Below are 230,686 nucleotides of genomic sequence, written 5' to 3'. Positions count from 1 at the left end.
CAAAATGTACTTTGCCTTTGGGATATCCAATGGTATCCAATCTGAACCTTCATACGTATTGCTTCCACTAGCTTTTTCTAATGTGACATCTCCAACATTCTTCCAGATTATACTGTCTTCTGAATAACTGATGTGGAGTTTGCTGGTTCCCCAATCCAGATGTTGCGGATCATTCGTATTCCAAATACGGAATGATGAAATTTTATACAAGGCTGTTAAGTCATACAGTATCCAATGACCTGATTTCAACGCAGGATTTGGGCTAGCTGAGACACTACAAGAAACCCAGCCATCAAACCAGTTGGTCGAATGTCTGTCCTCAAAGCATTGAGCTGAAAGAACTGTTTGATCAATTTGAAAAATACAAATAATGAGTATAATTAATTTCTTCATTTTACCTTAAATTTAAAGATGCAAAAATCCAAGCGGCGCTGCCCCAGAATTGATATTGTACACATTGGATAGATTTGGAAATAAATAAGCAAGATCGTTTCTTGAAACACCCATCCAAAGTGCGAGCTCTGCAAAATATAAATCAACCGGAGTGGTAGGTATCAATACACCATCATACACATTCAACTCATCCTGCAAATCCATGGAGGGATATGTGCCAAAAATTCTTGACCCAAATAAATCACCTCCCATCACCATCACATTGCCACCCCAGGCATGATCAGTACCATTTCCATTAGAAGTTAGAGATCTTCCAAATTCAGAAACTGTAAAGGTAGTAACCTGTCTTGTAAGATTAAGTTCCTCCAGAGTATTATAAAAACTAGTCATTGCATCATCGACTTCTCCCAGCATGTCCAATTGATTCTGTAAAACTTCGTCATGGTGATCCCATCCATAATAATCTACAAAAAATATTTGGCGTTTAAAACCTAATTTTTCATGACTTGCGATTGTCCTTGCTATCATTTTAAGCGAATCGGAAAGCTCAGTCTCTGAATACACTGTTTGGAATTCCGGAACAGATCCTAGTGCCTCACTAAACTTCAAATGACCGTCTCTCCCACTCCTGATTACATCCATATAAGCTTTCTGGAATATATCCTTATAATTATGGTCGATCAATGAATCCAAGGCCCTCGTTCTCGCTTTATTAAAATAATCCCACTCTCCTTGTGCTCCATATCCGGTTATACCTGTGCTTCCCTCCCTACGATCTATCACATATTCAATCGTTTCATTTCCTTCTTGAAACAAGTTGGTACCGGAGATTGAAATATTCATTGAAATATTCTGTTCTCTATTTTGATCTTTAATCAAATCAGCCATCCTTCCTCCCCATCCGGAGGAAGCGCGATCATTGAGCACAGCTGTCTGCCATTGTTGGCTCTGATCAGAATGTGACAGTAACCCAAGAGGTAATTTGGCATTCTGCAAATAAACCTGATCGCGTTTTACAGGCTCAACTAATGTTCCTATATTAGAAATAAATGAAACCTTTCCCTCATTAAACATTTTTCTGATTCCGGTCATGGAAGGATGAAGCCCAAAGGTCCTGCCAGGAGTGTTGATGGTATTCAAACTCAAAATATCTTTCGAATCCAAAGCAATTTGCGACCTTGTTTCTTTATACAATTTGTATTCATCCGGAGTAGTTGGAACCAGCATATTATAAGAGTCATTTCCTCCTGATTTCATGATACATACTAAAGCTTTGTACCCAGGGTCTAGGGCTGAGTTTGCAGAAGCCAGAGCATTAATTGCTTTTAAATTTAGTATAGAATTCGAAAGCGTTGCATAACCAAGAGCTGCACAGCTCATAGAACCCATAAAATTCCTGCGATTGATTTTTTGATTTTTCATTGCTGTGCTTATTTAATGATTGCGAAATCAGGTGAAATTGAAATTAAATATAAAGCCAACCTGACGCGATCCTCTCGATAATCCCCAATTACCAATTCCTCAACTGCTTCGGCTATTATCTTTCTTGTACGATCAGATAAATTCCCATATGTGAGTAACATGTCCAATTTATTGATCAAAGTTTCGGGCTCTCGTGCGTACTTTTTGAATTCATCTAAATTAATGGAAGTTGGAGGATCGTTTTCTGTCCAACTATATAAGAGGTAATTGTACACTGCCCAAAAATTGACCATATTTAAATAACCAATTGAAGTCCTGGAATTGTGAATCTGAAATTCTGGACCTACTAAATCCATTTCTTTGATCTGTCCTAATGGTGCGTAAGTAGGCAAGAAGAAATTAAAGACAGTTGGTGATGCCAATGGAATTTGGCCAACATTATTGAGGTAATCTATACTGGCATTCCAATACCGACCGTAGTACTGCTCTGGATTTGTTGCACTTGCAAAGTGGGTGTAGCGTGTTATAGGTTCTCGCAGTTGACCATTTGCAGGATCTTCCAACCATTCACAGTCTCTTGCTTCAGGATCCAGTAAGATAGCTTTCAACACTGCTTCAAAGTTGCCACGCACACCACTGCCATCATCTGCAAACACATCTGCAACTCTTTTTACATAATGACTGGAAGGATTAGATTTAATAAGTCGTTGAATCAGTTGCTTACAAATAAAAGGACCCGTGTTGGGATGATTGAATAAATGATCGATAGCGTCCTGAATGTCTTTCATTCCGGGCTGACCATCTGGTATCACATAATCGTCTGCAAGTTTTTTAGTTCCTGGTTCATGCCATTCATTGTACATTTTCATGGGTAATAAAAAATCCCCTATATAAAAATTAACTCCAAAAAACGCGGTGTCAACATACATATTTGGTACAACACCTGAAAAACTCAGTCCCGTAAAAACCTTAGCCAATTCTTTAATATCGGCTTGATCATAAGTAGGTATGGGATTCCCAGCGGGATCCAATTTCCTGGAGCCATCCGGGTTTAACTCATACAATCCAATAGTAAATAGTTGCATGATTTCTCTTGCAAAATTCTCATCGGGATGAATATTCTCTTCAGGAATTTCTCTAGGATTGTTTAAGTGACTCAAGTAGTAGCCCATCGATGGGTGTAGAGCCACGTCTTGCAACAGGTTTTTATAATTTCCAAAAGCATGTTTCATAAATAAATCATAATAGCTGGCAACTGCCCTACCCATACCTCCAAGATCAGAATTTACAGAGATGACAAAAATTTCACTTAAAGCAAGAGCCATTCTTTGTCTCAGCTTATCTTTTTGCTTCAAATGATTTTCCCAAAAGGCATAGTTATAATAAATATAACTATAATAGGTAGGCGCATCTGCCGAATCAGTATTAAACTTAAAGTACCAGTCATATACTTCTTTGAAGATAGTGTCCATAGCAGGTAGGTAATAACTGGGTTTAATACGAACCTGATTATCAATCCATTTATCGAAATTTAGATCGGTCAGCCGATCAATATCTCCTTGATCAAAGCCAAGTGTCGCTTGGTGCAAAAACCTACTTGCAGTCAATTGCCTGTAAATCAGGCCTGTTTCACCCACCGTTTTTTCTGCAGATGCACTATCCAAATGGTACAATGGCTGCCAAGAACTACTAGAATTAACTTTAATCGGGGGACCATCTTTGCTACCGATTACCACAGCCTGACTAAATGGCTCAAGAGGGTATAAAAATATCAGAGCAATTACGCAGCACAATACTTTCATTGGTTTCTATTTGATTACTCCTCAAATTTAAGGTACATGCTAAGAAGAAGTAAATTTTGGAATTGATTTTTTGAAAAAATCAATATTTACCCTGATTGCTTACAAGCTGGACTGACTGCCATCCTTGTTTCTTAATAAGTCAATTATTGGATGTTCAAACCATCATTAGCGGTATTCAAACTATGGTAACGGCTTTAACTTAAGAGTAAATTCTACTATTAATGTTTGCTTCGTTTTGATAGCGCCCCCCATTTTTATAGGTGGTTGTAAATTAAAATCAGCGAAGCTTAAGGTTTTTACACCACTCATCAACACATTTGACTGGTCATCTTTATCAAAATTGTAAGAAATATCAAAAAATTTTGAGACCCCGGCTAAGATGATTTCTACTTCACCCTTTATATCAGAACATTCTTGGAAATTTGGATTGCTGTTTAGAGATAAAAATCGAATCGTCATATAAGGAAATACTTTCCCCTTCAACGTTGAAACCATATCCCTGGTAATTAATGGATTGTGGCAATTAAAACTTTGAACACCAATGCAAAGATCACCTTTCAATTGTACCTTTGGAGCCTTTGAGGCAACAAATATGGTATCGGGAATGCTGTAATTCACAATTTCGCATTTGAATTGGTTAATATTCGTAAATCCGGTAACTTGAAGATGGCTACTTGGTAAAACTAACCATTTTTTACCGGTTAGGTTATTCAAATTCTCAAATCCAAAAAATGAAACAGAGCACAGCACAGAAACTATTACAACAACTTTTAATTTCAAAGCTAGTAAGTTTAAACTTTAAAATATGGTCAGGGCAATTCCTCTTGCCCTGACCAAAAATTTTTAAACAAAATCACTTAAAAACCCACAACTGCCTCAACAGTTACACCATTGAATTTTCCTCCGTCATAGATGTTAGCTTTTGGAAAATCAGTATATTTCTGTTGCACGTACTCTCCTTTTAACATAATACTCTTGGTTACTAACCAACCGGCACCCAATGCTATTCGGTCAATTTTTTGCTTGTCTTGATTCTCGGCTATCAACTTTCCAGAAACTGAATTGTATCTTGCTCCGACAAAAAAGTTTTCGTTTTTACAAAATCTGTAAACCAAGTCAATTGCAATTTGATTTGCACTTCTGGCGTCTGCATTTGTTACATAGATTTCTCTGTTTGTTTTACCTGCAGCATTCTCAAAAGTTCCGAAAAGTTCAAATCCATATGCTTTCACAAATGCATTTAGTTGGATAGCTCTGATTTCATTCGTAAATGAAGGGTTATATCGTCCAGAAAATGCATTGTCTTTGGAGGTAGCATTCGCAGGTTCCAACACAAAGAAATAATTGCTTCCAGTACGGTCTCCACCATATAAAGTACTCCTTCCATCATGCTTGTTGAAGTAGCCAGATAGTCCTATCCGTGCTTGAATATGATCAGTGATATGATTCTGCCAAGCTAGTTTTGCATAAACAGAAGGATTGCGTTTCAAATATTTGCTTGAATCAACGCCAGTTTGTGTTAGTAAGTATGATTTTTGATATCCTCCATTGATAAGTCCATTTGAAACACCTACCATTCCTAGGAATGGACCCGCATGATAATATGCTTCTCCTGCGACTTCTGTTGCGAAAGCATCCATAATGTAATTTTCTATGAAAGGATTGTAAAGGGTATGACCACCATCAGATCTTCTGAAGTGCTGATCTCCGTAATTGATCTCCATATGACCTAATTTGAATGTCATTTTATTCATGAGCTTGTCCCAGAACATACCTTTAAAAGGAAGTTTATCTACCTGGATATAACCACCTTTTACCCAAGCTTCGTTATGGTGTCGGGCAGAAAGATATGTGGTCACATTTAATGTAATTCCTTCTGCTAACACTGCATCCATATATAGATTGGCTTGTGCGATCGAAAAGCCGGAGGCAAGTCTAGGATACAAAGCTGCTGCACCGGATGCATTTTCATGACTCAAGCTCTGAAATTGTTGAGTAAATCCCGCCCCAAAGCGGATTCCCCTTGTAAACTCCCCTGTGTTCAAATTCTTTTGAGGTTCGAACACATTTATTCCGTCTTGATTGTATGGACGCCAGTTTGGCAACTCACTCGGCTGTAATTGTATGCTATATTGCGCAAATAGAAAAGAGGGTAAAATTGCAAGCAGCAATAAAGATTTGATTCTGTTTAAAATCTGTTTCATTTGATTAAGTTTATTTGTTAAAAAATAGATTTATTTCTGTAAATTAGATTGAAATTTGATGACAACATCTTTACCAGTCTTCATCGCACCCATCATGAAAGTTGGTGGCTTTACTCCCCAGGCTTTCATGTCGATGATCTTTGTACAGCTAATTGTAAGTGTTTTGTCTCCGGTCAGCATCCCTACAGCATAGAGCTCAACGGGAAGTGTTGTGCCTGCAATCGTTAGCTTTCCTGAAACAGTTATACTGTGTTTTACACCATCTGTACTCACTACCTTGGTAGAGTTTCCAACAAAAGAGATTTGTGGAAATTTGTTTGCATTAAGGGCACTGTAAGTATTATTATCCATGATGCTACTCTCACTTTTGAGAGATTTTGCATTGGTGGTAAATTGGATAGAATTCACATTGGTCAAATTACCCGACTTATTAAAAACCAAGACAGCTGAGCCTACCCCGTCTGTTGATTTAATTTCCCAATCATGGAGCGTTGAAGTACCACTGATATCCAACTTGACAGCACCAAATCTGAGTTGGCCTTGAGCCATTGTCAATTTTGGTAGAAAAACACCCAGCAAAAAGAAACTAAGAAAATAGAAAAATGATTTTGATTGATTTGCCATTTTAAGATTATTTAAATGATTTAAAGATTTTTATATCTTTTATTATAATAATGCTTGGTTTAAGCGCAAAGTTCAAATTAAAACGACTTTTTATTGGTTTTTTAGTTAATTTATTGTTAATAGCAAAATATAATTCTGTAGCGAACTGAAATTCGAATTTTCGACCAAGATTGGGATTACCGGAATTTTTCAAAAATCTCTCATAATGATGAAGCAAACCACTATCCCTATAATGCCTTAGACAATTGCTCAGATATGCATTGTTGCAATGACGAATAGGCTTTTATTAAAAAAGTCAAGCTCTTGCTATAAATGAGTAAGGAAACGATCTTAGAATCCAAGCTGGGAAACTTCTTTCTGTCTCATTTTGTATACTAAAATTGGAACATAAGCCAGACAAAATAACACAAACATGACCAGTTGGCCGGAAAGCAAATACCACGGCCAAGGTCCTATATGATCCAAAAGTGAGGCTGACTCCGGTTTATGCATAGTAAAGAAGTAATTTCCACCAGAAAAATAGTTCACTATAAAAGAAAAGACCATGTAGACGTTTGCACCAAGAATTGCATTCACGATATCCTTAGCACGGATTTTCCATGACAGGCATACAATTCCATATAAAACGATGCTAACCAGGCCACAGTGCACCAACCAATATCTAAAAAATATAAAATGGGGGAATCTTTCCTTTAAATCCGGTGTAAGAATCGCCTGGAATGTCCCCACAATTACCCAAAAGTATAGCACTCCATAAAACCACCTCCTGTTGTACTTTAAAGCAAATGGAAACAACAAAGCCAAGATATTGCATAAATGAAAAGGTAAATCTTCCTTCCAAATAAATTCTCCACGCATTACCTTTATTAATGTACTGATCACAATACTAGCTGCCAGTACAAGCGAAAAGTAAAACGCAGACCGGTGTCTTTGCTTTTCTGGTTTAGTTCTCATTCTGGCTATCCAGAACATCGTAGCTATTATAAATATTGCAATTGGGATAATATGTTCGGCTGAGTACCTGATAAAACCAGTAGAAACTCCAAAAATCTGCTCTGTCAATCCATCCATGATTTTGATTGAAGCGGTAAAAGTAATTATTATATTCCATAATAATCATAGTGCCAAAATTTTGTTCGGCAACACCTAAAGAGTTGAATACAATCCATTTAACCTTCTTTTAACAAAGAAGAATTTATCTTTGATACTGATTTACTGTCCAATTCATAAACATAATTTATGATATTCATCAGCTATATATTTTCCTTAACATGGCTACTCCTTCAAAATGATCCTGAAGCTAAAAGAATTCTCGACAAGCTGAGTTCTACGTATAATACAAAAGTGGCTATGGAGCAAAGCTTTAAATACACGATAAAAACTCCAGAAGAAAAAGAACAGAATTATGAAGGTAAAGTCACTTTTAAAACGGAAATGTACAGAATTCAATTGCACGAGCAAGAAATCATTTTTGATGGAAAAGACCAATATACTTTTCTCAAAAAACAAAATGAAATCCAGATTACTCGTCCTGCTTCAACAGAAGTTAAATTCAACCCTTCGGCATTGATAGCATTGTTGAACTCTTCAAAATATGCAAATAGAATGTTAGCTCAAGAAAAGTTAAATGGCATCATCTTAAAAGTGATAGACTTCAAACCAACTAACATAAAAGACAATGTTTTCAAAATAAAATTATACTACCAGCCAAATGATAATTCCATCTCTAAAATAGAATTTTTTGAAAAAAATGGGAACCGTATCTCAATTCAATTTAAAAAGCTCATCAAATCAAGCAGTAATGATAACACATTTCACTTTGATGCAAGCCAGTTTAAAGCAGCACATATTGAAGATTTAAGAGAATAAACACACTAGGACTAATTATTCAAATTAATTTTACACTATGAAAATCTATTCTCAGGTGTTGCGACTTGTTGCTAAGAAAATTACTGCAACAGAATTATCAAAATCGAAAAAAGCACGACAAAACCAAGTAAAAATCTTCAAATCGATCGTCAAAAAAGCAAGGCAAACATCATTTGGAAAAGATCATAGGTTTGAATCTATCCATACCTATGATGATTTTAAAACTCAGGTTCCAGTTAAAGATTATGAAGCATTACGGCCCTATTTTGAAAGAACCAAGTCGGGTGAAATTAATGTTTTATGGCCAGGCAAACCAAAATACTTTGCCAAAACATCTGGCACAACTTCAGGAGCAAAATACATTCCAATAACAAAGGAGAGTATTTCCAATCATATTGAATCCGCACGAAACGCACTCTTTGCCTATGTGTCAAAAAATCAAAATTCAGATACTTTCCAAGGGAAGATGCTTTTCCTTTCCGGAAGCCCTGAATTAGAAAATCTAAATGGTGTTTTAACCGGGAGATTGAGTGGAATAGTCAACCATGAAATTCCAGTGTGGTTCCAAAAAAACAAGCTACCGGACTGGGAAGTAAACTGTGAACCAAACTGGGATGTCAAGGTGGATAAAATGATAGCCCAAATTCTCCCTACAGACCTTAGGGTGATCAGTGGCATTCCTCCTTGGATCCAAATGCTATTAGAAAGAATTTTGGAAATTACAAATGCAAAATCAATATCTGAAGTATTTCCGAATCTGGAATTATATATACATGGTGGTGTAAATTATAAACCTTATGAAAATAGAATCCACCAATTAATAGGCAAGCCTGTTCAACTTCTTGAAACCTATCCAGCAAGCGAAGGATTCTTCGCTTATCAAAACGACATGAATGATGAGGGCTTATTATTAAATACCAGCTCTGGTATTTTTTATGAATTTATCCCATTAAGAGACTTTAGTTTAAACCAACCACCTAGACTCTGTCTTCAGGAAGTTGAACTCCATCAAGATTACGCAATTGTAATTTCCTCTAACGCAGGATTGTGGGCCTATTCCATCGGTGATGTGGTAAGGTTTACGAGTCTTCAACCATACAAAATCAAGGTAACTGGAAGGGTAAGTCAATACATTTCAGCTTTCGGAGAACATGTCATTGCAAGCGAAATTGATGAAGCGATCACTGAAGCACAAAAAAAATTTGGTTTTCAAATTACTGAATATTGCGTTGCTCCCCAGGTAAATCCTAGCGATCAACACCTTCCATACCATGAATGGCTTATTGAATTCAAAGATGTAAATATCTCCATCCCAATAGATGCCATTGCCGAATTTATTGACTCCACATTACAAAATAAAAACAGTTATTACAAAGATCTAATTGAAAATAAAATTTTGGATAAACTCAAAATTCGTAGGATCAAAAAAGATGGCTTCAAAACATATTTGGTCAGTGTAAATAAATATGGGGAACAATTTAAAGTCCCACGTTTGAACAATGATCGGATGGTTGCTCAATCCATGAGCAATTTCGTTATTTGAAAGAGATGAAATTAAACCAAATCAGCTTTATACCTTTCTGAAGATTTTCTGTTACCATAAACCATTTGAACAAATGGTCCATTCAGAAAATCATCCACATCGATTTGGGACTGTAATATGGTGCCTTTATATTTTCCTGAAAGCAACATTCTTGCAGATTCAAGCATAGGGACTGCTGTACTTACCTGAATCGCCTTCAGTTTGAAATTTCCAATTTTCATAGCGTCAATACGATTACATTTCTCTATCATGTGCAATACTCCCTGAGGATCCCTACCCGTTATCGATGCATAATAAATAATAAAATCGTCTTCTACATGTGGCACAGACTTTTCCATCTTTGACAGGAGTTGGCTTTCTGGAGAGTCTTCTACAGTCAATTCGGAAACAAGCTTTTTCACCCAGGCATAATGTCCCGGGTATCTTATTGTTTTATAAGATAGAGATTGAACCTTACCTTCAAAATAATCGGGCAAATCGGCAGCTCCTCCAGAAGTAAAGTCATCTTCATAAAGAACACCGTCCAAAATAAGCTCAGTTGTTTGAGACAATGCAGGTACACGACATTTTTTGCCTTCCTGTATAACAATAGAGTCTTTTACATACTCAGTTGCAACTCCAATAGGACTCCAAGTAAAACCATAATAGTGAGGGCTTTTTGCTGTTTTTGTCAAAGCACCAACCTTCATTTCGACGGAATCTACATCTGTCCCATACCTTGAGACGAACTGTTTGTATAAAGAATGGGCAAGTACATTGATATAGCCGGGAGCCAAACCGGTCTGCAAGATAAAGCCGGTGTCCGCATTCTTAGCCATTTCCAGAATTTGAGAAGTTTCCTTCACGTATTCCGTAAGATTGACATAGTGTAATTTATATTTCATTGCCAATGCGGCCAATCTAGGAGCTTCAGAACCAGGAAGGCAGTCCAGAATAATATCGGCAGATCCAAATATATAGCTCATTTCTTCCGTCTCTCCTTTCAAAGGTATTTGGAATCCTTCAACTACTGAAAGTGTAGAAGTACCGGCAATGACCCATTCTGCCACCGATTTGCTGGCTTCTAAGTTAAGGTCACCGATGAAAATGTCGGTATCCAATTCAGGTCTTTCAGCTAAAATCAGAGCAACAGCTCTTCCTATCCCCCCTGCTCCGGCAACTATAACCTTATGCTTACTGTACATCTGACTCATTTTTTTCCTGAATTGTATTTAATCACAAAAACGAATAAACGGGTCTTTTGTTCTGTTGCACCGTGAGAAAAAGCATTCATGAAGAATCCATTACACATTTAATAATTTACATATATAATCTTTTTTATACATATTATGATTTTTTATAATGTATAAACATAAGATTATTAGAAAAAAATATGTTATAATTTTTCTTAATATCAAAAATGCATTTACCTTAGCGCCCGGTTTAATATTCAATCTACTATTCAGTTATGGCGAAATCTAGGAAAAAATCGAGCCAGGGTTCCATATTGGAATCATTGCTCAAATGGAAGTCTGATGATAGACTGACGAAGATCCTTGCGATGTTGTGTTTCATGTTAGCCATCTTTCTCAGCATTTCATTTACTTCATATTTATTTAGCTGGAAATCTGACCAAGACAAAGTCATGCATTATTCTTGGCACATCCTATTTAAGTCCGGTATAAGCGTAGAAAACTGGTTGGGTCGCTTGGGAGCCTTTGTTTCCCATATGTTTTTCTATTATGGATTTGGATTAGCAGGGTACCTATTCATACCTGTTCTGATCCACTTGGGATTCAGGTTTCTGTATAGAAATGAATGGATACAATTCCTCAGATTTTTTACACATAGTGTAGTGATAACTGCCCTTCTTTCGATGATTCTCAGCTTCGTGGGCCAATGGTCAAATTTTCCAATGGGAGGCTCTTTTGGACATAATTCTTGCAGATTATTATCCAGTTTTGTCGGTGACATTGGACTTGGCATTTCACTGATTTTCGGGTTGATATCGTTGTTTGTTTGGTACTTCAACCCTAGCTTACAAGCATTACAATTACAAACTTCAGGATCTTCGTCTCTGAGTAGTTTCTGGTCACCCAATTGGCTTTCGTTCAAATCCGAAAAAAGCGCCGGATCAGATAAATCTGACATGGCAAAATCCATGTCGGTACATACGTCGATGGATACAAAGGAAGACTCTGTGGATGGACCTGTTGATTTTTCAGATTATCATGCAGAAAAGCTTGGTTTCGTCCACTCTACAGGAGACACCCATGAACTTACAAATTTTATTAATGAAATACCAAGCTCAACGGGAGCTGCATCCAAGATTCTCGCATTAGAAATAAACGATACTCCACTGACTTCAACTTCAGATCAAGATACAGAACAAAACGTGCCTATGGCGTCAGAATCATCCGTCCTTCAAGAGGAGGACGGGTGGAGTTCTGATTCTATGGAACCCTTTGATCCAACCCTTGACTTAAGATCGTTCAAGATGCCTGGCCTGGAGCTCCTCCAAGATTACAGCGACCAAAAAAATGAAGTCGATCGATCTGAATTAGAAGCAAATTCCAATCAAATCATTGCAACACTCCAACATTACAAGATAGAGATTCAGAAAATTAAGGTAACTATCGGTCCAACCGTAACATTATACGAAATTGTTCCGGCTCCTGGAGTAAGAATATCCAGGATCAAAAGCTTGGAAGATGATATTGCATTAAGCTTGTCAGCTCAAGGCATTAGAATCATAGCACCAATTCCTGGCAGAGGTACTATAGGCATTGAAGTCGCAAACAAAAACAAACAAATCGTACCATTAAAGGAACTGCTCAAGTCCGAGAGATTTAACGACTCAAAATTAGAGTTGCCGTTAGCGCTTGGAAAAAACATTTCGAATGAAGTAGTTGTCGCAGATCTGACCAAAATGCCCCATTTATTGATAGCGGGAGCAACCGGTCAAGGTAAATCAGTTGGTATTAATTCGATATTAATGTCTTTGCTCTACCGCAAACATCCTTCAGAGGTGAAGTTAGTTTTGATTGACCCCAAAAAAGTGGAATTACCCATTTATTCTGAAATTTATAAACACTACTTGGCTCAACTTCCAAATTCAGATGAAGCAATAATCACGGATACTTCCAAAGTAATTTATACGCTCAATTCACTTTGCATTGAAATGGATCAAAGGTATGAGTTATTGAAAGCAGCGAGAGTCAGAAACTTGTTGGAATACAACGAAAAATTTAAAAACAGAAAGCTCAATCCGGAAAAAGGGCACAAATTTTTACCCTATATCGTGCTCATTATCGATGAATTTGCTGATCTGATCATGACCGCCGGCAAAGAAGTTGAACTTCCAATCGGCCGATTAGCCCAATTAGCTAGAGCCGTAGGGATACATTTAATCATTGCTACTCAGCGGCCTTCAGTCAAAATCATTACCGGATTGATCAAAGCCAACTTTCCTGGTCGAATTGCATTCAAAGTTTCTTCAAATATTGACTCAAGGACAATTTTAGATTATGGTGGTGCTGAAAGGTTAATTGGCCGAGGTGATTTACTTTATAGTGTCGGTTCAGACATCATACGATTACAGTGCGCTTTTGTAGACACACCAGAAGTTGAAAGAGTGATTAAACACATCAGCAATCAGCAAGGATATGCAAGTCCTTACTTCTTGCCAGAGTACAAAGGTGAAAATCAAGATGACCAAGAAGGGGGTAATTTGTCCGCTGGAGATATGGACGATATGTTGGAAGAAGCTGCAAGGTTAGTAGTCCAAAGCCAACATGGGAGTACAAGTATGATCCAGCGAAGACTAAAGCTTGGCTATAATAGGGCTGGCCGCATTATGGATCAAATGGAATCCCTTGGCATTGTGAGTTCAGCGGAAGGAAGCAAGCCGAGAGAGGTTCTGGTGTTCAATGAGATAGAACTGGATAAGATCCTAAGCAAATACAAATAAGACCAACATTTTTTTCAAGTAGTTGACCAACTGAGATTGATAGTAGATTATGCCCCGACTGACCATCGGGGCTTTTTATTTTAACCCTTTTGTAATCAATTCAGTTCCACTCTTTAACTGAATCATAAGCTTAATATCTTTTCCTAAATAAAAAAAGCCCCCCTTCAATTTCTTGAAGAGAGGCCATCCCAAAACCGATTTAACTTATCTCACGTATCGGACTACGTGTTGTCTCCTTTTCGCTACTCGCCGGCTTCCGGATCCTTGGCTTGGGTTGCCTTCGGTCCCACCGGACTAGCTCTGATCGTCGTAGATTACTCTACTACTACCATGCGCTTCGTAGCTGTATGGTTTGCTGCGTCTAACTGATAGTACAGTACGCCGCCGCCATTCAACTCTGATTTCTCGATCTTCTGTGTATTCAAGCCTTTTTGACCTTGGATCTCATACACTCGGATCACTTTACCTGTCACGTCGTAGATGCTCAACTTAACAGCTCCTGCTTCCGGTAATCGGTAGCTCACAACTGTCTCCTTGTTGAATGGATTCGGATTGTTCTGATACAACTCGAATACTCCACTCTCTACTACTCCTTGATCTGTTCTTGCATTCAAGCTCACGCCTTTCACTTCTTCACTTGCTTCGTATGCTTCTGCTGCTGTCACTTCACTTGTGATCGCCAACATGCCGCTTAACTTACCGCTGCGTACGCTGCGGAATACTACTGTGAATAATGTTTCGTCGCTACCATAGCTTGTTCCTGTACCGCTGTTCCAGCTCGTTGTCAAGATTCCTTCGTTCACGCGGTTCGTTCCAAAGTTGGATTCTGTTGTACCCAATACTCCGCTTTCTACTCCTTCAAAGTTCAACATCTCACTGTCAAACTTCAATGTGAACTGGTATCCACTGATGTTGCGGAAATCGCTTGACTTGAAGTTTACTTTGTATACTTCTCCTGCTACCATTTCCTGCTCATCGATTTCCATGCTCAACTTGCCCGATGTCCTCACGCTTCCGCTCATCACGTTGCTCGCTCTGGCATTGCCGTTCAAGTCTCCCATCTTTATCGCTACAAAGTCACTTTGTTTCACTTCTCTCTGCGTGCCAAACACCTCTGTGGCTGTGCGTGGTGCACCCCATGGCTGTGTTGGATCTGCAAATACATAGCTCTTCGGTACAAATGTCCATGATTCTACTGTTGCAAACTTGCTCGTAACTCCCAAGATCAACTTCCTGATCTCGCTGATGTCACTTGCTGTGATCTTGCCATTGTTTGTTACATCTGCTGCAATCAACTTGTATGGGCTTGTGATCACTTCCTGACCTAAGATATGCTTCTGTATCTTCACGATATCTGCTGTCGTTACTCCATTGGATGGATCTTCTGTTCTTGTAGGTTTTACTACATATGTTGTCGCCAACTTCAAGTCGCCAAATGTGTATGGGCTTCCTGTACGCTCTAACATCATATTTCCGTTTTCATACAACTCCATCTTCACCGGATTTGTCACGTCATTGCTTTCTGTTCGCAAATCTCCGTTGATTCTTCCTTTCAAGTCTACTATATCATCACAGATATCCTGATTGTCTTGTACGATGATTACTGTCTTGCAATAGTCTGTATTGCCTTCCAGGTCTTCTACCCACATTTCAACGTCTACGATCAACTCGTCGTTTGCTCCATTTGCTACAAAGTCGCTACAACAGATGGTCTTACTTGTTGCACTTGTATCTCCGTCAAAGTAGAACTTCAATCTGCTCTGTGGTGTACAATTGTCATATGAACCTCTGTCCAAATCTTTTGCCCAGATTGTCACACATCCATTGGCTGGCATTGGTACTGTGATCACTCCTGTCAAACAGTATGGTGTCGGTGCTTTGCAGTCCTTCACTTCAAACAATTCGTCTCTCACTCCGATATTTCCACATCCATCCTCTACGATCCATCTGATCTTGTGGATTCCGATTGGATACGTTCCACTTGCACAGAATGGGCTGTTTGGATTGTCTGCATATGGATTGTGTGTAAACTTCGGCACTTCTCCATTGTCAAACTGACGCTTCGTCAATGAGCCTACTACAAAGTCATAGCCACTGTGTGTGCCTACTCCGTCATTGTACAAGTCGATCTTGTATTCCCAGAATAACCAGTCTAGTGGGCTACAGTTGTCTGTTGCATCTGCACACAACTCGATATGACCTAAACACAAGCCTGTTGTATTGTCTAATACTGCCGGCTCACATGTGTATGGTCGCTGTGTTACCACAGGATCGTCGTTGTCTCTCACCTTGATCACCTGCTGATACTCCCATCGGCCTGTAAGGATGTTTCTGCTTGGATCGTACTGGCACCAGTCGATTACTGTCCACGTCCTGATCACTTTCAAGCACGCATCCGGCTCGATTGTAAATACTTCATCATCATATTCGATTGCGATCAATGCACAGTTGTCGTCTGCATTGTTCATCACTTTCGGTCTGCCCAATCTTGGATTGTCAGGGCTTAAGTCAGCTCCACATCCGTCGATCTCTACTCTTCCCGGTAAGCTCGCGCTGATACAGGTTGGCCATTCGATGTCGTCGTTTGGATCGCAATAGTCTGCAGGATTCACATAGAATGGATCACAGTCTACTATCCAGATCGTCTGCTGACGGCTCAAGGTTACTCCCGTTGACGTTCTTACTGTGAACGTTCTTGTCAAGACTCCTTGTCCGCACTTCACGTTGTCATCGTTTGGTGTCACTGTTACTGTTACGTTACAGCCACCCAACACATATCCATCAAAGCCCCATACCAACTCATACTTGTTGTCCGGATGGGCCGGATTGTACAAGCTGTTGTAGTAGTTACATGCTATGTTTGCTGCAGGTAAATTCGGTGGTACTGCCCCTGCTGATGGGCCAGGATAGTTGTGCAATGTATTTGGCACACAGTATCTCTGACATACCAGGTCGTTTGTTTTCACTTTCGCTCTTACGCTCAAGTCCGTTACGATTCGTCCAAATGTTGGATCCAATGGATCACGCAATTTTTCAAAATCATACCAGAACCAGCAGCTCACTACGATATTCGGTGGCGGTACCAATGTCGGTACTACCTTGTCTTGTACGTCGACTTCTACCATACAGTCGCTGTAGTGACCAAACAAGTCCCCTACAAACTGTAGATTCGGTCCGCTTCTTCCCATTCTGTTCGGATGGATTGGGCCCGTGCCCGGATCTACGTCAAAGACTCTCAACACTACCATGATCGTCTTGCCGGCATCTGCACAGCAGAACTTCGTGAAGTCGTCAAAATATACCTGATTGCCCGGTGCAAATACAGGATCCGGATCATCGTCTCCGTTCAATCCATTACATGCTACTCGGTTGTCTGTCGGTGGAAGGCGTCCGTTGATTGTGCCCAACAACTCTTCCATTCTGATCACTTTGAAATAAATGTGCGGTGAACAGTTGTCAAATGAACCATTGTCCAATGATTCTGCAAATACTTTCGTGATATTTTCTCCAGGGCTGACGCCGCCTACCAAACTCACTACTGTATTCCTGATACACACCGGTACCGGTGGTACATTGTCCAATACATTCAATCTCACAATCTTCTTCGTGATATTGCCACAACAGTCTTCTGCTACGATATATGCATTCTGGATTCCTCTCGGCAAGCCTGTTACTACATATCCACTCTCGTCGTTGCCGATTACTGTTCCGTCTTCTACTTCTACTGTATAGTGTATTTCATTGCTGCAGTTGTCTACCAACCAGGCCGGTGGTACTTCCCAGATTCCTGTACAGCTCCATACATCCATTGTTGCTACTACTGAATCCGGATACAATATTTTCGGTCCTTCTACGTCCGCTACTTTGATCACCTGATTGTGTCCGCCTACTTTGCCTGTACACCAATCCATCACTGTCCACTGTCTCAACACTTTGTAACAGCCTATTGGACCCGCATCACAGCCCGGTTTTGCCAAGTCAATCACGATGTCTTTGTACACTGTTCCAAAATTGCGACACTGCGTCGCCGGACGACCTGTTCCGTGCCACATCACGTGCGTGTTCGGTCCATAACAGTTCGGATTCAATGCATCCCAGTTCTTGTGTGCAGGATAATATACATCATCAGGACTTGGATGTCCGAAATTCGCATCGTTCACATCGTCGATACAATTCCAGCCCAATACTCTTGGTATCCTTCTTCCTGCTGCTCCTCCTACTCCCAAATAGATGTTTGGTCGGGTAGGATTTGCTCTCCAGTATACGCTATCCAACAAGTAGCCATCGATACAAGTATCCGGTGCTACTTCGTGTGGGGTAACGTCTTTGTTCCTGTCGATCTTCGCATCACAAGCCAACATCGCTTTATTGCCCGGTACGCCATCATAGTTTGATGGTGCCAATACGTCGTTCAGGTCGCCTATGCTCACTGTGATCGTCTGTACACAGCTTCCCTTGTTGCCACTGCCATCAATTGCTGTCCAGGTTCTTACTATCCTCTTGTCATAGCCCAATGCACAACTTCCTTGTGTCACATTGTCTCTGTAAGTCAACGTGTAGCTGCTACAGTTCTCGTCTACAACAGGTGTCCCTGTATTTGATGGTAATGTGCTCGCTGTACAACCTATTGTTACGTCAGCAGGACATGTTAATTCCGGTGCTAACTTATCTTCTATTGTGATATGACCCCAGCAGCTGTTGCCTGTCGCAGGATCGATTACTTTTGCTTCATAATTCTTGCCGATATCCTGTGATCCTACCTGACTTCCCGGTACTGCAGGTTGTCTATCAATCAACTGGCCTGTCGTCCAATTCCTGATCTCCACGATATAATCATCATAACATCCGTATGGGCCTCCTTCCAATATATCGTCTGCTCCTATCGTTGCAAAACAATTCTCGTCAAGGCTCACCTGAATATTGTCATTGCATGACAAACTTCTCTTCGGATTGGCATATGCATTTACACAAACGTCAAATGTGCAGTTCGTTACGTTACCTGATGCATCTGAGGCTGTATAACACAAGGTCGTACATCCTATCGGGAAGAAACATCCAGGACCATATGGTGCTCCACAGGTCTGTACCAATCTTACTCGATTCGATGTTGCAAGAGCATACCCGATGTGACCCATCCAGTTTGTGTTTCCAAATCCAAATGATGAGTTCACAAACGGTGCTGTAAATAAGCCTCCTGTGTACGTTGCTCCGTGCATAGGTGTATTTACGTTTGCATCTCCAAAGATTCCCGTGTTGCAATCATTAAATATGGATATAGCGCTACTTGCTTGTCCTGGAGTATGAATATAAATACCTCTTGTCTCGCCTGCTGCCATTGTCAAACAACCCACTTTTGTACTATCAACAATGATTGGATCACACGCTTTCAGGGTATCATAGGCTGTTCCTGTAACTAACTCAAATGTATCTCTTAAACCAGAGAATTGTCCTCCTCTATCTGATACTCTGCTAGCACACAAGGTCCATGCACTCGCCGTTGCTTGTACCGGTGCATGAGGGCCGGGTGCTGTACGATAATAGATATTATGCGTAATATTTGCTGCGATTGGTAACCAGCTAACTTCTTGTAAGTTCAACTGACCGCCTGATGTGTTCACCAAGTCGAACATCACGCCCCATGCGCCAGCTCCTCCGTTGATTTGCCAGTTATTTGTCAATCTACAAATCTGACCGGTACGATTTAAACCACCAAAATACTGACCGGCAGGACAATTGTCCATAGCCATGAATGGCGGTGCATTCCATGCCACTTGACATTCGCCGGGACCGGCGTTCAATGTAATTGGCTTCGTAGGACATGCAGGTACCAATGTCGGCGGCTCTAAGTCAGCGATATTGATTTGCTGATATGAAGTATCAAACGCTCCACATCCCAATGAACTTCTCCACAAGATGTGTTTCAATCCCGGTGTAGTAAACACGATGCCTGTTGCAGGACATGGTGTCATCGTCATATTGATACAAGGTACTGTCGCTGCTGACGGAGGTCCTGTCAATATTACGTATTGTACTGCTCTTCCTCCTGGAGCTCCTACTACAGTCGTTCCTACTGTACCTCCATTGTATGGTGATACTGTCAAGGCAGGTACGAATGCGATAGACGATGGTACTGTAGCAGGTGCAAATGCCGGTGCAGGTGTAGCACAGGCTACAGGTGCAGGTGTACATGTACCGGCCTGTAATGGAAGATTTGTCACTCCACTGTAGTTTGGCAATGCTTCAGGCAATGCAAAAGTCATACTCCAGCTAGTGAATTGGCCTGTTTCTCCACCCCATCCATTCGTGTAGACCAAGTCCCACTGACCACCTATATTGGTGCCCGCAGGATTGAAATCAAACAAACTGCATGAAGAGTTGATAGGTGGCGTTGCATTACAGTTTTGTCCAGCTCCCAAGTGGCTGGAAGTACCAACCGTACCTGTCTTAGGACGATAAAAACCTGTAATCGCGCCAGCAGTGGCAGGGTATATCCTTGATGCTGTATCACACAAAGTGACATTTACAGGTATATTGCTGCTTGAACTGTTTCCTATTGGATTCAACAAGTTCATATAGGTCCCGTTTGGTCTGCGCAAGTTCAACTGAAAGTCTCCTCCCCATGAGTTGATGATGAAGTTCAGTCCAACCGCAGTCAATCGGTAGTTATTTGGTGCACCTCCTCCCGTAAGTGGCGGTACTATCATCCTGAATTGTGTCGCTTGACCTGTGGCTTTGGTTCCTACACCACTACAGGTCACCTCTCCAACTGTGGGTGGCAATATACAGCCATAACCATCGTTTATGTTTGGATTCGTTACGTCTCCGCAGTTGTTTTGATTTGACTGGCTCGAAAACGTAATCTCTTGCCCATACATCTGAGCACTCAGACTCAGAAATATAGCCAATACCAAACCATATTGAAAAATGTTTTTAGTTCTTTCATGAAGTTTTGAGTTTACTAGTTATATAAATATGTTGGGATCAGATTTTTATTGTTTGCAGTAGATCCAGATACTCAGACTTCGCCAATACATTCGTGATTGTCGCATCCATATCGATCTCTCTGCCGTTCCTCATCACTACATACGCACTGTTTGTCTGCAAATTCAAATTGCTCAACAATACAGCTTTCGTGTCCATGTTTGGATCTACTCTCGTCTCCAGTGCATCGATCATTTGCATGTATAGATCGATCACCAATTTCTGCTGAGGATCATTCGCTCCTCCGCTCTTCCAGATTTGCTCCTTCTCGTGCATCTTCGTACGCAATGCGTCAATCGCTAGCGCCACAGGCTTCAATTGTGGTATGTTAATGGATTGTGCACTAACTGAAGAAACAGAAATAAATAAAAATAGAAATAAGCAGAAAAATGCCGTGCCTGACTTGGCAATAAACGAAGGCAAAACGAAATTCGTTTTTTTCATGAGTTATAGTTTTGGTTAAATAAAAAAATCAGGTATTCAATCTAGAATTTAATTCATACCTAAGAAAATCTGCTTCGTCTTTCTAAGTTATAAATTCCTTTTGATTCAATACTTCCGAGCAAAGATACAATTCTCCAATCTCATTTTATATATTTTGAAAAAATATTTATTCAATTATTTTACAATATTTACATTATATTATAAATAAAATTAATGTTTAAAACATTTATTATAAACAATATAAATATTATATTATACTTTAATTTGTAATTTACTATTGGGATTCTATCAATCATTTTCGCTATCGAAAAAAAATCCTCAGAATTGAGATATTCATTACTCAATTAATAACCAATTTTAATTCCTCGCTTTGTTTTGTCAATTGTTTATAATCATCCTCCTCGTTGCAGAATTTTGAGCAGCATCAAATTGATAATATATGACTCCTGATCCTGATATTTCGCTTCTTTGGACTTTCATTTGGTTCATGCCCTTCTGTCCATTGAGTTCATAAACCCTAATCACTTTGCCCGTGAGGTCATATAATGTTAGCTTGACTGGTCCTGATTCCGGTAATCGATAGCTGATCACTGTTTCCTTATTAAATGGATTCGGATTGTTCTGATACAACTCGAATACTCCACTTTCCACTACAGTGTCTGAATTCCTTACATCCAGAACTACTTCCCTCAGGTTGCCTTCCTTGTCATATGCTTCTGAGCTCGTCAAATCTCCTGTGATCGACATCAGCCTACTGAGTTTTCCACCTTTCATTGCCTGAACTCTCAATTTGTACAAGGTTTCGCCTTGTGTCACAGTCTGTGATCCTGAATTGTCCCATGACATGGTCACAATCCCTTCAGACCTTCTTCCAAGGTTGAAGTTCTTCTCTTCTATTGTCAATGATCCGCTCTCCACTGAAACAATTTCTATAGCACTGGCATCAAAGCTGATTGTATACTGAAATCCTGTTATACTTTCAAATCCTCTGCTACTCACCTCAATTTCATAGCTCTCTCCCGCTTTGAATTCCTGTTCTTTCACTTCAAGTCGCAATTTCGCTCCAGTTCTTGTTTCTATATTCTGTCCAAAATGAGCTCTTGCTGTCTGGTTTACATCTCCAACTTTTATGGACATGAAATCTACTTTGTTTTCAGACTGCAGATTCTTAATTTCCTTACTTGTTGGAAAATCAAATGGTTGAGTAGGATCGCTAAACACATAATCTGATGGTATGATCCACCAGCTCGGTGTCTTAGTAAACTTGCTTGTCACTCCTAAGATCAGCTTTCTGATCTCGCTGATATCACTTGCTGTGATTGTCTTGGACTTATTGACGTCAGCTGCAATGAATTGAACCGGATCCCTAAACTCTTCTTGTCCTAAGATGTGCTTCTGAATCTTTACGATATCCGCTGTGCTCACACCGTTCAAGTAATTGTCATTGCGCTCAGGTTTGATCACATAATCTTGTCCTTCTATCAGTTTGCTGAATGTATACTTTCCATCCACCGATGTCATCATCTCCTTCATCAATTGCCCGTTCTTCATCAATTCAACATCTGCATCACTTGTTTCAGATCCATTGTTCGTCTTGATGGCTCCATACACCTTACCATTGAATGTTCCATCATCAGGACAAACATTGTTTGGATCTTGTACGATCATTGTCGTCTCGCAGCAATCCTTGTTGCCCTCTTCATCTTCTACACAAATCTTCACCGGTAAGATCAATTCATCATTTACTCGTTTTGCTTCAAAATCTGAACAGCAGATCAATAAACTGTCTGAGCCTCCTTCAAAATATATCTTCAGATTGGCTGGCGGTGTACAGTTGTCGTAGCTGCCATGGTCGAAGTCTTTCGCCCATATCGTGATACAGCCAGTACTTGGCATCACCGTGGTCACTATCCCTGACAAACAATATGGTGTCGGTGCTTTGCAGTCTTTGATCTCAAACAAATCTTCTTTGACTGTAACATTGCCACAACCATCTTCTATCACCCATTTAATTCTATGAACTCCTATAGGATAAGTTCCATCGGCACAAAGAGGATTGGCAGGATTGTCCGCGTAAGGATTGTCTTTGTATTTGACAATGCCCCCATTTTCATATTCACGTTGAGTCAAAGAACCTACGATATGGTCAAAATTTCCATACTTACCCTTACTATCGGCAAAAAGGTCAATTTTATATTCCCACTTCAACCAATCTTTTGGTGTACAATTGTCTGCCACGTCAATTCTCAATAATATATGACCCTCACAAATTTGAGTTTGCGAGTTCTTTCTTGCCGGTTCACAATTTGATGGAATTATAGTAATCACAGGATCGTCGTTGTCTCTAACCTTGATCACCTGCTGATACTCCCAACGGCCTGTAAGGATGTTTCTGCTTGGATCGTACTGGCACCAGTCGATTACTGTCCACGTTCTGATCACTTTCAAGCACGCATCCCGCTCAATTGTAAATACTTCATCATCATATTCGATTGCGATCAATGCACAGTTGTCGTCTGCATTGTTCATCACTTTCGGTCTGCCCAATCTTGGATTGTCAGGGCTCAAGTCAGCTCCACATCCGTCCAGTTCTACCCTTCCCGGTAAGCTCGCGCTGATACAGGTTGGCCATTCGATGTCGTCGTTTGGATCGCAATAGTCTGCAGGATTCACATAGAATGGATCACAGTCCACTATCCAGATCGTCTGCTGACGGCTCAAGGTTACTCCCGTTGACGTTCTTACTGTAAACGTCCTTGTCAAGACTCCTTGTCCACACTTCACGTTGTCATCGTTTGGTGTCACCGTTACCGATACATTACAGCCTCCTGTCACATAGCCATCAAAGCCCCATACCAACTCATACTTGTTGTCCGGATGGGCCGGATTGTACAAGCTGTTGTAGTAGTTACATGCTATGTTTGCTGCAGGTAAATTCGGTGGTACTGCCCCTGCTGATGGGCCAGGATAGTTGTGCAATGTATTTGGCACACAGTATCTCTGACATACCAGATCATTTGTTTTCACTTTAGCTCTCGCACTCAAGTCCGTTACCACTCGTCCAAATGTTGGATCCAATGGATCACGCAATTTTTCAAAATCATACCAGAACCAGCAGCTCACCACAATATTCGGTGGTGGGATCAATGTTGGCAATACCTTGTCTTGTACTTCTACTTCTACCATGCAATCGCTGTAGTGACCAAATAAATCACCTGTATTGCCCAAATTTGGCCCACTTCTTCCCATCCTGTTTGGATGGATTGGTCCTGCTCCCGGATCAACATCAAATACTCGCAACACTACCATGATTTTTTGTCCTACATCCGCGCAACAGAATTTTACAAAATCATCAAAATATACCTGATTGCCCGGTGCAAACACAGGATCCGGATCATCATCCCCGTTCAGTCCATTACACGAGATTCTATTATCAAACGAAGGTGTTCTGCCATTCACCGTACCATTCAATTCTTCCATTCGAATCGTTTTTACATAGACGTGGCGAGCACAATTATCAAAAGAACCATCATCAAATGAAGTCGCAAAAATTTTAGTGATATTCTCACTTATATGAGAATCCGCTACCAGACTTACAACAGTTGATTTTATACAAATCGGCACTGGTGGGGTGTTGTCCAAAACATTTACTCTAATCAGCTTCTTTGTCAAATTGCCACAACAATCTTCTGCAACAATATATATGTTGTGTTTTCCCAATTCTAAGTCTGAGATCAAATACCCGTCTTTTTCTGATCCCGAAATTACACCATCAAGAGACTCCATGGTGTAATGGATATCCTGACTGCAATTGTCAGTTAACCATGGCCTTGGCACTTCCCATGTTCCACTACAAGTCCACACATCGGATTGAACAACAATGGAATCGGGATACAATATCTCAGGCCCTTCAGGATCACCAACCTTTATAATCTGATTGTGTCCACCAATTTCTCCCGTACACCAGTCCATCACAGTCCATTTTCTTAAAACCTTGTAGCAACCAATCGACCCGGCATTACAGTTAGGTTTTGCAATGTCAATAACCACATCCTGGAAAGTTGAACCAAAGTTTCGGCAGCCCGTAGGCTGAGGAAAACCTGTTCCTTTCCACAAAACATAAGTATCAGGACCCCAACATCTTGGATTTTGGGCAGTCCAATCAGGATGTGGAGGATAATATACGGGATAAGGACTAGGGTGACCTTTGTATATTCCTGAATCAATACAATTCCAACCTAAAATACGAGGTCGTCTCATTCCGCTAAAATCTCCTAAGGCTGTATCACCGCCAGTGGCTTTCCAATATGCAGAATCTAACAAATAACCATCAACGCAAAGTGGATCAAAAGCATAGTGTGGAGTTAAGTCCTTCAATGTATCTTTTTTCTCGTTACAGTTCAACATTGACTGATTTCCAGGCAAACCATCAAAATGTTGAGGCACAATCACATCTGCCAAATCTCCAATATTGATCGTAATCAATTGCTGACAAGAAACTTTATTGCCATATTGGTCTGAGGCAATCCAAGTTCTTACTATTTGTTTTTCAAAACCAAGAGAGCAAGATCCCTGAGTAGCATTATCTTTATAAGAAAGAGTAAAAATTCCACAATTGTCAGTCACAAGCGGAGTGCCTGTATTGATCGGATCTTCAGACGAACCACAAGTCAAAACAATGTCAGGTACACAAACCAAAACAGGTGCTAATTTGTCTTCCACTATTGCATGAGACCAACAGCTATTACCAGACACAGAATCAAAAACGGTAATTTTCAATGGTCTTCCTATATCCATTCTACCTATTTGACTACCTGGGACGCCGGGCATTCTGTCAATAAGAGCCAGTGTATTCCAATCGCGCACTTCTACCCGATAGGAGTCATAACAGCGATATGGTCCTCCTTCAAGAATATCATCTGCCCCGATGGTTGCGCTGCAATTTGCATCAAGGCTAACTTGGATACTATTGTTGCAAAATAAATCAACTATTGGCGAAGGGTAATCCTTAACTTCCACATAAAATTCACAATAAGCTATGTTACCATCTTGATCCATTACCGAAATACGAACCAGATGTTTTCCAATAGGGAAAAAACTATCGAGCTTGAAAGGATCAGACGGATCTTGAATAATCATCAAATTCTGATCACAATTATCCATTGCAATATCGCTTATATCAATATGCACAATTGCTTCACAGTCCCCAGGGTTAGCAAAAAATGTCCTATCCTTACAAAAAAGCATCGGAGGGAATGTATCAACTACTGAAACTGTTGAAATACAAGAAGAACTATTATTGCATTCATCATAAACAAATAAGGTAACAAGATGGTCCCCCCTATCAAAACAATTGAATGTGGTATCTGTAGCTAAAAATCTCAAAGTCGCAGAGCAAGAATCATAACTTCCCCCGTCAAGATCTGCAGATCGGATCATAGACATACCTTGTTTATTGAGGTAGGCGATAAGATTTCTGCAAATTGCGATTGGTTTGGATGTATCCACAGAAATAATTCTCTGAGTCCATGTGAAAGTATTTCCACATCGATCCGCTAAAGACCAATTTCGGTAAATAGTGTCTTTCACAGGACATATTCCTCGAACCCGACGTTCTGTGCCATATGACACAATATTGCCCTTTACAATCTGTCCAGGGTTTAACATACCCGGCGTACGGTCTATTGGGCCGGTCCATACAAAATCGGTGTATGCATCGCCACAACCTGTTAACTGAATTGATTGCGTAAATGGTGTGGTTCCATTTTCAGAACTAGAAATTGGACTTCCAAATAATCCAGATGCTGGTCCATTGACAGCAAGAAATGTACCTTCGTAAGAAATGAATTGTAATACTGTAATTCCCTTGACGAGAGCGATTCCGTCCGGAGATCCATTTTGAATGCCATTCACAGGGTAATAAAAGGCCAAAGCTCCATACCCACATTTTTCATTTGGCAATATTCCACTAAGGCTCATTGAATCATAAACCAGTCCCGTCGAACCATTGTATAGCATCAATTTATACTGTGCTAAATTAGTTCCGAAAAAGCCAGCGATCTCGATAAACTCAAGAGTGTCAGTACCTGCATTGTCATAATGGATTTCATTGATCCATATATTCCCTAAGAGACTTTTATCACAAAGATCTATCCCTGAAATCGTATCCATAGCCGGCACTCTGCTACAAGAAACAGACATACTTTGAGGAAGTGTCAATGGTGAGCATATCATGGGCTTGGAAGTATCCTTTACCATGATCCTTTGCACCAATGAATCCACGTTTCCGCAACTATCAGTAGCAAACCATTTTCGAACCAATGTATATTCATTGGGGCAACGGCCCGGGAGAGAATCATACCTATAAACCGTCGCAAAAGTGTCAACATTTGCAGTTCCACCCATACAAGCCGGTGGAGGAGTAATCGTTTGTCCGGTATTCATGGCCCCAGGCGACCAAGCTGAAACTGGATTCCATGTAAACTGCCCTCCCATATTTCCTGATCCTTTTTTCTGAAGTGACAATCCTGTTGGATCTGAACCAGCCTCCAATACGCCAATATCTACACTTTGAATGCCTGCGGCTGGCCCATTCTTTGCCCTAAAGGATCCTTCATAGGATATGAATTCACAGACAGTAGCTCCATTGACTAGGGCGATTCCATCCGGAGCACCATTCTGGATACCATTTACAGGATAAGCAAATACCAATGCCCCCATACAAGAACCTTCATTGTCAATCATACCTCCCAGGTTCATTGTATTGTACATCGAACTGTCCGCACCATTGTACAGCACTAATGAATAGCCCGCGAGATTGTCACCGGCAAGACCTGCTATTTCTATAAATTCAAATGTATCTGTTCCAACATCGTCATAGTGAATCTCATTGATCCATGGCTTTATTATATCTCTTCCACCTGATGTTAATTGACATGTATCAAAAGCCTCGTAAGTACTTGCAGGAAATACAAATTCACATGCCACCATTGTATCTCTAGGTTTCGTGGAAGGTATAAATTTAGGTGGTAATGTATCAATGATGAAAATACTCTGTGTGCACATAGATGAATTCAAACACGCATCTGTAAATGTCCACTTTCTGAAAATTGTTTTTTCATTAGGACAAGACCCATTGATGACTGAATCTCTATATCTAACCTGGATAGGTGACATACAGTTATCCATTGCTGTACCTATACCTGTATTCGCAACGGCTGTATCACCCGGACATTGCAGACTTACATTTGCTGGACACATTGGTGTAGGAGGGATGGTATCGAAAGTGTATGCAATCTGTTGAACACAGCTATCTCTAAATCCAATCGAATCTACGGCAATATAAAATCTGTAAATAGTTCTTAAGCAGTTTGAAGTAACGACTGAATCTCTGCTTGTCAACATCACACTACCACATCCATTCAAAATAACAGGAATAGTATCTTGGCGGCCTCCCAAACCAACGGTATCTCTCCTAAAAACGGACTTTGGTGCAGGTGGAACAATGTTACATAAAGCAGGCGGGTAAAATGTATCTCTTGGGCAAATGATTGACGGCGGCATGCAACACGCCAAGAAATCTGCAAAAATTGTTGCAGAATCGCAAACCATACAACCTGTAACAGGATGTGTATAAATGAAATAATAAGTCGTGGTATCCTTGATTTTTATGATACCATCTGTAATTAAATGCGCAACCGGATCAAATCCAGATAATTTTGGATTGTATCGATACCATGCAACCATTGCGGTATCCAGTTGTCCCGGGTTTATACCATTGGTATCAATTACTACTTTTACTAAAGTATCCAAATCATGACACACCAAGCTATCGCCACACACCGGCATTTGAGGAATACAAATGGTGTCCACTACAGGAACGTTACCTTGAAACAATACATCAACTTCGTCATTCAGTATCTGACCACCACAGCCAAAATCGTCAAAAAAGGATTTGATCTTATAGGTTCCTGGCTGACAAGCTTCAATTATATATACATTGTCAGCTACAAAGACCTCCATTTCAGCTCCACCATTCAAACAATACGCAAATGTATAAGGCCCTGTGCCCTCAAAAGTAATCGTCACTGATCCGCATCCTGTAGAACAACTAGATATGTCTTTGTGATCAGTGATACTGGCTGTAGGTTCCGGTCTAAGATTAACACAGGCTTCATCATTGTCCACTTCTCCTTGACACTTTGCCCCACCTAAATCAACTATTGAATCAAGCTTCACTTTTATTTCTCCCTCAGTAGGTCCGTCGATGTGGATTGTAAAATTTGGGCCTGAGCCGGTCAAACAATGGTTGATTCCTGGTTCGTCCGATCTGGACCAACATAATTTAAACGGCCCAGCACCATTCATCACCATCACATCCATATCTAACCCTGCTGGTAAATCAGCGAAACAAGTATCAATGTGCCTAGCTTTTAAATCAGCTGAAGGACAAGAGATAATGTATTGTCTGTTTATCGCAACGATAGAATCACAAGAACTAGATAATGGGGATATTTTTGCTTTGAGGCAAAATGAGTCAGATGGACAAGCTTCTTGAGGGATAACATAATCTAAACAATACCAGATTGGTGGTACTGGTACACAATTTTGATTAAGAGGTTCTACAAAACACAATCCATTTATCCCACATAGACGATTAACCATCATGGAGTTTGATGAGTTATTCGCTAAACCCGGAGTTTGAATAGTACACGCCGTAGCAGATGTGAAGCTTTGTCTCATTGCTGCAGTATCTGCATAGTAGTCTCCACATTTTATGATATACTCTTGAGAACCTGAACCATTAGTTGATGAAGCACAAGTGATGTTGGGTTCAGCTGAACCACAATTTGTAGCTCCATACTCTATACCATGATATATTTGATTGTTGGGGCATTTGGTTATAAAGCAATCACTGGTATTCCCCAATAGCAATCCACTACTTGTGCTAGTTCCATTTTGCCAACCTTGTTGTAAGCCCCCGGGATTTGTGTTCGCACCAGGACAAGGAAAGGCATCAGAATTATAGCAAGTTGCCAAGCATGGATGATTCGCCGGCAAAATGTAAACTTTATCACCATTGCTATCACAAGGATCATCTGCTGGCAAACAAGTTTCTTTCTCTTCTTCATTGTAAATAATAATCCTGGATCCTACCGGCACAGCACTGAAGTCACAGGTACACCCCGGTCTACTAGAATCAAACCAAATATAACCAGGTGCAATTCCCGCAGAACCGCAAGACAAATCATTGTCATTCAGAATCCAACCGTTTAGATTCACGGTTGAGCAAGACTGGCCTACAACCAACAGTTCTACCCACTCTCTATTACCACTTTGGCCTTGAGAAAACTCATTGACTATGATCCCACCACCATCGCCACAAGTTCCACCAGGATTGAGGTTGGCGGGTGCAGGACAATTTTCACAACTTGGGGCCTCAATTATAACTTCTCCTACTTTCTCACTAGTGGCATCACCTGGCTGCCAAGCACAATCCCATGGACCTATATAGTATTCGATTATTCCATTCATTGGCAAATTGTCTGCTTTTAAGCAGAATTGCAAAGTGTCTGAAGGACAATATAAGCCCGAAGTTGAACTGCTGTCAGTCATGAAATTAGATGGACACAGGGCCGCCGCTTCACAATCATTACTGATTCCTAAATTCAAATCAGCAAAGCCACAACCAGACTTATCGTTTACCACAATATAATAACCACCCGATGCAGGTAAGTTTTCTAAAAGAAAAACTCCTGTCGTATTGGTTTTTGGAGGAAGTACCCCAGCGCTATCCATGAGTGTAAAACACAAATCTGAGCCACCAATTATATATTGTTTAGCATTGATAACTCCGGCATGGGGATCTCCGTCCGCGCATGAAATCACACAAGGAGTTTGTGGAATGTCAGCAATTTGATCTCCGTCACAATCATAAGCCAGAGGAGCGAAAATTTCAACACATATCTGTTGTCTCTCATAACATTCTCCATTGCTGGTCTTGGAGGTACTTCCGCAGCAGTTCGAATAATCGTCCCATTGTAAAGTAAAACAATGTTTTCCGATTGGTAAAATACCTGAGGTATATGTCATAGTTGTAATACCGCTGACCGGGTCCACAGAATAACTCTCCCAACTTTGGATAGAAAGTGGACCGGCAATCATTTTAGGATCAGTAATCGGTGCCATTACATAAGAGCCTATATTTTCATCACAAGCTCCGGACAAAGTATCTTGATTATCGCTGACATGTTGCCAGTTAAAAACTTCCAAAGTAAAAGTTAAGGAGCCGGGAGCGCATAAAACGGTATCTGTAACCATTAGATTCCATGCAATTGCATCATTACTAACCCCTGGATTTGGGTGATCAGTATAGCCCCATTGAGCTAGCGCACCAGAGGGATCACAAGAAGAAGGTATTAAGTTTGAATATGGAATTAAGTCTCCCGCTGTAGACTTATGTGACGGGTTACCATGAGCACCAGATGAATTCGAAATTCGCAAATAAGAGGAATTGCAACCAGTAAAAGTAGCTGAAGGATGTTTGACCCATATAGGGTCAGTCAAGTTTGGCATAGAGTAAGCAATTTGACTTGCCATACATCCGGCTCCGTTGGGCATAATAGCTACCGCACTAGTATCTGCAATCCCACCATCTCCTCTACCCATAGACACAACACCTGAACCAAGAAGATAGGACCCTTTGGTAGGATCTTGAACCGTAACATGATCTGCATCACCTGAAGCGCCGCCAGTTGTGGCACCTCCCCTGGTCAACGAATTGGATTCACCCCAATAAATGGCATCATGCGGAGTTCCATTAGGTCGAAAAAGCATCACTTGATCGCCGTCAGCACTGTGCTGATTGTCTAAAGTAAATCCTGTTGCTGAAAAGTCGCAATAAACAATATTAATAGGATCGCATACATCAAAATCAATAGGTAACCCTGGAAAATCACATTCATCGCAAGCTAAACCATTGTTTACTCCTTTAATTCCCACACCACGATCCGATGAAGTCCTTGAAGCACAAGCGATTAAATAAGTGCCGTCAGACGGTATTGTTGTCCCTTCAGGTATAACTATAGCCCATTCAGAATTGGATATGACCATGCAGCCAATATCGGTTCCTGTTGGTCCGGCAATTTCTACAATTGCGTCATCTACGCCATCAGATTGTCCTGCATCCCCTGAAACTTCATTCAAAACGACATGATCGTATGGAGATGGGCATTGTGCCATTAAAGCTATATGCGAATAAAAAAGTAAAATAATGGTAATGGGGGTAGTAAAAGCGAGTTTTACAACATTCATGCGGTTGGATTTTGCTTCGGTTTTTAAAACTCCACAAAATTAATGAAAATCAAAGGATCCCTGTACAAATCTCAAAGAATTAATCTAAAATATGCCATAACCCAATCTTCCTTAGGCTTAGTGTGCCTGGCACACCTTACCAAATAAAATTCTAAATGGTATTTAATAAGCGTTTTGCGAAAGCAAAATTATGGGTGTAGGAGTTAGAATGAATATATATTCCTTTTTGGTCAAAATTCGCCAAATGGACCTTCCCGGATGCGTGGATGACCTGAGTTTCAGCAAATACTATAGCAACATGAATAATTTTGTATTTATCATTATGGAAAAACAGTAAGTCCCCTAACTTTAATTCTTCAAAAGGAATAGTGAGTCCCATGTCTGACTGCTCAGAGGCATCACGCATTATATGCAATCCACAAAATCTTAAAAATAATTGAGACAATCCAGAACAGTCTACTCCGAAAACGGTTCGTCCTCCCCATAAATAGGGAACATTCAAAAAATTCTTTGAGATTAAATTTAGAGCTTCTGAAATTGTCAATTCGGGATTGGGAAAATGGCAGCTCAAAGACTCAGGAATTTTCATGTCAATAAAAGATCCTGGGCTGAGTAAAGTGTTTAAACGATCCAAATAACAAGTTGACGTCAAAATACGGTCTTGAATGTAAGATTCTTGGGGAGAACTATGCACAATTGCGGATTCCATCCAACCTGCATATGCATCATGATTTGATCTGATCATGCTCCATGATCCACTTTCTTCAAGGACTGTGAATGATTCACCATAGAGCAATTGGTTTACCATCTCTGAACGATGGGAAGGTTCTGAACGAATTGCTGCTGAATTTAACGAAAGCTGAAGCGACATATAATCAAAAATAAGTAAGCCAAAAATAATGCGAACTCGCCTAAGAATCAGTTTTAATTTGAAACAAATGCCATTGGATACGAACTACATTAAATTAAAATAAACAATTCACTCAGCTGTATCAAAATTAGACTTAATTTAGCCTTTTAATCATTAACCTCCAAATGGCAAAAAATTTCTTACTTGTATTGCTATTATTGATAATCACGAATATTCAGGCACAGGATGTTCAGTTCACACAATATATGACTGTAAGTACCTACCTCAATCCGGCAATGAGTGGAGCTTTTGATGGCAATTATAGGGTCAGGCTGATCAATAGGGATCAATGGACAAATTTTGAATCAAAATCATTAAAAACATTATCTGTATTAGGTGACATTAAGCTTCCTCTTCAGCGAAATGTTTCCATTTCAGATTTCATAGGATTGGGTTTATATTATTTATCCGATCGAAGTAGAAATTTAGACTATAATACAAATGAAGTGAATATTCAAGTCTCGTTTCATAAACTTTTAAACAGAGCAAGAAAAAATTTTATTGCTGGAGGTTTAGGATTAGGGATAACACAAAAAGAAATTAATTACGATAGGCTTTTGTTTGCAGATCAATTTAATGGTATAGATGAATATAATTTACCTACCTCTGAAAGACTTCCTCCTAATATTAAAGCAGTACCTGATCTGAAAGCCGGTCTTTATTATAACGTTTCTCTGAATAAAAAATTGAGACTTCAAACCGGAGTTTCAAGCTTTTATACACTTTTCAAGAATATTTCATACTATTCTGATTTTGATGATGTTGATTATTTTGGAAATAAGAAAGTCATCTCTGCACTGCGGACCACGGTCTTGGCGAATTTTACGTATAATTTAAATTCCAACACACAATATTTTCCCAGAATGACAGCTTCATTTCAGGGACCTCATCAATTCGTATCTATTGGAACGAATTACAGGAAAAGTTTTTTTAGCCTTAAAGAAACAGCTTTACATGCAGGTGCCAATCTCAGAGTTTCTAATAGTAATACCAGTTACCAACCAATTGATTTAGGACTAATGGCAGGTTTTGAAATTTTAAATTTTATTATTGGCTTAAGTTATGATTTTGGTTTAAGAGATGCTGCATATTATCAAAAACCTACACATTCATTTGAAATCAGCTTAACTCTTATAGGTGATTATGATAATGAAGGTTTCATTTGTCCTCAATTTTAAATTACTGTAATTCCTCAAAAAAACCTGTTTTAGTGTTTTTTCTTACTTTGTCCCATTCAAACCACCTCCCATTCATTGCTATGTAGATTCCGGGTTTCAATGTTTGAACGAAAGCAAGCGCAGAGCCTAGATTAAAAAAACCGTCAGATGAATTACCGAACGCATACGGGATCATTGCACCTGCAAGTACAATTGTTTTACCGGAAATTGAAGCATTTGCTAAAACCTTTGCAGTTTCAACCATTGTATCTGTACCATGTGTGATCAAAATTTGATCTGAAGTACAGCGTTGACAATTGTGGACAATTATCTCACGATCTTCTTCTGTCATTTCTAGAGAATCTGTCATCATCAGGGTTTTGATATCAATGTCTAAAGTGCATCGGCCGCGATCAAGCATTTCAGGCAAATGAGTATCCTTGAAAAATAAACTCCCATTTACAAAATTGTACTCTTTGTCAAAAGTTCCACCAGTCACAAATACTTGAATGTCATTTTTCATGATGCAAAATTAATCAGCAACAGCAATATGATGTACTATTGGGGTTCTATCCCCAAATGCTTGTCGATTGAATTAAATAGAATTGATAATGTATTTATTATACATCCATTATTTTATAATATATAATTAAAACTCATTTGTGTCGCAAGATATTCGCTTCTCCATACATTTTCAAGATGAGCGAAGCATTCTATCTAATAAAGATACATTAAATATATTTACAATTTATATGTCATTGATTTTAAATATAATATATATTTGCAGATTACTTAATCAGCTCCAATCTCATTTGGCATGACTTTTGGGACAATGTATTAGATGTTGGATTACAAAAACCGGATATTATTCCTACCCATGAAAATCAAAATGTTTGCCGCAATCGCCCTTTACTGCGTCATTAGCGTGTGGCCGGGCAGCTCCTACGCGCAATGCGCTAAAGGAGTCCTTACAATCCAAAGTGTAGTAGGTACAAATGGAGGAGATGGTTCTGCAAATGATCCAATCATGGGAAATTTATCCATCAAATTTTGCTTCACTCTCACAGAGTTTTTTGAATCCAGCACCAATTGGGTTCATGGAATTTTTATACCTTGGAATCAATTACCATCTGGCGCGATTGTGTTAAAAGGCAGCACCGGGGAACAAACTACTCAAGGCGGAACCAGGAAATGGACATTTTTCAATGTAGCTCAAGCTCAAGCTCTTGGTTTACCAGGCCCAGGATACTATGTTGATGACTATGATTTAAATCCAAAAGATAATTATGGTGATAACGGTACAGGCACTCCCAAAGCTGGATTTCTTTCACTTAATCCTTTTTGCTTCGAAATTGCATCAGTATGCGGGATACCAGCTATCTTAAAACCTGTGGTTGTAGTAACAGGAGATGGAACTACCGGGGCTTGGAAAAACACGTCGTGTCCAGGCGATTCCATTTATGCAAACAATGGTCCGAATAACAATGGCACCATCAAAGTATGCGGTCTCAATATTCTACCTTTGGATTTGCTTAGCTTTGAAGTGATTGCCGGTGCTCAAGGAAACCACCTCAGATGGACCGCAATTGCCGATGGTGCTTTTTCTCATTTTGAAGTTGAAAAATCTCAAAATAATCCGAGTTTCTTTACCACTCTGGCCAAAGTTTATTATGCTGATTATCAACAGGTCGGATTGCCACAGAATGCAGATTACTTAGATACTCAAATTAACTCAGCTGTCATTTATTACAGGCTTAAGATGATTGATTTGGACGGTTCTTATACCTATTCACCAGTTATTTCTTCAAAGCCAAAGCTTGAACAAGCAGTTCCTTCACAAGTATTTAAACAAGAAAATAACATCGTGATTCTATTCTCATCGATTTGTGCAGTGGATACAAAATATGACATTCGTCTTATAGCTTCAGATGGTACAGAGCTCTCAAATCGCAACTTTGTTTTAAGAAAAAATGAATCCAAAATAGAAATCCCTATTGAAAATTTAAATAGTGGTGTTTTTTTTATCTGCGTTGAGGATCAACACGCGAAACCGATTACTTTCAAAGTGTTTATCAACAACTAAGATACACGTAAACCTCGTTGCAATAGCCTTGTTTACAAAGCAAGGCTATTGTTTTTTCTCCACAGATAAATTCACTGGTATGCACTACATTAGTTAATTTTGGGTGGAATTAATAAAGAATGACTGAGCTTGAAAAATCTGCATACTCCAATTTAAAATCTAATTCGATATTCGGATACATTGTCATCACCTTACTTATAGTTCTAGCTTACAGCCAAACTATTGGATTTCAATATACCGGAGATGATGTTTTGGTGACAAGAGACAATCATTTCGTTCAAAGAGGGATAAGTGGTATTCCGAAAATTTTTTCCCACAGTTACTTATTTGGCTACTCGAACACTGCAGATCCTATTTACAGACCGGTTCCTTTAGCCACTTATGCACTTGAAAGTCATTTTTTTGGTTTTAAACCCAAAACTTTTCATACCTTTCAAATCTTTTGGTACATTTTATCATGTATTGTATTTTTGAAAGTCTTATATTTAAGTGGTATAGGTAAGCCGACAAGCCTCATTATTATTTGTTTATTTGCTGTACACCCAACGCATGTCGAAGTCGTAGCAAATATTAAAAGTAGAGACGAACTTTTAGCATTTTTTGGAATAGCAGCTTCACTGTACTTCGCTATAAAAAATCGAAACTCAGGAAAAAGTGTTTTTGCTGTACTTTCCGGAGTATTTTGCCTTTTTGCACTTTTATCAAAAGAAAGCAGCATCGGACTCTTCATTGTTGTCCCACTGTGGGTATTGATAGTTTTTAAAGATACTCAATCAAAGTATTTTTTACAATCAGCAATACCATTATTTGTAAGCTTAATATTATATTTCATTATAAGAACACAAGTAAATTTAGAATTTGGAAATCTGGATGTCACACAAAATAGCTTGGTGTTATTGCCTGATTTTCTGAGTAGACTGCCTTCGGCAATTGTAATATTACAGAATTACATTATCAAAAGTGTATTTCCTTACCCATTGAGCTACGATTACTCATACAATCAAATTCCACTAGTTTTTCAACTGGATTCAAGATTCTGGATCGCCTTATCAATAGTTCTTCTTTCCTTATTTGGCATTTTTTATTTATATAAAAAATCCAAATTCTTTGAGGCAACATCTATTATTTGGTTTCTAATTTTCATTGCCCCTACTTCAAATTTATTCTTTCTAATCGGATCCAGTTTTGCAGAAAGATTTTTGTTTACACCAGTATTGGGAGTTTGTATTCTATTTACTTTTTTGATGGAGTCTTTTTTCAAAAAATATACAGCAATCAAATCCTATTCAACATATATTACATACCCAATCATTGGAATTTTTCTGTATTATTCATATATCCAATCTGCGATATGGAAAAATGACCAAAGTCTATTCAAAAGTGGAATTCAATCCGCTCCTCATTCTGTAAGGACAAATATGTTTTTTGGTAAGTATTGGTACAATCTCTCAAAAGAACAATCCAATGAACAAAAAAAGAATGCTTATCTTGACTCAGCGCTTAAATATTACAATCAATCTTTATATATTTTACCTAAACAAAGTACATGTAATCAATTTGCAGGTTGGGTATATCGTGAGAAGGGGCAAACTGCTCAAGAAAAAAATTCCTATATAGCGGCATATCAAGCAGACAGTACTTACTTTCCGGCTCTAATCAGTCTGGCGGTATTCTATCTTAAACAGGATAATTATGAATCTGCCCTTGATGCGCTTAGCCATGCGCAAAAAATAAATCCCAAAGTATACGACATTGAATATAATCTTGGTTATACTTATAGAGCGCTTAACAGATTTGATGAAGCAATCAAATCACTTTTGACTGCACATGGAATTAACCCTAGTCGAGAAGAACCTCTTAATTTGTTAGTAAAAATATACAGAGACAATCTGCACAAAACGGATTCAGCTTTGATCTATAATGAAAAATTAAAATTATTCAATCGTGAGCATTAGGTTAATTCAGTACTTTCTCATTTTATTTATATTTTTTAATCTGACGTCATGTCTTGTTCAGAAATCAAATAACAAGTCGGAAAATCATTTAATTCATGAGACATCACCTTACCTACTACAGCACGCACACAATCCTGTAGATTGGTATCCATGGAAAAATGAGGCCCTTGAGAAAGCAAAATCTGAGCGTAAGTTGATGGTAGTCAGTATTGGATATTCTTCATGTCATTGGTGTCATGTAATGGAAAAAGAATCTTTTTCGGATACGGGTGTAGCACGAATTATGAATGAGAATTTCATTAATATCAAAGTAGACCGCGAAGAACGACCAGATGTTGACAATGTATATATGGTAGCTTGTCAACTTTCGCACCCTGATGGAAGCTGTGGATGGCCATTAAATGCAATTTGCACTCCGGAAGGGAAACCTGTTTGGGTCGGTACGTACTTATCGAAAGATGATTGGAAAAAAATTCTTGTCTCAATCCAGATGACATACAATGAAGATCCAAACGATATCGAAAAAATGGCAAGAGAACTAGAGCGTAGAATGTTGACCAGTTCTTCATTACAAGCCTCTGAAGCTGTTGATATTAATACGCAAATCATTTCTACTTTAACAGAGCAAATAATTGAATCCTGTGATCCCATATCGGGAGGAAGAGCAGGCGTGTTAAAATTTCCAATGCCCTCAATTTGGCAGTATCTCTTGCATTATGGTAATGCAACCAAAGATCAAAAATCGATCAATATGGTACTGCTTACACTAAATAAAATAATTAGGAGTGGAATATACGATCAAGTTGATGGAGGAATCTCCAGGTATAGCACTGATCAAGAATGGAAAGTTCCCCACTTCGAAAAAATGTTGTATGACAATGCCCAATTTATCTCACTCATGGCCGAATGTTATAAATTCAATAAAGATAGTTTGCTAAAGGAGAAACTAACGGAGAGTTTGCATTTTTTAATTTCCCAGTTCAAGAATCCCGAGAGCGCCTATTTTTCTGCATATGACGCAGACAGTGAACACGAAGAAGGCAAATATTATGTCTGGTCAAAACTTGAATTAGAAACCATTCTAACCGATCCTATTTCAAAAAAAATCTTCTTTGATCTATATGATATCAGGGAATCCGGCAACTGGGAAGATGGAAAAAATATTCTTCATGAATCTATTGAAATCAATAAATTAGCAAAAAAGTATCAAAAGTCACAAGATAAGATCAATGAAATTATTGATTCACAACTCGAATTGCTCAAAACTGCTAGACAAAAAAAGGTAAAACCACACCAAGACACAAAAATAATAACTTGTTGGAATGCATTGATGGTTATAGGATTGTGCGAAAGTTATACAGCACTTGGAGATGAATCATTATTAAAAAATGCAATTCAAACAGGGAACTTTATCTCCAAAAATCTTACACTTAGCAATGGAAAACTGACTCGTACGTATTCACCAAAACAAAGCAACATAAATGCCTTTTTGGATGACTATGCCAGTGTAATATTAGCATATATTAAACTATATGAAATCACTTTTGATGAAATCTGGCTTGACAAAGCAAACAAACTATGCCAAATTGCAATAACTGATTATTCAGATGAAAGCAATGTTTATTTTTACTATAATTCAAAAAACGATGATAAACTCATTGTCAGAAAATCAGAAATGGAGGATAATGTAATTCCGAGTAGTAATTCCATGATGGCTGATGTTTTACTTCAACTAGGACATTATTATTACAATCAGGATTATATAGAAAGGAGCAAGCAAATGTGTGCAAGCGCAATAGATAATCTTGCAACACATGCCCCGACATTTTATACCAATTGGTTGAAAGTGAACCTGAAACATCTTTCGTCACCATATGAAATTGCAATTGTTGGAGATGATTCTACAGAAAAGAACCTTGCAATGCAGAGTCATTATCTACCTCAGTGCATATTCTTAGGTGGAAAAACAGAGGGCACACTTGAATTATTGAAAGATAAGTTACAATCCGGACAGACTATGATTTATGTTTGTAAAAACAAAGTTTGCAAGCTTCCTGTAAATGAAATCAATGAGGCACTCAAGCTGATCCATTAATCCAACTTTATGATAATCAAACTTGCAGGGTATTTCCTTGCTTCCATTAGGCTGTTTGCCATTGTGTTGCTCATGATACTATTGGTGCCTACCGGTATTTTCCTGATTTATTTAAGGCTAATTCCGCGTAGATCGGGCTTTGTAATAAGAAATATTTTTTGCAAATTAGCCTTGATTATTTTTGGAATCAAATTAGTTCAAACAGGGAAATTAGAAAATATCAAAGGCGCACTTTATGTTGGCAACCACAGATCCTTGATTGATCCCATCATTATTTTTTCTCAACTAAAAGAAGCTTATGTCATCAGTAAAGCGGAGGTTGAATCTTATCCATTGATAGGCATTGGTGCAAAAATGAGTGGAGTTATTTTTGTTGCGCGGGAAAATGCAGAAAGCCGAAAAAATACTAAAATAGAGATTGACAAAGCAATGACGCAACAAAAATCAATCGTAATTTTTCCTGAAGGTACAATCAGTACTAACAGAAAAACTTTAGCTTTTAAGAAAGGTTCCTTTGAAATAGCAGCCTTACACAATCGACCTGTCATTGCTTTTGCACATGAGATGGCAAATCCGGTTAGCGACTTTTGGTATCTGTCAAATATCCTCAAACAATTCTATAGGACTTTTTCTAAATGGCGCACAGTAGTTTTTTTACATTTTTTTAACCCCATCTATAATAATGATCCACTTTGGTTAACATCAGAGTGTGAATACAGAATAAATCAAAAATTAACTGAATTTCAAACCAATTGGAATGAGTCGGAGAAGCAATATGTTATTTCTGTTGAAAAGAAAGAGAAGTTGAGTTGACACAAAATCTCTGGTTTTTCGGAGTTAACCTCTCTCCAAAAAACACATGTCCCAAATGCGCATTGCATGATGCACACAAGATTTCTGTCCTAACTCTGTCCTTATCCGGTAATTGCAGAACAGCATCTTTAATTGCTTCATCAAATGAAGGCCAACCACAATATGAATTAAATTTTTCCTCAGAGTCGAATAGCTTAGCATTACATCTTCTGCAGAGGTATACTCCATTCTCAAAATGCAAATTATAAACACCGGAAAATGGTACTTCAGTTCCTTTCCCTTCAATAATATATTTTTCTTCTTCGGTAAGTTCATTCCAACCCATAAGACAATCTTTACTATTTCCACAAAGTGGAGAACTTTTCTTTTGCCTTCAAGACTTTAGGTGATATTACGATCTGACAGTAAGGTGCTTCTCCATTCAAATTGAAATAATTTTGATGATAATCTTCAGCAGGATAGAACTCACTTGCCTGAACTATTTCTGTTACAATAGGGTCGTCCCAATATTTCTGCGCAAATTCATTTTTCAATTTCTTTGCCATGCTTTCCTGAGTACTATTCTGCCAAAAAACAACAGACCGATACTGAGTTCCTTTATCGGCTCCCTGCCGATTTAATGTAGTAGGATCATGTGTTAGCCAAAACACTTCTAATAATTGTTGGAAGCTTATAATTTGCGGGTCAAAATAAATTTGACAAACCTCAGCATGTCCCGTTGTGCCAGAACAAACATCCCTATAACTTGGATTTGACAGCTTTCCCCCCATATATCCTGAAACGACAGTGTCAACTCCCTTTAAATTTTGAAATACAGCTTCCACACACCAAAAACACCCGGCACCAAACGTAGCAGTATCAAATTTTTGAAGAGGATCAATCATTATATCAGAAGATTTTGAGATTAATGAATCATTCTTATGGATTATTTGGGATTTCTGCTGATTGCCACAGCTTGATACTATAGCAAGCATTGAAATAAATAACAATTTAATCATGCACAAATTTACAATAAAACGTTAACACTAGTCAAGTCCTTCAATAAGGACAATTTATGTAGCAAAAAGTTATATCTTTGCGTCCAGATCGCGGGGTGGAGCAGTTGGTAGCTCGTCGGGCTCATAACCCGAAGGTCGTAGGTTCGAGTCCTGCCCCCGCCACTTCCTTTCAATTTTTTTTTATTTTTTGATAAATTTGAATAGAATTTGTCTTGGATTTCATTCGGCTTGTCCATGAAGAGACAGTGAAAATAAATTTATCTCATCTTTTATTCATATTCAACAATAATGAATGCCAAATTTATTACTGAATCAAGTTTGGAATTAATAAACATCTAAAAAGTTTCAGGCAACTTCATATTCTATTTCTCAAATAATTTAAACCAGATTTTGTTATTGAGGATCAAAGCGGGTATCAAATTGAAAATAAATTCGCTGTACAAATGTGTTCGAATGGTATTGCAACCAAAATCGAATCCACGATATCATTCAATAATGAACGTACCGGGCAAAACTTTGCACTCCATTTAAATTGGTTTTAAGTCTATAAAATTAGTTTTCTATTGTTTCAATCAGGCTAATATTAAAGGCAGCTTGTGCAACTACAAGTGATTCTTGTAAAAAAATCTATTCTGCAAATCAGGCGCAATTCACAATTCCTTGATTTTCAAATCAATTTGGTATGTAATAGATCTACATTTATAATATTAGCGCTCATCCAACAAATAGACGTATAACAAAATAGCCTCCTTTCATTAAAAGAGGCTATTTATATTAAACTTAAATTTTCTGTAATCGTACTAATCTATCTTAGAAATTAGTCAGTGGCATAAACTCCCTTATATATTCAATTGCTTTGAAAATAACTAAGTACAAAATGCCAAATTTACTTCACCATTATCATGCGTTTCGTAGCTGTATGGTTCGTTGCGTCTAACTGATAGTACAGTACGCCGCCGCCATTCAACTCTGATCTCTCGATCTTCTGTGTATTCAAGCCTTTTTGACCTTGGATCTCATACACTCGGATCACTTTACCTGTCACGTCGTAGATGCTCAACTTAACAGCTCCTGCTTCCGGTAATCGGTAGCTCACCACTGTCTCCTTGTTGAATGGATTCGGATTGTTCTGATACAACTCGAATACTCCACTCTCTACTACTCCTTGTTCTGTTCTTGCATTCAAGCCCACGCCTTTCACTTCTTCACTTGCTTCGTATGCTTCTGCTGCTGTCACTTCACTTGTGATCGCCAACATGCCGCTTAACTTACCGCTGCGTACGCTGCGGAATACTACTGTGAATAATGTTTCTTCACTGCCATAGCTTGTTCCTGTACCGCTGTTCCAGCTCGTTGTCAAGATTCCTTCGTTCACGCGGTTCGTTCCAAAGTTGGATTCTGTTGTACCCAATACTCCGCTTTCTACTCCTTCAAAGTTCAACATCTCACTGTCAAACTTCAATGTAAACTGGTATCCACTGATGTTGCGGAAATCGTTTGACTTGAAGTTTACTTTGTATACTTCTCCTGCTACCATTTCCTGCTCATCGATTTCCATTCTCAACTTGCCCGATGTCCTCACGCTTCCGCTCATCACGTTGCTCGCTCTGGCATTCCCGTTCAAGTCTCCCATCTTTATCGCTACAAAGTCGCAAACTTTTTCCTCTTTGGCATTTCCGAATACTTCTGTAGCTGTGCGTGGCGCACCCCATGGCTGTGTTGGATCTGCAAATACATAGCTCTTCGGTACAAATGTCCATGATTCCACTGATGCAAACTTGCTCGTAACTCCTAAGATCAACTTCCTGATCTCGCTGATGTCACTTGCTGTGATCTTGCCATTGTTCGATACATCTGCTGCGATCAACTTGTATGGGCTTGTGATCACATCTTGACCCAAGATATGCTTCTGTATCTTCACGATATCTGCTGTAGATACCCCATTTGCAGGTTCCTCAACTTTAGTAGGCCTCACTGTATAATTGGATGCTAATTTCAAACTAGAGAATGTAAAAGGGCTACCGATGCGTTCTACCATCATTATTCCTGAACTATTATACAATTCAACTTTCACTGGTTTAGTAACATCGTTGTTTTCTGTTTTCAATTCTCCAGTTATCGTACCAGTAAGAGTTCCATCATCAGGACAAACATTGTTTGGATCTTGTACGATCATTGTCGTCTCGCAGCAATCCTTGTTGCCCTCTTCATCTTCTACACAAATCTTCACCGGTAAGATCAATTCATCATTTACTCGTTTTGCTTCAAAATCTGAACAGCAGATCAATAAACTGTCTGAGCCTCCTTCAAAATATATCTTCAGATTGGCTGGCGGTGTACAGTTGTCGTAGCTGCCATGGTCGAAGTCTTTCGCCCATATCGTGATACAGCCAGTACTTGGCATCACCGTGGTCACTATCCCTGACAAACAATATGGTGTCGGTGCTTTGCAGTCTTTGATCTCAAACAGTTTTTCACAGACTCCTATATTGCCGCAGCCATCTTCTACATACCAGGATATTCTGTGTACTCCGATTGGATATACGCCACTGGCATTGAATGGATTCCCTTGATTGTCTGCATATGGATTATGGTTGAACCGCGGTGTCTCTCCATTATCAAACTGCTTGTGCGTCAATGAGCCCACTTTCAAATCATAGCCACTGTGACTTCCTTTTCCATCATTGTATAAATCTATCTTATATTCCCAGAATAACCAATCCTCAGGTGTACAATGATCGGTTGCGGTAGCTGTCAAGTTGATATGGCCCCAACATATACCCGTTAACGGATCTTTAGTTGCAGGTTCACAATCACTCATTGAACAGTCCACTACAGGATCGTCATTGTCCCTTACCTTGATCACCTGCTGATACTCCCATCGGCCTGTAAGGATGTTTCTGCTTGGATCGTACTGGCACCAGTCAATTACTGTCCACGTTCTGATCACTTTCAAGCACGCATCCGGCTCAATTGTAAATACTTCATCATCATATTCGATTGCGATCAATGCACAGTTGTCGTCTGCATTGTTCATCACTTTCGGTCTGCCCAATCTTGGATTGTCAGGGCTTAAGTCAGCTCCACATCCGTCCAGTTCTACCCTTCCCGGTAAGCTCGCGCTGATACAGGTTGGCCATTCGATGTCGTCGTTTGGATCGCAGTAGTCTGCAGGATTCACATAGAATGGATCACAGTCCACTATCCAGATCGTCTGCTGACGGCTCAAGGTTACTCCCGTTGACGTTCTTACTGTGAACGTTCTTGTCAAGACTCCTTGTCCACACTTCACGTTGTCATCGTTTGGTGTCACCGTTACCGATACATTACAGCCTCCTGTCACATAGCCATCAAAGCCCCATACCAACTCATACTTGTTGTCCGGATGGGCCGGATTGTACAAGCTGTTGTAGTAGTTACATGCTATGTTTGCTGCAGGTAAATTCGGTGGTACTGCCCCTGCTGATGGGCCAGGATAGTTGTGCAATGTATTTGGCACACAGTATCTCTGACATACCAGATCATTTGTTTTCACTTTAGCTCTCGCACTCAAGTCCGTTACCACTCGTCCAAATGTTGGATCCAATGGATCACGCAATTTTTCAAAATCATACCAGAACCAGCAGCTCACCACAATATTCGGTGGTGGGATCAATGTTAGCAATACCTTGTCTTGTACTTCTACTTCTACCATGCAATCGCTGTAGTGACCAAACAAGTCCCCTACAAACTGTAGATTCGGTCCGCTTCTTCCCATTCTGTTCGGATGGATTGGGCCCGCTCCTGGATCTACGTCAAATACTCGCATCACTACCATGATTTTTTGTCCTACATCCGCGCAACAGAATTTTACAAAATCATCAAAATATACCTGGTTGCCCGGTGCAAACACTGGATCCGGATCATCGTCTCCGTTCAGTCCATTGCATGACACCTTGTTGTCTGTTGGCGGCAGACGTCCGTTGATTGTGCCCAACAACTCTTCCATTCTGATCGCCTTCACGTATATATGGGGGAAACAGTTGTCAAATGAGCCTTCATCAAACGATGTCGCAAATATCTTCGTGATATTCTCTCCTGCACTGCCTCCTCCTACTAAACTCACTACTGTATTCTTGATACACACAGGTATCGGAGGCACATTGTCCAGTACATTCAATCTTACTGTCTTCTTCGTGATATTTCCACAACAGTCTTCTGCTACGATATACGCATTCTGGATTCCTCTTGGCAGGCCAGATACGATATATCCATCTGTTTCGTTGCCACTCACAACTCCATCTTCTACTTCTACTGTGTAATGAAGCTCATTGCTACAGTTATCCAACAACCAGGCCGGTGGTACTTCCCAGGTTCCTGTACAGCTCCATACATCCATTGTCACTACTGCTGAATCCGGATACAATACTTTCGGTCCTTCTACGTCCGCTACCTTGATCACCTGATTGTGGCCCCCTACTTTGCCTGTACACCAATCCATTACTGTCCATTGTCTCAACACTTTGTAACAGCCTATTGGACCTGCATCACAACCCGGTTTTGCCAAGTCGATGATTACATCCTGATACGTCGTTCCAAAATTGCGACATGCCGTAGCTGGTCTTCCTGTTCCTACCACATCACGTGTACTTCCGGTCCATAACAATTCGGATTCAATGCATCCCAGTTCTTGTGTGCAGGATAATATACAGGATCCGGGCTTGGGTGGCCATAATTCGGATCATTTACATCATCTATACAATTCCAGCCTAATGCTCTTGGTATTCTCCTTCCCAATGTGCCGCCTGGTCCCAAATAGATATTTGGTCTCGTCGGATTTGCCCTCCAGTATACGCTGTCCAACAGATACCCGTCGATACAGGTATCCGGTGCTACTTCGTGTGGGGTCACATCTTTGTTCCTGTCTATCTTCCCATCACAGGCCAGCATCGCTCTATTACCTGGCAATCCATCATAGTTTGCCGGTGCTAATACATTGTTTAAATCTCCTAAGTTTACTGTAATCGTTTGAACACAGCTTGACTTGTTGCCGCTACCGTCGATTGCAGTCCATCTTCTCTCTATTATTTTATCATAGCCCAAGGCACAACTTCCTTGTGTCACATTATCTTGGTAAGTCAACGTATAACCACCACAATTCTCCTCTACTGTAGGCGTGCCTGTATTTGCCGGCAATGTACTCGCCGTACAATCCAAGGTCAAATCCCAGGACAGGTCAATACAGGCGCAAGTTTGTCTTCAATCCTGATATGGCCCCAACAACTGTTGCCCGTTACTGGATCTATTACTTTCACCTGATAATTTTGTCCTATATCCTGAACGCCTACCTGTACTCCCGGTACTGTCGGTCGTCTATCAATCAACTGTCCCGTATTCCAATTCCTGATCTCTACAATATAATCGTCATAACAACTGTAGGGTCCTCCCTCTAATACGTCGTCTGCCCCTACCGTTGCATAACATTCCTCGTCCAGGCTCACCTGTACGTCATCATTGCACGAAAGGCTCCGCTTCGGATTGGCATATGCATTCACGCATACATCAAATGTACATGTTGCCAGATTGCCTCCTGCATCTCTCGCTTCGTAACATAATGTCGTACATCCTATCGGGAAGAAACATCCAGGACCATATGGTGCTCCACAGGTTTGGATCACTCTTACTCGATTTGACGTTGCTAATGCATACCCTATATGACCGATCCAGTTCGTGTTTCCAAATCCAAATGATGAGTTCACAAATGGTGCTGTAAATAAGCCCCCTGTATATGTAGCTCCGTTCACTGGGGTATTTACGTTTGCATCTCCAAAAATACCCGTCGTACAGTCTCCGAATATGGACAAGTATGCACTAGCTTGTCCCGGCGCGTGGATATAAACTCCTCTTGTCTCCCCTGCTGCCATCGTCAAACAACCAATTTTGGTACTGTCTACGATGATCGGATCACATCTTTTCAAGGTATCATAGGCGGTTCCGGTGATTAAATTGAATGTATCTTTTGGTCCGCTAAATCCGGCATGGGTTGCTACTCTACTAGCACACAATGTCCATGCACTCGCTGTTGCTTGTACCGGTGCATATGGGCCGGGTGCTGTCCTATAATAAATATTGTGGTTCACATTCGCAAATGAGAACCAACCCACTTCCTGCAGATTCAATTGCCCACCTGATGTATTCACCAAGTCAAACATCACTCCCCATGCGCCAGCTCCTCCTGATATCTGCCAGGCTGCATTCGTACGGCATATATTGCCAACCCGGTTGATGCTGCCAAAAAATTGTCCCGCAGGACAGTTGTCCATTGCCATAAATGGCGGTGCATCCCAGCTCACTTCACACTCGCCGGGACCTGCGTTCAAGGTTATTGTTTTTGTTGGACATGAAGGTACAAAAACTGGTGGGGTTACATCTGACACTGTGACTATTGCAACACAAGTACCGACATTACCACACTCATCTGTTACTGACAAAGTAACATTTACTGGTCCTGAATTCGCGCAAGTAAATACGGATGGTGAAGCAGCCAATCGAAGATTAGCCTGAGAACTACAATTATCAGTGGAACCGTTATTGATTTGTGAAGCAGTAATGCTTGCATTTCCACTTGGATCCAAATTCAAAGTAATATTTTTACAGAGTGCAGTTGGGTTTACATTGTCATTAACGGTTATAATTTGGCTGCAAGAATTTGTATTACCACATGCATCCGTCGCTCGATAAAACCTATAAACTGTAAATTTATTTGGACATGTCATGTTTACAGTACTGTCTTTTAGGTGCACGACAACAATTCCAGAATTGCCACAGGCATCGGCAGCCACGACAGAGCCAGTATTGGGAGGTGGAACGGACGATGCACATGTTACTGTAATAGGTGCCGGACAATTCATAGAAGGCCTCACATTGTCAAAAATGGTAATCTTTTGGGTACAAGAGGCAACATTTCCACATGTGTCTCTCGCGGTCCAGGTTCTGAATAGTGTTAAACTATCTCTACAAGTACCAACCGTTCTTCTTGATCCAAATATGGCATTTCTTGTTCCCATTTGACAATTGTCAGTAAATGTAACGATTGGCGGAATACCCGTATCTATTACACATTGTATGGTGACATCCGCCGGACAAGTCGCCAATACAGGAACAGTAATATCATTTACCGTAATGGTTTGAGAACAGGTAGCTGTATTACCTGACCTGTCTGTAGCCATATATGTTCTTGTCAGAGTATATCTGTTTTGGCAGGTTTGGGAAGATATTTGATCACTAACAAATGATCTCCTTACACCCGGACAATTATCGGTTGCAACAACAGAATTTGTATCCTGAGCAGGAACCATTGAGGCACAAGAAACGGTTAAAGAAGCCGGACATGTAATCATGGGCTTAATCGTGTCTAAAACCGTAACCAATGCTGTACAAGTGTCAGCACTACAATCATCAAAAGCTTCTAAATCAACCATCCTCACACCCAGACTGTCACATGTCATTGTACCTGAATGTAATAATCTCAAATCAAAACCTCCACAATCTGATGAAGGTGTGCTACCACCGTCTATGTCATCTGCGGTAAAACTCACCATACCCATTGCATCTAGGTACACTGTTATATTTTTACAAATTGCTTCCAAGAATCCAGATTTTCTCACACAAACCAATGAAATACAAGTAGCAGAATTGCCACAAGAGTCCATTACAGTTAAAGTCACCGGAATTTTGGCCAATGTATCAGCATATGTGACATTCCCAGAATGATCCATACTAAAAATCAATCCACTAGGGCAGTCGTCAGAAGAACCGTTGTCTAATTGACTAGCCATAAACATTCCTATGCCCATAGGATCTAAATTCACTGTAATGTCTTTACATCTTGCAGTAGGAGGTGTAATGTCATTCACTACAATGTTGAACATGCAAGTATCTGCATTTCCACAAGTATCTTTTATCTCATAGGACACAATAGATGGTTGTGAGCATGTAGGAGGATTTGGGACTACTCCAATTAATCTAAATGTTGAAGTTGCCAGACAACATTCATCAGTTGCAGAACCACCTGCGGCCAGAAACTCTTCATATGTTGCTGGTAATGCGGGCAAAGTTCCCGGACAAGAAACCACCATGTCACCAGGACAGATCAGGACTGGTGGTGTAGTGTCATCTATATTGATAGATTGCGTACAAGAGTCAACGACTGTGCCAAGACAAATATCAGTTAGTAAAAATTTACGATCAATTTTAAAATCTCCGGGACATGTTATTAAATAAGCATCATTATATGCAATGCAATAATCGTAGCAATGCGTAGCTGTAGCATTAGCAATACCAAACGAACCATCAATTATTTTACCTCCACCACTAGAAGAAATGGTCCAGGTATAGGCTCCTGTCATCCCAGAGCAATAAGAAGTTGTAACCAAATAGTAAGTTTTTAAACCTGATGCTGTGAATGTGATTGTCGGATCAAGATTTGGCGTTGCACCTGTAGAATCTGTATCATCGTCCCAATAAACTAAACTCGAACAAGGGTTGCAGGCATTAAATTGTCCATTATAAATTAATGCAAAAAAGTCCATTCCTCCCGAGTTCAGACTAAGAGTAAATGTACCCGGTTTAAGCACCACTAAAGGTATAACATCATAATAAGGGCGATTAATTGAATCCAGTATACAGGATGCATTCGCTGGTCTGATAAAGCTTGGGTCACTTGAAATTAAATTACCAGACAAAGTGGTTAATGGATTGAGTGTACCACATTGTACCGGTCCAACATTTGCAGGGCATGTAATGTCAGTTGGAGTAGCACATGGTATTATGTAGCTAAAACATGTAGGTGCTGAAAACGCTGTATTTAAAGAAGTTTGTACAAAAGAAGTACCCGATGGACCAGCAATACCAACGGTAGCACTACTGCCTCCATTCTGAGTATCTGTGCCATCCGTTACATCCTGATGCAAAATTCGTATTTCATTTGTTTGTTCAAATAATATTATTTCAAATAAAAGTGAATCACTGTTATTTGAGGAGCCAAAGTAAGATGTCACCCATTGAAGTATATATTGTCTATTTGGTGCAACTCCGTTTGTTTGGGCATAAATACCATTTGAGGGTTCTGATAAACTTGTAGCAGAATTGAGATCATCCCACAAAGGAGCGATCAAATTCATACCCGCCGTTAAAGCTGCATTACTTAAGTCAGCTCCTGACCTAGAACTAGGACTAAATCTCAAAAAGCCATTTGTACTGACTACACCTGATGTAATACATTGTCCATAAAAATTAAATTTAAATGGCAAAGTGACATTGGCAGTCAACTCGTCACCTTGAGTACCCGCTATTAAGTTTGCCGGATTTCGAATGTCTATGAATCCTGAACCACAGGTGGATGCAGTATAATTACTAGGAGGCACAGAGGTGTAAGGTTTGAAGCTACGTGCCTGTGGTATAGGTGATATCACTTGATTAAAATACAATTGGGTAACAGTTGTACCCGTTGGCCCAGCGACACCTACTGTAGCTGAGGCTCCATTATTCTGTGTATCAGCTGCATCGGTTAAATCTTGCAATAGAATTTCAATTTCATTTGTTGTCTCGTGATATTTAATTTCAAAAGTGATTTGATCCGAGTTCCCACTAGATCCAAAATAACTACCCAGCCATTGAATCACTAAAACTCGATTTGGTGCAGTTCCCATAACTTGCGTATAAATTCCATTGTTTAATTCTCCGGAACCAGTCACCAAAGTCAAATCATCCCATTGGGGAGCGATCAAATTCATACCGGGGGTAAGGGCAACGTTACTTAAATCAGTACCTGATCTACTTGACCCGGCAAATCGCATCCAGCCATTTGTACCTAGCTCACAAGTAGAATAACTTGTACCATAAAATATCATTGGAAAAGGTAAAGCAAATGTTAAGGCTGCATCATCTGCTTGGGATCCCGCCAATAGTGATCCGGATCCGCTTATATTCATAAACGATCCTTTGCAGTTACCTACAAGATAATTGGCTTGAGAAAACAAATTCAATTGAGAAAAAAGCAGTAATGCTAAAATTACAACTCTGCGTAAGTTCATGAGCTCAGGTTTTGGCTTAAAAAATGCTGAAAAATACTAGATATTACTTTATGATTAGAATTAATTATATATAATATTTTTATTTATGTTTTACATTTTATGTATCTGTACTTTAGATATAAAAATTATATTTAATATTTATTTTATGCATTAAAAAAAATATGAATTTGTCAACTTCTAATTACCCATCATACAAACTTTAATAAAGAAGTTTATCTAATAAAAAAAGCCCCCCTTCAATTTCTTGAAGAGAGGCCATCCCAAAAACCGATTTAACTTATCTCACGTATCGGACTACGTGTTGTCTCCTTTTCGCTACTCGCCGGCTTCCGGATCCTTGGCTTGGGTTGCCTTCGGTCCCACCGGACTAGCTCTGATCGTCGTAGATTACTCTACTACTACCATGCGCTTCGTAGCTGTATGGTTTGTTGCGTCTAACTGATAGTACAGTACGCCGCCGCCATTCAACTCTGATCTCTCGATCTTCTGTGTATTCAAGCCTTTTTGACCTTGGATCTCATACACTCGGATCACTTTACCTGTCACGTCGTAGATGCTCAATTTAACAGATCCTGCTTCCGGTAATCGGTAGCTCACCACTGTCTCCTTGTTGAATGGATTCGGATTGTTCTGATACAACTCGAATACTCCACTCTCTACTACTCCTTGTTCTGTTCTTGCATTCAAGCTCACGCCTTTCACTTCTTCACTAGCTTCGTATGCTTCTGCTGCTGTCACTTCACTTGTGATCGCCAACATGCCGCTTAACTTACCGCTGCGTACGCTGCGGAATACTACTGTGAATAATGTTTCGTCGCTGCCATAACTTGTTCCTGTACCGCTGTTCCAGCTCGTTGTCAAGATTCCTTCGTTCACGCGGTTCGTTCCAAAGTTGGATTCTGTTGTACCCAATACTCCGCTTTCTACTCCTTCAAAGTTCAACATCTCACTGTCAAACTTCAATGTGAACTGGTATCCACTGATGTTGCGGAAATCGCTTGACTTGAAGTTTACTTTGTATACTTCTCCTGCTACCATTTCCTGCTCATCGATTTCCATGCTCAACTTGCCCGATGTCCTCACGCTTCCGCTCATCACGTTGCTCGCTCTGGCATTGCCGTTCAAGTCTCCCATCTTTATCGCTACAAAGTCACTTTGTTTCACTTCTCTCTGCGTGCCAAACACCTCTGTGGCTGTGCGTGGTGCACCCCATGGCTGTGTTGGATCTGCAAATACATAGCTCTTCGGTACAAATGTCCATGATTCTACTGTTGCAAACTTGCTCGTAACTCCCAAGATCAACTTCCTGATCTCGCTGATGTCACTTGCTGTGATCTTGCCATTGTTTGTTACATCTGCTGCAATCAACTTGTATGGGCTTGTGATCACTTCCTGACCTAAGATATGCTTCTGTATCTTCACGATATCTGCTGTCGTTACTCCATTGGATGGATCTTCTGTTCTTGTAGGTTTTACTACATATGTTGTCGCCAACTTCAAGTCGCCAAATGTGTATGGGCTTCCTGTACGCTCTAACATCATATTTCCGTTTTCATACAACTCCATCTTCACCGGATTTGTCACGTCATTGCTTTCTGTTCGCAAATCTCCGTTGATTCTTCCTTTCAAGTCTACTATATCATCACAGATATCCTGATTGTCTTGTACGATGATTACTGTCTTGCAATAGTCTGTATTGCCTTCCAGGTCTTCTACCCACATTTCAACGTCTACGATCAACTCGTCGTTTGCTCCATTTGCTACAAAGTCGCTACAACAGATGGTCTTACTTGTTGCACTTGTATCTCCGTCAAAGTAGAACTTCAATCTGCTCTGTGGTGTACAATTGTCATATGAACCTCTGTCCAAATCTTTTGCCCAGATTGTCACACATCCATTGGCTGGCATTGGTACTGTGATCACTCCTGTCAAACAGTATGGTGTCGGTGCTTTGCAGTCCTTCACTTCAAACAATTCGTCTCTCACTCCGATATTTCCACATCCATCCTCTACGATCCATCTGATCTTGTGGATTCCGATTGGATACGTTCCACTTGCACAGAATGGGCTGTTTGGATTGTCTGCATATGGATTGTGTGTAAACTTCGGCACTTCTCCATTGTCAAACTGACGCTTCGTCAATGAGCCTACTACAAAGTCATAGCCACTGTGTGTGCCTACTCCGTCATTGTACAAGTCGATCTTGTATTCCCAGAATAACCAGTCTAGTGGGCTACAGTTGTCTGTTGCATCTGCACACAACTCGATATGACCTAAACACAAGCCTGTTGTATTGTCTAATACTGCCGGCTCACATGTGTATGGTCGCTGTGTTACCACAGGATCGTCGTTGTCTCTCACCTTGATCACCTGCTGATACTCCCAACGGCCTGTCAGGATGTTTCTGCTTGGATCGTACTGGCACCAGTCGATTACTGTCCACGTCCTGATCACTTTCAAGCACGCATCCGGCTCGATTGTAAATACTTCATCATCATATTCGATTGCGATCAATGCACAGTTGTCGTCTGCATTGTTCATCACTTTCGGTCTGCCCAATCTTGGATTGTCAGGGCTTAAGTCAGCTCCACATCCGTCGATCTCTACTCTTCCCGGTAAGCTCGCGCTGATACAGGTTGGCCATTCGATGTCGTCGTTTGGATCGCAGTAGTCTGCAGGATTCACATAGAATGGATCACAGTCCACTATCCAGATCGTCTGCTGACGGCTCAAGGTTACTCCCGTTGACGTTCTTACTGTGAACGTTCTTGTCAAGACTCCTTGTCCACACTTCACGTTGTCATCGTTTGGTGTCACTGTTACTGTTACGTTACAGCCACCCAACACATATCCATCAAAGCCCCATACCAACTCATACTTGTTGTCCGGATGGGCCGGATTGTACAAGCTGTTGTAGTAGTTACATGCTATGTTTGCTGCAGGTAAATTCGGTGGTACTGCCCCTGCTGATGGGCCAGGATAGTTGTGCAATGTATTTGGCACACAGTATCTCTGACATACCAGGTCGTTTGTTTTCACTTTCGCTCTTACGCTCAAGTCCGTTACGATTCGTCCAAATGTTGGATCCAATGGATCACGCAATTTTTCAAAATCATACCAGAACCAGCAGCTCACTACGATATTCGGTGGCGGCACCAATGTCGGTACTACCTTGTCTTGTACGTCGACTTCTACCATACAGTCGCTGTAGTGACCAAACAAGTCCCCTACAAACTGTAGATTCGGTCCGCTTCTTCCCATTCTGTTCGGATGGATTGGGCCCGTGCCCGGATCTACGTCAAAGACTCTCAACACTACCATGATCGTCTTGCCGGCATCTGCACAGCAGAACTTCGTGAAGTCGTCAAAATATACCTGATTGCCCGGTGCAAATACAGGATCCGGATCATCGTCTCCGTTCAATCCATTACATGCTACTCGGTTGTCTGTCGGTGGAAGGCGTCCGTTGATTGTGCCCAACAACTCTTCCATTCTGATCACTTTGAAATAAATGTGCGGTGAACAGTTGTCAAATGAACCATTGTCCAATGATTCTGCAAATACTTTCGTGATATTTTCTCCAGGGCTACCGCCGCCTACCAAACTCACTACTGTATTCCTGATACACACCGGTACCGGTGGTACATTGTCCAATACATTCAATCTCACAATCTTCTTCGTGATATTGCCACAACAGTCTTCTGCTACGATATATGCATTCTGGATTCCTCTCGGCAAGCCTGTTACTACATATCCACTCTCGTCGTTGCCGATTACTGTTCCGTCTTCTACTTCTACTGTATAGTGTATTTCATTGCTGCAGTTGTCTACCAACCAGGCCGGTGGTACTTCCCAGATTCCTGTACAGCTCCATACATCCATTGTTGCTACTACTGAATCCGGATACAATATTTTCGGTCCTTCTACGTCCGCTACTTTGATCACCTGATTGTGTCCGCCTACTTTGCCTGTACACCAATCCATCACTGTCCACTGTCTCAACACTTTGTAACAGCCTATTGGACCCGCATCACAGCCCGGTTTTGCCAAGTCGATCACGATGTCTTTGTACACTGTTCCAAAATTGCGGCACTGCGTCGCCGGACGACCTGTTCCGTGCCACATCACGTGCGTGTTCGGTCCATAACAGTTCGGATTCAATGCATCCCAGTTCTTGTGTGCAGGATAATATACATCATCAGGACTTGGATGTCCGAAATTCGCATCGTTCACATCGTCGATACAATTCCAGCCCAATACTCTTGGTATCCTTCTTCCTGCTGCTCCTCCTACTCCCAAATAGATGTTTGGTCGGGTAGGATTTGCTCTCCAGTATACGCTGTCCAACAAGTAGCCGTCGATACAAGTATCCGGTGCTACTTCGTGTGGGGTAACGTCTTTGTTCCTGTCGATCTTCGCATCACAAGCCAACATCGCTTTATTGCCCGGTACGCCATCATAGTTTGATGGTGCCAATACGTCGTTCAGGTCGCCTATGCTCACTGTGATCGTCTGTACACAGCTTCCCTTGTTGCCACTGCCATCAATTGCTGTCCAGGTTCTTACTATCCTCTTGTCATAGCCCAATGCACAACTTCCTTGTGTCACATTGTCTCTGTAAGTCAACGTGTAGCTGCTACAGTTCTCGTCTACAACAGGTGTCCCTGTATTTGATGGTAATGTGCTCGCTGTACAACCTATTGTTACGTCAGCAGGACATGTTAATTCCGGTGCTAACTTATCTTCTATTGTGATATGACCCCAGCAGCTGTTGCCTGTCGCAGGATCGATTACTTTTGCTTCATAATTCTTGCCGATATCCTGTGATCCTACCTGACTTCCCGGTACTGCAGGTTGTCTATCAATCAACTGGCCTGTCGTCCAATTCCTGATCTCCACGATATAATCATCATAACATCCGTATGGGCCTCCTTCCAATATATCGTCTGCTCCTATCGTTGCAAAACAATTCTCGTCAAGGCTCACCTGAATATTGTCATTGCATGACAAACTTCTCTTCGGATTGGCATATGCATTTACACAAACGTCAAATGTGCAGTTCGTTACGTTACCTGATGCATCTGAGGCTGTATAACACAAGGTCGTACATCCTATCGGGAAGAAACATCCAGGACCATATGGTGCTCCACATGTCTGTACCAATCTTACACGATTCGATGTTGCTACCGCATATCCGATATGTCCGATCCAGTTTGTGTTTCCAAATCCAAATGATGAGTTCACAAACGGCGCTGTAAATAAGCCTCCTGTGTACGTAGCTCCGTTCACCGGTGTATTTACGTTTGCATCTCCAAAAATACCTGTCGTACAGTCTCCGAATATGGATAAGTATGCACTAGCTTGTCCTGGTGCATGTATATATACACCCCTTGTCTCGCCTGCTGCCATTGTCAAACAACCAATTTTTGAGCTGTCAACAATGATTGGATCACAAGCTTTCAAGGTATCGTATGCTGTTCCCGTTATCAAATTGAATGTATCCTTTGGTCCAGTAAATCCTGCATGGGTTGCTACTCTACTAGCACACAAGGTCCATGCACTCGCTGTTGCTTGTACCGGTGCATATGGGCCGGGTGCTGTACGGTAATAAATATTGTGCGTCACATTCGCAAATGAGAACCAGCCCACTTCCTGAAGATTCAATTGTCCACCTGATGTGTTCACCAAGTCGAACATCACACCCCATGCGCCTGCTCCTCCTGATATCTGCCATGCTGCGTTCGTACGGCATATGTTGCCTACGCGGTTGATGCTGCCAAAATACTGGCCTGCAGGACAGTTGTCCATAGCCATGAATGGCGGTGCATCCCAGCTCACTTCACACTCGCCGGGACCGGCGTTCAAGGTAATAGTCTTTGTAGGGCATGCGGGTACTATTGTCGGTGGAATAGCATCAATTATCGTTACCGAAGAGATACAACTTCCCAAATTATCGCACTCATCATACACATTTAAAGTGACATTATTTACCCCAGCATTAGCACAAGAAAATGTTGAAGGTGAAATTGAATACCTTAAATTAGCCGTCAAGGTACAATTATCAGTAGATCCATTGTCGATCATTGCAGGAGTAATGGTAACATTACCAGAAACATCAATACTTACAGTAATATTTTTACATCTAGCAATAGGGACGACATTATCATTTACAGTAATCAACTGGGTACATGTAGCAAAATTACCACATAAATCTGTTCCCCTATAAGTCCTAGTAATCGTGTATTTATTTGCACATGTTCTGCCTGAAATTACATCTCCAACATGTATAACATTGACTGTGCCACCACAATTATCAGATGCTGTCACTGAAGCAATATTCGGAGCTGGTACTGATGAAGAGCAAGCCACAGTAACCGGAGCAGGGCATGTAACAATAGGTAATGTTAAGTCATTAACGGTTATTATCTGGCTACATCTGGTTGTACCTGCACTATTGCTAGCTGTATAAAATCTATAAATTGTATAACGATTTGCACAAGTTTGGTTGACGATGCTGTCTTTTTGGAAAGCTCGTATAGGTGTATCAGGACAGTCACTTGTTACAATCCTCACTCCATTTGTATCAACCGGAGGAACTTGACTAGCACAAGAAACAGTTACTGGCGCAGGACAACTAATCACAGGCGGATTGCATGCGGCAGGTTCCGCGTTATAGGTAATACAAATTTGCCCATTTCCTGTTTGGGAAACGCTGGCCATAGTGCTTGTCCCTGTATTATAGGAACCACCGCCGCCACCATTTGTTGGCCCATGCCAAGAACCACCGCCGCCTGAGTAGCCGCCACCACCGCCGCCTCCCCAGTTATCACAACATGCACCACCACCGAAACCACCATCTCCAAAACCTGGATCCCAAGGGTAGACCACACCAGCGCCACCATTCACAAATGCCCCTCCGCCTGGAAATCCAAAAGCACAAACTTCTCCATCAGTATAAAATCCTCCTCCATTTCCGGCAGCAGGACCTCCATCAGGACTGTTGGTTGCACCATTTCCAGAAGTACCGCCAATACCAAACAAACTTGGTGAACCCCCTAAATCACTATATCCATCAAAACCGTTTTCTCCAGTGTTTGCATCAATATTAACAGGGGAAAATGGATCACAATATACTGGTTGATACCCACCACCACCACCGGCAACAATCATGGGTATATCAGCGATGGTAGCTACAAAACTACCTCCACCACCGCCACCGCCATTTCCAGCACCAGATCGACCATTTCCTCCTTGTTGGCCAACTAATAATTTTAATTGTTGTCCAGGAGTAACTGCAAAAGTTCCTTTCATCACTGCACCTAAACCACCATTACCAGGACAATCTTCATTTGATCCTCCTTGTGCACCTTTAGCTTCAATTGTGATTGAAGTCACTCCGTCAGGGACAGTCCATGTCTCTATATTTCCAGTATATTCAAAACAATCTGTAGTAGCAGCGCAGGCTATGTCAGCTGTAAGCGTAACTATTTCATCACCGAAACAACTTCCATTTGCGAATCCAGTTACTGTTACCGTATAATTTGAGTTTACAATTTGTGAAATCGAATTCCCATAACGGAATGTACCTGTTCCATCTCTCCATGAATATACTGTAGCACCTGAAGCCGTCACCGTGACATTTGTTCCAGGAGGATTACAAAAATCCGGATCTGCCATAATCGTTAAATTACTTGAGCAGCAGGATGTAAAACAGGTTTTTGAATTAATTGTATTGACCATTAATGTTGCGGGCTGTGGCCCAAAACCTAAACTAAAGTTTATACCTGGTCTTCCACCTAGATGACAATAACTCATGATCGTTCCTCCACCTGCAGGGTATCCAGGTTGAGCACAGCCACCTTCCACTGTAAAACACCCATCAATGGCAGTGTTATTACCATTCCAGAAACAAGCATGTGTATGAGGGGAAGCAATGTTGTGTCCAAATTCGTGGGTGACGACCATCACATTCCAAGAGTAAGTTGGAACTTGAGTAATTGGCGTTGTTAGATTCGCGCTAACTGAAGTTTTATACTCATAAGCTGCCGGGCCGCCATCTGGGTCAGTACCTACAGGTACACACAATACGTTCACCCAAGCAATACCCCCACCTAATCCATGATTTGTCAAAAGTTGAAACAAATTGCCATTCATATAATTATCCGGCAGGCTAAATCCAAAGGAAAGTAAAGCTTCATAAGTCCCTGCTGAATAATTGTTTGGATCACTCCCAGCAGTGGTATATATAAATAATGTGTTTAAATAGATATAAACATCTGCGGTCGCATAAATAGCACCAACATTATTGAGTAGCGCATTTACATAATTTGTCGTATTGGCCAAACTGCTCCCGAAGGCTGTACTATACATATTGAAAGAAACAGCAATACCGAAACCAACACATTTGTCTCCGGGTGCCATTGCATTTTGTGTTTGTATATCATTCAAGCCTGATCCGGGAACTTCAGGTAGTTCGTCTTGTCGACAAGCGAAATCATTGGTAATCAACAAATCACTTTCCTTATAGATCATATACTGGTCAATACCAGTGAATAATGGGTCGTCAAACCTTCCCAGAACTATATTGCCATCCGTTGGAGTAGAAATCACCCCATAGATATCACCATTTTCGAAGAAACTTAAGCCTACTAGACTGGCGTTATCCCCTTCAATAATGCCCCTAAAAAGTGCTCCTGTTTTTACTATAACCTCTCCCAAAGTTGAAGTCGAGACTGTGGTTTCGTCCCCTGCAGCACTGTTGTACAATATTAGGCTTAGAGTTTTACCGTTGAAAGGAATTTTAACTCTGAAAGCACCATTATGTTTCTCAAACAATTTGACATACTCCGTAGGATTTACTTCCAAAATAGTCGATGTGGTCACCTGACCAGGCACTTGTCTACCAGATTGAAGAGTGTTGAATGGAGATACTTCCAGAATACCATCTTCAGCAGTCATCCAGGCATTAGCCTGACGGGCTACAGAATGAATACTTTGATTAAATGAGGTGTAAGGATGAAAAAGTGCAATAACACTAAAGCACAATAATGCTAATCGCTTCGCCAGCATGGGATTGAGTTTTGGTTTAAAAAAAAATCAAATTGAAACTTTGGATTGCTTCGTCCGCAAGTATTCAATTTCAGTTAGGGGCAAAGATAAGCCTCAATTGTAAATAACCAAAGATTTTAAATGAAAAATTAGAATTTTCTTCGGTATTCAAAGGAATCATGCCAAACTAATGCTCAGCGCCAAAGGAATTAGTTTGATATTATATTTTGATAAAAACAAATTTTTTAAAATATATTGTATGTTTAAAAATCACAATCCAATATAGAAATAATGCGATGTTCAATTTTACAGATTCTATTCCCCAGTTGTTTGGTCCGTTCATTCTTGCAAAATAATTCGAATAAAAAATTGAATAAGCCAAATTATTCAAAAAATTGCTGATACATCCTTTAAAAAAATTAATGGGTAGTATGCATAAAATAAAAGGCCGCTCGAAAACGGCCTTTTACTCTAAACCCATTAAAATAATGATTCTTAGAAAATGTATCTCACTCCCAATCTTCCCTGAAAACGGCTGGAAAAGTTGCTAATTTCTTGTGTCTCTTTTCCATACTCTGATCCTCCTCGATATGAGAACGTAGGTTTGCTCACTTTATTTCCATTATTTGGATCTGCAACCAATTTTTCAAATCGGTACAAACCATAATAATTGAACTGGTCACCTGAGAATCCCGGAACATAGTATCTGGCTCCCCATTTTGGATTGAGTAAGTTAGCTAAATTGAAAACATCAAATGAGAATTGCAATTTATGAACTCTGTTATTGATTTTCATACCCAGATCTTGGCGCAGGGCCAAATCAAAATAGTTGGTAAACAAACCAAGATTGCTATTTTTTTCAACATATTCACCTCTATGTTTGCTCAAATAAGGGTCTGAATCAATATACTTGTTCAAATTATCCCATTGTGTTGCAGCTGAGATTGTATTCCCTTTTGCGTCCTTATAATCTACCAATGTGATATCGTTCTGATCGATTGGAACGTATACCAAGCTTCTATTTCTACCTGTACTTCCTGTTTCGCCATTCGGATTAGATGCATTATCTATCAAATAGGAATATGCCTGGTTGTTGTGGCCATCGTAAAACAGCGTAATGCTAGTATTGTATAAAGATTTTTTAGCCCAGTTGATCACATAACCAAGATTTGCCATCACTCTGTGGCCTATAGCATAGTCTGATCGGCCAAAATCTGGATTATTTCTTCCGTCAACGTTCACTTGGCCTCTCCACTGGCTTGAATTCTGAGAAGAAGAACCATCACTTAAGGAAAATGCATCGCCAAATGTATAAGATACGCTACCGCTTAATCCATTATGAAATCTCTTTGACAATGATGAAGTAATAGAATATGTACTTCCTTTGGATGTATTTGAAGCCAAATAAATTGCCGAATAATTACTTACTATACTTTTGTTAGCATATACTGTTCTGTCGTCTCCACCGCCGGACCAAGGTCCATTTGCACTCTTTGCAGTGTCAGAGTTGATATTTGTATATACTATATTATTAAGCGTTTTGGACAATATGCCTTCTATGGACAAATTTGCATTTCCAGGTAGTTTTATGTCCAAACCAAGATTAGATCTCAATACTTGAGGATATTTAAATCCACTTACGAACAAATCTACCGATCCACTTGGGACTTTGAAATTTGGATTCGTGTATTGTTTCTCTACACCGGGTTCAAACTTAACCCCTCCAGGTATGTCTCTTTGAGAAACTGTACCGATGGTAAGACCATTGTTATTGAACATTCCACCTGGCCAAACGAACGGCACACGGCTTGTAAATACTCCAATTCCTCCTCTCAAAGTATGTTTGGCTTCTTCACATAACTGGTACGTAAATCCCAATCGAGGTGACCACATCAACTGAGCATCTGGTGCATTGCCCACTTTTACATCTTTTGCTTTATCGTAATAAGTTTCAATCTTTGAGATTGCTGTATTCTGCAGGAAGGTATCTAACTTAGGATTTGAAGTAATAATTGGTACATCCAATCTCAATCCCGCAGTAAGAGAAAATCTATTATTGATGGCAATTTCATCTTGCAAATAAAAACCCAATTGCATCGCATTGAATTCCGCAGCAGCAGAAGTCTCATCTCCTGTCAGATTGTCTACTAGTGAATAAGATCTATTATATACACTTGCATTCAGATTATTCATAAATGCTGATAAAGAATCAAATGTATATGAACCATAATTTTGACCCACAAAAACATTTCTGATATCATAGAATTCATTATGTGTCCCAAGCGTAAAAGTGTGTTTTCCTCTATATATTTTGAAATTATCAGTTAAAGTAAAAATCTTTTGATCCAGCACATTTGCAGTTGAAAACTCTTCAGTACCAAAAATGATAGTGCCTGCACCATCTCGGATCCTTACATATGGAAATGGGTTTCCGATGGCGTCTCTGTCATCATTTACATTTGTATATCCCAATATCAAATTATTACTAAATCTGCTTCCAAATCTACTGTTCAGCTCGAGTGCGGAACTGTTTGTCGTGCTTGGAAAATAAACTCCATTATTCGAAAAATTTATGGTACTTGATGAACCTACATTTCGATCATATTGCTCAGCTTTCGTATAGCTATGGCGCAGGGTGAGGCGATTTGAATTATTGATGTTCCAGTCAATTTTTCCAAAAAGCTTTAAGCCATCTAGATCGTCGCTAGCATTTCCAAAATTCCCCGGATCATAACCATAATCGTTGATGAGCTTATTCTTCAACTCTTGCACTTTCGTCTGATCGCTATTTCCCTTGTATGTGCTATAATCGAACAAAATTGGTGTTTCGTCCTTTTGTATCTCTGCATTTATAAAATAAAATAATTTGTTCTTTTTGATTGGCCCTCCAAGTGAAGCACCATAAGTAGACTTTGTAAAATCTGCAACTCTGGCTCTCGCTGAATCTGCAATACCATATCGTTCAGCATAGGTTTTGTTTGTTTTGCCTACGAGATTTTCATTTTGCAGAAAATAATAGGCAGTTCCTTCAGTCCTGTTTGTGCCGGATTTTGTAACCGCACTAATACCTGCACCTGCAAAACCTCCATAAGATACATCATAAGGAGATAAGATCACTTGAACCTGATCAATGATATCCATTGAAAATGGACTTATTCCTGTCTGTCCTCCGTTAGTCCCACTAGCTGCCAAGCCGAAAACATCATTATTGACTGCACCGTCAATATAGATAGCATTATAACGGTTGTTTGTCCCTGCGAAAGAACTTGCATCACCAAAAGAAGCCGATTGAGGTGTCAGCCTAGTAAAATCTTTAATGTCTCTGTTCAGAGTAGGCATATTTGCGATGTTCTCGCTGGTTACCTGTGTACCGGCGCCTGAGGTCTCTCCAACATTTCCAGAAACACCAACCACCTCTACAGTGGAGAGTTCGGTTACTTTTTCTATTAAACTGGCACTCATCTTCTTATTCTCCCCTAAGCGTATATCCACATTATCATACTGCTGTGAACCATAGCCTATCATAGAAAAAACTATGCGATAAGGATTACCAACTCTCATATTGGAAATATTGTAAATTCCACTCGGGTCAGTGAATGTTGAATAAGAAGTACCGGATGGAATATGTATGGCTTGGATAACCGCACCATCAATAGGTTGATTGTTTTGATCTGTAATTTTACCGGAAAGCTGACCGGAGGTGACTCCTTGTCCAAAGGAAAAGCTTGCCATAAAAATCACTGCCAAAAGCGTCCATAATGCTTTTAGGTCAATGCAAAATTCGTTTTTTTTCATAAAGTTTTGTTTAAAATGGAATGGATTGTATCGGCAAAGCTACAAATCTAAAATCATATGAAAAAGATACCTATATAAAACTTTACAATATGTTCATGTTGCGAGCCAGCTTTGTGCTGACTTTCTAATATCTAGCCCTCCAAATGAACCTGACCCTAGAAATAAAATGATATCATAATTCTGAATCACCTCTTCTATCTTTTTGAGCAGCTGATCTTTTGTATAGCAAATTTCAATATCTGAGCGACCAAAAGCTGAAATGATTTGGTCATTTTTCAACAAAGCCATTCTTTTGATTTGAACAGCAAGCTCATCTATAAATAAAATCACATGATCTGCAGAGGTTGTGGTGGAATGATATTGGTCAATAAATTCGCTATTGAGCGAGCTATAAGTATGCAATTCCAGGATTACCAATAAGCTGCGCCCTCTAAATTTTTCAGACACAGCAAGTATGGTAGCCTTAACTTTACTGGGAGAATGTGCAAAATCCAGGTAAAGCCTTTTGTCAAGCTCCCGGTGTATTAATTCCAGTCGTTTTGCAGCTCCTTTAAAATCTTCGATTGCTTTTCCAAAATTTTCTTTGGAAATCCCCAAACAATGACAGACTTGCAGCACAGCTGCCAAGTTCTGCAAGTTATGGCGTCCAAAAATTTGAAGCGGGTATTCATTTCCTTCAAGCTGCAGTATAGTTTCATGTTCCCTATCAATTGAATCCAATGTGTTATAGGGTACAAGCTGTAAATCACTTTGTCTTTCTTCAACCAGGGAGGACAAATGATGATCCCCCTCAAAATATATCAATGTCGCCCCTACCGGCAAACTCGAAATAAAAGATCGAAAGGCACCAACATATGATTCCCATGTAGGAAAAACATTGAAATGATCCCAAGCCAATCCAGTAATTACTGCTATTTGAGGATGATAATGGAGAATCTTAGGCCTTAAATCCAAACAAGAAGAAAGATACTCATCACCTTCCAAAACACTCAACCCTGCATCAGAAAATCGCACCATCGTTTCAAAACCATTGAGCTGCGCTCCAATCAGATAATCAAAATCAAATCGCAATTTCCGGAGCACATGCATTAACATTGCTGTCGTACTAGTCTTTCCGTGTGAGCCGGCAATCACGACCCTTTGTTTGTGCTTATACATTTCAAAACAATATTCCGGAAACGACATAATCCGCAGTCCCAATTCCTGTGCTCTCTTCAACTCAGGATTGTCCGATTTCGCATGCATTCCCAGGATAACTACATCTGCATCAGGGCTTATAATATCAGGATTCCAGCCTTCAGAATGCGGCAAAAGTCCAGCAGCATTCAACCTACTTGCAGCCGGTTCATAGATTTGGTCATCTGACCCTGTCACCTGATGACCCAATGCATGTAAAGCCAAGGCCAAATTATGCATCACACTACCTCCTATTGCGATCAAATGTATTCTAGCCATGTAGAATTTGTTAAAATATTACTATTTTCGCCAAACATAACACCATTTCATTGAAATAAATTAATTTTGCTGTACGTTTCATTTCAAGTTATCACTTAAATGTCAATAAATATGAAGAAGAAGAATTTTTCCCTGCTCACTTTAGGAGTTGCTTTCGTGGCCCTTGCGGGATTGAGTTCATGCAGTCGTGGCTATGGATGTCCTTACGACTTTTCTTTGACACAAGATATTTACATTTGTTGTAAAACGGTATTGAGTGAATTGTTTAGATTGATATAATTCTAAAGTAAAGAAATAAAAATCTAAACCGGCCTTCTTTGATCGCCGGTTTTTTCATTTATGGTCAAACCTACGGCTATTTTGACAAGAGATGGATCAACAACATTGCTTGATCCATGTACAGGTTCGACATATCATTCAATCCATGGAGCACTCACATAATCCAAGCTAATTTACATAACGTACGGCTTGAATCATATGGCCAAGCTCCAAGATGATCAAATTCACATACTTGAATTGGGCTTTGGTACTGGGATCAATGCATGGCTGAGTTGGATCACTTCCGAGGAGAAACAATTTCATATCCATTATACCACTGTTGATAAATTTCCACTTGAAGAAGACGTATGGAACGATTTGCCATATTGTAATCCAACCCTATATCTGGGCTCACAAAAATTTCATGCTATCCATTCCGTTCCGTGGAATCAGAATGTCCAGCTGGATGATCATTTTGGATTGAAGAAAATTTATGCTGATTGGCAAAATTATCAACAACTGGCGGGCTCGATGGATGTGGTGTTTTATGATGCCTTTGGGCCGGGCTCACAGAGTGAATTATGGAGTCAGGCCTCTCTTCAAAAATCGTACGATGCTCTGAAAGAAGGCGGGATCTGGCTAAGCTATTGTGCGCAAGGAGAGGTTAAAAGAAAGCTAAGAAACATTGGTTTTCAACTTGAACCTTTACCTGGTCCCCCTGGAAAAAGAGAGGTGACCAGAGCAATAAAAACGGCAAAAAACATATTATAAATCATTAGCATTATTCATATAACTTTGTCTTTGGAATTCAGAGCAAATTTCAAAATCAAAAATAAATTCGTTGTGGAAATAACTAAAATATTATTTCTGCACAACAAGAAAAGAAAATAAACAATACAAATTAAATGAAATCTACAATTTTAGGTGTTGGTTCTCGTGTAAAGCATCCTGCATTTGGAGACGGAGTCATTATATCCGTTGAAAATATAGCATATCAAGTTTGCTTCACACAATTTGGCATAAAATCGGTTGGTAAAGACTATCAATCCTGGGAAGTAATAGAGGCGATAGAAATGTCAGAAAATGTAAGTTTTAATGATATGGAAAGATCTCTTGCAAAAATTTTACATGCATGGTCTGATATTTCAGAAATTGTGCCTATTGGCGATAAATGGAAAGGTGGAGTTTTGATCCTTAAGCCAGGAGAAGTTGGTCTGAAAGAAAAAGAAATTCCAATTGATAATTTTTTTCATAAAATAACTATGGTCAGGGATCGACTTCGGGTAATGGAACAAAGAATCAATGCGAGTAAATTAGATGAAGATGATAAAATCAATTTACAACAATATATAACAAGAATTTATGGCAGCTTGACAACTTTCAATATTTTGTTTAAAAATAAAGAACAACAATTTGTTGGTGAAAAATCTGATTCATGATTGTTTCGAAAAATTTACTTTATTCAACTTTTTTTATTGGATTTGTACTCATCGAATTATCTTGTGTCCGCATCCAAAATCCCTATACAGGAATAGCACCCGGAATTTGGAGAGGCAAACTCATTTTGCAAGATTACAGGCAAATGATAGTAACTAAAGGAAAGGACGAAGAAGTCACACGGGATGTAAGTGATAGTAAACAACAATTTTTTATTCCATTCAAATTTTCCATTGGTTACAATAAAGATTCGAGCGCATTCATGACGATTTACAACGGTGACGAGCAGCTTGTATATTCTGACTTGCACACGGGTAGAAATCGAAAAACAGGAGATGACACCTTCCATATTGAATTGGCTCCTTATGATGCTTTTCTTAATGGCATTTTTGAGCAAAATAAAATGAAAGGATTTTTTGTAGTGCGCGATAAAAAAAACTACCATATTCCATTTGAAGCGAGATATTCTGAAGACTTTCTTTTTAGCAAACTGCCTGAAAAAGCAGAAGTAGATATTAATGGGGAATGGCAAGTAGTTTTTAAAGATAGCACCGGAGACAAATTTGATGCAATAGGAGAATTTGTACAACTTTCAACAGACGCCAAAGGTACTTTTCGAACAGAGACCGGGGATTTTGGTTTTCTTGGTGGGGAAGTCAAGGGCAATCATGTGAGACTTTCAGGATTCAATGGAGGCCATGCCTTTTTGTTTGATGCTGAAGTGACGGAAGATAGCATGTACGGAAAATTTTATTCAGGGGTCCATTATAGTGCAGATTTTCATGGACATAAAACACGAAACGGAACTTTGAAAAATCCTGATTCAATCGCTCAAAAGATTTCTGATATGCCAGTAAATTTCAAGCTTTTAAATCCGGAAGGACAATGGATTTCAATTTACGATAAAAAATATGAAAACACAATAAAAATATTGCAAATAACAGGATCCTGGTGTCCAAACTGCAGAGATGAGTCCACATTTCTTAAGGAGTATTTAGCGAATCACCAGGATTACAATATTCAAGTAATTGGATTAGCATTTGAAAGACACAAGGATCAAAACCTTGCTTTGCAAAGAATTGCTTCCTATAAAAAGCAGCTCGACCTACCATATGAAATCCTTCTGGCAGGTCCGGCTAATAGAGATTCCGCTTCTGCACTATTTCCTCAAATTGATGAGATAAAAGCATTTCCGACAATGATCATCCTAGATTCCAAAAATAAGATCAGAAAGATTCATACCGGTTTTGATGGACCGGCAACTTCAAAATATCAATCTTTCAAAGATGAATTTAATGAAACGATCCATTTCTTAAAACAAGAAAAAGAATAACTCAAGTAAGGTAGTCATGAAAACTGTTCTCATCACAGGAGCAAGCTCCGGCATCGGTAAAGCTACTGCATCATTGCTAGCATCAAAAAAAGAATACAGACTAATATTGTGCGGAAGACGAAAAGAAAAGCTGATTCATTTAAGTCAAGAACTCAATTCTCGCTTTGAATGTGAAAACCTTATATTGGATTTTGATATTCGGGATAAAGATGCTGTAGAAAGTGCAATAGTAAGTATCCCTGATCAGTTTGGAAAGATAGATATTTTGGTGAATAACGCCGGTCTTGCCCTTGGTCTGGATAGCATAGAAGAAGGTAATACCGAACATTGGGATACCATGATCGATACCAATGTGAAAGGATTGCTGTACATCTCCAAATTTGTAAGTCAAATTATGAAGACTAATTTATCCGGCCACATCATCAATATCGGCAGTACAGCCGGTAAGGAGGCGTATCCAAAAGGTAATGCCTATTGTGCCAGCAAATTTGCCGTTGATGGATTGACTAAAGCCATGAGGATGGATTTGTTCAGCTACAATATCAAAGTCAGCCAAATTGCTCCAGGACATGTGGAAAACACAGAATTTGCAATCACAAGATTTGAAGGTGATGCCCAAAGAGCAAAAATTTATGAAGATTTCACTCCTCTCCAACCTGCGGATGTAGCAGATACAATTGAATTCATCATAACGAGACCTCCGCATGTCATGGTACATGATGTTGTTTTGACCAGTACTCAACAAGCTTCGGCAATCATGATCGATCGTACAGGCAGGAAATACAGCTTAGATCAAGTATAGATTTCAAATTGGAGTCATGCCCAAATTTTATTACAAAGCACAGTTAATCAAGCAATACAAATATTATGCTTTTCACAAACCTTATGGAGTGCTTTCTCAGTTTTCAGAAGAGCGAGAAGGGGATCTTACCATAGGCAAATACTTCAACTTTCCTCCTGATGTCTATCCTTGTGGAAGATTAGATAAGGACAGCGAAGGACTTTTATTACTCACAAATGACTTGATTTTTAAACAAAAAATAATGGAACCCAAAAATCATGTCTGCAAACAATACTTGTGTCAGCTCGAAGGCATTATTGATTCGTCCACATGTCAAATTTTGGAATCGGAAGTTTTTATCTCGGTAAATGGAAAGCGCTATCGAACCAAAGCAATATCTGCCGATATCTCCAATTGTCCAAAGACAATTCAAGATCGACAGCCACCTGTACGATACCGCAAAACCATTCCGGATTCATGGCTCATGATCACCATTGATGAAGGCAAAAACAGACAGGTGCGGAAGATGTTGGCCTCTGTAGGTTATCCTGTCCTGAGACTGATCAGGTGGCAAATAGCAGAATTGAAATTACATTTTCCGGTAGGAAGCGTCATCGAAATAGATCCTGCGCAAGTACTGCCACATTGATTTATCCACATTCAGGCGGATTTTATCTATTGAAATCGACCATAGGTCTTAAATGACTTGCTTTCATATGAATTGACTTATCTTTGGGACATAAAACAACCGAACAAGTGACTGCTATATTTATTTTTCTCTTTTTGTATATCATACTTTGTCTCAGTCTTTCATGGGTTTTTCCAAAAGCAGGAGTTGAGGCGAGCAAAGCATGGATTCCCGGTATAAATTTCGTCGAATGGTGTAAAATTATAGGCAGAAAACCATCTCATGCTCTATGGCTATTATTTCCTATCGTGAATATTTTCATATTCACAGGAATGTGCATCGACCTGGTCAGATCTTTTGGGATGATGAGATTTTGGCACAGCACACTGGCAGTGATTTTGCCTCCTGTTATATTTTATATGATCGGAAAAAATGATTCAATAAAATACATTGAACCAGGATATACTGCTGAAAAAAATTATCACAACCAATTACATGATGCAATTAAAGCGAAGGATGAAAATAGAATCAATAAATTAAAATCAACAAGCGCATATGCGAAAAATAGTATGCGAGAATGGTTGGAGTCTATCATTTTTGCTGTGTTCGCAGCTGCCTTTATCAGAATGTTCTTAATCGAAGCATTTGTGATACCTACTTCATCCATGGAAGGCAGTTTGAAAGTAGGTGACTTTCTCTTTGTAAGCAAGGCTCATTATGGTATCAGGATGCCAATGACTGTAGCTATGGTACCTTTATTGCATAATACTATTCCTATCTTGGGTACAGAATCATATTTGAGCAAACCTAGTTTACCTTATAAAAGGTTACCTGCACTGTCTCCTATCAAGCGCAATGATCCATTTGTTTTTAATTGGCCGGCAGGTGATAGCGTTTATGTCACGCCAAAAAGGAGTTGGGCAGCGTTTCAAGTTCAACAGCAACCCGAAGCTAGGCGTGAGGTTGCAGGACAGAAATTGGTTGTCAGACCTCTTGACAAAAAGGATCACTATATCAAACGTTGTGTTGCAATGCCAGGAGATAGCCTGCAGATCATTGACAATCAGGTTTTCATCAATGGGGTAGCCTCAGCTAATCCCAGACATTTGCAGTTTGTATATTTTGTAAAATCTCCATTTCCTCTCCCATTAAAAAAACTCGATGAATGGGGTGTGAGCTTGAAAGAATCGGACCCAAATCGGGGTATCTATGCTTTAGATGAGGATCAGGTCGGTAGAATAAAAGCAATTGATCCTCAAATTCAGGTCGAAAGGTATCAACCTTTGGACCATCAATTATTCCCCTACGATACAGCGCATTTTAACAACTGGACAATTGCGAATTATGGGCCAATCTGGATGCCACAAAAAGGAGTTACGATCCCAATAAATTTGTCAAATATTGCATTATATACACGTGTGATTGGAACATATGAAGGCAATAAGTTGGAGATAAAAAATGGTCAAATATTCATCAATGATCAGGTAGCTGATTCTTATACATTTAAACAAAGCTATTATTGGGCAATGGGTGACAACAGACACAACTCTGAAGATTCCAGATACTGGGGTTTTGTACCGGAAGACCATATTGTCGGAAAACCGATACTGATCTGGTTTAGTTTAAAGAATGCTACTCTCCGGGATGGTATTAATTGGAATAGAATATTCAGATCACCGAACAAAGTAGATTAATCCGTTCTGAATTAAATCTATGCTGAGAATTTGTATAAAATTTTGGTTCTTAATTGGATTCCTGGTGTCAGGTTTTGAACCTAATATGGCTCAATTACCTATAACAGAAATTTATCGAATACGGATCAATAACATAGAAGACAGTTCATGGAATTTTGATCAAATTCTACTTCTGTCGGGTAACAATCCCGGTGCGTATAACAATCAGGTGTACCCTTTGTCCGCTGATCACTTTCTCGCTACAGTTCAATTACGTGGTTCAGACCAAACGGATATTTATGAATTTGATCTGGATGAATCATCCATAAGAAATTTAAGCAATTCAGCACATTCTGAATATTCACCAAGACTTCATCCTCAGATCAAAGACCTAATCACTGTGGTGAGAGTTCCAGAAGCTGATACAATCACGCAATCATTGGTTGGTATTAACAGGATTAATCAGAACAAACCTATTGATTTATTAAGCCATCACGGCAAAATTGGTTACTACAGATTTTTTAGTGAAAAAAAATGGGTATGTTTTATAGTAGATGAAAGCAATCTACTTGCCTTTTGCAATGAAGACAATGAGGTGAGAAAGATGTTTGCATCCCATATAGGTAGAAGTTTTGAAGTCAAGAATGGAATGATTTACTTTGTTCATAAAATTCTCGATTCTAAATGGAAATTAAAAAAATATGACCCAATCACTGAACGGGCGGAAATATTGGCTGATATGCCATTTGGTACAGAAGATTTTTACCTGACAAACACCAATCAGATTATATGCGGTAATGGACAAACATTTTTTCTATTAAATCCCGCAGAACATAGATGGGTAAAAACACTCAGCCTACCCTATCCCCAGATAAAACAAATTAATCGGATTGCAGGATTTGGGGATTACTTGTTTTTTGTAAATGTATTAGAATAGTAATGATCCAGATTAAGGATCAATTGGGATTTGATATAACGTTCAATCCATCTGCTCAACGAATAGTGAGTTTAGTACCTTCCTTAACATCGCTTTGTTGTGATCTTGGACTTGGAAATGGAATTATTGGGAAGACGAGATATTGCCCTAATGATCCCAGATTATCCAAGGAATGTAAAGAGATTGGAGGTACAAAAAAATTTGACATTCAAGCCATACTTGAGTTGAGGCCTGATTTGATTATTGCAAACAAAGAAGAGAATCCAAAAGATGCCATTGTTGAACTCAAAGAATATTTTAATGTATATATCAGTGAGATCAAAAATCTATCGGACAATCAACGTACAATTTCTGATATTTCCAAGATTACGGACAGTCAGAATTTAGGAAATCGGATCAATGATCGGATTCAACAGGAAATGAAGTTTTACCAAAACCTAAATTCTAACAATTCAAAATATCGCATTTGTTATTTAATTTGGAAAAATCCAATTATGAGTGTTGGAGGTGATACATTTATACATAGTATGATAGAAGCAGCAGGTTGGATCAATGTTTGCTCCGATATGTTGAGATACCCTGCTCTGACTCTTGAAGAAATCGCCCAAAAAGATCCCGATATACTCTTGCTTTCAGATGAACCATATCCTTTTGCATCAAAAGACCAGGCATACTTCCCCTTCCCCAGTGTACTGGTAGATGCAAAGGCATTTTCATGGTATGGAAGTAAAATAATTAGTAGCTTTGATTACTTTTTTTCGTTAAGAAATCAAATAAAGGAAAGTTTATGATGCGACGACACACAATACTGGGAGCACTATTGGTTATTTGTTTTAGCTTATCAAAAGCACAAAGGATAGCTCACCAGTATATTATCGAAAGAAGAGCAGAATCAAGCATCAGTTTTGGCAAGGATGAAAATGCCGTAAATAATTATAAAGTACTTGGAACAATTCAATTAGGGAACACTGAATTAGATTTGATTGAGTTTCCTAAAAATCTTCAATCTTCAGATGAGATTCGCCTATTGGCTCAATCTCCAAATATCCTCGGATTCCAAATCAACAGTACGCTAACTTCCAGGTCATGCAATCCCAATGATCCTCTGTTTGCTACACAGTGGTCCATGGAAAAAATCGGAGCAAATGAAGTGTGGTGCTTCGGAAATTCGGGACTCTCCCCAGAAGGAGATACAATAGCTATCGGTGTCGTGGACTTAGGTTTTAATATAAATGAAGATGATTTGTTCTTGAACTTATTTCACAACTATGGTGAAATACCTGACAATATGAAAGATGATGACGCAAATGGGTATGTAGATGATTATACAGGATACAGTGCCAGAGCCGGTATTGGTGATGATCACCCCATCATGTCACATGGAACCCAAGTTTTGTCTACGATCGGTGCGCGGGGCGACAACAAGGTCAAACTCACAGGAGTAATGCAAAAGGTCAAATTGGTTCCTTGCTCTGCAAATACTTCATTTGATATGATGGATTGTTATGTCTATTTTATGCAACTCAGAAAGCAATACATGAGGAGTAATGGAAAAAGGGAGGTTTTGTCGTAGGAACTAATATTTCTGTTGGAATACCTGATGCATTTCCGACAGAATATTCATTATTGTGTGGGATTTATGATTCAGTAGGAATCAACGGAATACTCAATTCCTGTGCGACAATCAATGACCCATATGACATAGCCGTCGCCGGTGATATTCCCGGACTTTGTCCCAGTCCATATTTGATAACGGTGACAAACACGAATTCTCAAGATAGAAAAGTGACGGCTGCCGGGTACAACAAGGTACATGTAGATATGGGTGCACCGGGTGAAGATATTCCAGGGATCAATTCCAGTGGAAATGTAGAACCTGTATCGGGTTGTTCTTTTTCAAGTCCTCATGTAACAGCAACCGTAGGATTGCTTTATCAGTTTTGTCCTAAATTGACGACACTCGCCAAGACTCAACCTGATTCCGCAGCCAGATTAGTGAGAAAGCTGATTGAAACATGCTCAGATAAACTCGTGGATCTCACAGGTATTACAGCAACAGGCTCCCGGCTGAATGTCTATAAAGCTTTCAATTGTTTGATGGAATATTGTGGTGTCACGAGTCCAGAAAGGATTGCTGAGCTACACTATACTTTAAGTCAGGGAAAGCTACAAGTGGATTACCATCCAACCAGAATAGAAGCTGCAGATGTTGGGATATTCAATGTAACAGGGCAGGTGGTATTAAAATCAATCATACCTGCAAATCCCAATGGGGCCAGTAATATAATTTTGGATATCAGCTACCTGCCCCAAGGACTCTACATTTTCACTTTGAATGACAGTGACGGTAAGAAAAGCATAAAATTTATAAAAATCTAAAAGGTTCAGGTTGAATTGTAAAAAAAGTGTATCTTTGCGCTCTGAATTTTGAAACTAAGAGGCTCCGTAGCTCAATTGAATAGAGCACCTGACTACGGATCAGGAGGTTTCAGGTTTGAATCCTGACGGAGTCACAAATTTTAATCAGAAGTAAACGAAACAGGAGATATGTCTAAAGTATGCGATTTAACAGGCACAAAGCCACTTTATGGCAACAATGTCTCGCACTCAAACCGCAAGACGAGAAGGAGATTTAATCCAAATCTTCAAAAGAAAAAGTTTTTCATACCGGAGACGGGAGAATGGCTTGAGCTGAAAGTAACAGCAAAGGCAATTCGCACCATAGACAAGTTAGGTCTATTTGCTTATATGAAAAAATTAGACAAAAAAGCAGGTTTCTAAATATAATCATATTTACCATGGCAAAGAAATCAAAAGGAAACAGACTCCAGATTATTTTGGAATGTACGGAGCACAAAGCTTCAGGTATGCCGGGAACTTCAAGGTATGTCACTGAAAAGAACAGAAAAAATACTCCGGATAGAATTGAACTAAAAAAGTACAATCCCATTTTAAAGAAATATACTGTTCACAAAGAAATTAAATAATCATGGCTAAAGTATCCAAGAACGCGAAGGTTGCACAACGTGCTGCAAATGCAGGTTCCGGTAGGGATTTTGTGAAGGTCATCAAACCCATCAAAGATCCAGTTACTGGAAAATATACATACAAAGAGTCCATTGTCCACAAAGACAAGGTTAAAGACTTCTTTGAACAATCGAAATAATATTTCAATATTATAAAAAATTCTCTAATGAGAAGTCAGTGAATCATGCTGGCTTCTCATTTTCATTTTAACCCAATTCTAAAATATGGGCTTTTTCGATAGATTTTTTAGTAAAGAAAAAGAGTCTGAATTAAACAAAGGTCTTGAAAAAACCAAGACCGGTTTTTTGGACAAGATCACTAAAGCAGTTGCCGGTAAAAGTACTATTGATGAAGAGATATTGGACGATCTTGAACAAATATTGGTAACGTCCGACGTTGGCTTGGATACCACCATCAAGATCATCGATCGCATAGAAGATCGCGTCGCCAAGGACAAATACTTGAACGCATCTGAATTGAGTGAGATTTTGAGAGATGAAATCACCCTACTCCTCTCAGAAAATAATACAGAAGATCTGGAAGATTATGATTGTGGCCCTACGCTACCTCATGTTATACTAGTAGTTGGTGTAAATGGTGTAGGAAAGACAACCAGTATAGGAAAATTGGCTTATCAATATTCTCTCAAGGGAAAGAAAGTGATGATCGCCGCCGGTGACACATTCCGTGCTGCTGCAGAAGATCAATTAAAAATTTGGTCCGAAAGAGTTGGTTGTGATTTTTTTACCAAAGGTATGGGTGCAGACCCTTCTGCTGTAGCATATGAAGCAACGCAATTAGCCATTCAAAACAAGACCGATGTACTGATCATTGATACTGCAGGAAGGTTACACACCAAAATCAACCTCATGACAGAGCTCTCAAAAATCCAAAGATCGATTGGAAAATCGATGCCCGGTGCACCACATGAAGTGTTGTTGATTCTGGATGCAACTACAGGGCAAAATGCAATCGAACAATGTCGCCAATTTACAAATACAGCTCATGTGACCGGACTCATCCTGACAAAACTAGACGGAACTGCAAAGGGCGGCGTGGCAATAGGTATTTCCGATCAATTTAAAATACCTATTAAATATATAGGTATAGGAGAAGGGATAGGACATCTGCAAGTGTTTAACAGAAGAGCATTTATCGATTCTTTGTTTGAAAAAGCAAACAGCAAAATTTAGCAGTAGTTTTTTTATATGTTTGCGTAACAAGAATTGAAATTCATGCATAAACATTTAAAACTATTTGCTTTAATAGCTCTATCTATAATCATTCTGGCAAATTCAGCCAACCCACCTGATGGTAGGACCGGCGCTGCTGGAGAGTCAACATGCATGGTAGGATGCCATATTCAAGGATCATCCGGCAATTTGGATGGTTCTGTATCCATTGGCGGCTTTCCTTCCACTATTAGCCCAGGTGCAAACTATACTTTAACTCTTACTATCAACAACTCAAGTGTTCCACTTTCTCTTGCAGAAAGAGGAGGCTTTCAACTTGTCATTTTGGATGCCAATGGCGCAAATGCAGGTACACTTAGTGGTGCTTCTTCTAGTTCCACTTTGACCTCCTCAGGGGGACGCACATATTGGGAGCATAATCCTGCAAAAAACTTCAGTGGTGGTCCTGCTGTATCATGGACAGTGAATTGGAAAGCTCCTTCAAGCGCCGGAGGAAATACTATTACAGCAACAACCTGTGCAATTATAGCTGATATACCATCAGGTAATTCTAATGATCTACAAGTCACCGATGAAGTTAGTGGAACATTGATGTCACTTCCACCGCTTACGGTAAATGTAACTTCATTTCAAAATTTGACCTGTGCCGGCTCTGCCGATGGTAGCATTACTGTATCCGCATCAGGTGGGACAGGGCCTTATAATTATGATTGGGCCCATGGTGCAAGCGGAGCAACTTTAACCGGACTTTCGGCAGGCACTTATCAAGTTACTGCAACAGATCAGGTCGGTGCCACAGGGATGGTGATCAAAACGATCACAGAGCCTACAGAGATACATATTAATTTAGTTAAACTTGTTCATGTCAATTGCTTAGGTGATGCTACGGGCGAAATCACTGTATCTGCTTCGGGAGGTACTGGAGCATTGAGTTATTCTTGGTCAAATGGAGCCACCGGAAGCACAATAAAGAAACTAGCCGCCGGAGTATATACTGTAACCGTGAAAGATTCAAAACAATGTTCACAACAAGCAGAATTTAATGTTTTGAGTCCTGATGTTAAGATGGATTTTGTTGTAGATTCTTTGATACCACCCACATGCCCGCTTCAAAAGGCAGGAAGGATACAGATTCATGCCATTACTGGAAATGATCCATATAAAATACGTTGGAGTAATGGAGACAGCACATTCAGGATAGATGATTTAGCAGCGGGGACCTACAAATTTACCATAACGGATGCAACGAATTGTACCCTTTTGAATGAAATTAAAATTACCGCCAAAGATAGTTTAGCACCAACCTTAAAACTTAAATCAACAAATGTCTATCTCTCATCTACAGGGAAAGCAAAACTGAATGGTGCTGATGTCATCCTACAAGCGAGTGACCAGTGTGATCCGGTAAACCTAATTTTTTCTTTAGACAGTTTTAAATGTACTGACTTGGGCAATAAAAAATTGATTGTAATCGCTCAGGACAGTTCTGGAAACTCAACTAAAGATTCTGTTGACATCAGAATATTAGATACGCTTTCTCCAATCATCCATTGCATTGCTGACTCTATTACATTGAATTGTCATGATTTGATTCCATTGCCAGTCATTACTGACAATTGTATAACAGATACATTTTGGACTACACCTGAAAATAAAATCAATGTACCTATACAGTTAGGACGACAAGAAATTCAATACTTCGCAAAAGATGCCTCGGGCAATCTTTCATCCTGCACTTCAGTGTTAACACTGCTCGAATCCATAACGGTGACTCTAGATTCAGTTAAAACCCGCGGCTGTGCTGAAAATGGCTGGGATGCATATCTTAATTTCGAATCTATCTATGATACATCATATTTCATTTTACTTATAGAAGGAGATACTACTGCAATAACGGGTGATTCAAAATGGACTCAAATACTTATTAAAGGCGATCTCAACTATCAGCTGCAAGATCCTATTGGATGCTATACCAACATCGACTCCATACTCTCCCCTGTCTCCCTCATGGATACCATAGCGTTTAAAAAGGAATATCCAAGTGACCCAAATGGTTCCAATGGCTCTTTGGAAACTAACATCTATGGTGGAACTCCACCATATACATTAGAATGGTTGGACATCAATCAAAAATTGCTTGGAACGGGATTTAGGTTCAGTCAAATCCAAGAAGGGATTTATTTACTGAGGGTAACTGATGCCATTGGTTGTCAAAAAATTTATGGACCCATTGAATTATTGACAGTGGCTTCAAAAGATCTTGTGATCGAGAAAGTAAAAATTTATCCAAATCCTGTCAATGAGATCTTATATATTGAATGCAGTAATCCTATTGAAAATGGATTCATGATTTTGGATCAGAATGGCGTTCGCCATAAAGTAGGACAGCTCAAAAAAGGTATAAATTCATTAGATATTTCTGATTTGAGAACAGGTATTTACTTCATTTCCATCTTATGTCAAGAAAAAAGGTATGTTCAGAGAATTGCAATTATTCATTAAGATTGATTTTTTGTCAAATCAATAAGATTAATTTAATTTTTGGAGTTCAAATCATATAGGAGTGGAATCCATTGTACGAAGCAAATTAAAAGTGGACGGGCCTAACAAGCTCAAGTCAAGATCATTCTCCAATGCTTTACGTTTTCCAATAATTTCTGCGTTATAGCTTTTCTGTTGCAAGATGTGTGTTTAGCTAGATCAGCAATTCTATCCCAAACTCATTTTAAGCCAAACATAGTGTAATTGCTGAAATTGACTCTCAATTTAAGCCACGGATTTCTACCAAAGATGAAAACCGGAAAGCAAAGTTTTAAAGACCTAACGTGGGAATTGGACAAATCCACAATAAGTAGAAATCGAGTGCCTTCCCCATTCTCAGCGAATGAAATTTATCTAAAATCCCCAGCTATTACCAATCGAGAAATGAATCCAGGTATCAGGATAAAATTATTGTAAAAACTTGATTAAATCTATTGACATTACAGACTCAACATCTGTATAATAGGTCTTTATATATTATACTTTATCTTAATATAAAATTATTTATTCTCAGAAGCAGCGTTTCGAAAGATTTGAGGTTCTTATAGAGGAATTCAGCGATAACAAGGGCAGAAAGACTGTTCTAAGAGAAAAATGCCTCATCTATTACATCCTTTAAGGAGTAATAGGTAAGGTAACCTCGAGTTCCCGGGACTCGGGGTATTTTTAAAAATGAATCATATCGATAAAATATATACTTACCTACTACTGTCTATAAAAACTATCCTGCAGAAGTGCAGGATAGTTTTTCAGTTTATTATACATTATAAAGTAATATTATATAAGGTGATTTAGAATGATTGGTCGGAATTTCGGCCTAACTTATCCATGATTTTTGGGACGTTCCCACTCATAAATCGTAGCTTTGCGAACTTTAAAAGAAACATGGATCGCAATACAATCATAGGTTTTATTTTAATTTTTGCAGTCATCATGGTCTGGAATCAGTTTTTTTTCCAACCAGAAATGGAAGCTGCCAAGATCAAACAGCATCAACAGGACTCCCTCAAAGCGTTGACCGAATCGATTCCAAATACAACTATTGATTCGAACTCTGCCAACCAAAACCGCAAGTCTGCTATAGCAGACAGCAGCTCAATTGACAGCAACAGCATTTCACAGACAAAAGAAGAAATCAGAACATTGTCAAATGATCTCGTGGCAATAGAATTGAGCTCAAAAGGCGCAGCCATTAAAAGCGTCAAGCTTTCGAAATATAACAGAATATTCAAAGACCAATCCGGACATGATCAAAAGGAAACCCTGATGATGATGAACGATAAGAAAAATGTGTTTGAGTACCTGATACCTGTACAAGGAAAAGTGATTTCAACAAAGGATCTAATATTCCAAATCCGGAAATCTTCTAATCAAGAAATTGAATTCGAAACTTCATTGTCTCCGGAATCCAAATTAGTATTGAGTTATTCTTTAAAAGAGGGTCATTATATTCTGGATCACCAGATCAAATTTGAAGGAAAAATTCCCGACTCCAGTATAGCTGTAATCTGGAACAATTATCTCAATCATCTGGAAGCCAACTCAAGCTATGAGAGAAATTACAGTTCAGTGTATTTTAAAGAAAAGGATCAGGATCCGGATTACTGCTCTTGTACAAAAGATGACAAAATTGCACTGCAAGGAAAGTCGGTACAGTGGATATCACATGTAAACCAATTTTTCAATTCCAGCATTATCAGTTCCGCTGATTTTGTAAATGCAGAAAACGAGACTGTGATGTTACCTCAGAATGCAGATAATTTGAAATTAATAAAAACGAAATTCGAAATACCTGCATCCCAATTTTCAGGAGGACAAACTAATTTGCAGTGGTACATCGGTCCAAATATTTATTCAAATCTAAAGAATGCTGCTCCGGATCTAGAATCTATAATACCTTATGGATGGAGTGTTTTCGGAACCATCAATCGATATGTCATTCGACCTCTGTTTTTGTTTTTGGAGAATTTCATCGGGAGTAAGGGTATTCTCATATTACTGATGACATTGATCGTCAAAATAGTCGTGTTTCCTTTAGGTTACAAAATGCTACAATCGCAGGCAAAGATGACTGCTTTGAAACCTGAGATTGACAAAATCAAAGCCAAGTATAAAGATGACATGCAGAAGCAGCAAATGGAAACGATGAAAATCTACAATGAATTCGGAGTGAATCCATTGGGTGGATGTTTTCCTTTGCTCTTGCAAATGCCAATATGGATTGCACTTTATCGATTTTTTCCCGCCACTATTGAATTCCGACAGGAATCATTCTTGTGGGCTACAGACCTTACTTCGTATGATGTCTTTGCAACATTACCATTTTCCATTCCTATGTTTGGAGCTACAGTGAGTTTATTTGCCTTTTTGTGGATGCTTTCGACTTTAGTATTTACATATTACTCATCAAAATCAATGGATTTTTCGTCAAATCCAGCGATGCTTTATATGCAATATCTGATGCCTGTAATGTTTTGGGTTATGTTCAACAAAACTGCAGCAGGATTGACTGTATACATGTTCTTTTCTAACTTACTCAATATCGCACAGACTATTTTAGGAAAAAACTTCTTGTTTGACACAGAAAAAATAAGGGCTAAGCTTGAATTGAATAAATCAAAGCCCAAAAAGCAAGGAGGATTCAGGGATAGATTTGAATCTTTGATGAAAGAACAGCAAAGAATTCAACAAGAAAAGTTGAAAAAGAAATAATATTTTTTCACACTTCAAGTCATTGATTATGCGATTTATTTTATTAGCTTGTGTTCCTCTGTTATTTTCTGCTTGCTGCAAAAAAATCAGTAAACCTACGGATCAAGACTCGCAAATAAGTACACCTCCGCCTGTAATTATACCACTGCCAAGATTTTCCCAAAACTTAACTGTCGCGGATACTACTCATCTGGGACAGGACAGCTTATTGATGTTAAGGAGAACCGCATGTTTCGGGATGTGTCCGACCTATGATTTGGTGATTTACCAAAACGGTCTGGTACACTTTCTCGGAAAAAATAATGTCGATCGCTTGGGATCATCATATTATGTGCTCAATGATCAAGTGTGGAATGAAATTAAAGCAGCTGCAGATAGTGCAAATTTTTTTAAGTTGAACCACACTTATCCGGAAGATCCAAAAATGTTTATACCTGACTTGAACAATACAATTATCATGATCAATGATGCAGGTATGAGAAATCAGGTAATGGATAACCATGGAGCTCCTGCGGCATTAAAAAAATTGGAAGTATTGGTTGATGATATCTTGCGCAAACTGAAACCAATTTACCCGGAAAACCGCTAGGAATTAAAACATGGGAACAAAACGCCAATGTGTGGGGGTCGTGGGTGCAGGAAGTTTTGGGACTACTGTCGCCACACTTTTGGCAGCAAATACAAATGTGCTGTTATTCTCTAGAAAGAAAGAGCTAGTTGATAAAGTAAATCTGACTCATGAACACTTAGGTGTTGTATTAAATCCGGCAATTCGCGCTACAAACTCTCTTGAAGAAATTTGTGCAGAATGCAGTTTGATTTTTCCTGTAGTTCCTTCAGAAAGCTTTCGAAAGACAATTCAAAGCATGTCACCATTATTGAAACCCTCTCATATACTGATTCATGGCACAAAGGGAATAGATGTGACAGGTTTTTCAATGGATGAACTTTTCGAGAAAGACATCTCCCGAAAAAATATCCACACGATGAGTGAAGTCATCAGGGAAGAGAGTTCGGTATTGAGAGTCGGATGTCTTGCCGGACCCAACCTATACAAAGAAATTTTGGAAGGACAGCCAACAGCATGTGTGATTGCCAGTGAATTTGATGAAGTCATTCATGCGGGACAAGAGGTGATGGCCAGTAAGCGATTTTTTGTATTTGGTTCATACGATATGATTGGCGCGGAAATGGCAGGGGCACTTAAAAATATCATAGCTTTGGGAGCAGGAATCCTCGCAGGTAAGGGATTAGGAAAAAACATTCAGGCTATGTTGATCACCAGAGGTTTGAGAGAAATGATCGAGATCGGAAAGGCTGTAGGTGCTACACACCGATCATTCTTAGGTACTGCAGGTATAGGTGATTTAATTGCAACTGCAACGAGCGACAAAAGTCGAAACTACAGTTTTGGGATGAGGCTGGGCTCAGGTGAAAAGAGAGAGGATATATTGAAGTCCGTTGACGAAGTTGTCGAAGGCGTGAGGACTGTCCGCATCGCACAATCACTCAGCAAATATTATCATCTTCGAACACCAATTGTGTCTATGATCTACAGTGTAGTATTTGACAATCTGAGCGTTGACAAAGCAATTCAGTTTCTCATGAGGTATCCTTTTCTGCCTGATGTTGATTTTATTTAATCGAAAAAAATTTAGGAGTTTAATCGACACCCTTAGCTCTTGGTCTAAGAATGAAATCAGGAAGGAATTCTTTGGGCAAAAACTTGTTATATCTACAACAATGGCTTACTTTCGCTTGAAAATAAAGTTCTATGCTTGAAGCAATGTACGATTTTAATCCGTCAGAAATTGATGCCAATAGCCTGAAGGTTTTAAGTGACAGTATAGCGCGGCTTTCGAGCAATCAATTTGACTATATCAAATACAGACAAGCCATCCATAGTCTGAAACAAATGGCTATGGATGAAACTGTGGCCATTCAGTCAACGCTCACTACTGCCAAAACCATGGGTGTGAGTAAACAAGATATTTTTCAATCTGCAAAGAATTTCTCAGAATTGCTTCAAAAAGAAGAATTGAAATTTGATGATGCCTTACAAAATCAATTTGCTCAAAAAGTGACGGCAAAACAAGAAATGCTGGAAAACTTGGAAGCATTAAAAGTAAATCTGGCAAACCAAATCAAAGAATTAGAGCAGAAAATTGCGAATACAGGTGAAGAATCAAATCGCCTCGTTGCCGAGATTAAGTCAAACGAAGAAAAAATACAAAATAAAAAAGCAGAATTTAAAAGAACGATAGAAACTATCCGGGAAAAAATTCAATCAGACTTTCAAACTTTACAACAATAATTTTTTAAAATATGGCTACAATAAATCAAGGACCAAGTGGGATGGAAAAACCAAAAGGTTTTTGGAACAGACCAGAAGGTATTACCGGGACTGTTGTCCTTGGGGGATTGATACTAGGAGCTGGGGCTCTTTTCTACAAGTTTCTTCCACAAATTATAGCTTTAGCATCAAACACGCTTTATCTGGCAGGAATGCTACTTGTATTAGGTGCGATAATCTACATGGTTCTCGATCCTCGTATGAGAACGCTTATAGGCTACATGTACAAAAGCATGATGCGATGGATCACAGGATTGTTTGTCACTATAGATCCCATTGGTATTTTGAAAAATTATATTGAAAGTCTTGAAGATAATCTTGCCAAAATGAGCGAGCAAATCGGAGTGTTAAAAGGGCAGATTCGAAAATTAACAACAAATGTGCAAGAGAACAGCAGAGAAATAGAAACTCAGCTCAGAATGGCACAGGTAGCGAGAAATCAAGGACAAGAACCACAAATGGTATTGGCTACCCGTAAAGCTGCAAGATTGCAAGAAACGAATGAAAAATACAATCACTTGCTTTCAAAAATGGACATTTTAAGTAAAGTTTTGACTAAAATGTACCAAAATTCAGAAATCTTGCTTGAAGATACCAAAGATCAAGTCAAATTAAAGCAAGAAGAAAGAAAAGCAATACGTGCCTCACATAGCGCCATGAAATCAGCGATGAATGTAATCACAGGTAACGCAGATCAAAGAATGATGTTTGACCAAGCGCTCGAGCACATCGCTGATGATGTAGCAAATAAAGTAGGCGAAATGGAAAGATTTATGGAATTGTCTGAAAATTTCATGAATTCGGTAGATCTCCAAAACGGCGTATTCGAAGAAGAGGGTTTGAAAATGCTCCAAGAGTACGAAGAAAAATCAAAACTTCTACTCATGGGTACCGGAGAAAAAATGAAATTGGATGCTCCTATACCTCAACGCGAAACTCTGCAACAAGGCAGTGGAAATAATTATGATGGATTGTTCAATCAATAATTGACTTTTCGGACGTTCTGTATTGGATGTCATACAGACAATAGTGCTTAGGCACTCATTTTATTTATCAGACTTAAATTCAAACACAGAAAATGATCAAAACATTGTCTAGCAAATTATTTATATTGAGTCAGATAAGTAAATTCATTTGTATATTTCTATTGTTTGTTGTCACCGCTTTCCATTTAACGTCCCAGGAGCTCAAATATTTAGACATCAAAGTAATCCAAGGTGGAAAAATCTTGGCATTTGCAGGAGCAGGTGGGATTAATAATGCCCAAGTTAGTGAAGGAGATATCAATCAAGATGGAATATTGGATTTGGTAATTTTTGATAGGACGGGAAATGTAATCACACCTTTTATTTATAATCCGACATCAAAAATATACGAGTATGCTCAATCCTACAAACAATATTTTCCTGCTGTACAAGATTGGCTCATCATGAAGGATTTTGATAGTGATGGTATTCCTGATTTGTTTGCTAGTTCATTCAACACTCAAATCGTACCCGGAATTGAAGTTTACAAAGGGAGATATGAAAATGGCCACATTGCATTTTCTATTTTTCAAACCTTTGGTACTAGGAATATTTTGTATTTTCCAATTGGAAGTGGAATCAGTCAAATTCCTGTAGACTATTCTGATGTGCCTGCGTTTGACGATATCGATCATGACGGAGATATGGATATCCTTACGTTTGAACCTGGAAGTAATCAAGTTACATGGTTTCAGAATGTGGTCAAAGAACGCGGATTCAAAAAAGACACTCTCGCATTTATTTATAGGGAAAGATGTTATGGCGGCTTTGTTGAAAGTGGACTTAATTCCGATATCAAATTGAGTAACAGCAAAGACAGCTGTGCTTCAGGATTCCATTCCAACAACAATAAGAGACACGCCGGCTCAACGATTCTCAGCATAGACCTGGATGACGACTATGATCAAGATATGATCGTTGGAGATCTTTCTTCAGACAAAATAATTGCCCTGTACAATGGCGGCAGTTCACAAGACGCATGGATGAACAGGATGGATTCACACTGGAATTCTGAAGATAAAACATTCAGTATGAAATTATTTCCTGCTGCATTTGCAGCTGATATCGATCATGATGGGAACAGGGATATATTGATAAGCCCAAATATTGGATCTGGTGACAATATCAATAACTTATGGTACTATAGGAAAATAATTGGAATCCTCGGTCCACATTATCAGTATATTCAAAACAACCTATTTGCTGATGAAATGGTAGATTGGGGATTTGGAACTCATCCGGTATTTGTCGATTACAATCAAGATGGTTTACAAGATATCATTGTTGGAACTGAAGGAATACTAACAGGTGGTTCACAACTAAAAGCAGGCTTGATTTTGTATGAAAATACGGGCACAATCCTCAATCCCGAATACACACTAAAAGATGAGGATTATCTAGGATTTAATTCGCTGAGTGAGTTAAACCAGCTCAACTACTTTGCACCAAGTTTTGGAGATATTGATGGAGATGGGGATTTGGATATGTTGGTGGGAACGAATGAAGGTTCTTTAATTTTTTGTAAGAATAATGCAGGCCCAGGAAATGTATTTTCTTTTGCTAAACCGATTTTTGACTTCCAAAATATATCTCTTGCTTCATATATTAGCCCGCAACTCATTGATCTAAATCGCGATGGACTCCTTGATATTGTTATCGGAACCAGAGTCAATAACAATCAGAATGGCAATGCCTGTGGTAGTTTTTTCTATTTTAAAAACACAGGAACTAAAATATCGCCAAAATTTGATCCTGCAGGCACCACAAATTGCCTGGGAATGGCCCTACTTGACAGTTATGGTAGTCGAGTCCATGCTTGCCCATTTGTGGTAGATTTCAACAATTCCTTTGCTTTATTTGCAGGCAACATATTTGGAAATATATATTTGTTTTCAGAAATTGAAAACAATTTGGATGGTAAATTCAAACTGGTAAGCTCCGATTTTGGGAAGTTGAGAGAAGGAGAAAATGCCCACATTTCAATTGCCGATATCGATAATGATCATATATTGGAAATGGTAGTTGGTAATAGAAGAGGCGGAATCAGTTTTTATAAAACCCACTATAGGACAGATGGAACTATAGTCAGTACGAAAGAAATTCCTCAGGTCAATGTCCCTCAAATCACACCCAATCCTGTCCAGAATGTTTTGCATATATATCACAATTACTCAGATAATATTAATTGGAAAATTTATAATCTGCTAGGCCTTCCCGTTCTTCAAAACGGAGCAAATAACACCGCTGATGAAATTAATGTTTCGTCACTGCCTTCAGGTAGTTATTTCATCCAAATCAATCAAAATAATCAAGTTTCTACTTATCAGTTTGTAAAAAACTGAGCTATATTTTTTCACAAATCCGAAAAAACTAATGTCCCGACTCTGAGCATACTACTGCCCTCCTCTAATGCAATTTTGTAATCGGAAGACATACCTATAGATAACTCTACAAATTGCTCATCCGGAAAGATGTGAAATCGCTTCACTTCTTCAAAAATACTTTTTAATGATTTGAATTCACTCCTGATGATCTTTGCATCTTCAGTAAATGTAGCCATACCCATCAGACCACAAATCCGACTATTGTGAAATTTCTTGTAGTCAGCTGATTCTAAGAATGCAAATAATTCTTCTTTACTAAATCCAAATTTCGTTTGTTCTAATGCAATTTTAACTTCCAATAATACATCTATAGATCTGTCAACCTTTGATGCTTGTCCATCGATGACTTTAAGTAAGTCTACAGAATCTACCGATTGTATTGAATGGATGAATGTGACGATTGATTTGACCTTGTTAGTTTGAAGGTGACCAATCAAATGCCAACGGATATCTCCAGGCAAAGCTGCTTTTCGTTCAAGCAAATCTTGCACACGATTCTCTGCGAAATCCCTGCATCCTAAATCGTATAAACTTTTGATCTTGTCAATATCTTGCGATTTCGAAACAACAATTAATTGAGCACTATACTTCTTGGCTTCAGTTAATACTTCTTGGTACTTTTTCATCTAACTCTTCGCGATTTGGATCATCTTAATTGGATACTCGGGCGATTCATCGAAATCATTCATTGCATTGATCAATTTGAAGGATTCGTACAGATGAATATCCTCAATACGGATGCATGCAGTTTTAATTAGTCCACTTTGTAATAAAAATGTTCGCATGGTTCCATCTAATAAAAAAGTTTCCGGCGTATACCATTCTGTCGATTTTTTAAGGATAATATTATACTTCAGACAGTCAGTAATATAGCCATTCCTGACTACCAGAACTTCACAATCACGTGGTAAGTTATAATTTAACTCATTTAACTTACTTCTGTCCACATATTTACATTTGTAATCCAAATTTGAATTCTTAACAATTACTTGATTTAGTATCACAGGTTTATAAGACTCTATGTCAATGTGATACGATTCAGGACCATACATTACTTTAACGCGAATCTTTGATTTGCTATTGATTTTGATACAAGATAATTTTAAGTTCACATTCCAGGTCATTTCAATACCATGGTGAAATAAAATTGAGCGCTTCATTCGATCTATGTGTAAATCGATATTCCTCAATTTTCCATCGATAAGAGCTATTGTTTCAAAATATAGGAACATAAATTTTATTTTTATACTCCGTATACTCGTCTTCCAAAATGGATTGAGCAGTTATCCCTCCTCCTGCACAATAGTATTGGGAACCATCAGGATCAATACCTATAAATCGAATCATCACAGCACTATCGATTGAATTCCCATCAAAATATCCAAAAACACCGGTATAGAAACCCCGATCATATCCCTCGACATCATCAATGATTTGACATGTCATTTTTTTAGGAGCGCCACATATTGATCCTGCAGGCAACAGTTTATCGAAAATAAATCCGGGCTGTTGCAAAAATTCTTTTCGTAAGTGCCCTTCAATTTCTGAGCTCATTTGCCACAAAGATCCAAATCTGGTTTTTATTTTTTCAATGTATTTTAGCCGCCGCAAACGGACGCCTTCAGCAACAATACTGAGATCATTCCTTAATAAATCGACAACTGTATTGTGTTCTGCATTCTCTTTTTTACTCATTAAAAGTCCACTTCCATCTCTGTCAATATCGGCGTCTGTAGTACCTTTCATAGGATTTGTAGAGATCATACCATTCTCTATTCTAACAAATCTCTCCGGAGAAAATAACACAAACTGACCTGGCACTAAAAGTTTATACCTGGAGCTGCTCAAATGAAATATTTGTTCCAAAGAAAGATTAATTGCAATAGGAGTTTTCAAGGTTAAATTAAGCAAATAACTATTACCCAATTTCAGGTGATCCACCACCCTTTCAAATTTAGATTGATAAGTTTGAAAACTAAGAAACTCTTTTTGAAACACTAATTTCTCATCAAGATTAGAATGCAGAGTAAATGCCTTTACATTGTGATCATGATTGATCTCAGCTTTGATCTTTGCATTCAATCCAAATGGCGAGGTCGTTGTAAATATACCCAATGTCTTACTATAGTTTATCGCAAATAAAAACGGTGTTTTACTTACGTAACACCGGTTTATATTGTTTATGACATCTGCATATGGTCTGTATAATTCTGACATTGGAACAGAACAATTATCTTTAAGCCGGAAAGTTATATGGAATTCATGAAAAGAGCAAGAATTCGGGTCTGTGTCATCGATAATGAAGATTCATTCACCTATAACTTGGTGCAATTACTTGAAGCCCAGAATGCAAGTGTAATGATCGTTTCAGGAAAATATACTGACACTAATCTAGAAGGTATGCCTGATAAAATAATCTTCTCCCCTGGACCAGGTAAGCCACAAGATTTCCCATTAATGGAAAAAATTTTGATTACATGTATTCCAACTCACGATATTCTGGGCATCTGTCTGGGTCATCAAGCCATAGCACAACACTTTGGCTTGAAATTGGAAAGAAAATTGGAGGTAGCTCATGGCATCCAGGAAAAGATTGAAATCTCCCCTAAGCTTAACCCAAAGAGCATTTTGTTCGGCATAAGCGAACCGATTGAAGTTGGGCTATATCATAGCTGGTATGTTGATCGAAAAATGAGCAACAACATTTTAGAGATCAGCTGTCAAACAAGCAGCGGGATGATCATGGGTTTGATCCACCCAACGCGAAAAATAGAAGGCCTGCAATTTCATCCTGAATCATTTCTCACACCGCTGGGACATACTATGATCAGCAGATGGCTATCTGAGTGAAATATTGAACTAACATAGTGTTTAGTTAAGAAGTCTTATACGTTAATTACCCACAAACAATAATAATTCTGACTGCTAGAAGAAGTTGGGAGCATAAAACCAAAACGTAGATTCTTTCTTCTAAAAGCCGGTGTTAAAACTGCAACATGAATAAAAGTAAAATATTCTGAATATTTATTGACAGAATTGACAATAATATCTTTGGAAACAAGGTATATTAGGGATTCATTAAATGTGCAATAAAGTTTCATTTAAGGCAGTACAAGAGTTTTGGAATCAATTTTTCTTTCAAAAAAACTTAAAAGTTGATCTGCCTGATGAAGCCAATTCTCGGAGCTTAAGCCTCTGGATTCAAAGATTAGTAGTCTACAAACTAAAAGCTGGTATTCAAATAATTCTCAATAAATAAATTCAAGGAGTTTATATTAGTTTCAGACTATAATACGAGTCCCAAAACAGGCCCTTTGATAAACGAAAATAAATTAAGGTCAAATCAGCAATACCCAATGCGCAAAGACAAAAAAATAAACTTTAAAAGCTTTTAATTCATCTCTCTATGGGATAATATCTGCAAGCCATAACCTTCCAAACCGACTAATTTTTTGGGATGATTGGTGATGAGATGCATTTTTTGCACACCAAGTTCCCGAAGAATTTGTGCACCTATCCCAATATCTCTCAGATCCGCATGTGAAGCTGTGGCCTGGTCTAAATGTTTATCTGCGATTTTTGTCAATGGATGTACATTCTTCTCAGGATTCTGAATAATGAGAAGAAGACCGCCTCCTTCTCCTTGCAATTTATGTAGCAGTTTGAACAATGAGGATTGCCTGGATCTTCCCAGATAATCTATCAATTCACTCATGGCATCACAATACTGTACACGGATCAAATCTTCAGAAGGATTTGACTTTTTGCCGCACCGGATAGCAACATGATAGATACCATTATCCAGTTGTTTAAAAACGATAAAATGCAGAGGTCCGAATTCTGAGTCGGTATGCCATTCTTGATCGATGGTAACCAGCTTCTCCTTTTTTAATCTATATTCCACTAAATCCCGAATCGTTATCATTTTAAGATTCCAGGCTACAGCTTTTTCAACCAGATCTTGCATCCTTGCCATACTGCCATCGTCGTTCAATATCTCTACCAAAGCACCCGCAGGGCGTAAACCAGCCAATCTGGACAGGTCGACTGTAGCTTCGGTATGTCCTGTCCGCCGCAATACGCCTCCAGGTTTTGCCCTCAGAGGAAATATATGGCCTGGCCTGGCAAAATCTCCCGCATTAAATTCAGGTAAGGCCAAAGCTTGAATCGTCAAGGCTCGATCATATGTTGAAATTCCTGTGCTGCAACCATGCCCCATGAGGTCAACAGAAACGGTAAATGCCGTTTCGTGTAATGCAGTATTGTTACTCACCATTAAAGGTAATTGAAGATCTTCTGCTCTCCTGTCTTCTATCGGAGTGCATATCAATCCTCGCCCGTGAGTAGCCATAAAATTCACTACATCCGGGGTAATTGTTTCTGCAGCACAAATGAGATCACCCTCATTTTCTCGGTCTTCGTCATCTACCACAATAATTAACTTACCATTGCGGATATCTGAAATTGCGGATTCAATATTGCTGATCATTATAAATCGTTCATTCGTTTTGGAGGTTCCCAAGAACTTTTGCGAATCCCCCGACTGAAGTTAATAAACCCTGAAAATAATGCAATGTTCATCATTACAAAATAGCGAATATGCCTCAACATTGGGATTCGTATTTTTAAACTAAAAAGGAAATAATCTAGAAGGGGAAAAAACAAAAAAAGAATCAATAAACTGATAAAGGGCCAACGAAAAAACCATAATCCCATCATGCACAGCACAAAGGAACTTGCCAACATACCGATTATGAAAAAAGGACCCATCCACCTCAATACTTTATGCGAAACATAACAATACCACCTACTTAAAGGACCACTCCATAAGAAATGTAAAAACGCTATTAAATTTTGAAAATTGCCAGAGCTGATTCTTTTCTTTCGTTTAAACTCTTCTTTCATTTCATCAGGTATCCCCTCGAAACACACCGCTTTATTGTCATAAATCGCTTTGCCACCTTGTTCCAAAACCCTCATGGTAATATAAAAATCATCCACTACTAATTGTGGAGGAACTTTACATGCAAAATTGGAACGCACAGCAAAACACCCACCAAATACTCCCATCATACATCCCCATATTTCGCCCTCCATAAATTTAATATCTGCTTCCCGTCCCAAATAAAATTTTTCGGAATGCGAAATTCCACCTTGTAATTGACTTACAGGAACAATGCGCGCATCGGCTAACGCAATCTCCTTAGAATTAAAATTCTGAATGAGAGTTTGTATCGTTTCCTCACCTAAAAACACACTGGCATCGGTAAACACATAAATTATATCAGGATCGGGCTTATAGTCTTTGAGAATTTCATCCAACAAATCATTGAGTACACTTGATTTTCCCCTTCGTTCTGAATATTCGAAGAATTTAAAACGAGGATATTGAGATGCCCATTGTCTCATTATCGCATTTGTACCATCTGAAGAAGCGTCTGACCCAATGTATATACTCAATTTTTCTGCGGGGTAATGGCTGTTAATTATTGATTTTATCTTTTTTTCAATGACTTTTTCTTCATTGTAAACACTCATGATGATACAAACCTGCGGAAATTGGGGCTCAATTTCTTTGGGAGCCGATTTACTTTGAAAAAATTTGTAAATCAGTTTTAAGCTGACAGGAAAAAAAATATAACTGTGGAGAATTAAGAACAGAGAAACAAAAAAAATAATACACAAGATAATCATTTCCTCAATGCAAGTTGCACTATGAATGATAAGCGTGAAGTGCTTGCTTGTAAGCCTCCACAATTTGAGATGCCATAGTTGACCTGTCAAATTTTTGTCTTACAAAATTTTCTGCAGCTAGGCTGATTTGAGAGGCAATGTCTTCATTCAAAATACATTTTTCAATTGCCTTTACAAATTCATCTGCGGTATTGGCCAGAAGCACATGTTTGCCATGCTGGGCTGGAATACCTTCTAAGCCAACACTTGTAGTGATCACGACGCGTCCTAATGCCATACCTTCCAAAATTTTAATCCGGATACCGCTACCGGCCAGCAATGGCACAACCATGATCGGATGGTCATTGATAAATTTCTTAGCATCCTCTACATCACCCACATACTTCACCGATGTACTTGAAATATGTGACATGGATTCAGGTGCATTCCTACCCGCGATATAAAATTTTAATTCAGGAAATTTCTGTTGAACTTTTGGCCAGGCTTCTCTCAAAAACCAAGACAAGCCTTCCACATTCGGCATCCAATCTAAGGATCCAATGAATGCAATGCTTTTAGGCTTTTTGATGTCCTTGCGTTCAGCTTTGTATTCCGGAAAGTGGAATCCCACCGGTGCAGCTATGCATCCATTTTTATAACCCATACTTTTGAATTGGAGAAGATCTCTTTCCGTTATCGCCACTAAAAAATCATATTGATTTAACTTTTCCAGTTCGAAATTTTTCAGTTTTTTACTGAGATAATCCAAATAAAAGCGCTTAGGCAAAAATTTGATCTGGCCCGCAATTCTTTCCCAAATTTCATGCTCTATATTATGTGCTCGCATCACTATGAGTGCATCAGAATGTGCTTTGATATCTTCCAAGTACGGAGCTAAATACAATGTTTCCAACTGGATAACGTCGTAATGATTATTCTTGAGTAAATCAATCAATTTTAATCTGAATGCCTCAGAGACAAATCTGGAGATATGATAAGATTCTTGAGAAAATAAATTTAAAAATGCATCTTTCAGCCTGATTTGATTGTCTACATCTACACTTGTCACTTCATGATAATGTGCAAGCTCTGCCGGCAACACATTGCCAATATTGGTTTTGTGGCGAAATGTATTCATTGCCAGAAGATCCATTTGACAACCCTGATCGACCAGAGCCCTACTCATCTCTACCACAGCAATAGCTTCACCATCTTTGAGCGGGAAAGGATACTTTTTGCAGAGTTGTAAAATATTCATTGTACCAAATTCATTTCATTTAGGGAAGAGCTTATTATTTGAGTGCCTAAAATTAAGGCAACTTTCACATTTAGAACGAATACTTGCTTTATTTTGCATACATTATGTATAATATATTCAAGTATTTTTTCGATCTACTCACCAAATAGCTATGGCAATTGTAATACCAAAGCTGAAAAGATCGATCAGATATGAAATGACTCACTATATAATCAACTAACTATCAATGATTTATTGTTCAGATATTGTCAAAAAATTTCAAAATACAAGCGTTCTCAAGGGGGTAAGTCTGTCCATTGACAAGGGTCAACTAGTCAGTATAGTGGGATCCTCAGGTGCGGGAAAAAGTACACTGCTCCATATTTTGGGAACACTGGACGATGCAGACAGTGGTCAGGTAATTTTGAATGGCGTCGAGACAAGAAAATTGAAAAAGAAACAAATTGCAGCTTTTCGCAATCAAAACATTGGGTTTATCTTTCAATTTCATCACTTACTGCCAGAATTCACAGCATTGGAAAATGCCTGTATGCCAGCTTATATTGCAGGAAAATCAATCTCTGAAGCCACAAAAATGGCATTACCCATACTAGAAAGCTTAGGGGTCAGCCATAGGTTAGACCACAAACCAGCACAACTGTCAGGTGGTGAACAACAAAGGGTTGCTGTTGCCAGAGCGCTTATCAATAGACCCAAAATTATATTTGCTGACGAACCCACCGGTAACTTAGACAAAGAAAATGCTGACGAGGTTTTTAAGATGTTGCTTAGCCTAAGATCAGAATTCGATATTACGATGGTGATTGTGACGCATGATCCTCAGCTGGCATCACAAACTGATAAAACCTATATTATGCAGAACGGATTAATTATTGACGTTCAGTCTTCCGACTGATTCATTTTCTTACTTTGATGCTGAATAGATTCAATATGTATTGCCTCAATCAGACTTGAAACGAATTCGTCTGAAAGGCCTAATTCCTTCCCTGTTGCCAATAAACTAGTTAAAATTTCCTCCCAACGGTTTGCTTGTAAAATAGATATTGCAGACTCTTTTTTGATGATACCGATTTGTTCGGCTATTTTCATGCGTTCTGCCACTAGCTTCATGAGACTTTGATCGATATTATCAATTTTAGCCCTTAACGAGATAATAGCGTCCAAATCACCTCTGGCAGTAATATCCGGTCCGCGCTGGATCAAGCGATCCCAGACATTTTGTTTAAAAAAATCAGCGGTGACCTGCTGGTCTGCATCACTGAGCGCCTCACTTGGATGAGGATGGATCTCAGCCATTATTCCTGAATAGTTCAGATCCAGAGCAATTTGGGCGATTTCAAGTAAATGCCTGCTGCTACCACTGATATGACTTACATCCACAAGCATCTGAAGCTCAGGTAACTGACGTTTTAGCTCAAGAGCTATTTGCCACCTTGGCACATTCCGGAATATGGAGTTCCCGTAAAATGAAAAACCTCTGTGTATAGCAGCAAGGCGCTTGATTCCTACTTTTTCCAAGCGTTCCAGTGCTCCCATCCATAAAAAAATGTCTGGATTGATCGGATTCTTCACCATCACAGGGATTTTTGTCCCTTTTAAGGCATCTGCAATTTCCTGCACATAAAATGGATTAACTGTAGTCCTTGCTCCTATCCACAACACATCTACCCCATGTTTTAGACAAGCTTCTACATGTGCTGAATTGGCAACTTCCGTACAGAATTTGATCCCATACTTTTGCTTGAGTAATGTCATCCACTCGAGGGCTGGTTCTCCCATGCCTTGAAAATGACCTGGTCTCGTGCGAGGTTTCCACACACCAGCTCTGATCAAATCCGGTTGTAATTCCCCCAGACTGACTATGGTATCTTCTAACTGACGAGGAGATTCTGCGCTACATGGCCCAAGGATTAGTTTGATAGCTTTGTTTCCACTTTCTATAACCGGTGCAAGCATCATATTTGATTTCTAAGCCTGCAAAGGTAAACCAAGTACCCAACTTTGACATTTAACTCAAAAGCGAATTATTGATCATGATCAAAATCAAAATTATTCTAATAACCTGCACCTCACTTATTTTCAACATACTCTTTGGCCAACCAAGTCCCCAAATTCACTCCGGAGAAATCTACCAGGGAATACGAAAACTCAATGAACTTGGATCAGTACTTTACATTGCTGCCCATCCTGATGATGAAAATACACGGTTGATCACCTGTTTGTCAAAGGAATATAATATCAGGACAGCTTACTTGTCATTGACAAGAGGAGACGGTGGCCAAAATTTAATCGGGCCGGAGTTGGATGAATTTTTAGGTGTAATCAGGACAAATGAACTTGTGGAAGCGCGTAAAATTGATGGCGGCAGCCAGTACTTTACGAGTGCAGTTGATTTCGGCTATTCAAAAAACGCAGAAGAAACTTTTAAAAAATGGGACAGAGAAAAATTATTGATTGAAATAGTTAAACTCATCAGAACATTCAAGCCAACTGCAATCATCACTAGATTTGATCATCGTACAAGTGGCAAAACACATGGCCACCATACTGCCTCAGCTATCCTCGCATTGGAAGCATTTACAAAAGCTTCTGACCCAAATTTTGCACCAACGGAACTCGCTCAATTTAAGCCATGGGTAGTTGAAGGTATATACTACAATACATCATGGTGGGCTTGGGGTTCAAAAGAAAAATTTGACCAGGCTGACAAAAGCAATTACTATCAGATTGATGTCGGCCACTACTTAGCTTTCGAAGGAAAATCAGCTACGGAAATAGCTGCAAAGAGCAGAAGTATGCATAAATCCCAGGGATTTGGCATCAACTCTGTACGAGGCAGCCAAATTGAATATTTAGAGAGACTTGATAAAGCAAAAAATAAAAGTACTTCTAATCTCATTGATGAAATCAGCTTGAATTGGAACAGTACCGGTATATCATCCACCCTCACTTCTGTAATTGATTCTTGTTTGATGCATTTTGACTATTTGAGACCTGAACTATCCATTCCAACTTTACAAAAAATAGAAGAAGAACTTTCTCTTTTGCCAGAATCCGCCTTAAGGAATATAAAGTTGGAAGAGACTAAAGAATTGATCAGACAATGTGCAGGTATTTATTTCAGTGCTCACACTACTAAACAAACAATCACAACCGGAGATTCTTTGCAAGTTCAGTGTGAGGTAGTCAATCGATCCCGCACACCAATTACACTTCAATTTCTGCAATTTATGGAAGATGGAGTTGAAATACCGGTGGATAAGCTGCTCACCAATAATGAAGTATTCAATCTAATTTCCTCCTACAAACTTTCAGAGCAATCATCAATTACAAGTCCATTCTGGTTATTGAAGCAAAAAGTAAATTCACATTTCAAAATTGAAGCAAAACAAAATGTTTCTAAACCACTGACTGATCGAAATTTAAACATCATCTTTAGTTATAAAATTTTTAATCACACATACGAATACAAATCTCCAGTCTATTATAAAAATGACGATCCGGTTTTGGGTGAGGTAAGTCAACCATTGGATATTTTACCCCAAATTACCTCAGTCTCAGGCGACCAACTTATTTTGATGAAACCAGAAAGTGAGGCAAATTATACGATAACTTTAATCAATCATTCAGGTGATTTTTCTGGTAACATTGAATTCATATGTCCTGAAGATATTGAGGTCCTCCCACAAAAATTGCATGTTCAATTTGAATCCTCGCCTCAAACAAAAATTTTTGATATTAAAATTAAAAATCGCACAAAGAACCAATCGATTTCTGAAATAAATATGATGTTGGATCAAAAACAACTCTACACCCACACCACCATTGAATATCCACATCTTGATATCCAAAATGTGCTTACTCCTTCTAAAATTAAAGTGAGCATTGCTTCATATCACGCAGATAAAAAACGGATAGCGTATATTAAAGGAGCCGGAGATTACACTTTAGAAGCAATAAAAAAATTGGGATACGATGCCCACGAAATCACAATCAATCAGATCAACAATGATCTCAAAAAAAAATTCGATGTACTAATATTTGGCATTAGAGCTTTAAACACAAACAAAGAGATCATCAATAAATATGATTTACTGGAAAAATTCATGAATGAGGGTGGAAAGCTTGTATTCCAATATAACACTACCGCTGAACTGCCACCAGGGAAATTCAGTCCTTTCGACATGCAAATCAGCAGAGACCGCGTTACTGAGGAGGATTCTAAAGTAATTATTACTAACCCAAATCATCCTTTGTTGTCGCATCCCAACAAAATCACTGAATCTGATTTCGAACTGTGGGTTCAAGAAAGAGGACTTTATTTTCCCAGTAAGATTGATCCTAAATTCATGACTGTACTCAGCATGTCAGATTCAGGAGAAAATCAATTAACCAACGCCATCATCACAGCAAATGTTGGAAAGGGAAAATACGTTTACACAGGGTTGTCTTTCTTCAGGCAATTAGCAGCAGGAGTGCCAGGAGCTTATCGTTTGTTTAACAATATAATCTCTTATTAATTATATGCATTGGATAGATTGGTTAGTCTTAGTTACAACGTTGGGATATATAGCAATCTACGGTTACCTTAAGACGAGAAACCAATCCAGCCTCCAAGAATATATTGTTGGCCAAAATCAACAATCCTGGTGGAAATTGGGTATTGCAGTCATGGCAACTCAAGCGAGTGCCATTACATTTATCTCTACAACAGGCCAAGGGTACGCGGATGGATTGAGATTTGCTCAATTCTATTTTGGGTTACCCCTTGCAACGTTTGTCATAGTGAGCACATTTATTCCGATTTATTATAAGCTAAAAGTTTTCACCGCATATGAATATTTGGAAGGCAGATTCGATGTAAAAGTGCGCACCCTTACAGCTATGCTTTTTTTAGTTCAAAGAGGCATGGCTGCAGGAATAACTATCTATGCGCCATCCATTATTTTATCGATCGTACTAGGATGGAATTTGGAGCTAACACATATTCTGGTTGGTTTAGTTGTTGTCATATACACTGTGTCCGGCGGTGTGCGTGCAGTTAATATTACACAAATACAACAAATGATGGTGATCTTGGTCGGAATGTTATTCATATTTCTTTTTTTGCTTTACAAGTGGACATTACATTCTGATATTTCAGAAATAATTCCGGTCGCTCAAATCTACCATCGAACGAACCTTATAAATACAGAATTTAATTGGCAGGACAGATACAATTTGTGGTCAGGGTTGACCGGCGGATTTTTCCTAATGCTCGCATATTTTGGTACAGATCAATCTCAAGTACAAAGGTATTTAGGTGGGAAGCTTCAAAAATCTGCCTCCATGGGAATGATCATGAATGCTATTGTCAAAATACCTATGCAAATATTTATACTTGCCTGTGGAGTTTTGGTTTTTCTGAGCTTCCAGTTTGAAAAGCAACCTTTGCATTTTAATCCTAAAATCCAGAGTTATCTCAAGGAAAATCATCAGGCTGAATCGAATTCATGGGAACATGAACTGGACAGTGTTCATAATTTAAAATCAAAATTATTACTCCAAAATAGCGAACAAGTTCAACCATTAAGAGAAATTTATCAATTTGAAACTTCCAAAAGAAAAGAGATTGAAACTGTAGCAAAACAAAACCGGGAAGGTATTGAATCAAATGAAAAAGATTATATCTTTTTGTACTATATTTTACATTTTTTACCTCATGGCTTGATCGGTTTATTGATTGCAGTAATATTAGCAGCTGCTATGTCATCTGTATCCGCCGAGCTCATTGCATTAGGGAGTACAACTATGGTAGATTTTTATATCCGCTTTAAAAAGGAAGAAATCAAGCCCTCTCAGGAAATATTTCTATCGAGGATATTTACTGCAATGTGGGGCTTGATCGCTATTGCATTTGCACTTTTCATCCCTTTGTTCGAAAATCTCATTCAATTTATAAACATCATCGGATCCTTATTTTATGGCACCATTTTGGGAGTATTTCTATGTGCTTTTTATGTTAAATATATTCAATCAAAAGCAGTATTTATCGCTGCTATTCTCGCTGAAATACTGACTTTTGGATTATTCACATTTACAAATATCGGTTTTCTTTGGTTTAATGTAATTTCTTGTGTTTTCGTAATTCTCACTGCACTATGCTTCCAATTCTTCATCAATCGGTGGAAGCCAAATGTAAATGAGTTTTAGAGAGAGGAATATGAAACCCAAATTTTACTTTGTAGATCAATGTGAGAATCCAATTAGCAATATGATTGATGGTTTTGATGTGACCGAATGGTTTCGCAAGGCGAAAATCGAGTGAACGATTTCACTCGATAATGAGGGAACCGAGCAAAACTTTGCTCGGCGTTGTGATTGAGCTTAATTGGGCAAATTAATGCCTATATTATTTCACTTGGATTACTTTGCTCGGCGTAGTGATTGAGCTTAAGTGGGCAAAATTGTGTCTCTTCATATTTTTATAGATCAAATATGAAGCATCAAATTGCAACTCCACATGTCCAATTTAAAATTCGTATTTACAAAAAAACACATGCATCATCTTATTGCTGAAGTCAAAATGCCTTTTGATAGAATTTCAGAAGCTAAATCTTAGTTAATCAATGCCATTGTAATGGTTTAGGAACAAAAAAAAAGTCCGGAATAATTCCGGACTTTTTTTTAAATAGTTTTCCTTACTATTTATTGACCCTGTATAGTTTCCCGTCTTTTTCGCTGCATATATATGCATCTTTATAACCTCTTTCTGTCAATTTGGAAAGAACACTTTGTGCCTCCGTTTCAGTATTAAAATCTCCTAAAATGATAATAGTCTTTCCAGATTTTGTCCAGTGCTCAATCCTACCTAAATCATTAATTTTTGATGAATCGAACCAATCCGGAGCTTGAAATTCTGCAACTCTGATTTTATATTGGCCATCTGTATTCTCGGTACTTTCAGCAGGAGTGCTTAGAAAATCAGTACTCCCTTTGTACAAAACCTTTACCCTGGATTCATCCAAAATATCACCTATGACGAATGCGTCCCTGATTCCATTGGATTTCAAAATCCTCAATTGGCTCAGCGCGGCATTGAGATTCGGAAAAACACCAATTCTAATTTTAACCGCATTGTCTGCCTGAACCATAAATACGTCACCGTAACGCGTGTACTTTTCAAATCGTGCTGCTATTTGATCATTGAATTGTGACATTGCAGCTATCTGGATAAAATACACTTTTTCTGATTGAAGCTCCGGGCGATTGTATACAGCAGGGTCTTCATATACATCATCCATCATAGCTGAATTCATATTCATTTGTGGCGCTTTAACGTCCACATCCAATCCTGACTTAATTCCAATCTCCGAATCCGTTAATGGCTTCAGATTTTGTTGATTACGCAAGACAATTTTTGCCGTTTTATAAATGTCTTCAGCTCCTTTGCCACCCTGACGGTTGGAAGTAAAATATGCGTCACCATTCTGATCAATCAGAAAATTGAACTCATCCTTAGTAGAATTTACACATGCACCCAAATTTGCGATATCAGTCCAGCTCACTCCATTTTGTGTCGTTTTGAAAACATCAAAACCACCAAATCCCAAATGCCAATCAGATGAAAAAAACAAGTCATTCTGGTTGGTATATGGCGATAATTCATTTCCAGGCGTATTGATTATGGATCCCATATTTTCCGGAACAGTCCAGGTATTTTCTCCCGTTTTTTTACTTGTATAGAGATCAAATCCACCGAACCCTCCTGGTTGATTGGATGCAAAATAAAGCGTATTTCCATCTTTTGACAAAGAAGGAAAAGCATTCACGTATTCGTCTCTTGCAAAAGGGAAGGCTACTGGTTCTGACCATGATCCCGATTTGGAAATATGTGAAAAGTGAATATTCATACCACTTTTAGATCTCAAAACTTCCGATAATGACTTTCCTCCTGTTCTGGTAAATGCAACTATAGATCCATCTTCTGTGAAGGTAGCTGAGCCTTTGCCCATTGCTTCGTCTGTAAGTACATCCTCCAATCTTGAAGGGAATGTATTGGGGTTTGCTACAATCTGAGGAGCCGTTTTTAGTTCGGTGCCTCCCGGTGTTTTAGCTGTTAGGTCGCCAGTGATTCCAGAGCCCATGATCACACCACCTCTATAAGAAACTGGGGCTTGGTCAGGCTGGTCTGTATTCGTAGGCATGTTGGACAACTTACAGTTATTCGGTCTACCTAATTCTACGATAGCATAATCGCAAGCCTGAATAAAATACTCAGCAATCACAGGGTTTTTGATTTTATATTTTTCAAAATAAATCTTGGCCTGAACAAAATCTGTTTCGGATCTCAAAAGGTCACCATACTCAAAATAAACTTCCGGGTCCACACCAACTTGATTACTTAATTCAGTATATAAGCTGGCTGCCTTTCCATTCTGTTGAGTCATTTTATAACTGTAAGCGAGCCTGTGCTTACCTGTTTGATCTAATACGGTACCTGATTTGACCATTGACTCAAATGCAAGTACCGCTGAAGGATAATCCAGAGACTCGAATGCTCTGTTTGCTTTTTTCAAATTGGATTGGGCTTGTCCTACCACGCTGATCAGGAATATCAGCACGGCTGTCATGATTGGACCGTAAGATTTCATATTTGAGTTTTAGTTATGATTTACACTGTAAATTAGGCGCTAATATATAACAAATAATTCAAATATTTAATAATATCTATTAAAATTTTAATATGAACATTCTGGGTTGAGAGTATTTTTTATCTTGTGGAACTTTAAATCTTACAAAGGCTTCAAGATGTCACAATCCCACTTTCGACTCCTCTTTAGTCTCATCTTACTGACTAGTTTCAACTTCACTTTTAGTCAAAATCAACAAAAATTCAATAATGATGAACTCATACTCAAGTTGAAAGCCGGGGTTGATATCCATCAATTCTTAGAAAAAACAGGATCCAATACCCTAATTCCGTCACAATTCTATTTGAAAAGATCACCGGTTCCAGAATGGAATATTTATACTCTTGGCCTGAGTAATCATGCCAATCCGGGTAATGTCATCAGATTTCTAAGTCAAATGAATGAAGTTGAAGTGGTCCAGAGAAATCACATTTTGAGTGCAAGGCTAAAACCTGATGACCCATTATACAGTAATCAGTGGTTTCTCAATAATGACGGAACGCAGGGAGGGGTAAATGATGCAGATATAGATGCAGATAAAGCATGGAACATCAGCACAGGCGGAATGACAGAATCCGGAGATACTATCGTAGTATGTGTGATAGACGATGGTGTAGATATCCGTCATGATGACCTGCGTGAAAATCTATGGTTCAATTATGCTGAAATCCCAAAAAATGGTCTGGACGATGATGCAAATGGATACGTCGACGATTACCGAGGTTGGAGTACATATACTCGAAACGATAGTTTCGGAACAGGGCAACACGGGACACCCGTATGCGGTCTTGCTGCCGCAAAAGGAAACAATAGCATTGGTATTTCAAGTCCCTCCTGGAATATCAAATTGATGTTCGTAGAAGGAGGAGGGGATGAAGCAAATGCAATCGAATCCTATGCATATCCCTGGAGGATGAGAAAAATGTATAATGAGTCTGGTGGAAAACAAGGGGCCTTTGTAGTCGCCACAAATACATCATGGGGTGCAGATAATAGTTTTCCGGAAGATGCCCCTATTTGGTGTGCAATTTACGACTCACTGGGACGGGTAGGTATCTTAAATGCAGCATCTACAACCAATCAAGATCTCAATGTAGACCTGGAAGGCGACTTGCCAACTTTATGCCCGAGTGAATTTCTTGTTACCGTAACAAACATCAATTGGTTGAATCACAAGGACCCAAGTTCTGGTTATGGAAAAAAATCAATTGATATTGGCGTTTATGGAGAAAATCTACTTACGACGTATAGATCAAATAATTACAGAAGTTTTTCTGGGACCAGTGCTTCAGCTCCATTGTTGACCGGAGCAATAGGTTTGCTCTATTCTATCCCTTGCAATGGCTTGAGTGATATATCAAAAATTGATCCCCCGGCAGCTGCAAGGCGTTTGAAGCAAATGTTGATTGATGGTGTGAAGCCTCTTGAGGAATTAAAGAGCATCACCGTTAGCGGTGGTGTCCTCAATTTGTATAACTCTGCATTGTTGGCTTTACCGATCATAGAGAGTAGCCCGGATACATCCAGGTTAGTCTTCGATATTACGGCAAATAACATCATTTTACCAATTCAGTGGGAATATCGTGTTGTGGGTAGTAATAACTGGCAATCAAGCACATTATACACATCAGACCCAATCGAACTGACCGGATTGAAAGCTTGCACAGATTATGAAGTTCGTTTCAGGGGAATTTGTGATAGATACCAAAACGATTATACCCCTACAAGGACTTTCACTACGGCAGGTTGTTGTGTCGCTCCACTATTTCTTGGTTTGGATAGCATCTATCCTACTGAAGCTCATATTAAATTAAAAACTGAACCAGACTTCAAACACATCTTTTATATTCTTCAAGTGGTTGGCTCCATAGTGAAAGATACTTTAGAAGCAAATATTAACGGAGATCTACTAATCATTAAAGGCCTGGAACCATGCAATCAATACACCATAAGTTTACAAAGTGATTGTTTTAGTGGAAAAACATCGGGATACGGTGAAGAGATAAATATATCAACCAATGGATGTGAAGATTGCACCAGACTCGATTATTGTGACAGAATCAAATCTAAATCTTCGCTTGAATGGCTGGATGCTTTACAGATAGGCGTTAAAAAATTCTACAGTGGCAACAATCTCGGTTATGGAAATTTTATTGGCAGTTCTGCAACTTGGACTTTAACCAAAGGACAAGGATACGATATTATATTTTCTCCTGGATTTTCCAGTGATTCAAGTGAGATGAACTATTCTGCCTGGATTGATTTTAATCATGATGCTGTGTTTGATAGCACTGAAAATGTTGTCAACCCGGATTCTATCAGCAATACAGAATTCAGTCAATATTTCACAGTACCACAATCATCGATGACCGGAGTCACCAGGATGAGAGTAGTTTCAAAATATGCTTCATTCCAGCAAGGTCACCCCAATCCATGCAATCAACTTTTGGAATTTGGAGAGTATGAGGATTATTGTATCTATATTGATGAAACCCGATGTGAAAAAATCAGGGACGTATCAATCGCATCCGTAGGTGATCATTTCATTGAGTGGAAAATAAATGCAGCCTTGCCTGTTAAGTATCTTTTCCACGAAAAGGGAAAAGCAGAATTCACTGAAGGATTTATCCAAAGCAATATTTTTAAGATAGAAAATCTTCAAGAGTGCACTGAATACATTTTAGAAACAAAACCCGAATGTAAGTTAGCACCTGGTTGGATTAGAGAAAAAGCAAAAACCACTGGTCAAAACTGTATCACCTCAACAAAAAATACCGAGTCATCCGATGAAATTAAAGTGTATCCATCGGCGAGTGACGGAAGGTTTGAAGTTATTGTCCCTGAAGGTGAGTTTGGTTCTGAATTTCTACTATTCAATATCGAAGGTAAAGCAATCGAGGGAGTGAATCAGAAGTTGAAAGATTCAAATGAATTTTTTATTAATGGGCCATCTGGGCCATATTTGTTAGGCATAAAGACCAAAAGTAAAGCTTGGATATACAAATTATTGATCAAAATTTAAACCTGCCCGGAGCTCCACGAGTAAAAATAAAATCATATCGTGGAACCCTTTAGGATAAAAAATTGTCTTTGATACAAACCAATTAAAATTTATAGAAAATGATGTATTTATTGCTTTTCGTTGGCGCGATCGCATTGATCGGTATGTTCATGTACAATGGCCTTATCAAATCGAAGGTAAAGGTGGACAATGCCTGGAGTGATATTTCTGTTTTTCTGAAAAAGAGATACGATCTCATTCCGAATCTGGTCAATACAGTCAAAGGGTATGCAAAGCATGAAGCTGGGACGCTCGAAAAAGTAATTGCTGCTCGAAATCAAGCAGTCGGAACCAATCCGGCAAATGTTGGCGAAGTAGCAAACTCTCAGGCTGCGATCACCTCTGGAATCAGATCCATCTTTGCCTTGAGTGAAAGCTACCCAGACTTAAAGGCTAATACGAATTTCATTGAACTCCAAAAGAATTTACAGGATATAGAAAATGACTTATCCGGTGCCAGAAGATATTACAATGCGACGGTAAGAGATTACAATACTTCTATTCAATCTGTACCTCAGGTGGTGCTCGCAAATATGTTTGATTTTGAGCCCAGAGAATTTTTTGAACTAGATCAAGCAGCTGAAGCTCAAAACATTAAAGTAGAGTTTTAGTCAATTCGATTTCAATGAGATTTTCTGCCTTTGTCTTTTTGCTTTTATTAAGTGCTTTTCGCATAAGTGCTCAGGGAAATATTTATAGCATAAAGAATTATGATGTAAATATTCAGATCTCAAAAGATGGTGTTCTGGATGTAACTGAAACACTGGACATCAATTTTCACACTGAAAGACATGGCATCATCCGGGCTATCCCTGCAAAATATCATTTCAATCACTCCAACGCGGATAGCTCCGGAATCAAATATAGAAGTGATGGTCATTCTTATAATACTTACATCACAGATGTACAGGTATCGGGTCATTCCTTTTCAAAAAAATATACCGGAGATTATTTAACCCTCAAGATAGGCTCACCAAGAGCTTTTGTCTCAGGTGATCATCGTTATGTAATTCATTACAAAATACATGGCGCGATCAACTTCTTTCAGGACAAATCAGAATTGTATTTTAACATCATAGGTCATGAGTGGGATGAGCCAATTGAAAAAGGAAGTTTTCAAATTCAGCTACATGATAATCCTGAAAAAATTCTTCCATTTTTTGTCGCTAGCGGACCCGTTGGATCTCAGGCAAATATCACCTCAACTACCTGGGCCAATACACAAAAACTCAGCGGCACATTCCAAAATACGCTTCAACCACATGAAGGCATTACAGTAGGCATCGCTTTTCCTGCAGATTTTTTAATTTATGAAAATTATGCCAACAAATTTAATTGGTTATTATTTGCATTACCTGCTATATTACTAGGAATTTTTTATAGCATCTGGACTAAATGGGGAAAAGATTATTCTTTTAGTCTTCAAACTGAATTTTATCCTCCAGAAGGAATCAATCCTTCAATTGCCGGGTATCTCATTGACGACAAACTGGATAAAAAAGACCTTACAGCTTTAATTCCTTACTGGGGACAAAAAGGTTTCCTCAGCTTAAAAGAAACTACCCATAAAGACAGATCGATTTTCAGTAAAAAATTGGATTATACTTTTTCAAAATTGAAAGAATTGGATAGTGATGCATCCGAAGCTGAAAAAACGATATTTAACGGAATATTTGAGCAAGGACCACAAGTTAATTTAAGCGATCTAAAAGAGCGTTTTTATGTTTACATGAAGATAGCAGATTCAGATATCCGCCATCAAGTGGATTCTTCCAAATATTATTATGAAAGCAGCAATATTTGGAAATGGCTCATGCTTGCAATCTCACTTTTATTATTAGTAGGTGGTTTACTATTGACATTTATTTCTTTCGGAGTGATGATACCAATGCTCAAATGGGCTGGTCTCGGAATGGCACTGGGAGCCATTGCTGGCTTCATTATATTTCGATATATGCCCAAAAAGACCATTGTCGGTACAGATATTTATAAAAAACTTGTAGGTTTTAAAGAATTCATTTCGAAAGTTGAAAAAGACAAATTGGAATTTTTCTTAAAACAGGACCCGGCATATTTTGACAAAGTGCTCCCCTATGCGATTGTTTTTAATCAAGCTGATTTGTGGAAGAAAAAATTTAAAGATCTTGAAATCGATCCACCTCAATGGTACGTAGGAAGCACACCTAATGTATATTATTACAGTTATCTACATGATTTAGACAGAGGATTAAATGAAATGAGTTCTACTTTCTACAGCACCCCTCAAATTGATTATAGTGCCAGCAGTGGAAGTAGCTGGAGCAGTGGAGGTGGATTTGGAGGTGGAGGCGGAGGCTTCAGTGGAGGTGGATTTGGAGGTGGAGGCGGTAGCAGTTGGTAATATGAATATTCCTAACCGGGAGGTGACCCATTTTATGAATCTATATCTACGGTATCAATCACTTTTTGGATATCTTCCGGATGAATGACTTGCCCTTGATGGAATTTATTAAACCAAGTGATCTGACGTTTTGCATAATTTCTAGTGTGCTGCTTAATTTTCTCCACTGTTTCATCAAAGGAATAATTTTCATTTTCGTACTCTAACCATTCTTTATACCCAACAGTTTGCATAGCCTGAGTATTCGAGTAAGATTTGTACTTCAGAAATTCAGAATATAATCCTTCTTCAATCATTTGTTCGGTACGTTGATTGATCTTTGTGTACAATTCTTCTCTGTCGCAATTCAGATAAAATGAAAACGTATTTGGTTCCGTAGATGTATTTGTGGTTTTAGGAGATGCTGCTTCGGTAACACTTTTTCCGGTAGTGAGACAAATTTCAAGGGCTCGGGATAAGCGTCTTGGGTTTTGCAAATCAATTGTACCATAAGTTTCAGGATCCAATGCAAGAAGTAATTCTTGCAGTGCCTGGATTCCATTTTGTTTCCACAACAATTCAATTTTTTCCTTGGTACTTATTTCACTTTTGGGTAGCCCGTCCAATCCTTCCAGATATGCTTTCAAATAAAATCCGGTTCCGCCACAAATTAATATTTTGTCATCTTTTTGGTAGAGTTGCTCTTCCACTTTACGGCACTCATTTGCAAATCTGCCTGCACTATAACTTTCATCTAATTCACATTCGTCAATAAAATAATGTTTGATTTTAAGTAAGATTTCAATACTTGGTTTTGCAGTGCCTATGTTTAAGTATTTAAATATCTGGCGACTATCTGCTGATATGATTGGAATATTCCAATATCTCGCCAATTCAAAAGCCATCCCCGACTTTCCAATACCTGTTGGACCACAAATGATGATTCGTTTTTTTGACATCAGGATTTTGTAGGTTTCAAGGGAACATAGTTCACAAATTTAATAAATTTTATCAAATTGCCAGTAACTGAAGGTGAACTTTGTCTCAAACGATGTATTCTGACTATCTTTGAACCATGTTGTATAGGATTTTCAAGCTGTGGATGAAACTTTGTCTGCAGTTTTATTTCAGAAAAACCTTAGTGGCAGGTGTTGAACATATACCGACAAAGGGTCCCGTCTTATTTCTTAGTAATCATCCTAATTCTTTCCTGGAAGCTTGCATTATCGCTTGTTTTCAACCCAGAGAACTTCACTTTCTTGTAAGAGGAGATATGTTTGAAAAAAAATGGTTGAAGCCTATTCTTGAGCTTACACATCAGATTCCAATTTTCAGAATGAAAGATGGATTTGAAAAACTCAAACAAAATAAAAGTACTTTTTCAAGATCTTTCGAAATCCTTCACGAGGGCAAATGCATCCTCATGTTCCCTGAAGCCAGTACGATGTATGTGCCTTACATGAGACCATTACAAAAGGGTGCTGCAAGATTAGCCTGTGGCACCGTAGAAGAATTTAATACTCCGAATTTAAATGTGATTTGCTGTGGCATACACTTTACCGGTGCACCTTATTGGAGAAAAGAAATGATATTGGAATTCAGTAATCCGATTGAAATCAATCAATACTTGCAATCAAAAGGAAATGAGGAAAAATTATCTTACCTGACCCAAAAATTCTCGCAAACATTACAAGCCAAGTGCATTTCATTTCAGACTGATGAGGACAGAATCCACCAAGACCATTTGGTTGAATTGGAATTGTCTCAATCAAAAATAAATTCATCCAAGTCTCAAAATTTAGAAATTATTGAACAGATACGCACCACGATTTCAAATTACAGAGAAAAAAAGTATGGGTCAGATTTTGCATCAATATTGGCAGACTATCACCAGGACTATAGAAATACCAGGGAGGTAAATTCTTACCATACTGCTCAAAATCTCACCTTGAAATATATGCTTTTTCTCGCCAGTGCATTTTTGGCGGTGCCTGCTATTATTTGCTATTGGTTATGGTTCTGGATGATTAAAAAATGGGCAAAAAAAGCAATCAAACACATTGAATTTTATGCCCCGGTAAGAATCGTGATTTCCGCTTTTGCTCATTTGATTTTCAGTATTCTCATTTTTATATTATTGCTTGAATTTGTGCCACTCTCCTATTCTATTCTAATCCTCGTAGTATTGCAGGTGTCATTATATTTTAGCGTGAAAGCTACAGACATTTGGAAGGAAATCCGATGGCATGTACATACACCCTCAAAATATCAAAAATCAAAAGGCCGTACTGCTTTTGAATGGCTCAAAAGGAGAGTTTAACCAAACAATGAGCTCAACTTCCGGTGTTTTTATACATTTCTTTCCGAATTTGTAAATATCCATTACTTTTGTATATAATTTATTTTAATATGAGATAGTTCGGTCCTGCCTCTCCTATTTTCGATGATCGACAGGAGTCGCAGTCTAAAGATTGGGCTAAATCATTGAACCCTCGGAGTATGAACAAAACGTTTTGGCAATCTCTCATTCCGCACGCTATTTGTGTGGCTTTATTTTGGATAATCGCTGTTGTATTTTTTTACCCTTACCTGCAGGGTAAAGTATTGCAACAGTCTGACACTACCATGTGGGAAGCTTCATCCAAAGAATCGTTGGATTATCGCAAGGAAACAGGGGAATCCGCTCTTTGGAACACAAGGATGTTCGGAGGTATGCCTACTTACCAAATCACATCACCTGCGAAATCTAACTATCTAGTATATGTTCAAAGCGCGTTGGCATTGTTCACTAGCGGTCCTTTGTATTACTTTATCTTGTTTTCCATTTGTTCATATATCTTTTATCTGGCCTTAAGTATGCCGGTATGGATAGCATTTGTCGGAGCTATAAGCTCTGCTTATGTCACGAGTAATTTTTTATTGTTTGCCACAGGTCACAATACTAAAATACTGGTGATTGCATACACAGGTCTCATCCTGGCAGGAATCATCCAAGCATTCAAGGGGAATAGATATTGGGGCTTGATTTTATTTGGATTTGGAGTTGCATTCAACATTATGAACAATCACGTGCAAATGACCTACTATGCACTGATCATGACCATTCCTTTGGTTTTGTTTCTCATCTATGACAACATTAAAGGTAAGAATATAACAAGATTCGGAATCACAAGTGGATTGATGATTGTAGCCGGGCTTGTCGCCTTGGGTGCATCTGCATCTTTACTTTGGACTACTTATGAATACGCTGAAGATACGATGCGTGGGAAACCGATTTTGAGTGCTAAAGAAGGCGTTGTTAAAAGTTCATCCGAGGTAGAAGGTCTTGAGTGGAATTATGCGATGGCGTGGAGCAACGGTATGCCGGATGTATTAGCATCCTTTATACCTGGATTTGCAGGAGGTAGTTCAGGAGAAAGTCTGGATAAAGATTCGTACACTGCCAGGGATCTTCGGAGTAAAGGATACCAGCCCCCTAAAGAATTCAAAGCGCCATTGTACTGGGGACCCTTGCCATTTACAGGAGGCCCGTTCTATCTTGGAGCCATCATGTTATTTCTTTTTGTACTAGGGATCATGCTCGTTCAAGATTACAGAAGGTGGTGGCTCATTATTGGAATCGGATTGAGTCTTCTCCTATCTATGGGAAAAAATTTGGAGTGGTTTAATAAATTATTTTTCGATTACTTTCCTCTCTACAATAAATTTCGAGCCCCTAGCAGTATAGCTTCAGTTACATCCTTCTTCTTTCCAATTTTGGGTATTCTCGCCTTGGGAATTATTGCCAAGGAGGGTGAGGATAAAAACGAAATGACTAAAAAAATATGGCTGAGTGCTGCTCTCACCGGTGGATTTTGCTTGCTGATGGCTATTTTGGGACCTTTGTTTTATAATTTTAATGGTTTGAATGACGCTGAATATGTTCAGCAGGGATTCAATCCTGATGCATTGATAAAAGATAGAATCTCCCTATTGAGAACTGACGCATTCAGATCAGCAATTTTTATTGCCCTTGCTGCTGGAATTTTATACCTCTGGAAAAAAAAAACTTTCAATCTGCAAGTCAGTATGATTATTTTAACTACACTTGTATTGATGGACTTCGGAGGAGTATCCAACAGGTATCTCAGTTGGGACAGCTTTGTAAAAAAATCTACAGCCAAAAGCACTTTTGAACCTCGCGCTGTTGATAGCCAGATCCTCCAAGATAAATCCAATTATAGAGTGCTTGATCTAACGATCAATACGTTCAATACATCAATCAACTCGTACTTTTTCAGAAGTATAGGAGGTAATCATGCCGCTAAATTGCAGCGATTCCAAGACTTGATAGATCATCAGATTCAGGGAGATATCCAAAAACTTTCGCAGGCGCTCTCCGATCCTGCTTTCCAAACAAACGACAGTGTCCGATTGAATACGATGTCTTCTTTGAAAAGCCTCAACATGTTGAATACGAAATACTTCATCCTAGGTCAACCCGGTAAAGAGGTACCTCTTGTCAATCCTGCAGCCTTAGGAAATGCTTGGTTCGTTAAGAGTATTGAAACTGTGGGAAATGCAAATGAAGAAATAGAAAAAATCAATTCAACAGATGTAAGCAATACTGCAATTGTTTCCAATGAATTTGATGCTGTCATGACTTCCAAAAGTTTTGATGGAACAGGAGCTATCAAACTGGAAGACATGAAGCCAAACGAAATCAAATATACCTCCGAATCTGGTCAACCACAGTTTGCTGTTTTTTCTGAGATTTGGTATGGACCAAACAAAGGTTGGAAAGCTACAATTGACGGCCAACCCGCAGAGATCATTAGAGCTGATTATTTATTGAGAGGTTTACAAGTGCCGGCAGGTAAGCATGAGATTGTATTTTCATTTGAACCTCGCAGTTTTTATTTGGGCGAAAAAATTTCAATGTTGTGTTCCATCTTAATGATCGGATTAATCGGAGTGATTGTCTTTAGAGAATTCAAGAAAAAAGCTGCTGAAAAATAAATTTCAAAGGATCTGTCATCAAGGAGAATATTAGTTTTTTTAAGCCCGGATTTTGTAGGAGGAGCCTGGAATGAGTATCAAATTCGCAATAAATCACGGGTATTGATAAGTAAGCATACTGTATTCATTGCCTAAGAATCAGGTATTGCGCGAAGCCATGATTTTGAAGTCAATTTAGTTTGAACAGAGATTCAACTGTAAAATGCTCATCTAAAGCTGTCAGCTTGATCGTCAAGCCAGCCAGACCCATCTAGATATCTATGCTAAGTGTTGGATACTTTTAACAAACTAATTTGGAAAGATGTGATACTACTTCTTCTTGCTTGTTTTGGAAGACGTAGAATTAGATTTTTTTGCAGCGGTTTTGACTGTTTTTTCCGGAGACTTTTTCACAGCAGTTTTCGATGCGAAGGCACCCGGAATTTGCGCTTCTACGAAAGCTTTGAATTGATCAAGGCTCATGTTTGCAGCCATTTCTGACGTGATTTTTTCGCCATCCACTTTTGGCAATGAGATCATTTTGGTTTTAAACTTCATGTAAGGTCCCCAACGACCATTTTCTACGCTAAGCTTCAGTTCCGGCCAATTGTGTATATAACGATTTGCTTCTTTTTCAGATTTTGAGTCTATGAGAGGAATGGCTTGATCCAAAGTAAGTTTGTCAAAGTCTATTCTTTTGGGTATATTTACAAACAATCCATTCCATTTGACAAAAGGGCCGAACCTACCTTTGCCTTTTGTCACCGGCATTTCCTGGTAGTATCCGATTGGTGCATCTTCCTCCTCTTTAGCCTTGATCACTGCGATAGCTTGATCGAGATCCACAGATAGAGGGTCAGATCCTTTTGGCAGCGAAATGAATTTTTCGCCCACTTTCACATAAGGTCCGAATCTACCTATTCCGATAGTGACGGTTTGTCCTTCAAATGTGCCTAAATCTTTTGGCAAATGAAACAAGTCCATTGCCTCCTTCATGGAAATCGTTTCCATGTTTTGGCCGGGACGAAGACTTGCAAACTTTGGTTTCTCTCCTTCCGGTAGTTCATCCTTATCTCCAATCTGGATTACAGGTCCAAAGCGAGTCAACTGAGCTAATACTTTCCTTCCGGTAGCAGGGTCAATACCCAACTCCCGACGACCTTTTGCCCGCTCTCCTTGCTCCATGACACTTTCCACTGTTTTGTGGAAAGGCCAATAGAATGAGTCGATCATCACTTGCCAGTCCCGTTGACCTTCAGCTATTTCATCAAAGTCCTTTTCGATCTCAGCTGTAAAGCCATAATTCATTATTTCTGCAAAATGTCCGGACAAGTAATCGCAAACTACGGCTCCGGTTGCTGTTGGATAAAGCACATTTTTGGTTGCTCCTACCGTTTCTGTTTCCTGACTTTCTTTGATTGTGCCTTCAGATAGAGTCATCCTGATATACTTGCGCTGGACGCCTTCACGGGATTCTTTCACTACATAGCCTCTGCCTTCCTCCATTATTTTACTGATGGTTGGCGCGTATGTTGATGGTCTTCCTATTCCGAGTTCTTCCAATTTTTTTACCAGAGATGCCTCAGTGTATCTCGCCACCGGTTTTGTATATTTTTCAGTTGCGCTGATACCCAAATGGGTGAGAGGATCATGCACCTTGAGCAGAGGTAACATTCCTTCTTTCTCTGCGTCATCATCGTCTGAAGATTCCATATAGACTTTTAAAAAGCCATCAAATAAGATAACCTCACCTTCTGCAAGGAAGAGGTGCTTTTTGTCTTCGGAGATCGCTATACTGATGATGGTTTTCTCAATCTTTGCGGCTGCCATTTGGGATGCCATAGCTCTTTTCCAGATCAACTCGTACAGGCGCTGTTGATCAGAAGTTTCACCTGCATTCCTCAAATTCATATATGTAGGGCGTATCGCCTCGTGTGCTTCCTGAGCGTTATTGCTTTTGGATTTATATTGTCTTGTATGCAGATAATTATTCCCAAAACTAGATTTGATCTCTTCAGCCATCGCTTGCATAGCCATTTCACTCAGATTGGGTGAGTCAGTACGCATATATGAGATAAATCCTGCCTCATAGAGCCTCTGGGCAGCTCCCATGGTTCGATTGACACTAAATCCTAATTTTCTACTGGCTTCTTGCTGTAAAGTTGAAGTTATAAAGGGTGGCGCCGGGCTTCTTGACCCTGGCTTTACCTCAACATTAGCCACGGAAAACTGAGATCTTTTGCAAAGTTCAAGAAATGTTTGGGCATCTTGTTTATTGTTAAATTCCTCATTCAAGACAGCTTTAAACCTGTCTTGTGTCGATTTGTCCCTATGGTGAAAATTGGCTTCTACTTTAAAGAACATCCGGGGTACAAACTCCTGGATTTCCCTTTCTTTTTCCACCACCAATTTTACTGCAACGGATTGCACCCTGCCTGCAGAAAGCTTGTTTTTTACTTTTCTCCAAAGAATTTCGGATAGTTCGAAGCCAACCAATCTATCCAGAACCCGCCTTGCCTGTTGCGCGTTTACGAGATTCAGGTCCACATTTCTGGGTTCTACGATGGCTTTCTGAATAGCAGGCTTGGTAATCTCTCTGAACACTATCCGCTTGACAGATTTCGGATTAAGACCCAACACTTCACACAAGTGCCAGGAGATCGCTTCTCCTTCACGGTCTTCATCCGTTGCCAGCCATACTTCGTCAGAAACAGAAACTTCTTTCTTCAGATCTGAAACCACTTTGACTTTCTCCGGAGAGATGATATAATTTGGCTTGAAATTGTCTTTAATATCAATGCCCTTAGTTCCTTTTTCAAGGTCACGAATATGCCCAAACGAAGACTTCACCCTGAAGTCCTTCCCAAGATATTTTTCTATCGTCTTTGCTTTGGCCGGTGACTCTACAATTAATAACTTTTTAGCCATGCTAGAGGTAATCCATTTTATATGATCGGCGCAAAGCTATACATTTTTGTAATACATTATGTTTTTCTTTAAGATGATCTGGCCAATATATGGATAAAAACTGCTTTCAATTATTTTGCGCCGGGAAGTCTTATCCTTTTTTCAGTATGTATCAAGGGCTTATTTTGCAACTCGCGATCCATCTGTTGCTTTCTCATCTTACTATAAGCTATCATCAGATTCGCTTCATCGATAGCAACGCCTTTGATGTCTCTGTAGAAAGCTCTGAGCAATAAATCTACCATGTCATCTACGAAGGTTACTTTGTTTTTAATAAAATAAGCACTTAATCTACTGCCTTCATCGAAGCCCCAATTGATTTGCATCCACCTGCCCAAACTAAAATGCAACTTCGATGCTATAGTGTCTTCCGGCACCTTCAACATCTTAAGTCTTGCCTCTTCCTGGGTGAGCCGATACAACTCTTTGATCGCATCTTTGGTATCTGTCGGGATATAGACGTCATTGATTCTACTTAGCTTCACTCTGGCTTGGAAAGTTGAATCTGCCTCATGACTTGCTCTAGTATTCTGGGAATAGGCCATCTCTACTGTGATCACAAGGCAAGTAATCCAAAAAAAATTGCGATAAACCTTCATATTATGTTCACAAACGCAAATCTCATATAGATGATTTCAATCTCCGACAAAAAAAAAATTGACGGCTTACTCATTGTTCTATCTATTACCCCCTCCTCCACCACCGGAATTATCACCTTCTCCTTGCTTCAAATCATCATTGATACTGTCCTTTCTTTTCTTCTGAGGTCCGCCAAATTCCATTTTTCCAAAGCGATAATCCATACTGATCCGGACACCCCAGCCTTCAAGATCATTCTTCTGATCATATTTAAACTGTGGTGATTCAAAATATGAATATAATTTCATTTTAGGATGAAATGGGTTATCTACACCAAAACTAATTCCACCTTTTTTGTCCCACAAATCTCTACGGAAACCAAGACTGTAAACAAAGTAATTTGCCTGCTTACCTTGTGTCGTCAGTTTGGGACTATTGTAAAATCCAAAAATCGTAAATCCCCATTTTTTAGTAAAATAAATATTTCCAAAGGCATTTACATTAAAGTTGAAAGCATCGTTTTTTACTGATGCGTACTGATCGCTAGTTAATTTTTGGTAATAGAGATTTACCGTTGAATTCAGAATGATTTTACCAATTCGAACAATTCCTCCTGTGAGGCTAAGACCACTGGAATATCCACTTGCATCATTATTATAGGTAGAATTGATTCTTCCCAGCGAATCAATAAATCGATAATTGTCTATCAAGTCTGAGGTCACTTTGTGGTATAAGGTCGCATTGATATTCTTAAAGTTTTTTGAAAATGTATAAGAGAGTTCAAAGCTTTCGGTCAATTCCGGTTTTAGGTTAGGATTGCCATAAGAAATGTTGGTCGGATCATTGTAATTAATGTAAGGGTTGAGATAGAACATTGAGGGTCTTTGTATTCTTCGGCTATAGCTTGCCTTCAAAGTAGATTTGTCAGGTAGCGTAAAGCTGATTAAACCTGAAGGTATCCAGGAAGAATAATTTCGTTTGAATTCGCTTTCATTATTTTGGTTGCCACTGATAGAGGTATTTTCATACCTGAGGCCGGTTCTTGCTTGAATTTTCTTCGTGATCGGAAAAGTAATTTGAGTATAAGCCGCTGCAACATCTTGATGATAAATAAAAAGATTGGACCTTGACTGATCGCGCTGATATATATCATTAGAGATTTGCAAAGTGTCGTAATAAATATCAGATTTCACATCTCTCCAAATGCTTTTTGCACCTAACTCTACATTTATTTTTGAGGTAATCGGGTGCAGGTAATCAGTAGCTATCGTTGCTTCTGCGTTAATTCCTGAGTTTGGCCCCAGCTCTTTGTATTCAAGAGCTGAAAGTTCGTCGAACTGAGAAGTGATATATTTTGTTTTTCGATTATTGTAATTGTATTGGCCTGAAATACCCCATTCTCTGGGAGAATCTTTTTTAAATGTTCGCTTGTAATCAATATTTACATCAGATCCAAGATTAAGATTGTTGACACTGGATTCTCTTCTATACAACCAATCCAGAGAATCAATTTGATCACCACCATAATAGTTTAATTTGTTTTTGTTTCCAAAGGCATGTATAGGTGTACGCAAACTCAAAGAAACATTATTCTTATCATTGAAATCATAATCTGCACCGATCTGAATAAATGTTCCACCTCCCAAATTACTTCCTGATCCGGTTTGATTCAATACTTGGTATTCTGCAGGAACGAAATATTCACGAACAATTTTTGATTCTGACTTTGATCTCCACATATGCCCACCCAAATTACCCGTGAGACCCCATTTGCCAAATCTCATAGAAATGTTCGATCCGAGAAAATTACTTCTTGTACCAATACTTCCATTCACTGAACCACTCACACCTATAATCTTCTTTGTTTTAGTCACAATATTCACTATACCACCTGAGCCTTCTGCGTCATATTTTGCACCAGGCTGAGTGATCACTTCAACTTTTTCAATCATGTCTGCAGGGATCATTTTCAAAGCATCTCCCACATTTCCCGCCATGATAGATGATGGTTTTCCATTGATCAGAATTTTTACGTTCTGGCTTCCCTGAAGCGAAACATTTCCCTCCAGATCCACAGTCAACATTGGAGTCCTTCTCAATACATCTGCTGCATCTCCCCCTTTGGTAGTGACATCTTTCTCTGCATTGTAGATCAGTCTGTCAATCTTATTTTCGACGATATCTTTTGTTCCGGCGATCGTCACCTCATCTAATCTTTTGACTTCGTCTTCCAGAATAATTTTCCCAAAGTTATGGTCGGGTGTTTCTTTATTAACTTTTATGGGTCCGACGACTTTGGATTTGTAACCTAATAATACGAAGGCGATTTCATATTTTTTATTCAATAAATTTACAAATTCAAACTTGCCACTTTGATCCGTCAAAATACCATCCAAATCCTGATGTTCTAAGGCATCACGGAGCACCACATTGACAAACTCCAATGGTTTTTGGCTAGCGGAATCAACTACCCTTCCTGAAATTTTACCAATACCTGTATTTTGCCCCTGACCGGACCCTAATTGCTGTGCCTGCATACTTTGCAAAATACATGTCAAAAAAATTAGGACCCAAAGCTTTAAATGTTGAATTTTCATGTACAAATATCATATTAATAAAAAAGACACGTCCTTCTAAAAGATGAAGAAACGCGTCTGAAATCATCATAATCTTTTTACTTTACCGGATACACAGGAGGTTTCGGCTCAGAATAATTTTTTCCTTTTATTTGTTCTTTCATCAATTCTATTGCTTTGGCTAATTGTTGATCATCACCCATATACTCCTTGTATGGATCGTTGTCTACTACAATATCCGGATCAACTCCATGACCTTCTATTTCCCATTGTTTACCATCTACATCGTATCTTGAAAACTCAGGTCTATTGAGAAATCCACCATCGACAAAAGGTAAGGAGCCTCTGATCCCAACTACACCACCCCAGGATCGGTTACCTACAATTGTTCCAAGTTTGTGTTTTCTAAAGCGATAAGCAAAAATATCACCATCACTTGCAGACCATTCATCTATCAAAGCAATTTTTGGCCCTATAACTTGTTCTTGTGGCTCGAAAGTAGGTTGGCTGTTTCTCATGATTGTTACTTGCACAGGTTCGCGTCGGAGGCGCTCAATAATATGCGGAGAAACGTTTCCTCCACCGTTCCCTCTGTCATCTACAATCAGAGCATCCTTGTCCAACTGAGCATAATAATGCTTGACAAATTCGTTCAATCCATCGCTTCCCATATTTGGAATGTGAATATATCCGACACGTCCGTTTGTCGCTTTATTTACTCTTTCGTAATTGGATTCAACCCAATTATAATACATCAGTTTGCGCTCATCATTTGTAGGAACGACAGTCACGATGCGAGAACCGTTATCGGATGCGTTTGTATTGACAGAAAGTTTAATTTGTTTGTCTGCGGTGCCAACCAACAATTGGTAAATATCACCCACAGACTTAACTGAAACTCCATTTATCGCAGTAATGTACTCGCCTGCCTTTACATTGACACCAATTTCTGTCAATGGTGATCGTGTGGATTTGTCCCAATTTTGGCCCTTATATATTTCTTCAATTTTATAATAGCCCGATCCATCTTTGGTCAGTTTCGCACCTAGCAATCCCATTGGTACTCTTTCGGCTTTGGTATAATCACCACCGCCAACATATGCGTGTCCACAATTCAATTCACCGATGAGTTCACCGATCACGTAAGTCAAATCTACCCTGGAATTCACATAAGGTAATAGCTGTTCGTAGGTCTTTTTCATTTTATTCCAATCTACACCATGCATGTTTGGATCGTAGAAAAAGTCGCGCATTTGTCTCCAAGATTCGTAAAATATTTGTTTCCATTCGGATTGTCTGTCAACCATGACTTTCATATCACCCAGTTGAAGTGCTGACTCAAAGTTTGCCTTAGCTGAAGGAAGGTCAACGATATAATAATTTCCATTCGTTGAAGCCATCATTTTCTTACCATTGGCACTAATAGAATATCCATTCGCGTCAGCTATCTCGCTTTCTTTCTGACTGTCGATATCATAAGCGAACAATTTCATTTTATTACCCATTGAACTTTTGAAGTAATAAAGTTTTTTGTCAACCGCTCTTAATCCAAAATAATTTCCTGCTGAAGTTGGAATTTCTCCTAGTCTTTGGGAGATACCATTGAAATCAATTGCAGCCATTTCGGACTTCGGTTCTTCCTTTTTCTTGTCTTTGGATTCATCTTTCTTTTCTCCGGATGGCTCTTCCTTTACGGCGACTTCGTCTGATTTTAATTCAAAAATATTCTTAACATCATTTCTCAATGTGACAAAATATATTTTCGCCAGATCAAAGTATGCATAGTTCCACTCCACGTTGTTGTATGAAGGCGAATATGTGCGCTGAGAAACGAAAAATAAATACTTTCCATCTGCGCTAAACTCAGGAGAATAAGAATCAAACCAACTTTCCGTTATCGTATAATTTTTTCTTTCAGAAAGTGAATATACCTGAATGACGGAATTCGCTTTTTTTACCTGCTTGGTATAACTGAGATATTTACTGTCCGGTGACCATGAATAGTCGTTCAATTCGCCGTGATCGCTGTAGAGTACTTTGACATTATCCCTGGATTGGATGTCAACGAAATACAGGTTTTGTTTGCGATCACTGTAGGCTACTTTTTTTGAATCCGGAGACCATTCCAAACCATATTTGTAATTGTCTCCATTTGAAGTGAGCTGAATTGGTTTTGAACCACCGGAAGCATCAGTCATATAAATCTCATCTTCTCCGGAGGCATCGGAAATATATGCAATATACTTGCCATCGGGAGACCATTGAGGGTCTCGTTCATGAGACGAAGAAGAATTTGACAGATTTCTCGTAGGACCATTTTTCAAAGGAACAGTGAATATATCTCCTCTTGCAGCAAATACTGCACGATTTCCGTCAGATCCTATGTCCCAATTTTCAATATAATCCTTTGCATTGACAAACTTGTTTCTGCCTGAAGCGAAGTCTTCCTGCAATTGAATAGGAACTTTATCCACCTGATCGTTGGCCAGGTTTAGTTTATAAATCCAACCTCCATTTTCGAACACGATATATTGGTCTCCCAATGATGGAAATTTCACATCAAACTCCTTGAAATCTGTTACTTTCTTGGTTTGCTTGGTGTTGAGATCATAGCAAAACAAATTCATCCGTGCATCCCTGTCAGAAAGGAAGTAAATTTTGTTGCCCGCCCACATTGGGATAATATCCTGAGCCGGATTGTCCGTAATTTTTGTCGTTTGTTTAGTGTTAAAATCGAATATCCAGATTTCATCTGCCTGGCCACCACGATATCTTTTCCATGTCCTGAATTCTCTGAATACCCGGTTGTAAGCCATTTGTTTTTTGTCCGGAGAATATGAACAAAAGCCACCATGTATCAAAGGCAACTGCTCCGGAGTTGTTGCATCTGTTTTGGCTAAATATAGTTGACCTCTCCAGTCATTCCATTCACGACCTCTGGATCTAAATACGATATTCTCATTGTCCCTCCATGTCATACAAAGATTGTTTGGGCCCATTCTGTCTGAGACATCATCCCGATCTAAGGTCGCTGTATAAGTCAGCCTTTTTGGAACACCTCCTGATGAAGGCATAAGGTAAATTTCGCTGTTGCCATCATATTGTCCTGTGAAGGCAATGTTTCTTCCATCCGGAGAGAATCTGGCAAATAGTTCTTGACCCGGATGATTGGTCAATTTGCGTGCTACGCCACCCTGCAATGATACAGAGTACAAATCTCCTGCATAACTAAATGCAATTTGCTGACCTGACTGTGCCGGAAAACGGAGCAGTCGAGCCTCCTGAGCAAAAACCATCGATGCAGAGGCTACCATCCATAGCAGTAAAAGTTGATTTTTCATATTCATGATTTTAGAACAAGCTACAAAAGTACGAAGTCTTTCGTAATATGAACTATTTTAGTGCAGATTTTTTAGTGCCAAAGTCCATCACCCAAAAGTCCTGATATCTCGCAATGCCTAAGTCTTGATAGTTTCCCATGAGGTTCTTGCAGTGCCCCGGACTCTCCAGCCATGCCTGAAGTACATCGAGGAAAGTATCATACCCACCAGCAACGTTTTCAGCATAAGATTTCCAGATATAGTTCTGGAGTTCAAACCGCTTGTAAGTCGGTAATCCGTTGCGACTTGAATGTGAAAGTTCGTTTCGCTGATAGATGTCCCTGGCATGCATGGAGGCTGCTTTTTCTAATTTTTCATCCCAAGTCAAATCTGCAACAGGGGGCATTTTAACTCCTCCGCAATTACAGCCGCGTTTCCTCACTTCATTCACAAGTTTCAACATCTCTGATTGTGAATTCAGGGCCGTAATGCTGCCTTTGTAAGAAACCATCTTTTGAGCTTGAGTGGCATTCAAAGTATATAAAATGAAAATGGAGATCAGTACTTTCTTCATGCTTTCAGAACGCAATTTTAAGCAAAAAGCGCAATTCGTTTCTCAATTCGGTCCAAAATTAAGAAAAGTTTAGGAGAGACCCTTTCTCATCATGATTTGCTTTCCAGGCCAGAAAGTTCTCAGGTCGCTTTTCTTAATTTGCAGAGTAATGAACCTGAACTTTTCAAAAAAACCAGACTCAACATTTACATTTTCGGATTTGGATCGTTTGTTTTTTTAGAGACTTGTTATTTTTTGATTTCATATTTTGAATACAGCTCTTTTTTTTTAACTCAATGGACATTTTCTTCAATCCGCAACACTGAACAATATGATAGATTTGAAATCTCTTTTTAAAAAATTGGTGTCTTTGATCAGATCAAGGCTTGATCTTTTAGTTGCAGGTAAAACTGCCGGACTAATATTAGTTTCCATTGTTTACTCAAGTGCACAAAATTTTGCCCCGATAGGTGCTGAGTGGCATTTTGAAAAAAGATTCGCCTTCAGAGGTGATGTCGACTATGTAAAAATTATTTGTAATGACACAATTCTGATCAATGGGAAACTATGTCAAAGATTGGAAAAGATAAATAATATCATCTGCAACAACAGACCAGATGTTGAATATGTCTTTTCTAATGGCGACTCGGTATTTCTTTATGATTGGAGATTGAAGGATTTTGGATTGATGTATGTTTTCAATGCAGATTTAAATGAAAGCTGGACAATCAAATTCATGGGTGCAAATCAAATACTCGATTCCATCAACGTGTATGTGGATTCCATTTCTACAATGAATATCAATGGACATGCATTGAGAGCTTTGCATGTGACTTATTCCCAAAATGTCAATAACTATGAATATACCTCCCAATCTACCATTCTGGAAAAAATTGGTGATTTAATTTATATGTTCAACTGGAATGCAAATGGTGAACTGATTTGTGATGGGGATTATCCAACAGGTATCAATTGTTACAGTGACAGCCAAATAGGTTTTTTCAATTGGAATCCGATGCAAGATTGCGATCACGTTACTGTTTCCAGCAAAGAAAGCATGATATCACCTGTGAAAATGATGTTCCGGGAAGAAGACGATCAATTGGTCGTCCATAGTCAGGAAGAAAATTTCATGCATCTTCATATCACAAACTCGCAAGGACAATTTTTATACAAATCATCGGGATTTAGTAGACAGCACCAGGTTGACATCTCTCATTTCGTGTCAGGAATGTATTTCGTTCAAGTTCACGATAATAATAAAGTCATTCTCTCCAAATCCTTTGTAAAAAGATGAGAGCTCAAGATGCTTGAGCTTAATAATGCCTTGCAAAAATGACATTATTTTCCCAAAATTTTACGCTTAAAATCCAGATATTCTTCCTCAGATAACAAACCTTTTTCTTTCAATTCCGCGATGTCTTTAAGTTGGTCTATCATTGAACGAGAAGAAGACGGCTGATCTGGTTCAGCCTGATCAGATTTAGCTTGAGCGGACGGATCCGGAGATGGTGCAGGTTGTTTCTTCAACTGGCTCGCATATTCCTTCCCTTTTTCGAAGAGGTCGTTATATTTAGATTTTATGGCCTCAGGATCAAAATCCAAAACTGTTCCACCGGACTCGAAGTGTTTTTTGAACAATTCACCAATCGCAAAAGTCGAAGCACCGCTCATGGTGGACATAGTGATTCCACCTAAAATGGTACCTACTCCAGGAATAAATTTGACTGCTCTGGCAGCGATACGGCTTACACCTGAAGAACCCAATGCAGAAATAATTGCTTTGCCTTGTGCTTCTTTGAAGTCTTTGCCATAAAGAGCTGCCAATTGTCTGACCATGTCCAACTGTATGGCAGAAACAGCCAGAAAATCAACAATAGGTACCCATATCAACCCCGCTCCCATCGACCACAACATGTGATTTCGTATGATTTGATCTGCCTTATAAGAATTTGATTCGTTATCCATTTTTATTTTTTTTCAAAATTAATCATATCCATCTTCTGCTCATCTCAGATTTCGATCAATCCGAACTATTTATCGATCATCACCCTTATTCCCGCACTCCTACCTGCAAATTCAGAAGCGTACATACTTTGGATGCTTGAAATTCCATTTGAGAATTCACCTGTTTGGGAAGCGCGAGTATCGTATTCAAAAACATAAGTTCCCTTTGGGAGCCATTGAATAAAAAAATGCGTGGCCAAATCTGCCGGACTTTCATAATATCCCAATCCTGATTTCCATTTGTACCCGGACAATTGATTGATAGGTTCAAAACCGGCTGCTCTCATATCCTTCAGATGTACATACTCCATATCTCGGTCAGTTCTGATGATAATTCTGGAGGTCATGATATCGCCACGCCGAATTTTCTCATTGTCGGTAATAGCTGTCAAAACCGGTCCTTTGTCAGTGCTCTTTTTCCGGTAAATTTCCTTTTTAATATTCAATGGATTATCTCCTGCCACCGGAACTTTGTCCAGACGTTCAAAATACTGAATATACGCGGCTCCCCAACTCACACTTTTATTTGGATTGGTAACTTCGATTCGTGAAAAACCCGGTTTAATTTCTGATTTAGAAAATTCTCTTTTAACATAAGCCGTACCGATTTCAGATTCATCAAACTTGATTGTTTCATCGTTCAGTTTCACCACACAATCTTTCAGCTCTTCTGCCCAATCGTCGCCAAATCTGAGTAATGCATAGATAGCATTTGTCGTCGATTTTGTGGTAGCCCAATGATTGGTTTGTTTATTTTTCAGCAACCAGGTTTTAAGATCAGCAACCGATTTTTTGTCTTGTGCTACATTGTTGAAAACTTCGATCATCAATGCCTGTGATTCTACCGGAGCATTATACCAATAGCAACTCCATGCATTTCTCCAATACATGCCCAGTTCATCGTCGACCAATGCTCTTTGTCTCAATGACTCTACGATCAATTGAGCTGTTTTTGCTTGAGATCCACCCTTATGATTGAGTACCAATGCACACAATCCCTCCCAGAAAATATTTGAATTTCTCCAATAAGTATTGATTTGATCCAAATAATAGGATCGCGCCTTCTTGGTCATTTCTTCATTGTATTTCAGCCCCACTCTATCCCATAAAGCCTGCAAATAGAACTGATTGAGATGAATGAATCCAATATTCTGGTCCGACCATTTTGCTTTCTTTGCTTCAACCAATTTTTCTAATTCCCGATAAGATTCATTCATTTTAAAATCGAGGTAGGAGGCACCTTTCGTCAATATTGATAGGACGATTGGATCGTTAGCATCCAGTGCCTTTAAGTCCACTAACTGAGAAATGTTCATTAGTACTTGTTGCGTCATATACCAATCCGGCGGACATCCCTGAAACCAGGAATAGCTCCCATCTCCATTCTGACGAGAAGCCAGGATTTGAAGAATATCTTTTTTTTGTGCATCCATTTTTATAAAATCCATGAGCAGCGCAATATTTTTCATCGCTTCACTCTGAGACTTCGCATCGTTCAACCATGGCGTTTCTTCTAATAAAGCAGATTTCAATTCCGGATTTTTTTCCAGGGGAGATTTGAGACTACCGTTGGCAGACATCTTCTTGAGTACAGAAGTGATCTTAGGGTATTCTTTTAATATTTTACTACCAAGAGCATTGGCATAAAGCTTCGCACTTAGTTGTTCTGAACATTCATGTGGAAAGTCTGCCAAATAAGGTAAACTTTGGATCGCGTACCAGATCGGATGTGAAGTGTATTCCAATACGAACCTGTGAGGTGATGCCGTTGAACTTTGGAACATTTTTGTAAACTCAGAAAATTGAAACTGTTTTGTCTGATTTGCTTTCAGAGGCAAAGGCATTGTTTCTGTAACTAAAATCCGATTTGCCAAAACAGGAATGATCATTTCTTCTCCGTCAGAATGGGTAGTCCCTTCTGCAATAAATCTCAGCATATATGTGCGAGTTTCGTCTTCAGGAATACTGACAAACCAGGAATAAGATTTTGATTCACCAACTGCCAGATCAAACTTTTGATCACCTGTTATTTTCAATTCAGAAGTGATTACTTTCTCTGTAATTGCGTCAAGAATATCCATCTTCACTTTTCCGGTTTCAGCTTTATCAGAAACATTTGAAACTTTTGCAGACAATTCAATTTTATCTCCTTGTCGCAGAAAGCGTGGATAATTTGGAAAGATCTGAATAGGCTTACTCGTTACAATATCTGTGGTATAGATACCGTACTTCAAATCTTCTGTATGAGCGAGAATTTGCAATTTCCATTTGGTGAGACTCTCTCCCATGGTAAAGTCGAGCGAAAATTCAGAATTCTTATCTGTACGAATTTCAGGGAAGAAAAAGACTGTCTCCGATAAATTTTTTCTTGGCTTTACTGATTCATCCGGCTTGACTTCGGCTGCTCCAGAAGCATCAGCCATCCTTTCTTCTCTTTTACCACTCATGAGAATGTCAGCCGAACCCGGCGCAGCTGTCTCTTTCATTTGAACATTTCGACTCCTTGGAGTAGCATAATTATAATAATCTAAAATTTCAAACAGTTTCAGTTCACTAGGAGACTGGGGAGTGTAGTTGTAAGAATCCATTGTGTAATTCTCACTGATCGTATTGAAATAATCCAAGCCAAAAATACCGGGTTGCATCAGAGGAGCTTCGCAATAAGGAAACACATCTAAAGTCCAGCTGTGGGGATAAATTTTATCTAACGAAGCATCGTACATGGCTGCTGCAATTTCCACTGTTTGGAATTTATCAGAAGGCTGATCAATTTTGAAGCTCCAATGTTCTTTCTGTCCCGGTAGCAAATTTTGTCTGAAAGATTTTGTAATAATATTCAGTTTCTTGTTTGACCAAGGGACTTCTATGCTACCTGAATATGTAAACAGACTGTTTTCATAGATACAGACAGATTGCCATTGCATTCCACCACGATCAGACTCGCCAATGAGTTGGCTATGAAACTCGGGAGTTTGCACTTTCCAGGAAGTATTTGCATTCTGAAGGGATCGGATATAAAATAAATGATGAAATTTTTGATCAGTACCAGGAGAATATAAATTCAACTTTTGAGCGGGTGATTTGATTCCCGTATCATTCAGCACTAAAGGCGGTAGATGATTCAGTTTGCTGCTTGCATCAATCACATAAAAATAATCTTCGTGCAAAATTTCGGAATTGGCTGTTGCTTCCGCCTTCACAACTAATTTGAATGGCCCTGAACTCAACACATCAGCCAATTTTGCTTCCAACATCCCGATAGCTGCTGTATTTGTTTTCCAAACTAATTTCTGGACATTCCATTTTGAAGGATCGTTTTCGTCAGCGTAAATATCATGTGGAAAATACTTTTTGTACTCTTCCTTTGAAAACAAATATCTGTCAGGCTGATTCCATTGGCGGTTGCGCAAAAATTGTTGTGGTGCGACCAAGCTATAAATCTCCACAAAAAACTTTTGAGGAATTTGAATCTGATTCAAATTCAAAGCTTCCAACTTAAAATTATCCAAACCCGATTGAAGCTGGTAGAAGTTTAGATTCGATTTCATCAAGAAAGGGTTTGAGGACAACATGATCTCGGATTCACCTGATTGTGTCTCTCCATTTTGATCCAGAACATCTACCATGATATGATACCGGTAATTTTGTGGAAATCCCCTATCGAAAGATTTATTTTCTGGAGCTTCCGCTTTAAAATCAATGCTAAACTGCCCATTATCATCAGTCACCGTTTCCCCATGAGCAATTTCAATAGGTGCCAAATTTCCAATCTTGCCATATCCCGGATAGAATGTACACCAAACAGGCGTGCAGATATTAAATTCATTCCTCACCACTCTATATCTCACTTTTGCATTGTCCAGCTGAACGCCACTAAAATTCGCAGCGTTCCCGCTGATGTTTACCTGATCACCTATTTTGTAAGCCTCACGAATCGTATCAATCAATACTTCAAAAGCAGGGCGTTTATATTCTTCGACCTTAAAGGAGTGATATGAATTGTCTTCAGCAACTAAATTAAAATCACCACTCAACAAATTTTTGGGTAAAATAAATTCAGCAGAAGCAGATCCGAAAGAATTTGTTGTCAATTGTGTCACAAACACTTCCTGACCATTTACATCCAAACATTTGATACGAAGTGATTTATTTGGCACTAAATCAGGCATTGTGTTTGACCGCTTTAATATCGTTGTCAGCGTTTTAAACTGCACTTTTTGTCCGGGCCTATAGATTGACCTATCGGTAAAAAAAACAGTATTTTCGCGTACATCTCCGAATTCCGCCATTCCATAAATGGTATTGAATTGAGAATAATAAATATCCTCACGTTGCTTCAGTTTTATCAGATAATAATTTTCGTGGTTATAATCCACACGACCCTCCGCGGACGATTGGAATATTTCACTTTCCTCTATATTGCTTTTGTTCCGTCCCTGGTAATTATATTTATAAAAACTCACTGTTACAGCTTCAACCGGAGATCCATACTTCCTGTGCTGAACATAAATAGACTGTGAGTTCTGCTTGGTCTTTGAAGTTGAAAAAGCGAGATTGGTGATCTGTATGAGCTGAAAAAATTTCGCTTTCACATTTGTGTTATTTTCATCCAGTTGCTCGACAAGCAAAATATACTGGCCAATCTTTTGTGCATCTACTTTGAGTTCGATCGAATGTTGTTCAAGGTCTGTTTCAGAAGGAAGATCCTGCGACCAGGCAGCGATCGCTTTCTTTTCTAACATCCCTCCCATTTTTTCAGTATCATGGCGGAACTCGACTGCTGTCATAGATTCTGCTTCCGTCAATTGGATCAGTTTCAATCTAAGTTTCTTTACATTTCTATAATCCAGTTTGATTCGGAATGCCTGTTCAGGAAGTTGCGCATTCTCTGATACAATGGTTAGGAAAGACGAATGCAAACTTGCAGACATGCTTTTGGCCTGTGATTTTACGCTTTCATCTTTGGCATGAATCACCAAATCCTTGCAAATGCTGTCTGCAAAAACTTTTGGAGTATTGTTGGTTAATTTTTTAATTTCATCAGTATAGGCTTGTTGGATTATCCACTCAGCCAATGATAAAGAATAATTGGAAATAAAATTGCTAGACGAAAATTTTTGAATCGTTCGATCATACAAACCCAGAATAGCGGCAGCATCTTTATAACCGGAACTCAATCTTCTGACAAACTCTATTCTTTTTAGATTCACATATAACAATGCCTCTTCATGTTTACTGTTTTTGTTGTTCGACATGAGGACTTGAAAGATTTTCAATACGCGATTCATATTGTTCTGGTCTGCAGGAATCTCAAGTGAGAGAAAATCCTCAATACTGCCCCATAACTTTTCTTTAGGATATGATTGATTGGGTATTAAAGTCAAATCAGTTTCATTCTGTGAAAAATGTTGAATGGCCCGATAAGCCAATACATCATATAAGCTGGGTTGCAAATGCTCATCATTTTTGTAATACAGTATCGCCTGATAATCCTCTAATTTGGCTGTTTTGGTTTCAGGAAATTCCAAAGAAGCCAATGCGTGTTGGTTACTCTTTTCTATCCATTTTGCTGTAGACCAAGTGAGGATATCGTCTTTATCCTGTTCTTCACCCTCGATATCTGTTTTATCTGCGTCATAACGACCAAAATACCTTAATTGAAAATACATGGTAGCCAAGACTGAATGCAATAAAGCCTTGACTCGGGCGTCGGCGTTTTCCAGCCGTTTTTCCAATCTTGTGATCGTATATCTCAAATCATTTTTATCCTGGTAAGCCTGATATTTTTCAAGGTATAGGATTGCTTTGTACTGTTGAGGATAATTTTTGTCACTGATAGATTTCTGCAATACAGATTCAATTTCAGGCAGAGCGGATTTGTAAAGCCCTGACTTTAAATTTTCTTCGATTTTTTTCCATTCCTTCTCATATGTTGGAAAATTGTAATCATCCATTGAGTTCATTTTATCCTTGCTAAACCAGGCCATTAAATTAATTGCACACAATACTATTCCCACTCCCAAATACTTCATAATTTGTCTTTTAAATGATAAAAACGACTGATATTCATTTCTTTGTCAATACTTGCTGTTCCTTTCAAAAATCTATTCATGTGATTTACTACATATGGGGTCAGCGAACTGCCCTTGGTGCCTAAACCATTCATAACAAATAATCCCTTCAGATGTGGATGTTCGCCTATTATGGGTCTTCTGTCTTTCATCGCAGGTCTGATGCCGCATTGACTATTTAAGAACTTGAATTCTCCATCTACTTGATTCTGAATAAATAATTGCTGTCTTCTTTCTTCACCAGGGTCAACTTGAGGATTTGTATTTTGAAATTCGTAGTTGGATCCACACCAGAATATATTCTCATCAGATGTACTTGCTATGGTATATTCCGACTTCAATAAATCCTGTGTTGATCTGACGGCTTCAAACAGAATGCGTTGCCCTTTTACTGCAAAGGATGGCAACCAATTAAAAAATGGATTCTCAAATATGCGATAGCCTTCTGCAAAAATGATTCCTTTTTTTATCCACAAATCCTGATACATCCAATGTAAGTCTTCACGTGTGATTTCCTGGTAATTGAAGACTTTCTCCCGTATAACGTTCAAAGATTTAAAAAAATGCCTGAGCAAGTTTAATAATTTGGAAATATCCAATTGATAGGCTCGTTCTATAATTCCCAGTGATTGTCCGGCTTGCAGGTTTGGACACAGATCAAAGCTGTGCTTTGACCAGTTCAAAAACTCTGCATATTCCTGTTGCATCATTCTGGACAACCATTGATTCTCTTCTTCTATGGTATCTAAAATCTGATAGATCTTTCTCTGATGCAATAGTTTCATTCTGAAAAATGCTTCCGCTCTTTGATAGAAATGGGTAAAATCCGTCTCTAAAACATCCCAATTCCATGTTTTTACGTAGCGCTTCCCGGTAATCGGATTGATGATTCCTGCGCTCACTAATGAGGATGCTCCTTCCAGGTGTACGTCTGTCAGGACAACTTCTTCCCCGGATTGTATCAGTTCCCATGCCAAACACGACCCGGCTAAACCCGCTCCGACAATGAGATAATCAATTTCAGTTTTCAATCGATTCTGTGGTTTGTTGTAATACTGCGATTTGTGTACGTTTTTTTCAAAAGTAGAGAGTAGACGTCTTTATTTACAACCCAGTTGTTCTCTGGACAGTTTATCGTGATTGGGAAAGCAGCGCCCGGAGGCGACCGATCCGGGTTCATAACGCCTGAGATTCGGATCATAAAGCCCATTTTCTACAAAATCAACGAGCGATTTTATTTCGTCCTTATCCAACCCCAGTGGTTTAAAATTTTTAGCTAGATTTTCAATTGGCACATTTTGATTAGCATGAACAGCATCATTCTTGTATCTGATGACCTCTTCTACGGAACAAAAACTTGCTCCATGACCATAGTAGCCATGATCTTTCAAATTGTAGAGCTGTGGCACTTTAAAACAGAACATATCCTCCTGCCTGTGGGTCAGTGCTCCCCTACCCAGAAGAAAATCTGCAAAGCTGTCTTTTTTATGAATAATGTCGATACCTTCCATTTCAGGCATCCCGAGTGCATAGAAAGCCATAGAATTGAGGGCGGGACCTGTATGACAATCGACACATGAGGCTTTTCCAAAAAAAAGGATTGCACCTTTTTTTTGTTCATTCGTGAGGGCAGAAGAATCCCCTTTCAGCCATTTCTGGAAAGCTGCCTGGTTGGTCAAAACCGTTCTTTCATATGCACCTATGGCTCTCGCCATGGTAAAGCGCAAATAACGAAGGTCAGGCCGTTCTTTGGGATATGCAGTATCGAACAGTTGTTTGTAAGTTGTCTGTGTGACCAATGCAGGACTCATTCTCATACCATGAGCTTCCAGAGCAATCCTGGCTTGGGTCTCCACACCAGAAAGACCCAATCTATTGAGCTCGGTGAAACTTCCTTTTGGCCATAGGCTGTCAGTTCCAAAATTTGGTCCGCAACAGCCGAATTTACCACTCCACAACATCACTTCCTGAAAAGCGCAGTTGACAATGCTTGGTGTTTTGACCATTTGTACATCGAGTTCGGAAGAATCGCATTGTGGGTGCTTGTGTCGCAACAAGCCAAATCCCCTACCTCCACCTGCAATGGCCTGATGAACCCCTGATGAAAAGCCTGCACCGGCAAAATGGCATGAAGCACAAGAAAATGTACCTGCTGCGGCGGTGCACTTGGGATTGAATGAAATAGCTGGATCAAAAAACAGCTGTTGCCCCAGGATCACTTTCTCCGATGTGATCGGGTTGGTACTGTCCTGGGGGATGGATTTGAAATCGCCAGACTCGGGCAATATAAAAAACTGAATGTTTCCATCTGGAGAAACCGCCCTGAGCGTTGACATGAGTTTCATCTGCAAATTAATGTCAGAGTCCTCCCTCCTGACATTGCATGAAAAGAAGGACAAAGCATTCAGGGTCCAGAAGAAAATCTTTTTCCACATTGAATGGCAAACTTACGATGATTCCATACTCTGTCCCTTCATCCATACTGATAGCTACCTATAATATGACTAGTGCAGAGTGGAACGGCTGATGATATCAGATCAATTAGCGAGCCAAATAATTGGAGATCTTCTATGGCAAAAGCTTATAGTGCAAATCCATGCTCGGAGAGAATAATAATTGAACATTTTCGCATACCTTGCTAGCAAAAAATAGCCATGCAGTCGGACCACAAATTAAAAGTATACTCGATCACAATGATCACAGTAGGTCTGGTGATAGGACTTGGCATTTTCAGGACGGCAACTGATTCAGCACAGGCTTCACTTAATCCGGGTATTTATTTTAGTGCCTGGATCCTTGGGGGAATCATAGCAATCTGCGGCGCATTGACTTTTGCAGAAATTGGTTCCCGATATCCGAATACAGGTGGATACTATCAGATATTTGCCTATGCCTACCATCCGGCGTTGGCATTTGCTCTCAACTGTGTCATTATTATATCCAATGCCGCCGCATTGGCAGGAGTAGCACTTATTGGGAGCGAATATCTCTCGTCTGCATTTCCAAGTTGGCAACTGAGTGACAATGCCAGATCGATGATAGCTATTGGTTCCATTGCGCTTTTTTATGCCGTCAATTTGAGTGGATTAAAAATTTCGTCCAGAATTCTCAATGTCTTGATGGCAATCAAAATAGGAATATTGCTGATGTTGATTTTTTCACTTTTCTTTCCACATTATCATCATCCGGTACCGGTGCCAATTCAATTTCCAGAGTGGAATGGTGATAGTCTTTCCTCTTTGGGAGCAGCATTGATCGCAATATGTTTTACCTATGGAGGATATCAACAAGCCATCAATTTTGGTGAAGAGGTGGACAGACCTTCACATACGCTGCCCAGAGGGATCATCAGTGGTATTTTGATAGTGCTGGTATTGTATCTGCTCGTCAACATTGCCTACGTCAAAGTCATCGGCTTCGAGGATTTAAAATCAACAAAAGGAGTAGCAGCCATCATATGCGGAAAACTATTTGGTGAGACAGGACAATATCTGATCGCTTTATTGTTATTTTTTGCTGTACTTGCTTATGTAGATGTCATGCTGTTGACAAATCCAAGGGTGATGTTTGCGATGTCGCGTGATGGCGCATTGCCCAATATATTCAAACAACAAAATCAAAAAAACGTATTTGTAGCCAGTCTAAGCGTATTCACTTTGTTGGTGATCGTCATTCTGTTTTTTGCGAACACCTTTGAAAAATTGCTTGGCTTTACAATGTTTCTGGATTCTATTGGAATGGTGTTCGCCTCGGCCACTTTATTTATTTTCAGAAAAAACAACGTTGAACCACAGGGAGCAAACAGTTTGTACAAAATGAAATTATTTCCCCTTCCCACTATAATATTTATTATATGCTACTTATTTGTAACCTACACCTTGATTAAAACAAGACCTGAAATGGCTTTGACGGGGACGATCGTATTCCTGATATTCACAGGGCTTTATTTTATTTTTAAAAACAAGAAATCGTAAATGGAATTATCCTATATACTCAACCATTTAGCTGAAGAAAGAGATCAATATTTTGGTGCCATAGCTCCACCGATTATACAGACTTCCAACTTTGCAGTCAAAACTATTGATGAACTGAGAAATCTCTTTGCTGATGAATCCAGCGGATATCTTTACTCCAGGGGAATGAATCCGACCGTTGATATTCTAAGAAAAAAATTGGCTGCTCTGGATGAAGCTGAAGATTGTCTGGTATTCAACAGTGGTGCCGCTGCTATCTTCTGTTCTGTAATACCTTTTATTCAAAATGGTGATCACATCATTTCTGTGAAAAATCCCTACAGTTGGGCTCAGAAATGTTTTGATTTGTTCTTACCAAAGTTTGGTGTACATACCAGTTATGTAGATGGAAAGAATGTTGAAAATTTTCAGAATGCAATTAGAGAAAATACTAAAATAATTTACCTGGAATCTCCAAACAGCTGGGATTATGCCATACAGGATCTGTCACTGCTGGCTCAACTCGCCAGATCAAAAAATATCATGACAATTTGTGACAACAGCTACTGCAGCCCTATCTATCAGAAACCCATTGCCATGGGAATAGACATCAGTATCCAATCAGCAACAAAATATATAGGTGGACACAGCGATACCGTAGCCGGAGTGTTGTGTGGATCTCATGAACATATCCGCAGGATATTCCAATTGGAGTATTTGCTTGCAGGGAATGGCATTCAGGCATTCAATGCATGGTTATTGTTGCGAGGATTGCGCACTTTACCGGCACGATTGGATCGCCTGCAAAACTCAATGAACAAAGTCATGGATGGCCTCAGAAATCATCCCGCCATAGATAGAATGATTTTTCCTTTTGACGCAACATTCCCTCAATATTCTCTGGCAAAAAAACAGATGTCCGGAGCATGTGGATTGATGACTTTGGTACTTAAGGAGCGCAGACAAAAAAAGATTGAACAATTTTGTGAAAGGCTTGAAACATTTTTGATTGCAGTGAGCTGGGGCGGTCACGAAAGTCTGGTGATTCCAAGATGCGCTGGGATACAACCGGATGATTTTAATCCCGATGATGAAAGTCATCGGATGGTAAGATTTTACATAGGACTGGAAGAACCTGATTATCTTTTGAAAGATATGCTTCGGGGTTTGGATCAACTTGATCAGAGGCAATGAAATAACTATGTTTCTGAATATCTTCATTTGCTGATGCAGTAAATTCAAAATTTATGGTGATATCAATCCATACTCATCAAAAAAAGAAAGCAGAAGGATTTTATTTTTGTACGGATAATTCTTTGAAGTGAATTTGCTTCCAATGCCAAAATCCATAAACCGCCAGACCCAAAAATATTAAATATTCGAACGACACAAACAAAATATGTTTTTGGAAATAGAGAAAAACACAAATAATATTCACAACAATCCAAATTATCCAGTTTTCCAATATCCTTTTTGCCATCAGTGTATTTGCAATAATACTCGCGACTGCTACGAAAGAATCCACATAAGGAAATGCTGCCGGTTTTGTAAATAATTCAGGAAAATAATGATGGATATTTGAGACCAAAAACCCTAAAACCAAAGTTGACACGAGCGTCACGATTCCCAGGATGAGTGCAGACTTCGCACTCAACAGATGTATGGGTTGATCTTGTGCAAACTCTTTTTTCCAAAACAGCCAACCATAAACACTAATTGAAAAAAAATAAATTTGCAAAAACATATCGGAATACAGTTGCACCTGAAAAAATATCAGAAAAAACAGAGTAATATTGATCAATCCTATTGGCCAGGTCAAAATATTATTTTTTGCAGCCATCCATACAGCTACAATTCCAGCAATAGTTCCCACAAATTCGATCCAACTGACAGGATAAGATCCTACAGAAAAAAATGTATTGTTGATATCAAATAAATTCAGCATAAACTATTTCTTACAAAATGTGGAAATATATTGTGATTATTGATTTTTAATGGCTGATGGACGGCTGAAAATTACGATAAAATTTGAAATCTGGACTAAAAAGCCGACCTTTGCATTGCAAAACAAATGTTTATGGAGTTCAAAGTATTCTGTGATTCGGAAATTCAATCTCTTCACAAAGTGATCGTACATCAGCCAGACGAAGGGATCAACCGTATCAGCCCAAGAAAAGCAGGAGACTTGCTCTTTGATGACATTGTACATTTGCCTACCATGCAGCGCGAACACGAGACATACATTCAAGTCCTCAACGCCCTGATTGGAAAAAACAATGTGTTGGAGACAGAAACACTGATAAAAGAAGGACTGGATGCTTCTCCTGAAATTAAAATGGAAGTATTGACCTTGATCAAAGATTTTGAAGAGTTGCCCAAAGCGACTATGGATATTTTGTTTTCTTTGCCCAACAGCACTCTCGCCCAGGTTTTAATTTCAGGATATTATAAAGAGAATGATCAAATTTTATTTGATCCGATTCCCAATTTTATTTTCACCAGAGATATCGCCATTGCCATCAATGATCATGTGGTGATTACAAAAGCAAATAAATATGTGCGACATCGTGAAAATTTGTTGGCTCGATTTTTTTTTCATGCACATCCTTACTTTCAATATCTTGACAAAGAAAACAAACTCATCAATTTAAATCTTGTCGATCAGTTTCCTCCATCCAAAAAAGGTGAAGCCATTTCCATAGAAGGCGGAGACCTTATGTTGTTGAATAAAGATTATCTGTTGATCGGCAACAGTGAGCGCACAACAGATCATGCATTTCAATCTCTGAAAAAAGTTTTGTTCGAAAAAAATATTGTGCAAAATATCGTTGAAGTGGATGTTCCAAAAGAGAGGTCGTTCATGCATATCGATACCATTTTTACACAAATCAATGATCATCATTTTGTAGGATACAAACCCATCGTAAAAGATGGTTTGGGATCATACGTCAGCGTCCATCGAAAGAATGGCCAACTGATAGAATATCCGTCAGTACTGGATTTTCTGCTTACTGAGATCAATCCAAAGATCGAATTCATATGGAGTGGAGACGGAGATTCTCCCTATCAGGAAAGAGAACAGTGGACAGATGGATGCAATCTCTTGACAGTAAGGCCGGGAGTGGCCCTCACCTACGACAGAAATCCCATGACTGAAATTGCTTTTCAAAAACATGGATATACTGTCATTCATGCCTATGACTTTTTGGTCAGATTGAATGAAGATAAAGACTATGCAAAAAATCTGAATAATACGATTATTACGCTCCCATCCAGCGAACTGTCCAGAGCAAGAGGAGGCACACATTGTATGTCCTGCCCGATCCTGAGACAAATACAAAACTGAGACGATGTTTGAGCATAAGATTGACTTGAGGGTGCGATACAGCGAGACTGACAAAATGGGTTTTGTATATTATGGCAATTATGCTGCTTACTACGAACTCGGAAGAGTGGAAGCGCTGCGAACATTGGGATTGAGCTATAGAGATCTCGAAGATGATTTTAAAATTTTTATGCCCGTGATGAGTCTTTCTGTAAAATATCTCCGCCCGGGAAAATATGATGACCTTCTCCGCGTACATACCAAAATACCCTATCTGCCTAAGGACGATATACTTTTTGTTTCTGAGATTTTTAATGAAAGTGGGAAGTGTATAAATCGCGCAGAAGTGTTGCTGTGTTTTCTCAGTGCAGAAACTAAAAAAAGAATCGACGCACCAGACATGATTGTTTTACCATTGAAGAGTTATTTTGAATAAATTTATCTCCGGGCGGATCACCAAACTGCTCAACAGCAGCTTTTTCATTGGACTGAAAACCTGGTCAAAAAATGTCACCATTCCAGGATTTCAAAGAGTATCATTGTACACAACATTTACTTTTTTGTACCTGGAATTGAAAAGAAATGATTTGAATCTGAGAGCCAGTGCCATTTCGTATAGTTTTTTCCTTGCATTATTTCCAGCACTCATTTTCTTTTTTACACTTACGGCTTATTTACCTGAAAGCCTGCATTTTTTCACTACGATGGAAGATTCTCTCAAAAAACTCGTCCCTGACAAAGCAGAAGAATTTTTTTGGGATAATATCATTGTCGGTCTCTTGCCTCAAGCGAAAGGCAGCATACTTTCTATTGGATTTGTGATGTCTATTTACTTTGCCTCCAACGGATTGTTGGCACTGATGCAGGGATTTGACAAAACCTACAATTCCAGTTTCAGAAAAAGAAGTTGGTGGGAAAAAGAACTCGTGGCTTATTTCCTGACTTTTCTGCTGGCATTGCTCTTTATCATTTCGATGATCGTCATCATCCTGAGTGGCCAGATTTTCAATTGGATCGGGTCATATTTTGAATTGACACATTTTTTTCTGGTGGTCGTCCAGTTGAGTAAATACGTCCTGCTGTTGATTTTGTTTTACATTATCATAGCTGTGATTTACCGCTTCGGACCTGCACTTCACAAGCCATTTGAAGGTATTTCCCCGGGAGCTGTATTTGCTACAGCAGGCTCACTCATCACTTCTACTTTGTTTGGTTACTTCGTGGACAATTTTGGCAACTACCACAAAATTTATGGAGCCATTTCTGCTCTCATCATAGCCCTGATCTGGATTAGGATCAATGTGATGATATTGATATTGGGATTTGAGCTGAATGCTGCCATAGCAGTCAACAGAGATATTGGTCAAATCATCAAAAAACGTTCAGATTCAGATAGCATTTCTGAAGAAGACATTTAATTTTTGTGCAGCAGCGGCACTTGCTCCCAGGTATGAAATGAGATCTTCTCCCAGCACAATTTTTTGGGGCACTTCGTGCATATAGTAAAAAGCTTTATTGTAAAGGAGTGGTTGCTCCGCAGCATCTTCTTTAAATTGCTTGGGTATTATTTTGGATTTTTCTCCTTGTATCTCACCGAATACTTTTACAAAATCTTTGTCAGCTATCAGCTTTTTAAACTCGATGCCATGTTCCGCAATGTAGTACCTGATTTTTTCCAGAGTCTTGGTGTCAGGATTATATATTCCCGCATAGAGCATCATTTTATCTTTCTGTAACTCAACATAAAAACCGGGTACGATCAGATTTTTCCTTCCACCGGCGCTAATGATAGCGGACATATGGGTTTTGTAAGGGGACTTGTCGCTGCTGAATCTGACGTCGCGATAGATGCGAAAAATCGCTTCTTTGGCGGTGATCACAATTTTCGGGTCTATTGCCTGAAATTCGTCGATCAGGTTTTCTATAAAATCCCGAAAAGGTACTTCCAAATCATTTTGAAAACGCGACTTGTTGGCATGAAACCATTCTCTGTCGTTATTTTGCTCTAGTTCTTTGAGAAAGTCCAGTGATTTCTTTGTAAAATATTTCATTGCTATCCTTACTTGCATTTTTTTCTTGACCTGCGATCTCACTTCCTTATATCATCATTCGCCTACGAAGATAAGGGATAATCTCCCAAGAGTTGGATATTTCACTGATGCGCCAGATGTCAAGCACCATTTTTTTGAGCGCCTGCCGGCGTTGTACCATCATGTACGGAATGCATTGAAATGACCGGCTTTCTTTTAACAATCATGGACCTTACATTTTGACAGCAATCAGGCTTACAAGGCAGCCGCAGACATTACCTTTGCATCATGATCTATAGATTCAAGAATTTTATTCCGGTCATCCATCCTACTGCCTTTGTACACCCATTGGCGGTGGTCACAGGATGCGTGAGTATAGGAAAAAATGTGTATGTAGGACCTTATGCCATATTGCGTGGAGACTTTGGTGAAATACAGGTTGATGCAGGGTGCAATATTCAGGAGCATTGTCTGGTACATATGTTTCCCGGAGTCAAGGTGTGGTTGAAAGATAACTGCCACGTGGGCCACGGAGCTATCATCCACGGCGCCACAGTTGGAAAAGATTGTCTGTTGGGGATGAACTCGGTGATCATGGATGACAGTAACATCGGGGATGAGTGTATTATCGGGGCTATGAGTTTTGTCAAAGAAGGCAGTGTGTTTGAACCCCGCTCCCTGGTAGTTGGAAATCCGGCTAAGAAAATCAAAACCGTTTCTGACGAAATGTTGCGATGGAAGGACAAGGGCACTGAACTATACCAACAACTCGCTGCCGAATGTCATACGGAACTGGAAGAGGTCTCTCCACTCACAGAAAAACCCGCTGACTATCCTACTCCTGCCGGTACTTACGCCTCCTGGGGAAGGAAAAACTCCTGACCCCGGGTATAGCTCCCTATGGAGTTCAAACTGCCTTGCTTCAGGCATGAATCTGAGCAGAGCAGCACAGTACATCAGGCATGAAAAGATCCGTATCACGATGCCCTCTCTACAGGCAGCTTGCGCCGGAAAAACTACATTCATCGGAAAATCCAAGGACTTCATTATATGGACTTATAGGCAATAATACCTACCTTTACCATTCATCCAATAGGTCCAAAATGAATCAAGGCTATGTCCTGTCACAGATCAGTGATGGAGTTTGTACCATTAGTTTTTTCCATCCTGCACACAATTCTCTCCCTGCATATTTGCTCAGGGAACTCAGTATCAAAATAGAAGAAGCCGGACATTCGCCGGATGTGCATCTGATTGTACTTCGTTCCGAAGGGGAGAAGACATTCTGCGCGGGAGCGAGCTTTGATGAACTGGTACGTATCGAAAACGAATCACAGGGTCTCGAATTTTTCTCCGGATTCGCCAGGGTGATCAATTCCATGAGAAAGTGTCCAAAAATCATCGTCGCACGCGTCCACGGACGAGCGATAGGAGGAGGAGTCGGATTAGCTGCTGCTTCGGACTATGCCCTGTCCTGCGATTGGGGCACCATCCGCCTCAGTGAACTGGCTGTAGGCATCGGACCCTTTGTGATCGGGCCCGTGGTACAGCGCAAAATAGGTATCTCGGCTTTTACACAGCTCAGTCTCACTCCTGCAGATTGGCAAACTGCTGAATGGGCAAAATCCAAGGGACTTTACCAGGAAGTTTTTGAAAATGTAGAAAAACTGGACAACTATCTATGGCATTTCATCAATCAGCTCAAAGGATACAACCCTGAAGCACTCTCCGAACTCAAAAAAATATTCTGGGAAGGCACCGAAGATTGGGACTCACTCCTGACCAACAGAGCTGCTATCAGTGGCAGGCTGATATTGTCACCATTTTCTAAAAACGAAATCGCCAGATTCAAACAAAAATCGAATTCTTGAAGACTAAACTGACCAGAGACCTATTGCTCCGCAGCTACAAGCTGATGACGACTGCCAAGGCGATGACAGACTTGTACGAAGCAAATTTCAAATTTGTGTCTAAATATGTACATGCGACTTCCAGGGGCCACGAGGCTGTACAAATCGCAATGGGATTGCAGCTGAAAGCGACGGATTTCCTGTCCGCATATTATAGAGACGATGCCTTGCTACTCAGTATTGGTATGCAGCCTTACGAGCTCATGCTCCAACTGATGGCCAAGCGCGACGATCCCTTTTCCGGCGGACGAACCTACTACTCCCACCCAAGTCTGAGAAGAGACGATAGGGTCAAAATACCTCACCAGTCTTCAGCTACAGGGATGCAAGCGATCCCTACCACAGGCATCGCCATGGGATTGCAATATCGCAGGGCTATGGGTCTTGATCCGGCTGACAGCGACAAGGTAGTGGTCTGTTCCCTGGGAGATGCCTCCATCACTGAAGGGGAAGTGGCTGAAGCATTTCACATGGCCTCACTCAAAAAAATGCCTATACTCTACCTCGTCCAGGACAATGAATGGGACATCTCCGCTCATTCGACAGAGATCAGGAGAGGTAATGCTGTGGACTATGCCAAGGGGTTTCCCGGAATGAAAGCGATCACTATAGACGGCACCAATTTCTCCACCTGCTATCAGGAAATCCAAGCAGCACTCGAATACCTGAGGTCGGGCAAAGGACCCTATCTGGTCCACGCCAAAGTACCTCTGCTCAACCACCACACATCGGGTGTGCGGAAGGAGTGGTACCGCGACGACCTCGACAAGGCCCTGGCAGCGGATCCACTGCCCAAGCTCAAGGACTATATGCTCAGGAATGAGTTCAGCGATGAGGAGCTCGAAGAGATAGAGCGCGAAAGCGTACAGGCAGTCTCCTCAGACTTCGAAAGGGCCAGAGCAGCAGAAGATCCACGCCCTGAGGATCTCTACCTGCATGACTATGCCCCTACTCCTGTACTGCATGAATCCGGGACAAGATGCCCGGATCAAGCAGAAGAAAAAGTGATGGTGGACTGCGCACTGTTTGCTATAGAAGAGCTTATGAGCGCTTATCCCGAATGTCTGCTCTATGGCCAGGATGTCGGCAAGAGATTGGGAGGCGTATTTCGGGAGGCAGCTACGCTGGCACAGAAGTTTGGAGATCACAGGGTATTCAATACACCCATCCAGGAAGCATTCATCGTAGGGAGCACCGTAGGTATGTCGGCTGCAGGACTCAAACCTATCGTAGAGGTGCAGTTTGCGGATTATATCTGGCCGGGACTGAACCAGCTCTTCACCGAGGTGGCCAGGTCCTGCTACCTCAGCAATGGCAAGTGGCCCGTGTCCATGATCCTGCGCGTACCCATAGGTGCCTATGGCAGTGGAGGACCATATCACTCGTCGAGTGTCGAGACTATAGTCGCCAATATCAAGGGAGTCAAAATCGCCTACCCTTCCAACGGCGCTGACCTCAAGGGTCTGATCAAGGCCGCCTACCACGACCCCAATCCCGTGGTCATCTTCGAACACAAGGGGCTGTACTGGTCAAAAGTACCCGGTACAGAAGCTGCCAGGTGCAAGATGCCCGACGAATCCTATATCTTACCCTTTGGCCAAGCTCGGGTGGTGCTCGAGGCTGAGACATCTCCAGCACAGAGCACCCTGACCATCGTGAGCTATGGTATGGGTGTGCACTGGGCACTGAATGCTGCGACAGCCTTCGATCAGAGGATTGAGATCATCGACCTGCGCACGATCGCCCCACTCGATCTGGATACCGTCTATGTCTCGGTGAGAAAGCATGGCCGCTGTCTGGTCGTGACAGAGGAGACGATAGACAACTGTTTTGCACAAAGTCTGGCCGCCAGGATACAGGAAGACTGTTTCAGCTCGCTGGATGCCCCTGTAGTGACTGTAGGCTCACGCAATCTGCCGGCAATACCGCTGAATTCCACATTGGAAGCGGAGATGCTGCTCAATGCAGAAAAACTCCAAGTCAAGATCGCCGAACTGCTGCGATACTGATTTCCAAGCAGCAAAGTAGCGGTATCAATTCCAACTGCCTTTTGAGAATATTCAGGGAGTGCCCCCTGCGCACGAAGTCCTTGGGGTCGCCGTCCTGTGAGGTTCGCTCTTCGCTCCGTCAGCCTGGTGCGGCTGACCTGCTGCGCAGCTCTCCGGCCGGCTCACTCTAAGGAAAGAAGTCTGAGAAAATAATCCTGAATCCACTCAACAAAATGAGACTAAATCCTCCTTATATTTGCTTGTCAAAGCTCAAACCGCCCTTAAAAATGAAAAGAAACCCTGGTCACATAGAAGATATATACGCAAATTGATGAATTGAGATGTTGAAAGTAAGAATTTTAATATTAATGGTGATTATAAGCTGCAAAGACACTTCTTATGATAGTAATAAAACAAATATTTCACAAATAGTAAGTTGTGATTATAAATTTACTACGGGTGAGCCAACAAAAAGAGAATTCGAATATGATACATCAATTCAATGGAAATCATTAAATAACAATGAAGAATTGTTTGTTTCAAATTTTATTGGACTTGCGTTTAAGATTTCATACAATTATCAAGATACTCAATATCATTTTGACGTATTTGACTCTACTTTATATTATGCTGAAGGAACAAATTATAATAAATATTACAAAAGAGGTGAAGGTCAACAAATGTTCTTTGATAAAGAAAAAAAGTATAAGGATTCAATTAAAATAGGTAACAAAATAATAAAAAGATTTGAAAGCCAAGGATTTGAAACTATTAGTTATTTATTTACATTGTGGGAACTTATAGATTCAAACAAATTAAAGTTCATTTCAGTTTTAGATAAAATTCTATTGGAAGGCATCGGTATTGTTTGGATAGATACAATAGTTAATAATTAAAACAAAACTTATATAATTGGAAAGTCACTTGGTGGTGATGGAGGTGATATGTGGGGGGCAGTGTGGGTTGTTAAATGGGTTCAGCCAAATAAATTAGAAGTAGTGGAAAGAATTGGTTGGAACTATGAAGCTAGTAATGAAGAGCAAGACCCTAATCCTTTAGATTACAAATTAAACGATAATGGAAGAATAATTATTCAAAGAATGAATATTGAAGGTGATAAGATGCTTATAGTTAAAGAGATAAATTTATTTGATGATTGAGTAAAGCGTATAACATTGTACTTACAATCATGCCGCCAATAAAAATCCATTTTTCACTTTTGGCTAATAATGAATATAAAATGTCTTACTTTTGGCTTCTTGACCAGTGGCGGCACGATGCAAGTACATGGCCGTTATAACCCCAATTACTGGCTTATTGAAGGTCAGGAAGGTGGACAATACAGTCCCAGAAGTATCCAAAATATGTTTCATACTCAAATCGAGAAAGCCGCTGTAGATAGTTATGCTACCGTTCATACACTCAGACACAGCTACGCTACTCACCTACTCGAACTGGGAGTAGATCTGAGAAGAATACAGGAAGCTTTGGGCCATAACTCTATCAAGACTACAGAAATATACACACATGTGCAGGATACGAACAAATACCGATTTCGTAGCCCGATAGACGATATGAACCTTTAGAATAAAAAAGCTCTCATTTGTTATCAAATACGAAATAAATCGAATAATTTTGTACAAAGACCTTAAAATGCCTTATAATATGCAAAGAAAGCCTATCACACATAGAAGATATATACGCCATAAAATATATACGCCATAATGGCGTATATATTTTATGGCGTATATAAAGATGTTATCAGATATGAAAAAGAAAAATATCTAACAAATTGAATACCAGATACTATAGAATTCTGGTATCAAAATATGAAAGACATGCTTCTGGCGAAGTATTCTTTAATTATCCGGGTAACGGGTGAAATATTTGTTCCGAAAACACCTAAAAACAAAGTAGGACATTATAATAAAACATTAAATATGAAAAAGTTATTTTATTTAGTTTTTTACATAATTTTTATTAGTTCTTGTTCGGAAGATAAAGATCTAACTTCAGAAGAAAATAGTTTTGATCTACTTTCAATGAGAGAAGATGAAATTACGTTAGTAAAAATTCCAATTTTTAATTCTGATAGTTCACGAATCATTAAAATGAGATATGAGATCTCATATTCTGGATTAACAAGTCCAAGAGTAAATGAATATGATATTGATTTTATCAGATCAAAAATAGAGACTCCAGGTTATTACTGGAAAATAATGGAAGATGTTAAAGAATTTGAAATTCTCGCATTTGGAAGTACAACACTTACAGCGGATCAAATTGATTTAATACAACAGACTAATGACTATCTAAGTACTCCTCGACCAGATCCTTGCGGCCAATTTGTTTCTTTAGGTGCACTTAAGAAGTTAGAGCTTTTCATAAATATGGTAAAAGATGACCCTTTTTTATTATATGGCGGAAAAGAGTGTTTAGAAAATTCACCATACTTCACACTTTGGTTGGAGCTAGGTACTATGGAAATTGAAGAATCTGTTTTAGCTTATCTAAATCAGGTCTTGGGTGGAAGTTCTAAAATTATGGGATTAAAAGATGCTTCTAATTTTGGAGGAGCAACTAATGTAGATTATCATTGTCTTAAGATTTGTACATTACCAAAATATCCAAACGGAGAAACATTTTCACTAGAGGATTTATTTCTTTACATTCGTACAATATTTTATGAAGATGCTATAGATAAAGCATGTAACGGTGACTTTACATTTTTCAATGATGAACAAGAAGTTAAGTGGTTTGATGATCCATTAGGGACCATATTTAATATTGACTTAGCGGATAATGGTGATGTTATTTGTTCAAAATTTTCGGAGAATGATAAGTCTTGGATATTTTCAACAATATGGAGCGATGGAGGTATGTTTAGTGGAAATGGTTTTCACCCAGTTAGTGGTAATAGGAAATTTGGTATTAAAATAGACCAAAATGGGTGTTATGAGTTTTATACAGCAGGTGTCGATAAATTAACAAATTGGTATCATGTATGGTTTGGGGGTGAGTCTGGTTATAAGGACGCTGATGAATACTGGGATTGTATTTTTAATAAGCTTAAAACTGAAATTGAAAGCTTACAAGGTGCTGGCACTACTTGTAGCTTTCATTGCAGACCAGATCTGAAAAAACTTCAGGAGGCATGGGAAAAATATTGTTTCAATCCACCTATTGAGAAAGTTAAGCCACCATGCATTCAATGTTTTTAAAATGAAAATAAAACTATTCATTTCGGGGTTGATTATTTGGATAGCATGCTTGATAATTAGAATTATTTATTTAGTTATAATAAAGGAATCAAATTTTTCAATAAGTAATTTTATTTTTGGTTTTAAGTTAAGTTTGTTTTTTTTTAGTCCTTTGCTCATTGTGATTCTTTTTATGCAGCATTTCGAAAACAAGTATACACTTCTAAAAAAATTTAACTTTACTTATAGTATATTAATTTTTGGATTTCTCGGATTTATTTACTTTAGTTTAGCATATAATATTAAATCTAATAATAATTCGGAAGTGTATCTCGAATCTTTTTATTCTTTAATTGCAGGAATAATTTATTATTTGTGCAACAGGTTATTAAGCAACAAATGTACTATGTAACTAAATCAGACTTTTACATCTGATAACAATGTATTTACGGAGATTGCTGCCAATGATCGAATGTTTCACTTTTAGTTTCAACAAAAAGTAAATATTCAATTCTTTGCTTTTTACATTTGACAAAGGCAGCTACCTCGTAAATACTAGCCGTTGTATGCTATTTTATCAAACCTTAATAATTAAACAATTAAATAAGAAATATGCTTTCAAAAAAATATCTAAATAGTGTAAAGAACTTACCTGCAATTATGAAAAAAATTGTAGAGGGTACTGCCCCAGAAAAATTTTCTATGGAACACCTTAAAAAAATTGGATTTAAAAGTAGTAATGACCAAGCTGTAATTGGACTATTAAAAGATATTGGATTTTTATCAGAAAGTGGTGTGCCAACTCAGATATATCATGAATATAGAAATCCTGCAAGGTCTCGACAAGTTTTAGGAGAAGTATTAAAAATCGCATATTCGGACATATTTCACTTAACAGAAAATCCAAGTAATAATGATAAACAATCAATTTCTGGGTTGTTCAAATCAACTCATAATGTAAGTGATCAAGTTGCAGGATTTATGGCTAATACTTTTTTAACTTTATTAGATTTAGCTGATATTAATTCCAAAACGATAATTAAAAAAGAGAAATCTACTACTCACCAAGTTAAAGAAAATGAAAATACTATTTCTGAAGTCCCAATTAGTGAAGTGAAAATTCCAATTATTCCAAATCTTCGATATAATATTGAAATTCACTTACCTGCGACAAAGGATATAGAAGTATATAATTCTATTTTTAAATCACTAAGAGAACATTTATTAAATGAGTAATAATTCAAATGTTAGAGAATGGATGTTTAGAGCATTGATGTTTGAAGCTGAAGCTGAAAATTTTAAATCTGCTGGTATACAAGTTGGAGCAGACAATGAACAAACTGAAAAATCATTAATGGGTGAATCATTAAGACCATTTTCAATACAAGCTAGGAATGAAGCTTTGAAAATGGCAAGAATTTATGCTCTTATTAATTGTTTTGAAAATTCAGTTAGAGATATTATCAAAGAAAGATTAAAGGATAAATATACAACAGACTGGTGGGAAAAAGGAGTTCCAAAAACTGTTAGAGATTTTGCACAAAAGAGACAAGAGGAAGCGCAGTTAAATTCTTGGCTTGAGGGTGACAATACTGAAATAATTGAGTTTACTCAATTTGGACATTTGTCTGATATTATTACACACAATTGGAATAATTTTTCTGATTTAATTCCAACTCAACATTGGTTAAAACAAAGATTTGATGAATTAGAAAAAGCGAGGAATTATATAGCACATAACAGATTATTACTTCCTTCAGAATTTAGAAGAATTGAGCAATATATTAACGACTGGGATAAACAAATTGGATTATAAAAAACAGCATACAACATTTAGCCGTATAGAAGAAAGCCCAAAGGAAAAATACAATAAAAAGCTAATCGTCACTTACAGATAATGATAAAATAAAACTACAACGGGCTTTCTGCTATACGGTGTTCAACGAGACCTCTTCTTAGGTGTCATAGTATATCAATTGAGTTTTTTTTAGGTCAAGCTTTTACTTTTTAGTAGTACAATTATTAGTTTTTTGCATAGCTTCATACAGAAAAATCTACATTAATTTTTCTCGAAGTAAATGTAAAACAATATTTATTTAAGGTAATTTTCATGGAATGTCGATGTTTATTAATGGAGAGCCTTTGTTTTGTATGGTCTTGACATCGATCAAAATGCCGTTGATGCAAATACTTGTTTTGATCAGGATTAATTTTCCAGTTTTGCAGATGGGACATAGACTTATGTCAATTCCTGTTTTGATCAATACGCGCAATTGAATTGGTATTTCCACTTTTGGCATTGGTGGCGGCAACTTCAGTTGATCATACAAGTTTGCTATACGCAGCTTTTTTCCACGGTGTGACAAATATCCGGCATGACGTGTATCATTCGGAGCAAGGGTTCCCACCAAAGAAAGTTCACATTTGGATAAGCAAGTGGAAAGTTGATTACCAGAATAGTCCCCAGAAAGACCTATGCCTATCTCAAAAATGGCTTGTTTTAAGCCTGTGGGAGTTCTTATTTTTTAAGCAAATATTCAGCGGTCTGTAAAAATATTGCTTTTATCACGTCTAAAATTAGGTTATATGAAATTTTACCAGGTGATTTATGCAGTTGAAAACAGAAAATATAGTATTTTCACAGTCTGCCGTTACCGGAAACCCTATGACGACAGTGCTAACATAAACTGACAGACAAAAAATGAACATTTTGACAAAACCCGACACCGACCGACACCGCTTTGAATGGCAAACGCTTCAGGAAAAAAAACAAAAAAAATTGCCAACGCACGAAAAAATTCTAATGCCAACGCACATTGCACACATTTGCCTTTGCCTGCTCACACACAAGCCAACCCAAAGGCAAAGTCAAAAGAGTGCAATCGTCAACGCTTTATCAGCACAATTTAACCGACAATCTTTATCTTTCACTTTTTTAATTTATCAAACATGGACATAACAGCCATACAAATATTTAAGGTTGATATTCACCAACAAGCAGTAGAGTCAATTGAGCAGTCAATTTATGGTGCTGACTTCAATACATACCTGCAAGGACTGGTAAATCTCATTACGACAGGTAGCAGTGGCAGAAACTTTAAGTTTGACAGTGACACAACAGAAGTAAGAGGACAGATTACAAAAATTATTGCAGGTGAAGAATTTCCAGCAATTGCATCAACAATTGTAACACGACTTTTGAAGAAAGAGCAAGAGGCACAAGCAAATATGTTGAAACTTGGAGTTGAAATTCAAAAGGGAATAGTTGTTCAGGCATTGGTGACAGAAAACAGCATCAACAAACTTGTTATTTGCAAAGCAGACCATAGCGATTTCCTAAATGAAATAAACTTTACGATCTCACGAGGACTACCATTAAAGAAAAAAGTTTTCAAAGCATTTGTTTGTTCGCTTAACAGCGACCAAACTGTTACAAATGTTTTGGTGTATGACACCAATCCAAACCTTTCTCATTATTGGTGGAAAGAGTTTTTAGAACTCACCAAAGTTTATTCGGACGAGGACAACACAGAAAATGCTTTTGAAGCAATTGACAAAGGTATTTTTACAAAAATTAAAAAGAAGCACCCACAAGATTATTTGCACTTGCGTAACAGCACAGTTCGCTATTTCAGAGCCAATGACAACTTTGACATGCAAGAGTATTTGGACAAAGCAATTGGAAACTACACTCCCTTTGATTCCAGCCTCGATGTTGCAGAAATCAAAACTCAAATCCGACAATTGCCCTCAAAACCAAGAACACCTTTTGACGAACATTTCACGATTGTAAAAGCAAAGATTAGGGCAAAATTTCTAAACACTATTCCATTGACAAGCCAAATTGATTTGCACTTGAAAGAAGATATTCCGAACCTTGAAACTATTATCACAGCCGAGAAAGATGCAGACGGAACAAGGTATGTAAAAATCAAATCCGAACAGGGCTACCAATATTTTAGCAACAGACAAAACGGAAATAGCTAATGCAATTCGCTGATAAGTTTCTTCACTGTTTTTTCTCTACTTATTCTCAAACAACTGTTTCAGAGAATGACAAGGAATTTATTTGTGAATTATCAGCAACAAACTTTTCACTGTCAGACATTGCTAGCATTCAAACTGCTTACAACTTTATACAACCAAGCGACCAACTAACTTTTATAATCACATTCGGTGATGCAGAACCAGTTTCACTTTATTCAACTTCACTTGACTTTGCAAAATTCAAAAAACAACTTGAGGATGAACACAAACATCAAGAAGGCGAACCAATCACAGCAACTTTTAAAATCACTAAAGGAAATGTTGCAAGCAACATTTCTATTTATGATTTAGAAATCTTCACAGCAACTCTTGAAAAATTATCAGTTGCAGAAGCATTTGCAATTTTCAATCGTGTTTTATCAAATACATCTTTTATAAACTTCAATGTGTTGAAACTTGACAAGTCATTCAACACTGCCAATATTTTCTTTACACAAGTAGGTGGTAACGCACCTACTCAAACATTTACTGATAGGCGTAAACGCCTTGACAGTATTCTTTCAGCAAGTAATTACACGAACATTGAAGAACACAACTTAACGCCTGATGATTTTCAAATGCAAACTGAAAATGCAAAACACAGCAAGCTGTGTTTGCTTTTCAATCATTATGCTGTTGTGCTTTCCGTTGTTTATTTGTTTGACATCACTACACTAAAAGCAAACGAACTTGAATTTAAAATCAACGGCTACAAATCAATAAAGGGGAAAGTTGATGTAAAAACATTGCCGATAAACGGCACAAATGAATATTTCAATATTTACAATTGGGTTTATTGTGCCGGAAACCTCAATGATAAAATAGGTTTAGCACGAAACATTATTTCCCTTCACTTTGAAAAAAGTGGAGAGATAGAATTGAAAGGGCATCCCTTTCAATCTATTCAATCCAGTTACAAAGTTTACGAGAAGCAGAACATCAAGCAATACATTGAAATCAGAAATAAAATTTCTGACCAGTTGCTTGACTTCAACAACAGAGCAAACAAAGTCATTGAAACTTTTGCAAGTGGTTTTCAAAAAAGTTCTTTGGCACTAATCACTTTTTACTTTTCAGCAATTGCAATAAAAGTTTTAGGCAACGGAGATTTTTTAAATGTGTTTACACTTGACACAACAGTTCTTTCAATTGTTTTTTTGTTCGGCTCATTCCTTTACTACTTAGTAGCAAAGTGGGAAGTGAAAGAACAACGGAAAAGATTTGTTGATAGCTACACAAATTTGAAAGAACGTTACACAGACCTTTTGGAGAAAGAGGACATTCAAAGAATCCTAAATGATGATAAAGAATTCAACGCTGATGTAGCATTCATAGATGGAAAACTCAAAAATTATAGCAACCTTTGGAAATGGTTTTTAGCAATACTGTTGGGAGGAACATTGTTTTTGTTCCTGACTTATAATCTTTCGCAGTTGTTTGATACGTTCCTTTGGAAAATGCTATTTGGGAAGGGATGTAATTGTTGAATTTACCAAGTAAAAATCGTAATAAATATTAAGTGAATAACTATCTTTGCCCTATAATATAACAATTAAAAAAAGTCAAAATGAATAAAATAATTTTAGTCGCAACACTTGTCATCTCAGTCATATTGGGAGGATGCAATTCATGCAACACTGAAAAACCAAAAACCAACGAAGCTACCAAAATAACAGTAGCACAGTGGGGACAAGAGAAGTATCTAATTTACCTACCTTTTTACATTGCACAGGAGAAGGGTTTTTTCAAAGACGAAGGACTTGATATAACAGTAAAGTTTTCAGGTAATGACGACCAAGTTTTTGCAACTGTCTTGAAAGGCGAAGCACAATTTGGAATTGGCGACCCTGTATTCACAGCCATATCACGAGAGAAGGGAGCAAAAGGAAAAGTGATTGGTTCTATCGTTGACGGAGTAACCATTTGGGGTGTAACAAACAAGGATAACATCAAAACCATAGAACAGCCAAGTGATTTGGCTGGTTTGAAAGTTGGAACATTCCCCGACCCATCAACAAATTACGCTTTGATGAAAAAGACAATAATGAAAGGGGGAGATTTATTGAAGAACACAACTATTGTTCAAGCCCCAATTGGTTCACAGTTGGCTTTACTTGAAAATGGAAGTGCAGATATTGCGATGGACTTAGAACCAGGAACATCAATAGCTGAAAGTAAAGGTTACAGAGTTGTTTACTCCTCACCGAAATTTTATGGAAGATTTGCTTTCACTGGTTTAACAACAACAGAGGAATACATAAACGCAAATAAAGAAACTGTTCAAAAATTTGTGAATGCAATTGAAAAAGCATTGCAGTATTGCCACACGGATGAAGCTGGAACAGCCGAAATAGCAGCGAAACTTTTCCCTAATCTTGACAAAACAGTTGTTGCAAATGCTGTAAAAAGAATGGTAAATGACAAAACAATTCCTGACCATGCTGTAATGAGTGATGAAGCATGGCAGAAAGCGATGCAAGTAAGGGTTGATATAGGCGACATGAAGGAAATGAAACCAACATCAGATGCAGTTGATAATTCCTTTGCTGAGAATGCAGCAAAGCAAAAATAATTTCCTATGAGCACAGCAGAAGAAAGAAATGATTCACGGAGAATTGAAACACTTAATGTCGCAATTTCAGCCGACACAATTCTTTATACTCCCTTCTTCCTTGCATACTATGCCGGTGATTTTGAAGATACCCCGTTTGGCAAGTTATCAGTGAACATTATAGGCAAAAAAGATGATGTTCGTTTTGATAAAAACGCAAACCTAAAGGGAGATGGATTCGCTACTTTCTGTTTGATATTTGGACTATCTGATGCCTCAATTTGCGACCCTTCATATTTGGTTTATCTCCAAGACCCCACAACAGATTTAGGAAAAGAATTTTCACTCTTTGAAAAACTCCTTACTTCATATACAAAATCATCATTAAGTTCAGATAAGGATTTCAAGGAGATATTAAGTTATGACACGGAGAAAGATATTTTATCAATAACTGATGTAAATAAATTTGATACACTCTTCAAAGACAAAAAAGTAATAGGCGGAATAATTTCTAAAATTGCCTTTTCCGTTGCTTGTAGTCCGAGTTTAGAGGAAAAGGTAAAAAATGACATATACAATAATCAAAATGAGAAATTTGGAAGAACTCATAAGAGAACATCAACACAAAGAAAATTTACTAAAGATGAAGTAACAGGCCATTTTATCTATTATGCTGAACCTTCAACTGGTTATTGCATTGGTCAAATTCATTCAGCCGTTTACAATAAAACGAAAGTTAAAACAGAAGATTTCGGACAAGAGTTGAAACTCTTGCAGCAGAGTGCTTATACAGATTCGGTAGCAATTACCTGTGATTATGTTTCATTAGATTTTTTAATTAACAAGGAACGAAATTTAGATACAGAAAGTAAGGTCTTTGAAATTGAAGACTTGGCAACAGTTCGTGAGAATTATCTTTTCACAGGAATTCTTGGTAATTGTGAACTAAAAAATCAAAACAAATTGCAAGCCTTGTTATATGGCATTGACAAAAATCTATTTGAGATTTTTAGATTTCTTAAAGAGAGTAATACAACTGGGCTTACAAAGTTCCTTAAGAGAAAATTCAATTATTCAGATTCAAAAGAACAAGAGTTATTAGATTTACTTATTGCTGACACAGACTGTCGAGAGAAAATAAAAACCGACATTCACGATGAAAGAAAAGTGACATTCACTTTTGATACTATCATTAGGTATTATGTTGACCGACTTTATAAATGGAAAATGTGGGGAAACTTGTATTACGATAGGACTACCCCCTCTGCAAATGATTTAAAAAATATTTCCGAATTAAGAAAGGAAGGTATACAATCTCAAACTGAAATTACAGACACTAAAATTAACGAATTGATTGAAAAAGATTTGTTAAGTGAATGGCGTAAAACAGAAAACAAATTTTTGACTTATGAGCATAAGGTTAACAAACTTAGATTGAAAGAAAAACGGACTGATGCTTTAATTCTTTTTGCTTCTCCTTTCATGTTCTTTCGGCAAAAGTGGAGAGATACTCTGAGAACTAAATTATGGCTTTATGTAAGTAAGACCTCATACCTTTATACAGTCGGTTCCTTGTTTTTAATCTTTGAAGTTATTTCAAGTATGTTTCACATTTATGGCTATCATATTCCTGCTATTCGCTTTGAACTTCCAATTGGAATTAATCACAAAAATGAATGGTATGGAATTAATCTCCCAATAAATTTGGGATTAATCACTTTCTTTTATTTCAACATTATGATTATTGGGCTCGTTCTCTTGTCTAGAGGATTATTAAAGCTTAAAGAAAACGACAAGTATATTTATAGATATGAATAGCAACTTGCGAAACGGTAAAACAATAGGCTCTTTTTTGGCAGCAAAAAAGGATGAGGTTCGAAATAGAGAAATTTCTGGGCTAGAAAATTATGTTAAAGCCAGAAAAGAAAAAGGTAAAAAAATATTGTATTTTATTCAATACTGGGGTGCATCTCATAAGGATTCTCTTGATAAATATGATTACGAGTCTCTTTTTAATTTATTCGGTTTATTGAGAGTAATCGAGAAACAATACAAAATGGAAGTTCATTTAACTGTTATTTTTACCGACAGTCATGTTTTGCTCAATGGGTATAAACAAGAAATATTTAAAAAATATTACAAGGAATTAAAGACAATTTTAAATGAGTTCAACTATAGCCATATTTTAATGTCAGAAATTTTGATGCCATTCATAAGGCAACATCGAATGAAAGACATAAATGATTTAATTATTTCAATAATAGACCGTAGTAAAATTAATGAGGTATCAACCTATGTTCAAAACAACCATTCATTTGAACTTTTGAAGAATTCGGCTTCAAAACATAGTTACAGGTATTCAAACAATCAAATATTTGGTGATTTGAGATTTGACACTACAGAACAGTCTGCTTATGCATATATTGAACTGAATCAACTTGAAAAGCACTTTGTTGAAAAGAATTACTCTCAAAGTGTCTTTCTAACTTACACCTCAGATGATGAAAAGGAGCTAATTGCACCTAACCTTCCAAGTCTACAGATTTATTCTTTTCGTAAGGGAATAAGAAGCAGACCTTGGTTTTCATATTTTAATAAAGAAGAAAAGAAATAAAATGTGTGGTATCGCAGCAATTGTTAATCCTACTCAAAAAGGCAAAACAGAAATGGAGTTAATGCTCAAAAAAATTGAGCATCGGGGAGATTCTGCACCAACACAAGTTCATATAGGAAATGCAATATTAGGAAGTGTTCGACTTAAAATAGTTGACAGAACAAACGGCTCACAACCCTTTTTCAATGCGAACAGAACGCTAGGAGTTGTTTTTAACGGTGAGATTTACAACTATAAAAAATTAAAATCAGAACTGCAATTAAAAGGACACACTTTTATTTCAGATTGCGACACAGAAGTTTTAGTTCATCTTTACGAAGAATACGGAATAAATTTCTTGGAGCAGTTGGAAGGAATGTTTGCATTTCTAATTTATGATTCCGTTCAAAATAGATTTTTTGGAGCAAGAGATTTTTTTGGAGTAAAACCTTTCTTCTATTGTAAAAAAGAGAATGAAGTTTATATTTCTTCTGAAATGAAATCCTTTATTGAATTGGAAGTAGAAACATTTGAAGAACTTGAACCAGCACACTACATAACCGATGAAGGAGTATTCCAATATTATAAAACGCCAAGCACGAAATGGAATACTGATTCAGTAAGCACAATTGCAAATAATATTCGTGAACTTGTTGAATTGGCCGTAAAGAAAAGAGTTGAAACAGATTTGCCTATTGCAACTTTTTTAAGCGGTGGCATTGACAGTTCAATAGTTCATTTATTGTGTTGCAGGTATCACAATGATGTTACAGCTTTAATTGTAGGTGAAGATTCAGGTGAAGATGTGATTTATGCAAAGCGACTTTGCAATGATTTGAATTTGAAGTTTCACCACGTTAAAACAAGCAAAGAAAATTTGCTTGAAAATGTTCCTGATGTGATTTATTCCATTGAGACATTTGAACCAAACCCTATTCGTGGCTCATTACTTTCAATGAAATTGGCAGAGTTAGCACACGACAAGGGTTTCAAAATTGTTTTATGTGGCGAGGGAAGCGATGAAATATTTGGCGGCTATGGTGATTTTCTTTTCCTTCCTGATGAAACAGAATTTCAAAATGAAATTAAAAATCTTTTAAACGATTTATACAGGACACAACTTTTGCGAATTGACAAAACAGGGATGAAATATGCTGTTGAAGTTCGTGAACCATTTCTTGACAGAGCTTTGGTTGAGTATGCTTTAAACATTCATCCCTCTTTAAAAGTAGCAAAGACAAACACCGGAGAAACAACTACAAAGTTTATTTTGAGAGAAGCATTTAAAGATTTGTTACCTGAATACATTTATTCAAGAGAGAAAATGACTTTGATGGAAGGGGCTGGAATTGGAGGAGTTGAAAGAGGAAAAGGTTTATTGAACGAGTTTACAAACATCAATTTAAGCGAAGAAGAATATCAAGTAATTCAAAAGAAGTTTCCTCAATTTATTTTGAGAGACAAAGAAGAAACCTATTGTTTTAAAATTTTTAATCAAAGTTACCCTAAAGCAACATTTGCAAAGTCAAGAGTTACAAATGCACAAAAAGAAATTGCCAAGCACTAATGAACATTGAGTTAAAAAATATAACCAAATCATTTAGCACTCCAACGAGTAGCGTTGAGGTTTTTAAAAACCTCAATCTCACTTTCCGTTCAGGGGAGTTTGTTTCTATTTTGGGACCAAATGGTTGTGGAAAAACAACTCTTTTCAACTTAATAATTGGACTTGACAATGAATATAGCGGAGAAGTAAAACTTGACCACATTGCAGACAGGAGCACTGCAATAGCATACATGATGCAAAAAGATTTATTGCTCCCTTGGAAAACAGTTTATCAAAACATAATTGTAGGTATTGAAATTCAAGGCAAAATAAATTCCTCCACAAAAGAAAATGTAATGCAGTATTTGAAACGCTTTGGCATTTCAAATTTGGTTAATAGTTATCCTTCACAACTTTCAGGCGGTGAAAGACAAAAAGTTGCTCTTATCAGAACTCTGATGTTAGATTCTGAAATAATGCTTTTGGACGAACCTTTTTCAGCAATTGATTACAACACAAGGCTTGAATTACAAGAACAAATACATGCTTTGTCAAAAGAGAATCACAAAACAGTTTTACTGATTACTCACGACATTGATGAAGCAATAACAGTAAGTGACAGAACTATAATTTTCAATCACAAGCCAAACGAAACATTCAAGGAATTACAGATAACTTTTGATGTAGAAAAGAGAAGTCCAATTTCAGTTAAGCAGGACAAAAAGTTTTCTAAATACTTTACTGAAATATGGCAATCACTTCCAAAGAAAGACGAACAATGAAAAGAAAAATCATAAATATCGTTTTGGGTTTGATGCCATTAACAGTTTTCTTGCTGTTATGGCAGTTTGTAATTTCAACAACTGAAAAGAAACTATTTTTGTTTTCTTCTCCATCCAGAGTTTTTCATTCGCTGATTGAAAACTTCTCCAATGGTATTTTACCAAGGGACATTTTTATTACAGGACAAGAAGCGATTTATGGTTTTCTAATTGGCAACATTTGCGGTGCAGCATTCGGACTTTCCCTATGGTATTCAAAACGAGTTGCCGATTTAACAAAACCTTACATTATTGCAATTGGAGCAATTCCTATTTTTTCCATTGCACCTATGATGATAATGTGGTTTGGAACTGGTATGTATGCAAAGGTTATGATGTCTGCACTTTCAACAGTAGTAATTGCAATCACTCAATCTTATGAAGGTGCAAGACATGTTGATGTTCAACAAATAAAACTGTTTCACTCCTTTGGAGCCTCACGGACGCAAATATTTTCAAAGCTGATTGTGCCTTCATCGTTGGTTTGGCTTTTTAATTCGCTTAAACTGAACATTAGTTTTGCCTTGCTTGGTGCTTTCGTTGCAGAATTTATTTCAGCACATGAAGGTTTGGGACATAGAATTTTAAAAGCTGGTGGAACTTATGATGTTTCATTGGTTTTAGCTTCTTTAATCTGTATAATACTTTTGGCTCTTTTCCTTTCAGGTATTATTAACTTGTTTGAAAAGACACTAATGAAATGGAAATAAAAGCCCACGCACAAAAAAATACACTCTTAAAAAACGCACAAGGCAACGCTGCAAGCAATTTTTTTAAGAGAGTATTTTTTTCTCCACCCCAAGAAGAATTTTTTCCACCCCTATTTTTTTTGTTTTTTTTCCGCCACTGCACAGGCTTAGTGCTTAACTCGACAGACAGTGTTTCTAATGTAAATCACTTGGGACAAAGTGTCTGCAAACTTTACACTACAACACTACGGACAGACAGAAGGGCATCCGGTAACATTTAGCCGTATAGAAGAAAGCCCAAAGGAAAAATACAATAAAAAGCTAATCGTCACTTACAGATAATGATAAAATAAAACTACAAAGGGCTTTCTGCTATAAAGCGGAGAGAAGGGTCTCTCAGTTCTCTCATCAGATACATTTCTATGCATCTGGTCTTGAATAAGATTCAAGACTTCATTCGTAAGCTGAGAGAAGGATCTCTCAGTTCTCTCATCAGATGCATCTCTATGCATCTGGTCTTGAATAAAATTCAAGACTTCATTCGTTCATATTCAACGAGACCTCTTCTTAGGTGTCATAGTATATCAATTGAGTTTTTTTTGGTCAAGCTTTTACCTTTTTAGTGGTACAATTATTAGTTTTTTTGCATAGCTTCGCTACAGAAAAATCTACATTAATTTTTTGTGGAAGTAAATGTATAACAATATTTATTTAGGGTAATTTTCATGGAATGTCGATGTTTATTAATGGAGAGCCTTTGTTTTGTATAGTCTTTACATCGATCAAAATGCCGTTGATGCAAATACTTGTTTGGATCAAGATTAATTTTCCAGTTTTGCAGATGGGGCACAAACTGATGTCAATTCCTGTTTTGATCAACATGCACAAAAGAACTGGTACTTCAACTTTCGGCATTGGTGGCGGCAAATCAGTTGATCATACAAGTTTGCTATACGCAGCTTTTTTCCTCGGTGTGACAAATATCCCGCATGACTGTATTAACCGGAGCAAAGGTACCCGCCTATGGCCGTTCACTTTTGGATAAGCAAGTGGTAAGTTGATTACCATAATAGTTACAAGAAAGACCCAAGCCCATCACAAAATTGGCTTGTTTTAAGCCTGTGGGAGCTCTTATTTTTTTGTAACCTATTCGGCGGTACATAAAAATCTTGTCCTTATCACGTCTAAAATTCGGTTATATGAATTTTTACCAGGTGTTTTATGCAGTTGAAAACAGAAAAATGGTATTTTCACAGTCCGACGTTAACTGCAACCTGCCCAAACCGGACTAAAAGAAATGACAGATCAAGAAAAAATAGAAATTTTTAGACAGTTCACTGACTTTGACAACAGTGAATTGAAAATAATTATGCCCTATTTTGAACCCAAAAAGATCAAGAAAAAAACTACTCTTTTAGAGATAGGTAAAGTATCAAATGAAGTTTTTTATTTAATTAAAGGTTGCATAAGACTTTACTGTGAGAAAGACGGAGAAGAACTTTCAACTTACTTTTTTACGGAAAATATGTTTGCAGGTTCGTATGACAGTTTTCTATCACGAAAACCAAGCAAAGTTGCCATTGAAACATTAGAAGAATGTAAAGTCCTGATACTTACACACAAAGGACAAGAAAAATTGTATGAGATATTTCCAAAAATGAACGAATTTATTAGAAAGGCTATTGAACAGAGATTTATCCTGCTTCACGACTTATTTATATCATACCTACTTAATAGTCCGGAAGAAAGATATTTAATGTTACAGAAAGACAGACCAGAATTGCTTCAACGCATTCCACAGCGTCAAATCGCTTCGTACATTGGAGTCACGCCTGTTTCTTTAAGCCGAATTAGAAATCGAGTGACAAGAAAATAACTTTCCAATTTTCTTATCTTTTGTTATCGTTTTGACCTATTCAGTCATTGTTATTTTGCAGAATAAATTTTAAAATTCTTAAAAGACAATGAACAAAACAGTAAAAAATACACTTAAAGGAGTTGGATTACTTGTTGGTGTAGCAGCAATAACTGTAGGATACTTCTTATATAAATTCAGTTCTGAAACTGGTAAAATGACACCTGTTCCAACAGGACAAATTTCGGAACACGGGTTTGCTATAAAAGATGAGTTTGCCAATATGTATCTTATCAAAGACAGCTTAGGATACATAGCAATTGACGCCGGAAAGGATATAAAAGTTATAATATCTGAAATGCATAAACTAAATATAAATCCGGATGAAGTAATCGCGGTTTTTTTGACACATTCCGACATGGACCACGTTGCTGGTATTCCTTTATTCAAAAATGCCAAATTGTATATGGCAAGAAATGAAGTAAAAATGCTGAATGGCGAAAAGCAAAAAATACCAGGTTACAACAACAGTATTAGCAGAAATGACTATATACTTTTAGATGACCAACAAAATCTTGAAATTGGAAAACATAAAATTCATTGCATACTTACAGAAGGACACACAAGTGGTTCAATGTGTTTTCAAGTAAACGAAAAATACCTATTTACTGGTGACATTCTAAGTTTGCACAATGGTAAACTTGGAGATTCAGTTAAGTTTTTTGACCTTGATCACGATATGACTACAAAATCTATCTCAAAAATTACAAACATACCAAACGTGGAGGTAATTTTGACTTCACATTGGGGCATATCGAATGACTATAAAAATGCAGTAAAAGACTGGAAAGGATAACCTGACCCAATAATTCAAGCAGCAGTTAAATCATTCTGTCGTATTGAGGAAAGTTCTACAAAGAACGAATCCTTGAGGACTAATTTAACGAGTCTAGAAAAAAAATGAGCTTTCCGCAATGCAGTGTACAACGAAGCAGCTGAAGCCGGAAACTGAAGGGTTTCTATAAGTGACTTTAAAGCGTGACTTCGCTTGATAGAGGCTGGGGAATCTCTCCAGTTTATTCAAAACTACAGATTTATCAGCAGGGATTTCGTACATTCCCCTACGCGAATTTTAGGAATTCGAAAATTGAAATACATATCCGTTAATGTTGTCATTTTGCGATCATTGTTTTTAGTGGTGAACGTATAATTGGAATAATTCTTACCACTTTGTTGAGAGTGGAAGTACCCACCAAATGAATTTCAATTTTGCATAAGCATTTGATAAGCTGATTTGTAAAATAGTTTCAAGTAATACCCTCCTTCACTCAAAACTGACTTTTCAACGCCTGTGAAAGCGCTTCCATTTGAGAGAACTGAACGATGATATAAAAATGTGGCTTTCAAAACTCTTGAATTCCAGGCTTTGAGCTACTCCAAGGTGTTTAAAATATCCAAAAACAAAAAATGCTAATCCCAAATGCTGCAGCTAAAAGTAGTTGTACCCATCGAGCAATGACTATGACTATTGCTGACTTTTACCCCATAATGCCATAGCTTCTAAAATTGGAAAAACAGCTTTTCCATTTTCGCTAACAGTATATTCAACTCTTGGTGGGACTTCTGCAAACACTTTTCGGTGTATTAAATTGGCTTCTTCCAATTCTCTTAATTGTGCCGTAAGCATTTGTTTGCTGATAGTCGGGATACTGCGTTGCATTTGACCAAAACGATTTATCCCCATGCCTATTCTCGACAAAATTATGGGTTTCCATTTGCCGCCAATTACATTCATGGTGTAGGTAATAGGACAATCATCAAATATTTTTTCAAATTCCTCCTTACTTAAAGCACTGATTTCCTCAATGGTATGTTTTTTCATACTATGACATTTATTTATAACTACTTGCAAAAGTAAAACCATTGAATGAAGTTTGCAAATTAATTTTTAAAAATCAAAAAAATGGATAAAAACAGAGAAGCGTTAATTGCATTTTATAGAAAAGCATTAACCGTAAACACTGAAACTACACCTGCTCAAGTTTTAGCAGAAGTTTTGGCAGATAATTTTGTTTCTAACGGAAGCGTAGAAAGCAAAACCAAAGACCAACTTATCGGTCAAGTTGGATTTTTCTGGAAATTGATTCCCGATTTGAAATGGGAACCTCAAGATATTGTTTGTGAAGGCAACAAATATGTGGTAAGAAGCATAGCCACTGGAACACCCAATGGCGATTTTATGGGTTTGCCAACAGATGGAACCAAATCGTTCAAAATTATGACGATAGACATTCATCGCTTTGAAGACGGAAAAGATGTAGAAGTACATCACCTCGAAGACTGGGGAACTGCGATGAAACAATTGAAATCATTGTAATATGAAAAGACAATTCAAATATTATTTTATAGTGCTAATGTTTTTTTTCACAAACCAAAATCTCTTTGGTCAAGCAAAAAAAGAAACCAATTTCGTGTTAATTGTAGAACCATTTTCACCACTCAATGGTGGTTTTGATATTGGTGTGGGTTATGGATTTAGCAAGCACAAAGTGGAATTGAAATATCGTCAAACTTCCAAATCTGACCCCATTGCACAGCAAAAAGATGATTTTGATAGTGAGTACAAAAACTTTGAAGTTTCGTACAATTATTTTTTTTTTGAAAGAACATTTGAAAGGATGGTTTGTTGGTGGTACTTTTAATCATTTTCAAGATTTTAAAGTAACCGAAAAAGTGAGTAACTTATCGGCAAGCAAAGATTTTGAAAGTATAGGTTTACGCTTCGGCTATTATTGGTACCCTTTCAAAAAAATCAATTTGTTAATTGACCCAACTTTGGCGGTTAATTTAAACGACAAAGATTTAACAGTCGGCGGCAATACCTTTGATAAACAATCATTTAGGCTGCCACCAGCAGGTATAATTTTAAGAATTGGGTATAAGTTTTAATATAAATCACAAACGAACAACTCAGATTTTGGCGGAATTTCTTTTTCCGCCTCTATATTTTCTCTGCGTTAATCGCGGCAATAATTTTCATAATCACTGAATTAACCAAAGAAGGAATGATGAAATCCTTGCAATTAACCGAGCAATAATTTAGACGAGATGTAATGAACTCAATGGTTATTTTCAGAGTTTGGTTGTTGTTTATTTTACTACCATCAGTCATTGCATTTCATTCATTAATACAAAAAAATAAATGAGTAATCACTGTAAAGAAGAAGCAGGAAAAATAATGCCTGTGGTAGATTACAACAGATGCGAAGCAAAAGGACCTTGCATAGAAGTTTGTCCGTATGATGTATTTGAAATGCAAAAAATCAGCGATGAACAGTTTTCAAAACTATCTTTCATAGGCAAACTCAAAACGACAGTTCACGGAAGAGAAAAAGCGGTAGTGATAAATCCACAAGCCTGTCATAGTTGCGGACTTTGTGTTACAGCTTGCCCGGAAAAAGCGATTAAATTGACAAATAATTAAATAAAGTAATCATGAAAAAAATTGCATTAATCACTGGAGCAACCGACGGTATTGGTAAAGCATTGGCATTCAAATTAGTAAAAGAAAGCTATACCGTAAGCATTATTGGGCGAAATGCTGAAAAAGTAAATGCGACTGTTGCTGAAATAAAAAACCTGTACTCAAATAGCGAAATTTTTGGTATAAAATCAGATTTATCTAAACTTTCGGAGGTAAAACGGGCTTGTGAAACCTTTTTGCAAAATTATTCCAACTTAGATGTATTGGTATTAAATGCCAATGCCATCGCCAATGAAAGAATTATTACCGAAGATGGCAACGAGCAAAATTTTGCTATCGGCTATCTTTCAAGGGTTTTGATGATTGAAAGATTAGAGAAGATCTTAGAAAATACGCCCAATTCGCAGATAATTTCTGTCATTGGTTTAGATACGAGTAGGATTGACTTTAGAGATATCAGTATAGAAAAGGATTTTACGGGTAGAAAAGGGCTTACACGTTGGCAATGGGCAATCAATCTTTATACGACTCATCACAACCAGCATAAAAAAACGCCTATGAATCTATTTATGCCGGGCTTGGTGAAAACAAAAATTTTGAAAAATGAACCTCAGCCTATGCGATTATTTGTTCAGATTATGAATGTTATCATCGGACTTACACCTGAAAAAGCCTCAGAAAATTTGTTTAAAGTAATGAATGAAATCAATGCAAATAAGATAAGAAATGCTTTATTCTCTTACGCCAAGCAGCGGAAACCATTAACTTTAGCGACCCAAGCAGGAGACACCGAAAAACTCTTGAAACTAACTGAAGATTTAATACAAAAATTTATATGATAAGCTTCATAAAATGAGTGTAAACGCAAATTACAAACGAGACAAAATCCCGATATAGATAAACATATTAACGGGTATAGTTTTACTCATTTTACTTTTTAAAACTTATTCAGCTTTTGTAAATCCTGCATTGGCTTACGGTACAGTAGAAGATACAGTAGAAGCAACAAAAAAAGTATTATGGGAATTGGCAGGAAGAAATATTGCAATGCTGGTTGTTACTAAACTTGCATTACGTTCTCAAAACGCAATTTTTTAGCTTTTACAATGATAATAAATATAGCGCGAGAAAGTTTTGATATGTTTATGGGAATTCAGTTTTCAAATGGCGACACTAAACAAATTTTACAGGTGTTTTCCTTTCTCAATTTTATAATTCCATATTTCATTGCCTTGGGAAAGTTAAAACAAATCGCCAAAGCTTAATAAAAAACTATGCAGAATAAATATGAATTAAAACAAAGCTTTGTATAGATTAATCCTGTGTTGAACGAAGCGGATGCCTCCGTGTAATTACCTAATCATACGGGAAACAAAATCAGAGGACAGGTTTGATTGATTACTTAGAATATTCTTATGCCTCCAGTTATTGTATATTTCTTTTACCATATATTGCATATTTCATTTTTAATGAGCTTAGGTAGCAAGATAGGTGTTTTTATATGAACATAACATGTTTCCAGGATATTTGATCTGCTGTACCCAACCGATAAATGCAATATTTAACTGTGAAAATAAATTTGCCACTTGGATTAAATTATCCCTTAACGAAAATAATATACGGCAAACGCCAAAGTAACTACACAGCAAGAGGAATTAAATATTAACTCATACTAGCTGTCCGGTAAAATAAATACCTTCAATTCAGGCAAATTTACTATCATTTCAATATACCAATTATACACATTTATGATAGAAGAAACATGAAAACATTTGTATGCACCATTCCTGATTTGCTTAATCCCCTCATTACAACATATTTTGATTGCGGACCTTTGGGTTAGGGTTAGATTCAATTAATTCATGTCAGAAAACGTCGAACAGTTAATTATAACAAATAAAATATTGTTTCAAGCGATAGATCACAATATTTTTATCGTACTTTTGATGGTCCATTCTTCAATTGGTTCCCTTTCAAAAATTGACTCTACTGATAAATTTAGATCCAAAACAAGTTGAACGAACAATGAAATAAAACTTAGAATGAGAGAAATTTCGGATTTGGATTAAATGTGAATAGATATAGGTAAAATGGAAATTAATAAACAAATAGCCGAATATATCGACAGTCTCCCTGCTCAGAAAAGGAAAGATATGTTATCATTACACGAAACTATCCTCCTTTTACTACCAGGGTGTAAAGTGTGGTTTTTTGACGGCAAAGACAATAGTGGCAAGGTTATTTCTAATCCTAATATAGGGTATGGCACACGAACTATCAACTATTCAGATGGAAATAAAAAGGAATTTTATCAAATAGGAATTAGCGGAAATTCAACAGGTATCTCTGTATATGTAATTGGTCTTGAAGACAAAAACTATTTGAAAGAAACTATAGGTAAAAAAATCGGAAAGGAATCGGTAACTGCGTACTGTATTAAATTCAAAACTATAGCAGATATAAACATGAATGTACTATCCAAGGTTATAATTGAAGGCTCAAACTATATTAAAATAAATAAAATATAATTAACGATTAATTCGGCCAAAGAAGCCTAAAGAAAATTTAGTATTTTCGCTATCTGTTCTTAGTTTTCCCTTTACCGCAAAAGTTTCCATTATACTCCATCGAGACAAATAATCTAGTCGAAGAGTAATATTATTTGATTAATAACAGGCTACTAGATTGTATAACAACAAATGGTTCAAACTTGCGTTATAACTAAATCCAACTTTAGTAGCCATCTTATGAATAAATATAGTAAAATCATACATTGCACAACGACAACAAATCTCCTTACAAAATCATCTTCACATGCAAAAACGTGACTTCAACATTTCATTTTTAGTAAACCAATCGCCTGAAAATATTTTCAAGGCAATAACCAATGTGCGAGCTTGGTGGTCAGAAGATTTAAAAGGAAATTCGGAACTGCTTAATGACGAGTTTATTTATCAACATGGTGAATTCCACTATTCCAAACACAAGTTAATTGAAGTAAATCAGTTCACTAAAATAGTATGGCTCACATTAGACAGCAAATTGACATTTGTTAAAAAAAATGATGAATGGAATGAATCTCGACTAATATTTGAAATAACAGAAGTAGAGGATAAAACAAAATTAAATATTACACATGTTGGTTTAACACCACATCTGGAGTGTTATGAGGCGTGTTCTAAAGCATGGACTCATTACTTAATGAATAGTTTGATCCCATTGATCAAAACGGGTAAAGGCCAACCGGATCTTAAAAAATAAAAGGAATATGAATACAATCAGTTATTTTGAAATTCAATCATCTAATCCTAAAAGAGAAATAGAATTTTACCAAAACATATTCAACTGGAGCTTTAAGAGAGAGACGAATATTCCCATTGAATATTATAGAATTGAAACCAAAGGAATGAATGGAGGATTGTTAGCCAGACCAGGCAAAATACCACCCGAAGAATTCGGGACCAATGCTTTTACTTGTTCCATTCAGATAGAAAACTTCGATGAAACGGCATCAATAATACTTTCTTGCGGCGGCAGAATTGCAATTCCAAAATTTGCAGTGCCTTCGCTTTGCTGGCAAGGATACTTTTTAGATCAGGATAATAATATCTTTGGTATATTTGAGGTTGATCCCAAAGCAATATAATCGTACATTTGCTTCTAATTATATTCAGATAATTTCTAATTTTGAGATATAAGCAAACAAAATTATTATTCAAGCCAAGATTAAATCCATTAGAAATCAAAATTTTAAATTAAAAGACAATCGATCAGTTATAGGACATCTTGACCAATATCATTTTATTAGTTATAAATCTTGTAAAAGCATGAAAAAATTGCAATTTAAAGTAAATATTAATGCCCCGCATGAGAAGGTTTTTGACATCATGCTCGGAATAAGCAACAAGTCTACATATGAACAATGGACAGTAATGTTCAATCCTACATCCACATATGAAGGAACTTGGGAAAAAGGAAGTAAAATGCTATTTATTGGGATTGACGAGAAGGGAGAAAAAGGTGGTATGGTTTCAGAAGTTTTTGAAAATCTACCCAATCGTTTCATTTCAGTACGTCATTATGGATTAATAAAAGCCGAGGAGGAAATAATGGAAGGTCCAGAGGTAGAAAAATGGGCCAATGGATTTGAAAATTACACATTTGAAGAAAAGGATGGGATCACAACAGTGACAATCGACTTAGATTCTAACGAAGATTTTCTAGAATACATGAATAAAACATTTCCTAAAGCCCTGGAGAAACTAAAGGAAATTTGTGAAAAATAGGCGATGAATTAAATAAAGTCATAGCCTGACTTTTAAATCAGGCTAGTGTCATGACTATTGAAATAATCAATGTAACTTTTAATTAGGTCATTGATCCTATTTATACTTGATATCGGATTGGCAAAATATATCAATGGAAATAGCTTTCCATTCTGTCTATTGATAAATTATGCTGCTCCCCTATCAATCAGAATTTTAGGCACACTTTATAACCATCCGACATCCGAATGGATACCTAACTATGCAAAGAATTGAATCAAACTTGAGATGGCTATCCATTTTCAAACTTTTATTAAATTTGACCATCCAAGTTATGAAGCTGAAGCATGAAAATCCGGAATCAAAATGTCAGGCACTCTGTGAGGAGGGAGCAGGTTTGGGGAACCTGCTATAAAGTATGGAAAAATATCAATTTCGTTTTCCTTCTTGAGATAATCAGGAAATTCTCCGCAATGGTACATAAGACATTTCGCTTTGATGGGATACTGGATTGATTTATCAGAAATTTATAGCTCCTTTTGGGGAAATGGCGTTCCGTCATATTCCATGGAAAAAGTTGATTGTAATGTTCATTCATTTCCGGGGTACCGGGATGGCTTTGCCGTCAATCAATTTCACTACCTTTGGATCAACGCATTACTTTCAACATTTCGCTCTTAATGGGAAAAGCAAAATCGTCCATCTTTCAAATCGATTATTACTTATTATGAAATTTTACGTACATTTTTTTGCAATAATTCTTTTTTTCGAATGTATCCTGTTCAAAAACTGAGAATGGAAATCCAACAGGATCAATACCGCCAAACATATTACTCATCATAGCTGACGATCTGGGAAAGGATGCAATAAATGGTTATCCTGAGGGTGCTGTCAAACCGAAGACACCGCACCTTGACAATATAAGAAATCAAGGGATAAGCTTCAACCAATTTTGGGCAGATCCTACCTGCACACCAACAAGGTCAACAATCATTACAGGGAAATATGGCTATCGAACCGGAGTGAAAGCAGTTGGTGATATTTTAGGGACTTCAGAAACCCTGCTTCAAAAATACATCAGCGATAATACGAATCACCAATATGCGACAGCAGTCATTGGCAAATGGCATTTATCCGGAAACAATAATGATGTGAACCCTGAAAATTATGGCATCGATTATTATGCAGGTTTAATAAAAGGTACGGTAGACGATTATTACAATTGGGAGTTTACTGAAGATAAATCAACGATTGCGAATCAAAATTATACTACGGAATTTTTTACAGATCTGGCAATCGATTGGGTCTCCCAACAATCCAAACCATGGTTCTTGTGGCTGGCTTACAATGCTCCTCACACTCCATTTCATATCCCTCCCACCCATATGCATAGTCAAGGATCATTACCAAATTATGTGGTAGGTCTTGATCCTACCCCTTTTTACATGGCAGCCATTGAAGCTATGGATTATCAGATAGGCAGATTTTTGGATACACTTTCTAATGAAACAAGGGAAAATACTGTAATTATTTTTTTGGGGGACAACGGTACAACAAATGAGGTCGTGCAAAGTCCATACAAAAGCGTCAGGTCAAAAAATACAGTTTATCAGGCAGGAGTAAATGTTCCATTATTTATTGCAGGTAAAAATGTAGTCAGAAAAGGAACTGACGATAATCTACTCAATAGTACTGATCTTTTTGCAACTATTTCAGAAATAGCAGGTCTTAATGTACCCCAATACAACGACAGTAAAAGTTTTAAAATACTGCTGGCGCAAAATCAGATTATCCGAGATTATCAATACACTGAGATAAATGATGGTTTAAATGAATCATGGGCCATATCAAATGGAAAATATAAGCTTATTGTCAAAGACAGCGGTAAAAAAGAATTATATGATCTTTCCACCGACCCATACGAATCCAATAATTTATTGGATAAAACTTTGACTACAACTGAAAGAGAAGCAAAGCTAGAATTAGAGGCCGAACTGGAAAAGATAAGATTATAATTAATTCTATTTTTTGTCCAAATAAAGTCGGAAAATTTTCAATAACGGGTTTGAATCGCCTATAAGTTGTTTTTCAATCAAAAAACTCTTGGGTTCAATCTATAAGTTTCTCGAGTGCGTTGCTTCGTGAACCTTTTATCAGGATGCATGCTCCTTCATGTAGGTATCTATCCAACCAGTCTTTAGCTTCACCAACAACCGAACATTTCACCACATGTTGAGGAGTTTCCTTGATTGCATCATACCCACTTCCAACAAGAATGATTGTCTCAGGTTTGCATTCCAGCGCCATTTCCAGCACTTTCTTATGTTCTTCTGTAGAATATTTTCCCAGCTCTGCCATGCTTCCCAGAATCAGCCATTTTTTCGGGTGAACCATTTGTCGAAAATTCTCCAAAGCAATCTCCATTGAACTCGGATTTGCATTGTAGGCATCCATGTAGATCTTATTTCCTCGGTAATTTATAATCTGAGATCTCTGGTTCATTGGAACGTATTCACTGATTCCTTCTGCAATTTGGTTCACACTGGCTCCAAGAAAGTGTGCAAGACCGGCTGCATTAATAATATTTTCGACATTGTGAAGTCCATACAATTTCGAATTTATTCTCACTATTACACCTTCAAGTGAGATGAGCTCTAATATGATTTTGTCATGAAACTCACTCACCACAACCCGATACCTTCCTATTGGAAATTCAGTTCCCAAAGGGATATGCTTAGCGGATTGAGAATATAACTGTCTCAAAGTCGCTTGTTCCAGATTATAAAATGAATAAGCATTATGATCATCTAAATAATCGAATAATTCCTTTTTAGCTAAAATCACGGATTCAAAATTTCCAAACCCCTCTAGATGAGCTTTGCCAATGCTAGTGATCAATCCAATATCCGGACTTGCGATGGTGCAAAGTCCTGCAATTTCACCCATATGATTGGCACCCATCTCTACAATAGCAAATTCAGTTTCTTCTGAAATCCTCAATAAAGTCAGAGGCAAACCGATATGGTTGTTGAGGTTTCCCAATGTAGCGACAGTTGGCCTGACTCTAGACATGATCGAATAGAGCAACTCCTTTGTTGTAGTTTTTCCATTGGAACCTGTTATTGCAACAACTTTGGCTCGCATCAAATGTCGATGATATGCAGCCAGTTGTTGTAGTGTTAAAAGACTATCATTCACAAGCAGCATTCTTTCGTCTTGGATTAGATCCGGATCTGTAACTACACAATAAGAAGCTCCGGCTGCAAGTGCCTGGCTTGCAAAATCATTGCCGTCAAATCGAGGTCCGGGCAATGCAAAAAACAAACTTGACTGAATGATCTGCCTTGTGTCTGTGGACACTGCAAAATTGCATTCTTTCAACTTCTCGTAAATGGATTTGATGCCATTATCCATATCCTTGTTCTTTATAAAAATACAAATCCCCGAAGCAAGTACTTGTTTCGGGGATTTGATTTGAACTTATTCAAATTATTTCTTATAATTTCTCTTTTCTTTAGGCATTTTGCGTTTGAATTGAAGACCACCTGCATCTTCATTTCCTTCTGGGCCACCGGTTCTTGTCATTGCACATCTAAAACCAAGTGTCCTGTCCGCTTTGTCTTCGTCTTTAAATCGTCTTGCACCCGGAGATAGCCAGAATAATCTGTCTGCCCAACTTCCACCTTTTATTACACGTGACTTATTGCTGATCAAAGAATACTTTCCATAAGCATACTCTATAGCCTCATCATCGTCATCAAAGTAATTTTTCACATCTGCTTTGTTGTAGTTCTCTCTCAATGTCAAAGTGCTATCTCCTACGATCTGATAGCGCAAACTTCCTAAACTATCTTTTTCCACAGGATTACCATTCTCGTCCAATATCAACTCACTGAATTCATTTCCTCTAAAAGGATTTAAATCGTGATTTTCGACGTCGCGGAGTGTAGTTGAAGTCAAGGGTCTGAATACATCTTCTACCCATTCACTTACGTTTCCTGCCATATTGTAAAGACCAAAGTCATTAGGCCAGAAAGTGCGTACCGGCCCTGGAATATGTGCATGGTCATTCAACTTACCGGCCATACCCATATAATCACCACCTGCTTTTTTGAAGTTAGCAAGTATATTTCCCATGTATTTGTCTCTTCTCTTGTAGCGAGCTGTTGACCCATCCCATGGATAGATCCTTCTGTCTGTGATCAGCTCGTCTTTATTCTCTGATTGCTTGCCTTTCAAGGCCAATGCTGCGTATTCCCACTCAGCTTCAGTCGGAAGTCTATATTCAGGTAAGAGGATACCATCTTCAAATCTAACCTGACGCTCACCTCCTGTCTGCAAATCAGGAAGGTTTTTGCGCACATTACCTTGATATTGACCGGCTAGATATGCTTTTGAATTAAAATTGTCAGCATCTACTTGATCCGGGTTAGGATTCAAGACCCCTCTTTCAATCAACACCATTTCATTTACCCGATCTGTTCTCCATTTGCAATAGTCCTTAGATTGCAACCAGTTTACACCTACAACCGGATATTCATCATAGCTTGGAAAACGAAAATAAGTTTCAACAAAAGGTTCGTTATAGGCAAGTTCTTCCCTCCATACCAAGGTATCCGGTAATTCCTTGCGCATCACATCCGGATAAGACTTGTAAACTCTTCCCAGATAATAAATAAACTCACGATAATTGATGTTGGAAACTTCTGTTTCATCCATATAAAAAGATGAAACCGTAACCCGTCTTGGAATATTGTTCCATTCATAAGTCACATCTTCCTCAGTCAAGCCCATGGTAAAAGTTCCTCCTTCAATCAGTACCAGATTTGGACCGGTAGCTTGACCTTCGTAATCAACTTTTTCAAAACCACCCCATTGCTGGTCATTGTATTTCCAGCCTGTGGAGTCTGAGCGATCTGTGTTTTTCTTGCTACAAGAAGTCCCTAGTACCCCTAGTACAAGCAATGCATACGCGAAGAAAACTTTGGTTTTCATTTACCTACTACTTTTTTTAGAAGAACAAAATTAAGAATAATTTATTGTACAAACCACAAATTATTTCTTTAGTAATCAATCAGATTCTTACCCTCAGGCAGTTTTTACCCAAATTCAATATATTATAAATAGTAATATATTTATCTTACTGAATATCAATATTTTTTAAATAAAAAAATAAACGCATGTATAAATGTGCAATGCTTTAAGCCGGGGATTTTACCTGAAAGCATCAAAACAATCGGTTCTAACTTTTGACCGTTGTCGAATGGGAGCTAAATTTATGCCAATTCCGATTTCATGGCTTCCACCTTGTGAAATTCCAAGATCAGATAGCGTATAATCAAAACTGTAACTAAACCTGTAAATACCTTTTTTTAACCCCAACATTGTAATCAAAGCATCTGAGTTTTGTCTCGACTGTCTGTAAAATAGCCCCAACTGCAGGCTGCTGATTTGATAAATTCCCCCTATATTCAATTGCCAAAAAGAAGACTGCAGAGCATAAAGCAGAGTTGGACTAAATACCTGGAGCGTCCTTCCCGCACGGGACAATCTGATGTCACCACCAGTAAGTATAGTCCACCGGACCGGGAGACCATCATTAGGGTTAAGACTCTGATCCAACAAGCTGTTGTCGGGAGTATTGATATGCTTACTGCTTACACCGAGGTAAAATACGGGCGTGTAATACAGTATTCCTGCACCAACATCAATATATGTTCTTCCTTTTTGGCTCGGTTCAAGTTCAGCACTTGGATACGGTGTTCCTCCGGGACTCACCGGGCCATATTCAGGGTCAATCTGATCTCCAAAAATAAAACGGTCCCAATCTAAACTGTAATGTGCCAGCCCAAATTCAAGTCCTCCCTTAATATAATAACCTTTTTTGTAAAGGGGTGCCTGATAACCATACACAGCCGTAGCCTTATAAGATCTCAAAATTCCATCACCTGAATTATCAGCCAATAAATGGGCACCTATACCACTCTTCCACTTTCCAAAAAACTGGTCATAGCTAAATGCAGTGGTCGTATAAGTATTGAAATTGCCTTCAATTGCCGGCCACTGATTGCGGTACTGCAATGAAAATCTTGGAGCCTCATCTAATCCGCAAAACGCAGGATTATTGTGCAATGGAGATAGAAAAAATTGACTAAATACAGGATCTTGAGCATAACTCCCGCTTGCCCAAAAAAACATTAAGCCCAGCAAGAATGGCTTATATTTGTTAAAATTTTGGACAATTGTACTTTCCAAACTTGTATGTCGTTTTGATTTCATTCTCAACGCAGTCACTAACAACAAAAATTTTATTTGGATGAAATATTCTTTGATTTTTACATTTTGGACAGCCGCCTGCACTTTTCTACTTGCCCAGCGATCCTCTTCACTCAAAGGTAATGTGAATTGGAATCAATTTGATAAAAAAGTTCCGAATACAGGAGTATTATCAAACAATAAACTTCTTCATTTTGAAGGTGCAGTATGGAGTTTTCAATATCAAGCGCCACTACTTATACAAGCTCTGGAGTTGGGATCAGCTACAGTTTCAGATATAAACCTGATAGATCTCAATACTAAAATCATAGGACCTTCATCCATCCTACCAACCTTAAAAACGACCAGTTTTTAATACAAGTTACCAACTCCAAATCTGGAAATGAAAAAAACACCTTGGTTGAAATTTTACCTCTCAGATTGCGCAACGGCATGATTGAAGGCTTATTGGATTATGAGCTCTCCTACAATCCAAGCAGTATTGCATTACCGACAACTCCACCACCTCCTTTTACCAAAAATTCTGTGTTAGAAAATGGTTTGATTTATAAAATTGCAATTGATAAAGAAGGAGTGTACAAACTGGACAAAAGTTTCATCCAAAACAACTTGACTCAAGATCTAAGCAGTATCAATCCAAAAAACATCAGAATATTCACGAACGGTGGCGGTATGCTCCCGGAATCTAACTCAGCTCCAAGGGTAGATGATTTGGCGGAGATTGCCATTTTAGTCACTGGCGAAGCTGATGGTGTATTCAACGACCAAGATGCAATTTATTTCTATGGAAAAGGACCACATTCATTTTCTTACACCACAAATGGGGATCTTAATTACAGTAAAAACATATATTCAGATTACGCATATTTTTTCGTAAAATTTGATCAGACCCCGGGTCTCAGAATCAACTCCTTGCCAAGCAACTCAACCGCAGAAAAAGTTTTTAAGCAAAATTTTGTGACTATACACCACCAAAAAGATTTAGTCAACCTTTTAGAGCATGATCCCGGAAATCATGGTTCAGGTCAACGCTGGTTCGGAGAAGAGCTTTCGGGTACCAGAGTTCAAAGTTTCGGCAACGAGTTTACTTTTGACGAAATTCTTTCTGATGAAAACGTTTTCATCCAGGCAGTTGTGGCTGGAAGATGTGCCCAACTCAGCACTTTTGAAATAAAAAGTGGTAATCAAACTATTGGAAGGATCAACACACCTCAAGTCTATTATGGTACAAATAATATCTATGCAAATCCTGGCAGTTTATCTACTTCCTTCAAAAGTCCAAATGACAATTTAACACTGAGTGTAAACTACTTAAATACAAGTGTGGTGTCTGAAGGTTGGTTGGATTATGTACAAGCTTCCGCGTTTACTAATCTAAAATATTTTAACAAACCGCTTTTGATTTCGCATCCTGACCAAGTGAACTTTTATTCAACCGGTTTCAATGTTTTGAGCTCAACCGTGTATCAAGACTTGTGGAATGTAACCGATCCGCTGAATATAAGCGGGATCAAAACCGATCAAATTATCCCCGGAGGTTTCAATTTTCAAGTATTAAATAATCAGGCTCGAGGTCGATATGTTTATTTTGACAGAAATGACATAAATCTGCCTAATCCTAAATTTATTGCAAAACTGGAAAATCAAAATTTGCATGGATTGGAAACTGCTGATATGCTCGTAGTGTATCATAAAAATTTTAAAGATGAGGCGCTGCGATTTGCAAAACATCGAAGCAGTTTTTCAGGGTTGAATGTAGTGACAGTCGATGTCGATCAGGTCGCCAATGAATTTGGTGGAGGAGTGAAAGACCCTTCAGCTTTACGCGATATGTGCAGGATGTTGTACTCTCGAGCTCCCTCAAAATTTAGATATCTTTTGCTATTTGGCGATGGAAGTTATGATTTCCGACATGTAGATACAAGAACAGATGATCAGAATTTTGTTCCTACTTATGAAACTTTAGAGTCATTATCACCTATCATATCTTACCCAAGTGATGACTATTTTGGACTATTGGATGATTCGGAGGGAGAAGGTTTGAGAGGTGGCCTTGAAATATCCATAGGCAGATTTGTTTGCAGGACAAACGCTGAAGCCCAGAATATTGTCGACAAGGTCATCAGTTATGATACAGATCCAAAATGCTTTGAAGAATGGCGCTTGAACATGTGTTTTATGGCAGACGATGAAGATGGAAACATTCATTTGGATCAAGTCGAAGAACTGAGTACATTACTCCAAAAAAGTCACCCTGTTTACAATCAAAGCAAAGTCTATCTCGATGCATACGAACAGATCACGACTCCGGGTGGGGAAAGATATCCTACAGTAACCAAAGCAATCTCAGATGATATGTTTAAAGGGCAGCTCGTATATACCTATCTGGGCCACGGTGGACCAACATCTTTAACTCAAGAGCGAGTCCTTAAATCATCTGATATCATAGACTGGGACAATCAATATAAACTTCCATTGATGATTACTGCCACCTGCACTTTCAATGGATTCGATGATCCATCGATCACAAATGCCGGAGAAGAAGCTATTCACAGTAGAGTAAAAGGTGCAATTGCATTATTTTCAACAGTACGGGCAGTGTATTCAGATGATAATTTCTTGTTGACAAGCTCAGCTTTAAAGCACCTGATTGAACAGCAAAATGGAAGCTATTTGACTTTAGGCGAGACCCTCAGAAAAGCAAAAAATGAGAATTCTTCAACAGGAATTTTAGAAAATTCCAGAAAATTTATGATGTTTGGTGACCCTGCACAAAACCTTGCTTTACCAAAGCATTCACTTGCAGTTACTTCTATCAACGACAAATCCATTTCAGCAGTGCCTGATACTTTCAGCTCCTTGCAAACAGTAAAAGTGAGTGGATATGTAGCTCAGCACAATGGCGACAAATTGGGCAACTTCAATGGAAAATTGTATATAAATATTTTTGACAAACCATCCAAACTGACAACTCGAGGAAACGATAAAGGAAGTTACCCAAGAGATTATTATGTGCAGAAAAACACCATTTTCAAAGGTATCGCAGCGATTAAAAACGGGGATTGGGAATTCAGTTTTATTATTCCAAAAGACATCAATTATTCATTGGGCCAGGGTAAGATGAGTCTTTATGCTACTGACGAAAAAAACACAGATGCTGCTTCCTATTTCGAAGGATTCTACATCGGCGGCACGAGTTCAGATTCACTTGTTGATGATAAGCCACCAGTCGTCCAATTATTTATGAATGATGACAAATTTGTCACCGGAGGAATCACAGATGAAAATCCAAAAATATATTCAAAACTTTCAGACGATACAGGTATCAATATCTCGGGCTCAAGTATCGGTCACGATATTCTGGCTGTGCTTGATCGTGATTCACGAAATCCCATCATCCTTAACTCCTATTTCAAATCAGAACTAAATGAATTTAAGAAAGGAGAAATCCTCTATCCACTCAAAGATCTTTCGCCGGGGACACATACTTTGACTTTGACTGCATGGGATTTGTCTAATAACTTGGGAGAAGCCACTCTAGAATTTCAGGTCAAAAACAGTGAAAATCCAAGTATAGACCATGTTTACAACTTTCCAAATCCTTTCAGCACTCGTACCCAGTTTCAATTTGAAACCAATATTTCCGGATCCGAGCTGGAGGTGCAGATTAGAATCCAGTCCATTTCGGGTAAAGTGGTGCGCACTATTGGACAGAAAATTAAACCTAACGGCTATCGTATAGATAATATCAATTGGGATGGAAAAGATGATTTTGGCAACCCGCTAGCCAATGGTGTTTACTTGTATCGGGTTCATGTCAGCTCCTCTGATCCTTCCGGTTCAGTAAAAAAGAGTTCGGATTATCAAAAATTGCTCATTCTGAGATAATAAAAGAGTCCTGTTTTACATTCTATATACTTCCGCTTCGCAAAGGAGGCTGACTTATAAAATATTAAATTTATTAGTAATATTATTAAATTTGCGCTCAATTATTCGGAATATTATGCAATTCAAATTTTTGTTTTTCGCCCTATTGATTACCTCTACAACATTACACGCTCAGTGGGACCCAACGAAAAAATGTTATATAGATGGCGGAACCAACGACTGCCTTTCCAATACTATCCTCACAGCATTACCATTCCTTCGGATAAGTCCTGATGCTCGTTCCGGAGCAATGGGGGACGCAGGTGTATCTCTCACTGCGGACCCTGCAGCCATGCATCACAATGCTGCTAGATTGGCTTTTGCAGAAGAAGATCTGGGACTCTCCATCACTTATTCTCCCTGGTTAAGAAACCTTGGCATTGATGATATTTTCTTGCTTTACCTGAGTGGTTTTAAGAAGTTAGACGACAATCAGGCTCTAGGTCTTGCTGTAAGATATTTTAGTCTTGGTACGATTGAATTTACCGATGCCAATGGCAATGACCAAGGAACAGGCCGTCCGAATGAGTTTGAGATCAATTTGGGTTATTCCAGAAAATTGTCACCTGTACTCTCGGCCTCATTGTCGGCTAAATTTGTCTATTCAAATCTCGCCACAGGTCAGTTCGTGGGTACTAGTCAAATTAGTGCGGCTCGGTCTTTTGGAGCGGATTTGGGCCTTTTTTACAGAAATAAATTAGGACAAAGCGGCAGAAGAAATTATCTCAATGCAGGACTGGCAATTACCAACGTAGGCTCAAAAGTTACATATGTAAAAGGCGTAGTCAAAGATTTTATTCCTACAAACCTTGCAATTGGTGCTACCTATGAAATGAATTTTGATGACTTTAACTCGCTTTCCATAACAGGAGAAATAAATAAATTGCTGGTGCCTACACCAATCCAACCTTCAGACTCTGCCTACGATGCAAACCATAATTCATACGCAGATTATAGAGAAAAGCCTTTGTTTGAAGGAATACTTGGTTCTTTCAACGATGCTCCGGGTGGATTTACAGAAGAGTTGCAGGAATTGATGTACAATGTTGCTTTGGAGTATTGGTATGATAAACAATTTGCAGTCAGAGCTGGCTATTTTCATGAAAATTCATTGAAAGGAGATAGAAAATATTTGACACTGGGCCTCGGTTTGAAATACAATATATTTGGTATGAATCTTTCATATCTCGTGCCTACAACAAACAATAGAAGTCCCCTGGCAAATACTTTGCGATTCACATTATTTTTTGATTTTACCAATCGAAATAAAAATAAGAGTACTCCTGCTGAAAACTAAATTCAGCACTTCAGGACGATAGATTTTTTGAGGAATTTTATACAGTTTTAATTAAAAAAGGCTCGCATTTCTGCAAGCCTTTGGTAGTGAATTGAATAAGCCGGATTCTGTCTCCGAAAAATCGGTATCCATCATTTATCTGTACTAATCATTACTGACTAGTCTCCATCTGCCTACCCTTCCATCGTTCAAAAGAACCCTCCAGACACAGGCATTCCGAAGAATGAATGGATATACTTGGCATTTCAAAACATGAGGTTTATCCCAGTTTCCAGTTGCCTGCAAACCGTAGGAGCTCTTACCTCCCTTTTTCACCCTTACCCAGAATCTGGGCGGTTATTTTCTGTGACACTAGCTGTCTTCCTCTACCAGGGAAGCCCACCCGTTAGGTGGCATGTTGTCTGCTTTGTCCGGACTTTCCTCCACAAATCATTAAGATCTGCAGCGATAGACTACAATTCACGGGAAAGGTACTAATGATTTTTTAATTCAAATCAAGTCTAACACATTAGATTATTTTTATATGTATAAATCATTATCTTTATGGCCTAATTGGGGCGCTTTTGGTCGGAAAACAAAACATCAGATGGTATGCAGTCTGGGTAGTGGCATTTATTGTTCTACTACTATGCAAAACCTATGAACAGTTTTATGTGAGTTTTGGTCATTCGCATTCTCATCAGGTACATACTTTTGTACAATCCAAAGTATCCGAAATTTATCAAGCAAAAGAAAAATTTCTTTCTGCACTTGACAAATCAAAACACTCCAGTTCTCAGGGCGAAAGTATAAGTCATTGGATCAACCAATTTACGGACCAACATCCTGATACCTACATTCTTGTTTGTGGAGAAGGTAGAATCACATACTGGAACCATGCCGGATCATCGTTTATAAACCATTGGTGTCCTTGTAACAATTCTCAAGCAGGGTTTGAGTTTTATCAAATAGGTTCTCAAAACTTCTTTGCCGTATATCAAAATCTGGAAAGCACTCAGTGCACTGACAGCTGTGTGATCGTTTATGGGCCTATTTTTCAAACTGAGAAGAATCAATCTCCCCTGATTCTCACCAATCAAAAAATAGCAAAAAATCAAGTGCCCATCTTAGATACAAAAAAAGCCGCAGTAGGCTTTCTAAGTCCAAGTGGAGATTATCTAAGTCCAGTTTATGCTAATATCCTTATTATCATTTACCTATTGGTATTACTCTCAATTTATTATCCGTTTCATCACTTTGCAAAATATTTTCTTAACCACAAAAATTACTCTTGGGCATTTCTCACGATCATTTTAGCACTTCTCATTGTACTTTCATTATCACAATGGATAGTCAATCAAAATAGCTTTTACCATTCCATATTGACCAGCACTCAAATTCACACCAACTACTTTCACTACACCTTGTTCGAGTTTATTGTGATCTCAGGCATCATTTTTCATCTAACATATTTTTTTAGTAAATACTACAAAATTGAAGAATTCTACCATTCAAAAAGAAAAATTGATACATATATTATTCCGTTCTTCAATTACTTGGCTACCTTCCTCGCATTTTTGCTTTATACTTCTGTCTATAAGGCCATTTTTGTAAATAGCGGCTTTCATTTTCAACTGGATAACATTGTGATGATGCCTGTTGAAAATTATTTCCTTCTCATCAATCTCCTTTTAGTATTGGTATCTGTGTTCTTGATTGCACACAAGTTATGCATGAGCACTCTTAGCTTTAAACTTGAATTGAATGAGAGATTTCTGGTATTTGCAGCTGCTGCATTAGTGATTGTGCCTATCGCTATGCAAATCAACATTTCAATCAATGTCATTGTATTTGTCCTGGGTTCATCAATTGTCATTTGGCTTTTAGATTATTTTGCTGATGGCTATGAAACAAATATTCTTTGGTTGATAAGTTGGATTATCATCATTTCATTCCTGACTTCCGGTCTGATCTTCCATTACCAAAACGAAAAGAAACGAAATCTTGAAACAGAAATTCTAAGTCACTATAAAGAAGACCTGACAAAAGCAAAAAAAGATACAACTTCTTCCATCAATCCCACAGCCAACCTCATCCAACGAGCTTATTCATCAAAAGTAAATTTATACATTTTTGAAAATCAACTTTTAAATTATGCCACCAACACGAACAAACCGGTATATTCTCAACTTGTGAATCAATTAGGTGAACTCTCTTCAAGACGAGTAATCGCAGAAGGCAAAGACTATATGATCGCCAGACCTCAATCCGATACTATTATTGCTCTGTCACATGATCGAGAGTCTATGCTCAATGCGATTTCACTTTTTTCATATCTGTTTTCTGCTTTAATTTTATTTTGCTACGTAATCAATTTTATTCATCAGAAATATAAATTCATTCCCGAAGGTTTGCAATTTAATCTACCTGACAAACCCTCATTAAAAAACCGAATTCAATTTTATATCATTCTGGGAATCATCATTTCATTTGTGATCATTGCTCTAATTACTGTATTTTTCACAAAGAGATCAGAACGTCAGATTTTGGAGGAATCTCTATTACTTAAAATAAACAACCTGACATTTTATCTTGAAAATTCGATTGCATCACAGAGTTTGTTTGAAGATGCTGAAAGAGTTCTTCAAGGGCAGATAAATCATGCAAACAGCCTGTTGGATTACAGTGTTGAGGTTTATGATAACAAAGGTTACATGATTCAAAACAATGGCAGTTCAAAACCTACTTTAGAAAGAACTAAACTTTTGGACCCAAGATTTTACTTCAACTATCCAAGTGACGTTGCAGATGTTGTAATCACCGAATATGATGACAAGACTCTTGGAAAACGGATCTTAGCTTATAAGAATCTATTCTTCAAAAATCAAAGGATAGGCACGAGCGAAGTTTCAACTACTATCGATGCAGGAAATAATTCTAACAACAGACTTGCCATATTAATTAACACCTTGCTCAATATTTATGTATTTCTATTTTTGATCGCCGCAAGTTTAGCTACAATCCTGGCAAATTCAATTACCTCTCCACTTGAGGTTCTAGGAAATAAAATTAAAGAACTCCGTCTCGGAAAAAGAAACGAAATGCTTGAATGGAAAGCAGAAGATGAAATTGGCGAATTGATACAAACTTATAATCAGATGGTCGATCAGTTGGATGAAAGTGCACATATGCTAGCTAAATCTGAGAGAGACAATGCCTGGAGAGAAATGGCAAAACAAGTGGCTCACGAAATAAAAAATCCATTGACACCGATGAAACTCAGTATCCAGTACCTACAACAAATGATTAAATCCGGGTCGTCGGAAGTGATTCCCATGACAGAAAAAATTAGTCAGAATCTTCTTGAACAGATAGATGGTCTCACACAGATTGCTACTGAGTTTGGAAATTTTGCTAAAATGCCTATAGCTACCAATGAAAAACTTTTGTTGAATGAGGTGGTTTCAAATGTGCATGATTTATTCAGAAAAAGAGAAGACCTAGACATTTATCTTTCAGTAACCATTGATGAACTTTATGCATTCTGCGACAAAAATCAATTGATTCGTGTGCTCAATAACCTCATCAATAATGCAATCCAAGCTATACCTGAAACCAGAAGAGGTAAGATAGAAATCGCCTTAACAAGCAAAGACAAATTTGCGTGCATAAAAGTTAAAGACAATGGCGTTGGAATCCCAGAAGAAATGCAGTCTAAGGTATTCCTTCCGAATTTCACAACCAAATCATCAGGCACCGGGCTTGGGCTTGCAATGTGCCAACAGATAATTGAAGCTGTAAACGGAAAAATTTATTTCAATAGTTTACCAACTCATGGCACTGAGTTTGTTGTTGAACTTCCACTCATGAAATCGTAACCATTGAAAGCTGGGAATACCCCTCTTGAACGAAATTCAACAATTAATTTCATTTAGTGCTTTATAGCATAAAAATAAATTCCCGAAATTAAAGCTTTACCTTTTTGATTTTGATATATGAGACAATCAAAAATTGACACAATGGTTCATAAACTCTAACTGCAATAACATCGCATACTCTACATTATTCGTAGACCCTAAAATGAGAAAAAATCCTGAGCAGGGATAATTCTACTTAGAAATAAATCCTCTGTTTCTCATCAAGGCATCTTTGTTTGGATCTTTTCCTCTGAATTTTCGATAAGCCTCCGATTCTTCCATAGTACCTCCAACGCTGAAAACATAATCCAATAGTCGTTTTGCAACTTCTTTGTCATATGGGCCACCCTTGGCTTCTGTAAAAGCTTCATAAGCATCCGCACTGATTACATCAGACCATAAATAACTGTAATACCCGGCTGAATAACCATCATCGGCAAAAATATGACCGAATTGAGGAGTTCGATGTCTCATCACTATCTCCTTAGGCATTTTTAATGCAGCTAAAGTTTCTTTTTCAAATTTGTCAGGGTCGATAAGCGTATCTCCTGCAAGGTGCAACTTCATATCAATGAGTGCGCTGGCTAAGTATTCCACTGTACCAAAGCCTTGGTTAAATTTGGAAGCAGCCTGAATTTTTTTTAATAATGCTTCCGGCATCGGTTCTCCTGTTTTATAATGTATGGCAAATTTTTGTAGTACTTCAGGAGTAGACAACCATCTTTCTAAAATTTGCGAAGGAAATTCTACATAGTCTGTAGCAACATTAGTTCCGGATAAGCTCGGATAATTTACTTGTGAACACAATCCATGCAGAGCATGACCAAACTCATGAAACAAGGTCTCAGCATCATCCCAAGAAATTAAAATTGGTTCGTTTGCTTGTCCCTTAATGAAATTACAATTATTAGAAACAATTGTCGAAATATCTCCGTTGAGTTTCTCTTGTTCTCGGTATGCTGTCATCCAGGCGCCTGATCTCTTACCTTGTCTTGCATAAGGATCAAAATACCAAAGCCCTACGTGCTTGCCACTTGTTTTATTGGTCACCTCGAATACCCTAACATCAGATTGAAAAACAGGAATACCATCTATTTGCTTAAAAGACAAATCAAATAACTCTCCAGCTACATAAAACATTCCTTCTCTTAATTTCTCTAACTGCAGGTATTGCTTGATTTCATTTTGGTCAAGATCATACTTTGCCTTTCTTACTTTTTCAGCATAATACCTGTAGTCCCATGGTTCAATCTTAATTTTATCACCATTTTTGTCGGCAATAGCTTGCATGTCTTTAACTTCTTCTTTGACACGGTTGACTGCCGGAGTCCATACGGATTCGAGCAAAGCCATAGCACGTTCCGGCGTTTGAGCCATTTTATCTGCGAGGCGAAGGTGAGCATGAGTTTTGTATCCAAGTAATTTTGCTCTTTCAGCTCTAAGATGAAGGATTTCCGGAATGATTTTGTTATTATCATTGGCATCTCCATTGTCACCTCTGTTTACAAACATTGTCCACACTTTTTCTCTTAGAGCTCTGTTATTTGCAAAGGTTAGGAAAGGCTCCACAGCTGACCTTGTATTAGCAATTATCCAATTCCCTTTTTTATTTTTTGACTCAGCGAGCTGTGCTGCCGCAGCTTTTAAATTCTCAGGCAGTCCGTCCAGATCCTTTTCGTTTGTGATTAACTGAAATTTGTCCGATTCATCTGCCAGTTGATTTTGACTAAATTGAGTAAACAGCCCTGCAAGTTTTTGATTGATTTCTGCAACTCTTACTTTAGAATTTTCATCAAGTTTAGCTCCTGCCAATGTAAAAGTCGTATAATACCTCCACAATAATCTTTTCTGTTCATCGGTGAGTTGTATTGATTTTGCATTGTTATTTACCTCTTCAATCTTTGCAAACAAGGCTTTATTTTGGATAATGGAATCATTGAACGAGGCAAATCTTGGTTCCATCAGAGTTTGTATTGAATCCATTTCAGGATTAGACATATTGCTTGTCCAGATATAATAAATTGCCTGAACCCTTTTCAATGTTTGTCCTGTTTTCTCTAATGCTAAAATTGTATTTTCAAAACTAGCAGCTTGTGGATTATCGATAATCGCTTGAATCTCTTTTCTTTTTCATCCATTCCGGACTCCAACGCCGATACGAAATCACTGATAACTACTTTATCAAAAGGCGGTACTCCTCCATAAGGTCCCTGCCAAACCTGAGACATCGCCAGCGTATTCACTTGTTTCGACTGAGTTGCTTGTGAAGATTGATCATTGGTTTTATTGTTTTGCTTGCAGCTAATGGCAATCACTGAAATTAAAATGATACCTAAAAAAAGCTTCTTCATTTATTTGCATTTTGTGTAAAAAGAGATATTAATTTACTTTGTAAACTGAGTTTATTTCAAGAAGAAAAAAAATAAAACTGATGGTTTAATTTTTTTCATTGCTTCGCAAAATTATATAAACCGGTAGGGAAAATATGAAATTATTGAATATTGAAAAATTAATAAATGTCTATAATTATAGTGCTTTCATTTAACGATCAATATTCAATCATTAGAATTCCTAGGAAGATACATTCTCCAGAGCCTTCTTCATGGTCACACCAATATTTGCGGGAGAAGCTACTACATGAATACCACATTCACTCATGATCTTCATTTTTGCTTCAGCAGTATCCTGTGCTCCACCAATGATGGCACCTGCGTGACCCATTTTTCTTCCTTTTGGGGCAGTTTGTCCTGCTATAAATCCAACCACAGGTTTGTTTCCATATTCTTTTATCCAAAGTGCAGCTTCAGTCTCCATACTACCACCAATCTCACCGATCATTACAATTCCATCTGTCTCGAAATCAGCCATAAGCATTTGGACGGCTTCCAAAGTAGTTGTACCAGGTATAGGATCTCCTCCTATTCCAATACATGTGGATTGTCCCATTCCAGCTTTGGTAACTTGATCGACAGCTTCATATGTAAGAGTTCCTGATCTTGAAACAATTCCAATACGGCCTTTTCTGTGAATAAACCCGGGCATGATGCCCACTTTTGCTTCATCCGGCGTAATAACACCAGGACAATTCGGTCCTATTAACCTGCATGGATACTTACTGATGTAATCTTTCACCTTGATCATGTCTTGGACAGGTACTCCTTCAGTGATGCAGATGATCACTGTGATACCTGCTTCAGCAGCCTCCATAATGGCATCTGCGGCAAATGCCGGTGGAACAAAGATTAATGAAGTATCGGCACCGACTTGATCAACCGCCTCTTTAACAGTGTTAAACACAGGTCGGTCAAGATGAGTTTGTCCACCCTTACCGGGAGTTACACCTCCTACAACCTGAGTACCGTACTGAATCATTTGCTCAGCATGAAATGTACCCTCTTTTCCTGTGAATCCTTGTACAATGATTTTTGAATTCTTGTTTACTAAAACGCTCATACCTTTCGATCAGTTAATTTTTCTTTTGTTTTTCGATGACAAAAACATCTTCGTCTTTTCTTGACATCAAATACCTTTCGCGTGCAAATTTCTCAAAATTTTTCTCAATATCCAGTTTGTCTTTCTTTGCATCTTCTGTGAGCTCAAGGTATTTTGCTTTTTCTCTCTCAAGCTTTCGCACAGACTTTTGTAATTTGTATTGGGTAGAAAAATTATACTTATCAAAAAAGCCCAGATAAATCACGAAAGTGATCACAGCAAGCAAAATTTTATGTCGCCATAGGTAAACAAATATTTCGAACCCCTTGGCAGTTTTCGTAGTTTTCATTTTGTGAGTTCTTAATAATGAGGCAAATATACATGATAATTACTTATTAAGTATATTTTTACCGGCATAACTTGCCTGACTTCCCAGTTCTTCTTCTATTCTCAGTAACTGATTGTATTTGGCAATTCTGTCACTTCTGGAAGCAGATCCCGTTTTGATTTGACCTGTGTTGAGCGCAACAGCTAGATCAGCTATGGTTGTATCTTCTGTTTCACCCGACCGATGGCTCATTACTGTAGAATAGCGATTTCTTTGGGCGAGTTGTACGGCGTCGATGGTTTCAGTCAAAGTACCTATTTGGTTTACTTTTACCAATAAAGAATTAGCACATTTTTCTGCTATTCCTTTACGCAACCTATCGGTATTGGTCACAAATAAATCATCACCCACAAGTTGGATTTTATCACCCAGCGTTGCTGTCAGCTCCTTCCAACCTGACCAGTCATCTTCTGCTAAGCCATCTTCAATGGAGAATATAGGATACTGTTTTACCCAAGAAGACCACAAGTCGATCATAGCTGAAGTGCTAAGATCCTTTGAGCCTGACTTATGAAACTTATAAATTCCTTTCTTGGGTTCAAACATCTCTGTAACCGCAGCATCCATAGCAAGGAAAATATCTTTACCGGCTTTATAACCAGCCTTTAGAATAGCTGTCAATATTATCTCAATTGCTTCTTCATTGGATTTGAGCTCAGGTGCAAAACCTCCTTCATCCCCAACATTTGTAGAATATGACTTTGACTTGAGTACAGTCTTTAAATGTTGGAAAACTTCAACTCCCATCCTCAATCCTTCGGCAAAACTTTCTGCGCCAACAGGCATGATCATAAATTCCTGAAAGTCCAATTTATTATCTGCATGCATTCCACCGTTGATGATATTCATCATGGGCACCGGCAAAAGGTGTGCATTTGTTCCTCCAATGTATCGAAATAATGACAGTTCAGAATATTTCGCTGCAGCTTTCGCAGCTGCAAGGGAGACAGAAAGCAAAGCATTGGCCCCGAGGTTCCCTTTATTTTTCGTTCCGTCAGCTTCAATAATTGTTTCATCTATCAATCTCTGATCTGTTACATCCATACCGATAAGTAACTCTGATAAATCATCATTGACATGATCTACTGCCTTCATTACTCCTTTCCCTAAAAAATAAGATTTGTCACCATCTCGCAGTTCAACGGCCTCATGTTTGCCAGTTGAAGCCCCAGAAGGCACTATTGCTCTGCCGCGAATTCCATTCTCCAAAATAATGTCAGCTTCAACAGTTGGAAAACCGCGGCTGTCTAAAACTTGTCTCGCCAATACATCGACAATAATGCTCATTCCACTTATTTTTAATTGTTAGATCCTGAATCTATGCTTTGAAAAAACTGCTTGAACAAATATCTGGAATCATGCGGACCAGGTCCTGCTTCTGGATGGTATTGTATCCCAAAAACAGGCAATGTGATATGCCTGATGCCTTCCACTGTATCATCATTTAGATTACGATGAGTCACCATTAGTTCAGTTCGAGATTGGAGGGCGGCGTTATCTACTGCAAAACCATGATTTTGGCTCGAGATTTCACCCAAGCCGGTTTCAAGATTTAATACGGGATGATTAACCCCATGGTGCCCGTGATGCATTTTATAGGTATTTACGCCAAAAGCAAGTGATAGAATTTGATGTCCTAAGCAGATTCCGAAAATTGGTTTTTTGGTAGAAATCAATTGCTTTGTCAATTCAATGGCGTATGACATCGGTGCTGGGTCGCCGGGTCCGTTTGATAAAAAAAATGCGTCAGGCTGCCAATTTTGCAATTCATCAAAACTACTCTTTGCGGGAAACACTCTTATAGTTAAAGGGAATGCTGCCAGTTGCTCGAGTATACTTTTTTTAATTCCGAAGTCAAGTACTGCTAATTTTTTTGATCCATCCACGATTCTATAGTCATAAAACTGATTCGTTGTTACCTGACTGGCTAACTCTAGACCCGACATATTTGGCACATCATTCAGTCTATGCTTCAATACATCAATGTCAAGTATCTCTGAAGAGATAACAGCGTTCATAAGGCCATTCTGCCTAATATGAGATACCAATTTACGGGTATCAATGTCACTTATTCCGACTATGTGGTTGGTTTCAAGATATTCTTGAAGGGAAGAGTTTGCTAATGGTCTGCTTGGAAAACTTGAAAAATTCCTACACACTAATCCATTAATGTATACCTTAGAAGATTCATTATCCTGCTCAAAAGCTCCATAATTACCTATATGTACGTTGGACATCACCATTATCTGTCCGAAGTAACTTGGATCAGTAAAGATTTCCTGGTAACCCGTCATACCCGTATTGAAACAGATTTCACCCCCGGTTGTGCCAATGGCTCCACAAGATTTTCCACTAAATAAGGTTCCATCTTGAAGTAGGAGTAAAGCAGGCTTATTTTCTTCACGATTCATGCAATCGGATTATATATAAATAACGCAAATATATGAATAACGGATGTGCACGCTTTCAGATTATCTCAATTTTTAAGCTTGAATTTCTAATAGGTATCATATTGACTGATCAATCCGGAATTATTCAAAATTCGACTTGATAGGGTAAAAAAAAAAGCGGCACTTGGCCGCTTTTTTATAATTATGCATTTGATTCTTCAGTTTCCTTAGTTTCAGGAGCATTACTTTCGTTATTTGCTCCATCTTCTGTCTTTTTAGTCTTGCTACGTCTGGTTTTACGCTTAGAAGCTTGTTTCACTTCAGATGCTTTTGACGCAGATACCATGGTGCTGTTGAAATCGACGAATTCAATCATAGCCATCTCTGCCCCATCTCCTTTTCTAAAGCCTGTACGGATCACTCTCGTATATCCTCCAGGTCTAGCAGCAATTTTCTCTGCTACTGCACCGAATAACTCTTCGATTGAATCTTTACTTTGAAGATAGGAGAAAACTGTCCTACGCGAATGTGTAGAATTGGTTTTGGCTTTAGTTGCCAGAGGTTCTATGTATTGTCTAAGCGCTTTTGCTTTAGCAAGCGTCGTTGTAATTCTTTTGTTTTTGATCAATGCCGCAGCCAAGTTGCGAAGTAAGGCTACGCGATGTCCCTTTTTTCTGCTGAGGTGATTGAATTTCTTACCATGTCTCATGCCTGAGAATTTTTTATTTACTTACAATTATTCTTCGTCCAGTTTATACTTGCTCAGGTCCATCCCGAAACTGAGTGATTTACTTTGCAGTAACTCTTCTATTTCGACCAAAGATTTCTTACCGAAGTTACGGAACTTCAATAGTTCGTCTTTGTCATACTTTACCATTTCACCAAGTGAATTGATCTTTGCCGCTTTAAGACAGTTATATGCTCTCACAGAAAGGTCCAGATCCTCCAAAGGTGTCTTGAGCAATTTGCGCATGTGTAACACATGTTCATCCACGATTGTGTCTTCTTTACGCACTGCATCTTCAAAGGTGATGTTTTCATCAGTTATCAATAAAAGATGTTGGATCATTATACGAGATGCTTCTTTTACGGCTTCTTCCGGATGGATTGTACCATCTGTTTGAATAGTAAGGTTAAGTTTTTCGTAGTCTGTCTTTTGACCCACACGCGTATTTGCAATGGAATACGATACATTTTTGATCGGAGTATAAATTGAATCTACCGGTATTACACCGATGGGCAATTCTTTACTCACGTTTTCATCAGCAGGCACGTAACCTCGGCCCTTTGTAATCGTAAGTTCTATCTCAAGATTAACAAAAGGTTCCATGTGACAAATGACCTGATCAGGGTTTGTCACTTGAAAAATATTTGTGTTTGCTTCAATTTCGCCAGCTTTAAAACTGTCTTTTCCGCTGAGCGAAAGATAAATTTTCTGCTCTTTGATATCTTCACTGAAGTTTCGTGGTTTTAACCTTACCTTTTTAAGATTTAAAATGATTTCCACTACATCTTCGATAACACCTTTGATGGTAGAGAATTCATGATCCACGCCTGCGATACGCACATATGATATCGCATAGCCTTCCAGAGAAGACAAAAGGATCCTTCTGAGTGAGTTTCCAATAGTTTGTCCGAATCCCGGCTCTAGTGGTTTGAACTCAAAGGAGCCTTCAAAATCATTTGATTTTTGAAGAATGATTTTTTCCGGCTTCTGAAAGTTAAGAATACTCATAACTAATGGTGATAATTTGTAAAGAACAAGATTATTTTGAATACAATTCGACGATCAACTGCTCATTGATCACTTCAGGAATTTGATCACGCGAAGGGTATTGTAAAAATTTACCTTCCATCTTATCTGCGTTCCATTCTACCCATGGGAATTTTCTCACATCAGATTTTTGCGCAACTTGATGATGAATATGATCCATAGATTGGGACTTGCCGCGTACTGCAATCACGTCTCCTGGAAGTAATCTATAAGAAGGAATATTTACAACACGTCCGTTGACAGTGATGTGTCTGTGTGAAACTAACTGTCGTGATCCCTTTCTTGTAGCGGAAATTCCAAGGCGATAGACTGTGTTGTCCAATCTTGCCTCAAGGTATTGAAGCAAATTTTCACCTGTTACTCCACCCTTCTTATGGGCATCATGAAAGATATTTCGGAACTGTCTTTCTAAAACTCCGTATGTATATTTAGCCTTCTGCTTTTCAACAAGCTGAACAGCATAATCGGACTTTTGTTTTTTCTTTCGAGACGGCCCATGCTGTCCCGGTGGGTATTTTTTGCGTTCAAATGATTTGTCATATCCGATAAGGGATTGACCAAATGCTCGAGATTTTTTTGTAACTGGACCAGTATATCTTGCCATAATCTGCTTGTCGTAATAATGGAAAATTAAACTCTTCTGTGTTTCGGCGGCCTACAGCCATTGTGAGGAATTGGAGTTAAGTCGGTGATTTTCATAATCTTTATGCCGGAACTGTCTATCGCACGAATTGCTGCTTCTTTTCCGGAACCGGGTCCTTTGACATAAACTTCTGCGGTTTTCATTCCTGCTTCAAATGCAACAGCAGCAGCATCATTAGCTGCCATTTGGGCTGCATAGGGAGTATTCTTTTTGGAACCTCTGAATCCAGATTTTCCGGCAGAACCCCATGAAATTACTTCACCGGCGCGGTTACACAATGAAACAATAATGTTGTTGAATGAAGCTTGTATATATGCAAAGCCTTCTGAATCAACTTTAACTTTCCTCTTTTTTGCTTTTTTACCTTTTGCCATAATATATTTATTGCGGGAAGCAGTAGATTACTTCGTAACTTTTTTCTTGTTTGCCACTGTTTTTCTCTTTCCTTTACGGGTACGTGCGTTGGTCTTTGTCTGCTGACCTCTCACAGGAAGACCTTTTCTATGCCGAATACCTCTGTAACAGGCAATATCCATCAATCGTTTGATGCTGAGTTGAACCTCAGAACGCAACTCTCCTTCTACTTTATAATCGTCCTGAATAGCCTTTTGTATGGACTGAATCTGATCATTAGACCAGTCTTGAACACGGATATTGTGATCAATTTTGAGGTCCTCTAATATTTTGGCTGAAGTCGCTCTTCCTATGCCATAAATGTAAGTAAGGCCTATGAGGCCCCTCTTGGATTTTGGTAAATCAATTCCTGCTATACGCGCCATACCTTATGAGTTTATCCCTGACGTTGTTTAAACTTTGGATTCTTTTTATTGATAATATACAGCTTGCCCTTACGACGAACAAACTTGCAATCTGCGGTTCTTTTCTTTACTGATGTACGAACTTTCATACCTTTTGACTTTATCTATACCTAAAAGTGATCCTTCCTCTTGTTAGATCATATGGACTCATTTCTACAGCCACTTTATCTCCCGGTAAAATTCGAATATAATTCATCCTCATTTTTCCTGAAATGGTGGCTATGATTAAATGATCATTTTGTAATCTGACCCTAAACATTGCGTTGGAAAGAGCTTCTTCAATCGTTCCATCCTGTTGGATTAGGTTCTTTTTGGCCATTTTACAAAATTCGGAGTGCAAATATCGCACTTTTTCTTTAGACTGCGTACAAATTAGTATTATTTTTAACTTTTTCTTCTATTTTTGAATGATCCGACAGTAATATTGCGCCTTCTTTACCCACAGCAATAGTATGCTCATAATGTGCTGAAGGTTTACGATCGGCGGTAACTACTGTCCAACCGTCTTTCAAATGTTTGACATTCTTAGTCCCGAGATTGATCATCGGCTCAATAGCAAGTGTCATACCTTGCTTCAATAGCACTCCTCGGCCTGATTTCCCAAAATTTGGGACTTCAGGAGGCTCATGCAACGATCTTCCAATACCGTGGCCCACCAACTCTCTCACCACTCCAAACTGATGCTTTTGCTCTGCATGATATTGGACCGCATAACTGATATCTCCGATGCGATTACCTTCTTTGGCTGCAGCAATTCCCAAATAGAGGCATTCTTGAGTAACTTTCATCAATCTGACAATGTCATCATTGGGTTGGCCCAAGACAAATGTATATGCCGAATCACCATGAAATCCATTAAAGAAAACTCCACAATCCACAGATATGATATCGCCTTCTTTGAAAGGCTGATCGTTGGGGATGCCATGGACGACCTCCTCATTCTTTGAAATACAAAGTGTAGCAGGAAATCCATTATAACCTAAAAATGAAGGTTTCGCTCCTTGGGAGCGGATAAACTCATATGCTTGAACATCTAATTGTTTTCCGGTAATACCCGGCTTCAATAAGGACGCCATCAATGCAAGCGTTTCGCTGACCAATAAACTGCTTGCTTTAATTTTCTGAAGTTCCTCCTCAGTTTTGAGGTATATCATTGCGCTGGTATTCTATCCTATTGAAGGTCCGATACCTCCGGTGCTTGTCCTACCTTCAATTCTTCCAGATTTCACTAATCCATCATACTTTTTCATCAAAAGATAGGATTCTATCTGAGCCAAAGTATCTAGTACCACACCTACTAAGATCAGCACCGAGGAACCTCCAAAGAACCTGGCGAAATTGGAATTGACACCAAATAACACCGCAATTGCAGGAATAATGGTTACAAAACCTAGAAAAATAGATCCAGGTAATGTAATGCGTGTAGTGGTCGTATCGATGTATTCTTCAGTATCTTCACCTGGCTTTATTCCAGGGACAAATGCATTATTTCTCTTGAGATACTCTGCATAGTTTTGTGGATTAACGATCAAGGCTGTATAAATATAAGTAAACACTACAACCAATACAAATGTCAGCAAATTGTGCCAGAAACCATATGGGTCGGTCAATTCTCTCAATACTCCAGTCGATCCGAATGCAGGGTCTCCACTTAAATATTGGACTGCTGTCAATGGCAGGAAAGTAATTGCCTGAGCGAAAATAATTGGCATTACACCGGCAGCATTAACCTTCAGTGGAATATAATCACGATCTGTATTGATTGGCATAGATCCAGCTCCACGGCCTACCATCCTCTTTGCAAATTGTATCGGAATTTTTCGAACACCCTGAACGATCAATATTGAAATTATTATAATCAGGAAAAGAATCACCAATTCAAATATAAACAATATCAGTCCATTATTGGCAAGCTGGGATTGAAGTTCGAATGCAAATGCACCCGGCAACCTTGAAATGATACCGATCATAATTATCATTGATGTACCATTACCAATACCTCTGTCAGTAATTCTTTCTCCTAACCACATACAGAATATCGTACCAGTTGCGAGGATGATACTATTCGCAAACCAAAACGTAAAACCGCTCATATCCGGATTTACAACACCGAGAGAGTGAATATAAGTCAGATAACCACCACCTTGAACAAGTGTAATTAAAACGGTAAGTAATCGTGTAATTTGATTGAGTTTTCGTCTTCCGCTCTCGCCTTCTTTCTGTTGTAATCTTTGGAAATATGGCACCGCAAATCCAAGAAGTTGCACGATGATAGATGCCGTAATGTATGGCATAATACCCAAGGCAAAAACGGACGCCTGATCAAATGCACCACCTGTGTACGTGTTGATCAAACCAAATAAACTATTTGCACTGTTAGATTTGTTCTTGAGCGCTTCAGCATTCACTCCCGGCAATACGATAAATGAACCCAATCTGAAGACTAAAAGCAATAAAAGCGTGTAAACAATTTTATCACGCAATTCTTTTATACTCCAAATATGCTGCAGCGTTTCAATAAATTTTTTCATTTATACTTGTTTTGGTTGCGTCATTACTTTTTGGTTCACTTTATTCAACTGACCTGTGAGAATGACTGCAGTGTAGAAAATCAAACAATTTCTAGAGTTCCGCCGCTTGCTTTTACTTTTTCGCCGGCAGATGCTGTTGCTTTATTTGCTTTGATGTGGATTGAAGAACTCAACTCACCTCGGCCTAATATTTTAATTTGGTCATTCTTACCAACTAAACGATACTTACGCAAAGTTTCATGGTCAAATGTTGAAAGCCCATGTTTAGTCGCAAGGTCTTGGATTTGATCCAAGTTAAATGTAACATATTCTTTGGTAGAAATATTCTTAAAACCTATTTTAGGCAATCGTCTTTGCAAAGGCGTTTGACCCCCTTCAAAATTCTTAGTAGATTTTGCACCTGAACGGGCTTTCATTCCTTTGTGACCTTTTGTCGCAGTACCACCATGACCGGATCCTTCGCCTCGAGCGATTCTTTTGCGTTTCTTGATTGCGCCTTTAGCTGGTCTTAGATTATGTAATTCCATAATAGTTTAGATCTTTTCTATTGTTAAAAGATGCCTTAATTTGTCTGTCATGCCTTTAATTTGTGGAGTAAACTCCAATTCCACTGAGTCATGAACATTTCTTAATCCCAAAGCTTGCATTGTCAATTTCTGGCGTTCATTTGCTTTGATGACACTCTTGACCTGGGTAATTTTAACTTTTGCCATATTCTAAATTTAATATCAGCCTTCGAATACTTTTGAGACTTCAATTTTGCGGGTTTTTGCAATCACATGAGGACTTCTAATCCGAGTCAATGCATCCAACGTTGCTTTCACCACATTATGAGGATTTGATGAGCCGTGTGATTTCGCCAATACATTGTGAACGCCTGCCATTTCCAAAACAGCTCTCATGGCACCACCTGCAATAACTCCTGTTCCATCCGCTGCCGGCTTGATCAACACTCTACCAGCACCATACTTCCCCTTCTGCTCATGTGAGATAGTTCCTTTGTACACGGGTACTTTGATCAGATTTTTCTTAGCGTCTTCAACTGCTTTACTGATTGCATCTGAAACTTCTCTTGCTTTTCCCAGTCCATGTCCTACTACACCTTTTCCATCGCCTACAACTACCAAAGCTGAAAAGCTAAAAGTCCGTCCCCCTTTAGTCACTTTTGCCACACGATTGAGAACTACAAGTTTGTCCTTCAGTTCTGAATCACTGGCATTTACTCTGACTACATGTGATTTTGCCATATTATTGTTTAGTCTTTATTAAAATTTTAAGCCTCCTTCACGTGCACCATCAGCGATAGCTTTGATCCTGCCATGATATAAAAACCCGTTACGGTCAAAAACCACATCTTCCAAATTCAAATCTTTCGCTTTTTTAGCTATGATGAGACCTACTTGTTTTGCCTGTTCGATTTTGGTTACTCCATTGACTGACTTATCCAATGAGGTGGCATGACACAAAGTCTTGCCCGCAGCATCGTCGATGATTTGGCAATAAACTGATTTATTGCTTCTAAAAACCGACAACCTTGGTCTGGAAGCTGTTCCTTCTAACCGTTTGCGTATGCGATATTTAACCTTTAATCTTTTTTCAGCTTTTCCTGTTGTGCCCATGTCACAAAATTTTTATTGTTTATTTACCTGCTGTTTTTCCTGCTTTTCTACGGATCACTTCTCCGCTAAACTTGATACCCTTACCTTTAAATGGTTCAGGTGGTTTCATACCCCTGATTTTAGCACAAATTTGACCCAGTAACTGGTTATCATTTCCAGAGAGAATAATCTTCGGATTCTGTCCTTTTTCCGTGACAGTCTCCAATTTCAATTCATCCGGGATAGCAAACATAATAGGGTGAGAATAACCGACTGACATTTCCAAAAGATTTCCGGTGTTGGCTACACGATAACCTACACCCACTAGTTCCAATTCTTTACGAAAACCGGTGCTTACACCTGTCACCATGTTGGCTACTAAGGCTCTTGTCAATCCATGCAAAGCTCTATGTCTTTTTTGATCAGTTGGTCGCAAAATATTTATTGCTCCATCCTCGACCTTAATTTCCATGTCCGGATCGATATTTTGGATAGCTGATCCACGAGGGCCTTTTATAGTAACTTTAGACTTAGCTACAGTTACTTCAACACCTTTTGGCAATTCGATGCCTTTTTTTCCAATTCTTGACATTGCTAGAATTATTTAATAAACAAAACACAAAACTTCTCCACCTACATTCTCTCTTCTCGCTTCTTTGTCTGTCATAATTCCTTTAGAAGTAGACACAATTGCTATACCAAGACCATTGATTACTTTTGGAATCTCTGACACTCCTCTATAGAATCTGCGACCTGGTTTGCTAATTCGCTCCAGAGATTTAATTGAGGGCAACTTTGTAATGGGATCGTATTTCAATGCAATTTTGATAACACCTTGCTTGTTATCGGTATCATCAAATTTATACTTGAGGATATATCCATTATTGTACAGAATTTCTGTAATTTTTTTCTTTTCATTAGATGCAGGAATATCAACTACGCGGTGACCTGCTTGTTGAGCATTTCTGACGCGTGTCAGAAAATCTGCTATTGGATCTGTTACTGCCATTTTCTTTGCTTTTAAAATATCTGTTTGCTTACCAGCTCGCTTTTGTTACTCCCGGAATTTTCCCATCCAACGCCATCAATCTGAAAACGTATCGGGAAACACCAAACCTTCTGATATATCCTTTAGGTCTCCCTGTAAGTTGGCATCTATTTTTTAATCTCACACGAGAACTATTTTTTGGAAGTTTATCCAGTGCATCCCAATCTCCTTCCTTTTTCAATTTAGCGCGAAGGTCCTGGTATTTTTCAACCATTCTTTCACGTTTTGTCTGGCGGGCTATGATAGATTTTTTTGACATCTGATCAGTTCTTTTGATTTTTGAATGGTAATCCTAATTCTTTCAACAAAGAGAATGCTTCTCCGTCTGTATTAGCGGTAGTCACGAATGTGATATCCATTCCCGATATTTTATTAATTTTGTCTAAGTCTATTTCAGGGAAAATAATTTGTTCAGTGATTCCCAGAGTATAATTTCCTCTACCGTCAAAACTATTGTCACTTATTCCTCGAAAGTCACGTACTCGTGGGAGTGCCACAGTGATCAGACGATCCAAAAACTCATACATTCTTTCACCTCTAAGAGTTACTTTAACACCGATGGGCATGTTTTCTCTTAATTTGAAGTTGGAGATCGCCTTTCGCGACATTGTCTGCACAGGCTTTTGTCCAGTTATGAGGCTGATTTCTCCTGCAGCTACGTCCACCAATTTTTTATCTTGTGTGGCTTTACCAACACCTTGATTTACTGTAATCTTAAGCAGTTTTGGCACCTGCATGATGGACTTGTATTTGTACTCGTCCATGAGTGCTTGCATGACATTTTGCTTGTAATGCTCTTTTAACCTCGGTATATAGCTCATCACTTAATAATTTCTCCTGATTGTTTAGAAATGCGGACTTTCTTGCCTTTGTCCATTTTGTAACCTACACGAGTCGGCTTTTGAGATTTAGGATCTAAAAGTGCAAGGTTTGAAATGTGAAGAGGTGCTTCCATTTCTACAATGCCTCCCGGGTTATTATTAGCCGGCTTCACGTGTTTTTTAATAATATTGACACCGCTCACTATAGCTCTATTTTGTGCGGATATGATAAGGTTTACAGTACCTTTTTTGCCTTTGTGCGATCCGGCAATGACTTGTACCTGGTCGCCTTTTTTAATTTTGATCTTTATCATTTTACTCGCTTAAAGCACTTCTGGTGCAAGTGAAACAATTCTCATATAATCTTTTTCACGGAGTTCTCTGGCTACAGGTCCAAAAATCCTCGTGCCTCTTGGCTCGTCAGATGCTGAAAGGAGTACAACTGCGTTGTCGTCAAAACGAATATAAGATCCGTCTTTTCTTCTGATTTCCTTTTTTGTGCGTACAATAACTGCCTTAGAAACAGATCCTTTTTTTACACCTCCTGGAGTTGCAGATTTTACGGATACGACTATTTTGTCTCCTACCGAAGCATATCTCCTGGCAGTACCTCCCAATACTCTGATACAGAGTACTTCCTTGGCACCTGAATTATCTGCTACTTTTAATCTTGATTCTTGCTGGATCATTTGATTTGGATTTTAAAGCTTATTCGCCTTTTTTCAAAATTTCAACTAATCTCCATGATTTATTTTTGCTCAATGGGCGAGTCTCCATAATACGGACCAAATCGCCAATATTGCATTCATTTTTTTCGTCATGGGCAAAGTACTTCTTTGACTTTTTGACATACTTACCATACTTGGGATGCAGCAAACTTTTTTCTACCGTAACCGCAATAGTTTTTTCCATTTTATTGCTAGTCACGACTCCAGTTTTTTGCTTGCGAAGATTTCTTTCCATTTCGGATATTTTATTGATATAGAAGTATTTTAATTTGCCAATTCGCGTTTTCTGATTTCTGTTTGGATCATAGCAATCTCCCTACGTAACTGATTGAGTTCGTTAGGATTTTGCAAGCCTTTGATGGCATGATCTAATTTTTTTTGGTGCAGACTTTTCTGTGCCATATGTAAATCTGTCTTCAATGTCTCTGAAGCCAGTTTTGCGATTTCGCTATATTTTTTTAATCCCATAATTCAAATGGTTTATTAATTGACAAGACTTTGGAATTCTCTACGAACGACAACTTTTGTCAATATTGGCAATTTCTGTGCTGCCAATGCAAAAGCTTCAACTGCCGTTTTATAAGGTACACCTTCCATTTCAAACATAATCACACCAGCTTTAATTACAGCCACATAATGGTCTAGGGCACCTTTACCTTTACCCATACGCACCTCTGCCGGCTTCGCTGTAATTGGTTTATCTGGGAATATACGTATCCAAACATTTCCTTCCCTTTTCATGTGCCTGGTCATCGCGACCCTGGCTGCCTCGATCTGGCGGTTCGTCAGTCTTCCTGAATCCACTGCCTTGAGCCCGAAAGTTCCAAAAGCTATCGTACTCCCGCGGTGTGCGAGACCTTTATTTCTGCCTTTTTGTTGCTTTCTGTATTTTAAGCGCTTGGGCTGTAACATAATTCAATTTTTTATTTTTCGCAAAAGAGTCGCAAAATTACAAATTTTTTTTCAATGGGCTTATCTCCTTCTGTCTCTGTTTTCTCTACCTTCTCTACCATCTCTGCCAGCACCATCTCTACGTGGAGAATCATAACCGCCTCGTTTTGGTTTTATGTCTTTCTTTGCCACACCCACCAGAGGAGATAAATCTCTCTTCGTGAAGACTTCACCTTTACAAAGCCAAACTTTGATTCCTATTTTACCATAAACTGTAAGGGCTTCTTTGATACAGTAGTCTATATCGGCCCTGAATGTATGGAGAGGAATTCTCCCTTCCTTGTATTCCTCGGAACGCGCCATTTCAGCACCATTCAATCGTCCGGATATCCTCACTTTTATACCTTCCGCACCAGCTCTCATTGTAGATTGTATTGCCATCTTGATAGCTCGTCGGTAATTTATTCTTGATTCAATCTGCTTTGCAATGGATTCGCCAACTATCGCAGCATCCAATTCGGGCTTTCTGATCTCCAATATATTGATCTGTACTTCCTGCGCAGAAAGTTTTTTAAGTTCTTCCTTAATTCTATCAACTTCAGTCCCACCTTTTCCAATGATAATACCTGGTCGAGAAGTTTGGATCGACACGGTGATTCTCTTGAGCGTACGCTCAATCACAATTCGAGCTACTCCACCTTTTGGAATTCTGGCTGTTAGGTAATTTCGGATTTTTTCATCCTCAACTACTTTTTGTGCCATGTTTTTGCCTCCAAACCAGTTAGACTCCCATCCTCTGATGATGCCTAAACGATTACCTATTGGATTTGCCTTTTGACCCATTTTTTCTGATTATAGATTGTTTGCGGATGTTTTTTGATCAGTACCTACTACTATAGTCACGTGGTTTCTACGCTTACGTATGCGGTGTGCCCTACCATGAGGTGCAGGTTGAAATCTCTTGATTACCGTGCCACCATCAACAAAAGCCGTTTTGACGATAAGATTTGCTTCTTCAGCCTGTCCTTCACCGTGTTTTTGCTCCCAATTGTTGATAGCAGAAAGAAGCAATTTCTCCAACCAACCAGAGGCTTCCTTCTTTGTGAATTTTAATATATGTAAGGCATGATTCACTTTCTTGCCTCTGATTAGGTCCACTACCAATCTCATCTTTCGAGGAGACATAGGACAATTTCTTAGTTTAGCTACTGCTTCCATGTAATTAGCTTAGTGGTTTAACGATTTCCTGAATGGCCTTTGAATGTTCGTGTAGGTGAAAACTCTCCGAGCTTGTGCCCTACCATGTTTTCAGTGACGTAAACAGGAATGTGGATTTTGCCGTTGTGAACAGCTATCGTTTCTCCTACCATGTCCGGTATGATCATTGATGAGCGGCTCCAAGTTTTGATCACCGTCTTACGGGTAGATTCTTTGGCTTTTTGGACCTTTGCCAACAGTTTGTGATGAACGTAAGGGCCTTTTTTAATTGATCTTGCCATTGTATTTTATCTTACTTGTTGGTGAGATTACTTGTTAGATGATTTTCTCTTCGAGATAATTAAACTGTCAGAATGTTTTTTAGGCGATCTGGTTTTGTAACCTTTTGCATAAACACCAGTTCTTGACATTGGGTGACCTCCGGATGAGCGCCCTTCACCTCCACCCATTGGGTGATCCACCGGATTCATGGCAACTCCTCGGTTGCGTGGTTTGAAACCCATCCAACGGTATCTACCGGCTTTGCCGATTGATTCCAAAGAATGATCCGGATTTGAAGTTGAGCCAATTGTAGCTCGGCAACTTGCCAGAATTCTTCGGATTTCGCCAGATGGCATTTTGATTACCGCAAACCTATCCTCTTTTCCCATCATTACAGCAGAAGTTCCAGCACTACGCACGAGTGCAGCTCCCTGTTGTGGATGAAGCTCAATAGAGTGGATATTGGCTCCCAAAGGAATTTCAGCGAGTGGGAGCGAATTGCCGATTTCGGGAGCAGAACCGGGTCCTGAAACGACTTCAGTACCGACTTTGAGTCCCTGAGGAGCTATAATATACCTTTTCTCCCCATCTATATAATTCAACAATGCAATGAATGCCGTACGATTTGGATCATACTCGATAGACACAACTTTTGCTTTTATCCCATCTTTGTTTCTATTGAAGTCAATAATGCGATATTGTTTCTTATGTCCGCCACCTCTATAACGTGTTGTTCTTCTACCTTGGTTATTACGACCACCTGTTGAAGACTTACTGCTCAGAAGTGATTTCTCGGGGCAGTTGCAAGTGATCTCTTCAAAAGTATTCGCTACTCTAAAACGAGTACCAGGTGTGATGGGGTTTAATTTTTTAACAGGCATGATTCACTGATTAATTTTCACCAAAAATATTGATTGACTCACCGGCTGCAAGGGTCACCATCGCTTTTTTACGAGCAGATGTCTGACCACGATAAACGCCTTTTTTAGAACTGCGCACTTTCGATTTTCCCGGTTTGATGGAGGTATTAACTGACTCCACGTTTACACTATAGGCAGCCTCTATGGCTTTTTTGATTTCAACTTTATTTGCCTTTTTCTCCACAAAAAAAGTATACGTGTTTCTGTCTTTTGACAGATTTTCTGCTTTTTCCGTGATGACCGGTTTTATGATAATATTCTTCTCCATCTGAATTATAATTAACTAAGTGTAGAGATAAGTTTCTCGACGCTGGATTCTGTAAGTACCAATTTTTTTGTATTCAGCAATTCATAGGTATTTAAATCTTTTGCAACCTGAATGCTGCTCCCTGGAATATTGCGTGAAGACAAATATGCATTTTCATTGTACTCAGGTGTTACAAAAAGAGATTTCATATCATCCAGCTTTAAGCTTTTGACTATCGAACTAAAATCTTTAGTCTTAGGTTCATTGAACTTCAAATCCTCTATGACGATGATATTATTTGCAGACGCCAATTGGGACAATGCGGATATTCTTGCCAAAGCCTTCACCTTCTTGTTTAGCTTTTGTGAATAATCCCTTGGGTGTGGTCCAAATATACGTCCACCACCTTTAAACATCGGGTTTTTCAACGATCCTGCACGAGCACCACCTGTACCCTTTTGTCTTTTGATCTTCCGTGTAGATCTTGCGACTTCATTTCGCTCTTTAGAGTCATGCGTGCCTTGTCGTTGATTCGCGAGATATTCCTTTACCGCTAAATAAAGTACATGCTCGTTAGGTTCTACACCAAAGATTGCCTCCGGAAGATTCACTGATCTCCCTGTGCTTGTACCGTTGAGGTTTAATACTTCTAATTGCATTTTACCTTATTTTTTTTCGATGACAACAAATGATCCTTTATGACCAGGAATAGCTCCTTTGATCAGAATAAGATTCTTCTCCGGAAGGATTTTCGCTACTTTCAAATTTTTTATTTTTACCTGAGTATTGCCATGTTGACCAGCCATTCTCAAACCTTTCACTACTTTGGAAGGATAAGATGAAGCTCCAATGGAACCTGGCGCTCTCAGTCTGTTGTGCTGACCGTGAGTAGAATTTTGAACCCCGCCAAAACCATGTCGCTTGATCACACCTTGAAAACCCTTTCCTTTGCTCATGCCAAAAGCGTGTACTGTGTCGCCTTCTTTGAACACGTCATCAATGCTTACCGCTTCACCCAAGGATTTATTGATCGTTGAATCTCTAAACTCAAGAGATTTTCGCTTTGGTGTCGTGTTTGCGCCACTGAAATGACCTGTTATGGCCTTATTTGCATTTTTTGGCTTTGCCTCACCGTAGGAGAGCTGAAGCGCAGAATAGCCATCAGACTCTGTGGATTTTACCTGAGTGACGATATTGGGAGATGCCTCCACAACTGTACAAGCTATGTACTTGCCGTCTGCTGAGTAGATACTTGTCATACCTACTTTTGTACCTATAATTCCGTTCACTATACGAAAGTTTTATAGTTAAATTCTCGCCTGCACCTGACAGTAGAGAAAAAATAATTTTATTGCATGATGAATTAAGACAACTTCACCTGAATGTCCACACCACTGGGGAGTTCAAGTTTTGACAAAGCGTCAACCGTCTTCGGTGATGGAGTATAAATCTCAATCAACCTCTTGTGGGTCCTTAATTGGAACTGCTCACGAGCTTTCTTATTTACGTGCGGAGACCGCAATACCGTAAATATTTCTTTCTCAGTTGGCAGCGGAATCGGACCAGCAACTACTGCACCGCTGTTGCGGACAGTTTTGACGATTTTCTCCGTACTCTTGTCTACAAGATTGTGGTCATAAGAGCGAAGTTTAATCCGAATTTTTTGATTCATGCCTTTATTTCAATTTGATAATTAATTTCTTTATTTTGACTTTGCAATCACGTCATCTGCGATATTCTTAGGTACCGGAGAGTAATGTGAAAACTCCATTGTAGAGCTTGCGCGTCCACTCGTAATGGTACGAAGTTGAGTCACATATCCAAACATTTCAGAAAGAGGAACATCCGCTTGAATCGCAACCGCACCACCCATTCTGGTTTCTTGTCCCTTTGGCAATCCCCTTCGTCTGTTGAGGTCGCCAATTACGGGTCCAACATACTCTTCCGGTGTGATCACTTCGAGTTTCATGATCGGTTCAAGAATTTGCGGTCCTGTTTTAGGAGCAGCTTCCCTGAAACCATCTTTTGCACAAAGCTCAAATGCTTGTGGCTTAGAGTCAACAGGGTGCATAGATCCATCAAAAACACGAATTTTCATGTTCTCAATATTGTAACCTGCCAATACCCCTTGGTTCATCATGGATTCAAATCCTTTGGTAATCGCCGGCAAATAAGATTTGTCAATCGAACCTCCAAATATATCCCAGACAAACTGCATTCTGGTTTTACCTGATTTAAACTCTTCACTTTCAAGGAAAGATTCATCAGCAGGACCAATTTCAAACGCCATATCGGCGAATAATCCCGATCCACCGGTTTGTTTTTTCAATCTTTCTCTATGCTCTATCGTTTTTGTCAATGCTTCCTTATAGTTCACCTGAGGTGCACCTTGGTTGCATTCAACATTAAATTCACGCTTTAATCTGTCAATCAATATCTCCAAATGTAACTCACCCATTCCACTAATGATGGTTTGACCTGTATTTTCGTCAGTCATCACTCTGAATGTTGGATCTTCTTCCGCCAATTTGGCTAAAGACATACCGAGTTTGTCTTGATCTTTTTGAGTTTTAGGCTCAATCGCGATACTGATTACTGGCTCCGGGAAAACCATCGCTTCAAGAATGATTGGTTTTGTTTCGTCGCAGAGTGTATCACCGGTCTTTATATCTTTAAATCCAACTGCCGCAGCAATATCTCCTGCTTCTATATAATCAATTGCCTTTCGGTCGTTAGCGTGCATCAAAAATAATCTGGAGATTCTTTCTTTCTCCATGGACAATTTATCTTTCTCTGAACGCACTTTGAGCACATAAGAACCTGCATCCAATCGTCCGGAATAAACTCGTAAGAACACTAGTCTACCAACGTATGGGTCAGTAGCTACTTTGAAAGCTAATGCTGAAAACGGCTCATCAACACTAGAGCTTCTGATCACTTCCTGGTCTGTCTTAGGGTCGGTTCCTTTTACTGCTTCACCGTCCAATGGTGAAGGAAGGAAAGCGCAAACAGCATCCAGTACAGCTTGAACACCTTTATTTTTAAAGGCAGATCCACACATCATCGGTACGAATTTCATATCGCACACAGCGGCTCGAATTGCCTTGATCATTTCTTCTTCAGTAATGCTGTCAGGATTATCAAAAAACTTCATCATCAGATCATCATCATACTCAGCTATATTCTCTATGAGTTTTTGACGATATTCCTGAACAGTATCTTTTAGATCATCCGGAATTGGAATCTCAGTGTAGGTCATTCCTTTGGATTCTTCGTCCCAAATCATGGCCTTATTGGTAATCAGATCCACAACACCTTTGAAATGCTCTTCTGCACCGATAGGTACTTGTAGTGGTACAGCGTTGGAACCCAGCATTTTCTTCACTTGATTGACAACCATGAAGAAATCTGCACCTTGGCGATCCATTTTATTTACAAATCCCAATCGCGGGACTTTGTAGTTGTCAGCTAATCTCCAGTTTGTCTCTGACTGAGGTTCAACACCGTCAACGGCACTGAACAAAAACACCAAGCCGTCCAAAACTCTAAGAGACCTATTCACTTCAACGGTAAAGTCGACGTGACCGGGTGTATCAATGATATTTACTGTATATGATGTATCCTTCCAATTCCAATTGGTTTGGGTAGCCGCAGAAGTAATTGTGATACCTCTTTCTTGTTCTTGTGCCATCCAGTCCATGGTAGCAGCTCCATCGTGAACTTCTCCGATCTTATGAGTAAGTCCAGTGTAATAAAGGATACGCTCTGTGGTAGTGGTTTTGCCTGCATCAATGTGAGCCGCAATTCCTATATTTCTTAAAAAATTTAAATCTTTTGCCATTGTTCTATTTTCTCTAGCCTGTACCCTGATTACGCTCTAAAATGTGCAAAAGCGCGGTTAGATTCCGCCATTTTGTGTGTATCTTCTTTTTTCTTTACTGCAGCGCCTTCTCCTTTAGAAGCTGAAATAATTTCGCTGGCCAGTTTATCGGCCATACCTTTACCGGCACGTGCCCGTGAATATCTGATCAACCATTTAATACCAATTGACAACTTGCGCTCAGGTCTCATTTCCATTGGAATCTGGAATGTTGCTCCACCAATTCTTTTTGGACGAACTTCAATATGAGGCATGACATTGCTTAATGCTCTCTTCCAAACTTCATGAGGATTTTCTGACAACTTAGTCTCAACTTGATCCATAGCGTCATAAAATATCTTATAAGCAGTTGATTTTTTCCCTTGCCACAACATATTATTGATAAACTGTGTGACCATGGTATCTGAGTACCTAGGATCCGGTTCAAGTATTCTCTTTTTTGGTTTATGCTTCCTCATGACTTTACAATACTACTTGATATCTATCTATTATTTTTTAGGTCTTTTAGAGCCATATTTAGAACGGCTTTTTTTACGATTATTCACTCCTGCTGTGTCCAGCGCACCTCTTACAATAGTGTATCGAACTCCTGGTAGATCTTTCACACGACCGCCTCTAACTAATACGATAGAGTGTTCTTGCAAATTATGTCCTTCGCCGGGGATATAACAAATTACCTCAATTCCATTAGTCAATCTCACTTTAGCTACTTTGCGTAAAGCGGAATTTGGTTTCTTGGGAGTGGTGGTATAGACACGAGTACAAACACCTCTTTTTTGAGGATTAGACTGTAGCGCCCTGGATTTACTTTTGTAAACCACTTTTTCTCTTCCAACCCGGATTAACTGGTTAATAGTAGGCATAATTTACTTATCGCTTAAAAATCAAATTACTATATCTTACACGTTTTCAACCTTTTATGATATACCTATCCCAAAAGGAATCGCAAAGGTACAGTCTTTTCGCAATATTGACAAACCCCTCTTTACTTTTTTATTATATTTATTCAAATTAACAAGATGTTTAGACAAAGCAGGAGTATATCTTCGCTTTAAAAAAGAAAACATGGATTTTATGCTTAGGAAAGCTACAATAGCAGATGCCTCTAACATCTTTGAATTGGTATATGAGCTTGCGGTTTATGAAAATGAACCTGAATCGATGATCACCCAGATTGCGGATTTTGAAATAGCCCTTACCTCAGGACAAATAGAAGCCTTCATCGTCGAGAAGGATGGAGTTACTGCGGGAATGTGTTTATATTTTGATTATTTCAGTACCTGGAAAGGGCGGACCTTATACCTAGAGGACTTTATTGTCAGACCTCAATTCCGCAGGCTTGGCATTGGAAAGCTTTTGTTTGAGTCCTTTCTAGATGAAGCTAGAAATCGCAAGTGCAAACTAGTAAAATGGCAAGTTCTTGATTGGAATGAACTAGCCAAGTCATTTTATCTAAAATATCGATGCCAGATCAGTTCAGAATGGGAAAATTGCATCATGGAGCTGTAAAATAAAAAAAGGGCGAGTGAATACCCGCCCTTTTTTTATTTGGTTAATTTCCCTAAGTCTATTGTTTTTCAAATGTTCTTACACCTAAGCCCCATTGGCATAAAGCAGCGCCTGTATGCCCTGAAGATGCACTCGCACTTGGAAATTCAAATATTTTCCATTTTAGCGTCAAAGGACTCGTTGCAGTAATCTTTGGTGGATAACTTGCACTATACTCAGAACTTTTCAAGCCATTTGGTGCATTATCAGCAACTAACATTAATCCGCCCCCACATGGATTTGTTTGGTTTGGAAATCTCAACTCATCACCTCCTGTACTAGACTTGTGATTGTAAAGCAAATAAGGAAATGCTGGAACTCCAGCCCCTCCAGGATTATCAATTACGTAAACACCATCAAATACCTTTTTGATTTCGATCAAAAATCCATTAGCAGTCCTTTTATATGTACCAGCAAGATCCGTAGGACCAGGGTCCGAGATTGGACCGGCAATAACTATATTAGAACTTAATACTGCTTTAAAGTTGGATTTGTTGAATTTTTCAAATGAAATAGTGTAACCTCCCACATCTACTGTGTCTGGCCAAAATACGATATCACTTTTTAATATTTTAATTGTATCCATACCAGTTTTACCACCATAACCACCTTCAAATCCAACTGTGGAATCAACAGCAATAGCAACTACATCTGGGATGTCGTTAATGATATTTGAATTGCCCTTTCCATAAACATAACTTGCTTCAACAAACTGTTCTATTATTATTGGAATTGATGTAGTTTGAGGGTAAGAAGCTACAAAGTCATCGTTCTTACATGCATATAATAGTGGAAGAATACAAATCCCTAAAATATACAATTTTTTTATAAAATAATTTTTTTTCATGTTCATTTAATTTATTTGTCCCAAAATACCTTGTCTAATAATGTATGTTGTCCTGGAAAATTGGAATTCAATGCTTGTTCATTCTCAGGATAAAATAATATACTAGGGAAATTTGAGCCTCCCAATACATTTGAAGTTGGGACAATAAATATCCCTCCTGATGAAGCAAAAATGGGAGATGAACTATTATCAACTCTTCTTGTCTCGATCCAAGACTCAACAGGTTGGAGATTATTCATGCAAATCCACTTTTGCAATGCTATTGATTTAATTGGAGATCCAGCATTGAATGCACCCAAATTTGTAAGATAAGTCTTTAATTCGTTCGTATCAAGCCCCATGTAGTTAAAGCTTTCAGCTACGCCATTGTCATAATATGTAGCAGCAGAACCGCCAATACTACCCTTTGCAGCAGCTTCAGCCAGAAGAAGGTTCGTCTCCCAACTACTTGCCAATATGACAGGAATCTCTGGGCCAAAAACGTTACCGCCAGTCGCCAAGCGAGCACCATGTGGTCTTGAATAGTCTGCTGTACTAGGTGCATTTTGGATATCACCTTGTTTCAAACCTAAATGACCAGCTGAACCAGGATTATAAAATGCATCAATCCTTGGATCCTCATTTGCTTGCAAATAACTCAATGCAGTTAACGAAGCAATATAAAAATTTCCGAGAGAGGTACTTTTAGCATCTTGCCAGAATGGGTTTGAAGCTAAAGATCCACCAGGGTAAGAAATTTTGGCCATCTCACTATTTGAAGTGATCAAAGGACGAGCTGCAACAGCAGCTAGTTTGGCTTTGCCTGCATCACCCAATCTTGTATAAAGACGAAGTAAAATGGTATTAGCAAATTTCTCCCATAAAGTTAAATCTCCACCATAAATCAAATCCCCTGAAACATGGTCTCCTGCAGTAGCAGAAGCTATCGTGGCCCGTCCTGCTTCAATTAACTTTTCTACTTCAGGATAAACAATTGATGCAGCATCATCATACTTTGGATTGAACACTGAACCATCTGTAATATCACCATTTAATGCGTCAAGCACAGGAATATTCCCAAATAAATCCGCACAAATCATATAATTATGGCCAATTAAAATTTGAGCAATACCCTTGTAGGCTGGATTTGAACTGCTGAGTAATGGTTTTAAATTACTACTACTTCTGTACAAATCTCTAAATACCTGATTAGCATCAGCAGCAGACATTGTGTTCTTGTCCCAATCGCCAAGTGCTACGCCCGGGCCACCAGTATTATATTGGCACCAAACATTCATTTGAGAAAACAGACGATCTCCAATGGCATTGCCTATATATAATTGCCCAGAGCTGAGCTGAAGATTATTTTGGGTCAAAGTAGATCTATTTGGATCTTCATTGACGTCGAAGTATTTATCGCAACTGGAAAAAAATACCAAGACACTAAATATCGTAAATAATTTTATTAATGATTTCATTTAATTAACTTTTAATTTATTGAATTAAAATTTCAATCTTATTTCGGCTCCATAACTTCTAAACGAAGGAGTAGTTGTTGTTTCAATACCAACAGCATCTGATGCTCCACCAACACCTCCAACTTCTGGATCAGCAAAAGTATTTTCAGATGGCAACCAATACTTCAAATTTCTTCCAAAGATTGAAATTATTGCAGACTTAAATCCAGTGTTGCTTAGGCATCCTTTTGCAGAAAGTTCATATGAAAGACTCAATTCTCTTAATTTGAGATAAGATGCATCTAACAAAAATGCAGATGCAGGTAGTCCTTTGAAATATGCATATGCTTGTGTATTTGCTTTATTAGCATCTCCATTTTCATCGACGCTATTCGGAATAACGAATTCTTTTCTGTCGTTCAAAGTTGTAGTACTAGCTGTTCCATTGAACTCTGTGGATAATTTTGTTCCAGAAAAGAAAAGTCCTCCCTGTCGTTTGTCAAATATAACATTTAGTGCCAGATTTTTGAATTTCAGTTCAGTTCCAAAATTCATTAAATAATCTGCTTGATAAGAACCTAAGTATTCAAGAGTATTGCTTTGTTTTGGATTACCAGTTCCATCAACCACTAATCTACCTTCATTATACACGTATGTTGTTCCTTTGAAGGTACCGAATGGTTTTCCTTCTGCAGCAACTAAATTCAAAGATCCATGCCCAGCAAAATGAACTAAGCCAGCATAAATATTCAATTCATCAGTTTCATCTTCGTTCTCCAAAATTGTTTTTACAACATTATCATTTTTAGAGAAATTGACAAATAAATCCCAATTAAAATTCTTAGTCTTTATTGGCTTAGCTTTTAAACTCAACTCATGCCCTTTGTTCTGCATTCTTCCAATGTTGGAAGGAATCACAGAAAAACCAGAGGACCATGGGATATTTACGTCAACAATCTGATTTTTTGAATCTATGATATAATAAGTGTATTCCAAAGACAGTCTGTCTTTTATTAATCCTATATCAATTCCAACCTCAGTTGTCAATGATAATTCAGGCTTTAAATCAGGATTTCCGATGAAATTAGATTTGTTTGCACCAGCTCCATCACCAAAAGGGAATCTAACGCGGTAATCGTCGCCATAGTCAAGTATAATTGGGTTAAGGTTATAATATGTATTCAACCTATACTTTGGAGCATCTTTTCCAGCTGTTCCAATGCTTCCTCTTAATTTCAAATATGAAACGATATTATCATTCCAATTGCTCAAATTAGATGGAACAAATGATAAACCTACCCCTTGATAGAAGAATCCTCTTTTACCTTTTGGCAAAGTGGAAGACCAGTCTTTTCTAGCACTATACTCCGCAAAAACAAAATTTTTGAAACCTAAATACGCATTCGCGTACATTCCAAAAAGTCTATATTTTGAAGAAGTATTTGTAGAAATGGAACCTTGTACGCCATTTGTCAAATGATAAAATTCAGGAATAACTAATCCGCCAACTGTAGCTCCTGTTACTTCTCTATAATTTTCTTCAATCGAATTCAAACCAATTGTTGGAGACAAACTCCAACTTTCGTTTATTTTCCAATTGTAATTCGCCTTTAAATCATAGATTAGGTCGATTCGAGTTTCGTTTTTCTCTTTATAACCGCCTAGACTATAATTTTCTCTTGGACTACCAAAATCAGATAATTCACCATCTGACCAAGATAACGCCCTTTCATAAGTGAACTTAGGAATATTTTCCTGAATTGAACCAGTACTTACATTTGTACTCACTTGACCCAAAATATTCAAATCTTTTGCGACAGCATATTTTGCTGAAATTGAAGAAATAATATTATCTACATTATTCAGTAATTTTTGCTGATCAAGGATGAAATATGGATTTATTGAGTATTGTCCATAAAAGCCTCTAAAATCATGGTAAGGGCTATTGTAATCTCTCAGTTCTTCGAATGGAATATTAGATGGTGTTTGTAAAGCGAAAGAATATGCTGGAGTTCCACTTGAATAACCAAACGGGTAACCTCCTTCAGTAGCTCCTCTTTGTTTTACTTTAACATAATTTAATGAGAATCCAGTTGAGAATTTCTTAGAGAAGTTTGATCCAACGTTTATCAGGAAACTATTTTTCTTTAGATTAGTAAATGGTACGATTCCATCAACATTGAAATTTGTATAAGAAACCAAATAGTTAAATTTATCAGTTGCACCATCAATTCCAACATTTATCCTTTTAGTACTTCCTATATCAAAGAAATTTCTCAAATTATTTTTGACTGAGCTGTATGGCCTAACCAATTGTTCATATTTTCCATTTTTTAATGGAAGTAAATTTCCATCCTCATCAGCAGGCTGAGCTGTCCAAGGAATAAGTCTACCATCGAAAGGGGCACCCCATGCAAAATTTTCTCCCATAAAAATGTTTATTCCACCACCACAGCCACCGCAGCTTTGATAACCAGAACCAAACTGTTGTTGCTGTTTCATGATCAAATAAACATTGTCACTGCTGTAAGATGTACTCAGACTTACATTTGGTCTACCGAGGTCATTTGATTTTCCTTTTTTAGTAGTAATCAGGATTACTCCAGACCCTCCCCTTGATCCATACAAAGAAGTGGCAGAAGGTCCTTTAAGAATAGTCACTGACTCTACGTCATCAGGATTCAAATCATTAGCTCTATTACCGAAGTCAACATAGTTGTCTCTATCTCCATCTTTACCTACCCCACCACCTCCTGATGCTGTAGAGTTGTTGATAGGTACGCCATCGACAACGATTAATGCATTATTGCCTTGAGTTAAAGACGTTTCGCCTCTCAAAACAATCCTGGTAGAAGCGCCCGTTGCTCCTGAAGCTTGATTAATCTTTACTCCGGCTGTCTTGCCTTGCAAAGAATTAAGGACAGATTTACTTGTTGTAGTGTTTAATTCATCGGAGGATACAGTTTGATTCGCATAAGGGACATCACTTTTATTCCTTTTAACACCTAAAGCACTCACTACAGTCTCAGCTAATAGAATTCCTTCTTCTAAGCTTCCATCTGCAATATTGCTGGCTCCTAGCGCCAATTCTTGATTTGTGTAGCCAGTATAACTCACAACCAAAGCTGTCGTTCCTTCTGGAACTGAAAGCATATAACGTCCGTCAATGTCTGTGACTGTTCCAACTGTAGTACCCTTGGCCACTACATTTGCTCCGATGACGGGATCACCTTTTTTGTCAGTGATCGTTCCTTTTATCACCCGTTGTGCATGCGCTGTTAACGCAAAAAACAAGAGCGAAAAGAAAATCAGAAAACTTCTCTTCATAATGGGTTAGTTTTTGTTTAAAAATTTAAATGACCGCAATTTATGTGGTTTTCTAATATTGATGCCAAATTTATTTACAAAAAATTAAGATAAATTTAAACAAAAAATAATATTAAAAAATCATATAATGTGTAACCTGTTAATTTTAAATACTTTAGCTTTGTAGCTCCCATAAGTACCTCTGAATCGAATTTTCTAGGCCTATATAGATGGCATCGCAAACTAATGCATGACCTATGCTGACTTCCAACAAACCTGGCACATTCCTTCGGAAATAGCTCAAATTTCTGAGATTGAGGTCGTGGCCTGCATTTATGCCCAAACCTTGAGCCTGGCATCTCTGTGCGGTAAGCTTGTAAGCTTCTACTGCCATGCCCGGATTGTTGTCAAACCTTGCCGCATAAGGACCTGTATAGAGCTCTACTCGATCTACTCCTACTTTTCTGGCCCAATCAACTGCCTTAGGATCTGCATCAATGAATAGGGAAGTTCGAATGCCCGCACTTTTGAAAGCTGCCAATACATCTGCAAGAAAATTGAAATACTCCTTTATATCCCAACCGTGGTCTGAAGTCAAGGCTCCTGGAGGATCAGGGACCAAAGTCACCTGTTCCGGTTTTGTTTTGACTACCAAGTCCACAAATTCTGAGGAAGGATATCCCTCAATATTGAATTCGGTACTTACAATTTTTTTCAAAGAAGATATGTCACTTTTTCGAACGTGGCGCTCGTCTGGCCGAGGATGGACGGTGATCCCCTGGGCTCCAAATCTTTCACAGTCTCTTGCTACTTGAGACAAATCGGGTAGATTTGCACCTCGAGAGTTTCTTATCAGTGCAATTTTATTGATATTTACGCTCAATCTTGGATTCATCTTTTCCATTATGCAAAAAAAAGCTGCTGTAAACTTACTACAATTTGCGTTGCTTCTCTTCAGCGGTATCTTGTTTTCGAACAGTATGACCATGTTGATTCTATATTTTAATCAAAAAATATCTTGGTCTGACTTCGGTAGCTCTGTCGATCCCACAAATCTTATGACTGGTCCACAACTGATTATTGCTCAGATTTCCGGTCAGATATTTGGACTTTTGTTACCTGCATTTCTTGTCACCATCAATAAAAGTTTGATCCGAAGTGAACTTTCTCCTCGATTATTCAAACTTGATAGCTTTTATTGGATCCTGGCTTTTATGATTTGTTTTCTTCCTTCTGTCGCTTACAGTGCAGTTGTCAATCAATCTATTCCACTTCCTGAATGGGCTACCAGCACAGAAGATAAACTTGCTGAATTGTTGGAAAAAATGTTAAAAATGGATTCATTTTCAGATTATCTGGTAATGATGATCACAGCAGCTGTGCTTCCAGCAGTCGCCGAAGAATGGGTGTTCAGGGGAATACTTCAAAATCAATTGAAACATTTGTTCAAAAGCCAGATTTCTGCTTGGTTAGTGAGTTCAATTGTTTTTGGAGTAATACATATGCAAATGGAAGGAGTGCTTCCAAGAATCCTATTGGGTCTTCTCCTCGGATTGGTTTATTGGAAAACTCAATGCATCTGGAATTCGATCCTTTTACATTTTTTATTTAATGGCGTTCAAATTACTGCGGTATATTTATTAGGTGAAACAAATATTGAATCAAACGCTTTTCAATCGGCAGATCTTGTCAAGTTTCTTCAAATAGGAGCAATGACCTTATTCAGTTTGGTTCCTTTATTTTTTATAAGTAAAAAATTAGGGTGGATTTCTACACCAAAGACATCGTAATATGCTTAAAAGAAGTATAACCGGATTTATTCTGGCTGCCGTGATGATCATTGCAATATATGGGCATTGGATCAGCGCTCTTATTCTCTTCTTAGTAATTTTGATCTTTTCTTCAATCGAATGGTCCCAAAATTTCATATCAACTGAACTAAAACGGACAAGGTTTTATTTTTTATGTGCGAGTTTGCTCACTGGAATTCTCTTGATTTTGATCACATCTCATTTGATTGGGCATCCTGAGATGAGTACTATTTTTTTTCTTGGGATTTTTGCTTCTACTATACTCTATTATTTTATTGATTTCACTTTCAGGGCTGATCCAAATCAAAAAAAAGTTCTTGAATGGCAAGCTGGTGTCTTATATATTGGAATGCCACTGATTATAGGGATCATGTTGTTGGTGTCTAATTTCTATGTGAACAGGAAAATATTATTAGGAATGATTGCAATCAATTGGGCAAGTGATGTATTCGCTTATATAGGAGGCAGGTTGATTGGTAAAACAGCTTTGGCTCCTGCAATTTCACCAAAAAAGACTGTGGAAGGATTTATTTCAGGTGGATTGGCAGCAATATTAGTTGGATTTTTGCTCAATACTTATTTTTATTCTGAAAAAATGGACATGCTTCCATCCATCTTCTTCAGCATTGGAATTTGGGTAGCGGGAACAGCAGGTGATTTGTTTGAATCCAGGTTGAAGCGCATCATTGGCATTAAAGATAGTGGGAACTTATTGCCCGGTCATGGTGGATTCTTGGACAGATTTGATAGTTTCTTTTTCATTATACCGATAGGAACAATTATCTATATATTCTTTAAAATGTATTACCAATAAAATAATATGAATATTCACAAAGAAGGAAAAATTTATTTGATTTTTAGTTTACTGATATATGCAGTGCTTATGCTGTTGTGGTATTTTTTAGGATTACCCGGAATTAGTTGGGCATGTATATTTTTTGGGGTTATCTTTTTTTTAGTTCTCAATTTTTTTCGAAATCCTGAAAGAGGCATTTCTCAACCAGACAAATTTAAAGTATTTGCCCCAGCAGATGGTAAAATTGTTGTGATTGAAAAAGTGTTTGAACCAGAATTTCTCCAAAAAGAATGTATCCAGGTTTCAATTTTTATGAATCCGCTGAATGTACATGTCAACCGGTATCCGATAGGAGGAAAAGTATCCTATTCTCGGTACCATCCAGGTAAATATTTAGTAGCCTGGGATCCAAAATCTTCAACTGAAAATGAAAGAACAACAGTGGGCATCGATTCTGATGCCGGCCCAGTAATCCTTATGAGGCAGATAGCAGGTGCTTTGGCGAGAAGAATAGTCTGCTATTCAAAAGAAGGAGAGATTGCTGTGCAGGGCCAGGATATGGGTTTTATCAAATTCGGTTCCAGAGTTGATTTGTTTCTTCCCTTAGATGCCCAGATACTAGTAACACTTGATCAAAAAGTCAAAGGTAATTTGGATCTTATTGCCAGATTAAAGTAATTATTTGAGAGGCCGCTAAAGTAAAACAATCAAGATTCTATAGTTTCCAATGATTTCCCTGCTTTCTTTCTCTCATTTTCATCCAGAATCACTTTGCGGAGACGCAAAGATTTTGGCGTTATTTCAAGATACTCATCTTCCTGGATGTATTCTAAAGCTTCTTCTAAAGAAAAGTTCTTTTTAGGAATGATCTGAATCGTTCCATCTGAACCGGAAGCCCGCATATTGGTCAGCTTTTTGGCAGTTACAATATTGACCACCAAGTCCCCTGGTCTGATCTGCTCTCCCAATATCTGACCCATATACACTTGGTCACCTGGATCAATGAAAAAAGTACCTCGTTCCTGAAGGTATCCGATAGAATAAGCTGTTGCCATTCCCGCTTCTTTTGCGATCATAACGCCATTTATTCTAGAAGGTATGCTGCCTTTCCAGGGCTCAAAATCCATAAACCTATGAGCGATTATAGCTTCACCGGCAGATGCCGTCAGCATTAAATTTCTCAATCCAATCAAACCTCGAGATGGAATATTGAACTCCATGTGTACCAAATCGCCCCTTGTCTCCATCATAGTCAATTCACCACGTCGCTGGCTTGCCAATTCGATAATTTTTCCAGAAAAAGATTCAGGTACATCTACTGTCATTAACTCGACGGGTTCACATTTTAGTCCATGGATTTCCTTGATAATTACTCTTGGTTGCCCCACTTGCAATTCATATCCCTCACGTCTCATCGTCTCAATCAATATGGACAGGTGAAGAATACCTCTACCATAAACCAAGATGGAATCCGGCGAGGCTGTATCCTCAATCTTTAAGGCTAAATTTTTCTCCAATTCTTTCTCCAATCTTTCTCTGATATGTCTTGAAGTCACGTACTTTCCCTCTTTACCGAAAAAAGGTGAGGTGTTGATAGTAAACAACATCGACATGGTCGGCTCATCTATCTGGATAGGTTCCAAAGCCTCCGGATTCTCAAAATCTGCAACAGTGTCTCCAATTTCAAAATTTTCAATTCCGAAAACTGCGCATATCTCTCCCTGAGAAACTTCTTCAACTTTTGACTTGCCTAAACCTTCGAATACATAAAGCTCTTTTACCCTTGACTTTTGGATACTCCCATCTCTTTTCACAAGACTGACCGGCTGATTGATTCGAATGGTTCCTCTCGAAATCCTCCCTACGGCGATACGCCCTATATAAGAGGAGTAATCCAGTGATGTGATCATCATCTGAAGTGATCCTTCCAAGTCTTGGTGGGCTGGAATATGCTCGATGATCGTGTCCAATAATGGAGTAATATCTTGAGTAGGTTTGTGATAATCAGCACTCATCCATCCTTGCTTAGACGAACCATAGATGGTTGGGAAATCAAGTTGCTCATCCGTAGCATTGAGATTAAAAAATAACTCAAACACTTGATCGTGAACTTCCTCAGGTCTGCAGTTGGGTTTGTCTACTTTATTTATAACGACAATGGCTTTCTTGCCTAACTGCAGGGCTTTAGCCAAAACAAATCTAGTTTGTGGCATAGGACCTTCAAATGCATCCACAAGCAAAATAACACCGTCAGCCATGTTTAAAACCCTTTCCACCTCTCCACCAAAATCCGCGTGACCTGGAGTGTCTATAATATTGATTTTGTGATCTTTGCACCTGACAGAAACGTTTTTAGAAAGGATGGTAATCCCTCTTTCTCTCTCCAGCTCATTGTTATCCAATATTAACTCTCCAGTGGATTGATTTTCGCGGAACAACTTGGTCTGGTGTAAGATCTTATCTACCAGGGTAGTTTTGCCGTGATCTACGTGAGCAATAATGGCAATGTTGCGTAACTGTTTCATAAAAGACAATTTATAAAGGGCACAAAAGTACTACATCCAATACGAAGCAAAGGGCAGAGAAAATGAAATAACAAAAGATTTACAATTAAAAATGATCGGTTTATATATTAAGATAAGATTATATATAAATTATATTCATATATTGAATGAAGCAGCCACAGGGCTTTTACCAATAATCACAAGCCACGAACTTCGTCGTAAAGGGTAACCAAATGAATTTATTATTTGAAATTCCAGCATTACAATAAAAATTATCGTTATTCACAAAAGAAGATATTAACTTTGCACCGCTTTTTAAAACTCTTAGCATATTATATTATGGCAAAAGGATATCGCGCTAGTAAAGTAAATCCACAAAATACTGTCAGAGGCAATCAAGCGGACGAAACCATCATAGATCTTTCTGAAGTAAAGACCTCTGCAGAGCATTATTATGGTGCTCACAAAAACACAATACTTGGAATAGCAGGCGGCCTAATACTGCTTGTAGGCGGATACTTTGCCTATAAGTTTCTTTATAGCGAACCTAGAAACAAGGAAGCTTTGGAGCAAATGTATCAAGCTGAGTTTTTATTCGAAAAAGACTCATTTGAAATGGCCCTGAACAATCCGGGAGCGGGTTTCCCTGGTTTTAAAGAAATCTCTGAAAATTATAGCGGTACTGATGCAGGAAACCTAGCAAAATATTATGCGGCAATATGCAACCTAAAACTTGGTAACTACCAGGAAGCTAAAGATTTTATTTCTTCCTACAAAGCTTCAGGTAATATCATGCCAATAATGAAAGAAGGAATCACAGGAGATATCCAAGCTGAGATGAACGATTTCGAAGGAGCACGAGACAGTTACAAAAAAGCCAGTAAAGTAGTTGAGAACGATTTCCTGACACCGTTCTATTTGAAAAAATTGGGACTGCTGTCTGAAAAGCTGGGAGACAATTCTACGGCATTAGAAGCATACAAGGAAATTAAGAATAAATACCCTGAGTCCCCTGACGGAAATAACATAGAAAAATTCATCATTGCTTTAGAGAAGTAAAGAAGTATGGGCCTTGCTCCTACTCCTATTGACTTCTCCCAAGTTGATTTACTTTACCTTCGTTCGATTTCCTTGGGAATCATTTGTTCGGAGTGGAATGAAAGCATTACCTCATTACTACTCTCTAACTGCCTTGATCGATTGCACGAACTTGGCTTTAAGGATTCGCAACTATTTATTTGTAGAGTTCCGGGAGTATTTGAAATTCCTATAGCATCAAAATGGGTGCTTGAGCTTCCACAGATAGATGGTGTTATAACACTTGGTTGCGTGATCAAAGGAGAAACAAGCCATGATGATGTTCTCAACCACGCTGTGTCTAAAACTTTGTTACATATTCAAATAAAATACTCCAAACCTCTCGCTTTGGGAATTCTCACTGTCAATAATCTAGAGCAAGCAAAATCAAGGACCATCGGACCTGTTTCCAAAAAAGGCGAAGAGTGTGCTGATGTTATCTGTAAGATGTTGCTTCTCAAGAGGACGATACAAATTTGAACGATAAATAATCGTTAACCGAAACTCTGTATCAACAAAAGGGTTTATAATGCATGATTCTATCTATTCATTCTATAGAAACAGGTAAATTCAAACTGGATGGAGGTGCTATGTTTGGCGTGGTACCAAAGACCATGTGGTCAAAACTCAACCCACCAGATGAAACCAATATGTGTACATGGGCAATGAGGTGTCTGTTGATCCGTACGGAAACACGAAATATTCTCATAGATACCGGCATGGGAACAAAGCAAGATGAAAAGTTCAGATCATTTTTTCATCCTCATGGTTCGGATGACCTAATGTCCTCCTTGTATAAGCTTGGAATCCAGAAAGAAGACATCACTGACGTTTTACTGACTCACCTGCATTTCGATCACTGTGGTGGAGCGGTAAGCAAAAAACCTTCAGGAGAATTGGTTCCAAGCTTTCCTCAAGCTAAATATTGGAGCAATGCATTGCATTGGCAATGGGCAAAATCTCCAAACGACCGGGAAAAAGCTTCATTTCTGAAAGAAAACTTCATTCCATTAGAAGAACAAGGACTAGTTGAGTTCATAAACATTTCGAGCCATGATCACAGCTGGTTAGAAGGGATTAGTCTGCGATTCGTTTATGGTCATACAGAAGCGATGATGCTTGCTTTCATTCCATTTCAGGATAAAACTTATGTGTATTGTGCGGATTTACTTCCATCCTCTTATCACATATCCATACCTTTTATAATGGCTTATGACATCAGGCCACTGATCAGTCTAGAAGAAAAAAATAGATTGCTACAAGAAGCTGTTGAATTTGGGCATATACTCATCTTAGAACATGACCCGGATCATGCTGCATGTACTGTTAAAAAAAATGACCAAGGGCGGATTGTATTAGATCAATACCGAGATCTCTGAGTTTGCTGGTAATTTTCAAGAGCGCAACAATTACAAATGGAAATTCAGAGCTTACAATTTTTCAACAAAGAGCGATTGCCGGAGTCAGCGAAAACGGTTTTTAGCATATTAATACCTACCTGGAACAACTTAGAATATATTCAACTCTGTGTCGAATCCATACAAAAAAACTCAGCCTATCCGCATCAAATCATTTTGATTATCAACGAAGGAATAGACGGCACATCCCAGTGGGCAAAAGAAAAGGAAGTAGCTGATTATGTCCTGGCAAATGAAAATATAGGAATCTGTTTTGGATTAAATTCTGCCCGAAAATTGATACTCTCTCCCTACGTGATGTACATGAATGATGATATGTATGTTTTACCCAGTTGGGATGTGCCTTTGGTAGATACCATAATTGAAATTCCTCACAAGATGTGGATGCTTTCTGCCACCATGATTGAAGGAATAGATACTGGAAACCAGTGCGTCGTCGTACGCAATTTTGGATCCAATCCCTCTACATTTAACAGAGAAAGCTGTGATCGGGAATATCAAAATTTAGTGCGCAATGACTGGGCAGGAAGCACATGGCCGCCTAATGTCATGCCATTGGAGTTGTGGGATCTTGTTGGTGGAATGAGTGTCGAGTTTAGTCCTGGAATGTATTCAGACCCTGATTTGTCCCACAAATTATTTTTGGCAGGAGTGCGATATTTCAAAGGTGTTGGCTCAAGTCTGGTTTATCATTTCGGATCAAAATCCACAGGAAGAATACGTAAAAACAAAGGAAGATTGCAATTCCTGAGAAAATGGAATTATAGCGCCAATTACTTTCTTCATTCCATACTGCACCTTGGTGAACATTTTCAAGAATTGCCAAAGGAGCCACCAAAGTTACCCTTGTCCGTGAAATTGAAATCTGTATTTAAATTAATCCGAGGTATACAAGATTAAGGTTGTCGAGCCCAATTATAGCGTTCTGCTCAAAAATTAATTGAGAAAATTTGAAATGGCGCCGAGGAAATTCTATATTTGGCTTTCATATTCAGTGTTCAAATCAAGAAATAATCTTTTTTATGTACGAAGGTTTTAAGTCATTTCATTCGAGTATAGCATATTTGACAGTCCTACTCTGTGTGATTACAATAGTCTATACATTGTTATCTTTTTTTACATCAAAAATTTACAGTCCACTCAACAAAAAATTTGTATTTTACACGCTTATCGCTGTTCATTTTCAAATCTTACTAGGTTTAATATTATATTTTATCTCTCCAAATGGAATCTCAGCTGCGCGCTCAGGTTTTATGAAAGATGCGACCATGCGATTCCAAATCATTGAACATCCGCTCACCATGATTATCGCAGCAGTCTTGATAACTATCGGATATTCAAAGTCCAAAAGACAGGTGAATGAATCAAAAGGATTAACGACTGTGCTTATATATTTTGGTATTGGCGTGCTGTTAATTTTGCTTAGAATTCCATGGAATATTTGGCCAGCATTAAATTGATGTCCTTATTTAGAAAGTTCATTTATTAACCTAAGCTGATTGAATAAAGAAATCATGTAATCAACTATCTATAAATTCTATTTTGGTCTAAATAGATGCATAATCATCTTAATCGCCAAAGAACTTCCAGATATTGATTAGTTTAATTCAACTTCAACAGGCTATCTTCCAAAGCTTTCAGTCTGGTCAACCCATCGGACATTTTTTGTCGTTCCTTCTCGACTACATCAGGCGCTGCATTTTGCACAAATTTTTCATTTGCCAGTTTCTTTTCTACGCTGGAAATAAATCCTTTGGTATAACTGATCTGCTCCTGTAATTTTTGCTTTTCATCTTCCACATTCATTTCAACAGGAAGGATGACAAAATACTTGTTCCTTAATCCCAAAAAAGATTGTGCCTCATTGATTTCTGCTTTTGTGGTCTGAACAAATTCAAGATTAGCCAATTTTTGTAATAATTCTGATGCCCCATCGACATAGCTTAGATTAGAAAATCCTTCTTGTTCCAAGATATACAATGGTACCGTGACAGCATTTTTCACAGAATGTTTCTGTCTAAGTGCGGAAATTTGGGTCAAAACTCCTCTCAATTCTTCGACAATTTGGATCACACCAACATCATTAGAGGATTCTGAAGGGTATGACGATACCATGCAATCATCGCCCTCTTTTCGTGGTTTTAATCTATGCCAGGTTTCTTCGGTAATGAAGGGCATGAATGGATGCAAAATAGTGCAAATTCTTTCAAAAATTGAAATCGTTTGGTTGAGAATCTCTTGCGAGATGGCCTGATCTTTTTTAGGTTTGATCGCTTCAAGATAAAATCCACAAAAATCATCCCAAATGAAAGAATATAAAATCTTTAATATTTCCGAAAGCTTCAATTGCTCATAACTTCGATTTGTCTCGACGACGATGAAATTGAATTTGTTTTGAATCCAATTCAAAGCGAGTAAATCAGATTTACTTGGTTCAAGTTGCGGATCACCCGTCCAGTTTCCAACTAAAATGCGGGCATTCCATATTTTATTGCTAAAACTGCTCCCCTGCTCGCATAATTTTTCATCAAAAAGCAAGTCACCTCCGGCAGGTGATGATGATAACATTCCAAAACGGACACCATCAGCACCGTACTTGTCAATCAACTCTAGAGCATCGGGAGAATTGCCCAGAGATTTACTCATTTTGCGTCTCAATTTGTCGCGGACCATCCCAGTAAAATAGACTTTCTCAAAAGGGCGGGTACCCTGCCATTCAAATCCAGCCATGATCATGCGCGCTACCCATAAAAAAATTATATCCCAACCTGTCACTAACACGGATGTTGGGTAATAATATCGCAAGTCCTCTTCTCTTTCAAATACTGAAAATGGCCAAAGCCATGAAGAAAACCATGTGTCCAGGACATCCTCATCCTGACGCAAATCATGTTGCGCTATTTGATCGTCCGGGAATTTACTCTTCGCAAGTGCTAAAGCCTCTTCAATAGACTCTGCAACAAACACTTCGTCTTGATAATAATAAGCAGGAACACGATGCCCCCACCACAATTGTCTTGAAATACACCAATCTCTTATATTTTCTAACCAATGCTTGTAGGTATTTTTCAAATTGTCTGGCAAAAATTCGATCTCACCATCCAAAACTGAATTTAATGCAGGACCAGAAAGAGATTTCATGTCAACATACCATTGCAAACTGAGTCTTGGTTCTACCACAGAATTTGTTCGTTCTGAACGGCCTATATTTGTCCTATATGGCTCTACTTTCACTAGCAAACCTGCTTCTTCGAGTAAAGGTTTGATTTTTTTTCTCGCCTCAAATCTATCCATCCCTACCAAAATCTCTGCCTCCGAATTCAGACTGCCATCTTCATTCAAAATATCAATGATCGGCAATTTATGTTTCAATCCTATCTCGTAATCGTTCTGGTCATGGGCTGGAGTAATTTTGAGTGCGCCTGTACCAAATTCGGGATCCACATAATCGTCACAAACTATTGGAATCGCTCGATTGATCAAAGGGATGATTACCTTACGACCATGCATGTGTTGATATCTTGGATCACCAGGATGAACAGCTACAGCGACATCTGCCATAATCGTTTCTGGCCTCTGTGTCGCAATTGTTATTCCTTCATTTGATCCTTCCAACTTGTAGAATAGATAAAATAATTGAGCATTTTCTTCGTAATAAATGACCTCTTCATTGGAGAGTACGGTCTTTGCATCAGGATCCCAATTGATCATCCTTTTGCCTCTGTACAATTTGCCTTTGTTGTACAAATCCACAAAGGAACGAATAACCTGTTTTGAGCGAGCCTCATCCATGGTAAATGCGGTTCGATCCCAGTCACATGACGCTCCCAGTTTTCTCAATTGCTGCAGGATGATACCTCCATACTTTTCCTTCCATTCAAAAGAATATTTCAGAAATTCTTCTCTGCTTAAATCTGATTTTTTAATCCCTTTTTCTCTGAGCATTCGAACAACTTTTGCTTCAGTTGCTATCGATGCGTGATCTGTTCCCGGAACCCAGCAAGCATTTTTTCCCTGCAATCTTGCTCTTCTGATGAGTAAATCCTGAATGGTATTATTCAACATATGACCCATATGCAATACCCCAGTTATATTCGGAGGCGGAATGACAATGGTATATGCCTGTCTTTCATCGGGTTTGGAAGAAAAGTAACTCCTATTTTCCCAATGTGTATACCACTTTTCTTCAATCCTGTTGGGTTGATACTTGATATCATTTTCTGATATAGCCATCTATTTGTTGTTGTAGTAAAAACTAAAAATTTTACCCTTTTTATTTTTATCGCGACGCAAGATAAAAAGAATATTGGATGGTTCAGATTTAGTGCTTGTTTCAAGATCAGCTTCGGTAAGATGTTCCGCTATTGATTCAAATGAGGGGTGATGAACCATAATGATAACAGATTTTGGATATACCTGATCAATTTTTACATAAAGGTCTTTAAGATCAGAAAGATCATAATATACGAGCTTTGCCTTTTTAGCATCCAATAATGGCTGCAAACTCAAGATATTTCGTCTGAAGGGTGTAGAAGAATATAAAGCCAATGGGATATTCCTAAAAAGCTTCATCAATTTGATTGCTCTCCACCTACCGTCGGTACTCAATCCCGGATCAAGCCCAATCGTGTCTTGTTCAACTCTAAATAAAGCATAGATTAACTGTTGGTCCGAAGTCTCCTTGATTAAAACGGAATCACCATTTGTGAAATAAGCATAATTTTCTGACAGATATCGTAGTGTGGTTTTCTCTGAAGGTATAATATCCTTTTGGGCAGCAGCTCCCGAAACAAAACAAAAGAAAAAAATTAGCTGCAAAAACAAATAGAATCTTTGCATCCAATAATAATTCACTTTTATCCTGAAATGATTTGCCATTTTAAAAATACTGAATTATTTTTTCAAGTACTGAAATTAAATTTTAACCATGCTCTATGCCTAGAAATACAAAGGTATGATCTGCTTTATAATTCCAGCTTGATTACCCCTCTTTAACAGGAGTTTAACTCATTGATTTTTCGTCAATTAATAATAAAAGAGAATAAATAAAAGGCAATGATTCAATTTAGACCTGCGGAACTTTTAAAGGGGATTTGCCCTTTTTGAAAGGGCTTCTTTCTACCCACTCATTTTCCGGTTGCAAACATTGCAATAACATAGGAATAAAATGATTGTATATCTTGGAATGGTGTGAAATATAACAATACAACTGCTCACTTTGGGCACCAACAGAGCTTTTAATTTCTAATGCTGTGCGCGCAAAATCAATCGAATTTAATTTCAGACGAATGGCCTCTTGTATTAGTACAAGAAGGATATTTGAGTATATTTGATATCCAGCGTTTTTCTGCTTCCTGTAACCAACAAAATGAGCCAACATTTCATCTCCATTCAAAATATAACTGCAAAAACCAATAGGTAACTCGTCTTCAAAAAAAACGA

At 38.5% G+C, this 230,686-nt stretch carries 181 protein-coding genes, 2 tRNA genes, 1 other RNA gene and 1 pseudogene (2 of these 185 only partly in view); 91 read left to right on the top strand and 94 right to left on the bottom strand.

What is annotated here, in order from left to right:
* From IPI99_10215 to IPI99_10185, 7 genes are all read right to left on the bottom strand, one after another.
* Positions 1–393: the 5' portion of a hypothetical protein gene (locus tag IPI99_10215; protein MBK7340889.1), read on the bottom strand. 375 nt of this gene lie to the left of the window's left edge; the window shows 393 of its 768 coding nt (coding positions 1–393); the start codon lies at positions 391–393; the stop codon falls past the left edge of the window.
* Positions 394–405: 12 nt separating this feature from the next.
* Positions 406–1,815, bottom strand: coding sequence for a DUF1501 domain-containing protein (locus IPI99_10210; GenBank protein ID MBK7340888.1), 1,410 nt, complete (start codon positions 1,813–1,815; stop codon positions 406–408).
* 8 nt (positions 1,816–1,823) lie between these two features.
* Positions 1,824–3,617, bottom strand: a complete 1,794-nt coding sequence (locus IPI99_10205; GenBank protein ID MBK7340887.1) for a DUF1800 domain-containing protein — start codon at positions 3,615–3,617, stop codon at positions 1,824–1,826.
* 180 nt (positions 3,618–3,797) lie between these two features.
* Positions 3,798–4,397, bottom strand: a complete 600-nt coding sequence (locus IPI99_10200; protein ID MBK7340886.1) for a YceI family protein — start codon at positions 4,395–4,397, stop codon at positions 3,798–3,800.
* 77 nt (positions 4,398–4,474) lie between these two features.
* Positions 4,475–5,821 carry a hypothetical protein gene (locus IPI99_10195; GenBank protein ID MBK7340885.1) on the bottom strand — a complete coding sequence of 449 codons (1,347 nt, stop codon included), beginning with the start codon at positions 5,819–5,821 and terminating at the stop codon, positions 4,475–4,477.
* 30 nt (positions 5,822–5,851) lie between these two features.
* Entirely contained in the window at positions 5,852–6,445 is a 594-nt protein-coding gene (locus IPI99_10190; GenBank protein MBK7340884.1) for a YceI family protein, read from the bottom strand.
* A 330-nt stretch (positions 6,446–6,775) separates the two neighbouring features.
* Positions 6,776–7,516 (bottom strand): TIGR02206 family membrane protein, encoded by a 741-nt coding sequence (locus IPI99_10185; GenBank protein ID MBK7340883.1) that lies wholly within the window; start codon positions 7,514–7,516, stop codon positions 6,776–6,778.
* A gap of 168 nt (positions 7,517–7,684) precedes the next feature.
* Here IPI99_10185 and IPI99_10180 point away from each other — a divergent pair, with 168 nt between their 5' ends.
* Together IPI99_10180 and IPI99_10175 are read left to right on the top strand one after the other, a co-directional pair.
* Entirely contained in the window at positions 7,685–8,314 is a 630-nt protein-coding gene (locus IPI99_10180; GenBank protein ID MBK7340882.1) for an outer membrane lipoprotein carrier protein LolA, read from the top strand.
* Between the two features lie 37 nt (positions 8,315–8,351).
* Positions 8,352–9,857: a GH3 auxin-responsive promoter family protein gene (locus tag IPI99_10175; protein MBK7340881.1), complete on the top strand. Its 1,506-nt coding sequence runs from the start codon at positions 8,352–8,354 to the stop codon at positions 9,855–9,857.
* A gap of 11 nt (positions 9,858–9,868) precedes the next feature.
* Here IPI99_10175 and IPI99_10170 read toward each other — a convergent pair whose 3' ends face one another.
* Positions 9,869–11,041, bottom strand: a complete 1,173-nt coding sequence (locus IPI99_10170; GenBank protein MBK7340880.1) for a saccharopine dehydrogenase NADP-binding domain-containing protein — start codon at positions 11,039–11,041, stop codon at positions 9,869–9,871.
* A gap of 263 nt (positions 11,042–11,304) precedes the next feature.
* On the opposite strand from IPI99_10170, the gene IPI99_10165 reads away from it, so the two are divergent.
* Positions 11,305–13,806, top strand: coding sequence for a DNA translocase FtsK 4TM domain-containing protein (locus IPI99_10165; GenBank protein MBK7340879.1), 2,502 nt, complete (start codon positions 11,305–11,307; stop codon positions 13,804–13,806).
* A gap of 314 nt (positions 13,807–14,120) precedes the next feature.
* On the opposite strand, the gene IPI99_10160 is transcribed toward IPI99_10165, so the two are convergent.
* The 4 genes from IPI99_10160 to IPI99_10145 form a co-directional block, all read right to left on the bottom strand.
* Entirely contained in the window at positions 14,121–20,711 is a 6,591-nt protein-coding gene (locus IPI99_10160; protein MBK7340878.1) for an HYR domain-containing protein, read from the bottom strand.
* A 76-nt stretch (positions 20,712–20,787) separates the two neighbouring features.
* Positions 20,788–21,231 (bottom strand): hypothetical protein, encoded by a 444-nt coding sequence (locus tag IPI99_10155; GenBank protein MBK7340877.1) that lies wholly within the window; start codon positions 21,229–21,231, stop codon positions 20,788–20,790.
* A gap of 378 nt (positions 21,232–21,609) precedes the next feature.
* Positions 21,610–32,544: an HYR domain-containing protein gene (locus IPI99_10150; protein ID MBK7340876.1), complete on the bottom strand. Its 10,935-nt coding sequence runs from the start codon at positions 32,542–32,544 to the stop codon at positions 21,610–21,612.
* A 151-nt stretch (positions 32,545–32,695) separates the two neighbouring features.
* Positions 32,696–33,352 carry a C40 family peptidase gene (locus tag IPI99_10145; GenBank protein MBK7340875.1) on the bottom strand — a complete coding sequence of 219 codons (657 nt, stop codon included), beginning with the start codon at positions 33,350–33,352 and terminating at the stop codon, positions 32,696–32,698.
* 227 nt (positions 33,353–33,579) lie between these two features.
* On the opposite strand from IPI99_10145, the gene IPI99_10140 reads away from it, so the two are divergent.
* Entirely contained in the window at positions 33,580–34,632 is a 1,053-nt protein-coding gene (locus tag IPI99_10140; protein ID MBK7340874.1) for a PorP/SprF family type IX secretion system membrane protein, read from the top strand.
* A gap of 1 nt (position 34,633) precedes the next feature.
* Here the strand turns inward: IPI99_10140 and IPI99_10135 are convergent, their stop codons facing one another.
* Positions 34,634–35,134: an asparaginase gene (locus IPI99_10135; protein MBK7340873.1), complete on the bottom strand. Its 501-nt coding sequence runs from the start codon at positions 35,132–35,134 to the stop codon at positions 34,634–34,636.
* A gap of 354 nt (positions 35,135–35,488) precedes the next feature.
* Here IPI99_10135 and IPI99_10130 point away from each other — a divergent pair, with 354 nt between their 5' ends.
* The 4 genes from IPI99_10130 to IPI99_10115 all read left to right on the top strand — a co-directional run bounded on the left by IPI99_10130 (position 35,489) and on the right by IPI99_10115 (position 41,557).
* Positions 35,489–36,694, top strand: coding sequence for a hypothetical protein (locus IPI99_10130; protein MBK7340872.1), 1,206 nt, complete (start codon positions 35,489–35,491; stop codon positions 36,692–36,694).
* A gap of 119 nt (positions 36,695–36,813) precedes the next feature.
* A complete protein-coding gene (locus IPI99_10125; protein ID MBK7340871.1) occupies positions 36,814–38,649 on the top strand; it encodes a tetratricopeptide repeat protein in 1,836 nt (611 codons plus the stop codon).
* Positions 38,639–40,744, top strand: a complete 2,106-nt coding sequence (locus tag IPI99_10120) for a thioredoxin domain-containing protein (protein MBK7340870.1) — start codon at positions 38,639–38,641, stop codon at positions 40,742–40,744. Before IPI99_10125 ends, IPI99_10120 begins: the two co-directional genes overlap by 11 nt.
* A gap of 9 nt (positions 40,745–40,753) precedes the next feature.
* Positions 40,754–41,557: a 1-acyl-sn-glycerol-3-phosphate acyltransferase gene (locus tag IPI99_10115; GenBank protein ID MBK7340869.1), complete on the top strand. Its 804-nt coding sequence runs from the start codon at positions 40,754–40,756 to the stop codon at positions 41,555–41,557.
* On the opposite strand, the gene IPI99_10110 is transcribed toward IPI99_10115, so the two are convergent.
* The gene (locus IPI99_10110; protein ID MBK7340868.1) at positions 41,523–41,882 is read right to left on the bottom strand and encodes a methionine-R-sulfoxide reductase; all 360 of its coding nucleotides are present in this window, start codon (positions 41,880–41,882) and stop codon (positions 41,523–41,525) included. The two genes, IPI99_10115 and IPI99_10110, sit on opposite strands and share 35 nt — an antisense overlap.
* Positions 41,883–41,895: 13 nt before the next feature.
* Entirely contained in the window at positions 41,896–42,555 is a 660-nt protein-coding gene (msrA, locus tag IPI99_10105) for a peptide-methionine (S)-S-oxide reductase MsrA (GenBank protein MBK7340867.1), read from the bottom strand.
* Between the two features lie 89 nt (positions 42,556–42,644).
* On the opposite strand from msrA, the gene IPI99_10100 reads away from it, so the two are divergent.
* A tRNA-Met gene (locus tag IPI99_10100) sits at positions 42,645–42,717 on the top strand.
* Positions 42,718–43,441: 724 nt separating this feature from the next.
* On the opposite strand, the gene IPI99_10095 is transcribed toward IPI99_10100, so the two are convergent.
* The 6 genes from IPI99_10095 to IPI99_10070 all read right to left on the bottom strand — a co-directional run bounded on the left by IPI99_10095 (position 43,442) and on the right by IPI99_10070 (position 66,926).
* Positions 43,442–47,200, bottom strand: a complete 3,759-nt coding sequence (locus IPI99_10095; protein MBK7340866.1) for a T9SS type A sorting domain-containing protein — start codon at positions 47,198–47,200, stop codon at positions 43,442–43,444.
* Positions 47,167–47,757, bottom strand: a complete 591-nt coding sequence (locus IPI99_10090; protein MBK7340865.1) for a hypothetical protein — start codon at positions 47,755–47,757, stop codon at positions 47,167–47,169. Before IPI99_10090 ends, IPI99_10095 begins: the two co-directional genes overlap by 34 nt.
* Positions 47,754–52,628 carry an HYR domain-containing protein gene (locus tag IPI99_10085; GenBank protein MBK7340864.1) on the bottom strand — a complete coding sequence of 1,625 codons (4,875 nt, stop codon included), beginning with the start codon at positions 52,626–52,628 and terminating at the stop codon, positions 47,754–47,756. The genes IPI99_10090 and IPI99_10085 overlap by 4 nt, the downstream gene beginning before the upstream one ends.
* 387 nt (positions 52,629–53,015) lie before the next feature.
* Entirely contained in the window at positions 53,016–61,697 is an 8,682-nt protein-coding gene (locus IPI99_10080) for a T9SS type A sorting domain-containing protein (protein ID MBK7340863.1), read from the bottom strand.
* 474 nt (positions 61,698–62,171) lie between these two features.
* Entirely contained in the window at positions 62,172–65,471 is a 3,300-nt protein-coding gene (locus IPI99_10075; protein ID MBK7340862.1) for a TonB-dependent receptor, read from the bottom strand.
* A 93-nt stretch (positions 65,472–65,564) separates the two neighbouring features.
* Positions 65,565–66,926, bottom strand: a complete 1,362-nt coding sequence (locus IPI99_10070) for a peptidoglycan synthetase (GenBank protein MBK7340861.1) — start codon at positions 66,924–66,926, stop codon at positions 65,565–65,567.
* Between the two features lie 111 nt (positions 66,927–67,037).
* On the opposite strand from IPI99_10070, the gene IPI99_10065 reads away from it, so the two are divergent.
* The 23 genes from IPI99_10065 to IPI99_09955 all read left to right on the top strand — a co-directional run bounded on the left by IPI99_10065 (position 67,038) and on the right by IPI99_09955 (position 89,166).
* Positions 67,038–67,205: a hypothetical protein gene (locus IPI99_10065; protein MBK7340860.1), complete on the top strand. Its 168-nt coding sequence runs from the start codon at positions 67,038–67,040 to the stop codon at positions 67,203–67,205.
* Positions 67,206–67,403: 198 nt separating this feature from the next.
* Entirely contained in the window at positions 67,404–67,955 is a 552-nt protein-coding gene (gene mnmD, locus IPI99_10060) for a tRNA (5-methylaminomethyl-2-thiouridine)(34)-methyltransferase MnmD (GenBank protein ID MBK7340859.1), read from the top strand.
* Positions 67,956–68,089: 134 nt separating this feature from the next.
* A complete protein-coding gene (locus IPI99_10055) occupies positions 68,090–68,623 on the top strand; it encodes a hypothetical protein (GenBank protein ID MBK7340858.1) in 534 nt (177 codons plus the stop codon).
* Positions 68,620–69,954: a TlpA family protein disulfide reductase gene (locus IPI99_10050; protein MBK7340857.1), complete on the top strand. Its 1,335-nt coding sequence runs from the start codon at positions 68,620–68,622 to the stop codon at positions 69,952–69,954. The genes IPI99_10055 and IPI99_10050 overlap by 4 nt, the downstream gene beginning before the upstream one ends.
* Positions 69,955–69,970: 16 nt before the next feature.
* Positions 69,971–70,756, top strand: coding sequence for an SDR family NAD(P)-dependent oxidoreductase (locus IPI99_10045; GenBank protein ID MBK7340856.1), 786 nt, complete (start codon positions 69,971–69,973; stop codon positions 70,754–70,756).
* Between the two features lie 16 nt (positions 70,757–70,772).
* Positions 70,773–71,384 carry a pseudouridine synthase gene (locus tag IPI99_10040; protein MBK7340855.1) on the top strand — a complete coding sequence of 204 codons (612 nt, stop codon included), beginning with the start codon at positions 70,773–70,775 and terminating at the stop codon, positions 71,382–71,384.
* A 107-nt stretch (positions 71,385–71,491) separates the two neighbouring features.
* On the top strand, positions 71,492–73,057 hold the full coding sequence (gene lepB, locus IPI99_10035) for a signal peptidase I (protein MBK7340854.1): 1,566 nt from the start codon (positions 71,492–71,494) through the stop codon (positions 73,055–73,057).
* Between the two features lie 85 nt (positions 73,058–73,142).
* The gene (locus IPI99_10030) at positions 73,143–73,973 is read left to right on the top strand and encodes a hypothetical protein (GenBank protein ID MBK7340853.1); all 831 of its coding nucleotides are present in this window, start codon (positions 73,143–73,145) and stop codon (positions 73,971–73,973) included.
* A 2-nt stretch (positions 73,974–73,975) separates the two neighbouring features.
* Positions 73,976–74,764, top strand: coding sequence for an ABC transporter substrate-binding protein (locus IPI99_10025; GenBank protein MBK7340852.1), 789 nt, complete (start codon positions 73,976–73,978; stop codon positions 74,762–74,764).
* Positions 74,761–75,546, top strand: a complete 786-nt coding sequence (locus IPI99_10020) for a hypothetical protein (protein MBK7340851.1) — start codon at positions 74,761–74,763, stop codon at positions 75,544–75,546. Before IPI99_10025 ends, IPI99_10020 begins: the two co-directional genes overlap by 4 nt.
* A gap of 53 nt (positions 75,547–75,599) precedes the next feature.
* The gene (locus IPI99_10015; protein MBK7340850.1) at positions 75,600–76,352 is read left to right on the top strand and encodes a S8 family peptidase; all 753 of its coding nucleotides are present in this window, start codon (positions 75,600–75,602) and stop codon (positions 76,350–76,352) included.
* A gap of 60 nt (positions 76,353–76,412) precedes the next feature.
* Positions 76,413–76,486: transfer RNA gene (locus IPI99_10010), tRNA-Arg, on the top strand.
* A gap of 34 nt (positions 76,487–76,520) precedes the next feature.
* Positions 76,521–76,754 (top strand): 50S ribosomal protein L28, encoded by a 234-nt coding sequence (gene rpmB, locus IPI99_10005; protein MBK7340849.1) that lies wholly within the window; start codon positions 76,521–76,523, stop codon positions 76,752–76,754.
* A gap of 17 nt (positions 76,755–76,771) precedes the next feature.
* Positions 76,772–76,960: a 50S ribosomal protein L33 gene (rpmG, locus tag IPI99_10000; GenBank protein MBK7340848.1), complete on the top strand. Its 189-nt coding sequence runs from the start codon at positions 76,772–76,774 to the stop codon at positions 76,958–76,960.
* A 2-nt stretch (positions 76,961–76,962) separates the two neighbouring features.
* On the top strand, positions 76,963–77,139 hold the full coding sequence (locus IPI99_09995) for a DUF4295 family protein (GenBank protein MBK7340847.1): 177 nt from the start codon (positions 76,963–76,965) through the stop codon (positions 77,137–77,139).
* 85 nt (positions 77,140–77,224) lie between these two features.
* On the top strand, positions 77,225–78,193 hold the full coding sequence (gene ftsY / locus IPI99_09990; protein ID MBK7340846.1) for a signal recognition particle-docking protein FtsY: 969 nt from the start codon (positions 77,225–77,227) through the stop codon (positions 78,191–78,193).
* Positions 78,194–78,235: 42 nt separating this feature from the next.
* Positions 78,236–80,695: a T9SS type A sorting domain-containing protein gene (locus IPI99_09985; GenBank protein ID MBK7340845.1), complete on the top strand. Its 2,460-nt coding sequence runs from the start codon at positions 78,236–78,238 to the stop codon at positions 80,693–80,695.
* A 924-nt stretch (positions 80,696–81,619) separates the two neighbouring features.
* Positions 81,620–83,446, top strand: a complete 1,827-nt coding sequence (gene yidC, locus IPI99_09980; protein ID MBK7340844.1) for a membrane protein insertase YidC — start codon at positions 81,620–81,622, stop codon at positions 83,444–83,446.
* A 28-nt stretch (positions 83,447–83,474) separates the two neighbouring features.
* Complete coding sequence (locus IPI99_09975) at positions 83,475–84,035, top strand: hypothetical protein (protein ID MBK7340843.1); 561 nt, start codon at positions 83,475–83,477, stop codon at positions 84,033–84,035.
* Between the two features lie 10 nt (positions 84,036–84,045).
* Positions 84,046–85,089 (top strand): NAD(P)-dependent glycerol-3-phosphate dehydrogenase, encoded by a 1,044-nt coding sequence (locus IPI99_09970; protein ID MBK7340842.1) that lies wholly within the window; start codon positions 84,046–84,048, stop codon positions 85,087–85,089.
* Between the two features lie 131 nt (positions 85,090–85,220).
* Positions 85,221–85,760 carry a hypothetical protein gene (locus IPI99_09965; GenBank protein ID MBK7340841.1) on the top strand — a complete coding sequence of 180 codons (540 nt, stop codon included), beginning with the start codon at positions 85,221–85,223 and terminating at the stop codon, positions 85,758–85,760.
* Between the two features lie 41 nt (positions 85,761–85,801).
* Complete coding sequence (locus IPI99_09960; GenBank protein MBK7340840.1) at positions 85,802–86,785, top strand: hypothetical protein; 984 nt, start codon at positions 85,802–85,804, stop codon at positions 86,783–86,785.
* A gap of 92 nt (positions 86,786–86,877) precedes the next feature.
* Positions 86,878–89,166 carry a T9SS type A sorting domain-containing protein gene (locus IPI99_09955; GenBank protein MBK7340839.1) on the top strand — a complete coding sequence of 763 codons (2,289 nt, stop codon included), beginning with the start codon at positions 86,878–86,880 and terminating at the stop codon, positions 89,164–89,166.
* Positions 89,167–89,177: 11 nt separating this feature from the next.
* On the opposite strand, the gene IPI99_09950 is transcribed toward IPI99_09955, so the two are convergent.
* From IPI99_09950 to IPI99_09940, 3 genes are read right to left on the bottom strand one after another with little or no spacing between them, the layout of a single operon-like run.
* A complete protein-coding gene (locus IPI99_09950; GenBank protein MBK7340838.1) occupies positions 89,178–89,834 on the bottom strand; it encodes a YggS family pyridoxal phosphate-dependent enzyme in 657 nt (218 codons plus the stop codon).
* Complete coding sequence (locus IPI99_09945) at positions 89,835–90,440, bottom strand: aminotransferase class IV (GenBank protein MBK7340837.1); 606 nt, start codon at positions 90,438–90,440, stop codon at positions 89,835–89,837. It abuts the gene before it with no gap.
* Positions 90,424–91,425, bottom strand: coding sequence for an aminodeoxychorismate synthase component I (locus tag IPI99_09940; GenBank protein MBK7340836.1), 1,002 nt, complete (start codon positions 91,423–91,425; stop codon positions 90,424–90,426). The genes IPI99_09945 and IPI99_09940 overlap by 17 nt, the downstream gene beginning before the upstream one ends.
* A 45-nt stretch (positions 91,426–91,470) precedes the next feature.
* On the opposite strand from IPI99_09940, the gene IPI99_09935 reads away from it, so the two are divergent.
* The gene (locus IPI99_09935) at positions 91,471–92,058 is read left to right on the top strand and encodes an aminodeoxychorismate/anthranilate synthase component II (protein ID MBK7340835.1); all 588 of its coding nucleotides are present in this window, start codon (positions 91,471–91,473) and stop codon (positions 92,056–92,058) included.
* A 541-nt stretch (positions 92,059–92,599) separates the two neighbouring features.
* On the opposite strand, the gene ribB is transcribed toward IPI99_09935, so the two are convergent.
* The 3 genes from ribB to IPI99_09920 all read right to left on the bottom strand — a co-directional run bounded on the left by ribB (position 92,600) and on the right by IPI99_09920 (position 96,139).
* Positions 92,600–93,697, bottom strand: coding sequence for a 3,4-dihydroxy-2-butanone-4-phosphate synthase (gene ribB, locus IPI99_09930; protein ID MBK7340834.1), 1,098 nt, complete (start codon positions 93,695–93,697; stop codon positions 92,600–92,602).
* On the bottom strand, positions 93,697–94,746 hold the full coding sequence (locus IPI99_09925) for a glycosyltransferase (GenBank protein ID MBK7340833.1): 1,050 nt from the start codon (positions 94,744–94,746) through the stop codon (positions 93,697–93,699). Before IPI99_09925 ends, ribB begins: the two co-directional genes overlap by 1 nt.
* A gap of 175 nt (positions 94,747–94,921) precedes the next feature.
* Positions 94,922–96,139: a glycosyltransferase gene (locus IPI99_09920; protein ID MBK7340832.1), complete on the bottom strand. Its 1,218-nt coding sequence runs from the start codon at positions 96,137–96,139 to the stop codon at positions 94,922–94,924.
* Between the two features lie 226 nt (positions 96,140–96,365).
* Between IPI99_09920 and IPI99_09915 the strand changes: the two genes are divergently transcribed.
* Positions 96,366–97,034, top strand: a complete 669-nt coding sequence (locus IPI99_09915) for an ABC transporter ATP-binding protein (protein MBK7340831.1) — start codon at positions 96,366–96,368, stop codon at positions 97,032–97,034.
* On the opposite strand, the gene IPI99_09910 is transcribed toward IPI99_09915, so the two are convergent.
* Positions 97,019–98,098, bottom strand: a complete 1,080-nt coding sequence (locus tag IPI99_09910) for a bifunctional 3-deoxy-7-phosphoheptulonate synthase/chorismate mutase type II (protein ID MBK7340830.1) — start codon at positions 98,096–98,098, stop codon at positions 97,019–97,021. The two genes, IPI99_09915 and IPI99_09910, sit on opposite strands and share 16 nt — an antisense overlap.
* Positions 98,099–98,172: 74 nt before the next feature.
* On the opposite strand from IPI99_09910, the gene IPI99_09905 reads away from it, so the two are divergent.
* Both IPI99_09905 and IPI99_09900 read left to right on the top strand, forming a co-directional pair.
* Entirely contained in the window at positions 98,173–100,659 is a 2,487-nt protein-coding gene (locus IPI99_09905; GenBank protein MBK7340829.1) for a PIG-L family deacetylase, read from the top strand.
* Between the two features lie 4 nt (positions 100,660–100,663).
* The gene (locus IPI99_09900; protein MBK7340828.1) at positions 100,664–102,331 is read left to right on the top strand and encodes a sodium:solute symporter; all 1,668 of its coding nucleotides are present in this window, start codon (positions 100,664–100,666) and stop codon (positions 102,329–102,331) included.
* Between the two features lie 491 nt (positions 102,332–102,822).
* Here the strand turns inward: IPI99_09900 and IPI99_09895 are convergent, their stop codons facing one another.
* Positions 102,823–104,772 carry a PD40 domain-containing protein gene (locus tag IPI99_09895; protein ID MBK7340827.1) on the bottom strand — a complete coding sequence of 650 codons (1,950 nt, stop codon included), beginning with the start codon at positions 104,770–104,772 and terminating at the stop codon, positions 102,823–102,825.
* A gap of 157 nt (positions 104,773–104,929) precedes the next feature.
* On the opposite strand from IPI99_09895, the gene IPI99_09890 reads away from it, so the two are divergent.
* From IPI99_09890 to IPI99_09880, 3 genes are all read left to right on the top strand, one after another.
* A complete protein-coding gene (locus IPI99_09890; GenBank protein MBK7340826.1) occupies positions 104,930–107,833 on the top strand; it encodes a S8 family serine peptidase in 2,904 nt (967 codons plus the stop codon).
* A gap of 98 nt (positions 107,834–107,931) precedes the next feature.
* On the top strand, positions 107,932–108,483 hold the full coding sequence (locus IPI99_09885) for a LemA family protein (GenBank protein ID MBK7340825.1): 552 nt from the start codon (positions 107,932–107,934) through the stop codon (positions 108,481–108,483).
* Positions 108,484–108,497: 14 nt separating this feature from the next.
* A complete protein-coding gene (locus tag IPI99_09880) occupies positions 108,498–110,252 on the top strand; it encodes a DUF2207 domain-containing protein (protein ID MBK7340824.1) in 1,755 nt (584 codons plus the stop codon).
* A 32-nt stretch (positions 110,253–110,284) separates the two neighbouring features.
* Here IPI99_09880 and miaA read toward each other — a convergent pair whose 3' ends face one another.
* A complete protein-coding gene (gene miaA / locus IPI99_09875; protein MBK7340823.1) occupies positions 110,285–111,190 on the bottom strand; it encodes a tRNA (adenosine(37)-N6)-dimethylallyltransferase MiaA in 906 nt (301 codons plus the stop codon).
* A gap of 116 nt (positions 111,191–111,306) precedes the next feature.
* On the opposite strand from miaA, the gene IPI99_09870 reads away from it, so the two are divergent.
* Together IPI99_09870 and IPI99_09865 are read left to right on the top strand one after the other, a co-directional pair.
* Complete coding sequence (locus IPI99_09870; GenBank protein MBK7340822.1) at positions 111,307–112,551, top strand: 1-acyl-sn-glycerol-3-phosphate acyltransferase; 1,245 nt, start codon at positions 111,307–111,309, stop codon at positions 112,549–112,551.
* A gap of 179 nt (positions 112,552–112,730) precedes the next feature.
* Positions 112,731–115,229, top strand: a complete 2,499-nt coding sequence (locus tag IPI99_09865) for a YfhO family protein (GenBank protein MBK7340821.1) — start codon at positions 112,731–112,733, stop codon at positions 115,227–115,229.
* A gap of 309 nt (positions 115,230–115,538) precedes the next feature.
* Here IPI99_09865 and topA read toward each other — a convergent pair whose 3' ends face one another.
* From topA to IPI99_09840, 5 genes are all read right to left on the bottom strand, one after another.
* Positions 115,539–118,136: a type I DNA topoisomerase gene (topA, locus tag IPI99_09860; protein ID MBK7340820.1), complete on the bottom strand. Its 2,598-nt coding sequence runs from the start codon at positions 118,134–118,136 to the stop codon at positions 115,539–115,541.
* Between the two features lie 110 nt (positions 118,137–118,246).
* Positions 118,247–118,774: a hypothetical protein gene (locus tag IPI99_09855; protein MBK7340819.1), complete on the bottom strand. Its 528-nt coding sequence runs from the start codon at positions 118,772–118,774 to the stop codon at positions 118,247–118,249.
* Positions 118,775–118,852: 78 nt separating this feature from the next.
* Positions 118,853–121,291: a TonB-dependent receptor gene (locus IPI99_09850; GenBank protein ID MBK7340818.1), complete on the bottom strand. Its 2,439-nt coding sequence runs from the start codon at positions 121,289–121,291 to the stop codon at positions 118,853–118,855.
* 137 nt (positions 121,292–121,428) lie between these two features.
* Positions 121,429–124,677 (bottom strand): PDZ domain-containing protein, encoded by a 3,249-nt coding sequence (locus tag IPI99_09845; GenBank protein ID MBK7340817.1) that lies wholly within the window; start codon positions 124,675–124,677, stop codon positions 121,429–121,431.
* A gap of 46 nt (positions 124,678–124,723) precedes the next feature.
* Positions 124,724–125,224 carry a CAP domain-containing protein gene (locus IPI99_09840; GenBank protein MBK7340816.1) on the bottom strand — a complete coding sequence of 167 codons (501 nt, stop codon included), beginning with the start codon at positions 125,222–125,224 and terminating at the stop codon, positions 124,724–124,726.
* 310 nt (positions 125,225–125,534) lie between these two features.
* On the opposite strand from IPI99_09840, the gene IPI99_09835 reads away from it, so the two are divergent.
* Positions 125,535–126,500 carry a T9SS type A sorting domain-containing protein gene (locus IPI99_09835; protein ID MBK7340815.1) on the top strand — a complete coding sequence of 322 codons (966 nt, stop codon included), beginning with the start codon at positions 125,535–125,537 and terminating at the stop codon, positions 126,498–126,500.
* Between the two features lie 44 nt (positions 126,501–126,544).
* Here IPI99_09835 and IPI99_09830 read toward each other — a convergent pair whose 3' ends face one another.
* The 4 genes from IPI99_09830 to IPI99_09815 all read right to left on the bottom strand — a co-directional run bounded on the left by IPI99_09830 (position 126,545) and on the right by IPI99_09815 (position 135,617).
* Positions 126,545–127,171, bottom strand: a complete 627-nt coding sequence (locus IPI99_09830) for a DUF697 domain-containing protein (protein MBK7340814.1) — start codon at positions 127,169–127,171, stop codon at positions 126,545–126,547.
* Positions 127,172–127,236: 65 nt separating this feature from the next.
* Positions 127,237–133,242, bottom strand: a complete 6,006-nt coding sequence (locus IPI99_09825; protein ID MBK7340813.1) for a hypothetical protein — start codon at positions 133,240–133,242, stop codon at positions 127,237–127,239.
* Positions 133,239–134,312 carry an FAD-binding oxidoreductase gene (locus tag IPI99_09820; GenBank protein ID MBK7340812.1) on the bottom strand — a complete coding sequence of 358 codons (1,074 nt, stop codon included), beginning with the start codon at positions 134,310–134,312 and terminating at the stop codon, positions 133,239–133,241. The genes IPI99_09825 and IPI99_09820 overlap by 4 nt, the downstream gene beginning before the upstream one ends.
* 69 nt (positions 134,313–134,381) lie before the next feature.
* On the bottom strand, positions 134,382–135,617 hold the full coding sequence (locus tag IPI99_09815) for a cytochrome-c peroxidase (GenBank protein MBK7340811.1): 1,236 nt from the start codon (positions 135,615–135,617) through the stop codon (positions 134,382–134,384).
* Positions 135,618–135,664: 47 nt separating this feature from the next.
* On the opposite strand from IPI99_09815, the gene IPI99_09810 reads away from it, so the two are divergent.
* The 3 genes from IPI99_09810 (at position 135,665) to IPI99_09800 (ending at position 138,428) form a co-directional block, all read left to right on the top strand.
* Positions 135,665–135,808, top strand: coding sequence for a hypothetical protein (locus IPI99_09810; GenBank protein MBK7340810.1), 144 nt, complete (start codon positions 135,665–135,667; stop codon positions 135,806–135,808).
* A 127-nt stretch (positions 135,809–135,935) separates the two neighbouring features.
* On the top strand, positions 135,936–137,255 hold the full coding sequence (locus tag IPI99_09805) for an APC family permease (protein MBK7340809.1): 1,320 nt from the start codon (positions 135,936–135,938) through the stop codon (positions 137,253–137,255).
* Positions 137,256–138,428: an aminotransferase class V-fold PLP-dependent enzyme gene (locus IPI99_09800; GenBank protein MBK7340808.1), complete on the top strand. Its 1,173-nt coding sequence runs from the start codon at positions 137,256–137,258 to the stop codon at positions 138,426–138,428.
* Positions 138,429–138,528: 100 nt separating this feature from the next.
* Here IPI99_09800 and IPI99_09795 read toward each other — a convergent pair whose 3' ends face one another.
* Entirely contained in the window at positions 138,529–139,179 is a 651-nt protein-coding gene (locus IPI99_09795; GenBank protein MBK7340807.1) for a nicotinamide mononucleotide transporter, read from the bottom strand.
* Between the two features lie 132 nt (positions 139,180–139,311).
* Here IPI99_09795 and IPI99_09790 point away from each other — a divergent pair, with 132 nt between their 5' ends.
* The 3 genes from IPI99_09790 to IPI99_09780 are packed head-to-tail and all read left to right on the top strand — an operon-like array spanning position 139,312 to position 141,977.
* The gene (locus tag IPI99_09790; GenBank protein MBK7340806.1) at positions 139,312–140,580 is read left to right on the top strand and encodes an arginine deiminase; all 1,269 of its coding nucleotides are present in this window, start codon (positions 139,312–139,314) and stop codon (positions 140,578–140,580) included.
* 4 nt (positions 140,581–140,584) lie between these two features.
* Entirely contained in the window at positions 140,585–140,995 is a 411-nt protein-coding gene (locus IPI99_09785) for an acyl-CoA thioesterase (GenBank protein MBK7340805.1), read from the top strand.
* Positions 140,988–141,977, top strand: a complete 990-nt coding sequence (locus tag IPI99_09780) for a YihY/virulence factor BrkB family protein (protein MBK7340804.1) — start codon at positions 140,988–140,990, stop codon at positions 141,975–141,977. Before IPI99_09785 ends, IPI99_09780 begins: the two co-directional genes overlap by 8 nt.
* Here IPI99_09780 and IPI99_09775 read toward each other — a convergent pair.
* Entirely contained in the window at positions 141,948–142,628 is a 681-nt protein-coding gene (locus IPI99_09775) for a DUF2461 domain-containing protein (GenBank protein ID MBK7340803.1), read from the bottom strand. The genes IPI99_09780 and IPI99_09775 overlap by 30 nt on opposite strands.
* 249 nt (positions 142,629–142,877) lie before the next feature.
* On the opposite strand from IPI99_09775, the gene IPI99_09770 reads away from it, so the two are divergent.
* The 9 genes from IPI99_09770 (at position 142,878) to IPI99_09730 (ending at position 151,503) form a co-directional block, all read left to right on the top strand.
* Positions 142,878–143,471 carry a transferase hexapeptide repeat family protein gene (locus IPI99_09770; GenBank protein ID MBK7340802.1) on the top strand — a complete coding sequence of 198 codons (594 nt, stop codon included), beginning with the start codon at positions 142,878–142,880 and terminating at the stop codon, positions 143,469–143,471.
* Positions 143,472–143,692: 221 nt separating this feature from the next.
* On the top strand, positions 143,693–144,460 hold the full coding sequence (locus IPI99_09765; GenBank protein MBK7340801.1) for an enoyl-CoA hydratase/isomerase family protein: 768 nt from the start codon (positions 143,693–143,695) through the stop codon (positions 144,458–144,460).
* A 44-nt stretch (positions 144,461–144,504) separates the two neighbouring features.
* Positions 144,505–146,508: a tungsten formylmethanofuran dehydrogenase gene (locus tag IPI99_09760; protein ID MBK7340800.1), complete on the top strand. Its 2,004-nt coding sequence runs from the start codon at positions 144,505–144,507 to the stop codon at positions 146,506–146,508.
* 320 nt (positions 146,509–146,828) lie between these two features.
* Entirely contained in the window at positions 146,829–147,383 is a 555-nt protein-coding gene (locus IPI99_09755; GenBank protein MBK7340799.1) for a hypothetical protein, read from the top strand.
* 60 nt (positions 147,384–147,443) lie between these two features.
* Positions 147,444–147,647 carry a hypothetical protein gene (locus IPI99_09750; protein ID MBK7340798.1) on the top strand — a complete coding sequence of 68 codons (204 nt, stop codon included), beginning with the start codon at positions 147,444–147,446 and terminating at the stop codon, positions 147,645–147,647.
* Between the two features lie 69 nt (positions 147,648–147,716).
* Positions 147,717–148,073: a tyrosine-type recombinase/integrase gene (locus tag IPI99_09745; GenBank protein ID MBK7340797.1), complete on the top strand. Its 357-nt coding sequence runs from the start codon at positions 147,717–147,719 to the stop codon at positions 148,071–148,073.
* Positions 148,074–148,316: 243 nt separating this feature from the next.
* Positions 148,317–149,708 (top strand): hypothetical protein, encoded by a 1,392-nt coding sequence (locus IPI99_09740; GenBank protein MBK7340796.1) that lies wholly within the window; start codon positions 148,317–148,319, stop codon positions 149,706–149,708.
* A 639-nt stretch (positions 149,709–150,347) separates the two neighbouring features.
* On the top strand, positions 150,348–150,923 hold the full coding sequence (locus tag IPI99_09735; protein ID MBK7340795.1) for a DUF5343 domain-containing protein: 576 nt from the start codon (positions 150,348–150,350) through the stop codon (positions 150,921–150,923).
* Positions 150,916–151,503: a hypothetical protein gene (locus IPI99_09730; GenBank protein MBK7340794.1), complete on the top strand. Its 588-nt coding sequence runs from the start codon at positions 150,916–150,918 to the stop codon at positions 151,501–151,503. The genes IPI99_09735 and IPI99_09730 overlap by 8 nt, the downstream gene beginning before the upstream one ends.
* Before the next feature lie 292 nt (positions 151,504–151,795).
* On the opposite strand, the gene IPI99_09725 is transcribed toward IPI99_09730, so the two are convergent.
* Positions 151,796–152,098: a hypothetical protein gene (locus IPI99_09725; GenBank protein ID MBK7340793.1), complete on the bottom strand. Its 303-nt coding sequence runs from the start codon at positions 152,096–152,098 to the stop codon at positions 151,796–151,798.
* A 538-nt stretch (positions 152,099–152,636) separates the two neighbouring features.
* On the opposite strand from IPI99_09725, the gene IPI99_09720 reads away from it, so the two are divergent.
* The 11 genes from IPI99_09720 (at position 152,637) to IPI99_09670 (ending at position 164,624) form a co-directional block, all read left to right on the top strand.
* Complete coding sequence (locus IPI99_09720) at positions 152,637–153,674, top strand: nucleoid-associated protein (protein MBK7340792.1); 1,038 nt, start codon at positions 152,637–152,639, stop codon at positions 153,672–153,674.
* Positions 153,674–155,200 carry a hypothetical protein gene (locus IPI99_09715; GenBank protein ID MBK7340791.1) on the top strand — a complete coding sequence of 509 codons (1,527 nt, stop codon included), beginning with the start codon at positions 153,674–153,676 and terminating at the stop codon, positions 155,198–155,200. Before IPI99_09720 ends, IPI99_09715 begins: the two co-directional genes overlap by 1 nt.
* An 80-nt stretch (positions 155,201–155,280) precedes the next feature.
* Positions 155,281–156,285 carry an ABC transporter substrate-binding protein gene (locus IPI99_09710; GenBank protein ID MBK7340790.1) on the top strand — a complete coding sequence of 335 codons (1,005 nt, stop codon included), beginning with the start codon at positions 155,281–155,283 and terminating at the stop codon, positions 156,283–156,285.
* Positions 156,286–156,291: 6 nt separating this feature from the next.
* Positions 156,292–158,082, top strand: a complete 1,791-nt coding sequence (locus IPI99_09705; protein ID MBK7340789.1) for a hypothetical protein — start codon at positions 156,292–156,294, stop codon at positions 158,080–158,082.
* Positions 158,075–158,878, top strand: a complete 804-nt coding sequence (locus tag IPI99_09700) for a hypothetical protein (GenBank protein ID MBK7340788.1) — start codon at positions 158,075–158,077, stop codon at positions 158,876–158,878. The genes IPI99_09705 and IPI99_09700 overlap by 8 nt, the downstream gene beginning before the upstream one ends.
* Before the next feature lies 1 nt (position 158,879).
* The gene (locus IPI99_09695) at positions 158,880–160,424 is read left to right on the top strand and encodes a hypothetical protein (protein MBK7340787.1); all 1,545 of its coding nucleotides are present in this window, start codon (positions 158,880–158,882) and stop codon (positions 160,422–160,424) included.
* Positions 160,424–161,185 carry an ABC transporter ATP-binding protein gene (locus IPI99_09690; GenBank protein ID MBK7340786.1) on the top strand — a complete coding sequence of 254 codons (762 nt, stop codon included), beginning with the start codon at positions 160,424–160,426 and terminating at the stop codon, positions 161,183–161,185. The genes IPI99_09695 and IPI99_09690 overlap by 1 nt, the downstream gene beginning before the upstream one ends.
* The gene (locus IPI99_09685; protein MBK7340785.1) at positions 161,182–161,934 is read left to right on the top strand and encodes an ABC transporter permease; all 753 of its coding nucleotides are present in this window, start codon (positions 161,182–161,184) and stop codon (positions 161,932–161,934) included. Before IPI99_09690 ends, IPI99_09685 begins: the two co-directional genes overlap by 4 nt.
* Positions 161,935–162,709: 775 nt before the next feature.
* Positions 162,710–162,958: a hypothetical protein gene (locus tag IPI99_09680; protein ID MBK7340784.1), complete on the top strand. Its 249-nt coding sequence runs from the start codon at positions 162,710–162,712 to the stop codon at positions 162,956–162,958.
* 252 nt (positions 162,959–163,210) lie between these two features.
* Positions 163,211–163,789, top strand: a complete 579-nt coding sequence (locus IPI99_09675) for a Crp/Fnr family transcriptional regulator (GenBank protein MBK7340783.1) — start codon at positions 163,211–163,213, stop codon at positions 163,787–163,789.
* 88 nt (positions 163,790–163,877) lie between these two features.
* Entirely contained in the window at positions 163,878–164,624 is a 747-nt protein-coding gene (locus tag IPI99_09670; protein ID MBK7340782.1) for an MBL fold metallo-hydrolase, read from the top strand.
* A gap of 669 nt (positions 164,625–165,293) precedes the next feature.
* On the opposite strand, the gene IPI99_09665 is transcribed toward IPI99_09670, so the two are convergent.
* The gene (locus IPI99_09665) at positions 165,294–165,650 is read right to left on the bottom strand and encodes a helix-turn-helix transcriptional regulator (GenBank protein ID MBK7340781.1); all 357 of its coding nucleotides are present in this window, start codon (positions 165,648–165,650) and stop codon (positions 165,294–165,296) included.
* 81 nt (positions 165,651–165,731) lie between these two features.
* Between IPI99_09665 and IPI99_09660 the strand changes: the two genes are divergently transcribed.
* The 9 genes from IPI99_09660 to IPI99_09620 all read left to right on the top strand — a co-directional run bounded on the left by IPI99_09660 (position 165,732) and on the right by IPI99_09620 (position 171,538).
* Positions 165,732–166,145 (top strand): ester cyclase, encoded by a 414-nt coding sequence (locus IPI99_09660; protein ID MBK7340780.1) that lies wholly within the window; start codon positions 165,732–165,734, stop codon positions 166,143–166,145.
* 94 nt (positions 166,146–166,239) lie between these two features.
* Positions 166,240–166,470, top strand: coding sequence for a hypothetical protein (locus IPI99_09655; GenBank protein ID MBK7340779.1), 231 nt, complete (start codon positions 166,240–166,242; stop codon positions 166,468–166,470).
* Positions 166,427–166,717, top strand: coding sequence for a hypothetical protein (locus IPI99_09650; GenBank protein ID MBK7340778.1), 291 nt, complete (start codon positions 166,427–166,429; stop codon positions 166,715–166,717). The genes IPI99_09655 and IPI99_09650 overlap by 44 nt, the downstream gene beginning before the upstream one ends.
* A gap of 253 nt (positions 166,718–166,970) precedes the next feature.
* Positions 166,971–167,252: a ferredoxin family protein gene (locus IPI99_09645; protein MBK7340777.1), complete on the top strand. Its 282-nt coding sequence runs from the start codon at positions 166,971–166,973 to the stop codon at positions 167,250–167,252.
* A gap of 11 nt (positions 167,253–167,263) precedes the next feature.
* The gene (locus IPI99_09640) at positions 167,264–168,091 is read left to right on the top strand and encodes an SDR family NAD(P)-dependent oxidoreductase (protein ID MBK7340776.1); all 828 of its coding nucleotides are present in this window, start codon (positions 167,264–167,266) and stop codon (positions 168,089–168,091) included.
* 1,251 nt (positions 168,092–169,342) lie between these two features.
* A complete protein-coding gene (locus tag IPI99_09635; protein MBK7340775.1) occupies positions 169,343–169,780 on the top strand; it encodes a DUF1801 domain-containing protein in 438 nt (145 codons plus the stop codon).
* Positions 169,781–170,066: 286 nt separating this feature from the next.
* Positions 170,067–170,513, top strand: a complete 447-nt coding sequence (locus IPI99_09630) for an SRPBCC domain-containing protein (GenBank protein ID MBK7340774.1) — start codon at positions 170,067–170,069, stop codon at positions 170,511–170,513.
* Between the two features lie 7 nt (positions 170,514–170,520).
* Complete coding sequence (locus tag IPI99_09625) at positions 170,521–170,898, top strand: VOC family protein (protein ID MBK7340773.1); 378 nt, start codon at positions 170,521–170,523, stop codon at positions 170,896–170,898.
* A gap of 181 nt (positions 170,899–171,079) precedes the next feature.
* Entirely contained in the window at positions 171,080–171,538 is a 459-nt protein-coding gene (locus IPI99_09620; protein ID MBK7340772.1) for an SRPBCC domain-containing protein, read from the top strand.
* Positions 171,539–171,849: 311 nt separating this feature from the next.
* Here IPI99_09620 and IPI99_09615 read toward each other — a convergent pair whose 3' ends face one another.
* The gene (locus IPI99_09615) at positions 171,850–171,999 is read right to left on the bottom strand and encodes a hypothetical protein (GenBank protein MBK7340771.1); all 150 of its coding nucleotides are present in this window, start codon (positions 171,997–171,999) and stop codon (positions 171,850–171,852) included.
* Between the two features lie 333 nt (positions 172,000–172,332).
* Between IPI99_09615 and IPI99_09610 the strand changes: the two genes are divergently transcribed.
* Positions 172,333–173,532, top strand: coding sequence for a sulfatase-like hydrolase/transferase (locus tag IPI99_09610; GenBank protein ID MBK7340770.1), 1,200 nt, complete (start codon positions 172,333–172,335; stop codon positions 173,530–173,532).
* A 94-nt stretch (positions 173,533–173,626) separates the two neighbouring features.
* Here IPI99_09610 and IPI99_09605 read toward each other — a convergent pair whose 3' ends face one another.
* The 3 genes from IPI99_09605 to IPI99_09595 form a co-directional block, all read right to left on the bottom strand.
* Positions 173,627–174,931 (bottom strand): UDP-N-acetylmuramoyl-tripeptide--D-alanyl-D-alanine ligase, encoded by a 1,305-nt coding sequence (locus tag IPI99_09605; protein ID MBK7340769.1) that lies wholly within the window; start codon positions 174,929–174,931, stop codon positions 173,627–173,629.
* Positions 174,932–175,006: 75 nt separating this feature from the next.
* The gene (locus IPI99_09600; protein ID MBK7340768.1) at positions 175,007–176,512 is read right to left on the bottom strand and encodes an SUMF1/EgtB/PvdO family nonheme iron enzyme; all 1,506 of its coding nucleotides are present in this window, start codon (positions 176,510–176,512) and stop codon (positions 175,007–175,009) included.
* Between the two features lie 219 nt (positions 176,513–176,731).
* Positions 176,732–177,772 carry a PorP/SprF family type IX secretion system membrane protein gene (locus IPI99_09595; GenBank protein MBK7340767.1) on the bottom strand — a complete coding sequence of 347 codons (1,041 nt, stop codon included), beginning with the start codon at positions 177,770–177,772 and terminating at the stop codon, positions 176,732–176,734.
* A 61-nt stretch (positions 177,773–177,833) separates the two neighbouring features.
* Here IPI99_09595 and IPI99_09590 point away from each other — a divergent pair, with 61 nt between their 5' ends.
* The 3 genes from IPI99_09590 to porV all read left to right on the top strand — a co-directional run bounded on the left by IPI99_09590 (position 177,834) and on the right by porV (position 183,017).
* Complete coding sequence (locus tag IPI99_09590; GenBank protein MBK7340766.1) at positions 177,834–178,148, top strand: hypothetical protein; 315 nt, start codon at positions 177,834–177,836, stop codon at positions 178,146–178,148.
* Between the two features lie 41 nt (positions 178,149–178,189).
* Complete coding sequence (gene porU / locus IPI99_09585) at positions 178,190–181,681, top strand: type IX secretion system sortase PorU (GenBank protein MBK7340765.1); 3,492 nt, start codon at positions 178,190–178,192, stop codon at positions 181,679–181,681.
* 115 nt (positions 181,682–181,796) lie between these two features.
* Positions 181,797–183,017, top strand: coding sequence for a type IX secretion system outer membrane channel protein PorV (gene porV / locus IPI99_09580; GenBank protein ID MBK7340764.1), 1,221 nt, complete (start codon positions 181,797–181,799; stop codon positions 183,015–183,017).
* 82 nt (positions 183,018–183,099) lie between these two features.
* Here porV and rnpB read toward each other — a convergent pair.
* Positions 183,100–183,480, bottom strand: an RNA gene (gene rnpB, locus IPI99_09575) — RNase P RNA component class A.
* Positions 183,481–183,580: 100 nt separating this feature from the next.
* Between rnpB and IPI99_09570 the strand changes: the two genes are divergently transcribed.
* Positions 183,581–186,874 carry a HAMP domain-containing histidine kinase gene (locus IPI99_09570; GenBank protein MBK7340763.1) on the top strand — a complete coding sequence of 1,098 codons (3,294 nt, stop codon included), beginning with the start codon at positions 183,581–183,583 and terminating at the stop codon, positions 186,872–186,874.
* Positions 186,875–187,105: 231 nt separating this feature from the next.
* Here IPI99_09570 and IPI99_09565 read toward each other — a convergent pair.
* From IPI99_09565 to IPI99_09380, 38 genes and pseudogenes are all read right to left on the bottom strand, one after another.
* Positions 187,106–189,264: pseudogene (locus IPI99_09565) on the bottom strand (M3 family metallopeptidase).
* Positions 189,265–189,484: 220 nt separating this feature from the next.
* A complete protein-coding gene (sucD, locus tag IPI99_09560; protein ID MBK7340762.1) occupies positions 189,485–190,366 on the bottom strand; it encodes a succinate--CoA ligase subunit alpha in 882 nt (293 codons plus the stop codon).
* Positions 190,367–190,379: 13 nt separating this feature from the next.
* Positions 190,380–190,694: a hypothetical protein gene (locus IPI99_09555; protein ID MBK7340761.1), complete on the bottom strand. Its 315-nt coding sequence runs from the start codon at positions 190,692–190,694 to the stop codon at positions 190,380–190,382.
* A gap of 39 nt (positions 190,695–190,733) precedes the next feature.
* Positions 190,734–192,020, bottom strand: a complete 1,287-nt coding sequence (eno, locus tag IPI99_09550) for a phosphopyruvate hydratase (protein MBK7340760.1) — start codon at positions 192,018–192,020, stop codon at positions 190,734–190,736.
* An 11-nt stretch (positions 192,021–192,031) separates the two neighbouring features.
* Positions 192,032–193,144, bottom strand: a complete 1,113-nt coding sequence (gene carA, locus IPI99_09545) for a glutamine-hydrolyzing carbamoyl-phosphate synthase small subunit (protein MBK7340759.1) — start codon at positions 193,142–193,144, stop codon at positions 192,032–192,034.
* Between the two features lie 181 nt (positions 193,145–193,325).
* A complete protein-coding gene (gene rplQ / locus IPI99_09540) occupies positions 193,326–193,832 on the bottom strand; it encodes a 50S ribosomal protein L17 (GenBank protein ID MBK7340758.1) in 507 nt (168 codons plus the stop codon).
* Between the two features lie 27 nt (positions 193,833–193,859).
* The gene (locus tag IPI99_09535; GenBank protein MBK7340757.1) at positions 193,860–194,858 is read right to left on the bottom strand and encodes a DNA-directed RNA polymerase subunit alpha; all 999 of its coding nucleotides are present in this window, start codon (positions 194,856–194,858) and stop codon (positions 193,860–193,862) included.
* 31 nt (positions 194,859–194,889) lie between these two features.
* The gene (rpsD, locus tag IPI99_09530; GenBank protein ID MBK7340756.1) at positions 194,890–195,501 is read right to left on the bottom strand and encodes a 30S ribosomal protein S4; all 612 of its coding nucleotides are present in this window, start codon (positions 195,499–195,501) and stop codon (positions 194,890–194,892) included.
* A 26-nt stretch (positions 195,502–195,527) separates the two neighbouring features.
* Complete coding sequence (gene rpsK, locus IPI99_09525; GenBank protein MBK7340755.1) at positions 195,528–195,914, bottom strand: 30S ribosomal protein S11; 387 nt, start codon at positions 195,912–195,914, stop codon at positions 195,528–195,530.
* 27 nt (positions 195,915–195,941) lie between these two features.
* The gene (rpsM, locus tag IPI99_09520) at positions 195,942–196,319 is read right to left on the bottom strand and encodes a 30S ribosomal protein S13 (protein MBK7340754.1); all 378 of its coding nucleotides are present in this window, start codon (positions 196,317–196,319) and stop codon (positions 195,942–195,944) included.
* Positions 196,320–196,330: 11 nt separating this feature from the next.
* The gene (rpmJ, locus tag IPI99_09515; GenBank protein MBK7340753.1) at positions 196,331–196,447 is read right to left on the bottom strand and encodes a 50S ribosomal protein L36; all 117 of its coding nucleotides are present in this window, start codon (positions 196,445–196,447) and stop codon (positions 196,331–196,333) included.
* Between the two features lie 11 nt (positions 196,448–196,458).
* A complete protein-coding gene (infA, locus tag IPI99_09510; protein MBK7340752.1) occupies positions 196,459–196,677 on the bottom strand; it encodes a translation initiation factor IF-1 in 219 nt (72 codons plus the stop codon).
* Between the two features lie 37 nt (positions 196,678–196,714).
* Positions 196,715–197,512, bottom strand: a complete 798-nt coding sequence (gene map / locus IPI99_09505; protein MBK7340751.1) for a type I methionyl aminopeptidase — start codon at positions 197,510–197,512, stop codon at positions 196,715–196,717.
* 12 nt (positions 197,513–197,524) lie between these two features.
* Positions 197,525–198,889, bottom strand: a complete 1,365-nt coding sequence (secY, locus tag IPI99_09500; GenBank protein MBK7340750.1) for a preprotein translocase subunit SecY — start codon at positions 198,887–198,889, stop codon at positions 197,525–197,527.
* Positions 198,890–198,969: 80 nt separating this feature from the next.
* Positions 198,970–199,416: a 50S ribosomal protein L15 gene (gene rplO / locus IPI99_09495; GenBank protein MBK7340749.1), complete on the bottom strand. Its 447-nt coding sequence runs from the start codon at positions 199,414–199,416 to the stop codon at positions 198,970–198,972.
* A 6-nt stretch (positions 199,417–199,422) separates the two neighbouring features.
* Positions 199,423–199,602, bottom strand: a complete 180-nt coding sequence (rpmD, locus tag IPI99_09490; protein MBK7340748.1) for a 50S ribosomal protein L30 — start codon at positions 199,600–199,602, stop codon at positions 199,423–199,425.
* Positions 199,603–199,617: 15 nt separating this feature from the next.
* Entirely contained in the window at positions 199,618–200,136 is a 519-nt protein-coding gene (rpsE, locus tag IPI99_09485; GenBank protein ID MBK7340747.1) for a 30S ribosomal protein S5, read from the bottom strand.
* 18 nt (positions 200,137–200,154) lie between these two features.
* Positions 200,155–200,508, bottom strand: coding sequence for a 50S ribosomal protein L18 (gene rplR / locus IPI99_09480; GenBank protein ID MBK7340746.1), 354 nt, complete (start codon positions 200,506–200,508; stop codon positions 200,155–200,157).
* Between the two features lie 19 nt (positions 200,509–200,527).
* Entirely contained in the window at positions 200,528–201,079 is a 552-nt protein-coding gene (gene rplF, locus IPI99_09475; GenBank protein ID MBK7340745.1) for a 50S ribosomal protein L6, read from the bottom strand.
* Between the two features lie 12 nt (positions 201,080–201,091).
* Positions 201,092–201,496: a 30S ribosomal protein S8 gene (rpsH, locus tag IPI99_09470; protein ID MBK7340744.1), complete on the bottom strand. Its 405-nt coding sequence runs from the start codon at positions 201,494–201,496 to the stop codon at positions 201,092–201,094.
* Positions 201,497–201,524: 28 nt separating this feature from the next.
* The gene (gene rpsN / locus IPI99_09465) at positions 201,525–201,794 is read right to left on the bottom strand and encodes a 30S ribosomal protein S14 (GenBank protein ID MBK7340743.1); all 270 of its coding nucleotides are present in this window, start codon (positions 201,792–201,794) and stop codon (positions 201,525–201,527) included.
* Between the two features lie 4 nt (positions 201,795–201,798).
* Complete coding sequence (rplE, locus tag IPI99_09460) at positions 201,799–202,347, bottom strand: 50S ribosomal protein L5 (protein MBK7340742.1); 549 nt, start codon at positions 202,345–202,347, stop codon at positions 201,799–201,801.
* An 8-nt stretch (positions 202,348–202,355) separates the two neighbouring features.
* Positions 202,356–202,661, bottom strand: a complete 306-nt coding sequence (gene rplX / locus IPI99_09455) for a 50S ribosomal protein L24 (protein MBK7340741.1) — start codon at positions 202,659–202,661, stop codon at positions 202,356–202,358.
* An 18-nt stretch (positions 202,662–202,679) separates the two neighbouring features.
* On the bottom strand, positions 202,680–203,045 hold the full coding sequence (gene rplN / locus IPI99_09450) for a 50S ribosomal protein L14 (protein MBK7340740.1): 366 nt from the start codon (positions 203,043–203,045) through the stop codon (positions 202,680–202,682).
* A gap of 19 nt (positions 203,046–203,064) precedes the next feature.
* Positions 203,065–203,319 (bottom strand): 30S ribosomal protein S17, encoded by a 255-nt coding sequence (rpsQ, locus tag IPI99_09445; GenBank protein MBK7340739.1) that lies wholly within the window; start codon positions 203,317–203,319, stop codon positions 203,065–203,067.
* A gap of 29 nt (positions 203,320–203,348) precedes the next feature.
* Positions 203,349–203,552 carry a 50S ribosomal protein L29 gene (gene rpmC, locus IPI99_09440; protein ID MBK7340738.1) on the bottom strand — a complete coding sequence of 68 codons (204 nt, stop codon included), beginning with the start codon at positions 203,550–203,552 and terminating at the stop codon, positions 203,349–203,351.
* Positions 203,553–203,567: 15 nt separating this feature from the next.
* Positions 203,568–203,996, bottom strand: a complete 429-nt coding sequence (gene rplP / locus IPI99_09435) for a 50S ribosomal protein L16 (GenBank protein ID MBK7340737.1) — start codon at positions 203,994–203,996, stop codon at positions 203,568–203,570.
* A 60-nt stretch (positions 203,997–204,056) separates the two neighbouring features.
* Positions 204,057–204,818 (bottom strand): 30S ribosomal protein S3, encoded by a 762-nt coding sequence (gene rpsC, locus IPI99_09430; protein ID MBK7340736.1) that lies wholly within the window; start codon positions 204,816–204,818, stop codon positions 204,057–204,059.
* A gap of 9 nt (positions 204,819–204,827) precedes the next feature.
* Positions 204,828–205,193 (bottom strand): 50S ribosomal protein L22, encoded by a 366-nt coding sequence (gene rplV, locus IPI99_09425; protein ID MBK7340735.1) that lies wholly within the window; start codon positions 205,191–205,193, stop codon positions 204,828–204,830.
* Positions 205,194–205,210: 17 nt separating this feature from the next.
* Positions 205,211–205,474, bottom strand: a complete 264-nt coding sequence (gene rpsS / locus IPI99_09420; GenBank protein MBK7340734.1) for a 30S ribosomal protein S19 — start codon at positions 205,472–205,474, stop codon at positions 205,211–205,213.
* Positions 205,475–205,501: 27 nt separating this feature from the next.
* Positions 205,502–206,335, bottom strand: coding sequence for a 50S ribosomal protein L2 (gene rplB, locus IPI99_09415; GenBank protein MBK7340733.1), 834 nt, complete (start codon positions 206,333–206,335; stop codon positions 205,502–205,504).
* 10 nt (positions 206,336–206,345) lie between these two features.
* A complete protein-coding gene (rplW, locus tag IPI99_09410; GenBank protein MBK7340732.1) occupies positions 206,346–206,642 on the bottom strand; it encodes a 50S ribosomal protein L23 in 297 nt (98 codons plus the stop codon).
* A gap of 11 nt (positions 206,643–206,653) precedes the next feature.
* Positions 206,654–207,280, bottom strand: coding sequence for a 50S ribosomal protein L4 (gene rplD / locus IPI99_09405; GenBank protein ID MBK7340731.1), 627 nt, complete (start codon positions 207,278–207,280; stop codon positions 206,654–206,656).
* A gap of 6 nt (positions 207,281–207,286) precedes the next feature.
* Positions 207,287–207,910: a 50S ribosomal protein L3 gene (gene rplC, locus IPI99_09400; protein ID MBK7340730.1), complete on the bottom strand. Its 624-nt coding sequence runs from the start codon at positions 207,908–207,910 to the stop codon at positions 207,287–207,289.
* A 74-nt stretch (positions 207,911–207,984) separates the two neighbouring features.
* Complete coding sequence (gene rpsJ, locus IPI99_09395) at positions 207,985–208,293, bottom strand: 30S ribosomal protein S10 (protein ID MBK7340729.1); 309 nt, start codon at positions 208,291–208,293, stop codon at positions 207,985–207,987.
* Between the two features lie 30 nt (positions 208,294–208,323).
* A complete protein-coding gene (gene fusA / locus IPI99_09390) occupies positions 208,324–210,462 on the bottom strand; it encodes an elongation factor G (GenBank protein MBK7340728.1) in 2,139 nt (712 codons plus the stop codon).
* Positions 210,463–210,491: 29 nt separating this feature from the next.
* A complete protein-coding gene (gene rpsG, locus IPI99_09385; protein MBK7340727.1) occupies positions 210,492–210,959 on the bottom strand; it encodes a 30S ribosomal protein S7 in 468 nt (155 codons plus the stop codon).
* A gap of 30 nt (positions 210,960–210,989) precedes the next feature.
* The gene (locus tag IPI99_09380) at positions 210,990–211,364 is read right to left on the bottom strand and encodes a 30S ribosomal protein S12 (protein MBK7340726.1); all 375 of its coding nucleotides are present in this window, start codon (positions 211,362–211,364) and stop codon (positions 210,990–210,992) included.
* A gap of 211 nt (positions 211,365–211,575) precedes the next feature.
* Between IPI99_09380 and IPI99_09375 the strand changes: the two genes are divergently transcribed.
* Positions 211,576–212,010, top strand: a complete 435-nt coding sequence (locus tag IPI99_09375) for a GNAT family N-acetyltransferase (GenBank protein ID MBK7340725.1) — start codon at positions 211,576–211,578, stop codon at positions 212,008–212,010.
* Positions 212,011–212,068: 58 nt separating this feature from the next.
* Here IPI99_09375 and IPI99_09370 read toward each other — a convergent pair whose 3' ends face one another.
* From IPI99_09370 to IPI99_09355, 4 genes are all read right to left on the bottom strand, one after another.
* The gene (locus IPI99_09370) at positions 212,069–212,896 is read right to left on the bottom strand and encodes a hypothetical protein (protein ID MBK7340724.1); all 828 of its coding nucleotides are present in this window, start codon (positions 212,894–212,896) and stop codon (positions 212,069–212,071) included.
* An 11-nt stretch (positions 212,897–212,907) separates the two neighbouring features.
* On the bottom strand, positions 212,908–214,353 hold the full coding sequence (locus tag IPI99_09365) for a SusD/RagB family nutrient-binding outer membrane lipoprotein (protein MBK7340723.1): 1,446 nt from the start codon (positions 214,351–214,353) through the stop codon (positions 212,908–212,910).
* A 24-nt stretch (positions 214,354–214,377) separates the two neighbouring features.
* A complete protein-coding gene (locus IPI99_09360; GenBank protein MBK7340722.1) occupies positions 214,378–217,659 on the bottom strand; it encodes a SusC/RagA family TonB-linked outer membrane protein in 3,282 nt (1,093 codons plus the stop codon).
* A 154-nt stretch (positions 217,660–217,813) separates the two neighbouring features.
* Complete coding sequence (locus tag IPI99_09355) at positions 217,814–218,542, bottom strand: pyridoxine 5'-phosphate synthase (protein ID MBK7340721.1); 729 nt, start codon at positions 218,540–218,542, stop codon at positions 217,814–217,816.
* Position 218,543: 1 nt separating this feature from the next.
* Here IPI99_09355 and IPI99_09350 point away from each other — a divergent pair, with 1 nt between their 5' ends.
* Genes IPI99_09350 through IPI99_09340 form a run of 3 tightly spaced genes read left to right on the top strand, consistent with a single transcriptional unit; the run spans position 218,544 to position 220,923 of the window.
* Positions 218,544–219,428, top strand: a complete 885-nt coding sequence (locus IPI99_09350) for a CPBP family intramembrane metalloprotease (GenBank protein MBK7340720.1) — start codon at positions 218,544–218,546, stop codon at positions 219,426–219,428.
* 1 nt (position 219,429) lies between these two features.
* Positions 219,430–220,263, top strand: a complete 834-nt coding sequence (locus IPI99_09345; GenBank protein MBK7340719.1) for a phosphatidate cytidylyltransferase — start codon at positions 219,430–219,432, stop codon at positions 220,261–220,263.
* 6 nt (positions 220,264–220,269) lie between these two features.
* Entirely contained in the window at positions 220,270–220,923 is a 654-nt protein-coding gene (locus tag IPI99_09340) for a phosphatidylserine decarboxylase family protein (GenBank protein ID MBK7340718.1), read from the top strand.
* 29 nt (positions 220,924–220,952) lie between these two features.
* On the opposite strand, the gene typA is transcribed toward IPI99_09340, so the two are convergent.
* On the bottom strand, positions 220,953–222,770 hold the full coding sequence (gene typA, locus IPI99_09335; protein MBK7340717.1) for a translational GTPase TypA: 1,818 nt from the start codon (positions 222,768–222,770) through the stop codon (positions 220,953–220,955).
* A gap of 318 nt (positions 222,771–223,088) precedes the next feature.
* On the opposite strand from typA, the gene IPI99_09330 reads away from it, so the two are divergent.
* From IPI99_09330 to IPI99_09310, 5 genes are all read left to right on the top strand, one after another.
* The gene (locus IPI99_09330) at positions 223,089–223,808 is read left to right on the top strand and encodes a tetratricopeptide repeat protein (protein MBK7340716.1); all 720 of its coding nucleotides are present in this window, start codon (positions 223,089–223,091) and stop codon (positions 223,806–223,808) included.
* Between the two features lie 6 nt (positions 223,809–223,814).
* Complete coding sequence (gene ribH, locus IPI99_09325; GenBank protein ID MBK7340715.1) at positions 223,815–224,306, top strand: 6,7-dimethyl-8-ribityllumazine synthase; 492 nt, start codon at positions 223,815–223,817, stop codon at positions 224,304–224,306.
* A gap of 53 nt (positions 224,307–224,359) precedes the next feature.
* Positions 224,360–225,205 carry an MBL fold metallo-hydrolase gene (locus IPI99_09320; protein MBK7340714.1) on the top strand — a complete coding sequence of 282 codons (846 nt, stop codon included), beginning with the start codon at positions 224,360–224,362 and terminating at the stop codon, positions 225,203–225,205.
* A 36-nt stretch (positions 225,206–225,241) separates the two neighbouring features.
* The gene (locus IPI99_09315; protein MBK7340713.1) at positions 225,242–226,144 is read left to right on the top strand and encodes a glycosyltransferase family 2 protein; all 903 of its coding nucleotides are present in this window, start codon (positions 225,242–225,244) and stop codon (positions 226,142–226,144) included.
* 122 nt (positions 226,145–226,266) lie between these two features.
* Positions 226,267–226,704 (top strand): hypothetical protein, encoded by a 438-nt coding sequence (locus IPI99_09310; GenBank protein ID MBK7340712.1) that lies wholly within the window; start codon positions 226,267–226,269, stop codon positions 226,702–226,704.
* Positions 226,705–226,846: 142 nt separating this feature from the next.
* Here the strand turns inward: IPI99_09310 and IPI99_09305 are convergent, their stop codons facing one another.
* The 3 genes from IPI99_09305 to IPI99_09295 all read right to left on the bottom strand — a co-directional run.
* Entirely contained in the window at positions 226,847–229,477 is a 2,631-nt protein-coding gene (locus tag IPI99_09305) for a valine--tRNA ligase (GenBank protein MBK7340711.1), read from the bottom strand.
* On the bottom strand, positions 229,478–230,122 hold the full coding sequence (locus tag IPI99_09300) for a hypothetical protein (protein MBK7340710.1): 645 nt from the start codon (positions 230,120–230,122) through the stop codon (positions 229,478–229,480).
* A gap of 187 nt (positions 230,123–230,309) precedes the next feature.
* Positions 230,310–230,686: the 3' end of an N-acetyltransferase gene (locus IPI99_09295; protein ID MBK7340709.1), read on the bottom strand. It continues 832 nt past the right edge of the window; 377 of the gene's 1,209 nt are visible here — the last part of the coding sequence; its start codon lies beyond the right edge, outside the window; it ends in the stop codon at positions 230,310–230,312.

Source organism: Saprospiraceae bacterium, from assembly GCA_016710235.1.
Taxonomy (GTDB): Bacteria; Bacteroidota; Bacteroidia; order Chitinophagales; family Saprospiraceae; genus Vicinibacter.
This window is presented reverse-complemented; position numbering and strand designations above follow the sequence as displayed.

Excerpts from the sequence above, each read along its gene's own strand:
- IPI99_09920 (MBK7340832.1), bottom strand. The coding sequence starts at position 96,139 with ATGAATATTTTACAACTCTGCAAAAAGTATCCTTTCCCGCTCAAAGAT.
- IPI99_09865 (MBK7340821.1), top strand. The coding sequence starts at position 112,731 with ATGAACAAAACGTTTTGGCAATCTCTCATTCCGCACGCTATTTGTGTG.
- IPI99_09300 (MBK7340710.1), bottom strand. The coding sequence starts at position 230,122 with ATGGCAAATCATTTCAGGATAAAAGTGAATTATTATTGGATGCAAAGA.
- IPI99_09800 (MBK7340808.1), top strand. The coding sequence starts at position 137,256 with ATGGAATTATCCTATATACTCAACCATTTAGCTGAAGAAAGAGATCAA.
- IPI99_09315 (MBK7340713.1), top strand. The coding sequence starts at position 225,242 with ATGGAAATTCAGAGCTTACAATTTTTCAACAAAGAGCGATTGCCGGAG.
- IPI99_09720 (MBK7340792.1), top strand. The coding sequence starts at position 152,637 with ATGGACATAACAGCCATACAAATATTTAAGGTTGATATTCACCAACAA.
- IPI99_10055 (MBK7340858.1), top strand. The coding sequence starts at position 68,090 with ATGAAATCTACAATTTTAGGTGTTGGTTCTCGTGTAAAGCATCCTGCA.
- IPI99_09770 (MBK7340802.1), top strand. The coding sequence starts at position 142,878 with ATGATCTATAGATTCAAGAATTTTATTCCGGTCATCCATCCTACTGCC.
- rpsN (MBK7340743.1), bottom strand. The coding sequence starts at position 201,794 with ATGTCAAAAAAATCTATCATAGCCCGCCAGACAAAACGTGAAAGAATG.
- IPI99_10170 (MBK7340880.1), bottom strand. The coding sequence starts at position 11,041 with ATGTACAGTAAGCATAAGGTTATAGTTGCCGGAGCAGGGGGGATAGGA.
- IPI99_09630 (MBK7340774.1), top strand. The coding sequence starts at position 170,067 with ATGCAAAAACGTGACTTCAACATTTCATTTTTAGTAAACCAATCGCCT.
- IPI99_09995 (MBK7340847.1), top strand. The coding sequence starts at position 76,963 with ATGGCTAAAGTATCCAAGAACGCGAAGGTTGCACAACGTGCTGCAAAT.
- IPI99_09955 (MBK7340839.1), top strand. The coding sequence starts at position 86,878 with ATGATCAAAACATTGTCTAGCAAATTATTTATATTGAGTCAGATAAGT.
- IPI99_10110 (MBK7340868.1), bottom strand. The coding sequence starts at position 41,882 with ATGGGTTGGAATGAACTTACCGAAGAAGAAAAATATATTATTGAAGGG.
- IPI99_09885 (MBK7340825.1), top strand. The coding sequence starts at position 107,932 with ATGATGTATTTATTGCTTTTCGTTGGCGCGATCGCATTGATCGGTATG.
- IPI99_09985 (MBK7340845.1), top strand. The coding sequence starts at position 78,236 with ATGCATAAACATTTAAAACTATTTGCTTTAATAGCTCTATCTATAATC.
- IPI99_10115 (MBK7340869.1), top strand. The coding sequence starts at position 40,754 with ATGATAATCAAACTTGCAGGGTATTTCCTTGCTTCCATTAGGCTGTTT.
- IPI99_09625 (MBK7340773.1), top strand. The coding sequence starts at position 170,521 with ATGAATACAATCAGTTATTTTGAAATTCAATCATCTAATCCTAAAAGA.
- IPI99_09730 (MBK7340794.1), top strand. The coding sequence starts at position 150,916 with ATGAGTAATAATTCAAATGTTAGAGAATGGATGTTTAGAGCATTGATG.
- IPI99_09895 (MBK7340827.1), bottom strand. The coding sequence starts at position 104,772 with ATGAAATCTTACGGTCCAATCATGACAGCCGTGCTGATATTCCTGATC.
- IPI99_09935 (MBK7340835.1), top strand. The coding sequence starts at position 91,471 with ATGAAAAGAGCAAGAATTCGGGTCTGTGTCATCGATAATGAAGATTCA.
- IPI99_09700 (MBK7340788.1), top strand. The coding sequence starts at position 158,075 with ATGAATAGCAACTTGCGAAACGGTAAAACAATAGGCTCTTTTTTGGCA.
- IPI99_10190 (MBK7340884.1), bottom strand. The coding sequence starts at position 6,445 with ATGGCAAATCAATCAAAATCATTTTTCTATTTTCTTAGTTTCTTTTTG.
- fusA (MBK7340728.1), bottom strand. The coding sequence starts at position 210,462 with ATGGCAAAAGATTTAAATTTTTTAAGAAATATAGGAATTGCGGCTCAC.
- rplO (MBK7340749.1), bottom strand. The coding sequence starts at position 199,416 with ATGGAATTACATAATCTAAGACCAGCTAAAGGCGCAATCAAGAAACGC.
- rpmG (MBK7340848.1), top strand. The coding sequence starts at position 76,772 with ATGGCAAAGAAATCAAAAGGAAACAGACTCCAGATTATTTTGGAATGT.
- IPI99_09705 (MBK7340789.1), top strand. The coding sequence starts at position 156,292 with ATGAGCACAGCAGAAGAAAGAAATGATTCACGGAGAATTGAAACACTT.
- IPI99_10025 (MBK7340852.1), top strand. The coding sequence starts at position 73,976 with ATGATCCAGATTAAGGATCAATTGGGATTTGATATAACGTTCAATCCA.
- IPI99_09590 (MBK7340766.1), top strand. The coding sequence starts at position 177,834 with ATGAAATATTCTTTGATTTTTACATTTTGGACAGCCGCCTGCACTTTT.
- IPI99_09710 (MBK7340790.1), top strand. The coding sequence starts at position 155,281 with ATGAATAAAATAATTTTAGTCGCAACACTTGTCATCTCAGTCATATTG.
- rpsS (MBK7340734.1), bottom strand. The coding sequence starts at position 205,474 with ATGGCAAGATCAATTAAAAAAGGCCCTTACGTTCATCACAAACTGTTG.
- IPI99_10045 (MBK7340856.1), top strand. The coding sequence starts at position 69,971 with ATGAAAACTGTTCTCATCACAGGAGCAAGCTCCGGCATCGGTAAAGCT.
- IPI99_10205 (MBK7340887.1), bottom strand. The coding sequence starts at position 3,617 with ATGAAAGTATTGTGCTGCGTAATTGCTCTGATATTTTTATACCCTCTT.
- IPI99_09805 (MBK7340809.1), top strand. The coding sequence starts at position 135,936 with ATGCAGTCGGACCACAAATTAAAAGTATACTCGATCACAATGATCACA.
- IPI99_09375 (MBK7340725.1), top strand. The coding sequence starts at position 211,576 with ATGCTTAGGAAAGCTACAATAGCAGATGCCTCTAACATCTTTGAATTG.
- IPI99_09535 (MBK7340757.1), bottom strand. The coding sequence starts at position 194,858 with ATGAGTATTCTTAACTTTCAGAAGCCGGAAAAAATCATTCTTCAAAAA.
- rplD (MBK7340731.1), bottom strand. The coding sequence starts at position 207,280 with ATGCAATTAGAAGTATTAAACCTCAACGGTACAAGCACAGGGAGATCA.
- IPI99_09645 (MBK7340777.1), top strand. The coding sequence starts at position 166,971 with ATGAGTAATCACTGTAAAGAAGAAGCAGGAAAAATAATGCCTGTGGTA.
- IPI99_09880 (MBK7340824.1), top strand. The coding sequence starts at position 108,498 with ATGAGATTTTCTGCCTTTGTCTTTTTGCTTTTATTAAGTGCTTTTCGC.
- IPI99_09915 (MBK7340831.1), top strand. The coding sequence starts at position 96,366 with ATGATTTATTGTTCAGATATTGTCAAAAAATTTCAAAATACAAGCGTT.
- IPI99_09370 (MBK7340724.1), bottom strand. The coding sequence starts at position 212,896 with ATGAAAAAAAATTATTTTATAAAAAAATTGTATATTTTAGGGATTTGT.
- IPI99_10155 (MBK7340877.1), bottom strand. The coding sequence starts at position 21,231 with ATGAAAAAAACGAATTTCGTTTTGCCTTCGTTTATTGCCAAGTCAGGC.
- rplV (MBK7340735.1), bottom strand. The coding sequence starts at position 205,193 with ATGGAAGCAGTAGCTAAACTAAGAAATTGTCCTATGTCTCCTCGAAAG.
- carA (MBK7340759.1), bottom strand. The coding sequence starts at position 193,144 with ATGAATCGTGAAGAAAATAAGCCTGCTTTACTCCTACTTCAAGATGGA.
- IPI99_09320 (MBK7340714.1), top strand. The coding sequence starts at position 224,360 with ATGATTCTATCTATTCATTCTATAGAAACAGGTAAATTCAAACTGGAT.
- IPI99_09680 (MBK7340784.1), top strand. The coding sequence starts at position 162,710 with ATGCAAATACTTGTTTGGATCAAGATTAATTTTCCAGTTTTGCAGATG.
- IPI99_10175 (MBK7340881.1), top strand. The coding sequence starts at position 8,352 with ATGAAAATCTATTCTCAGGTGTTGCGACTTGTTGCTAAGAAAATTACT.
- IPI99_10070 (MBK7340861.1), bottom strand. The coding sequence starts at position 66,926 with ATGGCTAGAATACATTTGATCGCAATAGGAGGTAGTGTGATGCATAAT.
- sucD (MBK7340762.1), bottom strand. The coding sequence starts at position 190,366 with ATGAGCGTTTTAGTAAACAAGAATTCAAAAATCATTGTACAAGGATTC.
- IPI99_10145 (MBK7340875.1), bottom strand. The coding sequence starts at position 33,352 with ATGGTAAACCAATTGCTCTATGGTGAATCATTCACAGTCCTTGAAGAA.
- IPI99_09745 (MBK7340797.1), top strand. The coding sequence starts at position 147,717 with ATGAATATAAAATGTCTTACTTTTGGCTTCTTGACCAGTGGCGGCACG.
- IPI99_10150 (MBK7340876.1), bottom strand. The coding sequence starts at position 32,544 with ATGAATGTTGTAAAACTCGCTTTTACTACCCCCATTACCATTATTTTA.
- rpsC (MBK7340736.1), bottom strand. The coding sequence starts at position 204,818 with ATGGGTCAAAAGGCAAATCCAATAGGTAATCGTTTAGGCATCATCAGA.
- rpsE (MBK7340747.1), bottom strand. The coding sequence starts at position 200,136 with ATGGCAAAATCACATGTAGTCAGAGTAAATGCCAGTGATTCAGAACTG.
- ribH (MBK7340715.1), top strand. The coding sequence starts at position 223,815 with ATGGGCCTTGCTCCTACTCCTATTGACTTCTCCCAAGTTGATTTACTT.
- IPI99_10040 (MBK7340855.1), top strand. The coding sequence starts at position 70,773 with ATGCCCAAATTTTATTACAAAGCACAGTTAATCAAGCAATACAAATAT.
- IPI99_09790 (MBK7340806.1), top strand. The coding sequence starts at position 139,312 with ATGGAGTTCAAAGTATTCTGTGATTCGGAAATTCAATCTCTTCACAAA.
- rplR (MBK7340746.1), bottom strand. The coding sequence starts at position 200,508 with ATGGGCACAACAGGAAAAGCTGAAAAAAGATTAAAGGTTAAATATCGC.
- IPI99_09620 (MBK7340772.1), top strand. The coding sequence starts at position 171,080 with ATGAAAAAATTGCAATTTAAAGTAAATATTAATGCCCCGCATGAGAAG.
- IPI99_09310 (MBK7340712.1), top strand. The coding sequence starts at position 226,267 with ATGTACGAAGGTTTTAAGTCATTTCATTCGAGTATAGCATATTTGACA.
- IPI99_09835 (MBK7340815.1), top strand. The coding sequence starts at position 125,535 with ATGATAGATTTGAAATCTCTTTTTAAAAAATTGGTGTCTTTGATCAGA.
- IPI99_09925 (MBK7340833.1), bottom strand. The coding sequence starts at position 94,746 with ATGAGTGTTTACAATGAAGAAAAAGTCATTGAAAAAAAGATAAAATCA.
- IPI99_09695 (MBK7340787.1), top strand. The coding sequence starts at position 158,880 with ATGTGTGGTATCGCAGCAATTGTTAATCCTACTCAAAAAGGCAAAACA.
- IPI99_09970 (MBK7340842.1), top strand. The coding sequence starts at position 84,046 with ATGGGAACAAAACGCCAATGTGTGGGGGTCGTGGGTGCAGGAAGTTTT.
- IPI99_10130 (MBK7340872.1), top strand. The coding sequence starts at position 35,489 with ATGAAAATCAAAATGTTTGCCGCAATCGCCCTTTACTGCGTCATTAGC.
- yidC (MBK7340844.1), top strand. The coding sequence starts at position 81,620 with ATGGATCGCAATACAATCATAGGTTTTATTTTAATTTTTGCAGTCATC.
- typA (MBK7340717.1), bottom strand. The coding sequence starts at position 222,770 with ATGAAACAGTTACGCAACATTGCCATTATTGCTCACGTAGATCACGGC.
- rpmD (MBK7340748.1), bottom strand. The coding sequence starts at position 199,602 with ATGGCAAAAGTTAAAATTACCCAGGTCAAGAGTGTCATCAAAGCAAAT.
- map (MBK7340751.1), bottom strand. The coding sequence starts at position 197,512 with ATGATATACCTCAAAACTGAGGAGGAACTTCAGAAAATTAAAGCAAGC.
- IPI99_09690 (MBK7340786.1), top strand. The coding sequence starts at position 160,424 with ATGAACATTGAGTTAAAAAATATAACCAAATCATTTAGCACTCCAACG.
- IPI99_10180 (MBK7340882.1), top strand. The coding sequence starts at position 7,685 with ATGATATTCATCAGCTATATATTTTCCTTAACATGGCTACTCCTTCAA.
- IPI99_09775 (MBK7340803.1), bottom strand. The coding sequence starts at position 142,628 with ATGCAAGTAAGGATAGCAATGAAATATTTTACAAAGAAATCACTGGAC.
- IPI99_09330 (MBK7340716.1), top strand. The coding sequence starts at position 223,089 with ATGGCAAAAGGATATCGCGCTAGTAAAGTAAATCCACAAAATACTGTC.
- IPI99_09870 (MBK7340822.1), top strand. The coding sequence starts at position 111,307 with ATGTTGTATAGGATTTTCAAGCTGTGGATGAAACTTTGTCTGCAGTTT.
- IPI99_09635 (MBK7340775.1), top strand. The coding sequence starts at position 169,343 with ATGGAAATTAATAAACAAATAGCCGAATATATCGACAGTCTCCCTGCT.
- IPI99_10075 (MBK7340862.1), bottom strand. The coding sequence starts at position 65,471 with ATGAAAAAAAACGAATTTTGCATTGACCTAAAAGCATTATGGACGCTT.
- IPI99_10085 (MBK7340864.1), bottom strand. The coding sequence starts at position 52,628 with ATGAACTTACGCAGAGTTGTAATTTTAGCATTACTGCTTTTTTCTCAA.
- IPI99_09640 (MBK7340776.1), top strand. The coding sequence starts at position 167,264 with ATGAAAAAAATTGCATTAATCACTGGAGCAACCGACGGTATTGGTAAA.
- IPI99_10065 (MBK7340860.1), top strand. The coding sequence starts at position 67,038 with ATGAAGAAGAAGAATTTTTCCCTGCTCACTTTAGGAGTTGCTTTCGTG.
- IPI99_10210 (MBK7340888.1), bottom strand. The coding sequence starts at position 1,815 with ATGAAAAATCAAAAAATCAATCGCAGGAATTTTATGGGTTCTATGAGC.
- rpsK (MBK7340755.1), bottom strand. The coding sequence starts at position 195,914 with ATGGCAAAAGGTAAAAAAGCAAAAAAGAGGAAAGTTAAAGTTGATTCA.
- IPI99_09305 (MBK7340711.1), bottom strand. The coding sequence starts at position 229,477 with ATGGCTATATCAGAAAATGATATCAAGTATCAACCCAACAGGATTGAA.
- IPI99_09715 (MBK7340791.1), top strand. The coding sequence starts at position 153,674 with ATGCAATTCGCTGATAAGTTTCTTCACTGTTTTTTCTCTACTTATTCT.
- IPI99_09910 (MBK7340830.1), bottom strand. The coding sequence starts at position 98,098 with ATGATGCTTGCACCGGTTATAGAAAGTGGAAACAAAGCTATCAAACTA.
- IPI99_09350 (MBK7340720.1), top strand. The coding sequence starts at position 218,544 with ATGCAAAAAAAAGCTGCTGTAAACTTACTACAATTTGCGTTGCTTCTC.
- IPI99_09365 (MBK7340723.1), bottom strand. The coding sequence starts at position 214,353 with ATGAAATCATTAATAAAATTATTTACGATATTTAGTGTCTTGGTATTT.
- IPI99_09340 (MBK7340718.1), top strand. The coding sequence starts at position 220,270 with ATGAATATTCACAAAGAAGGAAAAATTTATTTGATTTTTAGTTTACTG.
- rpmC (MBK7340738.1), bottom strand. The coding sequence starts at position 203,552 with ATGGGATTAAAAAAATATAGCGAAATCGCAAAACTGGCTTCAGAGACA.
- IPI99_09840 (MBK7340816.1), bottom strand. The coding sequence starts at position 125,224 with ATGAAGAAAGTACTGATCTCCATTTTCATTTTATATACTTTGAATGCC.
- IPI99_09615 (MBK7340771.1), bottom strand. The coding sequence starts at position 171,999 with ATGTACCATTGCGGAGAATTTCCTGATTATCTCAAGAAGGAAAACGAA.
- IPI99_09850 (MBK7340818.1), bottom strand. The coding sequence starts at position 121,291 with ATGCAGGCACAGCAATTAGGGTCCGGTCAGGGGCAAAATACAGGTATT.
- IPI99_09810 (MBK7340810.1), top strand. The coding sequence starts at position 135,665 with ATGAAAAGAAGGACAAAGCATTCAGGGTCCAGAAGAAAATCTTTTTCC.
- rplQ (MBK7340758.1), bottom strand. The coding sequence starts at position 193,832 with ATGAGACATGGTAAGAAATTCAATCACCTCAGCAGAAAAAAGGGACAT.
- IPI99_10140 (MBK7340874.1), top strand. The coding sequence starts at position 33,580 with ATGGCAAAAAATTTCTTACTTGTATTGCTATTATTGATAATCACGAAT.
- IPI99_09600 (MBK7340768.1), bottom strand. The coding sequence starts at position 176,512 with ATGAAAACCAAAGTTTTCTTCGCGTATGCATTGCTTGTACTAGGGGTA.
- IPI99_09605 (MBK7340769.1), bottom strand. The coding sequence starts at position 174,931 with ATGGATAATGGCATCAAATCCATTTACGAGAAGTTGAAAGAATGCAAT.
- IPI99_10135 (MBK7340873.1), bottom strand. The coding sequence starts at position 35,134 with ATGAAAAATGACATTCAAGTATTTGTGACTGGTGGAACTTTTGACAAA.
- IPI99_09975 (MBK7340843.1), top strand. The coding sequence starts at position 83,475 with ATGCGATTTATTTTATTAGCTTGTGTTCCTCTGTTATTTTCTGCTTGC.
- IPI99_09360 (MBK7340722.1), bottom strand. The coding sequence starts at position 217,659 with ATGAAGAGAAGTTTTCTGATTTTCTTTTCGCTCTTGTTTTTTGCGTTA.
- ftsY (MBK7340846.1), top strand. The coding sequence starts at position 77,225 with ATGGGCTTTTTCGATAGATTTTTTAGTAAAGAAAAAGAGTCTGAATTA.
- ribB (MBK7340834.1), bottom strand. The coding sequence starts at position 93,697 with ATGATCAGCAATATTGAATCCGCAATTTCAGATATCCGCAATGGTAAG.
- IPI99_09900 (MBK7340828.1), top strand. The coding sequence starts at position 100,664 with ATGCATTGGATAGATTGGTTAGTCTTAGTTACAACGTTGGGATATATA.
- IPI99_09785 (MBK7340805.1), top strand. The coding sequence starts at position 140,585 with ATGTTTGAGCATAAGATTGACTTGAGGGTGCGATACAGCGAGACTGAC.
- IPI99_09345 (MBK7340719.1), top strand. The coding sequence starts at position 219,430 with ATGCTTAAAAGAAGTATAACCGGATTTATTCTGGCTGCCGTGATGATC.
- rpmJ (MBK7340753.1), bottom strand. The coding sequence starts at position 196,447 with ATGAAAGTTCGTACATCAGTAAAGAAAAGAACCGCAGATTGCAAGTTT.
- IPI99_09960 (MBK7340840.1), top strand. The coding sequence starts at position 85,802 with ATGGAAAAACCAAAAGGTTTTTGGAACAGACCAGAAGGTATTACCGGG.
- IPI99_10195 (MBK7340885.1), bottom strand. The coding sequence starts at position 5,821 with ATGAAACAGATTTTAAACAGAATCAAATCTTTATTGCTGCTTGCAATT.
- rplF (MBK7340745.1), bottom strand. The coding sequence starts at position 201,079 with ATGTCAAGAATTGGAAAAAAAGGCATCGAATTGCCAAAAGGTGTTGAA.
- IPI99_09665 (MBK7340781.1), bottom strand. The coding sequence starts at position 165,650 with ATGAAAAAACATACCATTGAGGAAATCAGTGCTTTAAGTAAGGAGGAA.
- IPI99_10080 (MBK7340863.1), bottom strand. The coding sequence starts at position 61,697 with ATGCTGGCGAAGCGATTAGCATTATTGTGCTTTAGTGTTATTGCACTT.
- IPI99_09380 (MBK7340726.1), bottom strand. The coding sequence starts at position 211,364 with ATGCCTACTATTAACCAGTTAATCCGGGTTGGAAGAGAAAAAGTGGTT.
- IPI99_10050 (MBK7340857.1), top strand. The coding sequence starts at position 68,620 with ATGATTGTTTCGAAAAATTTACTTTATTCAACTTTTTTTATTGGATTT.
- IPI99_09830 (MBK7340814.1), bottom strand. The coding sequence starts at position 127,171 with ATGGATAACGAATCAAATTCTTATAAGGCAGATCAAATCATACGAAAT.
- miaA (MBK7340823.1), bottom strand. The coding sequence starts at position 111,190 with ATGTCAAAAAAACGAATCATCATTTGTGGTCCAACAGGTATTGGAAAG.
- rplB (MBK7340733.1), bottom strand. The coding sequence starts at position 206,335 with ATGCCTGTTAAAAAATTAAACCCCATCACACCTGGTACTCGTTTTAGA.
- IPI99_09815 (MBK7340811.1), bottom strand. The coding sequence starts at position 135,617 with ATGTCAACGCTCAGGGCGGTTTCTCCAGATGGAAACATTCAGTTTTTT.
- eno (MBK7340760.1), bottom strand. The coding sequence starts at position 192,020 with ATGAGCATTATTGTCGATGTATTGGCGAGACAAGTTTTAGACAGCCGC.
- IPI99_09735 (MBK7340795.1), top strand. The coding sequence starts at position 150,348 with ATGAAAAAAATTGTAGAGGGTACTGCCCCAGAAAAATTTTCTATGGAA.
- IPI99_09675 (MBK7340783.1), top strand. The coding sequence starts at position 163,211 with ATGACAGATCAAGAAAAAATAGAAATTTTTAGACAGTTCACTGACTTT.
- IPI99_09795 (MBK7340807.1), bottom strand. The coding sequence starts at position 139,179 with ATGCTGAATTTATTTGATATCAACAATACATTTTTTTCTGTAGGATCT.
- IPI99_09685 (MBK7340785.1), top strand. The coding sequence starts at position 161,182 with ATGAAAAGAAAAATCATAAATATCGTTTTGGGTTTGATGCCATTAACA.
- IPI99_09670 (MBK7340782.1), top strand. The coding sequence starts at position 163,878 with ATGAACAAAACAGTAAAAAATACACTTAAAGGAGTTGGATTACTTGTT.
- msrA (MBK7340867.1), bottom strand. The coding sequence starts at position 42,555 with ATGATTAAATTGTTATTTATTTCAATGCTTGCTATAGTATCAAGCTGT.
- rpsH (MBK7340744.1), bottom strand. The coding sequence starts at position 201,496 with ATGGCAGTAACAGATCCAATAGCAGATTTTCTGACACGCGTCAGAAAT.
- IPI99_10165 (MBK7340879.1), top strand. The coding sequence starts at position 11,305 with ATGGCGAAATCTAGGAAAAAATCGAGCCAGGGTTCCATATTGGAATCA.
- IPI99_09945 (MBK7340837.1), bottom strand. The coding sequence starts at position 90,440 with ATGTTCCTATATTTTGAAACAATAGCTCTTATCGATGGAAAATTGAGG.
- IPI99_09845 (MBK7340817.1), bottom strand. The coding sequence starts at position 124,677 with ATGAATATGAAAAATCAACTTTTACTGCTATGGATGGTAGCCTCTGCA.
- porV (MBK7340764.1), top strand. The coding sequence starts at position 181,797 with ATGCAATTCAAATTTTTGTTTTTCGCCCTATTGATTACCTCTACAACA.
- IPI99_09890 (MBK7340826.1), top strand. The coding sequence starts at position 104,930 with ATGTCACAATCCCACTTTCGACTCCTCTTTAGTCTCATCTTACTGACT.
- topA (MBK7340820.1), bottom strand. The coding sequence starts at position 118,136 with ATGGCTAAAAAGTTATTAATTGTAGAGTCACCGGCCAAAGCAAAGACG.
- IPI99_09825 (MBK7340813.1), bottom strand. The coding sequence starts at position 133,242 with ATGAAGTATTTGGGAGTGGGAATAGTATTGTGTGCAATTAATTTAATG.
- rpsG (MBK7340727.1), bottom strand. The coding sequence starts at position 210,959 with ATGAGGAAGCATAAACCAAAAAAGAGAATACTTGAACCGGATCCTAGG.
- secY (MBK7340750.1), bottom strand. The coding sequence starts at position 198,889 with ATGAAAAAATTTATTGAAACGCTGCAGCATATTTGGAGTATAAAAGAA.
- rplP (MBK7340737.1), bottom strand. The coding sequence starts at position 203,996 with ATGTTACAGCCCAAGCGCTTAAAATACAGAAAGCAACAAAAAGGCAGA.
- infA (MBK7340752.1), bottom strand. The coding sequence starts at position 196,677 with ATGGCCAAAAAGAACCTAATCCAACAGGATGGAACGATTGAAGAAGCT.
- IPI99_09765 (MBK7340801.1), top strand. The coding sequence starts at position 143,693 with ATGAATCAAGGCTATGTCCTGTCACAGATCAGTGATGGAGTTTGTACC.
- rplN (MBK7340740.1), bottom strand. The coding sequence starts at position 203,045 with ATGATCCAGCAAGAATCAAGATTAAAAGTAGCAGATAATTCAGGTGCC.
- rpsQ (MBK7340739.1), bottom strand. The coding sequence starts at position 203,319 with ATGGAAAGAAATCTTCGCAAGCAAAAAACTGGAGTCGTGACTAGCAAT.
- IPI99_09855 (MBK7340819.1), bottom strand. The coding sequence starts at position 118,774 with ATGAAGGTTTATCGCAATTTTTTTTGGATTACTTGCCTTGTGATCACA.
- IPI99_09660 (MBK7340780.1), top strand. The coding sequence starts at position 165,732 with ATGGATAAAAACAGAGAAGCGTTAATTGCATTTTATAGAAAAGCATTA.
- IPI99_09905 (MBK7340829.1), top strand. The coding sequence starts at position 98,173 with ATGATCAAAATCAAAATTATTCTAATAACCTGCACCTCACTTATTTTC.
- rpsD (MBK7340756.1), bottom strand. The coding sequence starts at position 195,501 with ATGGCAAGATATACTGGTCCAGTTACAAAAAAATCTCGAGCATTTGGT.
- IPI99_09940 (MBK7340836.1), bottom strand. The coding sequence starts at position 91,425 with ATGTCAGAATTATACAGACCATATGCAGATGTCATAAACAATATAAAC.
- IPI99_10185 (MBK7340883.1), bottom strand. The coding sequence starts at position 7,516 with ATGGATGGATTGACAGAGCAGATTTTTGGAGTTTCTACTGGTTTTATC.
- IPI99_10125 (MBK7340871.1), top strand. The coding sequence starts at position 36,814 with ATGACTGAGCTTGAAAAATCTGCATACTCCAATTTAAAATCTAATTCG.
- IPI99_10030 (MBK7340853.1), top strand. The coding sequence starts at position 73,143 with ATGGCTCAATTACCTATAACAGAAATTTATCGAATACGGATCAATAAC.
- IPI99_09950 (MBK7340838.1), bottom strand. The coding sequence starts at position 89,834 with ATGAAAAAGTACCAAGAAGTATTAACTGAAGCCAAGAAGTATAGTGCT.
- IPI99_09740 (MBK7340796.1), top strand. The coding sequence starts at position 148,317 with ATGAAAGACATGCTTCTGGCGAAGTATTCTTTAATTATCCGGGTAACG.
- IPI99_09755 (MBK7340799.1), top strand. The coding sequence starts at position 146,829 with ATGTTGAAAGTAAGAATTTTAATATTAATGGTGATTATAAGCTGCAAA.
- rplW (MBK7340732.1), bottom strand. The coding sequence starts at position 206,642 with ATGGAGAAGAATATTATCATAAAACCGGTCATCACGGAAAAAGCAGAA.
- IPI99_09965 (MBK7340841.1), top strand. The coding sequence starts at position 85,221 with ATGCTTGAAGCAATGTACGATTTTAATCCGTCAGAAATTGATGCCAAT.
- IPI99_09355 (MBK7340721.1), bottom strand. The coding sequence starts at position 218,542 with ATGGAAAAGATGAATCCAAGATTGAGCGTAAATATCAATAAAATTGCA.
- rpmB (MBK7340849.1), top strand. The coding sequence starts at position 76,521 with ATGTCTAAAGTATGCGATTTAACAGGCACAAAGCCACTTTATGGCAAC.
- rpsJ (MBK7340729.1), bottom strand. The coding sequence starts at position 208,293 with ATGAATCAAAAAATTCGGATTAAACTTCGCTCTTATGACCACAATCTT.
- IPI99_09555 (MBK7340761.1), bottom strand. The coding sequence starts at position 190,694 with ATGAAAACTACGAAAACTGCCAAGGGGTTCGAAATATTTGTTTACCTA.
- IPI99_09760 (MBK7340800.1), top strand. The coding sequence starts at position 144,505 with ATGACGACTGCCAAGGCGATGACAGACTTGTACGAAGCAAATTTCAAA.
- IPI99_10020 (MBK7340851.1), top strand. The coding sequence starts at position 74,761 with ATGATGCGACGACACACAATACTGGGAGCACTATTGGTTATTTGTTTT.
- mnmD (MBK7340859.1), top strand. The coding sequence starts at position 67,404 with ATGGCCAAGCTCCAAGATGATCAAATTCACATACTTGAATTGGGCTTT.
- rpsM (MBK7340754.1), bottom strand. The coding sequence starts at position 196,319 with ATGGCGCGTATAGCAGGAATTGATTTACCAAAATCCAAGAGGGGCCTC.